Origin of the sequence: Mycobacterium haemophilum DSM 44634 (assembly GCF_000340435.2) — a bacterium.
In the GTDB taxonomy this organism is placed as follows: Bacteria; Actinomycetota; Actinomycetes; order Mycobacteriales; family Mycobacteriaceae; genus Mycobacterium; species Mycobacterium haemophilum.
This window is the reverse complement of record NZ_CP011883.2, coordinates 172,690-403,375: the sequence shown is the minus strand read 5'-3', so window position 1 is coordinate 403,375 and position 230,686 is coordinate 172,690. Positions and strand designations below refer to the sequence as shown.

Sequence of the window (230,686 nt, the reverse complement as noted above, 5' to 3'; positions counted from 1 at the left end):
GTCGACGTCGCCACGAAAGATACCCTGCCGTTGCCCGCGCTGAACGATGCGCACCATCGTCTCGTGCCACCGCGCATAGTAGGTGTTGTGGATGGACCGTAGTTCTGGCCGGATCGTCGCCTCTGCCCAAAACTGCATCCAAATCGACCACTCATCGCGGACCGCGCCGACCCGCGGAAGCTGCATGTCGATGAGCTTCAGTAACCGCTGATGAGCATTGTCGATCTTCTTCAGCTCCTGGCTTTGCCGATCGAAAGCGCGGTCGACCGCGTGACGCAGAGCCCGGGTCAGCACTTCGCTCTTGCCCGGGAAGTAGTAGTGCACCGCACCGGTGCTGGTGTTGACCATCGCGGCAATGTCCGAGACGCGCACCGCGTGATAGCCGCGTTCAGCGATCAGCTCGGCAGCGGCGTCCAGGATGGCGGTGCGCTTGTCGTCTTCGCCGAAATGGCTCACCACTCCTAAGCCCTTCGCGTCTGACTCAATGACCACATGGCATTAATCTAACGCACTAGTCAGATACGGCCAGATGCGTCTCGGGCAGCGCATTTGGACCAGATCGCCGGCGGTCAGCAGCAAGTACCTGCCGAAGCAGCGGACTAGTACAACCGATCTGGAGGCAGGTCCCTTGCCGGATGGCCGGTGAGCCACTGTAAAACTGATGCGTCAGTCAGACATGGCGAGGGGGCTCGTTGATACAGGTCGAAACTCCCGACGGTGGCGCCGGGCAAGTGCTACGCCCCGACGTTCACCGCGGCGCGGTAGCCCTGGTGACCGGCGGCGGAACGGGGATCGGACGCGCTGTCGCGCTGGACCTGGCCCGCAGCGGCGCCGACATCGTCATTGCCGGGCGGCGTCTCGAGCCGCTGCAGAAAACTGCCGCCGAGATAGCAGCGATCGGCTCACGCGCCCTAGCGCTGTCCATCGACATTCGCGAAGACGACCAAGTCGCATCGATGGTGGACCAGTCACTTGAGCACTTCGGCCGTATCGACATCCTTGTCAACAACGCCGGCGGACAATTCACCGCCCCCGCCGAAGAGATCACCAGCAAAGGTTGGCGGGCCGTGCACCGCCTCGCCGTCGACGGCACCTGGTCGGTGACGCGCGAGGTTGCTGTCCGCGCCATGATCCCGCAGCACGCTGGAGTGGTGTTCTTCATGGCGTTCTCGCCGCGGCGCGGAATTCCGTCGATGGTGCACGCCAGCTCGGCGCGGGCAGCGCTGGAAAATCTGGCATCCGGGCTCGCCCTGGAATGGAGCCGCTACGGCATCCGCAGCATCTGCATCGCGCCTGGCACCCTCGCCACCGAGGGCATGCAGCAGAACTACACCGCCGAGGACCGCGCCCAGTGGGAGGCAGCGGTTCCACTCGGGCGGTTGGGCACCGCCGCAGACGTCTCCGGGGTGATCGCCTTCCTCGCCTCGCGAGCCGCGCGCTACATCACCGGCACCACCATCGTCGTCGACGGCGGCGCCGACGCATGGGGCACCGGCCATCCCGCGCCGCCCCTGCAGGTGCAGCCATGACCCGCGACCTCACCGCGCTGTTCGACCCGAAAAGCGTTGCGGTACTTGGTGCAAGCAATGACGAGACAAAGTACGGCAACTGGCTGAGTGTGCAGGCGATGCGCATGAGCGACACCCGGACGGTCCACCTGGTCAACCATCGCGGCGAATCGATTCTGGGCAGGCCCGCGCTCCGCAGCCTCGCCGAGCTCAACGAGCCGGTGGACCTGGTGGTCGTGACCGTCCCCGCGCACGGTTTCGAAGCGGCCGTCGACGACGCCCTCGCGGCCGGTGCCCGCGCGATCGTGGGTATTACCGCAGGGTTCGCCGAGCTCGGCGCCGACGGCCGAGCCCTTCAGGACAGCATTGTCGAACGGGTCCGAGCCGCCGGCGCGATGCTGCTTGGGCCGAATTGCCTGGGGGTACTTGACTCCAGCACCGCGCTCACCCTCGCGTCAAACCCGTTGCCGCCCGGGCGGATTGCGCTCCTCTCCCAGAGCGGAAACATGGCGCTGGAGCTCAGCGGTTTCCTCACGGCACGCGGCCACGGATTCTCCCGCTTTGTCTCACTCGGCAATCAGGCCGACCTGGGTGCGGCGGACCTCATCGGATCCTGCGTCGACCATCCCGACACCGATCTCATCGCCGTCTATTGCGAGGATTTCGGCGACGGCCGCGCCTTCGTCGCGGCGGCCACGGCGGCGGTCCAGGCCGGCAAACCGGTACTGCTGCTCGCCGTCGGCGGCAGCGCGGCGTCGATCCGAGGGGCGCAATCGCACACCGGCGCGTTAACGTCCGACGCCGCCGTCATTGACGCGGCCTGCCACGCCGCCGGCATCCATCGCGTCGCCAGCCCCCGCCAGCTGGCCGACACCGCAGCCACGCTGCTGAGCTACGGTCGGCACGCCGTGCACCGGGTGGGGGTGATCGCCGACGGCGGCGGTCACGCGGGACTGGCCTGCGACGTGGTCGAGGCCGCCGGGTTGTCCGTGCCCCAGTTTGCCGCCGAGCTCAGCACCGTAGTGCGGTCGCTACTGCCACCGTCGGCGGGCGTGACCAACCCCGTCGATCTGGCCGGGGCGGGCGAACAAGACATCACCTCCTTCGTCTCGGTTCTCGACGCGGTGCTGGACAGCCCGGACATCGACTCGGTGTTGATCACGGGCTACTTCGGCGGGTACGGCGACTACGGCGAGGGCCTGTTCCGCGCGGAGCTCGACGTCGCCGCCCGGATGGCGAATGTTGCTCACGCGCACGGCAAACCGGTCGTCGTGCACACCATGCGCGGTGCAAGCAAGGCCGCGCGCGTCCTCTCCGACGCCGGTGTTCCGGTGTTCGCAGCGGTCGAAGACGCCGCCATGACCCTTGCCGTGCTCGATCGCGCCACCGCACCCAGGCCGTTGCAGGCCCTACCGGCAAGGCCAGAGCAGCCGGTGACCGGTTCAAGCTATTGGGATGCGCGCGAACTGGTCCGTGCGGCGGGCGTCGCGTTTCCCCGCGCTCGACTGGTCCGCGACGCCGACGAGGCGCACGCCGCGGCGGGCGAACTCGGTTATCCCGTCGCGCTCAAGGCGATGAGGCTGCTGCACAAATCCGACTCGGGCGGCGTCGCTCTCGGCCTGGCCACCGACGAGGAGCTGGCTGCGGCGCTGAGCCGGATGCAGGACACGCTGGATCCCCCAGGCTACTGCGTCGAATCGATGGCCGACGTGCGCAACGGCGTCGAACTGATCATCGGCGTCCAACGTGACCCGCGGTTCGGGCCCGTCGCCATGGTCGGCGTCGGCGGCATCTACACCGAGGTGCTCGCCGACGTCGCGTTCGCGCTGGCTCCAGTCGACTTCGATACTGCTCGCGGATTGCTCGAAAACCTAAGGGCCGCTGCACTATTACGCGGAGTTCGCGGCCGCCCGCCCGTTGACCTTGCCGCCGCCGGCGCCGCCATCGCGGCGATCACGGCTACCGCCGTCGCGCATCCCGAGATCGCTGAACTCGAAATCAATCCGCTGCTGGTAACCCCTGACGGTGCACTCGGTCTCGACGCCCGCATGGTACTCGGGGCCTAGTCCCCACCCCATCCGAAAGGAACTGCATAACCATGGACTTCGCCTATAGCCCACGGCTAGCCGAGCTCAAGGAGCGGGCGCGTGCCCTGACCGAGAAGATCATCTCGTTCGAGGACGAGTGCGAGCGCAACAACGGGCTCAGCCCCGAGGCGCACGCCTCGATCAAAGCCTCGGTCCTCGATGCCGGCCTGCAGGCCATCAACACGCCGACCGAGTTCGGCGGCGCGGGGCTGACCGTGCTCGAGCAGGTCGTTGTGCAGGACGAGCTCGGCAAACTGACCAACGCGCTGTGGGACACCGTGTGGCGGCCGGCTAACCCGCTCGCGCACGCGACGCCCGAGCAGCGTGAGCGCTACCTCATCCCGAGTGCACGCGGCCATCGGCGCGACGCCGTTGCGATCTCAGAAGCCACTGCGGGATCGGATTTCTCGGCCGCGAAGACCACCGCGACCCTCGACGGGACGGGTGGCTATGTGATCAATGGGGAGAAGTGGTTCGTCACCGTCGGCGACGCTGCGGATTACCTCATCGTGCTCGCCTATGTCGAACCAGAGCACGCGCCCACCTTGTTCCTCGTCGATGTGGAAACCCCCGGTGTAAAGATCACCAACCTTCCCCGCTACACCCACACCTTCGTCTACGAGCACCCCGAATTCACCTTCAGCGACGCGCACGTCGGGCCCGAGGCGGTGCTCGGCGGCGTCGGCGCCGGACTCCAACTGACCCGTGACTGGTTCACCGAGGAGCGACTAATGATCGGCGCCAGGACCATCGGTGCCGCCGAGCGGGCTCTCACGCTCGCTGTCGACTGGGCCCGGGAGCGGATGCACGGCGGCGAGCCGCTGATCAACCGGCAACTGATCCAGGGAATGATCGCCGACTCCGTCGTCGACATCACCACTAACCGCGCCTACACCCACCAGGTGGCCTGGGAGTTCGATCAGGCCGACCCGAACGACAGCAACCAGCGAAAGCTATTGCACGCCAAGGCTTCAACGGTGAAACTGGCAGCGTCGGAGGCGTCCAATCGGGTCGTCGACCGCGCCGTGCAGATCTTCGGCGGCCGGGGCTACATGCGCAACTATCCCGTCGAGCGGCTGTGGCGCGAACTGCGGGTCGACCGGATCTGGGAGGGCACCTCCGAGATCCAGCGCCTCGTCATCGCGAACGAGGCACAAAAGCGTGGCCTGGAAAATCTGCTGTCTTTCCCGTACCAGGCCGAAGGGAACTAGCCCTGATGCCGACCGACGACACCGGAACCGTCGAAGTCACCCGCGAGGACGAGGTTGCGGTGGTCACGCTGCGACACGAGCGCAAGAAAAACGCGCTGTCCACGCACCTGGAGGACGAGCTGCTGCGCGCGCTGGGCAGCAGCGAGGTCGAATCCAGCCGAGCCGTGGTCATCACCGGCGGAAACACCGTGTTTTCGGCCGGCGCCGACGTCATCGAACTGCGCGAAATGACGCCGCAGGCGACTTCCGATTATTACCGAGCATCCGGTTCGGTGTACCAGCTGTTTGCCGAACTCCGGCAGCCGACCATCGCCGCGATCACCGGCTACTGCCTGGGCGGCGGGCTCGAGTTGGCGCTCGCGGCCGACATCCGGATCGCTGACCCTGCAGCGGTTTTCGGATTCCCCGAAATCGGAATCGGCATCCTGCCTTCCTCGGGCGGCATCACCCGGCTCGCCCGGATGCTCGGCACCGGACGCACCCGCGACCTGATATTGCGCGGCAAGCGATTCGACGCGCGACAGGCCGAACAGTGGGGCATCCTCACCGAGATCACCGCACCCGGTGAGCATGTGAAGCAGGCAACCGCCATCGCGCGTGAGCTCGCCGTGCATTCGCCGTTGGCGCTGAGCATTACCAAGCAGGTGCTGGACGTAAGCCTTGACGCGCCAAGGGAAGCCGCGCTGCTGCTCGAGCAGCTAGCCTATTCCGTCCTCAACAACGCCGCCGACCGGAACTTGTAGCGAACACGAGATGAACCCAGTCGACGTGATGGATGTGCCGGCCAAGCGCGGCTTCCGCACCAGGCTCCTGATCGCCTGCTGCGGCGGACCGTTCCTCGACGGCTACGTGATGAGCATCATCGGTGTGGCGTTGCCCGGGGTTGCCAAGCAACTCAATCCGACGGCCACCGAATCGGGGCTCATCGGGGCGGCGTCACTGATCGGAATGTTCCTTGGCGCCAGCGTCTTTGGCTTTCTCACCGATCGCATTGGGCGCGAGAAGATGTACGCCCTCGACCTGGTTGTGTTGGTGATGGGCTGCGCCCTGTCGGTGTTCGTGACTGCCCCGTGGCAGCTGATCGTGCTGCGCTTCGTTATCGGTGCCGCCATTGGCGCAGACTATCCGATCGCGACGTCACTGCTGACCGAGTTCACGCCCTCGCAGAATCGCGGTTTCACGGTCGGCATGTCGGCGGTCGCCTGGTCGGCAGGTGCCGTCTTCGCCTACATCGTCGGCGCGTTGTTCATTGACATGGCAGGTGACAACGCCCACTGGCGGCTGCTGCTCGCCACCAGCGCGGCGCTCGGCATGATCGTCATCCTGCTCCGGCGCGGAATCCCGGAGTCGCCGCGCTGGCTGGTGCAGACCGGCCGGTTCGCCGACGCCGAAGCGGTCATCAAGAAGGTCTATGGCATCACGGTCGATGTGAGCTTCGTGCGGACCGACGACGCTCCCGAAAAGCCGAAGGTCGACCTGCGGGGGTACTTTCGCGGCGAGTACCTGCGCCGGCTAACCATGTGCAGCGCGCTGTACCTGGCTGTCGTCACGCCGCTTTACGCGTTGCTCACCTTCCTGCCCACGATCTTGTCTGGCTTCGCAATTTCGGGAGACGGGCCGGCGGGTTTGATGGTCGAGACCAGCATCATCGGCCTCATCGTTGCGGGGTCGATCCTCGCGCTGTACTTGGTCGAGCGGTGCGGACGGCGCCCGGTGGCGGTGTCTCCGTTGGGCATCATGGTGATTCCGCTGGCCGGCCTGTGGTTGTGGGCAGGCGGCCGGTTGTGGTTTATCGTCGCCATGTTCTGCATCTATGCGTTCGTGTCCGGCGGCCCGAGCATCCTGGTGTGGATCTACCCGAACGAACTGTTCCCGACCGAGTTCCGGGCGACGGCCGTCGGCATCGCGATCTCGGTCAGCCGGGTTGGAGCCGCGACCGGAACGTACCTGCTGCCGCTGAGCATCGCCACCCTCGGCGCCGGTACGACCATGCTGTTCGGCGCGATCCTCACCGCGGCGGCGTTCGTTATCTGCCTGTTCATGGCGCCCGAGACCAAGGGCAAGTCACTGGAAGAAATCTCGAGCAGCCACCAACGACACCACCGGTTGGATCTGCCCTGCGCGTCGGAGTCGCGCAGGGCAGCCAACTCCCCGAGCGCAACCTGACGCCCACCCAACAGCCAGGCCACGGCCGGTGCTTGCGGATTAAGCCAGCATGGGGTCGACCACGGAACGCGGCACCACTGCCTGGGTGGCGCCGACCGCGGCGGGCAGCAGCTGACCCTGGCTGAAGAAGAAAATCAACCCGTCATTGGTGATAGCGAAATTCTGGTAATTGGCGGGGTCTAAGCCCACATCCGGCGCTATCGCCACCGGCTGGCCCGTCTGCTTCTGCAGCTCAGCCTGCACGATAGGAAAGACCGCCGGCAGCGGATCGGTGTCGGGCTTCCACAACGTGGTGTAGGTGATCGGCTTGCGGTAGCCCTGGTCCCAATTGAACGCCTTGTAGCTGGTTTGGGGCGGCGCGTCGCCGACCGTCTGGTAGATCTTGAGCACCAGGGACTGCGTGCCGCGCGGCGGTACCGCTGACCCGTAGGGGGCCGAGGTGATATCCAGCTCGTTGGGCACGTCGCGGGGCGGGGCCGACTTGGCCGCATTGACGAATCCGTCACGCGTTTGGGCGACGTAGTCTTGCAGCGCCTTCTGGTCGGGGTAGAAGCTTGGCAAGCTGATGTCGATCTTGTAGGCCGGATCCGTGATCTGAATCTGGCACACCTGCCCAGCAATGACGCCTTTAAGCTCGTCGCAGAAGGTCTTGGGCGCTGCCGCGGCGACACCGGGACAGCCGAACAGAACGCTCGCCGCGACAAATACGGCCACCGTGATGCGCATGTCGAGATCCTCTTTGGTGCGGGTATCCGAGTCGACGACACACACTAGGCCATCGCGCTGCCGACCCCGATCAGGGGGGCGGGCGATCTCGTCATCGGTGCCCTGGCACGGGCGGGCCGATCCCGTCCGATCACCTCAACCTCGTCCTGGACGGGGTCACAGCGCATGAAGTCCGTTGTAGAGCACCATGACGCCGATCACCATCAAGATCGCCGCCAGCAAAGCAGCATGGTTGTGCTCCATCCACTCTTTGAGCCGCGCCAGCGCACCATCGAGGCGGTGACCGGCACCCGCGTAGGCCAATACCGGGATCGCGACCGTTGACGCGGCGACAACGACGAAGCAGGCGGCAACGACCCACGCACCCACGACACCAAGTCCGCCGGCGCCGATGGCCAATCCGGCCGCCGCGCAAATGACCAGCACCTCAACTCTGACCACCACCAGCACTGCCCCTGTTACCGCGGCCCGCACCGGGCTGATGGCGGCAAACACGCGCATCCAAGCCGGCGACTCGGTGCGACCATGCCGAGTCAGCCAACGCAGCACGCCGACCATGATCAGCGCCGACCCGAGGACCACGCGCAGCCAGGACGCCCACGTTGGCGGGGACTTATGCAATCCCCCCAGCGCGCCGGACGCCGCGACGAACAGCGCCGTCAGTGCCGCTAGACCCAACAGCCAGCCACCAAGAAACGCCAGGCTGCTGCACCGCGGCCGCGGCGCCTGTAAGACCAGTACCGCCGGGATGATCGACAGCGGCGAGAGCGCGATAACCAACGCGAGCGGAATGAGCCCGGTCAGCACGGAACCCCAGCTTTCTGACACGAGCAGCAATCTTCGCATTGCAGCGCGGCGTGACTCAATGCGCCTCGCGTGCGATGATCCGGCGTTGTGAGGCAGGCGGCACCCGCCGACACCGCCGCGGCGTCATTTTGCACGCCTTTTTCACCTCGCTGGCGCTCCGCTGGTAACCGATCCCGGACCGCTCCGCGGCGGATCCGCGTTCCCCCACGCCCTAGATGCGCTGTTCACCGAAACGCACCGGCGCGGACTGAAAAGCCTTGGTGAGCTGTATGACTCAGTGCGTGATTGTGGCATGCATTTTCCACGGCCATCTCAACAAGAACGATCGTCCGGGAAGCGGCGAAGTAATTCCTGGGCTCAGGCACCATGCCGCCTGACCATAGGGTGCTTCAGGTTGACGACCTCGACACTGTAGCTACCGTGACGACACGCCGAGAGAAGGTCCACGCCACTTACAGTTTCGATGCTTGAAGGATCGCCATGGCCCACGTGCGATCATTGCTCCTCAGGAGCCCTGTAGCCCTGGAGCCAGAAGGAGGCCGACTTCGTCGTCGTCGTCGACGACCCGAGCCGCACGCCGGCGCTTGACGCCGCGGTAACCTACGGCGCGCGATCAGATGACGCCACCATGGCCTCTAGATCGTCAGGTGGCAACAGACCACCTTGTCCCTCAATATGATTCGCGTACGCCGCGCGCAGTTGCCCAGGAGGTGACACGGTGTCAAGTACCTCTTTGGGCTACCTGGTGCGAACAGGTTGGCTTCTGGCACCATAGCGATGTGTTCATCGGGGAGTTGTGTCGAGTGATCGCAACGCGCAATGCGGCGCGCCGGGCGATTCGGTGAGCGCCCCGGCGGCTGGCGAGTCACGACGTCACCGGGGCGTACTTCGCCGCGACCGACTCGCACCGCCACCAGCTGCGCTGGACCCGCTGATCGTTGGATTGTTGGCCGCCGCAGTGAGTCTGGCCAGCGCCGGTCGTCCATCTTTTTGGTACGACGAGGCCGCGACCATTTCGGCTTCATACGGTCGTTCGCTGGGCCAATTATGGCGCATGCTAAGCAATGTCGACGTCGTTCACGGCCTGTACTACGTGCTGATGCACGGCTGGTTGCAAATCTTCCCGGCCACCGAGTTCTGGTCCCGCGTGCCAAGTGGTCTGGCTGTTGGAGGCACCGCAGCCGGAGTAGTGGTGCTGGGCAGGCAGTTTTCTTCTCGTACTGCGGCGGTGGCCGCTGGAGTCATCTGCGCGATCTTGCCGCGGTCGACGTGGGCAGGCATCGAAGCTCGCCCGTATGCCGTTTCGATGATGGCCGGCGTGTGGCTGACAGTACTGCTCGGATATGCCGCGCGCCGTGACAACGTTCGGGTCTGGCTGTTTTATGGCTGCGCCCTAACGATATCGATTCTGCTTGATGTGTACCTCGTGCTGTTGTTGTTGGCGCATGCCGTATTTATCGGCGCCTTCCGGCGCACGCGAACCGTCCTAGCGCGGTTCGCTATTACGTCGGTTCTGACGGGTTGCGCTGTGATGCCGTTTTTGTTCGAAGCCATCGGGCAAGTGCAGCAGATCAGCTGGATTGCACCAATCGGGCACCGGACGCTCGAAGATGTGGCGGTACAACAATATTTCGAACGAAGTCCCGCGTTTGCGGTTCTGTCGGCACTGGTCATAGGCGCCGCTATTGTCTTGTGGCTGTTCACATCCGCACAACTGGTTACCGCAGATCGACAACTGCTGACCCTTGCGGTGGCCTGGCTTGTCATCCCGACCGCGCTGATCCTGTTGTGGTCGGCGGCTGTCCACCCGATCTACACACCCCGCTACTTGTCCTTCACCGCACCGGCACTAGCACTAGTCGTGGGTATCTGCATCGGCTGCATCGCCGCCGTGGCCGCAAAGCCTTGGATAGCGGCAGCTCTTATCAGCCTTTTCGCTCTGACCGCAGTACCGAATTACCTTCTTGCGCAGCGCAACCCGTATGCCAAATACGGAATGGATTACAGTCAAGTGGCCGATCTGATCAGCACGGCAGCAGCACCAGGTGATTGCCTACTGGTGAACGACACAGTGACGTTCATGCCTGCTCCAATGCGCCCATTGATGGCGGCGCGTCCTGATGCCTACCGGAAGCTGATCGACCTCACCCTTTGGCAACGAGCGACGGACCGCAACGACGTCTTCGACACCAATCTCATACCAGACGTTGTCGCCGAGCCGTTAAGCCACTGCGGCGTCGTGTGGATCATCACCCAAGCAGACACCTCGCAGCCGGCCCATGAACAAGATTCGGCGCTGCCGCCCGGTCCGCGCTACGGAGCAACCTCGGCCTTCGCGGTTCCGCACAACCTAGGCTTCCGGCTAGTCGAGCGCTGGCAGTTCAACCTGGTCCAGGTGATCAAAGCGACGAAGTAGCCACTACCAGATGCGTATGTAGTCGATAAGCATGGCCGCCGGGAAGGTACCTAGGGCTGGATCGCCGGCGCCAACGCCACCGACCGCCAGCGTGAACATAGGAGTCATCCAATAACCGGGATTGTTGAACGGCCAACGCATGTCGTCAGGAGCGCCGCCATGGACGTGGATGGGCTTCGGCGGAACACTAAAGTACGGTGCCCCGTCTCGCGAGAAGACAAAACCCTGCTCATCCCAACGCATTCGCCAGGTATGCCAGCCGCCGTCGACCAGACCGGGAATCGATTTTCCTTCCCAGGTTTTCCCGTTTGACGCCGCGTGAACCGTGGTGCCCGGCGGCCACTCGCCGTTGCCGTACCACTCGAAAAGGTCGACCTCGCCGTCCGGCAGCGGATCCTCGTTGACCCCCCAGAACGAGGGCCACAGGCCGGGAAACAAACAGTCCAGCTTGATCCGCGCTTCCCAGGTTTGGTTGATCATGCTGCGAAAGTTGCCACGCAGTTTGGCACCGTAGTAGGTGCCGAATTCTTGGGTGGCGCACAGGACGAGGTTGGAATTGCCGTCGAGGAATACATTTCGGCGATCGTCCCGGTATAGCCCCGCGACCGGCGGGAACACGTCGTCCTGCCAGGTCTGCACCGTCCACTTGGCCGGATCGGGACCTGCGCCCGCCGGGCCGTCAAACTCGTCGGAGAAAATGTAGGGCCCACCCGCGGTAGCTGCCGGTGCCGCCGGCGGAGCCGGGTAGGCCTCGGCCTCCGGGACACCAACGGCGGCTGCGGCCGCGGCCGCCAACATGCCGATCCCCGTTGTCAACAACATGCTGCGACGATCCACCTTAAATACCACCAATCGTTAAAGAGCCGGGGCCTTCGTCTTGGCGCGTTCCCCCCCAGGCAACTTTCGCAAACGCTGCTATGAAACCACGCGTCGGGTTAGCACGCATCCCCGCGGCCTAAAAAACCCGCACCCAGTCGACGAGCATTTCAGCTGGATAAGACCCGCGCGCGGGGTCGCCACCACCCGAACCACCAACCGCAAGGTTCAAGACCGGAAACATCGTGTAGTCGGGGTCATTGAATGGCCACTGGCGGATGGGGTCGTTCAGATTTTCGATGCCGGTCGCCGGAACACTGAAGTACGGCTCCATGCCGTCCACATAGTCCAGCCAGAAGTACATGCCGGTCGGATTCCAGGTGACTCGCCAGTTATGCCACGCGTCGTCCACGGCGATCGGGTGCGTCTCGAACGCTGTGCCCTCGGGGTTTGCGTGGACCGTGGTTCCCGACGGCCACTCTCCGTTGCCGTACCACTCCATGAGGTCGACTTCCCCGCTGCGACCAGGGTCGTCGTTGGACAACCACCAGGCCGGCCAGCAGCCGCCGGTAAGGCAGTTGAGTTTTATTCGTGCTTCCCAGGTGGTTCCGATGGCTCCGCGCCAGGTTCCACTGACTAATCCGCCGAAGTAGCCGTTGCGGTCTCGTGTAGCGCGCAGAACGAGATTGGAATTGCCGTCAAGGAACACGTTTTGGCGACCGTCACGGTACTGCCCAAAAAACTCCGGTCGGTCAAACCCGACCGGGTTCCTGATCGGCGTGCGGTGGTGTGACACAATCCACTTCGACCGGTCCGGCGACGAGCCGGCTGGACCGTCAAACTCGTCGCGGAACAGGAATCCCCCGGATTGGGCCGTGGGCGCGGCCGGCGGTGGGCGCAGTGGAGAAGCCTCCGCTTTCGGCATCGGGACAGCGGCGGCGAACGCGCCCAACCCCGCCATCATTATCACGCGGCGACGATCCATCTCTGGCATAAGCCAAGGACCATATCAGCCGACGCGGAACTGCCCTGAAATCGACCGTCGCAGCAGCGATCTAAGCTTCTGTCGATTCATAGGCACACTTCGGCCCCGAGTCGCCAGCGCGTGCCCCCACCGCGTAGAGCAAGCGTTTGAGGTGGCGCTGCTCGTCGACGGTGAGGTGGGTCAATATCCGCTGATCTGCCACCCGGACGGCCTCCTCCGCACGCTTCAACAGCGCCTTGCCGCGACTGGTGAGCTGAGCCGGCATGGCCCTTCCCGCCGGCGTCGATGCCGGCCGTGTCAGAGCACCACGCTCCTCCAATCCGCGTAGCACCTGGTTCATCGCCTGAGCGGAGACATTGGTACCACGCGCCAGTTCGGCGCTGGAGAGCCCGGGACGCATCGACAAGATCCGCATGCACACCAATTCCGGCAGACCCAGGTCCAGCGGTTTCAGCTCGGCAGCAACTTGGGGCCGCAGCACCGTCATCACGCGATACAGCAGATACCCCAACGGCTCATCGTGGGATTGACTCATGCCACACATGCTGGCATGTCGTCGTGATCCCGCTCGGTGACCATCAAGCTTGTTGACACCGCGAGAGTCGGTGGTATCAAGGAACTTGATAGGTCGATGGCTGCCGGTGGCAGCGTCATCACGAGAAAGGAAACGACAAGGATGTCTGGTGGATTCTTCGGCGGTCCCGGCTGCGGTGGCCCCGGTTTTGGCGGTTTTGGCGGCGGACACGGCCACGGTCATTGGAGCGGCGGTGGTTTCGGTCCCGGTGGTCGCTGGGGGCTCAAGCGTGCGGCATTCGGCACCGCCGCGATGCTGCTCGACGGGCCGGCTGACGCGGCGCAGGTCGTACAACGGGTGTCCGACAAAACCGACGGCGCATTCACTCCTCCGCAGGAGATGGCAGAGCTTGCCATTGGACTGCTCGCCGGCCGGGGCATGGTAGCCGTCGACAACGGTGTAGCGAGCCTGACTGAACTCGGACAGAACGTGCTGGCTTGGCGGGGTATCAGCAGCGAGACCGCGCAGGCGTTCCTGGCACGGGCCTCCCAGTTCGGCGACGTCTTCAAGATCCGCCGGGAACTCTTCGAACTGGCCGGGCTGGCTCGCACGATCACCTGGACCGGCACCGACGAACAAAAACAACAGCTTGCCCAGGCCCGGACCAAGGTCCTAGCTGCCCTGACCGACGCTAAGAAGACGTTGCACCGCAGCCTCGGCGAAAGTTAGCCCAAAGCTAACGACCTGGCGTCGGCTCGCCGACCTTGACCAAGGTCTTGCCGATGTTGGCCCCGGTAAAGAGCCCGTTGAGGGCGTCGACGCAGGATTCGATGCCGTCGAAGATGGTCTGGCGATGCACCAGCCGACCGTCTTGCTCCCACTGACGGAGCGCGGCGAAAGCCGCGTCGAAACGGGCCCATTGGTCAAGCGTGTTGAATCCCTGCATCAGCGCGCTCTTGGCCAACAGGTTCACGTAGTTGGCCGGACCGGGGTGCTCGCCGGTGAGGTAGCTGGAAATGACGCCGCAGAGCACGACCCGCGCTTTGGCGGCCAGCCGGCCCAGCACCGCGTCTAGGATCGGCCCGCCGACGTTGTCGAAGTAGACGTTGACCCGCCGAGGGCAATGGTGCTAGTGGTGCTTGAGCGCCGCCGCCAGGTCGTCGCTTTTGTAGTCGATGCACGCGTCAAACCCGAAGTCACGCCACGACCTCGCCGATCCCGGCCGCCCGGATGACCTCGCCCAGCTGCACCGGCGGAAGGTAGCCCGGCTGGTCGTTCAACCAGGTCCGAGCGGCAGCATCGATACCGACATAGGTGGTTCGGACTAGGGCCTCACCCTCGGCCAGTTCGGGTGCCGCCACGCTGACCAGCTCGGTGTCCCCGGGCTGGACCAGCCCGGTGGGGCGGCGACGCAACACGATCTGACGGTTGAGCAAGACGGGCACGCCACTGAAATTACCGACCGAAAGCTCCTCAACGAATGGCCTATTCGGCGTGATCCGGTGTGGCAGCATCGATGTATGGAACCCCAGGATGATCCCGAAGCCCGGATCCGGGAGCTAGAGCGCCCGCTGGCTGACTCGGCGCATTCCTCCGAGCTGGGAGGCACGCAGCCACCGCACGGTTTTAGCTACCCACCCGGTCCGCCGGTTCCACCGCTCCCGCCGTCATACGGCTACGGCGACCCGTTCCGGGGCCCCTCGCCAAAACCACGCTCAGGCATCCGCCTGTGGTGGATCTTGGGGGCGTTCTTCGTCGTGTTCATGCTGGCCCTCGTGGGCGGCATCGCCGCATTAAGCGCACACCGACTTTCCCGCGGCGGCCTCGTCATTTTGCCCCCTACCCCGAGCATCTCCCGCGGTCCCAGTTCGCCGAGGACGAGCCCCAGCGGCCCGGCTCCCTCGGTAAGTCGGACTCAAACGCCTAGCGCCGGACCATCGACACCGCCGCCGCCGGCCGGCAACATCAGCATCTCCGGCGTCAACCAGAGCAGGACGATCGTCTGCAACGACAGCATGGTCAGCGTCAGCGGAGTCTCCAACACCGTCGTCATCACCGGCCATTGCGCCAGCCTCACCGTGTCCGGCGTGAAGAACTCAGTCACCGTCGACTCAGTCGACACCATCGACGCGTCCGGCTTCAACAACCACGTCACTTACCACTCGGGCTCACCGAATATCGACAAGTCCGGCGACTCGAACGTCGTCCAACAGGGCTGACCGCGACTACGACTGCTGCGTCGGCTCTTCGGGATCGTCGAGCACGCTGACCGCGATGCCGTACGGCAAGAAACGCACTTTGCGCTTCGGATCAACGTTGTTCTTGTTCGCCCGCAGCGCGTCGAGTTCGGTTGCATAGACCTGTTCGACACGGGCGCCACCGTCGGCGTCCACGGTGTAGATGGCCCACACACCGTCACCGGCCTCGCCGGCGGTTTCCGGCGCGGGACGCGCGCGCCGCGACAAGTCCTCGAAGATCGCTGACCATGTTGTCCGAGCACCTGGACCACCGACAAACCTGCCGATCCGCTCGAAGGCGTCGCGCAATCCCTCGCTGCCCTCCCTGATGAGTCGATCGAAGTCGTCGGGATCAAATCCGAATGCACCGTACTCGCCCACCCGACCTCCTTGCCGTTGGTAGCAGACACTGCCCAGTGTGCGCTTTGCCGAAACCATCCGCCACGTGTCCTCGCCCAGCGCTTACGGCGCCGGCTCCGGAGGTGGAGGCGGGGGCGGCGGCGCCGGTGGGTAGATCGGAATTGGGATCGTGACGAACGGGACGTGCAGGTACATCGTCATGATTGGGGTGGGCGGCTGAGTCTCAACAGGTGGCGGTGGCGGCGCCGGCACCGCGGCCGGCGGAGTGGTAACTGGGGCGGCCGGTAGCGGGGTCTGGGGCACAGACTCCGGGGCGCGCCGAGACGGCACCCGGCGCGGTGTGGCAGGCACCATGTTCACCATGGTTGGGGGCGTCCACTGCACCACCGGCGGTGGTGACGGTGGCGCAGCCAACTGTGGTGGCGGCGGCGAGGCCGGGGCAGAGCTGGGAGCAGGCAGCTGTGCCTGCGGCAAACTGGGCGGCACCTGAGTCGCAGGGGTGACGACGCCGATGCGGGGGCTGGGCCGCTGAGCGGTCACCGAGCGAACATCAGACGACAACGAAACCACCACCAGCCCAGCCACGAGGGCCGCGATCCCCGCCATCGCGCTACCGGCCAGCACCAAGGGCCCACGCCGCTGCACGGTCTGGTCGTCGTCGTCCAGGGCACTGTAAGCCAGCACATTGTCGCCCAGGTCGGCAGGTGCGCAGACGTCAAGATATGTCGGACTCAGCACACGGGGGTTGACCTCACCGGTGCCCGGATCCAGCGCGTAAGCCAGGGCGGCCGTCGACGCCGCGAATAGCGGCGCGTTCGCCGACGCGAGAGCGGCCCCGCGGGCCAGCGCCATCTCCGGTTCCTCAGGGGCACTGATGTCGAGCGAAGTCGCCGCCTCAAGTCCAGGTTTGATTGCGACGATGTCGGCCCCGCAGCCGATGATGAACACGCCGTCCGCCCGCGATCCGGGTGCATCCAAACCGGCAACCATCGCCATCAGCTCGGCGGCAACGGCTCCTGGGCAGGGACCGTCGCGGGCCTGGTGCGCATTTTTTAGAGGCTGCCGGTGCAGATCGACGATCGAACCGTCGGCGACATCGACGACGGCCAACGTCGCGTTGTCTGGCTCGACGAACAGCGTGGCGATGTGCTGGTAGCCGATCGCAGCGCCCACCGTCTGCGCTAATGCTGCGGCAGCGAGCAACGGGGAGACCAGCATGACGCTCCCGACGTCGCGGGCAGCGAGCTCGTCACGCAGCGCGGCTAACTCACCCGGGTCTGTCCACGTCACGCCTGTTGATGTCAGCCGGTGGCCGCCCTCGCTTGCGCCTTGACGGGTGCCGACAATCGCGGCCAGCACTCGATCGGCCACACCAGAAGTCGCCGAATCCGCACCGGCGGCGAGCTGGAACGTGTCCTGTTCGACGGTGACGCCGTCGGCATTCTCGCCCTCGATCAGCAGCAAGCGGACCGCCGTGGGTGCCATCGATACCCCAAGTACGATGTCCACTGGCCCTCCAAAGCTTCAAAGGGCCCGCAAAACGGGCCTCGCCACTAGCCACGGTTTGGGCGGACGGGCGCCGCGCGGGCCGCCCTCGATGAGCTGGAACTTTTATCAAATTTTGGCCAGCACGAAGGGTCTTCGCCACGGCAATTCGCCACCAGCCTGGATGGTTCAACGCTACTCGCGTGCAGCCAGACACGGACCCGATTGCCTGATCAAGCTGAGCTGGTTTAGCTACCCGCCGGGACTTAGGAACGGGTTCTGTAGGTTGCCGCCACCCGGATTCTGCGGAACCGGATGCTGCGGAACGGGAACCGGTATCGGCACCGGTATGAGCGGCACGTGCAACCACTGAGTCGTCATCGCCACCGTAGGGGTGGTCGGCTCCGGGGGCGGCGGGGCCGCCGCGATTGTCGTGGTCGGCGTCGTCGTCGTGGTCGGCGTCGTGGTCGGCGTCGTGGTGGTGGTCGGCGGCTTAGTCGTTGGCACAACGGTTGTTTTGGTCACCACTGGCGGCGATGTCGTCACAACCACCTGCGGCGGTGCCGGTGGCGGTGGGGGCGGCACAGCGCTGCTCGGCACCGTCGTAACGCTGGGGACCGGCGCGAAGGTCGGCGGTGGGGGGACCGGACTCGGTGCTGTCGAGCTGGGCGGCGGTGCCGGCCGGGGTGCGACGGTGGGCACCGCCGGAGCCCCGGGCTTCTGCATACCCGTCAGCGTGTATGCCACACCACCGATCGCGGTCATGGCTACCAGGGCGCATAGCCCAATAACCAGCTGCGAAACCCGGACGCGCCGCCAGGGCCGTCCTAGGGGCGGCTCGATCACGTTTAGCCGCATCGACCAGCCCGCAGGACCGTCTTCGTAGAACGAATCGCCGCCAAACTGGGCCGGTACGTCCCCGGGGTATTCGGTCTGCGACCAGGCCAACTCGCGCTCGGTCAAGGCATCCTCGTCGATCACCAACACCCCGGCGTCCAAGCCGACCGTTCGTTCGATCACGTCGCTACCGGAAGCCACCGCGGACAGGCCGACGGATGTCCGAGTCCTTAGGTCCAGCTCTTCCCCGCGCGAGGCCAGCAACAACGCGCCGCACGCAGCCGCGAACGCGGGCTGCGGCACGGTCACGACCGGTCGGCGACTGTGCACCGAAAGACGTTCAGTAACAAGCGGAATGCTGGCACAGCCGCCGACGGTGACTACCGCCGCTAGGTCTGCCCAGCTCTTACGATGACGTGCCAGCATGTCGTCGAATGCGTAGATGAAGCCGGTCAGCCGGTCCTGGATCAGGTCCCCCAGCTCGTTGCGAGTCAGCGTCATGCTGCACCGCCGTCCACCAAGCTCAGCGGCCAATTCGGTGACAGTGTCGGTAGATAACCGCTCTTTAGCCGCACGGCACTGCTCGATGAGTTGGCCGAGTTGCCCGACCTCGGCAGTACTGGCGGAGTCGATACCGCTGCCGTGGCCTAGCTCCTCAAAAACCCGAAGCAGCAACGCCCGGTCGATCTCATCGCCGGAGAAGTCTGCGTAACGCATTGTGGCGCTGATGATCTCAAAATCTCCGGCGAGGTTCACCAATGTGGCAGACGTGCCGGCGCCGCCGAAATCAAGCAGCGCGACCACACCAGTTGCCGCCAGACATAGTTCCGCGTTCGCGGCAGTCAACGCCGCGATTGCGTCCGACACCAGGCGGGGCGCCATGCCGCTTCGAACGAAGCCCACATGCGTTCGCAACCCGTTGCGCAGCGCCTGTACGGTTGCGGGTTTCCAATACGCGGGAACGGCGATGGAGATCTCCGACGAAGCCGCGTCGGTGCCGGCAGCCAGCACCATCGCATCCAGGGCCTCGACCAGCAGCAGATCCGGATCGTGAGCCGACCCATCACTGGACACCAGCGCCACCGAGTCACCGATCCGCTCCACAAAGCCACTCATGCGGACGCCGGGCTCAGTCACGTTCGGGTTCTCCGGGGTTTCCCGGGGTAGACCGATTTTCGGGGCACAGTGCGGATACAGGGTCAATACGGCACGGCGACTCGCCGGAGGACTTCCGTTAGACGCCGCGGCGAGGTTGGTGGTGCCGATCGACAACCCCAGCGGGTCGTACATAGAGTAAATACTTTCGTCGGTGGATAGGGTCGATGGCCAGCGTCAACCATAGCCGCGGTTGGGTTGTAACCACGCCGGTGCCAACCTCATTGGTATCTGGTCGATGCGGTTGTGTCACCGAAGTGGTACCGCCACCACCTTGACAAAATTGCGTCGATCCCCTTGTGCACCTGAAAACCCGTGCCAAGACCGTCCGTTCACACCACGGTGAGTGGCAGCGAACGCCTCGGCTCGAATTGGAATCTGGACCCACGACTGACCTTGGTGACCATCACCTCGGGCAGTTCAGTTGCGGCGGTGTCGGTTTGCGTCAACTCTGCGGTCCAATCGGTGCTCATCCCGCTGATCCGAACCTGGATGTGCGGGTCCACCGCGGTGGCAATCGCCTGCAGCGGCCGCACGGAATCCGGTGAGCACAGCGATATCCACGCCCCGTCGTCGTGGGCCGGTGACCGCTGCACGACTAGCCGATTCCCTTCCATTTCGGCGGCCACGTAGCCAGCCGGGTTCAGCAGCGGATGCAATTCCAACACCCGCACCACGCCCTCGATGCCGCCGGGCAACGCCAGTGCGCGGTGGATGCGTTCGGCGGCGAGCCCGGCCAGGCCGATCAGTTGGCGGGTGCCCACCGATGCGGCTAATTCGGTGTCGGCTACTGTTCGGGCACGCACTGCGACCGCAAACGACAGGTACAGCAGGTGCATCTGCAGGCACACTTCGTCGGCCATCCGCACCAGGGCGGAGTGCGAGAACGCGCCGAAGTCGAGGTCGGACAGCAATGGACCCGAGTAATCGACCAGGCCCTCGTCAGACGAGTCGACGGCGGCGAGTTCCCAACTGGCCGCCTTGGTTTCGCGGACCAGCTGCAGCGCCGGACAACCCTCGACCACCGGGTGCGACTCGTCGATGGTGACGGTCCATGCGCAGTGCGGATGCCGATCCGGCGGAGTCCGGGGAGGCCGGTGTATGGGACGCATCTGCGCGCGCGGATTGGTCGCTACCGCGGTGGCATCGAACGTCGGATCCTCGATGGTGTGGCACATGCCGAAGACGAACGCATCCCCCATCGGCTCCACGTCGAGCAGTGCGCCGCAGTGGTCGAGGTGGAATTCGCCGTGCCAGCGGTCGTGCAGTGTGTAGCGGAAGTCCATGAACTGTGGCGGAGCGCCGATGTCAAGCTGCAGACCCTTGAAGATGGTCGGCACATCGTCGCCGTCAAAGTTCAGCGCCCGCTGCATACGCTTGGTGTAGATCGGGCTAGCGCCCGCCCACTCCTCGATGGCGATCTGCAACATCGCTTCGTGGCCGAACTCCTGAACACACCAGGCCATGCCGGAGCGGTCGATCATATGCCCGATCAGCAGCAATTCGGGAACCAAGGTTGCCAACTCGTTGCGGGACAACGGTGCGTACCGGCTGCGGTCTTGACGCATGACCCAAACCTAATCACGCGACGAGCCTTCGGCGAGACCAGAATATGTTGCAATGGCGTAATGAGCGTTCACGACGCGGCCGCCGACGTCGAAGCAATCAAACAGGTCAAGTATCGGTACCTACGCGCGCTAGATACCAAGCACTGGGACGACTTCGCCGATACCCTCACCGACGACATCGCGGGCGACTATGGCTCCTCCCTCGGCGAGGTGCTGCACTTCACCAACCGCACCGACTTGGTGGACTACCTGCGCTCAGCGCTTGGCCCGGCCGTCATCACCGAGCATCGTGTGACACATCCGGAGATCACCGTGACCGGCGATACCGCATCGGCAACGTGGTATCTCCAAGACCGGGTTATCGTCGCCGAATTCAATTTCATGCTGATCGGCGCGGCCTTTTACCACGACCAGTACCGGCGCACCGACGCTGGTTGGAAGATCAGCGCCACCGGCTATGACCGCACCTACGAGGCGACGATGTCGTTGGCGGGCTTAAACTTTCAAATGCAACCTGGTCGCGCATTGTCTTAACCCCGAGCGTGAACCGTGCGACGCGACACGCCGAGAACCCGTCGTAGGAGTTCACAGTCGAGACCTATTTCGCGATCGCAATCACCGCACCGGGCCGCAACCAGCGCATGATCTGCACCAGCGTCGCATCGTCGATCGCCACGCAACCCTCGGTCGGGCCACCGTTGGTGGTGTGAAAGAAGAACGCGGCACCACCGCCGGGCACCTTGGCCTTGTTGACGCCCATGACCACCGCATGTTTGTACGCCGGGATTTGCAGGTTCTCGCTTTCGGCCGTATTGAACCGACACTGCGACTTCTGGCACACCTGCATGGTGTTGAAGGTCGGGCTGTGGTCATCGCCGTTCCACCAGTGATTGGGCCCGACTTGGGTGTAGGGCAGGCCGCCGCCGGGATTCGGCGCGGTGCCAAAAGCGGAGTCGAGGCTGTAGACCCCCATCGGGGTGGCCGGATAGCCGCTCTTGGCCTGCGCCGCCATCCCCGCCGAGCCGACGTGGGTGGGAATGCCGGTTTTGAGCGGCTGCCAGCCCGCGGCGGTGCGCTGGTAGATGTCCATCCGCGCGGTCGACCCGCCGGTACTGACGACCGAAACTACCTGCGTGGCGTTGCCGACCGAGTTGGCGAACCAGGGGGCGCCGGCCGCAGCACCGATCGGTGCGAGCACTAGGGCGGCCCAACCCGCGCAGGCCGCGGCGCACAGCAGAGCTACCAGTCGGCGCATGGGTTACATGGTCAGACCCATCCAGCCTAAAGGTCAAGTAAAGGTTTAGATTCGGTTAGGTCACCGCGCTGTGATGTGGCCGCAGCGCGGTTTAGCGGGCCGTGTCCAGCTCCGGTTCGGTCAGCTCAGGCTGCCCCGTCAGCGACGACGGCCGGCCAGACGCGTTTGCACAGCAACTCTTCGGCTCGATCGATTGGGCGCTGCGCATCGGCGGGCGAAAGACCCACAGGGCCACCATGACATACAGATATCCCAGTGCGCAGCCGGCCAACACGTCTGACGGATGATGCACGTTCAACGCAACCCTGGCGGTCCCCACCATCAGCACGCTCAGCGCGGCCACCACAACCGCGACGCGACGCATTGAGCGACTCAACAGCGGGACCACGATGATAAGCAGCGCGAGCACGCTGGCCGTCGCTTCCAGCGCGTGACCGGACGGAAATGAGGTCGACGATACGTGCACCAGCGCGGTGGCCGGTCGCGGCCGACCAACCAGACTCTTGGCCGCCATCGTCACGAAACCGCTGAGCGGCAAGCAGACCAACAGCAACAGCGCCGCCCGCACCTTGCGCAGCACCAGCGCGACCACCGCGGCCACTACGCCCAGCACCTTCCACGTGATCGGGCCCAAGGCAAAAGACACGTCATCCCAGAACCGCACCCACATCGGGTGCTTGACCCCAATGTCGTGCGTGGCGTTCAACAACGACCAGTCCACGCCGTGCAGCCAACCCCAGTCTTGCTGGTGGCCCATCCACATAACGACGTAAACCATGATGGCGGCCAAAGCAACAGCAGCGGCCAGAATGTTTTGCGGGCGGGTCATGACGTAATCGATACCAGCAGCGGGATACCCCGGTCCTACTCGGGTCATACTGGCCGGATGGCGGTCTATGTTCGCAAGTGGTTCGGCATCGGCAAGCTACCCGCCGATCTGCGTGCCCAGGTTGAGGCGGAGGGACTCATCTATCTCGCCGAGTACGTCGCGGTCACCCGACGATTCAGCGGCGTAATCCCTGGGCTGCGGGCCTCACACAGTGTCGGCAGCTACGTGGGTTCGCTGGCATTCACCACCGAGCGGGTCCTGGCGACGCTGTCGGTGGTGCCGAGGCTGGCTGGCCGGGCCATCGATGTGCGCTGGAACCAGGCGCAGGCTGGTGCCGCGAAAGCCGAGATCTCGTCGACCGGCCTGCAACTCGATCTCGATGTCGCCGAGGTGGACCCGAAGTTCAGCGGCCAACTGTCTCTGCACTACAAGGCGGCCATCAGTGACGATGTGCTGGCTCGCCTGCCGCGCCGATCACTGGCGTTCGATGTCCCGGCTGAATACGTCTTCCGCGCGGTCGGCGTCACCTATAGTCCGTGATCGTGATCCGTGGCCAGGGCGGCTGACGCAGCACCGCTAGGGTACCTATCACCGCCGCTAGCAGGCCGGTGATCACCCCCATGGGCACCGCGGCAAAGCCGAAAGCCGGGGCGTCCTGGTCCGCTTGGGCATTCTGCTCGCCACGGTGAAAACGACGCCGAGCACGGCCGACACCAATGCTGGCAACCGGAATCACGGTGGCCCCGTCAGCCGTCTCATAAGGCTCGCCGTAGCCACGTTTGGCACCGCGATCGGTCGGCAGCTGGTCGAGCACATCGGCAAGCTTCACCGGATACTCCCTTCTCGACACGATTCACGCTAGCCACCATTTTCTACGATGGCCTGGTGACCGATCACGCGTTCAATGCCCAAGAGCGCCGGGCCGTATACCGCGTGATCTCCCAACGGCGAGACATGCGCCGGTTCGTGCCGGGCGCGGTGGTGCCGCAGGATGTGCTGGCCCGCTTGTTACAAGCCGCACACGCCGCGCCCAGTGTCGGTCTGATGCAGCCGTGGCGCTTCATCCGGATCACCGATGAGCCGCTACGCGGACGCATTCACACGCTCGTCGACGAAGAGCGCGCGCTGACCGCACAAGCCTTGGGGCCGCGGGCCCAGGAGTTTCTGCAGCTGAAGGTCGAGGGCATTCTTGAGTGCGCTGAGCTCTTGGTGGTGGCGCTGTGCGACGACCGTGACAGGCATGTCTTCGGCCGACGCACGCTACCGCAGATGGACCTGGCATCGGTATCGTGCGCCATCCAGAACCTGTGGCTAGCAGCTCGCTCCGAAGGTCTTGGCATGGGCTGGGTGTCCCTGTTCGATCCCGGACGGTTGGCGGCCCTGCTGGCAATGCCAGCCGATGCCCAGCCGGTGGCCATCCTGTGTCTGGGCCCGGTGCCTGAGTTTCCGGATCGGCCGGCGCTGGAATTGGACGGCTGGGCGTTCGCGCGACCGCTGTCGGAATTCGTGTCCGAGAACCGGTGGGGCGGGCAAGTCCGTCCCCGGTGACCGGGGCCACCAACCCGTGCGGGGTACCGGCCAGCGGCACCCCGGTGAAGTTGGTAACCAACAGCATTCGCGCATAACCTGAGCCTGGGCTTGGCCCGGCGTGCAGGCGGCCGTCACGCGGATCAGCCCCACCATCCAGTCCGCCGCCCGCAACTCGCCGATCATGCCACCGTGGCGCGGGTCGCATCGTTCCAACTCCCGCGTAAGCCCACGCACCGCGCAGCCGGTGCGGTATCGTCGCCGGTCGAGGTGACGAAAATGACGGGTGACAGTGCGGCAAGGGACCGGCAACGCGACAACACAAAAGACAACGTGCTGATTGTGCACTGGCACGACCTGGGGCGCCAGCTAGGCGTATACGGGCACCCTGATGTATCCAGCCCGCGACTGGATCAGCTTGCCGCCGAGGGCATTCTGTTCACCAGGGCCCATGCCACCGCGCCGCTGTGCTCGCCATCCCGTGGATCGCTGTTCACCGGTCGCTACCCGCACACCAATGGACTGGTCGGCCTAGCCCATCACGGCTGGGAATACCGCGCCGGGGTCCGCACCCTTCCCCAGATGTTATCCGAATCAGGTTGGTATTCAGTTCTTTTCGGTATGCAGCATGAGACTTCCTATCCGAAACGGCTGGGCTTCGACGAGTTCGACGTGTCGAACTCGTACTGCGAGTACGTCATCGACAAGGCCCAAGTCTGGCTGCGCAACAGCGCCCCAGCCCTTTCCGAACAACCATTTCTGTTGACGGCCGGGTTCTTTGAAACCCACCGGCCCTACCCACAAGAACGCTACCAACCTGCCGACAGCGGGGCCGTCGACCTGCCTGACTACCTACCTGATACCCCAGAGGTGCGCCAAGACCTCGCCGAGTTCTACGGATCCATCGCTACCGCCGACGCCGCGGTCGGCCAGATATTGGACACGCTGACCCAGACCGGCCTCGACGCCAACACGTGGGTGGTGTTCTTCACCGATCACGGCCCAGCGTTCCCGCGGGCTAAATCCACACTGTATGACACCGGAACCGGCATCGCACTGATCATCCGCCCGCCTACCGGCCGGGCACTGTCCCCCTGCGTCTACGACGAACTGTTCAGCGGTGTCGACCTGGTCCCGACGCTGTTGGAGCTGCTGGGCCTGGACACGTCGGCCGATATCGACGGTGTGTCGCACGCCAGCCTGCTGCTCGCGCCGGACAACCACACCGATCCAGTTCGCGATCACGTCTACACCACCAAGACTTACCACGACTCCTACGATCCGATTCGGGCAATCCGCACAAAGGAATACAGCTACATCGAAAACTACGCGCCCCGGCCACTGCTGGATCTGCCGTGGGATATCCAGGCCAGCCCGTCGGGACAGGCCGTCGCACCGTTGACCGCCGCACCGCGTCCGGAGCGCGAACTCTACGATTTGCGCGTCGACCCCACCGAGACCAACAACCTGCTGGCCGACAACCGCCCCGACATGGACGTGATCGCGGCGAATCTGGCTGTCCGACTGCACGATTGGCGCCAACAAACCGGCGACGTCATACCCTCGAATTTCGCTGGCACCCATATCGCGTTGCGCTATACCGAAACGTACCTACGGATCCATAACGCGACGCCGACCAGCCGGTCAGCGATCGCCGGTGACCGCGGCATCGAGGAGTGAGGTCGCCCTCAATAGTTGCGGTTAAGCTCATCCGATGTCCGGTGCCCAGACGTCCTATCTGGTACTTGCCACCCAGCGCAGCGGCAGCACGCTGCTGGTGGAGTCGTTACGCGCGACCGGATGCGCCGGGGAACCACAAGAGTTCTTCCAATACCTGCCGACCACCGGTCTGGCTCCCCAGCCGCGGCAGTGGTTCGCTGGCGTCGAGGACGAGTCGATTCTGCAATTACTCGATCCGCTGGACCCTGGTACGCCGGACACGGCGACGCCGGTTGCCTGGCGAGAGCATATCCGCAGTTCGGGGCGCACCCCCAACGGTGTCTGGGGTGGCAAGCTGATGTGGAACCAGACGCCACTGTTACGACAACGCGCCGCGCATCTACCCGACCGCTCCGGCGACACCCTGCGCGCGGCAATCCGCGATGTGATCGGCCACGAGCCTGTTTACGTGCACGTCCATCGACCGGACGTGGTGTCGCAGGCGGTGTCGTTCTGGCGTGCCGTACAGACCCGGGTGTGGCGGGGCCGCCCCGACCCGGAGCGCGACTCGCGGGCGGTGTACCACGCTGGCGCCATCGCCCACATCGTCGGGATCTTGCGAGATCAGGAAAACAGCTGGCGCGCTTGGTTCGTCGAGGAGGCGATCACACCGATCGACATCGCGTATCCAGTGTTGTGGCGCAACCTGACCACGATTGTCGGTTGCGTTCTTGAGGCGATCGGGCAGGACCGGCGCCTGGCACCCCCACCGATGCTGGAACGGCAGGCCGACCAGCGCTCCGACGAGTGGGTCGACCGCTACCGGGAAGAGGCACCGCTGCTGGGGTTACCCAGCTGAGCGGCGCGCGCCACCAACCTCGGCGACGATGAACACTCGCCGGAACGGCAAGATCGTCGTGCCGTCAGGCCGGACCGGATAGGCATCGGCCAGCAGCGGGATGAGCTCCTGGCGAAACTGCTCCCAGGCCTCCTCGGTGAGCCGCTCACGTACCGGGACCAGCGCGGTTCCGGTGATCCACTCCAACACCGGGTTCTCTCCAGTGAGCTGGTGCAGGTACGTGGTCTCCCAGACGTCGACCTTGCACCCAGCATCCAGCAGCATCCCAGCGTAGTGCACCGGCGGATGGACCACGGCACCGACTCGAAACGGTATGTCGCGCATGATCTTTGCGTACGGTTCCCGGCGGGCGACAGCCCGCACTGCGGCGTGTGACGCCGTCTCAAAGTTGCCCGGAACCTGAACGGCGAGCCACGATCCGGCCGCCAGCTCGCCGATCCACCGAACCATCAGCTCGGGGTGTTCGGGCACCCATTGCAAGACCGCGTTGCTGACCACCACATCGGTGTCGGGCCGGGGTTTCCAGGTTCGCAAGTCGCCAGCGGTGGCGTCGATCCCACGTTCCCGGGCGGCGGCGACCATTTCTGGCGAGCTGTCCATTGCTTCGATTACCGCGGCTGGCCAACGTTGTGCTAGGTAGCGCGTCAGGTGCCCGGGGCCGCAACCAAGGTCGACCACTCGGCGCGCCCGGTCGGCACCCACCCTGGACAACAAGTCATAAAACGGGCGGCTGCGGTGATCCGCAAAAGCCAGGTAGACGTTGGGATCCCACATGTCAGTCCTCCTGATCAACACCGTCGAACACTGCCCGAGTGGTCGACGAACCCTGCACAGAACCGAGGGAAATCCATTCAAACACACGAGCATCGCCAGATCGGCGGGATACCATAGACGTTCGTGACGTCCGAGCAGGATCCGATCAATCCGCCCATTCCAATCCCCAACGTCTCCGGTGCCGACGTACCGGCCGGCGCCGACGGACTACCCCCCTGCTCAGCGTTATCGTCCCAGGAGCGCATGGCCGTCGGCGCATCCGCGATCGGCGATCTCGCGTTACGCACCTGGGTCGCGTCGGTGCTGGCTACGACGGTGACGCCGAACGTGGTCGCCACGTCGATCTGCCGCACCAGATCCGGCACCGAGCGCAGCAACCTAAACTTCTACGCCGAACTGGCGGCCGAGCAGGATCCGGCGAAGTCGTTCCCGCCGCCCACCCAGTTGCCCCGGGTCTCGTCGCGGCCGGCCCGTCTGTTCGCCGAGCGGGTTGCGCACGGCACGGTCGACAACATCGCGTTCGCCAGCAGCTTTACCGCGATCAACCCCGCGATGCGCAAGGAATGGCGCGCGTTGAGGTCCAACAACATTGTGTGTGCGCAGCACTGGCGGCATGCCGACGGACCGCGTCCCACGCTGTGCGTCATCCACGGCTTCATGGGGTCGTCATATCTGCTCAACGGGTGGTTCTTCTCGCTACCGTGGTATTACCGGTCCGGCTACGACGTTCTGCTGTATACGTTGCCGTTCCACGGTCCGCGGGCGGAAAAGTTCTCGCCGTTCAGCGGTTTCGGTTATTTCGCCCGCGGCCTCAGCGGTTTTGCCGAGGCGATGGCCCAGGCCGTGCATGACTTCCATTCCATCGTCGACTATTTGCGTCGCACCGGTGTCGACCGCATCGCGTTGACCGGTATTTCGCTGGGCGGCTACACCTCCGCGCTGCTGGCTGCTGTCGACGCCCGGCTCGCGGCCGTCATCCCCAACTGCCCGGTCGTCGCTCCCACAACAATGATGTTGGACGAATGGTTCCCGGCCAACGTACCCCTCCGGTTGGGGCTGTGGCTGTCCAAGATCAGCCGTGATGAGCTCGTTGCCGGATTGTCCTACCACTGCCCGCTGAACTACCAGCCGTTGCTGCCCAAGGACCGTCGAATGATCATCACCGGTCTCGGCGACCGGTTGGCTCCACCACGTCAGGCCGTAATGCTGTGGGAGCATTGGGATCGTTGTGCGCTGCACTGGTTCCCCGGAAGTCACGTACTGCACGTGAGTCAGCTGGACTATCTGCGCCGGATGAGCGCCTTCCTGCACCAGGTCATGTTCGACTAGCGGCTTCGGGTCGCGGTGCCCGATGAGCCCCCGCCACAGGAGCGGGCCAACGCAGCCGGGTCAGCAACTCGGTGGCCGTATCCGTGTGTCCGTCGAGTCGTTGCGTGGATAACAAATCCAACGCCGCCAGCGCCGGCCGGTGATTTCCGCATTGCGGGGTCAATCCTGCCAACGGCGCGGCCCCTTGCGGCGCAGTGTCGGTGAGAAACGCACAGGCCGCCGCAATGGTGTTGTGGTCACCTGATCCAGGGTCGGCGATCTCTAGCGCCGTCCAAGTTTCGCGTGCTGGGTGTGACCGGATCGCGTCCAACGTGCCGGGCAATGCGTCATCGACACTGACCCGGTACGCCGCGAGGTAATCCGAGCCTTGCCGCATCCCGCGCCACGTCTCGTCACCGGCCGGCGTGATCAACCGCGGGACATCATCGGGTCCGGCCATGCTGACCTCCCAACCGATTTCACGGAGGTGGTCAGCGAGCCGGCGGGCCGCGACCCGGGCGGTCTCCTGCAACGGGATCCGCGATGACCGCGCCTGCAGTGCCGCCAAGTTATTCGCCGCCGACAGCGTCAGCCCGATCCAGCTCTCCCACCATGCGCCGTCGGATTCGTTGTTGCGGCTGGTGATTCGGATCGTGTCGGCACGGATGCCGTAGCGGTTCAGGTACCGGGCGATCAGTGGTAACGGAAGAATGTCTGTCTCGCCAGCCGGTGGCCCCATCCGCAGCAACACGGTTGTCTGGGTGGCACAGCCGGATTCGCTGACGGGCCGACGACGGCGCCACATCATCGCCAGTCGTCGGCGCAAGATGGTGGTCAAGTACAGCCCGCGCCACCAGCCGAATAACACGATCACCACAAGCGCGGCGATGCCGAGCAACCAGTAGCTTCGGGACGATCGCCAGGGGTACGCCATCAGCGCGGGCACGACGGTCAGCAGCGCCAGCGTGATCCGGCCGCTGCCCGGCCACATAGCAGCCGAGCGTGATCGGTGCGCGCTCACGGGGTGGGATCCTTTCGTCGGCGCGCGGCAATCGTGGCAGTCGCGGCGACGGCCGCGACCACCAAAGCCAGCGCGGCTGTCCCAGCAAACGCGACGTTCCGCGGTGTGTTGTCCTTCGGCGCCGGTGCCGGCGGGACAGTAACCGGCTTTACCGGCGCTATACCGGATTCGTTGCTTACGGGCACGTTCCAGGTCAGGGCTGCCACCGGGTCCAATGTACCGGCGCCGACGACGTTGGAGGGCGCCCGAGCGCCGGTGTGCGCGGTCGCGGTGATACGGCGCATCACCTGTGTGGCGGTCAGTTCCGGGTACTTGCTGCGAACCAGCGCCGCGACTCCCGAGACGTAGCCGGCCGCGTAGCTGGTGCCGTTCAGTGCGATCTGTTGGTCGTGATCGTTGGGCAGGCCGTTAGCCAGACCTCCACTGTCACGGTTGCTCACCGAAACGATGTTTTCGCCCGGGGCCGCAATACCCACCCACGGCCCGGCCATGGTGAATTTCGATGGCCGCCCACCCGGTGTCAGCGACGCCACCGACAGCACGTATGGCTGCCACCACGACGGAATGGACACCGAGGTGACGCTCGCCCAGTTCCGCGGATCGTCCGGGCGGCCCAGGTCGGTGAGCGGGTTGGACTCGCAGTTCATGCTCCCACCACCCGTTCCGGTCGACCCGGCATTGCCCGCCGCCGCCACGATCACGGCGTCCTTGTCCACCGCCGCATAGCGGATCGCGGCCCCGAGCTCGGACTGGTCGATGGGCCGATCGGCGGGCAAGCAAGTTATCGTAGAGATGTTGATCACCCGCGCGCCGAGGTCTGCGGCATGCACAATGGCCCGGCTAAGCGTGGCCACCTCGAGGGACGCCTGCTCGAGCTGCGGATCGCCGCCCGGCGATCGCGGCGAGAACTTGGCGGAGGTCACCCGGATGGACAACAACCGCGCCGCGGGTGCAACACCCGAAAACCCATCCTCACCAGACGAAGCGGGTTGGCCGGCAACGATCCCGGCGACCAGGGTTCCGTGCCCATCGCAATCGGTCAGGCCGTCGCTCGACTCCACATAGTCGCCGCCGGCGTCGACGTTGGGCAGCCGCGGGCTCGGCCGTACCCCAGTGTCGACGATCGCCACCAGTTGCCCCTCGCCGCGAGAAAACTGCCATGCTGCAGGAAGATTCAGCATCGACTGACTGGATGTCGCAATGCCGGGATCGGTGCCCGGGATGACTCCGGAGGTGGTACATGAGCCGCGTTGTTGCATCGTCTGGACGGGTCCTGGTGCGCCGCTCGGTGGTGGCACGCCTGGATCGACCACCGGCGGACTGATTGCGAGTGCCCGCGGACAGCCCCCCATCAGTATTGTCTGGAAGACGACCAGAGTCGTTGCGAGGCAGGCCAGTCCAAGTCGAGGTCCAGCCCGCATCATCGATTAAGTACCCAGCTGAAAAGGCCGACCAGATACGCCATGACGGGGATCAGTGAAGCATCAAGGCCGGAGGCGACCATGCCCAGCAAGCGGCGCAGCGGCAGCGAATAGCTATCCGGCGCGGCGATGCGCGGGTTGAGCGCGACCACCACCCAGGCCAGCACAACCACGACGAGCACCAGCACCGCAGCGAAAGCCGCGGCGTAGCGTCCGGTCGCGGTGTAGAGCACCAACAGCACGGTGGCGACCAGGTACGGCTGGGCAAGCAGCCAGGCTTTACAGGCGGCCGAATCCCACACCCGGGCGCGCAGCGTGGCCGTAACCGCGGTTGCCGCGACCACGTACCAGCCCACGCTGCTCACCGCCTCCGGACGCAACGCGATCGCCACCGAGCCCAGCATGCTGAGCAGCACGGCGGCGGCGATGAAACCGCTCTGATGGGCGTCGCTGATACGCACCCGCCGCGGCAAGTCCTCGAGCACCTGCAACGACGGCGCCGACGGGGTCGGATCGCCCGGCGCCGGGATCACCGGCAATGGGAACCGTGCCCACAACGCGGAGAGCTGAGCCGCCTCGACGGTGACCAGCAGAGCCGCCACAATCAATCCGCAGCCAAGGGCCAGTAGCGTTAGCTGCCAAAGCAATTCGGCACCGGCTGCCAACGACACAGCCGCCCCGATCACTGCCGTCGCGGTGAAGAAGGCGACGGCCCGCTCACGTTCCGGGCCAGGAACGATCAGAGTAATTAGCGACCACGCGGTGACACCGGCGGCGGCCAACAACACCTGCGCTGGCCCGAATCTGCCGGGTACCGCCAACGCTAAGGCGGCACCAATGGGCACCAGCGCTGCGATCGACAGCACCAACCCGGTGCGCGCCGTACGTGACCTAAGCACCAAACCACCCGATGCGATGAGTACCGCGATCGCCGTGACCACGAGCAGTCCGGTCAACGCACCGGTGACTGTCCGATAGGTGACACCCAGACCGGTTGCCGCAACGGCCACGGCGGTCGCCGCAGCCAACGCCCCGCGGCGAATATGCATTGGCCCCCAAGGCTTTAGCCGGGAAGTCGAGAAGATCATCGCGGCGTCGGCGATGTCCTCGACAATACCGGGTGCCGCCGGACCTACCGGTACCGGCTGCAATGCGAGCAAATCACCGTCGACGACTCCAACGGTGTCCAGGCTGGCATCCAGGCTGAATGGCGCTCCACCGATGGGCGCCAGGCTCAGCTGCGAACTCGCGCCGGTAGCCACTGAGGCATCGCCATTCGACACTGTTGGGACCACCAGACGCTGTACCGCGGGCAGGATTTCGCGCAACGGCAATTCGGCTGGCAGGGCCATTTCCGTCAACCTGCTGTCCGCGAGAATGGCAACGCGGACGATCGGCATGACGGCGCCGGACGTCACCGGACCCTCGCAAAATGCTTCTGCAAAGGCGCACGCCACACTTGGGACATCGTTTTCTCTCTATCTATGACGACCGCATCGTCTGCGCGGCCATGGTTTTCGCTACTGCTGTGTCATCCGACTGGTTTGAACTGCCGATCTCCTGCTCCGCCCGGCAGCCCACGTCGTGGTCCGGCTATGAAATCTGGTCAGAGAAATCTCGAGACAGCCGTTGGCCGGGGAACCATTGGCCCTCTGGCAAGGTGGCGGTTAGCTGTTCGATTCCGACAGCGATGGCAAAGGGTGTCCCTGGGCTGAACGTAGACACCCATTCGCCGTCGAATGCGCGGGACGGACTGACCAACACTCGGCCCGCGGTGGTGTCAACGATACTTATCCCGACCTCGGTGGTGGCGTGCTCCCCGTCGCGGTGGCAGCCGGCGACGATCTCGACGTAGCTCCGAGGACCGGAGAACACCGATTCCACCACCGGCCGCGCCGATTTCGGAATACCCAGGTAGTCAGCGACTTCCGTTAACGAGGCGCCGGACCGCAATCGCTCGTCGGCCCGGACGCCGACCCGCATCGGCATGCTGAACTCGTCGAAGCGCGCCGGTGGCCGCTGCGCCAGGCCGGCGCCGAGAACCGGCACCAGCCCGAGCGGGTCATCGATATCCATTGCGGTAAACGTGATCAGCTGCGCACTGCGCAGCGCGACCACGGTCTTACCGCTGACGCCAGCGCGCTGCGCGACCATGCCACGTAGCAGCTCGCTGTCGCCAGTGGCCGACGCAGGCCCCAAGTAACGGAGGTCGAGCCATCGGTCGGGGAAGCACACCACCCTGATCCAGTCGGCGACTGCCGGGTTCACGGAGCCGTCTGCTGTCACCAGACCCATCCGCGTCAGCTCGGCCTTCTGACGTTCGACGAAGGCGGCCCGTTCCCCGGCGTCGCGATATGGCGCGGTAATCGCCAGAACCCACGGGAAGCTGCCCGCTCCAATGGCTTCCGCAATGAACCATGCGTGATCGACCGTCAGCTCAACGGCGTTGGGATCGACGTTCATCGACCTACGATTAGCCGCCCCACTTGGCGGCTTCAGCCTGGTCGCGGCCGAGCATACTCATGGTGTTGGCTTCGTGAGTGCTCGCCATTGACTGGTAGGACCGCACCATGTCTTCCAAGGCCTGGTTCCACTGGACCTGCCAGGCTTGGTAGGTCATCCCGGTGTCACCTGCCCAGCCAGCCTGCAGCGCGGCCTGCTCGGCGGAGATATCGGTGCCCAGCCCTTGCAAGGTGGCGGCATAGCCCGACATACTCCCGGCGTGGGCCAACATTGCCGGGTAGTTGTACATAATCTGTGGCATTACAAGTCCTTTCGGGTAACAGTCTGATCGGGTTAGGACCCGGCTCCGGCGGCGTAGGTCGAGGCAGCCGCGGAGTCGGCGGCCAGATACGTGCCTGCGGCCTCACCCAAATGCTGCTGCGCGACATCGAGCAGGGTGTTGACCTTCTCGGCCGCGGCGACAAACTGGGCATGCGCGGCCTGAAACGCCGCCGCGCTTTCCCCCTGGTGAAACGCCTGCGCCGACATCGCTTCCTGCTCGGCCTGACTAATGGTGTGGCGCATCAGTGCCGCCTTGGTACCGAACGCCGCCTCCGAGGCGACCAGCTGTGGGATATGAGCATCCAAAAGACTCATAACAATTGTCTCCCTTCGTATTCCGATTACTAACGAGCACGTGGTGAAACTGCTTTGCTAACTGTCCGAGCCCCCTTTCCCCAACCCATTGTGTTGGCTGGGCTTGGCAGGACCTTCCTGATCCTGGTCCCAGGTACCCGGCACCATCGGCGCTCGTGGGCCACCACCGAGCCGTATTCGGTGCGCAGCTTGCTCCATGCGGCGGCGGTAGCCAGCAGCGGTCCCGGTCCGGCACCGGCGCTCAGCAACGCCGAATGCACCTCCGGCGGCGAGGCCATCCAGACGGTCGCGCTCATTGTCAGCTGCCCACTATCCCATACGTCGAGGCCGCCGTGGCATCACCGATTTCGTAGCTGGCGCCGGATTCGCCCACACCGATACCGGCGCGGCCCAACTCTTCAACACCTTGGGCCGCCACCACAGCGTGCTCTTGCCCCTGAGCGCTGAACCCGGCGGCGGTCTGCAGCGACACCGGATCCGCCGCCGGAGGCACCACCGCAGCGATCCATGGAAGCGCGGCGGCATGCGCGGCCGCCAGCCGTGCCGTCAGCGCCTCCACCGCCGCACTGGTCGCGGCCAGCCCCTCAGGAACTACTCGCAACGTCATGACTATCACTCCTTCTGTCGCGTTTTACCAATCATTTAGTGGAACCCGTCATCGTTGACCTGTTTTGGTACCGATTCGCCACTGGGTTTTGATGAGTGGCGACCCACTACGCCCGGCTCCGCCACGCTTGCGATCGCCACCAGCGGGTTGACCAACTGTACATACGTCGGGCTGTCGCTGTCGCCCAACAGAATCGCCCGTCCGGCCGGCAATCGGCTAAATCGCTGGCCCCGGATCTTGCCGCTGTCGGCTGGATTGCCCGCCAACATCAGCGTAGTTGCCTGCAGGTCGTTCAAGCGGCGCAGCAGCTGGCTGGTCATCAGCATGTGGCCCGATCCGGTGGCCCGCGCTGTGACGATTACCCGCAGCCCCAAATCACCGGCCTGTCCGAGCAGCCCGATGAGGTTGGTCCACGGCCGCTGTCCGATATATGGACCGCTCATCGCCGGTGAATCGGGCACCTGGTCGACGTCGTCGATGAGCAGGTAATGGGTGTGGCCCGCAAATGTCCAGCGGGACAATTCCGCTGCCGACAAACCTGCCGGTGGCCGGCGTGCTTCGATGAGGTTGGCCAGCCCAAGCATCGCCGGGATGATCCGGTCGATGTTGGCGGTGTATTCGTTGTCGGGAAATAACGGCTCGTCCACGAGGTGCAGCCGCCGATCCAGCACGGTAAACGCCACCTGGTCGGGGGAGGAGTGTTCGCGGATCGTGCGGATGATGTGGCGCAGCAGCGTGGTCTTACCAGACTTGCTGTCGCCGAACACCATTAACAACGGATTGTTGGCGAAGTCGACGACGACCGGTGCCAGATCCTCTTCACGCTGGCCGATGACCACTTGTTCCGGGCCTCGATAGAGCGCATCAACGGCATCGGGCGAAAGGTTGGTGGGCAGCAACCGCACCGGCGGCGCAGCCACGCCGGCGTGGCGGGCATTGATCACGGCCACCTGGTCTAGCTGCGGAGCCGCGAATAGGAAATGTTCGGCGGCCATAGTCAACCCGCGGCCAGGCTGGTCGTGCGGGACGGCGTCAGCCGGGCGACGCAGCGCGCCAACCACGCGCACGTTGCTGTCCCGCGCGTCATGCAGCTTGAGCTCTAGTCGCAATCCGAGCCCGTCCCGCATCGCCAACGGCACCTCCAGCCAGCTCGGGGTGGTGATGATCACGTGGATGCCGTACGCCAGGCCGACATTGACGAGCTCAGTTACCTTGGCCAGCAGCGGGTTACGGGTATTGAACTGATCTGTGTTGTCGCGGCCGAAAGCGTAGAGGTTGTCGATGACGAGGAAGACCTCGCCAAAACCGTCATCGAGCGCCGAGCCGCTACCCCGCTTGTCCCGGAATACCTCTCGCTGCTGCCGCGATAGCAACAGCTGCTCGAGCTCTCCGAAGGTGCGGCGGATTCGTTCGGGTTCTAAGGCCGACGCAACGCTACCGACGTGCGCCAGATCCTGAATCGCTCGCAGCTGGCCGCCGCCGTAGTCCAGGCAGTAGAACGTCACGTCACGCGGCGAATGCAGACTCGCGGCCGACAGGATAAACGTCTGCAGCGCAGTCGACTTTCCGGATTTGGGACCGCCGTGGATCACCATATTACCGGCCGCCGAGGTGGCATCAAATATCAACGGGTCGCGACGCATTTCGAAGGGTTTGTCGATCTCGCCGAGCGGCCAGCGCCACTGCCGTTGCGGCACTCCAGCACTAGCTAGCATCGCGGTCAGCGGGATCGACTCGTCGAGCGGCGGCAGCCACAGCTTCGGCGCCCGGGGCCCGTAGCGCGCCAACTGCTCGCCGATTGTCGCGATCAGCTTGCGCGGCGGGGCGACCGACTCATCATCGTCTTCGCTGGTGATCACGATGGGGTGATCCGGCTCCACCGCCCCAGCAGTGAACAGCTTTGGCTCTGGCGTAGCTTCCACCACCCGAGTCTTGGTTGATCGCGGCGGCTCGTAGATCCCGTCGACGTAGGTGCTGCGGAACTTGATCGGTGCCGCGCCGGGAGCCGGTACTAAAAAGCCCATGCCCTTGTGTTCTTTGCCCGACTCGATGTGATAGGCGTCCTCCACACCGATGATCTGACGGGAAACGCTGGCACTGGCCACCTTCAACCCGATTCGGTATGAGGTGTTCTTGTCGATGTCTTTGATCTTGCCGACGTCCAGCGTCTGAGAAGCGAACAAGATGTGAATCCGGAACGAGCGGCCCTTGCGTGCCACGTAGTCGAACAACTCCGCGTACTCCGGATGATCGGCCAGCATCAGGGTGAACTCGTCGGCGACCACGAATAGCGTTGGGATCGGGGGCAGATCTACTGCGCCGGCCGCTATTGCGTTCTCATATTCGAGCACTGAGTTGAACGCGCTGCCCTGAACCCGGCGGCCGGCCTCGCGCAGCAGCGTCTCCCGGCGGGCCACCTCACCGCGCAGCGTGTCAGCGAACCGTTCGGCTAGCGACTTCTTCTCGGCCATATTCGAGATCACCGCGACAACCTGCGGGAAGTTTCGGAAGCTGTCGGCGCCGGCCTCACCCTTGAAGTCTGCATAGATCACGATCAGCCGGTCCGCCGAGTGAGTGGTCAACAGCGCCAACAGAATCGACATCAGGGTCTGTGACTTACCGGATCCTGTCATCCCGATCATCAGGCCGTGCGGACCCATACCGCCCTCGGCTTCGTCCTTGAGGTCGAACATCAGCGGCTCGCCGGTGCCGGTGACACCGATCGGTATACGTAGCTCGTCATCGCGGCGGCGTGGCGCCCACAGTGTGGTCACGTCCAGCCGTGACGCGTCCGGGATGCCCAGCAGCGTCGTGAAGCTGGCCCCGCGGGTGGCCGCTGAACGCAGCCCGGCGTGCGTCGGGTTGGAGTCCCACCGTGACAGCTGGCGGGCCAGGTGGGCGGCCTCGGCGGCGCCGAGTTGGTCGGCGGTGTCGATGTAGGGCTGCCAGCCGCCGGTCTGCCAGCGTTCGATGGCACCGTGCGCGATACGCAGGATCGGCTGTTCGGGATCCGAATACTGTTCGCGGTGCGGCGGTGTGGTGGAGCAATGCACCACCGTGACCCCAGCTCGGCCCATCGCCAGGGCCGAGGCGTTCAGATCGTAGTCGGGGTCGTCGATCACGATCATCAGGTGGCGCAGCGCCTCGGCCGACGTGCCGGTGAACGCCGGGCGGTCGGCAAGCGTGGCTCCCAGCAGCGAGATCAACTCGTCAGGGTCGGTCGACAAGTAACGAGCCGAGCCGACGCCATCAAGCTGACCGGGAATGTCGACGTGTGGCAACCATTTAAGCCAGGACCAGTCGCTGCTCTCCAGATCGCGGGTGGCCAGCGCCACCCCAAACAACGCCGGGTCGTGCCAGGTCACTGCCTGAGCGATCCAAGCGCGCAACGCCGCACGCGCTTCATCCCTGGAGGTATTAGCATCCTTGGAGCTCTCAGCGTCAATAAAGACGGTGATCCGTGAGATTTTGCCCAGGTCGATTCCGGTCGGCACGTCACGAACGGTGCGCTGAGCGTCGAGCAAACTACGTAATGCGCTGTGCGACACCGGCTCCAGGTCGATCTCGTCCGCGGTGTCTTTGACCCGCAACGCGGTGGCCAGCGGCGCCTGGTGCCGCCCGGCCCGCACGATCAAGAAGTCGGAGTCATGCGGGTCCCGCTCCCACTGACGGCGGGACCCGGGCACGCTTGCCAACGCCGTCGGCTCAGGGTGGGACCACTGCGCGGCCGCACGCTGCTCGGCGGCCTGGGTCCGGATGTTGTCTCGGACCACCGACAAGTACCGCAGGTAGTCGGCCCGTTCGGCGTCGACCTCCTCGGTACGCATCTTGTTGTCGTTGCCGCGAAAGAGCGAGGTGGCCGCCAGCAGCAGCACGAACGGGAAGAACAGGGTCTGCGGCGAGATCAGCCGCATCCCGGTGGCGACCATCGCGACGACCATGCCGACGATCAGGAACACCATCAGAATGGGCATCGCACGCCGCAGCAGCGACGGCGGAATCACGCGGGGCAATTCGGGAGGCGCCTCGATGGTGATGGTGCCCTTGCGGCTACTCGGCGGCGGCGGCCGCCGGCGAGCTTCGAAGATAAGTCGGCTCATCGGGACTCCCCGTCTGTCGTGGTACGACCGGGCCTGGTATCGGGCGCCAAGCCATCGTGTGCCAGCAGTGCGTCGGCGCGTGACAGCGTCGGGCCAGCCGCGAACAGCGACAGCATCGACCACGGGATGGGCAGCGCAGGTGGGTTTAAGCCAAGAGCCTCAACGGTTTTGCTGTGCCCAGCAGCCGCTCCTGGTCCGGTATCAGCCTCGGTGTCAATCCCATAGCGCACCCCGGTATCGGAGACCCAGAACAATGATCCGGTGGCTGGTGCGGCCGCGCCGCCACCCACGGTTTGGGCGAAGTAGCCGGTGCCGGGTGCCAGCGCAACCCGGCTGGCTGTCGGACCGTTTCCCTGGGAGCTGGCGCTCACCAGCTCGACGGCGCGCACCGCATCGGGCACCGGCAGCGCCGAGCCGGACATCAGGCTCAGAAAGCTAGTAGCGGCCCCGGCCGGCTTGCGCCAATATGCGCAGCTGACCGGATCGCGGCCAGCGTCGACGAGGCTGATCTGCTGGCCGGGATAGCGTTCGGTGTCCAGCATCCGCGACACCGGCAACTTGCCAACCTCGTCGGCACCGAGCCGGGGCGGCTGCTGCAGTCCATAGGAATTGGTGTTGCGCAGGATCCCGGCAAGTACCGGCGAAATAGGCTGCAGACCGTCCGGCAACACCGCGTAATACCGCACCGAATCGGCCGGATTCTTGTCCAGCGCCGCCAGACCAAAGGACACCACCACCGCCCCGATCGGCGCGTGCAGTCCGAAGCTTGGTGTGCCACCAGCATTCGGGATGGCGGGCGCCGTCAGCGGCGGCGCTTCGGGGATCACGTTGAACAGCCCTGCCGCGATAGGCCTTGGTGCAGGCGCCTCAGAAACACCGACACCAAACCCCAGCGCATCGGTCACCGCGTGGTCAGCCAAGTCGATTTCGCTGCGCTTGCCATCCCACAGCAGCCAGGTGCCGCCGCCCCGCTCAGCCGGAGCGTCGACCAGAACGCCGTGCGCGGACCCCAACACGGCGGCCCGGGTGCCGCGGCTATCAGGCGGGCCGGCGATCACCGTGACGCCCATGCTGTGGGCAGCGCGCCCGCCTTCCCCGCTGACGACGTCACACACCGTCCAGTTCGCGTCATGGGCGGTGTTTTGCACCATCCGCTCCGGTGCTCCCGGAATGCCAATCAGATTGCCACGCGGAAACCGGTCCAGCTCACTGCTTTTCACTGTAGTGGGGTTGACCGGCTTACCGACAATTAGCCGAGCCGAGGTCAGGTTAAGCACCGGGTGCAGTTGGTCGCCCACCCGCACATACAGTGCGGCGCTCGACCGATCGGCAAGCACCGCGTTGTTACCCGCCGACCCATTGGGTCGCATGAAGGAGAGCACGAAGCAGCCCAGCAGTCCAGTAATCACCAGCAGCGCGCCCATCAGCACCGCACGTGACTGGGTGCGTAACGGGTCAACCAGCATTCGGGTGTCGTGCATGGCGATACCGGAGGCGATCCGGCGCATCACGAACCGCCAGCCGGTCACTTGGTGACGGGTGACAAATCCGCGGCGGTAGACCACCTTGTCGGGATTCTCGTTGACCGGCGTTCGCGACGAGAACGAACGCCGTTCTTGGTCCGGCTCGTTGGTCGTCATGCCGGTACCGTGAGCCCAAGACCGCGCAGCAACGGTTCTACCGATCTCCGTACGTCCTCGGACGTCACCGTCATGAGTTCCTCGTCGCTGAACTCACCGGTACCGGCATGCTCCGAGTGGTCCAACCGGAATTCACGTTCTTCCTCGGAACGTTCGACAATGTTGCGGACAAACCGCCCGTTGCCCGCGATGTCGAGGCTGCGCCGGGAGATTCCATTGGAGTCGGGTGTCTCCGATGTGGCCAATTTAGCGAACAAAACCTCCAACTCGTCGAGCGCCGCTTGTTCGAAGACGCTGTCTCGCTGTTCGGCCATCTTGTGCGCGATCTCGACCAACTCATGCGACGCGTATGAGGGAAAGTCGATGTTGCGGGTGAACCGCGACCGCAGGCCCTCGTTAGTGTCCAGGAACTTATCCAGATCGGCGCGGTAGCCGGCAATGATCACGACTAGCCGGTCACGATCGTTCTCCATCCGCGCCAGCAAAGTGTCGATGGCCACCAAACCGAAGTCATTTTTAGCGCCCGTGGCCACCAGGGCGTAGGCCTCGTCAAGGAACAGCACCCCGTCCAGTGCGCTGTCGATGACCGCGTTGGTCTTGGCCTCGGTCTCACCGATGTGCTGACCGATGAGGTCGGCGCGATGCACTTCTCGGATATTCTCCCTCTTCAAAAGGCCTAGGCCGCAATAGATTTTGGCGACTACCCGGGCGATGGTGGTCTTGCCCGTCCCAGGTGGCCCAGCGAAGACGAGGTGGTGGGCACGTTGCGCTACCGTGAGCCCACGCTGCTTGCGCACTAGTTCCATAGCCACCGAACTCTTCAGCCGTGACACCTGGTTTTTGACCTCGTCCAGGCCGATGAATTCGGTGAGCTGGCGCTCGGCCTCATGGAGCAGCACGGCTTTGCGTTCGTGGGCTGCAGGATCGACGAAGTCTTCCACACCGGGCTCGGTGTCGGGATCCCAGGGATCGGTGCGAGCATCGATCCGGGCCGCGGTGGTGGTCACGATCCCAAAACTGGTGTCGGACAGCGCCTGTTCGATCTGCTCGTTCTCTGGGTGCGCCGCGTACAAATCCTGCAGAACTTCGCTGGCCGACTCCTCGTCGATGTGCGCACGCAGCACCAGTGCTTTGGCTAGCGCGCCATCAACAGCCGCCACCGCGACCGGGCCCGCGGGCTCCTCCAGATACGACAATGCCGGGGCGAACATGCCCAGCCGGGCCAGCGCGGTACCCAAGGCGATCTTGGCGGCGTGTGCGTAAGTCTCGTCGAGATCGGGGTCATTGACGATCGGGGTCAGCAGCTTGACGACGTCCGACCAGCGCCCAGCGCGGTAGTGGATGACGGCGGCAACCCAACGGGCATCGCGCCAACCTGGCCGGCGGTCGGTGATGCCGGTGACTATCTGATCGGCCTCGCCGTAGTGTCCAGGCCCCCCGGTTGATGCCAATGACGCCGCATAGGCGAGCTGGAAATCATCCGGGCCGGTGGCCCGGAACTGCAGGTACAGTCCGGTGTCGTAGTGAAAGCCCAACGCGGCGGGGGCCAGTTCCGCCTGGCGCGCCAACATGCCCGCGGTGTCAACGGTACGCGAAATCGCTGCCAGCACAGGGGTGGACACGTCGCCAGCAGCGGCTAGTCCGGTCCAGGCGTCGCACTGATCGTGAGCGATGCGGGTGAGCGCGTTGAAACCCGACCGAGCGGCCGCCAGGTCGGCCGGACGCTGACGGTCGTAGACCACAATGCCGAGGGCGCGGCAGCAGGTAGCGAATCGGCTAACGACGTCGCCATCCACCTTGACGTGCGCCCGAGCACTGCCAGACTGCACGCCAAGCGTGTCGGTGTCACCGTGCTCCACGGCCGCTTCGTCTCCCGTACCTAGTATCGCCCAACTTGACCCGCCTGAAGTTAGCATTGCATAAGCTAACTGTCGAGCTGCTCAGACCCGCTCGCTTCACGACTCAACTCCGATTTCCGTGACACTGATCAGGGTGTTATGTATTATCGCGCGGCCGCCTTCATGGCGACACCGTCACTTGACCTTACTGAATATGATTATCATATTCAAAAGCTTCGGTTCGGCTCTGTTCCTCCTTGCCGAGCTGCCGTTGTTCAGCCTCCCAGGTACTGGGCACCATCGGCGCCGCCGGTCCGCCGCCGAATCCATCACCAGCCAGCGCGGCCAATCCCGTCGCCGCCTGGTCGGCATCACGAGGCATTGTTCCAGCAAAACCCGGGGTTTCAGCAAAACCCAGGGGCCACGCCCGCTGACCCGACGCGATCGCTGCGACGGCCGACTGGCCCCCGCTAGCAGGCGGTACCCCCACACTCGGTGGTGCACCCCAGTCTGGCTCAACCTGGACATCCATCTGCATAAACTCGTCGCCGTAGCCACGCAGCTGGGCGCGCCGGCGCCGTCGCACCCGCGCCGGCCCGGCCACGACCGTCGCCGCGACGGCGATTCCGGGCTCAGGCACCTTCTTCTTGGCAGTGGCACCGGTGCTGACCGACGAGCCCAACCCAAGGCCGGGAGGACCCACCAGGTAGGGGTAGCCAAGACCGCCTGGACCACCGGGCGTCGGCGGTGCAGCGCCCGGTGGTAGCGCCGTGGCTGGCGTGACCGCCGGAGCCGAAGCCAGGACCGTGGTCGGCGCGAAGGCAGCGGCTGGGGCACCGCTTAGCACCGGAGAGCTAATAGCCACCGGCAGACCAGACGGTTCGGGTGTCGGTGTAGCCGCCGCTAGTACCGGGGCAGCCTGAATCCCAGCAAGTCCGGCCAGCCCAGTCAACCCCGGTAGGCCCGCCGATAACCCGGCGTTGCCGGTCGACGTCACGAGCGCAAGCGCCTGAATTTCGGGAGCGAACGCCTGATAAGCCTCGACCACGTGGCCGGCCTCGTCGGCGATCAGACCCGGAATATCAGACTGTAGCTGCGCTATCGCCCCGGCTGGATGCTGCGGAAATTCCAGCACGTCTCGCCACAAGGTTTCCGGAACCTCCAGGAATCGGTTCATCCACCAACTCAGCTCGTATGGGTTGCCAGCATCGTTGTCGACAATGTCGTGCTCACCGCTGTCGCCGCTGCTGTCGGAGCTGTCCGAATTTTCGATGTGCGGCGCCGGATCAGTTTGTGGCGCTAATGCCACCGCCAGGCTCGAGGCCGCCTGATAGGTGGCCATCGTGGCGGCCGCCTGGAACCACATCCGCATGTAGTCGGCCTCATTAAGCGCGAGTGGGATGGTGTTGAGCCCAAAGAAATTCGTCGCCGTCAATACCGCATGGATCGCATGGTTGGCGGCCAGCTCCATCAAGGTCGGCATCGCCGCCAACGCCATGGTGTAGGCCGCGGCGGCGGTCTCCTGCTTTACCGCCATCCCAGCACTGTTGGTGCTAGCCCGCAGCAGCCACGCCAAGTACGGGGCATGGGCGACTGCATACTGCTCGGCGCTTGGTCCGTCCCACCCAGCCTGCACCGCCGCCACTATTGCGGTGAGCTCGTCGGCCGCCGAAGCATATGCGGCACTCAGCGAACGCCAACCGCTGGCGGCAGCCAACAAGCCAGCTGGCCCGGCACCGCTGCTCAAGAGGGCCGAATGGATCTCCGGCGGCACAGCCAGCCACACCGGCACGGCCATTTTCAGCCGCTCGCAACCAAAGCAGCAATGACCGGCAGCGTCATGGAAGAGACTCCTGACCGATAGGGGCGAACTCAGCGACCGCACCACCACGCAGCTAGTAGTCGGCGCTAGGCCCGGAAAAGTTCCCCACGCTCACCTCTTGGCGGCACTGACCAGGGTGGTGCGCGCGATCATCGGCCCTGCTTCGGTTTCGGGTCCGGGCACCGGCCGGCCGACCTGGCGCAGGTAATCAGCCAACGGAGTGCCGAGTGCGGTCCAGCCTCGGGCACCGAACCATTCGGTGGCCGGCGCACACTGCTCGTTGTAGACCAACTGGAAAAACACGCCCAGGTCGTCGCCTTGGGCTGCCGCGGCGCGTTCTTCTTCGACTTTGGCCGCAAATTCGTCCGGTTCAAATGGTGCGCCATCCTCGACGGCGACATGGCTGCCCGGCCCGGCCAGCGAGTCGATGCCGGTGAACAGCTGCTCCTGTGCGGTGGCCGGCAGATAGATCAATAAACCCTCGGCAATCCATGCCGACGGCGCTGCTGTATCAAATCCACTGTCCCGCAACGCTTGTGACCAGTCATCACGCAGATCGATCGCGACCTCACGACGGTCGGCACGCGGTTGGGCCCCCAGGCCGGTAAGCACCTCGCGTTTGAAGTCGAGGACCTGCGGACGGTCCAACTCGAAGATAGTCGTCCCATCGGGCCATGCCAGCCGGTAGGCACGGGAGTCCAGTCCCGCCGCCAAGATGACCACCTGCCGCGCGCCGGCATCGACGGCCCGTCGGAAGTACTCGTCGAAGTACTTGGTGCGCGCGCCCTGGAAGTTGACGAAATGCTCGCCGAAGTCGCTGCTCTTGAGCGGATGGTCGGGTTCCTTACCGTTGAGAACGTCGGCCGCGGCACCGCCAATGGCGCGGCAAAACACCTGTGCATAGGGGTCGACGGCGAGCGGATCAGGTTTCTGCGCCTCCAATGCCCGCGCAGTCGCCACGAATAACGCGGTCGAACCGACACTTGTGGTGATATCCCAGCTATCGCCTTCGCTACGCACCCAACCCACACTACGCGCGGCGGCATCTGTGTCCCGGTGCGGCGCAACCGCACTGGCCAACAGAGACGTAATGAGCCGCCCCGGTTGGCGGCCCGGTCGCACGCATGCCTGGGCAGCAACTGCGCCCCTTGTTGCGGGGGGGCGCTCCACGCCACGTGTGGTAGAAACTGTAGCAGCTTGGTACCATACACCCTATGGCACTGAACATCAAGGATCCCGAGGTAGACCGGCTTGCCGCCGAAATGGCCAATCGGCTGCACACCACTAAAACTGCCGCTATCCGCCACGCCCTGCACGCCCAGCTGGCGCTTCTGGGATCGCGCGCGGACGACCGTCAGACACAGCTCCTCGACGTCATGCGCACCGAAATCTGGCCGCTACTCACGGACCACACCCCCATCGCCAAACGCGAACGCGAGGAAATTCTTGGCTACGACCCCACAACGGGAGTTTGAGCCCGCTGCGATGATCATCGACACCAGCGCGATCGTGGCCCTGATTCAAGACGAGCAACCCCATACCGGGCAGGTTGTGGCCGCGCTGGCCGGTGCTCGTAGCCCGGTCATGTCGGCCCCAACCGTTGCTGAATGCCTCATCGTCCTAACAGCACGCCACGGGCCGGTGGGACGCACCATCTTTGAACGCCTGCGCAGCGAAATCAACTTGGGTGTAGAGCCTTTCACCTATGACCATGCGACCGCCGCGCAACGGGCCTTCCTGCAGTACGGCAAGGGCCGTCATCCCGCAGCCCTTAACTTCGGGGACTGTATGAGCTACGCGGCCGCGCAACTGAGTCACCAACCACTGCTGGCCGTAGGCAATGACTTCGCCCAAACCGACCTCGAGTTCAGCGGCGTTATCGGCCACTGGCCCACACCAAACGAGACATCGTCGGCAAGCGGCGCCCACAAGCGCTACCTCGACTAGACCAGCGGACGCCCCGTCCTGACCCGCCGGTCCAGATCCCACAGCAACACGTTGAAGGGAAACTGCCGGACAAACCGCGGCATGAGCCGGTTCGCGATGCGCAATACGGCCATCAACCGGTTGAACCGCCGTTGTTTGACGGCGTCCCACGGCAACCGCATCTGGTCGCGGAATCGCTGCGGCAAGAATCCGGTGGTAATCAGCAACGCGACGTTGTCCGATAGCCGCCGCACGCGGCGTGGCAAGGCGATCCCCTTGATGCGGGCTGCAGCGATCGGATACAGGTAGTCACGGACGGCGTCGTCGATGTGCACTTTGGCCAGCGACTCCTGCCAGTACCGATCGAAGGCCGCCCGGTCCGGTGGCCACATTTCGGACGGCACCTGCAACGTGGTCGCCAGCGTCATGCCCTCCCGGTAGTGGCGGTCGGCGTCCTCGTCGCTTAGCTCTCCGATGAAGATGCGATAGATATCGACCGCACCCTTGTAGAGACACGCCCCGACCCACAGCTGCAAGTCAGGATCGAACGCGTTGTACTGCACCGGGCTTTCGGCGGTCGAGTACACCTGCGCGTGCGCGCGGTTCACCGCGCGGCGGAAGGCCGCTTTCTGAGCACCGTTGCCGGCGGTAGCCACGGCGAGGTAAGTAAAGGTGGTGCGCGCCCGCTTGATCGGGTGCAGATCCAAGCGGCCGCTGTCGACGCGGCTCTCCATCACGCCGTAGCCGACGCCGGGTCGCGCCAATTGCATGATCACGTTGGCCGGACCGGCCAGTAGCGCCACGCCCATCAACCCGTGGTGCATATCGGTGGGGCTTCCTATCGCTGGCCGGCGCCGGGCCAACGGAAGACGGGGCGGGTCTGCGATTGCACGCTCGACATGCCCGACGGGTTCAGGAGAAGCCTGGTGCACTGCCATGTAGGACCTCCCGCGGCAGCTGCCCGCTAATTGTGCGAACGTTTGTTTCCTGATACTGTTCCGGGCCTTGTGCTGGTGTCAAGATGGAGCCCGTGACCGAACGATCCGGGGTGGCCGAGGCATCGAGCGCGCGGCCGTACCGCGGCGTTGAGGCCAGCCAGCGACTGGCCGCACGACGTGGCCGACTACTGGCCGCCGGCCTGGATCTGCTGGGGGCCGACCACCAGGGCCTTTCCGCGCTGACCGTCCGCGCCGTCTGTCACCGGGCCGGCCTGGCGGCGCGCTACTTCTACGAAAGTTTCACTGACAAAGACGAACTCGTCAGCGACGTTTTCGAATGGGTAGTCGCCGATCTGGTCGCCACCACCCAAGCCGCAGTGGCCGCGGTGCCGGCGCACCAGCAGACCCGCGCGGGGATGGCCAACATCGTGCGGACCATCGCCGACGACACACGAATCGGGCATCTGCTGTTCAGCACACAGCTGGTCAACCCGGTAATCGCACGTAAACGCGCCGAATCCAGCGCACTTTTCGCCCTGCTGTCCGGCCAGCATGTTGGCAACGCACTGCGGGTGCCGGCAAACGACCGCCTCACAGTGGCAGCGCATTTCGTGGTCGGCGGCGTCGGGCAAGCTATCAGTGCCTGGCTGGCCGGCGCCGTCCACCTAGAGCCCGACCAGCTGGTCGATCAATTGGCGTCGCTGCTCGACGAGCTCACCGACCCAGACCTCTACCGTCCCCGCCTCACGCGAACAGCGGCACCTGCCACAGCCGCATCCCCGGCTCCAGCAGCCACAAGCGTGCCAAGGTGAGTCGCATAATGCGCTGCGCACCGGTCATCATCAGGATCGCCAACGGCACCTCGACCAGCATGGCCGTGATCACCGACAACCAGACGTCATTGGGTCCGGCGGTCATGAGGTCGAACCATGCGTCGCAGATCAGCAACACCCCGGAGGTGAACGCAGCGAGCAGCAGCAGCTGGCGGCGCAGGTATCCGAGCACGGCGGTTGCCAACATGAACCCGACCAACAAGATGTCGAATCCAACCCAGGTGGCGGGCCAGTTGTGGGCAACGTAGTTCTGCGGCAGCGTCATTGCGAGATACACAATCCAGGGGATCAATGCGATCGCACTACCGACCATCAGACTCAGTCGGATACGCCGCACCTTGCTGAAGGCCACCGGATCCACCAGCTCGCTCAGCGGCTGCACCAGTCGAGAAATCAGCTCGCGCCGCTGCTCGGGAGACAACGCCGCGATCTGCGCGTCGGTCAAAACACGGTCAGTCATCATGAGCGCTGAGCCGCCATGCGAGGCCTCCGGTCAGCGGCCGTCTTCGGTACAGCCTGCGTATCATTTGCACCGAACTCCATTGTCCAGCAAGCGAATTCCAGCGTAATGCCATCGGGGTCCTGGAAGTAGAACGACCGCACGTAGACCCCTGGATGCAGGGTCGCGGAAACCTGCGTCGGGCTCTCGTCGTGGTTGAGCACCGGGCCGACCCGTATACCTTTGTCCTTAAGCCGTTGCCGGTAGGCATCGAACTTCTCAGCAGGTACGTGAAACGCCAGATGATTCATCGTGCTCACCGCGCTGGTGATATCACCGATACCCGGGATGGCATCCGGCGACGAGATGCCGGACACCCGGTCCGGCGCGCCGGCGAACCAGAAGAACGCCACGCAGTCGCCGTTGCCGGCGTCGAAGAAAAAATGCTGGCCCTGACCTTCTGGCAGATCGAGCGACTTGATCAACGGCATGCCGAGGATGTTGCTGTAGAAATCCACGGTGCGCGCCATGTCCGAACACACCAGCGCGACATGATTGATCCCGCCGAGTTCGAATTCGCTGTTGGTGCTGTGTGGCTTGATCACCGTTCGGCTCCCCTCGCTCCCCGGCGGACCCAGAAGCCCAGCCCTGGCCAGGCCCCAAGTCTGAACCTAACATCAGATTCAGCTTTGCTCTAGGGATTCCCCGTGCACGAAACGCACGCCACGCAAGTGAGAAGGAGGCGCGGCATCTTCTGCAACTACTACGACTCCAAGGAGGCGATGGTCCGTCAGTGGGCCCTGCGCTTTCGCGACGAGGCCAACGAGCGGGCAGTCTCGGTGACCCGGCATGGCCTGTCCAACCGCGACCGTGCCTACCAGGCCGCCGCCGCCCACTGGCATACCTATCGCAATCGGCTCGCCGAGGTTATCGGCGTGTCTCAGTTGGCGATGATCAACGACGACTTCGCCCAGTGCTGGGCCGAGATGTGCGCTATCCCAATCTCTTTTACCCCCGAGGCGGCCAGGCGCACCCAAGCCGAGGGCTACGGCAGCGAGGAGCGCAGACAGTGACACCTTATGCCGGCGCGCCGGGGGTTATCCGCGAGTTCGTCGGGCTACCGTCGCCAACCGCTGGGCGCGCCGACGCCGGCGGGCACCCATGCCAGGGGCTGTACTACCGCGCGGCGGGAGGTAAGCCGAAGGTGGCAATGCTCGCCAGCCACTATCAAATCGACTTCTCCGAGCACTATCTCGCCGACTATATGGCCACCCGCGGCATCGGATTTCTTGGCTGGAACACCAGGTTCCGCGGTTTCGAAAGCACCTTTCTGCTCGACCACGCATTGGTCGACATCGGTGTCGGGGTGCGCTGGCTGCGTGAAGTTCAGAACGTGGAAACTGTTGTATTGCTCGGCAATTCAGGAGGAGGCTCGTTGATGGCCGCCTACCAGTCGCAGGCGGTCGACCCGAACGTCACTCCGCTGGAAGGTATGCGGCCGGCGGCCGGACTGACAGAGTTGCTCGCCGCCGACGGCTATGTCGCTACCGCCGCGCATCCTGGGCGCCCGGATGTATTGACCGCCTGGATGGATGCCGCCGTCGTCGACGAAGGCGACCCGGTCGCCACCGATCCCGACCTGGACCTGTACAACACACAAAACGGCCCGCCGTACACGCCGGAATTTGTCACCCGCTACCGGTTGGCGCAGACCGTGCGCAACCATACCATCACCAACTGGGCCGAGAGGGAGCTCAAACGCGTTCGCGCAGCTGGGTTTTCCGATCGGCCGTTTACCGTGATGCGCACCTGGGCCGACCCACGCATGGTGGATCCCAGCATCGAGCCGACCAAGCGTGCGCCCAACCGGTGCTACGCGGGCATCCCGGGGAAGGCAAACCGCTCCGCATATGGCATCGCCGCGGCCTGCACGCTGCACAACTGGCTGAGCATGTGGAGCCTGCGGGTGGCGCAAACCCGGGCCGAGCCACACCTGGCCCGTATCACCTGCCCGGCCTTGGTGATCAACGCCGAGGCAGATACCGGAGTCTTCCCGTCCGACGCCCAGCGCATCCACGATGCGCTGGCGAGCACCGACAAGACGCACTGCTCGATCGAGACCGACCACTACTTCACCACCCCAGGCGCGCGCAGCGAGCAGGCCGACACCATCGCTAACTGGATCAACGAGCGATGGCGGTGAGAGTTCTCGCCGAGCCGCTGGCTCATCCTCCGCGAGCAGTTCGGCAGACCGATCGGCCAGCTCCAGACCATCAAGCACAAATACGCAGAGATGATCGCCGACATCGAACGGGCCACCGCCGCAGTGTAGGACGCCGCCCACGCGATTGACGAAGCTAGCTAGAATGATTGAGACATAGTCTGTTCCGGGGTCGAGTTCGCCGCCGCTGTAGCGGCGGCGTTGGCGCCGGCGGTGGTCCAACTGCACGCGGAATTGCATTCAGATACACGGCGGCACATCGCAGGTGCAGCTCAACACCATCGCCGAACGGCTGCTGGGGCTGCCCCGCGACCCGTAACGGCGGCCGGCCGATTGGCGTGCAGCTGGCCTCCCTCAGGTGGTTGCACTACCAATCACTAGTGCCTTCCGTGGCCACCGTGCCACCCGGGCCCGCCGTGCCACCCGCCGTGCCACCCGGGCCCGCCGTGCCACCCGCCGTGCCATCCAGGCCCGCCGTGCCACCACGGCCCGCCGTGCCACCCGGGCCACCAAGGCCCCCACCAGTCGTCGGGATCCCACCAGTCGTCATCCATGGGGACGACACGGCCGAAATCCGCACGGTTGTTCAGATCGGCCCGGGACGCATCCGGTACGCCAGGCGCGCCGTTAGGCGAGTCGGCACCTGCGACGCTGGGCGTCGGGGCGGCCACCTCCACAGCCTGCGCCACTGGGGCAGCGCCGAAGAGCATCGCTCCGCTCAGCACGCCGACACCCACCGCACGAGCTGCGGCCTTACGGGCAGAAAACAGTGAGATCAACATTTGCTAGCTCCTTCCACGATCGTGAAGCCGATATGAAAGCCAGAGACTTAGCGTTAGGCACGTTTTATACGACATCTAGATAGTAGAAATCATTCTACTATCTATCCAGAAGACAGCTACTGTATGCACCTAATATTTTCCGTCCCCATGCCGTGCTTCAGTGCTCACCCAATTCGGCAGCAGACTAAATTCCACAAGTGCTGTATTCAGTAACTCAGTAGAAAGTGATATCTAGAGCTAGCATGGCATTTACTGATCCACTTAACTAAGTAAATACGGATTTTTACATTTAATGACTTTGACCCAAATAGTTGGATCATGATTGACCGAAGTCCCGCATTACTATCAGAGCGGTAGCAAAGCTCGATTAAGTGATGCCTGGGTCACATCCAGGCCGCCGCGGCTATCCTCTCGGCGATCAAAGGCGATCAGGCGCGACCGCCAGCCCCCGGGCCCCTGCACCTCAAGAATTCCGCAACGGTGATATCCAATCGAGGGACTTCATCAACGAAGCGCATACTGATACCCAGATCTACTGATTTGCACCCCAGAGGGGGTCGTCGCAATGAGTGCCGTACCCGGCCACAACGAACCCAGCGTCGGAGGGTTCCGCGCGCACCCGAGGGTCGCCACGCCACCCAGACCCGGAGAGACAGGACCGACCCAGCGCCTCACCGGTCTCGGACGAGAGACCGCTCAACCAACACGCGAGCAGCGAACACGACGAACTGTTGACCTCTCACTCGCGACACACCGAGCCCTCGACCTCTGGCAGCAACAAGCCGCCGACCGCCTCGGCGTCGCCCGCGTCACGGGACAAGAGGTCTTTACCGCACTGATCGAGCAACTCCTGACCGACCCCAAGCTCTCCGCCCAAGTCACGCGCACCATTCAGGCCCGCCGGTAACCGTAAGGGAGGCCCCGAGATTGCCGTTAACGAACCTCGAAATCGCGTAACTCGCGCTTGAGGACCTTACCGGTGGGGTTACGCGGTAGCTCGTCGAGAAAGATCACTTCCCGCGGCACCTTGTAGCGGGCCAGGTGGTCGCGGACATAGGTTTTGATTGCGTCCTCGTCAATGGTGGCGTCCTGCTTCTTGACAACGAAGGCGCGCAGTCGAGCGCCCCACTCCTTGTCGTCGACACCGATCGCGGTGGCCTCCACCACGTCGGGATGCCCGCTGATCAAATCCTCGACTTCGGCAGGAAACACGTTCTCGCCGCCGGAAACGATCATCTCATCGTCACGGCCACTGACGTACAGCAAGCCGTGCTCGTCGAAGTAGCCGACGTCGCCCGACGACAACAGGCCGTCAATGATCTGCTTGCCGCCGCCGCCGGTGTAGCCCTCGAATGGGAAGGCGTTCCCGACGAAAATCCGGCCGACCTGGCCGCGCGGCACTTCTTTGCCGCTGTCGTCAAGGATCTTGACCTTCACGCCCTTAACCACCGGACCAACTGTCGCCGAGTTGATTTGCAGGTCCTTAGGTCCCGCGATCGTGGCGAACGCGATCTCGGTCGAGCCGTACATGTTGTAGATGACGGGGCCGAGGTCGTCGAGCGCGCGGGTGGCCAGTTCGGCGCCCAACTGCGATCCGGATACGAACACCACCCGCAGGCTGGACAGATCGGGCTTGGTCTCCATTTTCTCGAGCGTGTCGAGGATCCGCGACAGCATGACCGGAACCACCACTATGGCTGTCGCCTGGTGCTTTTCGATGTCTTCGAGCGCTGTCGCGGGCTTGAACCGGCGCCGCAGCACCAGCGTGGAGCCCAGGAACATCGCCAGCGTGGCGTGCAGATAGCCCAGCGCGTGGAACATCGGCGCCGGCAGCGACGTCACCTCGTGGGCCCTGAACGGGACCTTCGACAAGACGCCGCCGAGCGGCGCCAGCGTCGCGGGGGTATTGCGGTTGGCTCCCTTAGGGGTGCCGGTCGTCCCGCTGGTCAGGATGATGATCGAGGCGCGCTTACGCACCTTCGGGGCGGGCGCGCTGCTGCTGCGGGCGATCAACTCCGCCAGTGTCTCGTCGGTACTGCCCGACGGCTCGGATTCGTCGGGGTTGACGCCGAGCGCCCGCAACTTGCCCAGCGACGGCTCGGCCAAGCTGACGGCCTTGGTGTATTCGTCGTCGTAGATGATCACCTTGGCGCCTTCGCGCTCGGACACCTCTTTGATTTGCGGGCCGGAGAATTCGCTGTTGAGCAAAATAATGCGGGCGCCTACCCGCGCACAGCCGTAGTTCGCGATGACAAACCAACGGTGGTTGCGTGCCAGGATGGCGATGCCGTCCCCGCCGCGGACACCCTTGGCAATCAGCCCGTTGGCCAACGCGTGGGCGGCCTTGTCGAGCTCCTTGTAGGTCAGTGTCCCGTCTTCGTCAATGAGCGCCGCGCGGTGCGGAGAGCGCCTAGCGTGCATCGCCGGCAGCATGGCGAGATCTCCCCACTTTCGCATATCAGCGGCCATCGCGGCGTAGGTCAACGGCAGCTCGAACCCGAGCGCGCCGGATTCGAAGATGCTGCGCAGGTAATGCGCCTCGGCGGCGCCGCGCTCAAGGTAGTGCTGAAGCTTGGTCACGGTCTGCCCAGGCAGGCCAGGGAGGTTAGGCATGAGCACACAATATGTGACGTAGCTAGACCAGTGGCGGCAAAAGAATCCGGAATTACCATGAACTGCCATGACCGGTCCGGTGTCTCTGGAAGTGGCCGGACATCAGGTTGCCATCACGCATCCGGACAAAATCATCTTCGACCGACGAGGCGACACGAAGCCCTACACCAAGCTTGACCTAGTGCGCTATTACCTGGCCGTCGCCGAAGGTGCGCTGCGCGGCGTGGCAGGTCGACCGATGATCCTGAAACGCTTCGTCAAAGGCATCTCCGAAGAGGCGGTTTTCCAGAAGCGTGCGCCCACGAACCGACCGCATTGGGTCGACGTTGCCGAACTGCGCTACGCGTCGGGTACTTCAGCTGCCGAGGCCGTCATCCATGACGCCGCCGGCCTGGCCTGGGTGGTCAACCTGGGATGCGTCGATCTCAACCCGCATCCGGTGCTGGCCGCAGACCTCGATCATCCCGACGAGCTGCGCATCGACCTGGATCCGATGCCCGGGGTCGCCTGGCAACGGATCATCGAGGTCGCGCTGGTGGCCCGGGAGGTGCTGGAGGACTACGGCCTGGTGGCGTGGCCGAAGACTTCCGGGTCGCGGGGATTTCACCTCTACGCCCGGATCGCCCCGCAGTGGCGGTTCGCCCAGGTACGGCTCGCGGCTCAGACCGTTGCTCGCGAGATCGAGCGGCGGGTACCTGATGCCGCCACCAGCCGGTGGTGGAAGGAAGAACGGCAGGGCGTGTTCGTCGACTTCAACCAGAACGCCAAAGACCGCACCGTCGCGTCGGCCTACTCGGTGCGCGCTACCCCAGACGCCCGGGTGTCGACGCCGCTGCATTGGGACGAGGTCGCCGGTTGCAAGCCCGAGGCGTTCACCATCGCCACCGTGCCCGATCGGTTCGCCGAAATCGGTGACCCGTGGGCAGGTATTAACGACACGATCGGGGGGCTTGACCGACTGCTGATGCTGGCCGAAGAAATGGGTCCCCCAGAGAAGGCGCCCAAAGCGTCTGGAAAAACTGCAGGCCCTGGCAGCGGCCGGCGCCAATCGTCGATGCCACTTATCGAGATAGCCCGCACCAAGACCAAGGACGAGGCAATGGCTGCGCTGGACGTCTGGCGTGACCGCTATCCCGCCGCGGTCGCCCGGTTGCAGCCGGCCGATGTCCTCGTCGACGGCATGCGCGGGCCGAGTTCGATCTGGTATCGGATCCGGATCAACCTGCAGCATGTGCCGATCGACCAGCGCCCACCTCAGGACGAGCTGATCGCCGATTACAGCCCGTGGCAGGACTACAAGCCGAAAACGTCGTGGAACCACGAAGCGGGACACCATGACTCGACCTAGTCGCGCTGTTTGTCGGTGCAGCTGTGAGCCCGCCACGCGATACTCTCACGCGATGCGAGACGGATGGGATCGGCGCGGGTTCCTGCAGCTCGCCGGGGCCGCAGGGCTGCTGGCCGCCGGCGGTTGCTCGTCACCCGAACGGCCGCCAGGGACCCCTGGCGGCGGAGCGGTGACAATCACCCACCTTTTCGGTCAAACCGTCATCAAAGAACCGCCCAAGCGAGTTGTGAGTGCCGGTTACACCGAGCAAGACGACCTGCTCGCAGTGGGGACGGTGCCCATCGCGGTAACCAACTGGTTCGGCGATCAGCCGTTCGCAGTGTGGCCGTGGGCCCAACCCAAACTCGGCGCAGCGCAACCCGTGGTGTTGAACCTGGATAACGGTATTCCGATCGACCAGATCGCTGGACTCAAGCCCGACCTAATCGTGGCGATCAATGCCGGCGTGGACGCCGACACGTATCAGAAGCTGTCGGCGATCGCCCCGACCGTCCCGCAGTCGGATGGCGACGCGTTCTTCGAGCCGTGGAAGGATCAGGCCACCGCGATCGGCCAAGCGGTGTTTGCGGCCGACCACATGAAGTCGCTGATCGAGGCCGTCGATAAGCGGTTCACCGACATTGCCCAGCAGAATCCGCGATGGCAGGGCAAGAAGGTGTTGTTGATGGAGGGCACCTTGTGGCATGGCACTGTGGTCGCAACCATCGCGGGCTGGCGGACCGACTTCCTCAATGAGATGGGTTTGGTCATCGCCGACAGCATCAAACCGTTCGGCGACGATCACCGCGCCGTCATCCCACGCGATCACATCAAAGCTGTGCTCGATTCCGCTGACGTGGTGATCTGGTTGACCGAGGGTCCGGATGACCAAAAGGCGCTGCTGGCCGACCCCGACGTGGCGGCATCGCAAGCGACCGCACAAAACCGCCACATTTTCACCACCAAGGACCAGGCCGGCGCGATCGCCTTTTCGTCGACGCTGAGCTACCCGCTGGTCGCCGACCAACTGCCGCCGCAAATCGGCAAGATCCTGGGTTAGACCCGGCTAGCTTACCTGTCTTTGAGCGTTTGCTAAGGCACCCCTGGCAGTGCTCCAAAATTCCCTCCCCATTCCCTCACTCCTACCCCGATTCCGGCGTTACCGTCGAAGAATGAGCGTGACGGGCTTGACCAGCGACCATGCGCAAGACATATCTCAGGGTTTGGTCGTGGCCGATAACGTTCTCGACTACGGCGATCAAGCGCTGATGCTGCAATGCGGTAACACCGCTGAGGTATTGGCGTGGGTGGCTGCGTTGCGTGCGGCGGCACTGCCCGGTGTGGTCGACATCGTCCCGGGCGCCCGCACCGTGCTGGTGAAGCTCGACGGACCCCGCGACCAAGGGGTCACCCGTCAGCGGCTACGCAAGCTGCGGGTCACCCCGGAGGCGACTGCGCCGGCCGGGCGCGGCGCCGATGTGGTGATCGACGTCGTCTACGACGGCCCGGACCTCGCCGCGGTTGCCAGCACTACCGGGCTGACAACCGCGCAGGTCATCACCGCCCATACCAGCACTCCGTGGCGAGTCGGATTCAACGGCTTCGCACCAGGTTTCGTATATCTGGTCAACGGCGATCCACGACTGCGGGTGCCACGCCGGCGCGATCCGCGGACCTCGGTGCCGTCCGGTTCGGTCGCCCTCGCCGACGAATTCAGCGCGATATATCCACGGCAGTCGCCCGGCGGCTGGCAACTCATCGGCCACACCGACGCGGTGCTGTGGGACACCAACCGGCCCAATCCCGCGCTGCTGACGCAGGGCATGTGGGTTCAGTTCCGCGCCGCGTAACGGGATCGGAGGGAGCCACCATGACGAACCCGGCAATCAGGCTGGAGATCCTGCGTACCGGCCCACTTGCCGTCGTTCAGGACCTCGGCCGGGCCGGGCTGGCCCACTTCGGCGTCGGTCGGTCCGGAACCGCCGACCGCCGCTCGCACAAGCTGGCCAACCGGTGGTCGCCAACCCCGACCACCGCGCCACCGTCGAAGTGACGTTCGGTGGTTTCTCGGTTCGAGTTTGCGGCGGCGACGTCGATGTCGCGGTGACGGGCGCCGACTCCAGCCCAAAGGCCAAACGGTATTATGTTCGGCACCAATAGCATTCAACGGACGTATCTAGCGGTGCGCGGCGGCATCTGCGTCACCCCGGTACTGGGTTCACGCAGCTACGACGTTTTGTCCGCAATCGAGCCGTCACCACTACAGGCCGGTGACGAGTTGCCGATCGGCGACCACACCGACCACTACCCCGAACTCGACCAAGCCCCCGTGGCCGCCATCACCGGACCGTCAGCTGCCCAGCGAAGGCACCACCCGAGGCGCAGGCGTGGTGATCGATGAGGACATCGACAAGCTCGCTCAGGTGCGGCCTGGCCAGCAGGTGCGCCTGCACTGGGCACGGCCCCGATCTTCGCCATCGGCGCGGCGGCGGTCAGCTCCTCGGGACTGGCCGTTCTCGTAGCACCAGCCCGGTAGCCAAGCCTGGTAAACAGGGACTGTGCACCCTCAGGTACATACCGCGCGCCTGGTTCATACCGCCGATCTCGACGGCGAGACACGCCACCGCATCCATCAGATGGTCACCGACGCCTTCGCCGGCAACTTCGACGAGACCGACTGGGAACACACCCTGGGCGGGATGCACGCCCTGATCTGGCGGCACGGCGCGATCATTGCGCACGCCGCGGTCGTTCAGCGGCGACTGCTCTACCGTGGCAACGCGCTGCGTTGCGGTTACCTCGAAGGTGTCGCGGTACGGGAGGACTGCCGGGGCCAAGGGCTGGTGCACGCGCTGCTGGACGCCGTCGAGCAGGTGATGCGCGGCGCCTATCAACTCGGGGCCTTGAGTTCCTCGGCCCGCGCCCGCAGCGTGTACATGTCGCGCGGTTGGTTGCCCTGGCGCGGCCCGACGTCGGTGCTGGCTCCCACCGGTGCGACCCGTACGCCCGATGACGACGGATCGGTGTTCGTCCTGCCGGTCGGCATCAACCTGGATACCTCCGCGGAGCTGATGTGCGATTGGCGCGCCGGCGACGTGTGGTGAGTCGCTACCCAGTGCCGACTCGGTACACCTGCCGATGATGGCGGTGCACGCCACGCGGATTGACTGAGACACGCACCGCAGCCTGCGTACCTCATCTGGTCCACACGCCGCTCACTGCGTCAGGACTACGGTGGTGAGCCGAAATTCACACACCGGGGTCACTGGCGGCAGCGCCCAGGCAACAAAGGATTTCTAGCGTGATCACGAGCAAAGGTCACGGTAGGAGCCGCGGGGAATGTCTATGGGCCGTTCACACCTGCTAACGAATTGGGATCCCGAAGACACTGTGGCCTGGGAGGCCGGCAACAAAAGCATCGCCCGTCGCAACCTGATCTGGTCGATCGCCGCCGAACATGTCGGGTTCTCGATCTGGTCCATCTGGTCGGTGATGGTGCTGTTCATGCCCACGTCCGTGTATGGCCTTTCGGCAGGCGATAAGTTCCTGCTAGGCGCCACCGCGACCCTAGTCGGAGGGTGCCTGCGATTCCCCTACACTTTTGCCACCGCAAGGTTCGGCGGGCGTAACTGGACCATATTCTCCGCGGTGATGCTGTTAATCCCCACCGTCGGCACACTGCTACTGCTAGCCAATCCCGGTCTGCCGCTGTGGCCGTACCTGGTGTGCGCGGCCTTTGCCGGCTTCGGTGGCGGCAACTTCGCCTCCTCCATGACGAACATCAACGCGTTTTTTCCGCAGCGACTCAAGGGCTGGGCGCTGGCGCTCAACGCCGGCGGTGGCAACCTCGGGGTGCCGGTGATCCAGCTGGTGGGCCTGTTGGTGATCGCGACGGTCGGCGACCAACAGCCCTACTGGGTGTGTGCGGTATATCTGGTGTTGCTGGCGGTCACCGGAATCGGCGCGGCGCGCTACATGGACAATCTGCAGCAGTACCGCATCGAGATGGGCACGCTGCGGGCGGTGCTCGCCGAGCCGCATACCTGGGTGATCGCGCTGCTCTACATCGGCACCTTCGGCTCATTCATCGGGTTCTCGTTCGCATTTGGCCAAGTGTTGCAGATCAACTTCATTGCCAGCGGTCAAGGCACGGCGCAGGCTTCGCTGCACGCGGCCCAAATCGCTTTTTTGGGGCCACTATTGGGTTCACTATCCCGCATCTACGGCGGCCGGCTCGCCGACCGCGTCGGAGGTGGGCGGGTCACCCTCGCCGCCTTCTGTTCGATGATTCTAGCCTCCGGAATGCTGGCCAGCACAAGCACTTTCGGCGATCATGCCGCCGGACCAGCTCCCGCCGCCGCGATGATCGGCTACGTCACCGGATTCGTCGCACTGTTCATTTTGTCTGGCGTCGGCAATGGTTCGGTATACAAGATGATTCCGTCGATTTTCGAAGCACGCAGCCGCTCGCTATCGGTGACTGAAGCCGAGCGGCGGCTGTGGTCACGTTCGATGTCTGGCGCACTGATTGGCCTTGCCGGCGCGATCGGCGCGATCGGCGGCGTCGGCGTCAATCTGGCTTTGCGGCAGTCCTACCTGAACAGTGGCACGGCGACATCGGCGTTCTGGGTGTTCATGTTGTTCTACGTGGCCGCGTCGGTGCTGACCTGGGCGATATATGTGCGCCGACCGCTGCCAGCCGCCGCGCATACCGGGTCAGAAACTACGTCGCCAGCGGCGTTGGCTTATGTATAGGGCCAGCATAGCTCGCTTGAATCCGCCCGGCGGGTCGTCGCAACCGTTTATGTGTCGCGCAGCGGCCTGATCTGATAAATCGACGATGAATTGGGACCCAAATTTAGTGGGGTGCTCGGTCCGCGGATATCGCTCCGCCCTACATTTTCTTTGGACTAGAAATCAACTTGGCACGTCGCGAGTCCTCCCTTAGGGGCGGCACCGCGACTGACTTGGACGCTGTATGTTCGGCGGCCGACCTCGGCCGACGGTGTCTCCGGCGTCGAAACCCCAGCTGAGCTTGCTCGTGGGTGATCACCGCCGCAGCACTGGGCAATGCGTCAGCAATTGCTCGGTAACGCGGCCGAAACCTCTTAGGAATACACAGGTCGTATGGGCCTGCCAGACTCAGCGCCGCTGACCGGCTACCGGATTGCGGTGACGTCGGCCAACCGCGCCGAAGAACTATGTGCGTTACTACGCCGCCATGGCGCAGCTGTCTGCAGTGCCCCGGCGATCAACATCATCGCCCTGCCCGACGATGATGAACTACACAGCAACACAACGGCTTTGATCGCCAAACCGCCCGACATCTTGGTGGCGCACACCGGTATCGGTTTTCGCGGCTGGGTTGCGGCAGCCGACGGCTGGGGCCTGGCAAACCAGCTGATTGCATCGCTGTCCAGCACCCGGATAGTGGCCCGTGGACCGAAGGCGACCGGAGCGTTACGCGCCGCGGGCCTACATGAGGAGTGGTCACCGAAATCCGAATCGTCGCGCGAGGTGTTGAAATACCTGCTCGAAGCCGGTGTATCCGCTAAGTGTGTCGCCATCCAGCTGCACGGCGCAGCGGCGGCTTGGGACCCATTTCCCGATTTTCTCGATGAGTTGCGCGCAGCGGGCGCCGACGTGGTGCCCATCCACGTATACCGATGGAAGCCAGCCCCAGTCGGCGGCGACTTCGACCAGCTGGTCAAATCAATTGCCCGACGGCAGTTCGACGCGGTTAGCTTTACCTCGGCACCCGCAGCAGCAGCGACGTTGGAACGCAGCCGCGAATTGGACATCGAGGATAAGCTGCTGCAAGCACTGCGCACCGATGTACACGCGATGTGCGTGGGCCCGGTCACCGCCCAGCCGTTGATCCGGATGGGTATCCCGACGTCATCGCCGGAGCGAATGCGGTTGGGAGCACTGGCTCGACACATCGCCCAGCAGTTACCGCCGCTGCGGTCGACCACCATCACTGCGGCCGGCCACGTGATCGAAATCCGCGGCGCCTGCGTGCTGGTAGACGGCTCGGTCAAGTCGCTGTCGGGGGCCGCGATGTCAACACTGCGAGCGCTGGCCCAACGCCCGGGCGATGTGGTCGCGCGCAGTGACTTGTTACGCGTACTGCCCGGACAGAGCAACGACCCGCACGCGGTCGACACAGCTATGCTTCGACTCCGAACAGCCTTGGGCGACAAGAACATTGTCACCACGGTGGTCAAACGTGGTTACCGGCTCGCGATCGACACCCCAACAGGTGTCCGATGAATCTCATTCTGGCGGCACACGGCACCCGCAAACCGGGTGGTGTTGCGATGATCGGAAAACTTGCGGCCCAGGTGAGCGCGCTGGTCGGCGGTACGGTGCAGGTGGCGTTTGTCGACGTATTGGGCCCCACACCAAGCGAGGTGCTTTCCGCGTTTTCGCCACCTACTCAGCCGACGGCCACCGACCGCCCCGCCATCGTGGTGCCGGCGTTTTTGTCCCGCGGATACCACGTCCGCACCGATCTGCCAGCTCATGTCACGGCCAGCGGACACCCGAACGTCAGCGTTACCCCGGCTTTGGGGCCGAGCAGCGAGATCGCGCGACTGGTAGCCGACCAACTGATGAAATCCGGTTGGCACCATGGTGATTCGGTGATTCTTGCGGCGGCTGGCACATCCGATCATAGAGCCCGCGCCGACCTGCGGACCAGCGCTGCGCTGCTGTCTGCGTCGATCCGATCGCCGGTGGCCTTGGCATTTGCCGCCACCGGAGGTCCACAGGTAGACAAGGCCGTAGCAAAGGCACGGGCGAAAGCTCGCCGCCATGGTTCGGGCCGCGTCGCGGTCGCCTCCTATTTGCTGGCCGACGGGCTGTTTCAAGAACACCTCCGCGCCTGTGGCGCCGATCTGGTCAGCCAGCCGCTGGGCACCCATCCAGGGCTAGCGCAACTAATTGCGAGCAGGTTCCACCGAGCCTCTTCCCCGGCGGATACGCTCCGAGCCGCTGCATTCCATGTCAGTTGACATGCTCGTCGACGCCATCGGTCCAACGATGCAGCGCTACCTTGTCGGTGATATCGGCTAGCTGGCTAGGCGGCGACCCGGGCGACCTGGATATGGCCTTCGGGCGTGACGCGCGCCGGGTAGACCGGCACGGAAAACCGTGGATCGTCCAGGCAACTACCGTCGTCAAGCGCGAATGCCTGCTTCAGAATCGGCGATTGGACCGTCGCGCGACCCCCGCGGTCGCCGACGATCCCGCGTGAGATCACCGCTGCCCCAGAAAACGGGTCGACGTTGCCGATTGCATGCACCGACCCGTCGTCCAGCCGGAACAACGCCGCCTGGGTGCCGTCATCAAGCAGCACACCGACACCACGGCCAGGAATGAGGTGGTCATATGCACAGGCGGTCGTCCACACCTGTATATCGTCAATAAGCGTCACAGTTCCTCCTGATTTCATTCGCGACCCGTTGGAACACTCGGCATGCCAATGGGCACAGGAACTTTGCGCCCGGCGCGCTCAGTGAATGCCACGGTCGTGTCAACGGCATCTGGAGCGTTGACGAAGGAGACGAACCGCGACAGCTTGTCTGGATCCTGCAGCACGCCCTTCCATTCGCACTTGTAGTTCTGCACATGGCGCTCCATCGCGGCCTCGAATTCCTCGGCGAGGCCCAGCGCGTCGTCGCACACAACCTCGCGCACGTGATCCAGCCCGCCCTGCAGCGATTCGATCCATGGGGCGGTGCGTTGCAGTCGGTCGGCGGTTCGGATGTAGTACATCAGGAACCGGTCGATGTAGCGGATCAGCGTTTCGGTGTCCAAATCACTGGCCAGCAGCTGAGCGTGCTTAGGCGTCATACCACCGTTGCCGCCTACGTAAAGGTTCCAGCCCTTCTCAGTGGCGATGACGCCCACGTCCTTGCTGCGGGCCTCGGCACACTCCCGCGCGCAACCCGAGACGCCCAGCTTAATCTTGTGCGGGGCCCGTAAACCCCGGTAGCGCAATTCCAGGTCGATGGCCAGCTGCACCGAATCCTGCTGACCATAGCGGCACCAGTCGCTGCCCACGCAGCTCTTCACCGTACGCACCGCCTTGCCGTAGGCGTGGCCGGATTCCATGCCACCGTCCACCAGCCGCTTCCAAATCTGCGGCAGCTGGTCCACGCGGGCTCCGAGCAGGTCGATCCGCTGGCCGCCAGTGATTTTGGTGTAGAGCCCGAAGTCTTGCGCGATCTGCCCAATCAAAATCAGATGCTCCGGCTTGATGTCACCGCCGGGGACCCGCGGCACCACGGAGTAACTGCCGTTGCGCTGAATGTTGGCCAGGAAGTGGTCGTTGGAGTCCTGGAGTGACGCTTGTTCGCCGTCGAGAATGTGGTCCGACCCGGTCGAAGCCAGGATGGAGGCGACCACGGGTTTGCAGATGTCGCAACCCTTTCCGCGGCCGAAGCGCGCCAGCAGGCCGGAGAAGGTGCGGATTTTGGTGGCACTGATTATTTCAAAGAGTTCAGCTCGCGATTGACTGAAGTGCTCGCACAGCGCCTTAGACTGTTCCACGCCCTCGGCTTCCAGCAGCTGCTTGAGCAGCGGCACGCACGACCCACAGGACGTCCCGGCCGCCGTGCACGCCTTGAGCGCGGGAACATCGGCGCAGCCGTCGGCAATCGCGCACTTCAGCTCCCCCTTGGTGACGTTGTTGCACGAGCAGATCTGCGCCGAATCCGGCAGCGCCCCAACCCCCAGCGCCGGAGCGCCTCCAGTCGACTGGGCCGGCGCGATCAGGGCGAGCGGGTCCCCGGGCAGTTCGCTGCCGACCATGGGCCGCAACACCCCGTACGACGAAGCGTCGCCGACCAGTACCCCACCGAGCAGGGTCTTGGCGTCGTCGGAGAGCACCAGTTTGGCGTATGTCCGGTTGACCGCGTCATTGATGACAACTTCGAGACAGTTCTCGGTCGCACCCATCGCGTCACCGAAGCTGGCCACGTCGACACCCAGCAGTTTGAGCTTTGTCGATAAGTCCGCATCTGGAAACTCCGCAGTCCCGTCCAGCAGCCGGTCCGCTACCACCTCGGCGGAGGTGTAACCGGGCCCAACCAGGCCATAACACCGGCCCTCGATCGCGGCGACCTCGCCGACGGCGTAGATGTCCGGATCGCTTGTCCGGCAGGATGAGTCAGTGAGCACGCCGCCGCGACCAGCGATCGTCAACCCCGCCGCTGCCGCCAGCTCGTCGCGCGGCCGAATCCCGGCGGCGAAGATCACCAGGCCGGCATCGATGAGCACACCGTCGGTCAGGCGCACCCGCAGCGACCTGAGGCCGTCCGAATGTTCAACGGATTCAATCGATTCGGTACCCATTCCGACATGCACGGCGATCCCAAGATCGGTGATCATCCGAGCCAGCAACGCACCACCAGCCTCGTCGATCTGTTGGGCCATCAATCGCGGCATCATCTCGATGACGTGCGTCTGCAACCCAAACTGACGCAGCGCGTTTGCGGCCTCGAGCCCCAGCAGGCCGCCACCGATGACGACTCCCGCGCCTGCGTGTCCGGCCTCTAGCGTGCACTGGGCGCCCGCGCGAATGGCGTCAAGATCGTCAAGTGTGCGGTAAACGTGACACTCGGGCAGATCGTGGCCGGGCACCGGCGGAACGAAAGCGTATGACCCGGTCGCCAGCACCAGTGCGTCGTAACTATGCCGCTCGCCGTCGACGGTGACCACCGATTTTGTCGTGCGGTCGATTTCAGCGACGCGTGTGTTGAGCAGCAACCGAACCCGATCGTCACCGGCGTAGTCGTTGCCAGGCAACGCCAACAGGCCGCGATCCCAGCTATCGGTGTAGGAGGTCAGGCCAACGCGGTCGTACGCCGCATCGGCCTCCTCCGCCAGGACGGTGATTCGCCAGCACCCGCCTGACTCACTAGCACTGTCGCGGGCACGGAGCGCTTCCACCAGCCGGTGGCCCACCATGCCATGCCCGACCACGATGAGGTGGCGGGCCGCATCGTGCCGGCGCGGCATACCGGCTGGAGCCATGACCTTGAGGGTAAGAGGGCGAAATTAACTCAAAATCGCGAAATGTTTCGCCCGTATGACAGCGTCCTCACACGCCACAGCGGCGGGTGTGACACCGTTCGCTGCCGGCGAACGCTCAGATGGAACTTAAGCGTGGTCGACTCATGTTTGTACAAATAGCCGGCCGGCAAGGCATCGGTTACAGCTAATTCACAACTAAGCGTAAGGAGATGTCGATGAGCAACCTCGCACTGTGGTCGCGACCGGCCTGGGACACCGAACGATGGCTGCGCGACTTTTTCGGCCCTGCCGCCACGGTGGACTGGTTCAAGCCCGTGACCAGTGGCGTAAACCCGGCCTTCAATCCGGCAGCTGAGATCGTCAAGGATGGCGACGACGCAGTGGTTCGCCTCGAACTGCCGGGTGTTGACGTGGACGAAGACGTCAACGTAGAGGTCGACCGTGACCGCCTGGTTATTCACGGCGAACACCGCGATGAGCACACCGGGGACGTGGCAGGAAGCGCCGGCCGCACCCTGCGTGAGATCCGCTACGGATCGTTCCGCCGGTCGTTCCAGCTCCCCGCGCACGTCACCAGCGAGGCCATCGCGGCTTCGTATGCTGCCGGTGTATTGACGGTGCGGGTCACCGGTGCCTTTAGGGACCCGGCCGCAGGCCAGGCGCAGCGCATCGCCATCACGAAGTAACTTCGCGGGGCGCTATGACGGTGAATCCGGCGGGGCCGCAAGCTCCGCCGGATTCACCGAATCGGCCACCGGATGACTACCCACGGTGAAAACGGCAAACCCAGCGTCCGTTCCAGCAGCGCTCTCGCCCGCTCAGCGGGCGTGGTCTGACCCGACGAAATTCGCGTTGGTTCTACTTCCTCAGTCGCGCGACGTGGCCTGGCTCACATCAGGCCCGCGCTGTGGATAGTATCGGAGGCATACTGTGATCCATAACACCGTCTGCCGAGGAGATCCGCTTGTCCGCCACTACTGAACTCGCCGAACTTCACGACCTCATCGGCAGAATGCGGCGGTCCGTAGCCTCGCTGAAGGCGCGCTACGGCGACAGCCCCGCGATGCGTCGCATCGCCATCGATGCTGATCGAATCCTCAGTGACGTCGAATTGCTCGATACCGACATCTCCGAATTAGATCTGGCGCGCGCCACCGTCCAGCAGTCGGGTGAGAAGATCGCCATTCCCGACACCCAATACGACAGCGACTTCTGGCGTGATGTTGACGACGAAGGCGTCGGGGGCTACAGCAGGTCCTGACAACCAAGCCCCCCGAATATCAGGGAGCGCTCTCTGTGTACCCTTCGACCAGGTACCACGGGAAGAGGATCCCAGTAGATGAGCGCACCCACGGCGAACCGTCCTGCTACCGGCGTTTTCTCAGCTGCCCGGGCCCAAATACCACAACGAACGCTCCGCACTGACCGATGGTGGTTGCCGCCGCTGATAACCAACATCGGTTTTTCAGCGTTCATTCTTTATGCCACCATCCGAGCGTTCTGGGGTAGCAACTATTGGGTAGCTGAATACCACTATCTGACGCCGTTCTATTCACCGTGCATCAGCGCGTCCTGCGAGCCCGGCACCAGCCATCTCGGCGTCTGGTTGGGTCATTTCCCATGGTGGATTCCGTTGGGAATGCTGGCATTACCGTTCCTGCTTGCGTTTCGACTTACCTGCTACTACTACCGCAAGGCCTACTACCGGTCGGTGTGGCAGTCGCCGACCAGCTGCGCAGTGCCCGAACCGCGCGCCCACTACACCGGCGAAACCCGGCTTCCACTGATCATCCAGAACAGCCACCGCTATTTCTTCTACGTGGCGCTAGTGGTCTCAGTGATCAATACATACGACGCGATTGTGGCGTTCCACTCGCCCTCCGGCTTCGGCTTCGGCATGGGCAACGTCATTTTGGTGGTCAATGTGCTTTTGCTGTGGTGCTACACCATTTCGTGCCATTCGTGCCGGCACGCCACTGGCGGTCGGCTCAAGCATTTCTCCAAACACCCAGTGCGGTACTGGATCTGGACGCAGGTCAGCAAGTTGAACACCCGGCACATGCAATTCGCATGGATCACATTGGGCACGCTGGCGCTGACCGACTTCTACATCATGCTAGTGGCCAGCGGCGCCATCACAGACATCAGATTTGTTGGCTGAGAAGCCATTACAGAAATACCAGCAAAGGGCTGAGCGAGGTTTTATGGTTGAGGTCGAACACCACTCCTACGACGTAGTGGTGATCGGTGCCGGCGGCGCCGGACTACGTGCGGTCATCGAGGCGCGGGAACGGGGCATGCGGGTCGCGGTGGTGTGTAAATCCCTGTTCGGCAAGGCCCACACGGTCATGGCCGAGGGCGGTTGCGCGGCCGCCATGGGCAATACCAATCCGAAGGACAACTGGCAGACCCACTTCGGCGACACGATGCGCGGCGGGAAGTTTCTCAACAATTGGCGGATGGCCGAATTGCACGCCAAGGAGGCGCCGGACCGCGTTTGGGAACTAGAGACCTACGGCGCGTTGTTCGACCGCACCAAAGATGGCCGGATCAGTCAACGCAACTTTGGCGGGCATACCTACCCGCGGCTGGCGCACGTCGGCGACCGCACCGGCCTGGAGTTGATCCGCACCATGCAGCAGAAGATCGTCTCGCTGCAGCAGGAGGATTACGCCGAACTCGGCGACTACGAGGCCCGGATCAAAGTGTTCGCCGAATGCACGATCACCGAGCTGATTAAAGACCAGGAGCGGATCGCCGGCGCGTTCGGCTACTGGCGCGAAAGCGGTCGGTTCGTCGTGTTCGAGGCGCCCGCGATGGTGCTGGCCACCGGTGGCATCGGCAAGTCATTCAAGGTGACCTCGAATTCCTGGGAGTACACCGGTGACGGGCACGCCTTGGCGCTGCGAGCCGGTGCATCGCTAATCAACATGGAGTTCGTCCAGTTTCACCCGACGGGCATGGTGTGGCCCCCCAGCGTGAAGGGAATCCTGGTCACCGAAGGTGTTCGCGGCGACGGCGGAGTCCTGAAGAACTCAGACGGCAAGCGGTTCATGTTCGACTACATCCCGTCGGTGTTCAAAGGCCAATACGCCGAGACCGAAACCGAGGCCGACCAATGGCTCAAGGACAACGACTCCGCCCGTCGCACCCCGGACCTGCTGCCACGCGATGAGGTTGCCCGCGCGATCAACTCCGAGGTCAAAGCCGGCCGGGGCACGCCGCACGGCGGGGTTTACCTCGACATCGCGTCCCGTTTGACGCCTGCGGACATCAAGCGCCGGTTGCCGTCGATGTATCACCAGTTCATGGAGCTCGCCGAGGTCGACATCACCACGCAGCCAATGGAAGTCGGGCCCACCTGTCACTACGTCATGGGCGGTATCGAAGTCGACGCGGATACCGGTGCGGCGACGGTCCCCGGGCTGTTCGCCGCTGGCGAATGTTCCGGCGGCATGCACGGCTCCAACCGTCTGGGCGGCAATTCGCTGTCAGATCTGCTGGTCTTCGGGCGACGGGCCGGCCTGGGAGCCGCCGATTACGTGCGGTCGCTGAGCAGCCGTCCGACCGTCTCACCTGAGGCTGTCGACACTGCGGCCAAGCAGGCGCTAAAACCCTTCGAGGGACCGAAAGACGGCTCGGCACCGGAAAATCCGTACGCGCTGCACATGGACTTGCAGTATTTGATGAACGACTTGGTCGGCATCATCCGTAACCAGGAGGAGATATCACGGGCGCTGACCTTGTTGACTGAGCTGTGGACTCGTTACCAGAACGTGCTTGTGGAAGGACATCGCCAATACAACCCGGGCTGGAATCTGGCCATCGATTTGCGCAACATGCTGCTGGTCAGCGAGTGCGTGGCGAAGGCCGCGCTGGAACGCACCGAAAGCCGCGGCGGCCACACCCGCGACGACCACCCCGGCATGGACCCCGCTTGGCGCAAGACCTTGCTGGTATGCCGGGCAACTCAAAACATCAACGGCGGGGCCGACGGTTCGCACGTCAGCATCACCCGCGAACCTCAGGTACCCATGCGGCCCGACTTGCTGGAGCTCTTCGAGATCTCGGAGTTGGCAAAGTACTACACCGATGAAGAGCTGACCGAGCACCCAGGATGGAGCGGCTAAATGACCTATAACGCGAGGATGCGGGTGTGGCGCGGCGACGAACTCGGTGGCGCACTCCGCGACTTCACCGTCGAGGTCAACGAGGGCGAGGTAGTGCTTGACATCATTCTCCGGCTGCAACAGACGCAGGCGCCCGACCTCGCGGTGCGCTGGAACTGCAAGGCCGGCAAGTGCGGATCCTGCTCGGCGGAGATCAACGGCAGACCAGGGCTGATGTGTATGACTCGGATGTCGATATTCGGCGAACACGACGTCATCACCGTCACCCCAATGCGAACATTCCCGGTGATTCGCGATCTGGTCACCGACGTGTCGTTCAATTACCAGAAAGCGCGAGAGATCCCGTCGTTCGCGCCACCGAAGGAACTGCAGCCCGGTGAATACCGAATGGCGCAAGTTGACGTCCAACGCTCGCAGGAGTTCCGCAAGTGCATCGAATGCTTCCTGTGCCAAAACGTCTGCCACGTGGTACGCGATCACGAGGAAAACAAGCAGGCGTTCGCCGGGCCGCGGTTCTTGATGCGGATCGCCGAGCTGGAGATGCATCCGCTGGACACGCGAGACCGACGTCAACAGGCGCAGGAAGAGCACGGCCTGGGTTACTGCAACATCACCAAGTGCTGCACCGAGGTCTGCCCAGAAAACATCAAGATCACCGATAACGCATTGATCCCGATGAAAGAGCGGGTCGCCGACCGCAAGTACGATCCTGTGGTGTGGCTGGGTAGCAAGTTGTTCCGCCGGTAGGCGCCGGCAGGGAACCGACTTCAGACGCCGAGCCGACGGAACATGCTGCGGTGGAACACAATGGGCGCCACGTCGGGATCCACGGTGACCTGGTTGACCCGCAGCACCACAATGGTGTGGTCGCCAGCCGGAATCAGCTGCTCGATCGCACTCTCTAGCCATAGGCTGGTGCCCTTGATGAAGACCGCACCGGCGTCGTTGGACACCGTCTCCAAACCGGCGAACCTGTCCCCGGTCTTGGCGGCCAGCGTGCGCGCCGCCTCGTCGTGAGCCTCGCCCAACACACTGATGCCCAGCATCGGTACGCCTTTGAGCTTGGGCCATGTTGTCGAAATGTTCTGCACGCAAAAGGACACCAGCGGCGGCTCTAAAGACACAGGAACAAAGGTGCTGGCCGCCAGGCCTTCCCGAACCCCGTCGACCTCAGCCGCGATAGCCACCACCCCGGACGGGAAGTGGCCGAAGGCCTCACGAAGTGAGGACGGTGTCAGGTTGTTCATTTCTCGCATTCGACCATACCCGGCGAATACCCGTGCGCGGCGGCCACATCCGGGTGGGCCCGCAATCTGCTCTTCCAAGCGTTGCGCCCGTAGACCGAGAAAATCGGGTCTGACGGATCATCTCTTTCGTCCACGAGTGCCCCGAGTTCTTCAGGCAGCGACAGCATCGGGATCTGCGCGTCCAATCGAGGATTGAAAAAGTACGGCACCGAAATCCGGTCGGCCGCCGGGCCATACAGATTCACCCGGTGCTCCGTGGCACGAAAGTAGCCGCCCGTCGCCACCTCGAGCAGCTCGCCTATGTTGACGACGAACGCCCCATCCAGTGGCTCAACGTCGATCCAGTCGCTGTTCTCGGCGCGATCCCCACCATGGCCGCAGTAGCGACGCACTTGCAGGCCTTGGCTACCAGGCTCGGCCAGAAGCAGGGTGAGCACGCCAGCATCCCGGTGCGCACCCACACCCTGGGCGGTGGCCGCGCGTGCGGGATACCGGATCATCTTGATGAGCGTGGCGGGTGTTCCAGCGAAGGCTGGGTCGAACATGTCAGGTGGGCTGCCCAGCGATGCCGCCCAATGTCCCAGCAATGTACGGGCCACACCGGACAGCGCGGTGTCCCATTCACCGATGATCCCGGGCAACTCGGGCAACGCAGCCGGCCATTGATTGGGGCCCTGCAGCCATAGGTAGTCCGGCTTGCCGAGCCCACCGATCGGCGGAAGCTCCGGCCCGATATCGATCTGCTCGCGCCAGTCCACCTCGCCACCAGTCAGCTCGCCACCCAGCCGCGTGTAGCCGCGGAAATGTGGACTGCGCACCATCGCAATAGCATCTTTGTCGGCTTGCGGCAGTTCGAAAAGCCGGTGCGCCACCTCGAGCACGCTGCCCACCAGCACGTCGGGCACATGATGGCCGGTCAGGTAGCAGAAGCCCACCCCGTGGGCCGCCTCGCGGAGGCTGATGCGCAACGGGCCGGAGTTGGCCCGCAAATCCACCACCGGCAGTGCCGTGATGTTGCGCACACTGATCATTGTGTACATCATCGTCGCAGCTGACAGGCGCTGCCAGTGCCACAGAACGGTCCTAGCCAACCAGTTGGTGGGTTGACCGGTGCAATGTCGCTCACACCGACTTGCGTTGAACTATTTAACCGATATATTTTATCGGTGTTACTGGTGGGTAACTTAATCCGAAGTACCCAACCTCTTGGTGGTTTTCTCGACGAGGAGGACCGTAGTGAGCCACTACAAAAGCAACGTCCGCGACCAGGTTTTTAACCTCTTTGAGGTGCTGGGCGTTGACAAGGCTTTCGGTGCAGGCCAGTTCAGCGATCTGGACACCGACACCGCCCACGAAATGCTGACCGAGGTCAGCCGTCTAGCCGAGGGACCCGTCGCCGCGTCGTTCGCCGATGGTGACCGCAACCCGCCGGTATTCCACCCCGAAACTCACTCGGTCACCCTGCCGGAGTCGTTCAAGAAGTCCTGCAGGGCGGTGGCTGAGGCCGGTTGGAACAAGGCTGGCATCGACGAAGCGCTCGGTGGCATGCCGATGCCCAAAGCCCTGGTATGGGCGCTGCACGAGCATCTCCTGGGCGCTAACCCAGCGGTGTGGATGTATGCCGGTGGCGCCGGCTTCGCCAACATCCTCTACCACCTCGGTACCGAGGAGCAGAAGAAGTGGGCGGTGTTGGCCGCCGAGCGCAACTGGGGTTCGACCATGGTGCTCACCGAGCCGGATGCCGGCTCCGATGTGGGCGCCGGCCGGACCAAGGCCGTTCAGCAGGAGGACGGTTCCTGGCACATTGATGGGGTCAAGCGGTTCATCACCTCGGGTGACTCCGACGACCTATTCGAGAACATCTTCCACCTTGTGCTGGCCCGCCCCGAGGGCGCTGGACCCGGCACCAAGGGCCTGTCACTGTTCTTCGTGCCCAAGTTCCTGTTCGACTTCGAGACCGGCGAGCTCGGCGAGCGTAACGGCGTGTTCGTCACCAACGTCGAGCACAAGATGGGCCTGAAGGTCTCGGCCACCTGTGAGCTGTCCCTGGGCCAGCACGGCGTGCCCGCTAAAGGCTGGCTGGTCGGCGAGGTACACGATGGCATCGCACAGATGTTTGAGGTCATCGAGCAGGCGCGCATGATGGTCGGCACCAAGGCGATCGCCACCCTGTCGACCGGCTACCTGAACGCGCTGGAATACGCGAAGTCCCGCGTGCAGGGCGCCGACCTGACCCAGATGACCGACAAGACCGCGCCGCGGGTGACCATCACGCATCACCCTGACGTGCGCCGGTCGCTGATGACCCAGAAGGCCTACGCCGAGGGTCTGCGAGCGCTGTACCTCTACACCGCCACGTTCCAGGACGCGGCGGTCGCCGAGGCGGTGCACGGCGTGGACGCCAAGCTGGCGGTCAAGATCAACGACCTGATGCTGCCGGTAGTCAAAGGCGTGGGCTCCGAGCAGGCTTACGCGAAGCTCACCGAGAGCCTGCAGACCCTCGGCGGGTCCGGCTTCCTGCAGGACTACCCGATTGAGCAGTACATCCGCGACGCGAAGATCGACTCGCTGTACGAAGGCACCACCGCCATCCAGGCGCAGGACTTCTTCTTCCGCAAGATCGTCCGCGACAAGGGTGTGGCGCTGGCCTACGTGTCGGGCCAGATCCAGCAGTTCGTCGACAGCGAGACCGGTAACGGCCGGCTGAAAAGCGAGCGCGAGCTGCTGGCCAAGGCCCTCGCCGACGTCCAGGGGATGGCAGCCACGCTAACCGGCTATCTGATGGCGGCGCAGCAGGACGTCACCAGCTTGTACAAGGTGGGTCTAGGGTCGGTGCGCTTCCTGATGAGCGTCGGTGACCTGATCATCGGCTGGTTGCTGCAGCGCCAGGCCGCGGTTGCCGTGGCCGCGCTCGACGCCGGCGCCACCGGCGCTGAGCGGTCCTTCTACGAGGGCAAGGTCGTGGTGTCGTCGTTCTTCGCGAAGAACTTTTTACCGCTGTTGACCAGCACTCGCGAGGTGCTCGAAGCGCTGGACAACGACATCATGGAGCTTGACGAAGCCGCCTTCTAGCCAACGGCAAGGCCGCCGCCGGATCCCCTCACTCCAACGGCGGCCCCTTTTCGTACGCCCGTCTTGCGTCCACTGACCGGCGATCGACCCAAGGATGCCCCGCATTGCTGTCGGGGTCGGGGGTTCAGACCACAACACGGGGTCATCCGAACCACCGGATACCCGTCTAGCGGAATCACTAACCGCGCCGCACAAATTTCTGTCGACCAGCCGCCGTCTCGCTTCGGGGTTGCCGCGCTCGCGATCGCCGCTAGGCCTCCAGAATCGCGGCCACACCCTGGCCGCCGGCAGCACAGATCGAAATCAAAGCCCGGACGGGCTTGCCCGCCGCGCTGCCCTTCTGTCCCGCCTTCTGCTCGGCAAGTTGCTTGGCTGTCTGCGCGAGGATACGCCCACCGGTAGCCGCGAAGGGGTGGCCGGCAGCCAATGACGAACCGTTGACATTGAGTTTGGACCGATCGATCGACCCAAGCGCGGCATCGAGGCCCAGCCGCCCCTTGCAGTACTCCTCGGACTCCCACGCCTGCAGATGCGCCAGCACCACCGAAGCAAACGCCTCGTGGATTTCGTAGCAGTCGAAATCCTGCAAGCTCAGCCCGTTGCGGGCCAACAGCCGCGGCACCGCGTAAGTCGGCGCCATCAGCAAGCCGTCATTTCCGTTGACATAGTCAACCGAGGCGGTCTCGGCATCTACCAGGTAGGCAAGCGGGGTCAATGAACGTGCGGCAGCCCATTGCTCGGTGGCGAGCAACGCAACCGAGGCGCCGTCGGTCAGCGGAGTGGAATTGCCCGCCGTCATCGTCGCGTCACCAGCCTTGACTCCAAAAACCGGGCGCAATGTGGCCAACTTCTCCACCTGAGAGTTGGGCCGCAGATTGTCATCGCGGTAGAGCCCCAGAAACGGCGTGACCAGGTCGTCGAAGAAGCCCCGGTCGTAGGCGTCGGCCATATTGCGATGGCTAGCGGCAGCCAGCTCGTCTTGGTCGACCCGCTTGATCCCCATTTCCTTGGCGGTGATGGCGGCGTGTTCTCCCATCGACAGCCCAGTGCGGGGCTCGCTGTTGGCGGGGATCTCGACCCCGATGCTGGCAGGCAGCGTGCCCACCAGCTTCAGCCGTTGCACATTGGATTTGGATCGGCGCAACTTCAGCAGGTTGCGGCGCAGGTTGTCACCCAGTCCGATCGGTGCGTCCGAAGTGGTGTCCACCCCGCCGGCAGCGGCCACCTCATAGCGGCCGGCGGCGATGCCATCGGCTGCGGCGATCGCCGCCTGAAGACCGGTTCCGCAGGCCTGCTGCAGGTCGAACGCAGGCGTGTATGGCGACAGCTGCGACCCCAGCACGCATTCGCGCATCAGGTTGAAGTCGCGGCTGTGTTTGAGCACGGCCCCGCCGATCACCATGCCCAATCGCTGGCCGGCAAGCCCGAATCGGTCCACCAGGCCACCCAGAGCCGCGGTGAACATGTCCTGGTTGGACGCCTCGGCGTAGGCGCCATCTGATCTCGCGAACGGGATGCGATTGCCACCCAACACGGCGACCCTTTGCTTAGCGGGCGCGGTCCTCTGAGTGGTCTTGTTTGTTGCCGCAGAACTTGCAGGGGCCACTTGTAATCTCCGTGTGTCGCCGGGCGTATCTAGTTGGGGGATCAGCTATTGGGGGCCATACTACCCACTGTTCTTACTCTCAAGTAAGTTTGTTTTCCTCGATACGGTTGCCTCATATGGCACACCCGACACGGAAGGCAGCTCAGTGGCCCCCAAGCGCTCATCCGATCTGTTCTCACAGATCGTCAGCTCCGGTCCCGGATCGTTTGTGGCGAAACAACTTGGCGTTCCGCAGCCCGAAGCACTTCGCCGCTACCGGCCTGGCGATGCACCGCTATCCGGATCCCTGCTGATCGGCGGTGACGGCAGGGTGGTCGAGCAGTTGCGTGCGGCGCTCGAGAAGGACTATGACCTGGTAGGCAACAACCTGGGCGGTCGCTGGGCCGATTCATTCGGCGGGCTCGTCTTCGACGCGACCGGCATTACGGCGCCGGCCGGGCTCAAGGGATTGCACGACTTTTTCACTCCGCTGCTGCGCAACCTTGGCCGCTGCGCGCGCGTCGTGGTCATCGGCACCACGCCCGACGCCGCCGCAAGCACCGACGAACGGATCGCGCAGCGCGCGCTGGAGGGTTTCACCCGCTCGCTGGGCAAGGAACTACGCCGCGGCGCCACGGTGGCGCTGGTGTATCTGTCGCCGGAGGCCAAACCAGCCGCCACGGGCCTGGAGTCCACCATGCGGTTCATCCTGTCGGCCAAGTCGGCCTACGTCGACGGCCAGGTTTTCTATGTCGGGGCGGCCGACTCCACCCCACCGGCCGATTGGGATCGGCCGCTGGATGGCAAGATCGCCATCGTGACCGGCGCCGCACGCGGTATCGGCGCGACCATCGCCGAGGTGTTCGCCAGGGATGGCGCCCGGGTTGTCGCGATCGACGTGCAGTCCGCAGCCGAGGCACTGGCCGAAACCGCTAGCCGTGTCGGTGGTACCGCGTTGTCGCTCGATGTCACCGCGGATGATGCCGTCGACAAGATCACCGAGCACCTGCGCGACCATCACGGCGGACACGCCGACATCTTGGTCAACAACGCTGGTATCACCCGCGACAAACTGTTGGCCAACATGGACGATGCTCGATGGGATGCCGTTCTTGCCGTCAATCTACTTGCCCCGCAACGGCTTACCGAAGGACTAGTTGGGAACGGCAGCATCAGCGAAGGCGGCCGGGTGATCGGCCTGTCGTCAATGGCCGGCATTGCGGGCAACCGCGGGCAGACGAACTACGCTACCACCAAGGCCGGGATGATTGGCCTAACCCAAGCGCTGGCACCGGTGCTGGCCAAGAAGGGCATCACGATCAACGCCGTCGCGCCGGGATTCATCGAAACCCAAATGACGGCCGCCATCCCGCTGGCCACCCGCGAGGTAGGACGCCGACTGAACTCATTGTTCCAAGGCGGACTGCCCGTCGATGTTGCCGAGACCATTGCCTACTTCGCCAGCCCGGCGTCAAACGCGGTGACAGGAAACGTTATTCGTGTCTGCGGCCAGGCGATGCTCGGCGCATGATCTGCGCGGCAGTGCCCACTGCAGACAGACCTTCGCTCGGGCTTGTCATCGAGTCAGGGTCAGTTGTCGATCCCGCGCTCGACCGCTTTGCGGCGCCCCGGTGTATACCGGCTTAGACCGGTGCGTACGAGCCGCCAGCCGTGCGCCTCGAGTGGCCGGTGGCGCCCAGCCCTGCGGAGCTTTTTCACCGCTCCGCTAGCCTTTACCAGACCATTCAGCGTTGTGTGGGACCTGATCGGCGTGGATCGGCCCGATTGGCGCGTTGAAATCGATCATCATGACCTTTACCCAGATGCTGTTGAGTGTGTGGCGGCGGCGCGTCGCGCTGGGCTGGTCATCGGGATTGCCGGCAATCAACCCACGGGCGTCGAGGCTGCACTGCATTCGGCCGGACTGGAGGCCGATTTCATTGCCTCCTCCGAGGCGTGGGGTGTCGCCAAACTGGATCGCAGGTTTTTTCTGCGAGTGACCGACGAAGCCGAGGTTCCTGCCCGCGCCATCTTGTATGTGGGTGACCGGCTGGATAACGATGTGGTTCCCGCCCATCAAGCAGGAATGCGCACGGCATTCATTCGACGCGGTCCGTGGGGGTATCTTCATGCCATGAAACCTGAAGTAGCGCTTACCGATTTGCGCCTCGACTCGCTACATGAGTTGGCTAACGCTCTCGCTCCGGAACAGCATTGAGACGGCTTAGTGGCGCCGAAGTCGCCGATCATGCCCAAGAGTCGCTCGGTGAAATCCTGGTGGTGCCACACTGATTCGTTTATCCCGCGCGGGTATGCGCGCATGCCTTGCGGACCCGCAAGGACCCTTGATGTACACCGAAATGTCGACATCCCGCCCCACCGCTGAGTCATATATGATGATGCCGCCGAAATTGCCTCCTTGGATCCTGCACAAGCTCTGCCAGCTCCGATGGCATTTTCCCGTCAAGGAGAACACAGTGAACCAGCCAAGCGGCCTGAAAAATATGCTGCGCGCGGCGGCCGGAGCATTACCGCTGCTACCCCGGACAGACCAGCTGCCCAGCCGGACGGTAACTGTCGAGGAACTACCCATCGACCGCGCGAACGTGGCAGCATATGCGTCAGTTACCGGTCTGCGCTACGGCAATAACGTGCCGCTGACATACCCGTTCGCGTTGACCTTTCCTGCGATGATGTCGCTGGTGACCGGATTCGACTTCCCCTTCGCCGCAATGGGATCGGTACATACCGAGAATCACATCACGCAGTACCGGCCAATCGCAGTGACCGACGTCATCGGCGTGCGGGTACATGCCGAGAACCTTCGAGAACACCGAAAGGGCCTACTGGTGGACCTGGTGACCGACGTCAGCGTCGGCAACGACACCGCGTGGCATCAGGTGACTACCTTCCTGCACCAGCAACGCACCAGCTTGTCCGATGAACCCAAACCGCCGCCACAGAAACAGCCCAAACTTCCCCCGCCGAGCGCTGTCCTGCGGATCACCCCCGGCCAGATCCGCCGCTACGCCGTCGTCGGCGGTGACCACAACCCGATCCATACCAACCCGATCGCCGCCAAGCTATTCGGATTTCCGACTGTCATTGCCCACGGGATGTTCAGTGCCGCAACGATATTGGCTAACATTGAAGGCAGATTTCCGGATGCTGTGCACTATTCGGTCCGGTTCGCCAAGCCGGTAGTGTTACCCGCGACCGCGGGTCTCTACGTCGACGAAGGCGCTGGCAGCTGGGACCTCACACTGCGCAATATCGCCAAGGGGTACCCGCACCTGACCGGTACCGTGCGAGGCGTGTAGCGCGCTCAACCAGCACGCTGATCGGGCTTCGGCGTCACACCGCCGCGACCCCGAAGCAGTGCTTTCAGTCCATGCGCGCCGCCTGCGGTCAGTAAGAAAACGAGAAACAGCCAGAGCGGCGGCCGGGCGAGTTCCCAGACGAAGATCGCCGCCCAGATCGGCGAGCCCTGGGTAACCGCAAGTACCCCGGCGGCACCGGCCAGCGAGACCGCGGGCACGTGCAGGTGCATCCCGGAAAGCCCGTTAATCGACAACACCAACACCGCTCCCGCTGCCGCACCGGTGGCCAGCGCCGGGGTGAGCATTCCGCCGGCCCCGCCGGCGCGCAAGAACAGTGCGGTCAGCAACGGCTTCAACACCAGAAGCACGGCCGCCGTGGACAGGGTGATCCCGCTGGCCAGGCTGACCGTCAGGATACTTCGACCGTTGCCCAGCAACTGGGGCCACCAATGTGAGCAAATGCCCGCAACCAGCCCCGCGCCGGCGAGTGCCGGGATTAGCTGCCAGGTCCGTATCAGGGCGGCCGGCCGCGCCACCGCGACGATCCGGTTAAACGCCAGCCCCACCACGAGGGCCAGCGGTGCTAAGGCCAGCCCGTGCGCGGTCAGCAGATACGTCGACTCCACGCCGGGCCAGTCCAGCACGGGTTGGTCGCCCGTGCTGACCGAGCCGATTGCGACGGCCAGGCTGGAGGTAATCAGCGCGGCACCCAGCGCTCGCGGATGCCAGGTGTGCAGCAGAATCCGCGCGCTGAATAGCGCACCGGCCAGCGGAACGGCGTAGACCGCACCGAGCCCGGCCCCGGCCGCGCAGGTCAGCAAGATCTCACGATCGCGGCGCGACAGCCGCTTCAACCACCCGGTTCCCAAATCGCTTAGGGCCGCAGCGAATTGGCGCGGAGCTCCTTCCCTACCTAGGGATGCGCCGGAGCCAACCAGTAGCACTTGCAGCACGGCGTCGATGCTCCATGACAACCGCGGTATCCGGTTACCGCGAGCGATCGTTTGCGTGAGTGGCGGCACTTCGGTGCTGCGCCGCAAGATCCACCACCCGACCGCCGCCAAGGCGCCGCCGATCAGCGGCCCCAGCGCGCGGCGGACTGGACTGCTGGCGGTGATGCCGGCGAGTAACGTCCCGAAAGTGTAGTGATACGTCAGGTGCTCGACGACGCGCAGGACGAGTGTTGTTGCCAAACCAGCGATCCCGGCTAGCACTCCGACAATAACTAGTGCGCAAAAGAAGTCTAGGTCGCGGCAGCTGGCCCGCCGGCTGGCGAGGTGGCGATCTGCGGAAGAGGCGGGTCGTTCGGCCACGGCACTAATACGCTAGCCGGCGACGATGTTAGGGCCGAGATCTCGATCCGCGGGTGCGCCCTTGAGTCCGTGCCAGAACAGGTTGATCATCAGCTCGGCGGCCTCATCGACGTCGATGTCACCGGTCGTGAGCCGGGTGGCCATTGCCTCACCAGCGCCCACCAGCGCCACGGCCATCATCTCGTATTCATGGTCCGGTCGCGGGCTGCGAGTGCCTACCCGCATCAGCCCGGCCACCAGCTCGGTGATCTGATCGCGTGCCTCACGTGCCGTCTGGGCGAACGCCGGCGAGCTCGTCGCCTGGGTGTACATCACGATCCAGGACGCCCGGTTGGTGTCGATGTAGCGCAGGAACGACACGATTGTGGTGCGTAACAAGTCTTTTGGGCTCTGCGCGAAGTCGATACCGGCGCGCACCACAGCGATGAATCGGCTCATCTCGCGGTTTAGGCAGGCGCCGAAGAGGTCCTCCTTGGAGCCGTAATACAGATACAGCATCGGCTTGGAAATCTGTGCCTCGGCGGCGATGGCGTCCATCGAGGTCTCGTGGTAACCGTTGACCGAGAACAGCTGCACCGCGGCGTCCAGCATTTGCTGTTCGCGAACAGCACGCGGTATCCGTTTGGTACCACCTGCCATCGCATGCCCCTTTAGCCTGACTATCTGACTCCAGAGTAAGCACTGGCGCAGCTGTCACGCAGGCTGTGCTAGCGTCCGCACCCTGGGCCGGGGCCCTTGATGGTGGCCACCCGCACGACTGACGCGTCGACGGCCGGCATCGTTAATTCGCCCGCGGACACCGCCTTCTCCAGCCGGTCTAACACCGCAGGCACCTCCTTGGTGGTGACCCACAGCGCGATGTCGGTGCCGGCCTGCAAGGTGTGCAGCACCGCGTCGGTCACCCCGTACTGGTCGGAGATCGCGGCCATGCTGGATAGGTCATCGCTGAACACCGGACCGTTGAAGGGCGGGGCCCCGTAACCGGCGCCGGTGCGTAGTAACTGCACTGCGGCCGGGCTCAGGCTGGCCGGGTCGTCGCCGGTCAGCCCGGGCACCTGCAGATGACCGAGCATCACTCCGACCGGGGTGTCGGACACCAACGCCCGGTAGGGAACTAAGTCGTTGATTTGTAGCTCCTGCAGCGGCGGCGTGGTGACACCGCCGGTATGCGAATCGCCCGAACCATGCCCGTGACCAGGGAAATGCTTGAGCACCGGCAGCAGCCCGGCGTCGCGCAGACCCCGCGCGTAGGCCCCGGCGTAGGCCGTGACCACGGCCGGGTCCGAGCTAAACGAGCGGCTTCCGATCACGCTGTCGTCCGGGGCGTCGGACACATCGACGACCGGGGCGAGGTCGATGGTGATGCCCAGATTGCGCATCTTGCGGCCACGGTCCAGCGCCATGTCGTAGACCTGGTCGACGGTGCTGGTCTGTGCCAGCACCCGGGCCGACGGAGCCGTCCCGATCAGCGACTTCAATCGCGACACCCGGCCGCCTTCTTCGTCGACGCTGACCGCCAGCGGAAGCGGTCCCGCATTGCGGGCGATGTCCGTCAACGCGTCGTTGGTCAACATCGACAAGTCTGTCCAGCTGCCGATCATGATGCCGCCGACGTGGTGATTGGCGACCACGGCCTTGACGTCAGCCGCGTCACGCACGCCGACCATGAGCAACTGGGCCAGCTTGTCCCGGGTGGACAGGGCGGCCGGCACAGCTGCGACAGGGCTGACACATGCCGGTGTCGGCGGGCCGACCGTCGGCTTGCCGGCCGCGCTCGACGCGGCGCCAGGAGCTCGTGCGGCGCCATGGCCGCAAGCTGCGACCAGCGCCGCTGCGGCAGCGAGCACAGCCAGAGTGCGCGGAAAAGCCATCGGGCCATGGTGTCATGGCGAGTATTCGTGCCGGCACCACCCCACCCGGCACCCACCCGGCACCGACCGACCGGGGTGGTGCGCCGACCGCGTTGATGCTGACCGAGCTTCTGCTAGGTTGTCGCTAGCCACGACCGCACACCCCGAGGAGCCATCGATGAACCGGATCGTTGCGCCCGCCGCCGCGAGCGTAGTGGTTGGTCTGTTGCTTGGCGCGGCCGCGATCTTCGGGATCACCTTGATGGTGCAGCAGGACACGAAGCCGCCACTGCCCGGGGGCGATCCGCAGTCATCAGTGCTCAACAGGGTCGAGTACGGCAACCGCACCTAATCCGGCGACGATGCGGGCGGGTGCGGCGGCCCGGGACCAAGCCGGGCAATCCAGCTCGGGCACGGCGGTAGCGGCCGCTGAGGCGGAGCCGGGGAAAACGCCGTCGGACTCGTCGGTGGTGCCGGTGTCGCGGTGGTGGTTGGCGTTGGTCGGGGCAGTCACGCTGGCGTTGACGTTCGCGCAATCCCCGGGCCAGATCTCGCCCGATACCAAACTGGACCTCACCGCCAACCCGCTGCGTTTTCTGGCCCGTGCGACGAACCTGTGGAACAGTGACCTGCCGTTTGGCCAGGTGCAGAATCAGGCCTACGGCTACCTGTTTCCGCACGGCACCTTCTTTCTCATCGGCCAGCTACTGGGATCACCCGGATGGATAACCCAGCGTCTGTGGTGGGCGCTGCTGCTCACGGCAGGCTTCTGGGGGCTGTTACGAGTCGCCGAGGTGTTGGGAATCGGCAGCCCGACATCACGCGCGATCGGCGCGGCGACGTTCGCGCTATCGCCACGGGTGCTGACCACCTTGGGGTCGATCTCCTCGGAAACCCTGCCGATGATGTTGGCGCCGTGGGTGTTGCTGCCCACGATTCTGGCCCTGCGGGGATGTTCAGGCAGGTCGGTGCGGGCACGTGCCGCGCAGGCGGGGCTCGCGGTCGCGTTGATGGGCGCGGTCAACGCGATTGCAACGCTGGCCGGTTGTCTGCCGGCGGTGATCTGGTGGGCCTGCCACCGGCCGAACCGCTTGTGGTGGCGTTATACCGGGTGGTGGCTGTTGGCCCTGTGTTTGGCGACGCTGTGGTGGGTGGTGGCGCTGGCTCTGCTGCGCGGCGTCAGTCCTCCGTTCTTGGACTTCATCGAATCCTCTGGCGTGACAACGCAATGGTCGTCGCTCGTCGAGGTGCTGCGCGGCACCGACAGCTGGACACCTTTCGTGGCGCCGACCGCCACCGCGGGCGCGCCATTGGTCACCGGGTCGCTGGCCATCCTGGGCACCTGCCTGGTCGCAGCGGCCGGATTAGCCGGGCTGGCCAGCCCTGAGATGCCGGCTCGGGGTCGGCTGGTGACGATGTTGGTGATCGGGGTGGTCTTGCTATCCGCCGGCTACAGCGGTGGGTTGGGCTCGCCGCTGGCGCAGGCGGTGCAGACGTTCCTGGACGCCAGCGGCGCACCGCTGCGCAACGTGCACAAGCTAGGGTCGGTGATCCGAATCCCGTTGGCACTGGGCATCGCCGGGCTGCTGGGCCGGATCCCGCTACCGGGCAGTGCGCCGGTGTCGGTGTGGCTGAACTCGTTTGCCCACCCCGAGCGTGACAAACGTGTCGCCGCGACAGTTGTGGTGTTGACCGCGCTGATGGTCAGCACCTCGTTGGCCTGGACGGGTCGGCTCACCCCGCCAGGCACGTTCAGCGTGATACCTCAGTACTGGCATGACGCCACCAACTGGCTCAGCGAACACAACACCGGGACACCGACACCTGGACGCGTGCTGGTGGTCCCGGGCGCACCGTTCGCCACTCAGGTGTGGGGCACCAGCCACGACGAGCCACTCCAAGTGCTCGGCAGCAGCCCGTGGGGAGTGCGCGACTCCATCCCGCTGACTCCGCCGCAGACCATCCGGGCGCTGGATTCGGTGCAGCGGCTGTTCGCCGCCGGGCGCCCGTCGGTCGGTCTGGCCGATACCCTTGCCCGCCAAGGCATTTCCTATGTGGTGCTGCGCAACGATCTGGATCCCGACACGTCGCGCTCAGCGCGCCCTATCCTGGTACACCGAGCTATCACCGGGTCGCCGCGGCTGGAAAAGGTGGCACAGTTCGGTGCACCGGTAGGCACCGACATGCTCACTGACTTCGTTGCCGACAGCGGACTGCGCCCCCGCTACCCAGCGGTGGAGATCTATCGGGTGGCCACCAGCGATGCGGACCAACTCGGCCAACCCTACTTCGCCGACACCGACCAGCTGGCTCGCATCGACGGCGGACCCGAAGTGCTGCTGCGTCTTGACGAACGGCGCCGGCTGCTGGGACAGCCGGCGTTAGGTCCGGCGCTGATGACCGCAGACGCTCAGGTCGCCGGTCTGCCACTACCCAGCCGGGCCGGGGTCACCATCACCGATACCCCGGTAGCCCGCGAGACCGACTATGGCCGGGTAGACCAGCACTCGTCGGCGATCCGCGCGGCTGACGACGCCCGGCATACCTTCAACCGAGTGCCCGACTACCCAGTCCCGGGCGCGGAGATGGTCTTCGGCGGTTGGAGCGGTGGCCGGATCACCGCGTCCAGCTCGTCATCGGATGCCACCACCATGCCCGATGTCGCTCCGGCAACCTCACCGGCCGCCGCGGTCGACGGCGACCCGGCGACCTCGTGGGTGTCCAACGCACTGCAGCCCGCCGTCGGGCAATGGCTGCAAGTGGATTTCGACCACCCGATAACCAACGCCGTCATCACCATCACGCCCAGCGCGACTGCCGTCGGAGCCCAAGTCCGCCGCATCCAGATCGAGACCGCCAACGGCACTACCACCCGTGCGTTCGATGAGGCCGGCAAGCCGCTCACCGCGGCGCTGCCCTACGGCGAAACCCCGTGGGTGCGGATCACCGCGGCCGCCACCGACGACGGGTCCTCCGGGGTGCAGTTCGGCATCACCGACCTGACGATCACCCAGTACGACGCGTCCGGATTCGCCCACCCGGTCAATCTGCGGCACACCGCGCTGGTTCCCGGGCCGCCGCGCGGTTGGGCGATCGCGGGGTGGGACCTGGGATCGGAATTGCTCGGCAGACCGGGCTGCGCCCCGGCGCCCGACAGCGTCCGCTGCGCGGCGTCGATGGCACTGGCACCAGAAGAACCCGTCAATTTCAGCCGGACACTCACCGTTCCCAACCCGATATCGGTGACACCAACGCTGTGGGTGCGGCCCCGACAGGGCCCTAAGCTGGCGGATCTGATCGCCGAGCCGAACACCACCCAAGCTTACGGTGACGCCGACACGGTCGACATCCTTGGCTCGGCATACGCGGCCACCGACGGCGATCCGGCCACGTCGTGGACGGCACCGCAACGGGTGGTGCAGCACAAGACCCCACCGACACTCACCCTCATCCTGCCGCGGCCCACCGAGGTCGCCGGGCTGCGGCTAGCACCCAGCCGGTCGACACTGCCCGCGCACCCGACGATGGTGGCGGTCAACCTGGGTGACGGCCCACAAGTTCGAGAACTGAACAGGGAGAGCAACGTTTCGGGTGAGCCACCGACGCTTTCGCTGAAACCCCGGGTCACCGACACCGTCACGGTCAGCCTGCTCGACTGGCACGACGTCATCGACCGCAACGCGCTGGGCTTTGATCAGCTCAAACCGCCGGGGCTCGCGGAGGTCGCGGTCCTCGGGACCGACGGCAACCCGATCGCGCCCGCCAACGCCAGCCGCAACCGTATCCGTGAGATCACCGTCGACTGCGATCACGGACCGGTCATCGCGATCGCCGGCCGGTTTGTGCACACCTCGATCCGGACCACGGCAGCAGCACTGCTGGATGGTGAACCGGTCGCCGCGGTCCCCTGCGAACGCGACCCGATCGCACTGCCGGCAGGCCAGCAGGAGTTGTTGATCAGCCCTGGCGCTGCGTTCATCGTGGACGGGGCACAGCTATCGACTCAAGACAGCACCGAATTACCCAGTGCCAACATCGTTTCCGCGGATACCGGCAGGTGGGGTCCCAGTCGCCGCGAGATACGCGTCCCCGCATCGGCCACCTCCCGGGTGTTGGTCATGCCCGACAGCATCAACCCTGGCTGGGTGGCGCGCACCAGCACCGGAGTCCGGTTGACGCCGGTCGCCGTCAACGGGTGGCAGCAGGGTTGGGTGGTGCCGGCGGGGAACGCCGGCACCATCACGCTGACCTTCACCGCCAATTCGCTGTACCGATCGGGCCTGGCGGCGGGGCTGGCATTGCTGCCGCTGTTGGCCTTGCTTGCCTTATGGCGCAGGCGAAGTGAACGTGCCGATGACGCGACCGCGCAACCATGGGCGCCTGGAGCCTGGGCCGCGGTCGCAGTATTGGCGGCCGGGGCGGTGATCGCCGGCGCGGCCGGGGTTGTCGTGGTCGGCGCCGCCCTCGGTCTGCGGTACGCGTTGCGCCACCAGCCGCGGTGGCGCAACGGCCTTACCATCGGCCTGAGCGCGGGCGGGCTGATTCTGGCCGGAGCGGCACTGTCCCGGCAGCCATGGCGGTCGGTCGACGGCTACGCCGGCCATTCCGCGAACGTGCAACTGCTGGCATTGGTTTCGCTTGCCGTGTTGGCCGCATCCGTGGTGTCGCCGCGGCATGACCGCACGAGTGGAGCTTCTTGATGAGCGGCGGCGACGCACATAGCCTGCAGTATTTACACGTTGCTGGACGGATTGCTATGGCGCACAGGGGATTTACATCCTTTAAGCTGCCGATGAACAGTATGGGAGCGTTCCACGAGGCGGCCAAGCTCGGATTTCGTTACATTGAGACAGACGTTCGTGCCACCCGTGACGGCGTAGCCGTGATCCTGCATGACCCTAGACTCGGGTCGGCGACGGGAGTGCCGGGCCCGGTCGACCAGTTGCATTGGCGGGATGTCCGCAAAGCGGATTTGGGTACTGGCGAGACGATCCCGACCCTGGAAGAACTCCTCGCCACATTCCCAGACCTGCGGGTCAACATCGATATCAAGGCGTCCTCCGCCATCGATCCGACTGTCGAGGTCATCGAGCGGATGGGTGCACACAACCGGGTACTGATCGGTTCGTTCTCCGATCGGCGTCGACGGCGCGCGGTGCGTCTGCTGTCCAAGCGGGTCGCCAGCTCGGCGGGCACAGGTACGTTCCTGGCGTTCCTGGCGGCGCGAACGGCCCGCAGCCGAGCAGCTGCCAAGCGGATGTTGCGCGACAGTGACTGCTTGCAGTTGCCTGCTCGGCTTGGGGGTGTGCCTATCATTACGCCGGCACTGGTGCAGGCGGTGCACGCTTGCAGACGCCAGGTTCATGCCTGGACGGTCGACGAGCCCGCCACCATGCACGCACTTCTGGACATCAACGTGGACGGCATCATCTCCGATCGCGCCGACCTGCTGCGCGAAGTTCTCATTTCCCGCGGCGAGTGGGAGACGTAGCCGCCGCCCTGTTGGCTCCAGGTTTGCGAGCTGGTTAACTGGATATGCAGTCACCGTCCAAGGAGTTGCGGCCATGGGATGGTTTTCGGCACCCGAATATTGGCTGGGCAAACTGTCCGTAAACCCGCCACCTTGATGAGATCCGGTGACGAACCGCCCGGTTGCAAACTCAGTCTGCGCTGCGATAGTCTTGTACATCATTTTTCCATGCTCGTTCACAACAGTGATCAATAGCAGTCATTTTATACAACGGTGTATTCATTTGAGCTTTCCTTGAATGAAGCGGAGTTAACATGCCCACCGTGACCGTACAACCCTCAGAGTTGCTTCAATCAGCCAATGAGCTAAAAGAAATCAGCGACCAGATTTGCGCAACGAGGGATAACCGGCTGGGGCAGCCTATTGTTGCAGCCCCTGGTAATGATTGCGTGTCGGAATTGGCGGCGAGCAACCTGTCCGATCACTTACGGACGTGCCGCCGGAGACTCACTGACCTCGCCAACCGTTTGAACGAATATGCGCTCACACTAACCAACAGCGCCAAGGCATATGCGACCACCGAAGCCGACAACGCTGAGGGTCTTCAACTAGAGCAATCGAGGATGGCATCGGCACCGCAAATATCGACACAGGCCGCTATCACTCAAGAGAACGAAGAAATTCCTGACGAGCCCATTATCGGCCTAGCTGGTTATCAGCGTCTCTACTGGAATCAACCACCGGAATTTAATTCCAATAATATATACGAAGGCGTTGGAGTTGGGTCACTACGCGAACTCCTCCTCGGTTTCCGAGACGTAGAAGCTGAATTAGATGTCTTCTCGAATAGATTGCAGAAATGGGAAAATAGGCTGCGAGAGCAGTGGTCAGGTCCGGCGGCAGAACAGGCGGCCACGACAGCCACCGAACTTAACCGGTGGATGTGTGTTTTCATAACCGAGACCGCTGAGGCAACCGATGCGGTCGCCACTATCGGTCAGGCCTATGAGCGTGCACGTGATGGGGTGATACCTCCGAAGGCTATTGAGGATAATCGCACTCAGCGGGCGGACCTGGCGTCGGAGCAAGCGGCGGGGTTGGTGCGACACGATAAGAAGATCTCGGAACTCGATGCGGAATATGACCAGTTCTGGATGACAGACATGGAGGCGATGTGTTGGTATGAGAGGGCCGTGGGTATCGCATTGATGCGTATGCCTGTGTGGAAGAAGCTACCGTGGCGCGCTTTTGGGCTAGCTAGCGTCAGGGAACGCGGCGGGTGAAAGTGATTTCGATCGTTTGAGCTTTGAGAAGTCGTTACTGCCGCCGCGCGTCGATGCGGTGCCGAAACGTCGGCTTGAGGAGGCTGCCAGCGCGACGCGCCTAAGCGCGTCCGCATTCGTCCTGCAAGCTGCTCATTGAGCCGCCGACGATCTATCAGTTAAGCGGCTGTGCTCGTCATCTCCCTCCGGCCACGATAATGACAGGCTGGACGCAGATGTTTCACCAGTCAACCCGGACGAAGGGGTCAGTGTGTCGATCGCCACTATCAACCCGGCCACCGGCGAGACGGTAAAGACCGGCCACCGGCGAGACGGTAAAGACCTTTACCCCAGCAACCCCGGATGAAGTCGAGGCTGCGATTGCTCGCGGCTACGCGCGGTTCGACGACTACCGTCACACCACCTTCGCTCAGCGCGCCAAGTGGGCTAACGCCACCGCCGACCTGCTCGAGGCCGAAGCCGACCAAGCCGCCGCCATGATGACCCTCGAGATGGGTAAGACGCTGGCCTCGGCCAAGGGCGAGGCACTGAAGTGCGCCAAGGGTTTTCGCTACTACGCCGAGAACGCCGAAGCGTTGCTCGCCGATGAACCGGCCGACGCCGCCGCCGTTGGCGCGTCGCAGGCATTCGCTCGCTACCAGCCGCTCGGGGTGGTACTGGCCGTGATGCCGTGGAGCTGTACCTCGCCGACGTCATTGCCCGTGGCGGCTTCCCGCAGGGCTGTTTTCAAACGCTGCTCATCTCGGCCAGCGGTGTCGAAGCCATCCTGCGCGATCCCCGAGTCGCGGCGGCCACCCTCACCGGCAGCGAACCGGCCGGCCAGTCGGTCGGCGCCATCGCGGGCGACGAGATCAAGCCCACCGTGCTCGAGCTCGGCGGCAGCGACCCGTTCATCGTGATGCCCTCAGCGGATGTGGATGCAGCAGTGGCCACCGCGGTCACCGGTCGGGTGCAGAACAACGGCCAATCCTGCATCGCCGCCAAGCGGTTTATCGCCCACGCCGACATTTACGACGAGTTCGTCGACAAGTTCGTCGCGCGGATGGAGGCGCTGCAGGTGGGTGACCCGACCGGCCGGGATGGTTCTACCCACCGACCGTGGTCACCGGCATCACCAAGGACATGGCGCTCTACACCGAGGAGGTCTTCGGTCCGGTCGCCTCGGTGTATCGTGCCGCCGACATCGACGAAGCCATCGAGATCGCCAATGCCACCACCTTCGGGTTGGGTTCCAACGCCTGGACACAGGACGAGACCGAGCAGCGGCGCTTCATCGACGACATCGCGGCCGGTCAGGTCTTCATCAACGGGATGACGGTGTCCTACCCCGAATTGCCGTTCGGCGGTGTCAAGCGGTCCGGCTACGGACGCGAGCTGTCGGCCCACGGGATCCGCGAGTTCTGCAACACCAAGACGGTCTGGATCCGGGTAGGGCCGCAACTCATTCAGGTCGTCGACAGACAGCGTTACATTGGATTCTGGACGCCACCGGCATGGGCTACTGGGAATCCAGGCTGCACCGGGTACCGCGGCGGACTCTTCCACGAAAGCAGGAGCGCCACCGCATCCTCCACGAGACCTTGATAGAACGTCATGGCCGCAACATCCTTGGCCCAGTACTCTTCATAATTTGCATCTAGCTCCGCGACCTTGACGGCATTCCGCGACTGTGCAACTGCTGGCATTGATTTCGCTCGCCATGTTGGGCGCATCAGTGGTGTCCACCGTAAGGAGTTCATAAGTACGCGAAAGTGCAACTAGCGACCTGTTTCTCGACAGCAGGCGTCGACAACTGCAGGTTCGCGGGGGGCGGCGCACCCCGCGCTATTGGCTCCGGGTGTGCGAGCTGGTTAACTGGATATGCAGTCACCGTCCAAGGAGTTGCGGCCATGGGATGGTTTTCGGCACCCGAATATTGGCTGGGCAGATTGGTGCTCGAGCGTGGTGCGGCAGCCATCTACCTCATCGCGTTCGTGGCGGCCGCGACCCAGTTTCAGGCGCTCATCGGGGAGCACGGAATCCTGCCGGTGCCGCGATTTCTCGCTGGGCAGTCCTTCTGGAGATCACCGAGCATCTTTCATGTCCGCTACTCCGATCGGTTGTTCGCCCTCGTCTGCTGGTTCGGCGCAGCGCTTTCGGCAGCTATCGTGGTCGGAGCAGCCGACCTGGCGCCGCTGTGGACCGCGATGCTGATGTGGCTGACGCTTTGGGTGCTCTACCTTTCGATCGTCAACGTCGGACAGGTGTGGTACGGATTCGGCTGGGAGTCGTTGCTGCTAGAGACCGGGTTCCTGGTGATCTTCCTGGGCAACGACCGCGTCGCACCCCCGGTGCTGACGCTGTGGATGGCGCGATTGCTGCTGTTCCGCGTTGAGTTCGGTGCCGGACTGATTAAGATGCGCGGCGATGCCTGCTGGCGCAATCTCACCTGCCTGTTCTACCACCATGAGACACAGCCAATGCCGGGGCCGTTCAGCTGGTTTTTCCATCACCTGCCCAAGCCGCTGCACCGAATCGAGGTGGCTGGTAACCATTTTGCCCAGCTCGTCGTGCCGTTCGGGTTGTTCGCACCACAGCCGGTCGCCAGCGTGGCCGCGGCGCTTATCGTCGTCACCCAGCTGTGGCTGGTGGCTTCGGGCAACTTCGCCTGGCTCAACTGGCTGACGATCATCCTGGCGTGCAGCGCGATCGACCAGTCGTGGATCCGGTGGTGGCCGGTGACACTGTTACCTGCGCAGCCATCGCTGTCGGCGCCGCCGTCGTGGTTCACCGGCTTGGTGATCATGTTCACCGCCGCGGTCCTGTTCCTAAGCTATTGGCCGGCACGCAACATGCTGTCGTCGCATCAGCGAATGAACATGTCGTTCAACCCATTTCACCTCGTGAACACCTACGGAGCTTTCGGCAGCATTGGCCGCATCCGCCGGGAGGTGGTGATCGAAGGCACCGAGGAGGCGGCCATCAGCAAGCAGACGGTCTGGAAGGAATACGAGTTTAAAGGCAAGCCCGGCGCGGTGCACCGGCTGCCGCGTCAATGGGCGCCCTATCATCTGCGGCTGGACTGGCTGATGTGGTTCGCTGCCATCTCACCGGGCTACGCGCAGCCGTGGCTGACGCCGTTCTTGCAGCGACTGCTGCGCAACGATCCGGCGACGCTGCGCCTGTTGCGGCACAATCCTTTCCCGGGATCACCGCCCCGGCATGTGCGCGCGCAGCTCTACGAGTACCGATTCACCAGTATTGCCGAACTGCGGCACGATCGGGCATGGTGGCATCGCACGTTGCTGGGCCCGTACCTGCGGCCGATGACGCTGCAGAAAGTCACGTCCAAGCAATAGTATGGGATCACAGTGTCTCGCCCAGCCGGTCGGTCAGCCGCAGATTCTCCGACTCGATCAGGCCGTCCGTTTGAAATAAGACAGGTGTTGTGCTGATACGTCGGGTACAGCCGCGCCATCCACATCTTGGTGGCGCCGGTGTCCATCAGCACGACGTCGCTGCGCGAGTGTCGGCAACCACCCGCTGCGTGGCCAGCGGGAACCGTGAATCCTGTTGCTCCCGAGCGAATTTCTCAGCGAGAAAACCGGATCCTGGTACCGCGCCGTCTTCGTCGAAGCGGTGGCCGGCCCCGCGGATTGATCCGGACGGGGTCGAATTCCTGCAGCTCGTATCCGACCGCGATGATGACGTCGGCGTTGTCGAATCCGAAATTGACGTAGTCATGCCGCATGAACCCGATGGTTCCTAAGCTGTTGGGGTGGTCGTCGGGCATGACACCCTTGCCGTGGAAGGTGTTGGCCACCCGAATGCTAAGTTCATCGGAGAACCGCAGCAGGGCTGACGGCGCCTCGGCGCGGACAACGTTGCGCAGCAACGGTTTCAGACCGGGGTAGTCCGCGGCATCGGTATCTAGGTGTTCGGGCACGGCCAGGTAAACGGCGGCCGGGCGTTCGGTCTCGGCAAGTTTGAACGCTTTGCAGAACATTTCTGGTATGGCGTGTGCGGTGGGGACGCCGGCGGCCCAGCGGGTGATCGGGGTGAACATCGACACCAAGTCGACGTACTGGTGCGACTCCTTGTACTGGCGATCCTGGCCGACCTGAGTGGAGATCGCCACCATCGGGGTGCTGTTGGTGGCGGATGGATGACGCCGCCAATGCCTGCACGAAGCGGATGTTCTCCTCGCCGGGTATCCCAAAGACGACCGAGACACCCTCGCTTTCCAGGCACTGGACCATCAGTTGAGCGGCTGTGCTCATCCGACACCTCCCTGGGCCACGATAATGGCAGGCTGGACCCAGACGTTTCACCAGCCAGCCCCAGATGAAGGAGAGGTCAGCGTGTCGATCGCCACTATCAACCCGGCCACCGGCGAGACGGTAAAGACCTTTACCCCGGCGACCCAGCATGAAGTCGAGGCTGCGATTGCTCGCGGCTACGCGCGGTTCGACGACTACCGTCACACCACCTTCGCTCAGCGCGCCAAGTGGGCTAACGCCACCGCCGACCTGCTCGAGGCCGAAGCCGACCAAGCCGCCGCCATGATGACCCTCGAGATGGGTAAGACGCTGGCCTCGGCCAAGGGCGAGGCACTGAAGTGCGCCAAGGGTTTTCGCTACTACGCCGAGAACGCCGAAGCGTTGCTCGCCGATGAACCGGCCGACGCCGCCGCCGTTGGCGCGTCGCAGGCATTCGCTCGCTACCAGCCGCTCGGGGTGGTACTGGCCGTGATGCCGTGGAACTTTCCGCTGTGGCAGGCCGTCCGCTTCGCCGCGCCGGCGCTGATGGCCGGCAACGTCGGCCTACTCAAGCACGCGTCCAACGTGCCGCAGTGTGCGCTGTACCTCGCCGACGTCATTGCCCGTGGCGGCTTCCCGCAGGGCTGTTTTCAAACGCTGCTCATCTCGGCCAGCGGTGTCGAAGCCATCCTGCGCGATCCCCGCGTCGCGGCGGCCACCCTCACCGGCAGCGAACCGGCCGGCCAGTCGGTCGGCGCCATCGCGGGCGACGAGATCAAGCCCACCGTGCTCGAGCTCGGCGGCAGCGACCCGTTCATCGTGATGCCCTCAGCCGATGTGGATGCAGCAGTGGCCACCGCGGTCACCGGCCGGGTCCAGAACAACGGCCAATCCTGCATCGCCGCCAAGCGGTTTATCGCCCACGCCGACATTTACGACGAGTTCGTCGACAAGTTCGTCGCGCGGATGGAGGCGCTGCAGGTGGGTGACCCGACCGACCCGGACACCGACGTCGGTCCGCTGGCCACCGAGTCGGGCCGCGCCGAAGTCGAACAGCAAGTCGACGCCGCCGCCGCGGCCGGCGCGGTGATCCGCTGCGGCGGTAAACGTCCCGACCGGCCGGGATGGTTCTACCCACCGACCGTGGTCACCGGCATCACCAAGGACATGGCGCTCTACACCGAGGAGGTCTTCGGTCCGGTCGCCTCGGTGTATCGTGCCGCCGACATCGACGAAGCCATCGAGATCGCCAATGCCACCACCTTCGGGTTGGGTTCCAACGCCTGGACACAGGACGAGACCGAGCAGCGGCGCTTCATCGACGACATCGCGGCCGGTCAGGTCTTCATCAACGGGATGACGGTGTCCTACCCCGAATTGCCGTTCGGCGGTGTCAAGCGGTCCGGCTACGGACGCGAGCTGTCGGCCCACGGGATCCGCGAGTTCTGCAACACCAAGACGGTCTGGATCGCCTAGAGCCGACTTCAAGCCCTCGGGTCGTCGCATGATTCGAGAAACGCGTTGACAACGTCGAGGAACAATTCCTCTTCCTCTAGATGCGGCGTGTGGCTGGAATGCTCGAATTTTGCGTACTGGACTCGTGGAATCCGCTGCAGGAAAGGAGCGACGCAGAGGTCAGTCGCCTCGTCGTAGCGCCCATTGACAACGAGGGTGGGCACGGTGATCCGATGAAGCTGATCGACCACTGACCACGATTTCAGTGAGCCCGTGATGTAAAACTCATTGGGCCCCACCATCGCGTGATAGACAGTCGGATCTTCTTGCACTGCCTCAAAGCTAGCCATCAATTCTGGCGGGTTGGGAACCATTCGGCACACATGGCGGTCGTAGAACACCTGCTGGGCGCCGAGATACTCCGCGGAATCCGTTGTGCCATTACTCTCGTGGCTGCTCAATGTTTCTTGCACGGCAGCTGGAAGTTCGGACCGCAACTGGTTGACCCCAGCCACCCATAACGGCATCGACGCAGGTGTATTAGCGAGAATCATTCCCCGAAGCCCGGGAGACTGGCTTAGTGCGTGTTCCGCGGCAAGCATCCCGCCCCAGGACTGACCTAACAGGTAGTAATCATCAGCGATCCCGAGATCGTTAAGTAAGCAAATCAACTCGTCGAGGAACAGCTCGACCGTCCAGAACTCAGGATCGGTGTTCGGGAGGTGGGTTGATCGCCCCGACCCAATCTGGTCGTAGTGGATGACCGCGCGTCCGCGGTCGGACAGCCGGGCGAGTCGCAGCAGGTAGTTGTGCGGCACACCGGGACCGCCATGGAGAACGACCACCGGCGTTCGTCCCGAACGACGGCCAATTTCAAGCTCGCCGGTGATGCGCCACCAAGTACGTCCCAGGGGGCCATCGATGTGACCCTCCGACGTGCTCAACGAGATCGTCATCACTCTCCAATCGAATAGCGTTGGGCCTCCGTATAGGCTTACCGGCCCGTTGCGGTGTTGTCTAGCTGGCCTTGCTCCCGGGGCATTCTTCGGGATTCGGCGACGACGGGTGGGGGAACAAGCCGTACCAGTCGCTGGGGTTCTGTTGGAGGTCCGGATCAAGGGTCTGTCGATGATTGCCCGGTCAGAGACCAGGTCGTGGAGATCGTCGGACTGGGTGGTGGTGTGCGCACGCATCGCGAAGTCGTTGATAACCAATACCATTGGCCGGATGTATCGGCGCGCATGCGCTGACCGATAGCGCGATCGGCGTGGCCACCGGCCAGATCGCCAAAACCAGTTCGGGCAAAACACTCACGCGATTGCGGCCGCTGAAGCCGAATACGTGGATTGCTGGGATCGCATGGCGTCCTGAACCTCTTGATACGTCTGCATCGCATCAGCATTCGTAAACACCAGCAGGGTTGTGACTGATCGCCAACTAGCCATGGCGCCCCTCGGCGGGTGACCTCGTTGAGCTCGGCGAGAGGTCGGTGAGAGTGGCGCGCAGCCGTTCTAGGTGATGCGCCTTGGCGACAGTGCAGCGGCGGTAGATGACCGATGATTCACAAGCCATCAGGGCTGGCCCGATGATGCTGCGGGCGTGGGTGAGCGATACGCACGGCAAAGTGTTGTGCGGCTGGGGTGCAGATGACACCGACGCGGGTAAGCAGCTGATGCATTTGGGTCGGGCTTTAGGGCGGAACATTCTGCGTAGCAAGACTTTTTGCGACGTGGGAGGTGTGACGTCGTGTGCCACTAAGGGTGCTTGGTGGCGACTTCTTATGCAGCTGCATGGTTTTGGGTGATCGCCCAGGCAGGTTGAGCATTGGCGCACAACGCGACATCGCGGAGGCCAGCGCCCCAACCAGTATTGGATGCCTGCCCAATAACGTTCTGCCGGTTGAGATGCGAGCGCCCGCCACAGCCGCTATCCTTGGGCCCCAGCTGCGCTCACCGTCAACGCCGACCGTGTGCGCCAAGGGTTACTTGGCCATTCGTGGGCAGTCGGTCGGTTTGTGTGAGGAGAAGCGGAGTAGGCATGTCGTTTTTGAGCGGTTTGAGCGTTCAACCCAGGACATTGACCAGGGCGGCTGGTGCGTTACGGGGCATTGGTGAAGACATGGTTGCCAGCGGTGCCGAGGCCAACCGGGTGACGGCCGCTGTGGTTGCCCCGGGTGGCGACCAGGTGTCGACGGAGGTGGCGGCGTGTCTTTGCGCGCAGGCGGCGGACTATCGGAGGGTCAGTGACCGGGCCGCAGTGATTTTGGAGGAGTTTGTGGCCTCGCTGTCGGCCTCCGCGGAGGCGTATTCGACCTCCGAGACCGACAACTCTCGACACGTCGGCTGATCTGATCACCGGCGCTACCGGCACAGCAGACGTTGATACCAGTGACAGCAATCATTACGGACCAAAGGAACACCAGAGTTGGAAGGTAATTACAGAGTTACACCGCCGGAGGTAACCGCCCGCGCGTTTTACGCCGGCCCGGGTGCTGACTCGCTGTGGCAGGCCCGGAGCGGGTGGGAGCAGTTGGCGAACGACCTGCAAACAGCGGCAAAGGATTTTGAAACGACGCTGAAGACGCTGACGAGGGGATGGCAGAGTGCGGCGGCACTGCAGATGACCCAGGCGACCGCGCCGTATCTAACTTGGCTGCGCTACACGACCGCTCGTGTCTGGTCGAACTGGAATATGACCACGATCGCCTTTCTCGCCTACCAGACGGCGCATAATCGGATGGTGCCCCCGCAGGTGGTCGCCGCCAACATCGCCCGGAGACAGCAGCTGCACCAGACCAACCAGTTGGGGCAAAACACTCACGCGATCGCGGCCGCGCAAGCCCAATACCAGGGGTACTGGGATACGAATGCTAGCGCGATGGAAAACTATCGACATGAGGTAGCGGACGCCATGCGGCGGGTGCAGGCGGTGCCGTTTGTGGAGGCGCCGAAAATTAACGGGGCTGGTTCAGAAGGGCAGCACGTTAACCAGGTGTTTGGCTCCTCGACTCAAGGGTGAGATCGGGTAACGGCCAAAGGGTTTGCCGATCACGGCTTGGCCCGCTGCTCGTGTGGCCCGCACAGCGGGCTGCATGCAGCCGGCATCACGTACCATCGACTCCCCGGCTATTCCTGACAGCGTCAGCATGCTGGCGAGCGTTGACGCCGACGCAGGTAAGCAGCTGATGCATTTGGGTCGCGTGCTAATCATGTCGCGTGCGAGCTATAAGGAGACCGGCGTGGTTGATTAACGGGCTGCCAGGGCCCGCTCGTCCTCCATAGCGAAGGTGTCCTCCAGCTGCAGCGGCGAGTAGTCGACGTCGATCTCCTGCAGCGGCCGCCCGCGAGCGCTGCTGATGGTCCCGAACCGTCGCATCCCTTTGTCGGTGGAGTACTGCATGAACTCGTCGACCGATAGGCCGAACGGGATGTCGGCACCGTAGAGCGCGAAGCCTTCTTCAATGAGGCGCAGCGCCAACGGGATGAGCTCATTCATCCGTGTTTCGAACACCGTCCAATTGGCGTCGTTGGCGGCGACATGGCGCCGACAGGTGAAGGTGCCCCACGCCATATGGCGTCGCTCGTCGTCGCCGATGCGGCGGACCAGCTCCTGCATGCCGGGAAGAATGCCGCGCTCAACGCAAATCTTGTGCCAGGCATAGTATCCCGTCAGTGCCAGCATGCCTTCGACGACGTGGTTGTAGGTGACTGATGCTCGAACCTGGGCGGTCGGCGAGGGATCGGTCAGCAATGCTTCGAGCGATTCCGGCAGTTCCTGGTAGAAGATCTGCGGGTAAGCCGGCGTTTCATCGAGGTAATGGTGCAGGTCCTCGGTGATCCCCACGGCGTCCAACCACAGGCGGAATACCTGCATGTGTTTGGCTTCCTCGAACGCGAACTGCGTCAGATACATCTCGTCTCCCAGCCGCTCTTCGGCGCGCATCGCACTCATGAACGGCTGGATATCCTTGGTGACTGCTTCTTCGCCGGCGATGAACTCGGCGCACAGCCGGGTGGCATAGTCGCGTTCCCGGTCCGACAGCGACTGCCAATCCTGGCTGTCGCGGGAGAAGTCGATATCGGCCGGATTCCAAAACTTTGCGTTGCCGCCGGCAAACAGCTTCAACGGCAAGCTGTCCCAGTTGAGACCGCCCCGGGCGAGCGATCCCATATGTGTGCGTATCACGGTGTTGACCTCCTCGGATTATGTCGGGATCGGTTGTGTCGTCGCAGGTTCCGGCGACGCGGCGAAGGCCGCCGCCAAGACTGCAACCAGCCGGCGCACGGCCAACGCCGGCTGCTCGGGAGTCGGCTCGTCCAGCCCGAGGACGGGATCCATACCGCGCAGGTACGGAGCCAAAGCCAGATGCGGAAAGATCATCAGCAGCAGTGACAACAGCGCATCGGTGTCGCACGGGGCACGCAGCTCGCCGCGCGCCGCGGCGTCGCGCACCAGCGGCCGCAGCACGTCCAGGTAGTGGCGGTGAATCACGGTCCGCACACTGATGCGGGCGTCGGTGTCGACCTCCAAAGTGGCCGCGGCATGAAGTGCACGTTCGTGTGGGTGATCGGCGAAGTAGGCGACCCAGGCGTCGAGCAGGTCTGTGAGAAATTCGAAGAACGGCCTATTGGGGTCCCGCTCGCGAATGAGGTGCTCGACATAAGAACGCACACGTTGGCTGACAATGTCGGCGACGAACGCATAAAGGTCGCGCTTGTCCGCGAAGTACTGGAACAAGCTTCCTTTGGCGACTCCCGCGCGCCGCGCGATGACATTCAGGCTGCCGTTAGAGAATCCGTGTGCTCCGAACTCGGCCTCGGCGGCTTCGACTATCGCCGCCCGACGAGCCGGATCAACACGCACCCACGTCACCGTCGGCATGAAGTCCCCTCGCATGGATGACCAGTGGTCATTCTACGGTGAGCTAGCTCACAGTCAAGGCCTCGCGAACCGTCAATCGCTAACGAACCGTTCGTCCCACCGGTCACACCAGCATCGCAAAACTCCCCATAATGCAAGTCCCAGACGTGATAGCGCAGGCGCTATCACATTTCAAGGTCAGCTCATGGTCTCGGGCCGTTAGCCGGGATGCCCGAGTTGCCGTCCACGCCCCAGCGCCGGTTGCACCGTGGCTTCCAGCAACGCCCGGGCTCTGCTTGGTCACAGTGCCGATGCCGCGAGCACCGCCGGTAATCGCCGATCCGATACTGGTCAAATCTCCGGCCGCTTCAGCCAACATTTGAGGTCCCGCTGTATGCCCACGCTGCTGGGAATTCATCAGCGATTGAAAGACGCCGCGCGCATTTTAATGAGCCGCCGCGCGTCCTTGCCGAATCCGTCGACCGCTCCTAGCATGTCGAAATGGTGGGGCGGCAATATGGGCGCGCTCGGCAAGGAGCTACCGATGACCAGTGATAGCTCGGTGGAGTTCCGCCGCATCGCCACCGAGGAAGCATTTAGCACCCCCAACGTCACTGCCGTGCTGGAACAGTGGGTCGGCCAGGCGCCAACCGACGAGCCGGATTGGGAGTTCCAGGATTTCCTCTTCCACGGCGCGGGGGCTTTCGGCGAAGTGGGACGGTCTTTACTGATCGATCTCGACGACGTGCGGCTGCAAATCATGGACGCCAATGGTGTCGACATGCAAGTGCTGTCCCTCACCTCACCTGGGGTGCAGACACTCGACGATAATCAGGCCGTCGGCCTGGTAGCGGAAGCCAATGACCTGCTCGCCGAAGCGATTGCACGCCATCCGGACCGGTTTGCCGGCCTAGCGGCGATTGCACCGCAAGTTCCGGCGAGCGCGGTCAAGGAAATAGACCGCGCGATTGGCCAGTTGGGGCTCAACGGCATCATCATCAATTCCCACACCCACAATGAGTACTTGGATGAGGAGAAGTTCTGGCCCATCTTGGAAGCCGCAGAGGATTTCGATGCCGCGATCTACTTGCACCCGAGATGCCCGTCGGCGGGTATGGCCAGGCCAATGCAGAAGCATGACCTTCTTGCCGCCATCTGGGGCTTTCAGGCCGAGACCGGACTGCATGCCATGAGGTTGCTCTGCAGCGGGGTTTTCGACCGCTTTCCAAAGCTCACAGTTGTATTGGGCCACCTAGGCGAAGCACTTCCGTACTGGTTGCACAGGATCGACCGGTTTCGGGAAATACCGACATCGACATGTAACGTGCGGCCCCGGCTGGAACTGACATTCACCGAATACCTGAAGAGAAACTTCTACATCACCACAAGCGGAATGCCCTGGAATCCTGCGCTGAAGTTCTGCATCGAAGCGCTGGGCGCCGGCAACATCATGTTCGCCGTCGATTATCCGTATGAAGACACGGCTGAGGCTGTCCGCTTTCTCGACAATGCACCCATACCCGTCGCCGACAAACACAAGATCTATCACGAGAACGCGGAGCGGGTATTCCACATCCAATCTTGATCACAGGCGCATCTGATAGGCCCCGTTGATCGGCAGGACGTATTCCTTCCAGACCTGCTCGTAGCGCGCCGGGTCGTGGACTGGACGACGGATCATCCGCGTGGCGAAGCGAGCCTGGTCGTCCGTGGTCGACGACTTGCCATTCAGCTCGACGGCATAGCTGTTGAAATCCTTGACGAGCAGCGCAAAGATCTCGTCGAGCAGCGGCTCGCCCACCCCAGACAGTGGGGCCTCCTCCAGGATGAGCTGGGCATAAGGCACCGTCGCGAACAGCTGACCCACACCGAAAGCGAAGTCGATGTCCTTTTGCTGCGCCGCATCGGGGGTCGCGCTGGCCAACATCTCGGCGAGCACGTTGATCTGCTCACGCAGCACCGCGACATTAGGTAGATGCGCATAGCTGTCGAACGGCGCCCGCCAATCGTGGAAGCGCACCTTGCCCAGGCCGCCGGTGGGTCCCTGGGCAAACAAGAATGAATCGTCAGCCGCGTCGTCGCGGCGGCCAATCGCGGGCAATTCGTTATTCGGGGCGAACAGGTAATTGGGCATGAACTTGGCGAGCAGCCCGATGTTGATGTGGACGGTGCCTTCCAGCCGGGGCAGCCCTCCGATTTCGCGGGCCACCGTCTCGAAGAACGTGTCCTTCTCCACACCCTTGGCGGCGATGACATCAAACAGGGCAGTGATGACTCGCTCACCGTCGCTGGTGACCTTCGCCTTGGTCAGCGGGCTGTAGAGCAGATAGCGACGGTCCTCTGCCGAGGCGCTGCGCATGTAGTCGCAGGCTCGGGTGGCGACCAGCTTCATGGCCACCAGCCGCACGTAGGCGTCGGTGAGCAGCCGCCGCACGTGAGTGAAGTCGGTGACGACGGTCCCGTACAGGCGGCGGTTGGACGCGTGGGTGACGGCCTCGTACATGGCGTGCGTGCACATGCCGATGGAGCCCCATCCCAAGTTGTACTTGCAGACGTTGACCGTGTTGAGCGCGGCGTGGAAGGCCTCCGGGCCTCGGTGCAGGATGTCGGCCTCGGTGACCGGGTAGTCGCGCAGCGCGTAATTGGCGACGTAGTTTTGCGCTTTCACCACGTTCTTGATCAGGTCGTACCGCTCATGCTGGGAGTCGGCGACGAAGAAGACGTATTCGTCGGTTCCATGAGGCCCGGCGATTTTGCCGAACGTGGAGACCATCCGGGCGACGTTGGCGTTGCCGATGTAGTACTTCTCGCCATTAGCGGTCCAGCGGCCCGGGCCGGCCGGCTGCAAGATCATGTCGGTCTGGTAGACGTCGGCGCCATGTGTCTGCTCTGACAGGCCGAAGGCGAACACCTCGCCGGCCTGCAGCTGGGCGGCGGCCTTACGCTTGGCGTCCTCGTTGGCGCTCATCCAGATCGGGCCCAGACCGAGGGCGGTCACCTGGAAGGGGTACCAATAGCTGAGTCCGTAGAAGCCCATGATCTCGGCGAACTCGCTGATCCGGTAGGTGTCCCAGCGGCAATCCGGGCCGCCGTATTTGGCCGGCGTCAGCAGGGAGGCAAAGATGTGCTCCCGCCCAATGAAATCCAGGAAATCGGAGTACCACACACGCTCGTGCTCGTCGGACTTCAGCCGCGCCTTTCCCCGGGACTCGAAAAAGTCCACCGTCGCGGCCATGATCTCCCCCGAGCGACGGTCCGGGTATTGGCGTTCTAAACGGTTGGGATTGAGCAACATGACGATGTCTCCCTGGGGCTCTCGGGGGTTCCCGGGCGGTGGTTCGGACACGGACGAGGGTGACGGTACTGCAACAGTGCGGCCGTCGCGCGTCAGGCGAAAAAACCCGGCCAGCAAATTGGCCAATAGCGCACCGACCAAATCCAAACGGCGCTGTTGGCTGACCGCCGGACCTAGCATCGGTTACGTGTCAGAACTCAATACGGCGAGGGGCCCCATCAGCACCGCTGACCTGGGCGTCACGCTCATGCACGAACACGTGTTCATCATGACCACTGAGATCGCGCAGAACTATCCGGAAGCCTGGGGTGACGAAGAGCAGCGAGTGGCTGACGCCATCGCCCGGCTGAGCGAGCTCAAGGCCCGCGGTGTGGACACTATCGTCGACCTCACCGTGATCGGACTGGGCCGCTACATCCCGCGCATCGCCCGCGTCGCGGCGGCGACTGAGCTCAACATTGTGGTGGCGACCGGCTTGTATACCTATAACGACGTACCGTTCTATTTCCACTATTTGGGCCCGGGCGCGCCGTTGAACGGTCCAGAAATCATGACCGACATGTTCGTCCGTGACATCGAGCAGGGCGTCGCTGACACCGGTATCAAGGCGGGGATCCTCAAGTGCGCCACCGACGAACCCGGCATCACCCCGGGTGTCGAGCGGGTGTTGCGTGCGGTCGCCCAGGCACACAAGCGCACCGGGGTGCCAATCTCCACACACACCCATGCGGGGCTACGGCGCGGGCTGGAGCAGCAGCGCATTTTCGCTGAAGAAGGCGTTGATCTGAGCCGCGTGATCATCGGCCATTCCGGTGACAGCACCGACGTCGGCTACCTTGAAGAGCTCATTGCGAACGGCTCCTACCTCGGGATGGATCGATTCGGTGTCGACGTGATCCTCCCGTTCGAGGACCGAGTGAGCATTGTGGCGCAGATGTGCGAGCGTGGGCACGCTGACAAGATGGTGTTGTCCCACGACGCCAACTGCTATTTCGATGCGCTGCCTGAGGCGCTGCAGCCGGTGGCCGCACCCAATTGGCATTACCTGCACATCCACAACGACGTGATCCCCGCACTGAAAGAGCGTGGTGTCACCGACGAACAGCTACACACCATGCTTGTCGACAATCCGCGCCGCATCTTTGAACGCCAAGGCACTTATGAATGAGCCGGTTCGGCGCTGCGCGGAGATCATGGCGCGATTGCGTCCGCCTCGGCCGCTATGAGCTGGGATGCGTCGGCCGGCTTGTGCCGGCGCTCCCAGCGGCGCAGCGCCTCCCGGCAGGGCGACTCGACCAGCGCGTAGCTGACGGCGGCGATCGCGAAACCGAAGATCAGCGTGAGCACCAACACCATAGGCATCCGGCCGGTGAACGGGAATGTTCCGAGCACCGGGAACACCATGGCCAGCGCGGCCAGGTGCCACACGAACAGACCGTAGGACCAGCGGCCCAACGTCACCATGCCGGTGCTGCCCAGTACGCGGTGCGGCGTCTCGGGCCGGTCCAGGACCAACGGCGCCACCAACGCGAACGCCACCAGGGAGCCCATCACCGTCTTCACCGCGAATTGCATGGCAGTGCCCGGAACCAGCCCCTCCGGACCAGCTAGCGGGGAAGCCGCCACCAGGTAGGCCAACAGGGTCACGGCGGCCATCGCCACGCGGCGGCGCGCCAACCGGTGCGGCAACCCGATGCGGCTAGACGCCCACTCCGCCAGCAACATGCCCGCCGCAAACCAGGAGAAAAATGCCGGCGGCCAGGTCAGCGGATTGACGCCCGATCCGGTGTGCACCGGCACCCAGCCCCAAGCCCAACTGATCGCCGCCACGGCGGCGATCACCGGCACCCGGGCACGGACCGAGATATGGCGGGCCAACAACGCCAGGATGGGCAACGCCAGGTAGAAGCTGGCCTCGACGGACAGGCTCCACATCTGGGTTAGGCCGCCGGTCAAGGTGAGCGGAACGTAGATCTGGGTGAGCGTCAGATTTGCCAACCATACGGTCAGGCTGGCGTGATCGGCATCGGGCAGCAGGGACAGGATCACGACGACCGCCACCAGATAGGCCGGCATGATGCGTACCACCCGCGATCGCAGGTAGTGGCCGGTGCGTGGCCACTGCTCCTTGGCCCCGGGTTCCCTAGCCGCCGCTGCATGTCCGCGCCACAACAGGAATCCCGACAGCGCAAAGAACACCGCCACAGCGAGGTCGAAGCGGCCGAAGAGTCGGCCCGTAATACCGCTGGAGTGCCCCGTCTGAAAAGCGACATGGGTAACGACCACGCCGATGGCCGCGCACGCACGCATGCCCTCCACAGCGGGCAGAAAGCTGCGGATCCCACCCACCTGCTGGCCGTCGGTCACGATCACAGTTTGCCTAAGGTGTGCGTTGCCGACGAATCGGATACACCCCGATGGCCCCGTATTGCCCGGGTAACCGCCGATAGGTTCGTACGCAAAGACCGTACCTTCTGCTGTTAGGGTCAAACGGGTTTTGCCTCGCTGCTTGGTCAGGTCGGAGCGGGTCGCGACCGACGAGTCCAGGGGCCAGAAGGAGGATCACAGCAACGTGAACCGAGCAGTCATGTTGCGGTTCGCCGCATGCGGGATCGTCGGACTCGGCGCTGCCCTTTTGATTGCCGCATTGCTGCTATCGACGTATACCAGCAGCAGGATCACCAAGATCCCGCTCGATATCGACGCCACATTGGTTAGCGACGGCAGCGGAACCGCGCTCGACTCGAGCTCGTTGTCCGGCGAGCACATCATCGTCAACCAGAATGTGCCGCTAGTGTCCCAACAGCAGATCACCGTCGAGGCGCCGGCCAACGCTGACGTGGTCACGTTTCAGGTCGGCGCCTCGGTCCGGCGCACCGATAAGCAAAAAGACACTGGGCTACTGCTGGCCATCGTCGACACGGTCACGCTCAACCGCAAAACGGCGATGGCCGTTTCGGACGACACGCACACCGGCGGCTCCGTCCAGAAGCCGCGCGGATTCGCTGACCAGAACCCGCCGACCGCCATCCCGCTGCGACACGACGGGTTGTCCTACCGGTTCCCCTTCCACACCGAGAAAAAGACGTACCCGTACTTCGATCCGATCGCGCAGAAGGCGTTTGACGTCAACTACCAAAGTCAAGAAGACGTCAACGGTCTAACCACCTACCGCTTCACGCAAAACGTCGGCTACAACGCCGATGGCAAGCTGGTGGCTCCAGTAACCTACCCGTCGCTGTACGCCGGCGATGAGGACGGCAAAGTGACCACCACCGCGGCGATGTGGGGTTTGCCCGGCGACCCCGCGGAGCAGATCACCATGACCCGCTACTACGCTGCGCAGCGCACCTTCTGGGTGGATCCGGTGTCGGGCACCATCGTCAAGGAAACCGAGCACGCCAACCACTACTTTGCCCGCGATGCGCTCAAGCCTGAGGTGACGCTGGCCGATTACAAGGTCACTTCCACCGAAGAGACCATCGAATCTCAGGTCAACTCGGCCCGCGACGAACGTGACCGGCTGGCGCTATGGTCGCGGGTGTTGCCGATCACGTTCACCGCGGTCGGCTTGATCGCGCTGGTCGGTGGTGGATTGCTCGCCTCGTTCAGCCTGCGGACCGAGAGCGCGCTGACCGAACCCGGTCTGGACCGAGCGGACCGCGACTCCTTCGGCCGCGGCCGCGCCGAGGAACCAGTGCCTGGGGCTGAAGCCGAGACCGAGAAACTGCCCACTCAACGCCCTGACCTGCGCGATTCGGGTGCACCCAGCGCCGGTCCGCCCCAGCTAGGTTCGAGTGAGCCCCTCCCGCCCGATTCGGGGCCAGCCGACCTCGGCCCCCCCGAACGGGCATAGCTCGGCGACGATGCGGGCCAGAATGGCCCGAAATGGGGGTACCTCCCGCTTGCGGGGGAGAGCCGAGCAATCAGAACAAAGCTCGGCGGCTGGGCCGTGGATGTGAGTGAAGTGCGCCGCCAGTCCATGCACTGGTCTCGGCCCAGCTACGCGTTGGTTCTGGCGCTGGTGGTGGTTGGCCCGCTGATGCGGCCCGGCTACCTGCTGCTGCGCGACGCGGTGTCCACGCCCCGGTCATATCTGTCCGACACCGCCCTGGGATTGACGTCCGCGCCGCGGGCGACGCCGCAAGATTTCGCGGTGGCGCTGGCCTCGCATCTGGTCGACGGCGGGGTCGTGGTGAAGGCGTCGCTCATCTTGGGGTTATGGCTGGCGGGATGGGGTGCGGCTCGACTGGTCGCGACGGCGCTGCCCTCGGCGGGTGCGGGTGGCCAGTTCGTCGCGATCACGCTGGCGGCCTGGAATCCCTATGTAGCGGAGCGGCTGCTACAGGGCCATTGGAGCCTGCTGGTCGGCTACGGGTGCCTGCCATGGGTTGCCGAGGCAATGCTGACACTGCGGTCAGCCGCTGGTGCGAGCCGGCCGGGTTCGCTGGGTTTTTTCGCGCTGGCTTGTTGGATCGCGCTGGCCGGGCTGACTCCGACCGGATTGCTACTCGCCGCGACAGTGGCGCTGGTCTGCGTGGCTGCCCCGGTCGAGGGCCCTGGGGGCCGGCCGCGTTGGCTGTGCGCCGCAGCGACATTGGGCAGTGCGCTAGGGGCGGCGCTGCCCTGGCTGACAGCTGCGGCGGTGGGCACGTCGTTGACCGCCCATACCGCAACGAACGCGCTCGGTGTCACGGTGTTTGCGCCTCGCGCCGAGCCCGGTCTGGGCACACTGGCCAGCCTGGCCAGCCTCGGCGGCATCTGGAATGCCGAGGCGGTACCCACCTCACGGACCACACTTTTCGCGTTATTGTCGGCCGCGGTGCTCCTCGGTGTGGTGGTGGCGGGACTCCCGGTGGCGGCGCGACGTCCAGCAGTGGTGCCGCTGCTGGGGCTGGCGGCGGTGTCGGTGTTAGCACCGGCCGCTTTGGCAACCGGTCCGGGCCTCGACGTGCTGGCAGCGGTAGTCGATGCTGTGCCCGGCCTCGGAGTGCTGCGCGACGGGCAGAAGTGGATGGCGTTAGCGGTGCCAGGATACGCACTTGCGGGGGCCGGCGCAGTGGTGACGCTGCGACGTTGGCTCGGACCTTCAAGACCGCGAGGTTCGGCGGTGACGGCGTTAGCGTGCTGCCTCGCGCTGATGCTGGCGCTGCCGGACCTGGCCTGGGGCGTGTGGGGCAAGGTTGCACCGGTGCATTACCCGTCCGGGTGGGCGGCCGTGGCGGCGACGATCAATGACCGAGGCGGCCCAGGGTGGGTAGCGGTACTGCCCGCCGGCACCATGCGGCGCTTCTCGTGGTCCGGGGCCGCACCGGTGCTTGATCCGTTGCCCCGATGGGTCCGCGCCGACGTGCTGACCACCGGTGATCTGGTCATTTCTGGAGTGATGGTTGCTGGCGAGGGCCATCATGCTCGAGCGGTACAGGACTTGCTGCTGGCCGGGGCGGATCCTTCCGCGTTAGCTGCGGCTGGCGTGGCATGGCTGGTTGTCGAATCGGACACCGCCGGTGACCGGGGTGCGTCCGCGCGCACCCTGGCCGCGCTGACGCCAATCTACCGTGACGATGCGATCGCTCTTTATCGGATTGGCGGGCACAGCGCGGGGGCACCTGCCGCCAGTCGCCGAGCATTACTGATTGCCGCGCATCTGGCGTGGCTGGCCATGCTGATCGTGGGCGCGGTCGGAACGCTGCTCACCGGATGCCGGGGCCGCTGGGTTGCGCCTCGACACTTAAACCACGTACAGGACACGCCGAAGGACATCGCCGAGGATTAAGTCTCGCGATACGCGTCACACGCCGACTGAGACCACGCCGTTGACGTAGTCGCCGGCGTGCACCGCTTGCAGCACCGTGCGCATTGCGTCAGCGCTTTGCCGCCAGGAAAACTCGATGCTGCGCGCTTGCGCCTTGGCGCCAAGTTGATCACGCAACACGGGATCAGTCAGTAGTTCTTCGAGCCGATCCACCAGATCAGCGCGGTTGTCCACCAATATCCCGGTCACCCCGTCGATGATCGAATCGGTCAACCCCCCGGAGGATCGATAGCCGATGGTGGGCACGTTGTGCTGGGCCGCCTCCACCACCGCCAGACCCCATCCCTCCTTCCGCGAAGGCAGTAGGTGCACCCAAGAGCTTTGCAACACATGGTGCTTAGTCACGTCATCGACATGGCCGTGGAAGGTCACCGCGTCGGAAATTCCAAGTCGGCGCGCATGGTCGACGAGTCGCTGCCGCCACCACCCGCCGCCAACGATGTCAAGACGCAGACCCGGCATCACCAAGCGCCGTCGCCGCAGCTCCGCGACTGCCTCCAACGCATCTTCAATCTGCTTGTGCGGCACCAGCCGCGACAACACAACCACTCGCGGTGCGGCCCCGCGTGGGCCGGACAACGATTGCGCCGGCGCCTCGTCGAGACCGTTGCGCACCACCGCGATCCGCTCGTTATCCACGCCGAGAGCAACCAGGTCGCGGGCCGACGGCAGCGACACCGTCAGGTATTGATTGCGCCGATGCAGCCGCGGCGACAACGTTGACTCGACATACCAGCCGAGCCGACCGAGCACCGGCCCAGCCACCGGCCACTGCTCACGGTGGCAATGGTGCACCAGCACCACCACCCGCCGGCCATACACCAACCGGGCCAGGAACGGCCAGCCGTTTTGGGTATCGACGACCACATCGGGGCGCACCCGCCGCAGCGGTCCACGGCCGAACCGGGCTCCCAATTCGTTCCGGACCATCGCCAGCAATGCCCACAGGTACACCGAGTAACGCCCACCGGCGCGGCTAATCCGCACACCGTCGACCACGTCACGTCGCGGCGCACCCGGGTAACGTGCGGTGCGTAGCGTGACGGAGATACCCGATGCGGCCAGCTGTGCACCGATGCGCTGCAAGTAGGTTTCGCTACCGCCCCCCTGTGGGTGACCAATGTCGCGCCAGCACAGCAGCAATACCGAACCCAGCTCACGTTGCGCGGCAGACATCGACCGCTAGCCTAGCGGCCGCGGGCGGGCAGCCCAGCGTCACGCTCACGTTGAGCAGGTGGACGCCAACCGTAGGGTGTGGCCGGTGGCCATCACCCCTCATGTCACTGATGTGTTCGCGCAGCGGGCGACACTGACCCGTTCGCTGCGGCTGCTGTCAGAATTTCGCTACGAGCAGCCGGATCCGGCCCGCTTCTACCGGGTACTGGCAGCCGATACCGCCGCGATGGTCGGTGATCTTTGGCTGGCCACCCACGGTGCTCCCCCGGTTGGCCGTACATTGCTCGACGTCGGCGGCGGGCCTGGATATTTCGCGGCAGCGTTTGCCGACGCCGGCGTCCGATACGTCGGTGTCGAACCGGACCCGAGCGAGATGCACGCGGCGGGACCGGCTTTCGCGCCGAAGGCGGGCGCGTTTGTCCGGGCTTCGGGTATGGCGTTGCCCTTCGCCGATGACGCTGTCGATATCTGCTTGTCCTCTAATGTCGCCGAACATGTACCCCGGCCCTGGCAGCTCGGCCGCGAAATGCTGCGGGTGACCAAGCCGGGCGGTCTAGTCGTGCTGTCCTACACCGTCTGGCTGGGCCCGTTTGGCGGGCACGAGATGGGCCTGACGCACTACCTGGGCGGTGCCCGCGCCGCCGCGCGGTATGTTCGCAAACACGGTCATCGGGCAAAGAACGACTACGGGTCGTCGTTGTTTGCGGTGTCTGCGGCCGACGGCCTGAATTGGGCCACGAGCACTGGTGTCGCGGTTGCCGCATTTCCTCGCTACCACCCACGATGGGCGTGGTGGCTGACATCGGTGCCGGTGCTGCGCGAGTTCTTGGTGAGCAATCTCGTGCTGGTGCTCCGACCGCGATAGGCCGAGGACATCCGTCGACTGGAACATGTTCTCGTTGCGCGTGGGCTTGGGTAGGGTTGGCGCCATGACCGACAGCCAGAAGACGGAGTACGACAAACTCTTTATCGGCGGCAACTGGACGCGACCGTCGACCTCCCAAGTCATCAAGGTGCACTGCCCGGCCACCGGTGAGTATGTCGGCAAGGTGCCGATGGCGGCTGCCGCCGATGTTGACGCCGCGGTCGCGGCGGCCCGCGCAGCGTTCGACCACGGTCCCTGGCCGTCGACGCCGCCGGCGCAGCGCGCGGCCGTGATCGCCGCGGCGGTCAAGTTAATGGGGGATCGCAAGAACCTGTTCACCACGCTGCTGGCCGCTGAGACCGGTCAGCCACCCACCATCATCGAGACGATGCATTGGATGGGCTCGATGGGAGCGATGAGCTTCTTCGCCGGTGCTGCGGACAAAATCACGTGGACCGAGACCCGCACCGGCTCATACGGGCAGACCATCGTCAGCCGGGAACCGGTCGGAGTGGTCGGCGCTATCGTCGCATGGAACGTGCCGCTGTTCCTGGCGGTGAACAAGCTGGGCCCGGCGCTGCTGGCCGGCTGCACCGTGGTACTCAAGCCGGCTGCCGAAACCCCATTGACCGCAAACGCTTTGGCCGAGGTCCTCGCCGAGGCGGGCCTACCGGAGGGTGTGCTCTCGGTGGTGCCGGGCGGCGTCGAGACCGGACAAGCCCTGACGTCGAACCCGGACATCGACATGTTTACCTTCACCGGCAGTTCCGCCGTCGGTAAAGAGGTCGGTAAGCGGGCCGCCGAACTGCTCAAGCCGTGCACCTTGGAGCTCGGCGGTAAGTCGGCGGCCATCATCCTCGAGGATGTCGACCTGGCCGCCGCGATTCCCATGTTGGTGTTCTCCGGGGTGATGAACGCGGGGCAGGGCTGCGTGAATCAGACCCGCATCTTGGCTCCGCGCTCTCGGTACGACGAAATCGTGGACGCAGTAAGCACTTTCGTGCAAGCGCTGCCGGTCGGGCTGCCGTCTGACCCGGCCGTCCAAGTCGGGCCACTGATCTCGGAGAAGCAGCGGACCCGGGTCGAGGGCTATATCGCCAAGGGCATCGCGGAGGGCGCTCGGCTGGTGTGCGGTGGTGGCCGTCCCGAGGGCCTCGACAACGGATTTTTTGTGCAGCCCACGGTATTCGCCGACGTCGACAACAAGATGACGATCGCCCAGGAGGAGATCTTTGGGCCGGTGCTAAGCATCATCGGTTATGACACCGAGGAGGAAGCGATCGCGATCGCCAATGACTCGGTGTATGGGCTGGCCGGCAGCGTGTGGACTACCAACGTGCCGAAGGGCATCAAGATCTCGGAGCAGATCCGCACCGGGACGTACGGAATCAATTGGTATGCCTTCGATCCCGGCTGTCCATTCGGCGGCTACAAGAACTCCGGTATCGGGCGGGAGAACGGGCCCGAAGGGGTCGAGCACTTCACTCAACAAAAGAGCGTGCTGATGCCGATGGGCTACACGGTCAGCTGAAGTCCAACGCCTCGATAGTCGCGATAGCGCCCTGACGCGAGGTCCGGTTGGCGCCATCGATGCAGTACACGGTGTTGCCGACGGTTGCCACCACCTGGCCGTGCCGTGGGGTTGGCATGGGGGGCAAGGTACTCCATTTCCCATCGGCGATGTCGTACATCTCGGCGACTCCCAGCACCTGCGTCGGCTCTTCGCCACCGACCACCACGATTCGGCCATCAAGGAACGCCGCGCCGAAGCTTTCGTCACTGGTTGGCATGCTCAGCAGCTTTATCCACGCCCCCGACTTCGGGTCGAACCGTTCAAACGCCGCGGAGGCCCTGTCGGCGGACAGGAACCTCCCGCCGATCGTGTACACGTAGCTGCCGTCCGACACCGCAGCCAGGTGTTCGCGGGGGGTAGGCATGTTGGCCGCATCCTTCCACGAGCTGCCGTCGAAAACCTCGGTCTGCGGGACCAGCTGATTGGCGTTCTGCCCGCCGACCACCACGAGTTCGTCGCCAACCACCGCGGCCGCCGCTGCCCACCGAGCGTGTCTGAGGGTGGGCAGCTCCACCCAGCCACCGCCACGCAACACGAACACCTTGTTGGACGCGTCGTCGGTGTTGCCGGTCGCACCCCCGATGATGACCACCTCGCCGTGGTAGGTCACCGCCGTCGCATGATGCAAAGCGATGGGCAATGACGGCCCGGCGCGCCAGGTTCTGGTCTGCGGGTCGTATCGCTCGACGGTGGTGAGGGCAGCTCCGCCTTGCAGCCCGCCCATGATCCAGATCTTGTCGTCGTGCACCGCCCACGCCATCTCCAATCTGGCGTGTGGTGCGTCCGGGAGGGTCCGCCACTGCGACGCGGGCTGGACCCTGCGCGGCGGCAGCGTCAGTTCTTCGGCGGCCGAGGTCAGCTGACTGTCGCCAGCATTAGTTGAGCCGCCGATCGCATACACCGACTTCTCCACCGCCGCGACCGCCATGCCGTGGCGCGCGGTCTGCATGTCCGGCAAGCCGGCCCAGGTTTTGGCCATCAGATCGAAGGCGGAAACGCTTTTGAGGACTTGCCCCGATGACACGCCTCCGACCGCCACCAGACGTCCATCGGCGATGGCCACGCCCACGTCATTTCGTGGTTCGGGAAGGGCCGGCAAGGTGGTCCAGGTTTTCCCGGCCGGGTCATAGGCCTCGACGGTCGTCAGGTCGGTGTTGCCGTTCGATCCGCCAACCGCGTAGAGCAGCTTGCCGTCCGAGGCCGCGGCCAGCGTCTGGCGCGGGGTCGGGATCGGGGCGCCCAGGGTCCACGAGGTGCCGTCGAAGATCTCGGTGGTGTTCAGCAGGGCACCGCTAGCGTCCACACCGCCGACGACCACGATGCGGTCACCCACTACCGCCGCGGCCGCCGCCGCCCTCGGCTGTAACATGTGCGGCAACTGCACCCAGTGACTGTTGATCACCCGCCAAACCTGGTCGGTCGCATACCGCTTTTCGTTGGCCGTCCGCCAGCCACCCAACACCACCGGGGTTCCTTGCCAAGTCACCGCCATCGCGTTCTGGACCGGAACCGGCAGATCGTCATCATCGGTCCAACTCTTGATATCGGCGTCATATCCCTCTTGCTGTCCGGTGACAGCACCGTCGCTACGGATCCCGCCGAAGATCCAGATAATGCCGTCCGCCTCGGTGGCCGCCACTTCGTCACGCGCGACGCGCGCGCTGGTAATCGGCTTCCACTGAGTGCCCGGTTGACTTGCGCCACTTGGATGGATGTCATTGCGGTGCGGAAGCGCGTAGTAAACACCGCCGACCACCAATGTCAACGCCACCACGGCAGCCGCGGCGACCGAGGCTATGCGATTCTGCTTCTTGCCCGGCGCCGACAACCACGCCATCGCCCGCGCTCTGATCGATGTCGAGCTAGGAGGCAGAGCCGGAATCTGTGACGTCGGCTGCCCGGGTTCGCCCAGCGGACCCATCGCAGCGCCAAGAGAGTGGGCAAGTCGCGGCTCGCTAAATTGTGCGGTTGGCCCGTGAAAGGCTGCAGTCGCAGCCGGTGGATGTGTTTTTCTGCCGGGTGCACTGATCGGGGCGCACGGCGGCAAAGAGACATCCGCCGGGACGCTTATCGTGCGATCCGCATCGATACCGGCGCTGGTGATGGCCATCGAATCGGGTTTCAAGCCGTTGCGGCGCTGCGCAGCCTGCAACTCCCGGCCGAACTCCGCCGCTGAGGCGGGCCGTTCCGCCGGATCAACCGACATCGCTTTCTCGATGGCCGAACACACCGGGTCCGGGATTCCACCGGGACGCAGATCCGGGACCCGGGTGGTGCTGATACGCATGTACTGCGCGAGGAGTTCTTCGCCGGTGTTGCGCTCGTGCGCGGCGTTGCCCGCAATGAGGGCATAGATGGTGGCCCCGAGCGAGTAAACGTCGGAAGCGACCGTCGCTGGAGTTCCGGTGAGTACCTCGGGTGCGGTGTAGTCGATGGTGCCGGAGAAGTATCCGGTGGCGGTTTCATACCCGCCTTCGATGTGGGCGATCCCGAAATCGCTCAACTGCGGTTCGCCGTAATCGTTGATCAGGATGTTCGCCGGCTTGATATCGCGGTGCAACGTGCCGGCCTGGTGCGCGGTTTCCAAGGCTCCGCATAGCTTCACACCGATCCGCAACGCCTCCGGCCAGGCCACTGGCCCTTCCCGGCGCAACCGTACCGCCAGCGAATCCGCAGCGTGGTAGGGCATCACGATGTAGGGCCGCCCGCTGGGGCTCACACCGACGCGCAGAATGTTGACGATGTTGGGATGCCCCGAGAGCCCACCCATCGCGTAACCCTCACGCAAAAACCGCTCCCGGCCATCATCGTCAAAATGGGACGGCAGCACCTTGACCGCCACGTTTCGCCCCAGCGCCGTCTCGTAGCAGCGATAGATCACCCCGGCCCCGCCTCGAGCCACTTGGCGCGCATTCTCGAATCCGGCGGCGGCTAACTCCGCAGCAATCCCGCTCGGCACCGACGCCAAACTGTCGGCCGTGGACCCTTCAGCCATCTGTGCGCGCTCAACCTTTCGTGCAATAGACGATTCGCGAGCCCATGGAGGAGCGCACATGTACTCACGGGGGTGGTTGGGCATCCACGGCGACGACCAAACCAAGTTGACGACCGAAGTAATACGGTCGGGAGTGAAGCCACAGTCTAACGACCGCAAACCGTTATTGGCGAATCGTCAGTAGGTAGATCCGCTTGGTTTACGTACGGCGGCGCGGGTGCGCGCGCCAACTGCACTGACGCGAGGGTGACCCGCGCACCGATTATGTAATCGTACATACTCAGCAGGGGAACCGCTTTCCTCATCGAACGTTTTCGTGCGGCCGCGAGCATATTTTCCGTGCATCAAGCCGTTGCAACGAAAGGCTTGACCACCGCATCGCGCTTTTATATGCTTTTTTGCATAGTCATGGGCCGGCGGCCCGGCACATGAGCAGCACATGCCGGGAGAAACCATGTGGATTATCGAGCTCAACATCGCCGGCCATAGATTCATCCGGGAGATGCCCGACTTGCGGCGGCCCCGCCGGTTGCACCCGCGCAACGTGCCGTGGCCGACGCTGCGGCACTCGCCTGCTGCATGACGCTTGCCGGGGAGGTATGACGGTGCCGACTACCAGCGGCGCAACTCGGGACCCCGCTTCGACGAAGCGCCGTGGCACCCGCGACAAGATGCTGGTCAGCGCCGCCGAAGTGATGCGCGAGCACGGCGCTGCAGGTGTGACTATCGATGCGGTGCTCGCGCGCAGCGGCGCCCCCCGCGGCTCGGTCTACTACCACTTTCCCGACGGACGGAACCAAATTCTGACCGAGGCGCTGCGGTATGCCGGCGATGCCATCACCACCACCATCGATGACACGGTCGACCGGGGCGCGAAGGTCCTGCTGCGCAAATTCGTCGCGTACTGGGAACACCTGCTAACCAACGACGACTTCACCGCCGGCTGCCCAGTGGTGGCAGCCGCGATTGGCTCGGCCGGTGATGCACCCGAACTACCCACCGAGGCCGGCGCGATCTTGGACCGCTGGTGTACCGCCTTGGCCCGAGCGTTCGTCACCGACGGGTTCAGCGACTCGGATGCGGCGGCGCTGGCAGTCATGTCGATTGCCGCACTCGAAGGCGCGGTTGTGCTGTGTCGCGCGACTCGCAGCGTCCACCCGCTACACCAAGTTGGCGACCAACTCGAATTCCTAATCAAAGCAAGGGAATTCGTTAGTCACAGCGGGATTTCTGATACTCGAGACAGCGCGGACCTAACCGGTGGCACCGGCGGCCACATCGGTACCCGGCGGTGACGGCGGGGCTGCAGCACAGTTCAGCGCAACCCCGTATAGGCTACGGAAGTTCGGGGTATCATGTCGGTGTTCCCGCACGGCTCGACGATCACCTGAGCTGGGCGACCGCCGGGATGCAACGCGGCGGGTCGGAGGTGCGGAATGTCGTATGTGAGCGCGGTACCGGCTAAGGTGACCGCCGCCGCGACAGACTTGGCGAAGATCGGTTCGACAATTAACACGGCCAATTCGGCGGCAGCAACCCCGACCACGGCGGCACTGGCGGCGGCCGGTGATCAGGTATCGGCAGCGATCGCGGCGGTGTTTGGTGAGCACGCTCAGGGATACCAGGCCGTCAGCGCCCAGCTGGCGGCGTTTCATGAGCAGTTTGTGCAGGCACTGAGGGCTGGTGCGCAGGCATACGCCAACACCGAAGCCAGCAACGCTGCAACGATGCAGGCGCCGTCGTAATTCGTGCAGCAGCATGTACCTCGGCACAGGCTGGCACCGTGTTACTTAGGGTCAGTCGCTGGCCGGTAGTGGTTTGACCTCTTTGAGCTGCAGCATGGTCAGGCCGACGCTCAGAGTTCCCGCCCCGGGCTTGGTCACCAGCACCTCGGCACCGGTTTCGTCAAAATAGCGCTTGCCCATCACTGTGCCGTCGGCGAACGCGGGGTCGAGTTCGCCTGACCGTTTAACGCCTATCTCCACCATCGGCACGCCACCGAACCGTAGGTCGTCGAGACTGTCGGCGCTTCTCACATGGCTTCGCGGACAAAGTCGTACTCGATCATCCGGTCTGACCACCGCGCCGATGAGGGATGAGTGCCCGTGGGCACACCCGCTGATCCGTGGACACCTGGGATATGCTGGCATACATGAAACGGACGACGGTCAAGATCCCTGACGCGCTGGATGCTCGTCTGCGGCACGAGGCTCGGCGACGGAATTTGACGATCTCGGAGGTCAGCCGTGAAGCACTCGAGGCCTACCTTGGCGCGTCCGGTGGCCGTCGGCGCCTGAACGCAGCGGCCGCCGGCCGTAGCGGCCGTAGCGATGTCTCCGAGCGTATCGAGGAGATTTTGGCTGCCGAGGTCCGACGATAGGGGCAATTGTTGTCGATGCGGGCCCCCTGTATGCCTACGTCGACGCCGACGACGCCCACCATGCGTCGTCGCTGGAGCTTCTGCAGACCCATCCGGGCCCGTTGATCGTCCCGACACTCGTCATCACCGAGGTGGTCCATCTACTGGGTACCCGGCTAGGCACCGAACCTGAAGTGCGATTCCTCGGCGACTTGGCCGATGGTGCGTTCACCGTCGAGCCAGTAGCCGTGGGAGATTGGCTGCGGATCGCCGAACTCGTTGCGCGGTACCGAGACCTACCGCTTGGCACCGTAGACGCCTCCGTGGTGACCACAGCAGAACGGTTAGGCATCAATGAGATCGCGACCGTCGACCGCCGTCACTTCACCATCGTCCGTCCGTGCCACATCGAGGCCTTCACTCTCTTTCCGTGAATCCCTCGGTGCCGGCGGGGTCGTTTCACGCCCGCGGTTGGTCACATCATGAACGGTTTGAGACACGTGAAGATAGCTCGCATGAGTGGGACTGCCGGCGATTCGATGTTACGCACCGTCAATCCGCCATCCTTGAATTCGGTTGCTGCGCATCGGTATTCTCCGGCCGCGGCCGCCTGGGCTTCGGCGGCCTCCTGGCGTAACGAGTCGGCCGGGCCGACCGTGCAGCACTATCTGACCGGTTAAGTTCCCGTCCAGCGGGGCGGGCGCTTCTCGGCGAACGCGATCGCACCTTCCTTTGCGTCGTTAGACCTGAACACCGGAAACAGGATCTTCATCTGCTCGGCGAACATGGTGTCGCGGCTCCAGCCGCGTGACTCGGTGATGATCCGCTTGGTGGCAGCTACCGCGAGCGGCCCGTTAGCGGTGATCTTCCCCGCCAACACCAGCGCCGCGTCCAGCGCCGTTCCCGGCTCGGCTAGGACGTTGACCAGCCCGAGCTCGTGAGCGCGCTGCGCCGGCAGGTTGTCACCGGTCAGCGCCAGCTCCATGGCGATCGCGTACGGAATACGCTCCGGCAACCGCAGCAACCCGCCACCGCCGGCCACCAGACCCCGCTTAACCTCCGGGATCCCGAACGCTGAGTCCGTGGCCGCCACGATCAGGTCGGTGGCCAGCGCTAGCTCCGTACCGCCGGCTAAGGCGAACCCTTCCACCACAGCGATGAGCGGCTTGGCCGGCGGACGTTCGGTGAAGCCCAGGCCGCGGCCCTCAACGATGACGTTCTCGCCCCGAGCGAATGCCTTGAGATCCATTCCTGCGCAGAACGAGCCACCCGCGCCCGTCAAGATTCCCACCGAGAGCCCGGCATCGCCGTCGAGCCGATCCATCGCATCGGCCAAACCGCGACTCACCGCGGCGTTGACCGCGTTCTTGGCTTTCGGCCGGTTGATCGTGATAATCAGGATCCGATCCCGTTGTTCAACCAGCACTTCAGGTTCGGCGTTGCTGCCGTTTTCGTCGCTCACAGCGCTGCTCAGCTCCTTTGCTATCAGACCGGTGCCAGCGCGGCCTCAACGACCGCCAGGTGTTTCTGGAAGTACCTGCAGCCCAGCATATTTCGATGAAGTCAGTGACCACTCCACCCAGCCGCGTTCGCGGGTGGGTCCGATCGCCGGCGTCATGGCCTGAGCGTACCCCGGCCCAAACGCCGCGGGGCGCGCAGCGTGAAGGGTTGTGGTGTAGCATCGCCATTTCCCGCGAAGAAGTTTGCTTGTTCGGAACACCACCGCTGTTTATCCGCTATCGACCGGATCGCTTGCCAGCTCTTCGGGGACCTGTCCGGCCTTTCGCCAACGGGCGACCGCCAATCTGGCCACGTAGGCGACGGCGCTCATCCCGAACATCACTGCGGTGAGCAGCAGCCACCTGCCCAGGAACGGCTGCTGGGTTTGACCAGTTGCCTCCAGGTACTTCGGCGCACCCTGTTCGATGATGCCGGGAAGGAAAACCAGCAACGTCAGTCCGGCAGCCAGCATGGGTATTCGAATGTAGTTGCGAGCCGGAACTTCTGGGCGGCGTCGGGCCGCCGAGAGACCTCGCCGGCCGACCCGAGCCAGGGTGCGATCGATCAGCGCGTAAAGCGGGAAGAGTAGCAAGTCATGGCCAACGACCGCGGCGGCAAACCAGACCGCAATCGACTGCCACCACGTGTCGTGATTCCACAGATCCGCCAGCTTAAAGGTCGCCAATATGTAGCCCAACAGCGCGAAGCCGGACACCATCGTCAGCAGATGCAATGGATGTGCGCCATAAGTATTCTTGAAACACGTTGAAAGCCTTCGTATCCCGGACATATCAATGCTGCTGGAATTCGATGGCGGCGACCCACTTAGTGTTATGCACACCGGGCAGGGCGGGAACGATGACCCGGGCCGGGTACCCATGATCCAACGACAGGTCAGCGCCGTCGACCCGCAGCGCCAGCAGCGCATCGCGGTCGGTGACCTGGTTGGCGGCCAGCATGGCTTCACCGAAGGCGCCGCCCCGCTGCAGTGATATCACCCGTGCCGAGCGTGGCCCGGGGACGCCGGCCATTCGGGCCAACTCGGCCAGCGGCACCCCGCTCCAGGTCGCCACGGCCGACCACCCTTCGACGCAAGCGATCGGCAACCGCGCGCTGTGTTGCGGTAGACCAGCCAGCGTGGCGCGGTCCAGCACCACCTCCGCGGGCCCACCGCGCAGCACCAACCGCCATTGCGGGCCGACGGCATCCGGCGTGATCCCGGCGGCCGCGGCGGTCTTGTTGATCGGGAAATCACCCGGACTGCGGACCCGGCCCCGAGGCAACAGCAGGGCGGCACCGCGGGTGATACCGCCGAGGGTTTGCCCCGCTGTCAGCACACCGATGAGCAGCACACCGGCACCCACCAAGCCCAGGGCACCGCGCCTGCTGATCGTCGGTTTGCCTGGGTCGGCGGCCACCAGTCCATCCGGGTCGCGCGGCTCCGGGCGCGTGTCGGTCAGCTTGGTGCGCAACACTTCTCGCATCGGCATCGACGTCAACCCGGCGATCATCCGCGGCATCTTGACCGCGATATGCAGCACGAAGCCGGCGATGAAGACCCACGCCCCGAAGTAGTGGCCGGTATAGAAGCTGAACCCGAAGATGTAGTCGTACTGGATGTTGAGCACACCAGTGACGATCTGGAACAGGATCCCACCGACCAACATCAGCACCGAGGCCCGCTCGAGTAGCTGGGCGATCGAGCGCGCCGGCGGCCATACGAACAGGCGAGGGATCACCGACCACAGCTTGGCCAACACCACCGGGATGATCAGCAGGCCCAGCCCCACATGCAGGCCCTGGGTCAGCCGGTACAGCCAAGGTGGACGGGTCGGCCAGGTGAAGGCGGGCAGCCGCAGCCAGCCGACGTCACCGGGGATCGCCTGGCCAAACTGCGGCGCATAGGCGACATAGGACAGCAGCCCGGTAATGATGATGATCGGCAACGTCACCAACAGCACGACGCCGAAGACCGACGTCAGCCACGGCCCCCGCAGGGGGCTCCGAAAGTGGCCCAGCCGTGGGAAACCCGGCGGTGGATGCCGGTCCAGAAAACGCCACAGCCGGACCGGAAACCCATAGTGGTTGCCGCGTTCGGGCCCGCCTTCTGGATCGTTCACAACATCGCCCATTCACGTTCCCTGCGTCATGCCCGACCTGGCGGCCCGGGACGTTACGACGACCCAACCCACGGCATGCTACCCAGGGACGCCGACACCGCGCATGCCATCAAATTTCCAAATGCGTTCGGGGCGCCCGTTGTGGCACTGTCGACGGCTGTGACTGCTTCCCCTGGACCGACAGCGCTGACCGTTCGCACGGTCAGCGACAGCGACTGGCCGGCGATATCGCTGGTGAGTTCCACCAGTTTCGGCGCGTTCAGTCATCCCGACACGCTGACGGCGTGGCGCACCATGATGCCCAACGACAGCGCGGTGGTGGTGTGCGACGGGGCCGACGTTGTCGGCGTATCGCTGTACCTAGATTTTCAGCTGACGGCGCCCGGCGGGACGCTGCTTCCGGCCGCAGGTGTCAGCATGGTGGCGGTTGCTCCTACCCACCGGCTGCCGTGGCTTGATGCGCATAATGTTGACCGAGCTGCACCGGCGCATCGCTGCCGCCAGGTATCCGATTGCCGTGCTGACAGCCAGCGACGGCGGTATCTACGGCCGGTTCGGATACGGCCCGGCGACCATCAGGCATGAGTTGAGCGTTGAACGCGGCGCTGTGCGTTTCCACGCCGACGCCCCCGATCCCGGTGGGGTGCGGCTGGTGCGTCCGCCGACCACCGCGACGAGTTCGCCGCGATTTATGACCGTTGGCGGCGAAACACGCCGGGTGGGCTGCTGTGCCCGCAGCCGCTGTGGGATGAGCTGCTGGCCGACCGCGACAACACCCGCGGCGGCGGCACAGCGTGGTTCGCGATGCTCCATCCCGACGGTTATGCCCTGTATCGAGTATTTGGCCGCGATCCGATGACGGTTCGGGTGGGTGAGTTCGCCGCGGTCACCGTCGACGCCCACGTCGCCTTGTGGCGGGCACTGCTGGGGCTCGACCTCATCGACAAAGTGGTCATGGATACTCATCACGCCGATCCGTTGCCCTACCTGCTCAGCGATGCGCGGCTGGCGGCCACCACGGCCCGTCAGGACGACCTTTGGCTGCGCATCATGGACATCCCCACCGCCCTTGTGGCGCGCCGCTACCAGGCCGAATTACACACGGTCCTAGAGGTCTCCGACACGTTCGGCGGTGGCGGCCGATTCGCTCTGCAGATCCGCGACGGCCGTGCCCGGTGCACGCCCACCGACGAACCAGCCCAGATCGAAATGGCTCTCGACGTGCTGGGCAGTCTGTACTTAGGCGCGCATCGCGCCTCGGAACTGGCCCAGGCCAACAGGATACACAGTCACGACATCGCACTGGTTCAACATGTTGATGCGGCGTTCGCCAGTGCTGTTCCCGCCCGGCTCGGTTATCGGTTTTAGCGCTCCTCCGGTGGTTTGAGCCGGTGTTGGCACTACTGGGCGCCGCGACGTATTGCCGGTCCCGGACGTTGCCTTCGGCACGGGCGGTGCTGGCGATGCGCGGGCACCGCAAACCCGCGACCCACATCGATATCGAGGTGATCACCTTGGGATCCGGAGTCGGCGTTCGGTTGTTCCGGCCCGTCGGCGTCACCGAACCGGGGCCCGCACTGCTGTGGATTCACGGCGGAGGATACGTGCTGGGGACCGCGCAACAGGACGACCGGCTGTGCCACCAGCTCAGTAAAACCTGGGCATCACCATCGCATCGGTGGAATATCGGCTGGCACCCGAATATCCGTATCCCGCGCCGTTGTAGGACTGCTACTCGGCGGCGTAGGCGATGTCACCGGCGATAATCGTCGCGGCCACCAGACTAGCGTCCAGTTCAGCTAGCACCACGGTGGGCGATTCCGTGAGCACGCACAGATCCCCGGGCTGCCCGACGTCCACCGCCCGTGCCCGGCCCGGTTCATCGGGCCAACCCAAAAACATCGTCAAAGCTGTTCGCGCCGAGATACATTCGTTTGCGTTAAGAACGGCGCCGCCGAGTGTGGTGCGGTGCACCGCGGCGCGCATAACCGCCCACGGGTCGCCGCAGCCGAACGGCATGTCGGTCGACAGCGCCACGCCCACCTTCGCCTCCAGCAGGGACGCGACCCGCCATAGCTGACCATGTTCGGCGGCTGGAACCTGGGCGAGATACTGATCGCCGCGCTCGGCGACGAAGTTGGGCTGCGTCACCACGGTGACACCGAGGTCGGTGAGGTCGGTCAAACTGTCGTCGGGCACAACGGCGGCGTGCTCGATACGGTCGCGCCGATGACTACCCGCCGCATGCAGGGCCGCGATGGTCACCACCAGCTGGGCTGCAGTCACGCAGTGCACCGCTATTGGCCGATCGTCGCGGTGCTGGTCGGTGATCCATTCCGTCAACGCGTCCAGGTCGAGAAAATCGTCCTGCAAGATTTTCTTACCGGGCGACAGGAAACGCACCTGGGGCCGAAATTCACCCCGCCGGTGCGCCACCAACAGCGAAACCATGTCGTCGGCGCCGAGATCGGGTGTGGCGTCGGTGACGCCAGTGACTCCGACCGCGGTGAGCCGGCGGCTGAGTTCGCCGAGGTCGCTATCGCGGCGTTGCAGCGCCTCGGACCAGACACGATCGCTGCTGCGTAGGCGCCCGTCCTGGTGCTCGGCCATGCCGACCCGGCGCAGTGCTGCAGAGTTGAGGGTCCACAATGCGCCACTGCGGTGCTGCACGCGCACGGGAATGTCGGGCACCAGAGCATCCAACGACCTCCGGTCTAGCTCACCGGCAACCGACTCGTGATAGCCGACCGCGCGAATCCATCCGTCTGGCCCGGGCAGGGCATTCCACAATACTTGTGCTAGTTGGTTTTTGGTAACGACGACAGGTGGACCGACTCGAAGCGAATCCAATGCGGCCGCCGCGGAGCGTAGGTGCATGTGGTGGTCGTGCAGGCCGGGAAGCACGGTTCCGCCGCCGGCGTCGAACACGGTCTCGCCTCGCCTGGCAGCCAGGTTATCGCCCACCTCGTCGACCCGCGCGCCAACCCGGATATCGACCATCGCGCCGTCCAGCAACGTGGCCCGCTGAATCAGCATGATAGGCAGCCCCTTTCGAAGACCATGCGTCGCACGGTGTCGTCATCAGCGCCATGCTGGGCCGCCGGCTTCGCAGCAGGCGGGGCCGGTGGCGGTAACGCCGGGTGCGCGCAGACCGGCGTTGTCGTCGGGTCCGAGCCGGCGGCGCACCAGTGCCGCGGGCCGTGAGCCTTCGATCACGATGTCGGCGACGGTCAGCAGCGCGCGTAACTCATCGGCTTGACAGCCGAAATCCAGGAAGTAGGACAACGACCCAACACGTTGGCCCCGGAGAAGTCCGGTGGCCCGTCGGGCATACCGGTCAGGTAGGCCAGCCCGCTGCTTGCCCAGTCGCTGGCCCACCGGGATGGTGCAGCTCACGACGCCGAGCCTATGCGATCAAAATTGCAGCGCGCTAAAACGCCAGTCCAGCACCGGTCGGTCGGACTCGCCGGCCTCCGACACCGCGTAAACCAGCGACCGCAACCCCAACACGCCTCCCTGCTCGGTCGCCGCGGCGGACTCGACGTGCAACTCGCTGTACAGGGTGTCCCCCTCGTGGACGGGACCGGTGTGGTCGCAGGACCTCCAGCCCAGCACCATCGCCAGATTGGGCAGCATCCGGCCGGCCTGGGCCAGCGCCAGACCAATGGTGTGTCCGCCGTAGACCAGCCGGCGCCCACCTACCCGCGAATCATGATGTGTAGCAGCGATATTCGTCGTAAGCCTCGCCAGTTCCGGTGCGCTGCTGACGATGTCGCCGGTGCTGCGCAACACCGCACCCGCGATCCCGGCGTCGAAATGCGGGCCGGGCACCCGTTCCCGGAAGGCCGCCGCGTCCCACTGCCCGGTCGGATCGGAGGCCGGCCCGGCGGCGTCGGCGCCGACGGTGGACAGGTCATCGGTGCGACTCAGCGCGTCGTCGGGGTGCCAGGCCGGGCTGGCGGGCAGCATGGCACAGCGGTAGAAGTCGAGCACCAACCGGTCGGCCTGGTCGATTGTGGTCATTCGCAGCGCCGCCATTCCGGTGGGAGCCCGGCCAGGTTTCGCCGAGTTAGCCTGCAGCCCAACCACTTCGGTGCGGGTGTAGAGGGTGTCACCGATGACCGGAAAGCGGTGAAAGATGAGCCCGCGGTAGAACAGGTTGGCTTTCACCCGCTGGGTGACCAGCGTCGACTGCCCGATCGCCACATCGCAAACTAGTCCTGGGTGCGCCAGCGTGGCGGGTGCGCCGATCACCGCGGCCGACAGTTCGGCGTCCAGAGCCAGACGCATCCGGTCGCCCACGATCGCCTGATGAACCGCCGCCATCCCCGACGTCAGCGTCAACGCCGGCGCCCAGTCAAACACCTGACCGATTGAGAGGTCGTCGAAGTAGGGCCCGCCTTCGCGTTGGCCCGCATACCCGTTCGCAGTCACAACGCCACATGCTGGCAGGCTGTCGATCAGGGGGTCAATACGGAGGGCAACGCGGATGAACAGTGAACGCAACGACGACGAAGAAATGCTGGTCGCCACCGTGCGGGCATTCATCGATCGCGATGTTAAACCGACCGTGCGTGAGGTCGAGCACGCCAATGCCTACCCCGAGGCGTGGATCGAGCAGATGAAACGGATCGGCATCTACGGCCTGGCCGTTCCCGAAGAATACGGCGGGTCGCCGGTATCGATGCCGTGCTATGTGCGGGTCACTCAGGAGCTGGCCCGGGGCTGGATGAGCCTGGCCGGCGCGATGGGCGGACACACCGTCGTCGCCAAACTGCTGACGCTGTTCGGCACCGAGCAGCAGAAGCGCGCCTACCTGCCACCGATGGCGACCGGCGAGCTACGGGCCACCATGGCGCTAACCGAGCCAGGCGGCGGCTCTGATCTGCAGAGCATGTCGACTACCGCACTGCCAGACGGCTCCGGCGGCCTGCTGATCAACGGGGCTAAGACCTGGATCAGCAACGCACGCCGATCCGGCCTGATCGCCTTGCTGTGTAAGACCGACCCGCAGGCCACGCCGCGACACACGGGCATGTCGATCCTGCTTGTCGAGCACGGGCCGGGTCTGACGGTGTCGCGCGACCTACCCAAGTTGGGCTACAAGGGCGTTGAGTCCTGCGAGCTGACGTTCGACAACTTTGCGGTACCGGTGTCGGCGATCCTGGGTGGCCGCATGGGCGAAGGCTTTTCGCAAATGATGAAGGGTCTGGAGACGGGCCGCATCCAAGTGGCAGCCCGAGCCCTCGGCGTGGCGACTGCGGCACTCGAAGACGCACTGGCCTATGCCCAGCTCCGGGAAAGTTTCGGCCAGCCGATTTGGCAGCATCAGGCCGTCGGTAACTACCTGGCCGACATGGCGACCAAACTCACCGCCGCCCGTCAGCTCACTCGCTATGCCGCCGAACGCTACGACAGCGGCGAGCGCTGCGATATGGAGGCCGGGATGGCCAAGCTGTTCGCTTCCGAAGTCGCGATGGAGATCGCCCTGAACGCGGTGCGCATCCACGGCGGCTACGGCTATTCATGCGAATACGATGTCGAACGCTACTTCCGGGACGCGCCACTGATGATCGTCGGCGAAGGCACCAATGAGATCCAGCGCAATGTGATAGCCGGGCAGCTGGTAGCCCGGGGAGGCATCTGAGCAAGTCCTTGCAGCTGCCGCATGAGTGTGCTCGCACCGGAATTCGCGAAATCCACGCCAGCAACTGACTGGTGCTGTATATTTGCCTGACTTCGGCGCCGGCAACCCGACGCCAGCAGTGAGCTTGTCGTAGCGGAGGAAAGGCAGTCGCCATGAGTAATCCGCCATCGCCGTACCCCGGTTCCTCAGAGTGGCCCGGCCAACAACCAGAGTGGCAAGGGCAACAACCCGGGTGGCCGGGGCAACAGGGAAGCTGGCCGGGCCAACAGGAGCCAGACAACTACCTCGTCTGGGCAATTCTGTGCACAGTCCTGTGTTGCCTCCCGTTTGGGATTGTGTCGATCGTGTACTCCACCAAGGTCTCCGGGCTGTGGAGTCAAGGGCGCTATGCCGAGGCGCAGGCCGCGTCCAATAACGCCAAGAAGTGGGCCATCATCGGCGCGATCGTTGGCGCCGTCGTTGCCGTGATAGGTACAATTCTCTATGTTGTACTCTTCGCGGTGGCCGTCTCGAACGCTCCGTCCATTACCACCACCACATTTTCGGGCTTCTGAGGCAGAGCCCCGCACATGCGGCGTTGAGCATCAACAGGTTTGATGTGCGGATCGCCATCGCTATCTTGCGTCTGCGAGGTGCGCATATCAGTCGCCGAGCGCCACCGACAGGTCGACCAACCGGAACATGGTTTCACCCCGAATATTTCTCGACCAGCTCGTTCTTGTAGAGCTTCCCGCTGTCGGTACGTGGCAGTTGTGCTTCGAACGTGATGGATCGTGGGCACTTAAAGTGCGCCAAGCGGTCTCGCAGCCAGGCCAGCAGCTCATCGGAGAACTGGTCGGTGGCGTCGGCCGGGTCGACGGTCTGCACCACCGCCATGACGTGTTGACCCATTTCTTCGTCGGGAACACCAAACACCGCCGCGTCAAGCACCTTTGCGTGGGTGACCAGAAGGTTTTCGGCTTCTTGTGGGTAGATGTTCACCCCACCCGAGATGATCGTGTGGTGGCGCCTATCGGTCAAGAACAGGTAGCCCTGGTCGTCGAGGTAGCCAACGTCGCCGACGGTCACCCAGCCGTGTTGGTCGCGCGACGCAGCGGTTTTCGACGAGTCATTGAGGTATTCAAAGGGATACCCACCCTCGAAAAAGATCTCCCCGGGCTGGCCCGGCGGCAGCTGGCTGCCGTCGGGTCCGAGGATGTGAACCGCGCCCAGCATGGGTTTGCCGACCGAACCCGGATGAGCTAGCCAGTCCTCGGCGGTGATCAGCGTCGAGCCGATCGCTTCCGCGGATGCGTAGTATTCGTCAATGATCGGTCCCCACCAGTCCATCATTTTCCTCTTGATGTCCACCGGGCACGGGGCGGCGGCATGTATCACCCGCTTGAGGCTGGATATGTCATACGAATTACGGACATCTTCAGGAAGTTTCAGCATCCTGACGAACATGGCCGGCACGAATTGTCCATGGGTTACCCGATAGCGCGCAATGGCGTCGAGCGTTCCCTGCGGGTCAAAATTCTCCATTACGACGGTGGTAACACCCGCAGCCTGCACGCTCATCGACCATACTGCCGGAGCGGTGTGGTAAATCGGCGCGGGACTCAAATAGACCGAGTCGCGGTCCATCCAAAAGTCAAGTAGCGCCGACATCATGCCCGGCGCCGCGTCCGGGGCCACATGTGGCAGTTCACGTTTGATCCCCTTGGGCCGACCGGTGGTGCCCGACGAATACTGCAGCAGATCGCCCTCGCGTTCGTCGTCGATCGGGGTGTCCGGTTGATCGGCAACACATTCCGGGTAGCGCTCCCAACCGGCGAGATCGCCGTGCGGGTCGGCGCCGGCGATCATCACTAGGTGTGGCAGCCCATCCGGAAGGTGTTCGGCCAGCTGCTGGCAGGTCGCGCGCAGCGCCGCCGAGCCGATGATCGCTTTGGCGCTGCTGTTGTCGACGATGTAAGCCACCTCCGGCGGAGTGAGGTGAGTATTGATCGGCGTGTAATACAAGCCGCTGCGGCGAGCCGCCCACATGACCGCATGGATGTGTTCGTTGTTCTCCATCAGGATCGCGACGGTGTCACCCTCACGCAGTCCGGCCTGACGGAACCTGTGGGCCAGCCGGTTAGCGCGGGCTTCCAAGTCATCGAAGGTGATGACCGTCCCGGACGGGTGCACGATGACCGCGGGTTTGTTGGCGCCCTGCTGACCGGAAATGTGCTGGCGAATCTGCATGGGCCCGACTGTACGACGACCCGGCCGGTAACGGGTGGATGCGGCGACAACGCGCAAGTCAATGACACCCTGCTGCCGGCAGCAGCAGCGCACTATCACCGAATTCATGCCAGAGATAACCGTGTTCGATTGCCTCCCGGTACGCCGTGGCTACCAGGTCCTGACCCGCGACGGCCTCGAGCAGCATCAGGTGCGAGGCGCCAGCTTCATGCCATCCGGTGATCAGGCCATCAACCACCCGGCGCGGGCGGCCAGCACCGAGCACCAGATTCGTCCAGCCAACGGCTGGCTGTACCAGGCCGTCGGCGCTGGCGGCCGACTCCAATGCCCGGGTCACCGTGGTACCCACGGCGATCACGCGTCCACCGGCGGCGTGCGTCAGGTTCACCAACCGCGCGGTGGCGGGCCCGACGGCGTATAACTCAGCGACTGGTGGTTCGCCAAGCTGCGCGGACGACACCCCCGCGTGCAGGGTGATCGGCGCGATAGCAATGCCATCGGCCACCAGAGCGGTCACTAACTCTGTGGTAAATGGTCTTGCTGCACTGGGCATTTCAGCGCTGCCGAGGTGGCGGGCGAAGACGGTTTGATAGTAGTGCAGCGGCCACTGTCGCGGCACGTACGAGTACCTGATCGGCCGGCCGTACCGGGCGAGGTACGACACGACGCTGCCGCCGAGGCCCTCAACAGCCACCCGCGCCGTCCACAGCCGCGCGCCATCGATTCCAGCTCGCGGGTAGGACGATCCGATGACGATGGCGCCGCCGCCGGGCATGTCGATGCGTTCGCCAGGCCGAACGTCGGTCAGGTGCCCGGTCGCATTCCCGTCGGGCCGGAGTTCAACCACCCACAGCTGGTCGGCGAGCGCGGTGCAGAAGTGGATGGCAATCAGATTTCCGGCCCGGCGGCCGTCGACCGCGGCCGCCAGGGTGGCGGAGTTATTCACCACCAGCAGGTCGCCGGCCTGTAGGTAATCGCCGAGGTCGGCGAATCGGGCGTGGCTGACGCCGCTAGACCGGGCGACCAGCAATCTGACCGCATCGCGCGCGAGACCGCGCGCTTCCGGCGGCTCGGTGGCGTCGGAGTTCGGGGGCCGGTGGAAATGGGTGCGCGGCCGCACCGCGAGCATCACGGCCGCGCTCCAGACAGCGCCAGATCTACGGCGCGGTACCGCCCGGCGGCCGGCCGGATATCGAGCAATCGCAGCAATGCCGGCACCTTTGCCTCCGGCTCGGCGCGGTCGGAGATGTCCTCGCCGGGGAAGGCGGCCTGATGCATCTCGGTCCGCATGTCGCCCGGGTCGAAGGCGTACACCGACACGGCGGGAGCCTCAGCGGCCAGGATGGCCGATAGCTGATCGAGTGCGGCCTTCGACGAGCCGTACCCGCCCCAGCCCGGATACGGCTCGACGGCCGCGTCGGAGCTGAGGTTGACGATTGCGCCTGCGTTGTCGGCAAGCGCCGGCAACGCTGCCTGAATCAGCGCAAGCGGGGCAAACACGTTGGCCTGATACACCGCCCACAGCTCGCCGGCCGGGTACTCGGCCAGAGCCGGTTGCGGGCTTGGACCGAGCCGACTGGCATTGTTCACCAGCAGGCGAAGCGGCCCGGTGTCGATTGCCGCGGCGACCAATGCGTCACGGTGCGACGCATCGGTGACATCGCCGGGTAGGGCGATTAGCTGTGCCGAGTTCAGCTGTCGGGCAGTCATTTCCAGATCGGTGGCTCGGCGGGCATCGCCGACGACGGCCCAGCCACGGTCCAGCAACGCGGCGGTCACCGCTCGGCCAAACCCACGTGATGCACCGGTGACAATGGCGACGGGACGGGTGTGAGATTCAGTCATACAGCCATACTGATAGTTGAAGTAAACTTTAAGTCAAGTCCTCAATTTGAGTAGGCCACATGGATAAGCGCGATTTGTTCACCGTCAGCGAGATCGCCGAACGCAGCGGCTTCGCCGCGTCGGCAATCCGATTTTACGAGCGTCAAGGCCTGATCACTGCGTCCCGTACGGGTGGCGGACAACGCCGATTCGAACGACAGATGCTGCGGCGCCTGGCGTTCATCCGGGCGGCCCGCAATGTCGGATTGACCCTGGACGAGGTCGCGGCGGCACTGGCGAAGCTACCGGATCGGCGTACTCCAACGCGCGCCGACTGGGCTCGGCTGTCCAAAGACTGGCGCGCACGCCTCGATGATCAGATCGCGGGGCTGGTGGCGCTGCGCGACAATTTGGAATCGTGCATCGGTTGCGGTTGCCTGTCGCTGAAGCGATGCGGCATCTCTAATCCAGGCGACTCGGCAGCCGTCGCCGGATCGGGTGCGGTCTACCTACCGAAGTCGTTGCGGCGTAACTAATTTCGCCGAGCAGTCCGCCGCGGGCGTTAGTCCGCCTCTGCCAGCCGCTGCTTGAGCGCTTCGAACTCGTCGCGGACGCCGGTAGGCAGCTTGTCGCCGACGAACTCAAACCACTCTTCAATCAACGGCAGTTCGTCACGCCACTCGCCCGCGTCCACCGCGAGAGCCTGGGCAACGTCGCCGCTGGTGATGTCGAGCCCGTCCAAGTCCAGGTCCGCGGCGGTCGGCACAATACCGATCGCGGTGTCCTGTCCGCCTGCCTGGTGTTCGATGCGGTCGACGATCCACTTCAACACCCGGCTGTTCTCGCCGAAGCCCGGCCACAGGAACTTGCCGCCTTCGCCGCGGCGGAACCAGTTGACGAAGAACACCTTCGGCAGCTTGGACTCGTCGGAGTTCTTGCCCAAGTCGATCCAGTGCTGGAAGTAGTCGCCGACGTGGTAGCCCATGAAAGGCAACATGGCCATCGGGTCGCGCCGCACCGTACCGACCTTGCCCTCGGCGGCGGCGGTCTGCTCGCTGCCCATGGTGGCTCCCATGAAGACACCGTGTTGCCAGTCGCGGGCCTGCGTCACCAACGGCACCGTAGTCTTGCGGCGGGCACCGAACAGAATGCCCGAGATCGGCACGCCCTGCGGGTCGTCCCACTCCGGCGCCAGGATCGGGCACTGCGACATCGGCGTGCAATAACGTGAATTTGGGTGCGCCGCATTGGTTTCCGTCTCGCGGAAGTACCAGTCGTTGCCCTTCCAGTCGACCAGGTGCTGCGGGTCGCCTTCCAGACCCTCCCACCACACGTCGTTGTCGTCGGTGAGCGCGACATTGGTGAACACCGTGTTGCCCGCGGCGATGGTCCGCATGGCGTTCGGGTTGGACTTCCAGTTGGTGCCCGGCGCCACCCCAAAGAAACCGAACTCGGGGTTGACCGCGTAGAGCCGGCCGTCCTCGCCGAACCGCATCCACGCGATGTCGTCCCCGAGCGTCTCAGCGCGCCAGCCCGGGATGGTCGGTTGCAGCATGGCGAGGTTGGTCTTGCCGCAGGCCGACGGGAACGCCGCCGCGAAGTAGTAAGCCTTGTTCTCCGGGGAGATGAGCTTGAGGATCAGCATGTGCTCGGCGAGCCAGCCCTCGTCGTGGGCCATCGCCGAGGCGATGCGCAGCGAGTAGCACTTCTTGCCCAGCAGCGCGTTGCCGCCGTAGCCGGAGCCGTAGCTCCAGATCTCGCGGGTCTCCGGGAAATGGGTGATGTACTTGGTCTCATTGCACGGCCACGGCACGTCTTTTTGCCCCGGCTGCAGCGGGGCGCCCACCGAGTGCAGGGCCTTGACGAAGAACCCGTCGTCGCCGATCTTCTCTAGGGCGGCCGTGCCCATCCGGGTCATCACCTTCATCGACACGACGACGTATTCGGAGTCGGTGATCTCCACGCCCAACTTCGGGTCCTCGGCGCCCAGCGGGCCCATGCAGAAGGGCACCACCCACATGGTGCGACCGCGCATGCAGCCGCGGTACAGCTCGGTCAAGGTGGACCGCATCTCGGCGGGGGCCATCCAGTTGTTGGTCGGTCCGGCGTCGATCTCGCGCTCGGAACAGATGAAGGTCCGAGACTCCACCCGCGCCACGTCGGAGGGGTCGGACAACGCCAGGTAGGAGTTGGGGTGCTTTTCGTCGTTCAGCTTCTTGAAGGTGCCCGCCGCGACCAGTCGCTCGGCGAGCCGTTGCCATTCTTCGTCGGAACCGTCAGCGAAGACCACCCGGTCAGGCTGGGTCAGTTCGGCGACCTCCGCTACCCACGACAGCAACTCCTGGTGGTTTGTTGGCGCGGTGTCCAGACCGGGAATGGTCGCTGAGGTCATCGAAGTCTCCGTCTCCTGAATTCTTCTGCGTACTTAGTCGGCTTCTCGTGGTCACTGCTGCACTCGCCGGCATTTGCCCACACAAACGCGTTATCTACAGGTTATCGTGACGAACTTGTCCCGGAAGGCGCGGGCAGGTATAAGCCTGCTCACAACAACGATTCAGAAAACCTTAAACGATTCAGAAATCGTAAATGCGTCAGGAATTGTCACCATTCGCACTCCTGGAAGCCGATTCGCTGGTTGCGCTCGGGCCTTCGGGGCCCGCTGGGCCCTGGTGGTCCTCGTCGCCCTCGGGTGTGGGTATACCCGGATCACCCAGTTCTGCACGCACAACATCGAGCGCGGCTTGCACCGTCGGCATCTCCCGATCACGCGCCGCCTCGGCCCGCGCCGAGGCAATGGCGTGTTCGCGCAATTCGCTGTCGATAACACTGACCTGATCGGCCACCCGAGCATTCTCGACCTCATCATGCGCTGCCAGTGCGGTGCTCAGCGCCGACTCGACAGCCAGTACCCGGGTGGCGACCAGCTCTTCCACCGTGGATCGCAGTGACGCCGTCACGTCGCTCGCCCACCGGTCCAGCACCGCACGGTCACGTAACAAGCCACGGATGTTGACCACCACGACGGTCAACGCCAGTCCGATCGCCACGCACACGACGACCCCTGCGGCTTTCAGCCCGGGAGCCAGACCGACCACCACGCGACCCAGCGTCAGCGCCACACCTAGTCCGAATCCGGCGCCCAACAGCATCATCAGCCAGGTTTCGGCCCGCCGCGATTTCAGCAGCGGGGCTCCGACGTCGATCACCGGCAGCGCTTCGAAGGCGGGCGGGGCGACCGGCAAACCCATCACCTCCGCGACCTCGGCGAGGTGTCGTGCGGTACCGTCGCTCACCTCGGCGACCACCTGCGCCGCCCGGCCGCGCGCATACCCCTCGAAACCCGGCATGTCCCGCCGAGATAGACCCGCGGTGTCCTCTTGCAACTCGCCACGCATCGACGAACAACAGTTGCGGGCAAAGTACGACAACTGGACCCGAGCCTGCTGGATCAGACCGCGCAGCGTAATGCTGCGCTCGGATTTCGACTGGCGCCGCTCCCGCAGGGCCGTGCTGCGCTGTGCGCGCAACGCGTCAACCCGTACCCGCCGGCCGGCACCCTCGGCGTCACGATCGAACCTTTCCGCCGCCGTTTGGAGCCGGGACTCCCACGCCCGCAACCTATTTCGCCTAGCGATATCCGAGTCGGCGAGTTGCTCTGAGACGATGTCGACCAAATCGTCGACCTGCGGTTCACCGGCATCAGGCAACGCCGCCGCGCCCACCCAGGGCACCTGACGGTAGCGGGGCGCGTGCGCGGCCAGTGCGTCGCGGTTGGCGGTAACCACGTCGCGCCAGGTCCGGTGCATGTCGATCTTGGACACCACGCCGATCACCACGTCGGTGTGGTCGACGGCGGCGTCCAGCAGCGCACAGTCCGATTCCGTCAGTTCAGCCGCGGCAGAAACGACGAACACCACCGCCAGCGGCGCATCGCCGGGCCCCAGGTCGGTCGACTCGACGAACTTGTGCTGCGGCAGGCGTTCGCGTAACGCCGCGGCCACACCAGTTGCGCCAGCCATCCACGGCCCGGTCACCAGCACCACCTCCTGGCGATTGATGGCAGGCGAACTCAGCCCGGGCCCGACCGCTGCCACTAACGCGTCCACCTGGGCGGCCGGATCGTCGTCAGCCGCGCTGATCACCGGGCCTCCCTACCGTCACCGGGCGCAGCAGCCTGGGACCAGAGCCGTAGCGACCCTCTGACGATATCCGCGCCGCATGAACGGTGCAGCTCGCTCACCGGGCCGAGGCTTCCGACGCTATAGCGCTGCCAGCGCACCGCCCGCGACAGATGCGCGGCCGGATCGTCAGCCGGGTCGACACCATCCAGCTTCAGTGGCGATCGCGAGTGCGGCGGAGCCGTGCGAAGCGGGTCGACACCATCCAGCTTCAGTGGCGATCGCGAGTGCGGCGGAGCCGTGCGAAGCGGGTCGACACCATCCAGCTTCAGTCCGGCTGCCAGCCCAGACGCCTGGGCCAGGTCGATAGCGGAGGCCATCCGAGCGACCACCGTGTCGTCACGGGATAGGAACTCGCAGATCCGCTCGCCGAGCCTGTCATCACAGACGGCGAATGCCTCTAATTCCGCGACGGCCTGCAGCACCCGCCGGTAACGCACCTCGGCGCCAACGGCAGCAACTTTGTCGACGACGGCATCGACGCCGCTGACCCGGCGCAGCAATGCCCGCACTTGCCTAGCCGTCCCGCCTTTGCGCAGCGCCGCCACCGCGAGCGCGGTCCCGAACAGGTCGAGCGTGTCCAGTAAGCGCCGCCGGTCCGCAGTCGGCACCGGGCTATTGGCGGCCAAGAAACCGTCGACCGAGCCAGCAAGGCAGGCATAGCCGCCCGGATCGGCGGCCAGCATTCGCAGCGCGGCCCACAAACCTTCATCCAGGCATTCGCCTGGCCGATCGTCGAGCGCGGCGACGGCGAGTAAACCGATCATCGGCTGCACGGGTACCCCCACCAGCTCCGAAAATTGCGCGCAGCGGCTCCGCGCCGCCGCGATGGGTCCGTCGCCGGCGAACCCCACCAAATCGGCTTTGTTCAGCACCACCACGATCAGGTGCCGCGCCGCGGCGATGGCCTCCCTGTCCTCGGGTTTGAGCACTTCGGCGATCAGGTAAACGTCCAGGTCGGCGGCGTCAGTGCGCGGCGTCACCGCGAGCCCCGAGGTGCTTCCCACGCGGTCCAGGGCACGCGCCACCGTGCGGCAACCCACTCCCCGGCGGCCGCGGACAGCCACGTGCACTGGCGCGGCGGCTCGCTCCGCGATCGCCGTCACCCGGCTGTCAGCGGTCCTGGCCGCAAACCGGGCCAGCTCGTCGACAAAAATCTGGTGCCCCCGTTCTGTCACGTCCCGCCTGCCCGAACCCATTAGCCCGATCGCCCCGATCCCTTGCCGGTTTTGCCTCTTCGGGTGCAGGGTTTGCCTCGTCGCCCAACTCGGTTCGTTTGCCGGGGGGCCGATCAGGCCCTACCGAATGGTGGCACCTCCGTTGCCAAGATGCGAGCCACCGCTACCAGTTGAAAGCAACTGTTGGGTATCAATCTGGACCAGGGGCGGCTACGTCAGGGGTTCATAGGCCACCATGGACAAATGCATGCGCAACCCGGGGTGAGGGTACGTCCCGACACGCCGGCGGCGGCGGAACCCCAAACCAGCCCGGCCCACGGACCGGATTCGCACCTATCACCGGCGCCGTGTGACCTCAACCAGCCTGAGCATGGCTCCGAACAAAGTGGTGTGAGACGCCACCTCCCGGCCACGGCTTTTCGTACGCGACGCTCCGCCTTGTCACACGCTCAGCGCCAAACCTGGGAGCGACTGTGGCCAGAACTGGGTTTGATAAGCGGCGACCCGCTGCACCCGGCTTCGCCGCCCTTGCGATCGCCACTAGGCATTACGGCGGTGCCCCAAACCCCGAGCAGCGAGCCGCTGGACACCAACGCGTGGTTCGGGCGTTCCGCCCCGGTGGTGCTCGAGGTCGGCTGCGGCAGCGGCACCTCGACGCTGGCCATGGCGCAGCACGAACCCGATATCGACGTGATCGCGGTGGAGGTTTACCGGCGCGGGCTGGCGCAGCTGCTGTGCGCGATCGATCGAGACCAGGTGCGCAACATTCGGATGATCCGTGGGAACGCGGTCGACGTGCTGCAGCATCTGATCGCGCCGAGGTCGCTGACCGGTGTTCGTGTGTTCTTTCCCGATCCATGGCCTAAGGCACGCCACCACAAACGCAGGTTCCTGCAACCGGCCACGGTTGCACTGATCGCCGACCGGCTACTGCCCGGTGGGGTCCTGCACGCCGCGACCGACCACCCCGGCTACGCCGCGCAAATCGCCGAGGTCGGCGACGGCGAACCACTGCTGAGGCGTGCCGATGGCGGCACCGGGCTGCCAATCTCAACCGTTCGCCCAACCACCAAGTACGAAACGAAAGCGCAGCATGCTGGTAGCGCCGTCACCGAGTTGATTTGGGAAAAGCGAAGTTGATTTGTAAAAAGTGAAGTTAATTTGCCGAAAGCCGAAATTGATCTTGAAAGCAGCACAGTTGATCTTGATAAACCGATGACTATGCGGGTGGCAGAAGAAGCAACCTCCGCAGCGGCCCCGGAAACACCGGAGCCACTCATACCGCCGGCACTGCCCGGCAATTGCGTCGGGGACCTGGGTAGCTTCGCTCCCCCGGCCAGGCGTGTGCTGTTGGTTTGGGACGCGCCCAACCTCGACATGGGCTTGGGCTCCATCTTGGGCCGCCGTCCGACCGCCCTGGAACGTCCGCGTTTCGACGCACTGGGTCGCTGGCTGCTAACCCGCACGGCAGAAGTGGCAGCCGGCCATCCAGACGGCACGATCAAACCCGAGGCCACCGTGTTCACCAACATCGCGCCGGGCGGCGCCGACGTGGTTCGACCGTGGGTGGACGCGCTGCGTAACGTGGGGTTTGCGGTCTTCGCCAAGCCGAAAATTGATGACGACAGCGACGTCGACCGCGACATGCTCGCCCACATCGAGCAGCGGCACAACGACGGGCTTGCGGCGCTGGTGGTGGCCTCCGCGGACGGTCAAGCGTTCCGTCAACCACTGGAAGAAATCGCGCGCGCCGGAATCGACGTTCAAGTGATCGGATTTCGTGAACACACTAGTTGGGCGCTAGCGTCGGATACCTTAGAGTTCGTCGACCTGGAGGACATCACTGGTGTTTTCCGGGAGCCCTTGCCGCGAATCGGCCTAGATTCGCTGCCCGAACAAGGGGCGTGGCTGCAGCCATTCCGGCCGCTGTCTGCGCTATTGAACTCGCATGTGTGACACTGGCGCGTTGAAAACCGAAAAGGCACTGCGCGGGTCGCTACAGATCCAGTAAGGAGCTTACGTGTTCGCCTGGTGGGGTCGAACTGTGTACCGCTACCGGTTCATCGTAATCGGGGTCACGGTAGCTCTGTGCCTGTGCGGCGGAGTTTTCGGGCTGAGCCTAGGTAAGCACGTCACGCAGAGCGGTTTTTACGACAACAGCAGCCAGTCGGTGCAGGCCTCGATCCTCGGCGACCAGGTCTATGGCCGGGACCGCAGCGGCCACATCGTGGCGATCTTCCATGCGCCCGACGGCAAAACCGTCAATGACCCGGCGTGGGCGAAGAAGATCACCGATGAACTCAACCAGTTCCAGCGGGACCACTCCAACAAGGTGATGGGATGGGCCGGCTACCTGCGCGCGCCCGACACGACCAACACGGTCGTGCAGGGCATGGCCACCCCGGACAAAAAGTACACGTTTGTGTCCATCCCGCTTAAGGGCGACGACGACGACACCATCCTCAACAACTACAAAACCATCGCGCCGGACCTGCAAAAACTTGACGGCGGCACCGTCCAGCTCGCCGGCCTCGACCCCATCGCCGAAGCCTTGACCGGCACCATCGCCACTGACCAACGGCGCATGGAAGTCCTGGCGCTGCCGCTGGTGGCGGTGGTGTTGTTCCTGGTGTTCGGCGGTGTGATCGCAGCCTGCTTGCCGGTGATGGTGGGCGGCCTGAGCATCGCGGGCGCGCTGGGCATCCTGCGCTTCATCGCGCTCTTCGGGCCGGTGCACTTTTTTGCCCAACCGGTGGTTTCGCTGATCGGCTTGGGCATCGCAGTCGACTACGGCCTGTTCGTGGTGAGCCGGTTCCGCGAGGAGATAGCGGAAGGCTACGACACCGAGACCGCGGTGCGGCGCACGGTGATGACGGCCGGGCGCACGGTGACCTTCTCGGCAGTGCTCATTGCCGCGTCGGGAGCCAGCCTGCTGCTGTTGCCGCAGGGCTTTGTCAAGTCGCTGACCTATGCGCTCATCGCAGCGGTGACACTGGCGGCTCTGTTGTCGATCACGCTGTTGCCCGCGTGCTTGGCGGTTTTGGGCAAACATGTCGACGCACTCGGCGTGCGGACCCTGTTCCGGGTGCCCTTCCTGCGTAACTGGCGGGTTTCGCGCGCCTATCTCAATTGGCTCGCGGACCGGCTGCAAAAGACCAAGACCCGCGAAGAAGTCGAGGCTGGCTTCTGGGGCAAGCTCGTCAACTTCGTGATGAAGCGGCCCCTGGTTTTCGCCATCCCGATCGTTGTCGGCATGATCCTGCTAGTTATCCCGCTGGGCAACCTCTCTTTCGGCGGCATGAGCGAGAAATATCTGCCGCCCAACAACGCGGTGCGGCAGTCACAGGAGCATTTCGACCAACTCTTCCCGGGTTATCGCACCAACCCGTTGACACTGGTGATCCAGACCACCAACCACCAGCCCGTCACCGACCAGGAGATCGCTGACATTCGCAGCAAAGCGATGGCGATCAGCGGGTTCAGCGACCCGGACAACAACCCCGCGAACATGTGGCAAGAGCGCACCGTGGCGCCGGGCGCCTCGAAGGATCCGTCCGTCCGGGTCCTGCAGAACGGCTTGATCAACCCGAATGACGCGTCGAAGAAGATCAACGAACTGCGCAGCATCACGCCACCAAAGGGCCTCACGGTGTCGGTCGGTGGCACCCCGGCTCTCGAGCAGGATTCGATTCACAGCCTGGTTGCGCAGGCCCCGCTGATGGTCGTTGTGCTGATTACCACCACCATGCTGTTGATGTTCTTAGCGTTCGGGTCTTTCGTGTTGCCGATCAAGGCCGCGGTGATGAGCGCGCTCACGCTCGGGTCCACCATGGGCATCCTGACGTGGATCTTCGTCGACGGGCACTTCTCCAAATGGCTGAACTTCACGCCGACACCGCTGATGGTGGTGATCATCGCTCTCGTCGTCGCGGTCGGCTATGGCTTGGCGACCGACTACGAAGTGTTCCTGGTATCCCGGATGGTGGAGGCACGCGCAGAAGGCATGTCGACCCAGGAGGCCGTCCGGATCGGCACCGCGACCACCGGCCGCCTCATCACGGCGGCCGCATTGGTCCTTGCGGTGGTCGCCGGTTCGTTCGTGTTCTCTGACCTGGTGATGATGAAGTACCTGGCCTTCGGGCTGATGGCGGCGCTGCTGCTGGACGCGACCGTAGTGCGTATGTTCCTGGTGCCGTCGGTAATGAAGTTGCTCGGCGACGACTGCTGGTGGGCGCCGCGCTGGGCTCGGCGCCTGCAAAACCGCATCGGGCTGGGCGAAATTCACCTGCCCGACGAGCGCCGACGGCTCACTGTCAACGGGCGTCCCGTCCGACCTCCGGTCACAGCGGCCAACCTGGTCGCTGCGGCGCCGCGCACACCGCATGACCCCACTCACCCCGCCGCGCTGCAGCCGTCGCGACGGGCGCATCCGGGCCTGGCGAGCCGGCCGGAGACCAAGCGGCCCCAGGAGCTGCCCGCTGGCGCGAGCACCGCGCGGATACAGACGAGGCCGAGCCAACCAGCGGAAGCGACGACGACCCGTCTGTCGGTGCCTGGCAACGCCCCGACCACGACAGCGGTGTCCAGCAGCCAAAGCGTGCAGACCGCGCCGCTCGCCGCAACGCGACCTTCGTTACCAACCCCGCCACCGTCCGCCGGTCGGACGCGGGCCATGCCGGTTGCAGCGAACCGCTCCAGCGATAACGCCAGCGATCCGGCAGAACCGACGACAGCGCTGCCGATCATGCGGCCATCGGACAACGACTCCGAAGCCGCCACCGAGAAGTTGAACGCCCGAGGACAAGGCGACAATGCGCGCCAGCGCCGTCGCGCCGGCGGTGGTGTTAGCGCACAGGATCTGCTGCGCCGCGAAGGACGGCTCTAAGCCTCACTCCCAGCTCTCTTTGGGGTTATCCGGTTTCGGTTTGGCTGACGTCCCCACCATCACCGGTCTGCTGGCCTGCTGCGGCAGATGGATCCGGAGCCAGCAGCACCTGGATCGCGTTGTTGAGAAACGCGACCGTCGGGACTGCTAATAACGCGCCAACGATCCCCGCGAGCACGCCGCCGGTGGAAATAGCGAGCACCACCGCGAGCGGATGAATCGAGACCGCACGGCCCATCACCAACGGCTGCAGCAAATGGGTCTCGACTTGGTTTACCGCGACCAGCAAACCGAGCGTGATCAGTGCGTAGACGATTCCTTTGGCAAGCAGGGCGACCACCACGGCCAAAAAGCCGGCGATCACCGCACCGACCAGCGGGATGAAGGCGCCGAGAAACACCAATGAAGCCAACGGCAGCGCCAGCGGCACACCCATGATCGCCAACCCCGCGCCCACACCGGCCGCATCGGTCAGGGCCACCAGGAACGTGGCCCGCACGTAGCCGATCAGCGACCCGTATCCGGCGCGGCCGGCCTCCAGCACCTTGTCACGGACATTGGCCGGGACGATCTTGGCGACGTACTGCCAGATATCGCGGCCGCCGTACAGGAAGAAAATCAGCGTGAACAGCACCAGCACCGCCGCCGTCACCAGCTCGGTGATGGCGGCCGCAGTGGACAGTGCACCGCTGGTCAACTTCGCTTGGTTGTTGTGCAGCGCCTGGATCGCGGCGTTGCCCGCATTATCGATCTGTTCACCCCGCAAATGCGCTGGCCCTTCGATCAACCATTTGCGGGTGTTGTCGATGCTGTGGGTTACCTGCTCGGTCAGATCGGGCAAACCCACGACAAATTGGCTGATGACAAAGGTCAGGATGCCACCGAGGATCGCGAATCCGCCTAACAAGACCAGCGACACCGCGGCACCGCGCGGCAGGCCGCGCGCGTCCAGCCAGTCCACCACCGGCACCAGCAACGCGCTAATCACCAACGCCAGCAACACCGGCACGACGATGACTTCAAGCTTTTTCAGCACCCATAACAAGGCGACCACCGCAGCCAAAATGACTAGCAAACGCCACGCCCACGCTGTGATCTTGCGGACCCGGGGCTCGACCGAAGCGTCGTCAAGGCTCGCCAACATCCGCCCAAGCCTAGCCGGCCCGCTGGCTGGGCCAGCGGCTTTGACAGGGCCGTCCGAGGCCAGCTCAGGAAGCAGGGGGCTGGCACGATCCGGTCACGACTCTAGACCAACCCTGACACGGTCGGAGATGCGCTGCGATTACGGCACCACCTGCACGGTTACCCTAAGCCTGTGTCGCACGACGCCCCTGTCCGAAGACTCCGCCAGCGCGTGGGGGCGCCGCCCGCTGCCGGGGGAGAGGCCGCGCGCGGCAAATACTGGTGGGTGCGATGGGTGGTCCTCGGCATCGTGGCCATCGTGCTGGCTGTCGAGGTGGCGTTGGGATGGGACCAGCTGGCCAAGGCGTGGACGAGTGTGTATGAAGCCAACTGGTGGTGGCTGCTCGCTGCGGTGCTGGCCGCGGCCGCGTCGATGCACAGCTTTGCCCAGATCCAACGCACCCTGCTGAAGTCCGCCGGGGTGCACGTCAAGCAATTGCGGTCCGAAGCCGCGTTCTACGCTGCCAACTCGCTGAGCACCACGCTGCCGGGCGGGCCGGTGTTGTCGGCGACGTTTCTGCTCCGTCAGCAGCGCATCTGGGGTGCGTCGACGGTGGTGGCGTCGTGGCAGCTGGTGATGTCGGGTGTGTTGCAGGCGGTGGGTTTGGCGCTGCTCGGGCTGGGCGGCGCTTTCTTCCTGGGTGCGAAGAACAACCCGTTCTCGTTGCTGTTTACCCTGGGCGGCTTCGTCGCGTTGTTGCTGCTGGCTCAGGCGGTGGCGTCGCGGCCGGAGCTGATCGAAGGGATCGGCAGACGGGTTTTGTCGTGGGTCAACTCGGTTCGCGGCAAACCAGCCGATACTGGCCTGGATAACTGGCGTCAGACGCTCACCCAGCTCGAATCGGTGAGCCTGGGCCGTCGCGACTTGGCGGTGGCATTCAGTTGGTCACTGTTCAACTGGATCGCCGACGTGGCCTGCCTGGGCTTCGCCGCTTACGCGGCGGGCGATCACGCTTCGGTCGCGGGGTTGACGGTCGCCTATGCGGCCGCTCGTGCGGTTGGCACGATACCGCTGATGCCGGGCGGCCTGCTGGTCGTCGAGGCGGTGCTGGTGCCAGGCCTGGTATCTAGCGGCATGTCATTGCCCAGCGCCATCTCGGCAATGCTGATCTACCGGCTGATCAGCTGGTTGCTCATCGCCGCTATTGGCTGGGTGGTGTTTTTCTTCATGTTCCGGACCGAGAACATGGCCGACCCCGACGACGTAGATACCACCGTGACCAATCACCCGGGTCAGACCGCAGCGGGCGACAGTTAGCCGACGTGCTGTGACCGCGAGGGACCCGGGAGCGGCACGGTCACGGTCGGTGAGATGGCCTGGATGTCGCTCAACGGCAGCGCACTGGTGGCACCGCCAGGCAGGTCTGGCAACCCTCCCACGCCCTGCACCGACTGCATGAGACCCATCGCCTGCGGAACGGTGATCGGCAGCTTGCACTGTGTCGTCAGGCCGGCCAGCGGTTGCGACATCGTCTGCAGATCACCAGCAACCTTGGGATTGGCCTCGAAATAGGACTTCAGCGACGTCAACGATTGCGGACCCGCTTGCTGCTGCAGCAGCGTCGTCATCGTCTGGTTGGTCTCTGGGTGCGCGTCCAAGTAGTCGCCCATCGACTTGGCGACAGAACCGATGGTCCTGGCCATTTCACTGGCCGCACATGGGTCGGGCGCAGCAGTCGCCGACGGCCCGGTCAATACGGCCGCCACCGCAGCACCTGGCAGGACGGCGGCGATCAGCCCTGCACAAAGCCTGCGGCGCCTGGTCGCAATGCCTGTGTTCATGGATCACTCCTTACGGTTTGCGCCTGGCCGCCGAATCAGCACGACTTGCAAACGGCTGCGATCTTTCGTGTGCGTCCCCCGACGCCCGCGCGGCCATCTGTCATCCTGCCATCCCCGACCCCCACACGGCCAAGCCGTTAGCAGCACCGACGTCGCCGCAGCTCAGCTGCCAATCAGCCGATCCGGTCCACAGCATGCTGCGGTACGCTCACGTGCGCACGCACAGCGCAGGAAGGCGGGGAGAGAAGAAATCCAGCAGTTGATGATGCGCCTAAGCCGCTGCCTGCGTCGGTTCCGCTGGTTGGTCTTCACGGGCTGGTTGCTCACGCTGGTGCCGGCAATCTATCTGGCGATGACGCAATCGGGGAATCTCACCGGCGGCGGGTTCGAAGTTGCCGGGTCACAGTCGCTGCTGGTCCACGATCAGCTCCAAGAAGAATATCCCGACCAGGGAGCGGCCTCGTTGGCGCTGGTGGCGGCCCCCCGCCCGGATGCCAGCTACCAGGACATGAACGACGCTGTGGCGCTACTAAAACGGATTGCCGGCGAGTTCCCCGGTGTGTCGGAGGTGCCCAGCCCAACCCAGCTGCCGCCGCGACCTGATCGGCCGTATGTGGTGTCACTGCGGCTGGACGCCCGCAACTCGGGCACTAGCGACGTCGCCAAGCAGCTACGCACCAAGGTGGGTATCAGGGGCGACCAATCCGGGCGGACCGCCAACGCTCACGTGCGGCTCTATGTCATCGGGCAGGGCGCACTCAGCGCCGCGGCGGCGGCCAACAGCAAGCACGACATCGCCGAAGCGGAACGATGGAACCTGCCGATCATTCTGATCGTCTTGCTCGCGGTGTTTGGATCGCTGGCCGCCGCGGCGGTTCCGCTAGCCCTCGGCGCTTGCACCGTCGTGGTCACCATGGGCCTGGTCTACCTAATATCGATGCACACCACTATGTCGGTGTTTGTGACCTCGACGGTGTCGATGTTTGGCATCGCGCTGGCCGTCGACTACTCCCTATTCATCCTGATGCGCTTCCGCGAGGAGCTGCGGTCCGGGCGGCAACCACAGGAAGCTGTCGACGCCGCGATGGCCACTTCCGGGCTCGCGGTGGTGCTGTCCGGGATGACCGTCATCGCCTCGCTCACCGGGATCTACTTGATCAACACCCCGGCGCTGCGGTCGATGGCGACCGGAGCGATTCTGGCCGTCGCTATCGCGATGCTGACGTCGGCCACCTTGACACCCGCGGTGTTAGCCACGTTCGGCCGGGCAGCCGCCAAAAGGTCAGCGCTGCTGCACTGGTCGCGGCGGCCGGAGTGCACCCAGTCCCGGTTCTGGAACCGTTGGGTGGGATGGGTGATGCACCGGCCGTGGATTTCGGCGCTGGCGGCGTCGACCCTCCTCATCATTATGGCGGCGCCGGCGACGTCGATGGTGCTGGGCAACAGCCTGCTGCGGCAGTTTGACTCTTCGCACGAGATCCGTGCCGGGGTGTCGGCCGCGGCCCAAGCGCTCGGCCCAGGCGCGCTGGGGCCCGTGCAGGTGCTGATCACCTTTCCCGGCGACCCGAATGTTCAAGCGTCCTCAGCCGAACACAGCCAGACAATCGCGGCGATCCGTGACCGGATGGCGCAGGCTCCGAACGTCTTGTCGGTGGCACCGCCGCAATTCGCCGATAACAACGGCAGCGCGCTGCTGAGCGCGGTGTTGTCGGTCGATCCCGAGGACCTGGGCGCCCGCGAAACCGTCGATTGGATGCGGACGGAGCTTCCTAAGGTTCCCGGCGCGGCGCACGTGGCTGTCGGCGGCCCGACCGCGCTGATCAAAGACTTCGATGATCGGGTGTCCAAGACGGAGCCGCTGGTGCTGGTCTTCGTTGCGTTGATCGCGTTCGTGATGCTGCTGATCTCGATCCGCTCGGTATTCCTGGCATTCAAAGGCGTGCTGATGACATTGCTGTCGGTGGCCACCGCCTATGGCAGCTTGGTGATGGTCTTCCAGTGGGGCTGGCTGGAGAACCTCGGCTTCACACACATCAATTCGATCGACAGCACGGTTCCCCCGCTGGTGCTGGCGATGACCTTCGGGTTGTCGATGGACTACGAAATCTTCCTGCTCACCCGCATCCGGGAACGCTTCTTGCAAACCGGGCGCACTCGCGACGCGGTCGCCTACGGCGTGAGCACCAGCGCACGCACAATTACCAGCGCCGCCCTGATCATGATCGCGGTGTTCGTCGGCTTCGCGTTCGCCGGCATGCCGCTGGTCGCCGAGATCGGCGTGGCGTGCGCCGTCGCGATCGCGGTCGACGCGACCGTGGTGCGACTAGTTCTGGTACCGGCGCTGATGGCGATGTTCGCGCAATGGAACTGGTGGCTACCCTGCTGGCTGTCCCGGGCCTTGCCGTCCGTCGACTTCGACAGGCCGCTGCCGGCGGTCGACCTCGGTGACATCGTGGTCATCCCCGACGACATCTCGGCAGCCATGGTGCCCAGTGGCGACCTGCGGATAGTGCTCAAGTCGGCGGCGAAGCTCAAGCACCTGGCGCCCGACGCGATCTGCGTGGCCGACCCGCTCGCCTTCACCGGGTGCGGGCACAACAACAAACGACTCGACCGGGTCCTACCAGGCGCTGCGCACGAGCCAGAAGAGGGCAGAGCCAGCGATGACACCGCGGCGCTTCCTGCCGCCCCGGCCTGCACGACGACCAGCACCAACGGTCACTCGGCGGCCAGGAAGTTCATCATCGGCCTGGCGTACCGCAATAGCATTGCGCGGGCGATGCCCTGGTCTGACCGGCCGGTTCATCCGGTCACGCTGTGGCGCGGGCGGCTCTCAGTCGCCATCGACGCGCTGCAGACACAGGTGGTCTCGCAAGCCCCCGACCGGCCAACCTACCAGCGGCGGCGCCCGGTGGAGACCACCCACGTCCAGCTGCCCACCGGCGACCGGTTGCTGATCCCCACCGGCGCAGAAACGCTGCGGCTGGTGGGCTATCTGATCATGTCCCGTAACAGCAGCCGCGACTACGCCGAATTGGCTGACATGGTCGATGCACTAGAGCCCGAGACCGCGGCCGTAGTGCTGGCCGAGCTAGATAGGTATTACTCTTGTCAACCACCCATACGGCAATGGATGGCGACCCAGTTAGTCCGCCGGCTCTCGGACCCCCATCCCGTTGACCTCACTGATGATCAGTGGTCCGACCCGGATGCCACGGCAGAATGGCAGGAGGTCAGGCAGCGCTGCCTGTCGGTGGCTGTAGCGATGCTCGAGGAGGCGAGGTGACGTTGGTAGTCGACCGACACCCCGCAGCGCCGCCTGAACAGCCCGCCGCGGACCAGGTCCGCGACGATCCCGACCAGCCGGTGGAGTTCTGGTCTACCGCCGCCATCCGCTCGGCACTGCACGGCGGCGACATCGAGATCTGGAAGCTCATCGCCGCCGCGGTAAAACGCGACCCTTATGGACGGACGGCCCGTCAGGTCGAAGAAGTGCTCGAGGGCACGCGACCGTATGGCATCTGCAAAGCCCTCTGGGAGGTGCTGGAGCGCGCCCGCGCCCACCTGGAGATCAACGAACGCGCCGAGGTCGCCCGCCACGTGCGGCTCCTGATCGATCGCTCCGGCCTGGGGCAACAGGAATTCGCCTCCCGCATCGGGGTCGCACCCGAGGATCTGGCCAGCTACCTCGACGGCAGCACCAGTCCGTCGGCCGCCTTGATGATCCGGATGCGTCGGTTGTCGGACCGGTTCGTCAAAGTCAAGGCCGCACGTGCGGCCAACAGCGACTGAGCCGAGCTAACGGGCGTTGATCGGCAGCACGTCGGTCACCAGCCAGTCACTGCCGCGCTTGATCAATGTCACCCGCACTGCGGGCGCCGCCTGACTGGGGGGCTGACCCGGCGTGTTCTGGGTTACCCGCAGGATCACCGCGACACTGGCCGCCGACGGCCCGATGGCCTCGACGCCGGCCGCCAGCGCGGCGGCCTGAGCGGTGACGTTGCGCTGGGCCAGATCGGCGCTGGACTTTCGGTATTGCTCCTTGAACACGCCCGCCTGGTCGGGCACCATCATCGCCGTAGCCCGATCAATGGAGCTGGTCGGGGCGCTCGGGGTGAACGACGCCATCGCCTCTGCCATCCCCGTGGCGATCTGCACTACCTCGCGGGAATCCCGCCGAAAGTCGCGGTCCGCCGACGTCCAGTGCGTGTATCCGGTCAGCACCGCCGCGCACAGGACAGCAGTGCATGCCACGACAACGGCCAAACGCAATCCGGGCGCGTCATCATCGGTGCCGACGGTGACCGAATCACGGCGCAGCAGCCAAAAATTGACCCCGACACCTTCCATAATCAGCAACACCAACACCGAGCACGCCGACACCCACCACAGCGGCCAGTCCAGTACCACCCCGATCATCGCCAACGCGGCGATCACGGCCAGCGGGGCCACAATGTCGAACGCCAGCAGCCGCCACCGGTTTCTCATCGGATCGACTCAAGACGAGAGATCATCAGCTTGCCGTCGACATCGGAGACATCGAGCCGCAAGCTCCAGTGCACCGTCGTCGGCTTGCTGCCCACGTTCTCGCTGACCGATGTCGCGACCAGCATCACCGAGTCGGTACGCGCCGCCAACGGTGGCAGTTTGGTGGTCACCACGGCATGCGCGACACCGGGCTGTGTATCCAGGTCGTGGTGCACTGATTCGATCGCAACCGCCTCGATCTGGCCCCTGCTTTGTGTCTGCAGCTTCTGCACCACCTGCCGGTAAGGCTGGACGGCGGCGTCGAAGTCGGTGTTGAGTTCGCCGACCGTTTCGTCATGCAGCCGCTGCAAACTGGCGTCGATATTGCTGGTGTTCATGTTGATCAGCACACCCGCCCAGTCGGCCGCGGTCTGCATCACACGGGTCAGGTAGGCACGTTCAGCCGCGTCGTCATGGTGTGCGTGCCAGATGACGACGCCGAGCGCGACCGCGGCGACCGACAACACCGCCAGAACGGTCGACGCGATGCCGTACTGAGAGAAGACGGAACCACCTGAGGGATCAGGCTCGGAGTCATCCTCAATGTCAGCAGACTCTTCGTAGTCCGGTCGCTTCGTCTGCTCCCCGTCAGGCATGGCCGCGAGGGTACCCGGCGTCCTAGGGCAGTTCACGAGTAGGCACGGTCCCAGGCCGTCTCAAGTCGTAGCCGAAAAAATGGAAAGATGGCGGCGTGACTGTAGAGGCCATCCGTTCGGGCATCGATCTCAGCTATGTCGACGCCAATACCCGACCCCAAGACGACCTTTTCGGTCATGTCAACGGCCGCTGGCTGGCCGACTACGAGATACCCGCCGACCGGGCGACCGACGGCGCCTTCCGGCACCTGTTCGACCAGACCGAAGAGCAGGTGCGCGACTTGATCGCAGAAGCCAGCAGGAAAGCCGCGGCGGGCGCGACCGCGGAGGCCGACGCACAGCGCATCGGTGACCTGTACGCCAGCTTCCTCGACGAGCAAACCGTCGAACGCAGGGGGACCCAACCGCTGTTGGACGAGTTGGCCATGATCGATAACGCCGCCGATGCCTCCGATTTGGCCGCCGTCCTCGGCGCGCTGCAACGCACCGGGGTGAGTGGCGGCGTCGCAGTCTATGTGGATACCGATTCCAAAGATTCGACCCGTTACCTGGTGCACTTCAGCCAATCCGGCATCGGATTGCCCGACGAGTCCTATTTCCGCGATGAGCAGCACGCCGAGGTGCTGGCGGCCTACCCCGGACACATCGCCCGGATGTTTAGCCTGGTGTATCGGGGCGAACACCCCGAAGATCCCGGGGCCCACGGCGAGACCGCTGCTCGCATCGTGGCGTTGGAGACCGAACTTGCCGCCGCACACTGGGATGTAGTCAAGCGCCGCGATGCCGACCTGTCCTACAACCTGCGCACGTTCGCTGAACTACAAAGCGACGGGGCGGGCTTCGACTGGGCCGGCTGGGTGAGGGCGCTGGGCAGCACGCCGGACTCGGTCGCCGAATTAGTTGTGCGCCAACCTGATTACCTCACCGCGTTCGCCGCGCTGTGGGAAAGCGTTCACCTCGAAGACTGGAAGTGCTGGGCGCGTTGGCGATTGATCCGCGCCCGCGCACCCTGGCTGACCGACGACCTGGTTGCCGCGGACTTCGATTTCTACGGCCGCTTGCTGACCGGCACCGAGCAAATCCGTGACCGCTGGAAGCGAGGGGTTTCGCTGGTGGAGAACCTCATGGGCGATGCCGTCGGAAAGCTTTACGTGCAGCGACATTTCCCGCCAAACGCCAAGGCCCGAATCGACGCCCTAGTGGGCAACCTGCAACAAGCCTACCGGCTCAGCATCAGCGAATTGGCCTGGATGACGCCACAGACCCGAGAGCGCGCGCTGAGCAAGCTAACTAAGTTCACCGCCAAGGTCGGCTACCCGAAGAAGTGGCGGGACTACTCCAAGCTGGTAATCCACCGGGACGACCTCTACGGCAACTGCCAACGCGGGTACGCGGTCAACCACGATCGTGAGCTAGCCAAACTCGGTGGCCCGGTGGATCGTGACGAATGGTTTATGACGCCGCAGACGGTCAACGCGTATTACAACCCAGGGATGAATGAAATCGTGTTCCCCGCAGCTATTTTGCAGCCACCGTTCTTCGACGCCGAGGCCGACGACGCCGCCAACTACGGTGGGATCGGGGCGGTGATCGGACACGAGATCGGGCACGGCTTCGACGACCAGGGCGCCAAATACGACGGCGACGGCAACCTGGTCGACTGGTGGACCGACGACGACCGCACGGAGTTCGGCGCCCGCACCAAGGCGCTCATCGAACAATACGAGGTGTACACGCCTCGGGGGCTCGACGGACAAGACCAGCAACACCACGTGAATGGCGCTTTCACCGTCGGCGAGAACATCGGCGACCTGGGCGGGCTGTCCATCGCGCTGTTGGCCTACCAGCTGTCGCGCAGCGGCCAACCGGCTCCCGTTATCGACGGTCTCACCGGCGTGCAGCGCGTGTTTTTCGGCTGGGCGCAGGTGTGGCGGACCAAATCCCGAGACGCCGAGGCAATCCGGCGGTTAGCGGTGGATCCGCATTCACCGCCAGAGTTCCGGTGCAACGGTGTTATCCGTAATGTTGATGCTTTTTACGACGCCTTTGACGTAACCGAAAACGACGCATTATTCCTGGAACCGCAACGCCGGGTCAGGATCTGGAACTGACTGCTGCCAGCGCCTCGATCCGCGCGGGCACATGCTTGTGCCAGGGCGTACCCGCGTAAGGGTCTCGCCATTCGGTGGACGTGAGTGTGTTCGGAGCGACGCCCGGGATAAGTACGTTGCCGTTGTCGTCGGTGTAGTCGAGCCCAAATCCGTTGGGCAGCGCGGCATGTCCGGGAAGCATGGTCTCGGTGATTTCGACGGTCGCTTCGGCACTGCCGGCGGCGGTCGTGATCCGGGCACGTCCCCCGCCGGTGAGCCCGAGAGCGTGCGCATCTTCGACGCTGACCCGTAGCGCACCGTCGACATCCCGTTTGCGCCAAGACGGGTCCCGGAAGATGTCGTTGGCCGTGTAGGCGCGCCGCTCACCCACCGACAGCACGACAGGAAACTCCGAAGTGGTCAGCTGGGGTGGCGCTGTGGTTAACGTCTTTAGCTCATTCAGCATTTCCGGGATTTCCACGGCGATCTTATGGTCGGCGTGGCTCACCAAAGCGAAGTCGTCTTGGTAGTTGTGGACGGTGAAGGTGACTCCGGACGGACTGGCCAGGATCGCGTCGAACAGCGCATTGCCGTCGGCGTAGCCGGCGCGCCGAACAGCATCGGGATAGGTCAGCGCCGTCTTCTGCGCGAGCCCCCACAGGGCGGCCGCCCCGGCCAACTCGTCCGGCAGCGTCGGCCCGAGTGTTTCATAGAGCACGTAGGGCAGCAATTTCGCGACGGTCGGATTGGTGGCCACCGTCCCCAGGATCGCCTCGGTATACGCCTGACGGCCCTGCTGGGCGGCTTCTCGCAGCGGCCGCAGGTCCGCGTCGTCGATGACGCCAAGTGCCCGCACCAGCCGAGCCCAAATCTCCGGTTCGGGCAGCGTTCCTGGCAATGGTTCCAATAGCGGCCGACGCAGCTGAAAGCCGTTGCGCGGGAACTCGAAATTGAAGAAGGTGGCTTCTGGCTTCTCGAACTGGGAGGCCGCGGGGAGCACGTAGTGGGCGAGCCGGGCGGTTTCAGTCATCGCAACGTCGACAACCACCATCAGTTCCAATGCCTGGAACGCCTCGTGGCAGGCGGCCGAGTTGGCCAGCGAATGGGCGGGATTGCCGCTTTCGACGATCATGGCCCGGAACCGGTCCGGATGATCGGTGAGGATCTCTTCGGGGACAGCATTGGCGGGAATCAGCCCGGCGATGATGGGCGCGCCGGTGACAGGCGTACGGCCAGACACCGTGCTGAACAGCGGAGCGAAAGACGAATGCAAGTGCTGACTGCCCTTTTTCGCGAAGTTGCCAGTGAGGATCCACAGCAGCTTGTTCAAATAGGAGCACAGCGTACTGTTCGGTCCCTGCTGAATTCCGAGATCTTCGAACACCGCAACGCTGGCGGCGGTGCCGATGCAGCGCGCGGCGGCCCGCAACAGTTCTTCGTCCACCCCGCAGTGCGCGGCGTAGTCGGCGACCGAAACCGCATGCAGGGTGTCGCGGACGACGTCGGCGCCGTGTACGTGCTCAGCGAGAAATGCTTCGTCGCAAAGATTTTCCTGTACAAGGATGGCGGCCAGGGCGGCCAGACACCAGGCGTCGGCTCCAGGTCGCACCCGCAGGTGAAAGTCCGCCATCTTTGCGGTGTCGGTGACGACAGGGTCGATGACGATCATCGAGCGAGCCGGGTCTTTGGCAATCTCGTTGAGCACCACCCGGGCCCGGGGGAAACTCTGCGACATCCACGGATTCTTGCCCACGAACACCGACACCTCGGCGTGCTCGAACTCACCTCGCGTGTGGCCGCCATACAGCCGTGCATCGACCCACGCTTCGCCGGTTTTCTCCTGTGCCAGCGCATTGGATCGGTAACGAGAGCCCAGGGCCTTCAGAAATGCGCCACTGTAGGCCCCACCCAGATGATTGCCCTGCCCGCCGCCGCCGTAGTAGAAGATCTTGTCGCCGCCATATGTGTCGCGGATGCGCTTGAACCCCTCGGCAATCTCGACAATCGCAGTGTCCCAGTCGATCTCCTCGAAACTGCCATCAGGACGGCGGCGCATCGGCGAGGTCAGGCGAGCGCGGTTGTTTTGGTAGTGGTCTAGCCGCAACGCCTTATTGCAGGTGTAACCCTGCGACCCCGGATGCGCCTTGTCGCCGCGGATGCGCGCCAGTTTGCGCCCCTCGACCTGCACGACAATGCCGCAGTTGCATTCGCAAAGGATGCAGGCGGTGGGCTGCCAGCCGGTGGTAGTCATTGCGGATTCCTTTCCGGAAGCTCAGCCACGAGCAGTCGATGCAGTTGGCGGTGAACGAGATCCAGGGGCTTCAGATCGCGCTGCACCCGGGCCAGCAGGATTGCGCCCTCGAGCGACGAGGTCGCCAGTACCGCGAATTCGTGGGCACGGTCGCGCGCCATGCCGTCGGCGCTGAGACGCTGCGCGATCAGGTCTGACCATCGGTCGAACACCGCCGCCGCGTGTTCGACCACCGGAGCCATCCGCGCACGGTCTTGTTCGTCGCCCGCTTCGACCGAGACAGCCACCACCGGGCAGCCGGCGCGGAAGTCACTGCCAAGCAGCTGCTGGCGGTACTTCTCGATCAATGCGTCCCAGAGTTCGAGGCTGCCCTCGGCCTTGGCGATAAAGGCCGCGACGTGGTCACCCGCGAAATCGACTGCCTCGCAGAGCAGTTGTGTTCGCCCGCCTGGGAAGTAGTGATACGCCGAGCCTCGCGGTGCGCCACTGTGCTCGAGGATGTCGGAGATCGCGGTGGCGTGCGCGCCGCGCTCCCTGACCAGCAACGCAGTCGAAATGACCATCCGTTCGCGTGGGCTTGGCATCGCCGCTCCTTAAGGGCCCAGATCTATATATGATGCTATACATAACAGGGCGCCACGCGCATCAGCACGCACAAAGCCGCCCACTCTGGCGGCAAGTGCTCGCCGAGTGTGAATCTGACGACGCGACACGCCGTGAGACCGTCGCGAGATTCACACTCGGTGGGCGGGCGCCCGGGGCGACCGTTACATCTGCCAGTCCTGAGCGCCGTCGTTTTGTGTGTAACTCCCGACGGAATTCTTCACGACGACGGGATCACCGCTGCCGAAGTTGTCGTAGAACCACCTCGCGTTGCTGGGGCTGAGGTTGATGCAGCCGTGGCTGACATTGCGCTTGCCCTGATCGTCGACCGACCACGGTGCGCTGTGCACGAAATTACCGCTGTTGTCGATGCGGACGGCGTCGGTGACGGTCACCTTGTAGCCCCACGACGAGTTAACCGGAACCCCATACGTCGAGGAATCCATCACCACCGACGGCATCCTCTCCAGCACGTAGTACGTGCCGTTCGGGGTCTGGTGGTGGCCCGCCGCCATCCCCATCGACATGGGGAAGGTTTGCTGCACAACCCCGTTGCGCGTAATCGTCATCTGGTGCGTAGCGTCGTCGGCCGTGGCCACCAGCGCATCACCGGTCCGAAAGCTCGACGTGGTGCCCCCCGCGTCGATGTTCACCACGGTGTTGGCGGGCCAGAAGTTGATCGGGCGCCAGCGCAACTGAGTCGGGCTCATCCAGTAGAACTTGCCCGGCACAGGCGGAACCGACGAAATGTGGATGGCTCTTTCGGTCATTCCCGCGTCATCGACCGGCCCCGGGAAGTTGATGATGATCGGCTTGGCCACACCGACCATTGCACCGTTGATGGGGTTGAACGTCGGCGGCCGGAATGGCGGCACGCCGATAAACGGTGTCGGATCCTGCCCAGCCACCGGACCAAGTGCCACCGACAGGCCCAGCGGGTCCGGGGGCGGCGGTGGCGCCAACCAGTCCGGCAAGGGAGGTGGCGCCGGCGGGCCAGGGGGCGCCGCGGCCGCGCCTGGGTCGCCGGCGGACGGGTCCGGGTCTGCCACGGCAATGCCGGTGCTGAGCACCAGCATCAGCACCGACACCGAGACCAGCCCGGCTATGTTCCGGGGGGCGAGCAGGCTTCCCCGCGTCCTGCCTCTGGTCCAGCGCGACATATGCATCCCTCCAGTCACATGCTTCTGCCAGTGTGGCATAGCACGCCGGCCAGCTACCTGTTTGGCGACCCCGGAAAAGCCGATTGACGGCTCAATTCACGTCGCTGAACTGCGACGTTAGTCGTCGTGTGACGTAATCACCGGAACGTCCAGCAGCTGCCGATTAGCCGCCATACCGACTAAGGCGAAGCCCAGCAGGGCCGCCGAGACTATCAGCATCATCGTCACGCTGCGCTCGTATAACAACCCACCCGCCAGCGAGCCGGTCATGATCCCCACTTGAAACGCCGTCACGTACAGCCCTGACGCACCGTCGGGGTCGTCGGCGCCATTGCGCATCGCCGCGGACTGCAGCATCGGCGAAACGGCGGTGGCCATAGCGCCCCAGAGCGCAATCGCCGCCGTTCCGAACAGGGCCGTCGCTGCCGAGCAGTGGCCGCCAAACGCCAGTGCGGTCAACACGACGAACGCGGTTGTCAGGCCGGCCAGACACAAGATGACGGCGCCCCTGGGCCGGTGGTCCAGCGGCCGCGCCACCAGGGGCACGGCCAGTAAGCCCGCGACCCCGTACGCGGCCAGCAACCAGGCAAGATTCGGCCCACGCACACCGACGACGTTGCGGATGATCATCACGATGAAGGTGTAAGAAACGAAATGGCCGGTGACAGCGACCATGGTGAGCAGGCTCACCGTGATCAACCGCCGATTGCGGTGATGGCGTGCCCGGGGGCCGACGCGCTCAAGCTGATCCGCCGTGAGCACCATCTCAGGCAAAACGATGCGCGCGGCCAGCGTGACGATGGCCGCCGCAACCGTGATGCACACCACCGCTAACCGCCAGCCCCACATCAGGCTCATGGCCGCCGTGAGCGGGCTGCCTACTACCAGCGCCAGGCTGGTTCCGACGTAGATCGACGTCGTGGCACGTCCGGCGTGGCTGGGCGGCACCAACCGGGTCGCGATTGGGGCGATCACCGACCAGAGTAGGCCGTGGGTAACCGCGCAGAGCACCCGTCCAGCGGCCAATACCGCGAAGTTGGGCGCCAGCGCAGAGATCAGTTGTGAGACGGTCAGGCACACCAGGCTGAGCATCAGTGCCTGCCGGCGTGGCAGGTGCGCCGTCCAGCGCACCAACGGAACGGTCGTCAGAGCAGCTACCAGCGCATACCAGGACAATAGGGTGCCAACTAGGACCAAGCTGACGTTGAGGTTCCGCGCGATCACCGATATCGCGCCCACAGGCAAAATTTCCGCGGTGACATAGATGAAGGCCGCGGCGGCCAGCACTGCAAGCTGCGCGGCGATCCGTGGCGTCCAGGGTCGTATGGCAGCAGTGGCGGCGGCGGTAGTCATCAGGTGGGGTGCGGATTTGGCCAGGCTTGCCTATTTCGTGGGTGGCAGTTCTGGGCAGGATCACGTTGTCCCCACCGTACGCACAGATCAGGAACGAACAAGGCGTGCGATGGCGGCCGAGGCTTCGGCAAGTTTGTCTCGAGCCTTTTCCGGGGCCTCCGGCCCCTCCTCGGTAACAGCGCGGCTGACGCAGTGTTCCAGGTGCTCGTCGAGCAGATTCAGCGCCACCGACCGCAATGCACTACTGACGGCGCTGATCTGGGTGAGAATATCGATGCAGTACTTGTCCTCGTCGATCATCCGCGCGATGCCACGCACTTGCCCCTCGATGCGTCGCAGCCTTTTCGCGTAGTTGTCCTTCTGCTGCGAATATCCGTATTCAGTCGTCATCTTTCCTCGCCGTACCCTCTCTAGCCCCTCTAGGTCTGCCAATAACGCGCTCAACGTCTGGTTCATGGTTGCAATCGGCTGGCAGCGGCGCCGTGATCGCCAATTATCCAGCATACCTCATACCCCGAAGGGGTATTACCCGCTGATTTCGAGTACGCGTGCCCCGCGCATACTAGGACGATGGCCCCTGATATCAAACCCCGCAGTCGTGACGTCACCGACGGCTTGGAGAAGGCCGCTGCTCGTGGCATGTTGCGCGCGGTCGGCATGGACGATGACGACTTCGCCAAGGCGCAGATCGGGGTCGCGTCATCATGGAACGAAATCACGCCGTGCAATCTCTCACTGGACCGACTGGCCAAGGCGGTCAAGGAGGGGGTGTTCTCGGCGGGCGGCTATCCGCTTGAGTTCGGGACGATCTCGGTGTCCGACGGCATCTCAATGGGTCACGAGGGGATGCACTTCTCACTGGTGTCTCGCGAGGTGATCGCGGACAGCGTCGAAACCGTGATGCAGGCCGAACGCCTCGACGGCTCAGTGCTTTTGGCTGGCTGCGACAAGTCACTGCCCGGAATGCTGATGGCCGCCGCACGTCTCGATCTTGCGGCGGTATTCCTCTACGCCGGCTCGATCTTGCCCGGACGAGCCAAGCTCTCCGACGGCACCGAACGCGAGGTCACGGTCATCGACGCGTTCGAAGCGGTCGGCGCGTGTTCTCGCGGATTGATGCCCCGCGCAGATGTCGACGCCATCGAGCGGGCTATCTGCCCCGGCGAGGGGGCATGCGGCGGCATGTACACCGCCAACACCATGGCCAGCGCAGCAGAGGCGCTGGGCATGTCCTTGCCGGGCAGCGCGGCGCCGCCGGCAACAGACCGCCGTCGGGACGGCTTCGCGCGGCGCAGCGGTCAGGCCGTCATCGAGCTGCTGCATCGCGGTATCACCGCTCGCGACATCCTTACCAAGGAGGCGTTTGAGAACGCGATCGCGGTAGTGATGGCGTTCGGTGGCTCGACCAACGCGGTGCTGCACCTACTGGCCATCGCCCACGAGGCCGACGTCGCGTTGTCACTCGAGGACTTCAGTCGGATCGGATCGAAGGTGCCGCATCTGGCCGACGTCAAGCCGTTCGGCCGCCACGTGATGTTCGACGTCGACCACATCGGGGGCGTGCCGGTGGTAATGAAAACACTGCTGGACGCGGGCCTGCTGCACGGCGATTGCCTAACGGTGACCGGCCAGACGATGGCCGAGAACCTCGCTGCCATTGCCCCGCCGGACCCGGACGGCAAGGTGCTGCGCGCGTTGCACAACCCAATTCATCCGACCGGGGGCATCACGATCCTGCGTGGATCGTTGGCCCCGGAGGGCGCTGTGGTCAAAACGGCTGGATTCGACTCCGACGTGTTCGAAGGCACCGCAAGGGTTTTCGACGGCGAGCGGGCCGCATTGGACGCACTCGAGGACGGCACCATTGCCAAGGGCGACGTCGTAGTCATCCGCTACGAAGGCCCCAAGGGCGGCCCGGGGATGCGCGAAATGCTGGCCATCACCGGGGCCATCAAGGGCGCCGGGCTAGGCAAAGATGTTCTGCTACTTACCGACGGCCGGTTCTCCGGCGGAACGACCGGCTTTTGTGTGGGACACATCGCTCCGGAAGCGGTCGACGGGGGACCAATCGCATTCCTGCGTGACGGCGACCGGGTCCGGCTAGACGTGGTCGGCCGCGCTCTCGATGTGCTGGTCGATCCGACCGAGTTTGCGGCTCGGCAAAAGGATTTCACTCCTCCTGCGCCGCGCTACACCACCGGCGTGCTGGCCAAGTACGTCAAACTCGTCAGCTCGGCGGCGATCGGCGCGGTCTGCGGTTAGCCCTCTCCCAGCCCGGCTGTGGCCGGCTCTAGCCGTCACAGCCGGGCGAATTGCTGCCTGGTTGGACGAACTTCGGACTATCCGTGCGAGGCCGTGTTGCGGGTGCGCATACCGAAGTAGGTGGCGTTCAGGCCCAGGCAGGCTAATAGCGCACCTGCGATGACATTTGACCAGATCATGCCGGCCGTCAGCGAGATGCCGTGCAGAATCCACGGCGAGAAGACGAGCCAAACGCCAAGCACTGGCAGCGTCCACGTCATACCGTGGGTGCGGTCCAATGCCGTCGCGAACCCGTATGCCAAGACCGCGACCGCGATCCCAGCGATGAGGTCGCACCCGGCAAGCCGTCTTGTCGCACTGAATCCGACGATCCATGGTGAGGCGGCCGCATAGAGGCCTGTCAACATGGCTAGGCCGAAGGTGACATGCGCACTCATCGACTCGGCGGCGCGCTCATAGCTCGCGCGCAGGGCCAACAAATCGGGGTGGTGCTCGATTGATGAATGGACTGTACTCATTTTGCAACCTTTCTGTCATGCAGCAAGGCGCTTATGCAACAAGCATTGTGGGCCCGCTGCAACCCATCCATCCGCTCTAAGATTACGCTCGCTGACCTGACGGCAGCAACGAAAATCAGGTCCCCCAGAAAGCACCCGATAGCGCTGTGAAGTCAACTTATTTCCAAAGGCCGTCAGGACCCGTCGTCTCACATTTGCGCCGTTGCGGTAAGCCCGGTGACCCCCTTTGCGGATCGCGGCCACGTCGCCGTCTCCGTCACCACCCGGGTGGATGTCGTACCCAGCCGTGCTGCGGTGAGACGGCAATGGGGGCAACCCAACGCTAACCGACCAGGGACTTCCCGGGAACGCCCCTGTCAGGCGGCCGGATCAGAACCCGACACACGTCCAGTTGTTTACCATGTACCCGTAGGGGGTACATAATGGCACCGGTGGTTGTCCCCATTCCCGGACAACCCAAACGGAGTCAATCACCGGGACTTCACCGAAGCCCCCAACACAGATAAGGGTGAGACAAATGACAAGCTACGAGCCGGGGACATTGTTGACCTGTGGCCACGAAGGTTGTGGGTGTCGAGTTCGTATCGAGGTCGAGTGTCACTGCTCAGGGTCGGGTGACCCCTACCGCTGCACGTGCGGCGACGCCATGGTGCCTGTCACGTAGCCCTGGCACGACGGTCATGCGTTCGGGCCGTGCTGATCATCACGATCATCGCCCGAACGCACGACCGGCCAGGTCGACGTGAGCTGCTAGCTCTAGGGCTACCGCCGACGCACCCACTGCCACGGTGTAGCCACCCGGCTGGATGCACCATCGGCCGGCGCTGCCGTCGTAGCGAGCCAGCAGCCGCGGATCCGCCTCGATCGTCACACGGCGGGTTTCGCCGGGCTCAAGGTCGACCCGCTCGAAGCCCAGCAGCCGCAACCGTTGTTCACCGGGGGTGTCAGTCAAATACAGCTGCGGGATATCCGCTCCGCTGCGAGCGCCGGTGTTGACGACGCTGAAACTCGCCCGCACGGTGTGGCCGGCAGTCACTACCAGGTCGCGGTACGCGAAGTCGGTGTACGACAAGCCGTGACCGAAGGCGAACATGGGGGTCTCGCCCGTCTGGGCGAACCAGCGATAGCCAACCTCGGCTCCTTCCGAGTATGAGATTGCGGTCGGTGTCCCCCAAACAGCTCCGAGGCCGGGCAGCTTCGGGCGCGGCGTCTGGCCGAGGTCGACCGGGAATGTGACCGGCAGCCGACCCGACGGATTAACCTGGCCAGCCACGATTTCCGCGATGGCCTGACCACCGGCCTGACCCGGATACCAAGCCTGAATGATGGCGTTAACCGAGTCTCGCCAGGGCATTGCCGCCGGGTTGCCGGTCTCGAGCACCACAACGGTGTTCGTGTTGACGGCCGAAACCGCGGCGATCAGCGCGTCCTGACCCCACGGCAACGATAGGTCGGCGCTGTCGAAGCCCTCCCCTTCGACACGGATCGCGAACACGATCGCGACGTCGGCGCGTCGCGCGGCTAACACCGCCTCGGCCGGGCTGATGCCGGGATCGAACTCGATCTGCGCGTTGGGGAATAGCTTCGTTAGCTCGTTAAGCGGGCTCGACGGTAGTAGGTAAAGGTTGCGTAGCCCGGCCGTCAGCCCGGACCCGCCGATCGGGATCACTGCCGCGTAGCCGCCCGGGGGAACGACGGCACTTGAACCGCAGCCAGTTGGCACACCGAGCTGTGCATAGCCGCCGATGACGGCGATGCGCGCGGGCGACTCGGCGGCCAGCGGCAACACCCCGCCGTTCTTTAGCAGCACGATTCCCTGCCGTGCGATCCGCAACGCAACCTCGTGGTGCGCAGCTAGATTCGGTATCGGCGCGGCGTCGCACCGGTCAATCCCAACAGCGAACATCGACCGCAAAATCCGTCGGACCATGTCCGACAGCCGCTCTTTGGGCAGCCTGCCGTCGGCATAGGCGTTTCGCAGCTGGTGGGTGAACGGCTCCGAGTGCCACAACACGGCGTCGATCTGGGCACCGCATTCTTGGTCGAGGCCATTAAGGGCGCACTCCCAGCTCGGTGTTGCGCCCCAATCGGACATGACCCAACCGCGGTATCCCCAGCCGCTTTTCAACACGTCATTGAGCAAAACCTGGTTGCTGGCGGCGTAGTCGCCGTTGACCTTGTTGTACGCCGTCATCACTGCGCCGGGCTGCGACCGTTCGATGGCAATCTCGAAGGCCAACAAGTCAGATTCGCGGTGCGCGTCGGGATCGATCACCGCGTCCAGCCAATGTCGATTGGTCTCGTTGCAGTTCAACGAGTAGTGCTTGACGGTCGAGATAACCCCCTGCTGCTGTATACCGTTGATCGACTCCGCGGCAATGGCGGCGCTCAAAAGCGGGTCTTCGGAAAGATATTCGAAGTTGCGACCGTTACGCGGGTCGCGCACGAGGTTGATCGCGCCCGCGAGTTGCACGTTGAACCCACGGCTGCGTGCCTCCCGGCCAATCGCGTCACCCGCGGCACGGGCCAGTGTGGGGTCAAAGCTGGCGGCCAGCGCCAGCCCGGCCGGCAGCGCGGTAGCGGTGTCACCGGGGCGATAGCCGGGATTGGTGACGCCCAGTCCGGCATCGCTCATCAGCAGCGCCGGAACACCGAGCCGAGAGATCCCGGGCACGTAGCCAGCGCTCATCGGAATGCCCGGCGGGATGCGCTCATCCCGCAGCGGCCACAGTTCACCGGCCCCCATCACCCCGACCAACAGCGAGAATCGCTCGTCGTCGGTCATCTGGGTCTCGACCTCGCGCGCCCGCACGTCGGGATCTAGTTCGCCCACCGCACACCCTCTTTGGCGTATACAACGCGGCACACGTGCCCAAGCTCTGGCCCCATCACCAGCTCGGTCAGTGCGCATATGGTGGCGACAAACTCCGGACCATGTGGCGGTTGGGCCTGACATAGGTGGTGCGCCACTTCGTGGAGAACCACCAGCTCGCGCATCGCCCAGTCGGCGCAGTTACCGTCGGGAACCGCGATGACGCCTGCACCGTCAAGGTTTTCGTAGTGCGCCGCGGTGGCCGCCCGCCGCGCCCGCACCGTGAGCGGCGACGTTTTCGGCCAGTGTTGCCGCACCGCCGGTAAAGCAAGCACATCGTCAACGTAACGCTGGACTGACGCAACCGAACCGAACCGTGCTTCCGGTGGCAGGGTCAACTGGGCGCCAAAGAACTCCACCGCGGGTGATCCATGTTCGGCGGCACGGTCGAACAACGTTCGGATGAATTCTTCAGCCGCATAAACCTTGGCACGCTGCGAGTCTCGCACTGAATCCGGCAACGTCACCGGCGCAGCGCGGGCCGCGCGCCGGGCAGCTCAGGACTGTTGCCGAGCCGGGCCTGGCGGCCGGCCCGATCGCCCGCGCGCCGCGCCGCCGACGAATAGCCTGCCGACGCTCTGGCGGCTTGCCAGGTGCCGCGCGCCTTCGACGCGCTGCGGTAGTAGTCACGAAGCTCAATCTCCTTGTCTCGCAACGCGATAGCTGTACCAGGCGGGCGATCACGGTCTTTGGTCGCTGCCCGCCGGGTCTGATCGCGGGCCTCGGCCAGACGCTGACCGACACGCATTCCGAACGCCAACTGGAAGTTGAGTCTGGCGGTGATCGTCGGGGTGGGCCGGTGCGCGCCCGACGCGAGATAGATGTCCGAGGCCCGCACCATCTGGACGACCAGGCTGGCATACAGGGCGTGCGTCGCGTCGATGTCCTCAGCGAACCCATAGGCGTAAAGGAACGTCGAGTTCGACGCCACATCACAGCGGACGTCGTTAGCGGCCGCGATCAGCACAAAAAGCTGTACATACGTCCGCAGCCCGCGGGTACCCGCTGTCCCGATGGTGATGGTGCGCTGGGTCGGGGCCTGTGCAGGCGAACGGTTGGCCGCATGCGACCGCGCCACCGCCAAGTCAATGGATGCCGCCGTCGCCAACCGTTGCGCGGCGCCCATGAACGCGTCAGCTTCATGAGCGTTGTCGGTGCCTTCAGCCTGACGCAGCAGTGCGGCGATACGGGCCAGCATTTTGTCGTCGGTCATAGCGCCAAACTACGGGAGTGGTATGACATTGCTGCGTACCTGACGGCCGCGACGCCGGTCAGAGCCTTTTCAAGATCCAGCAGACCACATCCTCGAGCACCTGGTCACGCTCCGGCTCATTGAAAACCTCGTGATAGAACCCGGGATAGACGTGCAACTCGACGTCGGTGGATCCCACACATTCGACCAAGCGGCGGCTGCCGTCGACGGGGACAAGCCGGTCCTCTGCACCGTGCACCACCAGTAACGGCGCGGTCAACGCCGGTGCCCGGCGGGACATAGTCTCGCCGACCTGCAACATCGCGCGCCCGACACCGGCGGGGACCCTGCCATGGTGCACCAACGGGTCGTCTTTGTAGGCGGCTACTACCGCAGGGTCCCGAGATATGGCGTCGACCTCGAGCTCCTGTACCGGCAGCCCGGGTGCGACCATGCCGAGCCCCTTGCCGACCACCGCGAGCAGCGGCGACACCATGTCTTGGGCCGCCACCGCTGGCCCCGATAGCACCATCAGGTCGTAGTTGTCCGGACGTTCGACGCCATAAGCGAAGGCGATCGCCCCGCCCATACTGTGCCCCAGCAGGATGCGCTTGAGGCCAGGATGTTCGCGGGTGGCGATCCCGACCAGGATGTCGAAGTCAGCGTTGTACTCGGAGATATCCCGAACCAGGACCCGTTTGCCGCCCGAGCGGCCATGCCCACGGTGATCCAGCGCGTAGGTGGCCAACCCTGCTTCGGCGAAGCGCTGCGCGACATGGTCGTAGCGGAGGGCATGTTCGCCGAAACCGTGCGCCAGCACAACTACTGCTCGCGGCCGCGTATCCGGCGTCCAGACGTCGTAGACGATGCGCACGCCGCCGACACCGTCGAAATTCCGCTCAGTGCGAGTGGTAGTCATTACGGGCAGCGTAGTGGCTTCGCGGGTGAGACGTCAGACAGCATGCGTAGGCTCGGTTGGGTGAGTCTGCTCGCTGATAATTCGGACGCCCAACGCGCCGGCGGCAGCGGAGGGGATTTCGCCACCCATGCCGAGCCTTACCGACGTGAACTGCTCGCGCACTGCTATCGGATGACCGGATCGCTGCATGACGCAGAGGACCTGGTACAGGAGACATTTTTGCGGGCCTGGAAGGCCTACGAGCGTTTCGAAGGCAAGTCGTCGATACGGACCTGGCTGCATCGCATCGCCACCAACACCTGTCTGAGCGCCCTGGAGGGTCGGCAGCGGCGGCCGTTGCCGACCGGGCTGGGGGGATCGGGCTCCGACCCGACTGCAGAGCTGGTCGAGCAACGCGAGGTGCCGTGGTTGGAGCCGTTGCCGGATCTCACCAATGACCCGGCGGATCCCTCGGTCATTGTTGGGTCGCGTGAATCGGTGCGATTGGCATTTGTTGCTGCCTTGCAGCACCTCTCACCCCGACAGCGGGCGGTGCTGCTGCTTCGCGACGTGCTGCAGTGGAAGTCAGCTGAGGTGGCCGAAGCAATCGGCACCACCACGATCGCCGTTAACAGCTTGCTGCAGCGGGCCCGCTCCCAGCTGGAGGCCATCCGGCCTAGCTCCGCCGATCGACTGGCGGCACCGAATTCGGCCGACGCACAGGACTTGCTGGCCCGCTACATCGCTGCGTTCGAGGCGTACGACATCGACCGCCTGGTGCAGCTGTTTACCGCCGAGGCAATCTGGGAAATGCCGCCGTACGTCGGTTGGTATCAAGGGCCACAAGCAATCGGCACACTGATTCACCAACAATGCCCCGCCGAGCATCCCGGTGATATGCGACTGATCCCGTTGTCCGCTAACGGCCAGCCGGCCGCAGCAATGTATATGCGGGCAGGTGAGGCACACCGCCCCTTTCAGCTGCATGTGCTCGAAATGCAGACCGACCGGGTGTCGCATGTAGTGGCGTTTCTTGACGACACCTTGTTCGCGAAATTCGGGCTGCCCAGCTCCCTGTAACAGGGAGTGCCACACCGCGTTCGGTGCAAGCCGACCCCACGGGGCCGCCCAGTTACCCTGGGGTGATGCCTGCTACAGCAGAGATCCGACGGGCGGCTGACCGGGCCGTCACCACGACATCCTGGTTGAGTTCCAGGCACTCGTTCTCGTTCGGCCACCACTACGACCCGGACAATACCCACCACGGGCTTTTGTTGGTGAACAACGACGACCTAGTGGCACCGGGTACCGGCTTTGATACGCACCCACACCGCGACATGGAGATCGTCACCTGGGTACTGCAGGGCGAATTGACGCACCAGGATTCCACCGGTAATCGCGGAGTGATCTACCCCGGCCTGGCCCAACGTATGTCGGCGGGCCGCGGAATTCTCCATTCGGAGAAGAACGATTCGGCAACAAAGCCAGTTCATTTCGTGCAGATGTGGGTAATCCCCGATGAGACCGCCAGCTCACCGAGCTACCAGCAGCACGACATTGACGAGGAACTGTTGAGCTGTGACCTGGTAACCATCGCGTCGGGCATACCCGGGCGTGATGCCGCCATTTCCCTGAACAATCGCAGCGCGGCGCTGCACGGCGCGCGGTTATCGCCCGGCGCCGCGGTCCACCTGCCGCCGGCCCCCTACCTGCACCTCTACCTCCCGCGCGGCCGGCTCACCCTGGAAGGCCTTGGCGACCTCGAGGAGGGCGACGCGGTCCGGTTCACCGGCGCCGACGAGCGGCGGGTGACGGCTCACACGTCGTCGGAGGTGCTGATCTGGGAGATGCACGCAAAGTTGGGCGGCTAGGGCCTGCCACACCATGCTAGGTGTGCCAATACCGGCGACATAGAGTGGGCACGACAGACAGGAGCCCGCATGTCTCAACCGCAGCCACGACACGCCGCGTCCGACCCTACCCGCGATGCAAAAGCGGTACGGACCGTGCGGTTCTGGGCGGCACCGATCGTCATCACGTTGGCCCTGATGTCGGCACTGGCTGCGCTGTATCTGGGCGGAATCTTGAATCCGACAACCAACCTGCGGCATTTCCCCATCGCTGTGGTGAACGAGGATGCCGGACCGGCGGGTGCACAGATTGTCGATGGCCTGCTCGCCGGATTGGATAAGAACAAGTTCGACATCCGGGTGGTTTCCTACCGCGAGGCACAGCAGCTGCTGGACAGCGCCGGAGTGTATGGCTTGGCCGTGATACCGCCAACCTTTTCGTCGCAGCTGCGGGATTTCGGGGCCAGCGCGGTCCTGCCCACCCATGCGGATCGGCCGGTAATCACGGTCTCAACCAACCCGCGTGCAGGCACGCTGGGATCTAGCATCGCCGGCCAGATCCTCACCCAGGCAATGACTGTGGTCAATAGCAAAGTGGGCCAACGACTTACGACGGAGGTCGCAGCTCAGACCGGCGGGGCACAACTGACCGGAGCGTCGGCGCTGGGTCTGACCAATCCAATTGATGTCAAGTCCACCATTTACAACCCGTTGCCGAATGGCACCGGCAACGGGTTATCCGCTTTCTACTACGCCCTCTTGCTACTACTGGCGGGCTTTACCGGCAGCATTGTGGTCAGCACGCTGGTGGACTCGATGCTCGGCTATATACCGGCGGAATTCGGACCGGTGTATCGCTACGCCGAGCAGATCAACATCTCACGCTTCCGCACACTGTTGGTCAAATGGGGTCTGATGGTGGCGCTGGCCCTGCTCACGTCAGCGGTCTACCTGTCCATCGCCCACGGGCTCGGCATGCCCATTCCGCTCGGCTGGCAATTGTGGCTCTATGGGGTATTTGCGATCAGCGCGGTGGGTATCACGTCCAGCTCGCTGATCGCGGTGCTGGGCTCGATGGGTCTGCTGGTCAGCATGTTGATCTTCGTGATTCTCGGATTACCGTCGGCGGGCGCCACGGTTCCGCTGGAGGCGGTGCCGCCGTTCTTTCGCTGGCTGGCCGAATTTGAGCCGATGCACCAGGTGTTCCTTGGCGTTCGGTCGCTGCTGTACCTCAAGGGTCATGCGGATGCCGGTATGTCGCAAGCATTGTTGATGACAGCCTTGGGCATGGCCATCGGGCTGTTGCTGGGTGGTGTCGTCACGCGCATATACGACCGCGGGGGCTACCACCGGATCCCGGGGGCAGTCGGGATGGCGATCGCCGAATGGCACCAAGCGAAACACCAAGCGCGCCTCAGACCACACGAAAATTCAAGCGAGCAAACGTAATTCCAACGCATCCGAAGTGTCATTGGTCTGTTATTTAAGTTGACAGTGCGGCTTTTGTGACTGATGCTGTGCATGTCGCATTCGCATCAGGGCCGAAAGGTTATCGTGCTGACCCCAACCGCCAGCCTGCGTCGACTGGCGGCTGGCTGCACTGCTGTGCTTGCCTGCCTAACCCTGTCCAGCACAGTAGGACAACCAGTCGCACACGCCGCGGACGGGCGCGAGATGCTCGCCAACGCCATCAATAACACAAAAGGCTCATACCTGGTCTATAACTTCGGTCCCGGTCATCCCACGCCGATGCTCAACGCCGGCGGCGGCTGGTACGAGATGAACAACGGCGGCCATCTGATGATCATCAAGAATGCGGCGCAACGGCTTTCACCGCACCTACTAGTAGACACCCACCGAGGTGACCAGGCGCGCTGCGAAAACAACCCTCGGGCCCGCACCAGCGAAGGACTCTGGCAAGCATCGGAGATTTACACGCCGCTGCAGGCGTGGCAGCGAATGGGGCAACCGACAATCGCGATTAACGCCAACTTTTTCGACGTACGCCCGCAGAAGGGCGGCTCGTGGCGCCAGACCGGCTGCAGTTCACCGCTGGGCGCCTTCGTGGACAACACCCGCGGCCAGGGCCGCGCCAACCAGGCGGTCACCGGGACCGTCGCCTACCCCGGTAAGCAAGGCCTGTCGGGTGGAGGTGAGAGCTGGAGCGCGCTGACGACGATGATCCTGCCATCGGGTGGTACGCCGTATGTGGTGTGGCCCCGCGCCAAGAACGACTACGATGCCGCCACCCCAGTGATCCAGGACTTGCTCAATAAGAACGAAAAGTTCGTCGCGGTCGCCGGGATCGGGCTGTTGTCTCCCGGTAACACCGGACAGCTGCACGACGGCGGTCCCAGTGCGGCGCGAACGGCGCTGGCCTACGCAAAGCAGAAGGACGAAATGTACATATTCGAGGGCGGCAACTACACACCAGACAACATGCAGGACCTGTTTCGTGGCCTGGGCAGCGACACCGCTGTCTTACTCGACGGCGGTAGCTCATCGGCCATTGTGCTACGCCGCGACACCGGGGGTATGTGGGCCGGCGCCGGCTCGCCAAAGGGATCATGCGATACCCGACAGGTGCTGTGCGATTCGCACGAGCGCGCGCTGCCGAGCTGGCTTGCGTTCAACTAGCTCACCCGGACCGTATTTTCTTCACCGCCGGTCACGAGGACGGCAGTAAGGGCGCCACAACGATTCACGTGGAGGTCAAGTGACATGACCCCTCCGGTGCCCCTAGTCCCCTTCATCGTCGTCGCGGTCGTGGAGGAGTTTTTCGGGGTGCCAGTAGGTGTTGGTGCGGGGTTGGCGGTGGTCGAGGTGGGGTGGTGGGATCCATTCGGTGTCGCCGTGGGTGTTTTTGCGGGTGGTCCAGCCGCCGGGTTGCAGCAGGCGGTGTTGGGGGCCGCAGCCGAAGGTGAAGTTGTTGACGTCGGTGCTGCGGCAGGTGGCGTAGGCGGTGACATGATGCACTTCGCAGTAGTAGCCGGGCACCGTGCAGCCCGGCGCGGAGCAGCCACGCTCCTTGGCGTACAACACGATTCGCTGTCCAGGTGAGGCCAGTCGCTTGGTGTGATAGAGCGCCAGCGCCTTGCCCTTATCGAAAATCGCCAGGTAGTGCCGGGCGTGGCGGGCTAGGCGGATGACATCACTCATGGGCAATAGGGTGCCGCCGCCGGTGAGGCCTTTGCCGGCGGCGGCTTGCAGCTCGGCCAGGGTGGTGGACACGATGATGGAGGCCGGTAGCCCATTGTGCTGGCCCAGTTTTCCCGACGCCAGCAGGGCACGCAACGCGGCAGTGAGCGCGTCGTGGTTGCGTTGGGCGGGGCTGCGGGTATCCCGCTCGATCGCGTCTTGGCTGGGCGCGCCGTCCACACATGCGGTGTCATCGGTGGGGTTACACATGCCGGGCGCGGCCAGTTTGGCCAGCACAGCCTCCAGCGTGGCGCGGGCCTCGGGGGTCAGCCAGCCGTGCAGCGCCGTCATGCCGTCGGTCTGCTGGTTGCCTAAGGTTACGCCGCGCCGCCGGCCGCGGTCGGTGTCGCTGTAGGTGCCGTCGGGGTTGAGGCAGTCGGCGAGCCGATCGGCCAGCCCGGCCAATTGTTCGGGCCGAAACTGGGAGCCCAGTTTCGCAAGATGCGCTTCGGCGTGTTCGCGGGTTGCCGTATCGACCCAGCCGGGCAACCCGTGGCAGAACTTCCGAATCACCGCCACCTGACCGGCGCCGAGCTTCCCGGCGCGTTGTGCTGCGGCGGTCGCGGCCAAGACGGGTGGCAACGGTTCACCGGTCAAGCCCCGACGCGGCCCCAGATCGGCGGCCTCCCGGATACGCTTGGCGGCCTCGGCGCGGCTGATCAGCGTCCACTCAGCAATCGCATGCGAAAGCGTGCCGCCCAACTCTTCGGGGGTAGCTTGGCGGGCAAGCTGATTGATCATTGGGTGTTCGACGGCAGGTATCCTGCGGCGCACCCGCTCCACCCGCTCCAACAACACCAACCACTCCGGGGTGGTCAATGTGTCGAAGTTCAGCTTGGTCACGCCGTCGACCGCGGCGTCGAGCGCGTCGAAGGCCGCCGTGATGGCCTCCCGATCAACAACACCGCCCGAGCTCATAATGCGACGCTAGCCGAGCCCACCGACAAGAATCGCCGCCCAGTGACCGCTGATACCGCAGTGACACAAGTGATTTCATTGTGTGCGCTAGGAACCCGACTGACACTGTGGTGAGGTCGGCACCGCTGGACCAGGATCGCCGAACCTCGAATTCAGATCGCCGGCAACGACTCTGATGTCCGGTCTCAAGTTGGTTAGCAGACGTGGCTTAGGAACCGTACGGACATGGCGACTAGGGCATGTCACGATTTCAGTTATTGTCGGATGCCTAGCTAAGAACGGGTGGACTCAGTAACGGGGACTCGCCAGTGCTCCTGAATTGAGAAAGTAAAAGCATTGGGACAGCAGCGGTTATCGACGTTAGCTGCCCTGTAGGATCTGCTGGGAGGCCTGCTCATGGTGCTCGTAGCGGGTGGCGGCCCCCAGCTGGTCACGCACCTCGTGCAGCATGTTCACAACGTTGCCAAACGCCCGATTAATCTGCCCCATAGTGTCGAAGGAGCTCGATTTCGTTTAATTTCGTTGCGTTGTGAGCGAAACAGTCCGAGCCACGACAGTTACCCGCCGGTCAAGTCGCGGGGCATCATAAGCAGACGCCGAGGCGGCCACTATCGGACCAGAATCCGCACCCATATCTCCGGGGAGGGTGACCCCACCACCGATCACCCATGCAAGACACCTATTTCCAGATATTGCCAGCGCCAAACTCAACTACCATTCATCTCCGATGTTATAAAAGCCGGGGGCGGACGCGAAAGGTTGGTGGCGCCCATCGGGGCTGGTATAATTCCTTGGCGTTCAGCCCGCGCTATAATATCGAAGGCAACAGACTGATACGTATTCATCGACTCCGTATTGGTGGCCCACATCTCTTAGTATTCGCGTTCCAGGTCCGCGATTTTGGTGGTGAATTGCCCCAAAAGGTTGATTGCTTTCAGCGCTAAAGCGCACGAGCGGTTCACCCCTATCGAAGTATACGGCGTCATCGAGGCGACCGCCTTGTCGTAGGCCCGCGCCGCTTCATTGAGAAACCCGGCGGTCTTAGCGGCCGTGCCGGCGTGTTCATCCAACCAGTCCATGTACTTTGTTGCCGCTTCCATAAATTTGTTCGCCGCCGGACCGACAAACGCATATTCCGTCATCCCAAGTTGAATTTGCCACCCATCCTTCGCGAAAAACAAAAAACCGTGACACGATTCACCTCGTTATCCTCGGCAGTGTCCGCATAAGCAGACGCGGCGGCCCCCAGGCTCCGGGACGACTACTTGTACCTGCCGATGTTCGTGCCTCGACCAGTATGCACCCGATACGGGTCTCGGCGAGCATTAAACGAGTATCAATCATCCATGCTACGAGTAGAAGCAATATCAATCACTATACTCATCATCACTATGACTCAGAAAAATATGCTTTTCAGATCTCGGAAAAACCCCGGCACCATCATCTTCGTCGCTAGTATATGGGGCAGGCACGCCTTTAGGTATATCCTCGTTATACGGGGCATGAACGCCGGTACGCCGGACATACGCGTCCCTGCCACCACTTCGATCACTAAGAAAATCCTTCTTGCCGGACTCGTCAGTGTCCGCATATTTAGATGCACCATCCTTTAGGCTCCAGGACAACCGCTTGCCGATGTCCGCGCCTCGATCGGTATGCACCCGGTACAGGTCTCCGCGAGCATTAAAAAATCTCGCTAACAGAGCTGACACGCTATCCTTCCCCGGCGCGGGAATATTGGTCACCATCGGGGCCTTGTTGGCATTTGCTATCGAAATCTGGTGAGCTATCTCTACCATCTTAGCGCTCACCTCAGTCATGCCATCAGGATTTGCCGATATCGCTTCCGTGTCTGCCAGTAACGACGCATCCAACCTTTTTAGCGACGAATTAAGTTCTCCTTGCTCGGGGGACGTATTCGTTTTTTTAGGAATAAACATATCTTCTCCAAGTCTATTGGAAACAGGATCAAATCTTTTAACCCGAGTTGGCTCAAATTGGTGCGCAACCCGACGGCGCGTTTGTCCAGGTCACTCTCACACAGGTCGGTGAACGCACCGATCGTCGATACCTTGGGCAGTCTCGCAAATATGAACAGCGTTGATTAACAACGGCTTTCGCTCACTGGTCATCACCCGATCATGCCCACGGCAGCAGCCTGCGCGACCAAATCGGACCCCACGGGCACTAGGTTTAGTGCGCAATCTTTGCCGATCTTGGCGACAAAGACGCGGGTCATTGCCTTGTGAATGCTCCGGGAGTCGATTCGTGAGCCAAGTCAGATTCTAATGGTGTGTTGACTTTCTCTGCAAAAATTATCAACACTCCCTCACGACCGGTTAGTTATGTGAACGTTACCTTATTATATCCGATTATCGGGCTCTTCGCACTTCGAGGGTTCAGCTCTAAGCCAAGCCAGCGCGGTCAGGCTACAGCTGCGGCGTCAAATCCAGTGACGTGATGGTCGTCATCCTGGTCACCAGCCAGCGGCCAGCGCTACGTTTCATAAACAACCGGTAGGACAGATATTTCAGCGACGGAATGTTTTTGGTCAATGGGCTGGTGGATGTGGTGTTGGTATACACGATGGCGATGGCATTCGGAGCGTCCAGCGATTCGACCGCCACGCCGGTGACTTCGGTGCTGTTGGTTATCTTGGCCTGTTTGTTGGGGCCGACAATGGCGTCGACGAATTTGCGGTACTGGGCACCAAAATCGCCGCTGAGGTAGGTCGCCGCACGGTCAGCCAGGGTGTCCATGTTCTCCGGCGTATAAGTCCACAAAACCGTGATCGCGGTGGCGGCTGTCCGCGCCACTTTGAGCTTGACTGCGGCGGTGGCACGATCGGCCAGGTAGGGCTGCACGGTCGCGCCGGCAAACGCTGTGGACCCAACGAATAGCACTGCGGCAACCGCGACGGCGATGGCCATCCGCTTGCCGGCCAGTCGGCTCCTTCGGGCGCCACCGTCTTCGGCGGCTGCCGCGGGTGTCTCCTCTTGGTTCTCACCGTCACCGTCTGCCTGTTCTGCTGCCGCACCGTCGATCTCATCGGAGGCCAGTCCAGCGTCGGCGGTCAGATCACCTGCAGCAGGTTGCTGATCTTCCACTGATTCCCTTCCCGAGTCGCGGTTGCCGTCCAACGATTTGTGCTCTCGAATACCTGCTTTTCATCCGGCGACTTGGAGGTGACTTCGGTGGCCACCAACACGTTGGCGCTGCCATCGTCGTTCCACCTTTCCACACCGGCGTCGAGCACGGTGCCCGTGGCTGGTTCGGCTCGGGCGACCTGGATGAGGATCTCGTTCACCTTCTCGTGGTACTGCTTGGCGAAGTCACCGGTCGCTTGTGCCAAGATCCGCGATACATAGTCATTGGCGTGATACGGATCAAGGGTCGTGAACTCCGCCATGAACCATTTGACGTAGCTGAGCACCTGCTGGTCCTTGGCCGCGGCACGCTCACGAGATGCATGGGAGATCGACATCAGGGTGGATACCGTGATTGCCGCCACCATGACCAACGCAGCAACCGTGGCGGCAACCGGTAACCCCCATTGTCGCTGCAACGCCACCGTGCGCGCGATAAGCAGTGTCCCCTCGCCGGCTTGAAACTTGCGGCGGGGACTCATTTTCCGTTCCCAGGTGGTCTCGGTTTGGTCAACACGGTGAGGTCGTCAACGAACCAATGGCTGTGCTCGTCTTTAGCGAAACTGACCCGAACGGTTGCGCTGATGTAGCGTTCGTCGGGCGCCGCGCCGCGCCGGCCCTGCATAAACAACAGCATCGTCGCTCGGTCCGGCGTGACCGACTGTATCGAGCCCGCCGTCGGCCAATACTCGTTGATGACCGGGTGCCCCTTTTCCACGACATCCTGCTGCGCGGCCAGCTGGCGCCGATACTTGTCGCTAGCCAGCGATTGGGCGTGCGCGAAATCGTCGCGCAGCGATTTTGGGTCGTAGGTCAGCATCTGCGCGACCATCTTCGGTCCCTGAATCGCGATCTGTGCCCGAGTTTGGTCGACCGCCCGATCATGCGAGTACACCACCGCATAGCTCACGGCGACACCACACAGGCACACCCCCGCCGCGATCAGCAGTGCCATCGACGCCCACCGCCGTGTGGTGCGCTGCCGCTCGCCTGGTTGGATGCAGCGCACTTCGGTGCGCAACAGCATGTCAGCGAAGGTGCGGCGTCGTGAATCCCACAGGGGCCATAACCAGCCCACGAAAACCGCTGCCGTGTCGAGCAGGTGGGTCAGATCCCGCAGCAACAGCCGCCACGGCCCGATGGCTGTCCCATCGCGCATTACCACCGCGATGCCACACAGGGCACGTCCCAAGCTCCAACCGGTGACTGTCGGCAGCAGCAACCGGTTGACCAACATCAGCAGGATGACGACGCCGCCAACCGCCATGCCCAACCACCACCACGCGCTGCGCAGCGGGACAGTGAGAACGACCAACGCCATCGTCGTCACCACAGCCAGACCCGGCAGCACATCAACAGCGAACGCGGTCACCCGAAGGTGCCATGGCGCCACGCGATGCGACGACGGCTCGCCGATGACCGCGGCGGTCTGACTCTCCTCGACCACCACCGTCACTTCGTCACCTGGTCGAGCTTGGATATCTTGTACTGGCCCTCAGCGAGCGCCATTTTCACCCGCAGCCGGTAGCCGGTTTCTTGGTTTTGCGCCTGATCGCTAGACAACTTGACGCGGAGCGCGACGAGCACATCGACTGAACCGTCGTTGTTATTGCGCTCGACCGCTGCCCGTACATCGGACACCTGAATGTGTACGTTCGCAGCCTGATACGCCTGAACGAGCATGCTCGTGTACAGCAGGGCTTGCGCGCGGAAAGCATCGGTACCGCAGTCGATGATCTTCTGTTCACTGGCCGCCATCGCGTTGGTGTCTGGCGCCTGTGTCGCCGCGACACAATCCATCGCCGCTTTCAGCGCCGCGGTGTCGTTGCGTGCCATCGTTTGGCTGTCCTGATGGTAACGCAGCGCGCAGTAGCCACCGGCCGCTACGCCGCCGGCCGCCAGGAGAAGCGCCGCAGCGATACCAGCAAGCCACCCGCGACCCAGACGCGACCGGCTGGGCGTGACACTCGAAACGTCGGCTGCGACTTCTGATTCTGCCGACTCCTCGATGGTCGGCTCGGGGCTGACCTGGTCGGCCACGACCTCGGCGTCCTGTCGAACTTTCCGCTCTGATCTCCGGGAGAGCATTCGCAGACGACGAAGCATCGACATCGGTGGGGGGTTCAGCCGGCTGGTGCCAGCATCTCCTTCCATCCGTCGTCTCCTGTTTTGGTCGAGTTTTCGACAGCGTATTTCACTCCGTCGGGCCCTACCAGTTCACCGCTTTGGGGACTGTATACGGCCGAGGGAGGCCCGCTCGGAGTGTAGACACACGGGTTGGGCTGTTGTCCGTTGCACTGCACGCTACCGGATCGTGGCCGCGACAAGGGGTCGCTGATCGGCGGGGGTGTCCCCGACAGCCGGTCCGCGGGCGCCGGGTTCACGCCGTTGTCAACCGTCGGCGCTGGGATCACCAAGCCTGGCTTGACCGGCTGATCGCAGCGCGCCCCGGGCCCCGGGCAGGTCAGGAGCTGGTTCGGGTCGCCGAACCAGGGGTTGGTCCCCAGCGGAACGTACGGTTTGGGGTCGCGGCATTCCCGTGGCGAGGCCGCCCGCTTGCCCGGGACATCGACGCACGGGATGTTTCGCGATCCGCGCACATTGTTGGCCGGCGTGTCCATCGGGATCTTGCAGTACGTACCGACCGGCAACGGCTGCAGGCTGGTGTCCGCCGGCGACCGCCATTCCGCTGCCGGAATGAAGCCGGTCAGACAAGGCGGCGGCTGGTTGATCGACAACGCCAGGTCAAGCGCGGCCATATTCGGGAACGGCGCCGCCACCGTCTGCGCAATCGAAGCACCCTGCGGCAGGAACACCAGCAGCTGCTCCACACCGTTGTGGTAGCGCTTGAGCATGTCGATCACGATCTCGAGGTTCGCCAGCGTCTGCGGCAGTGAATCCCGCACGTCGCTGAATACCGCGGTGACCTCATCGGCGGTTGGCGCCGCTTGGGACAGAATGCTTTTCAGGTGCTGATCTTGTTGTGCGCTCTGCGCCGCCAGGACGTTCAGGTTGTGTGCCCAGCGCTCAATCGCACTGCCGGATTTGACTTGGCTGTCCAGGATCGGTCCAGAGTTTTGGATGATGTCGTTGACGTCGGTGATGTTGGTCTTGAAATCGCCGACAATCGCCTGAGTGGAATCGACCAACCGTTGCAGGGCCGGACCCAACCCGCCGACTGCTTGTGCTGTCTCGTCGAGCAGCGAGCCGATCTTTTCCTTGGGCAACGCGGCAAGCCCTCGGTTAGCGGAGTCCAGTGCCGGCCCGATCTCACTGGGCACCTTGCCCTTGGTGATGGTTTGTCCGGGTGCCAAGTACTTGCCGGGGTTCCCGGTCGACACCAGGTCCAGGTACTGCTCACCAACCGCCGACACCGAGTGCACATTCGCCGACGCATCGATCGGGATCTTGTAGCGACTGTCGATACTCATCGTTGCCTCGGCGCCCGTTGCGGTCGGCTCGACATCGGTGACCTTGCCGATAGTGATGCCGCGGTAGGTCACGTTGGCCGTCGGATACAGCCCGCCCGTTGCGGGCAGCTCCGCCTTCAGCGAATACCGACCGATACCCACCAGGCTGGGAATCTGCAGGTAGTACACGCCCAGAACAGTCAGCGAAATGGCGGTCAGGATGCCGAACAGGACCAGCTGGCGTCTGATGAACGAAGTCAGCATCGCCTATCAGCCCTTTCCACCAACGGTCCACCAGGTGCGTCATTGGGGTTCGGTGTGTAGCGGACGTCGGGGATCATCGTCTCAGGATCGCGACCAAATGACTGCTCGAGGGCGCGCAGCGCCCCGGACAACCCGGTACCGGTAAGCACCGCGTTGTCCATGGCGCTGTAAGTGACGTCCAGCGTCAGCGACACATTCTGGTAGTCGCCCCGCATCATCTTCGGAACGGTGTCGACGTCGTACGGCTGGGTCAGGATCAACTTCAGCGCGCCGATCAAATACGGTGAGGCACGGCCGAGTTCCCGCAGCGGGCATCCCAGCGCTTGCAGGTCGGTGTGCAGGGGGCCACGCGCCTCCGACAAATACTGATCAGCGGCCTGGCTGAGCTGTCCAACCGAATCGGTGGCGTTGATGAGCAAGTTTTTGGTGTCGGCGAAATGCTTGATCAGCGGCGGGATGTCGGTCAGCACTCGATCGAGGACGTCCGAGCGGCCACCCACATAGGTCAGCAGCCGGTTGGTCGAGTCGATGGCGTGGGTGATGTCATCGCGTTGCTCGTTGAGCTGGCTAACAAAGGTATCCAGCTTTGTTAGGAAGACATGGATCTGGTCGGCTCGCCCGTGGAAGATGTTGAAGACCTCGTTGGTCAGTGTTTCCAGATTCGGGATGCCACCGCCGCGCAAGACCAGGGAGAGACTGGCCAATGTTTGCTCGGTGGTGGGGAACGCCGACGAATTCTGCAGCGGGATGGTGTCACCATTCTTGAGCAGTTCCGGCGACGGGTTCGCCGGTGCGGCCAGCTCCACATGCTGGGAGCCCAACAGGCTGGTCTGGCCGATCTTGGCGGTAGCGTTCTTCGGTAGCTTGACGCCCTTGTTTAAACCCAGCGTCAGGGTGGCCACCCAGTTCTTCAAGTTGATGGCGCGTATCGAGCCGACTGTGACGTCGGCAACCATCACCTTGCTGTTGCCGTTGATCGCCAGCGTGTCCGGTACCTGCACATAGATGGTGTAGGACCCCTCGCCGCTGCCCGGACCACCCGGAATCGAGACGTTAGAAATTCCACGCCAGCCACACGAGCTTCCCAACAGCGCGACCACCAGCAGCACCAGCCCCTGCCAGGCGCGGTAACGGAGCCTGCCAGCGCGCACCGCGCTCATCGCGCGCCTCACTGGCCCGCTCCTACGGCAGCGGCCGCCGGCGTCGGGGCAACCGGACCGGGCACCACATCCGGTCCTGGCGGTGGCGGCGGTATCGGCACCGGCGCCTGCAAGCCGATGGGTGGCAGCACTGGGTACTCGTCGTACGCGTTCGGCGGTCCCGGCGGCGTCTGCAGGTTGGATTGAATAGGCGCGATATTCGGGCCGCCCATGAGTTCAGCCAGCGAATCGGGGGTCATCAGGCCCGCTGTGATCGGCCCGACCTGCTGCCCTTGCATTCCCGGGGCGACGATCCACCCGGGTTGGGTGTTGCGGTGCGACAACGGCGTGTCCGGCACCCAGATCCCCGGGACGGTGGTGTCCTTGTATCCATTCGGCGGCTGCAGCCGCGGCTCGGAGTAGGCGACCTCCTTGGGAAGCACCTCCGCCGTGCTGAACAGGTTCAAACCGAACGGGAAGTAGTTGAACTTGATCGCATCCAGGACGGGCGCAAGATATTGCGCACAAAGTTCGGCGGACTCCTGATACCCCAATCGGCTGCCAGCCTGGATTGCGCTGCAAATGAACTGCATTGGGTTCGCGAAGTTGGTGATCGCCGGAACACCGACGACGGAACCGTGCGCCGGGTGATAAATCTGGTTGACATTCGACGCGGCCGTCGGGGCGACGTGCAGGAAGGTTTCCAACCCGTTCAACGGCTCCGGCTGAACCACCGTGGTGGTCACGGTCTCCAGGTTTTTGACGTCGGTGGCCAGCACCTCGCGGTTCTTGACGAGGAACGGGCGAACCGTGGAAAGCAAACTGTCAAACTGCTGTAACGCACTGGACAGGTCGGTATCGGAGTGCGCAAGTCGGGTGGTGAAGTCGGCCAGGTTTTGGTTCAAAGCGACAAACTGCTGATCGTCGGTGTGCAGTGCGTTGACGAACAGCGCCAGGCTGTGTAGCACCGCGAAAAAGTCGCCACGACCGTCGTTCAATGCGGTCAACGCCCGCGAAAGGCTGTCCAGCGTGGTGTTGATCTGCTTGCCCTTGCCGGCCAGCCCGTCGGCAAACGATTCGATGACGTCACCGAACGGACCTTTCGGCTGCTCTTTGGTCGGGCCGAGTTTGGAGATGATGTTGGTGATGCTGTCCCGCAGCTCGTCCCACTCCACCGGCACCTGGGTGCGCTCGATCGGGATCACCGCGTTATCTCCCAACACGGGGCCGCCCTTATACGGCGGCTCCAACTGGATCGAGCGGGACGCCACCAAGGTCGGGTTAAGGATCACCGCGGACGCATTGGCGGGAACCTTGTACTTGTTCTGATAGTGGAAGGTCACCTTCATCTTGTCGCCGGCCGGCACGATCGAGTCGATCGACCCGACACGCAAGCCCATAATCTGAACCTTGTCGCCGGTGTAGAGCGCGTTCGCCGCAGGGAAGTAGGCAACGACGGTGTTGTTCGTCAGCTTCTGGTAAAGCTTCCAGCCGACGAACCCGACGACGAGGGCCAGTACCACCACCAGCGACCCGATAATCACCGACGCTCGTGACAGCCGCGGCAGCTTCAGGTTGCGGATATCAAAGATGGTGCTCAATTCTGACTACCTCCCGTGACGCCGCTACCTCCGGTTCCCTCCGGGTTAATGAACGGTGCCGGCAGCTGGGCCCCAGGCCCGGGCGGTGCCGGCGGCCCTGGCGGCAGCCCCGGCGCGAACGTCGACGGACCCGGCCCCAAATTTCCGGGGCCGGCGGGTGCCAGCGGCTCGGTGCGCGCACCTGGCGGTGCGTTCGGCGGCAGCGGCACCGGAGTGCCCGGAACGTTCGGAGCTGGATCGCCCGGCCGCCCAGCGATCGGGATGCCCGGCGTTGGCGGCAGACCATCGGGGTTCGGCGACGACGTTTGGACGTCGATCGGCGCCGGGAAGGCGGGCCCACCGTACGGGCCGGTGGTCGCACCAGCGCACGGTAGCGGATTCCACGGCCGCGGCAGGCCGTCCTCCCCGATGGTGATATTGCCGCCCGGATTCGCTGGGGTGTAGGAGCACGGCGATCCCGGTGGAACGGCCGGTCCCGGATGCTCCGGGGTGCCCTCCAGCACCGGCGGCGCAGGCGGCGGCGCGCCATTGGGGAAGCGGGTGCCGTTGGGATCGGGGAACTTGAATTCCGGCAGCCCAGCGCTGCGCCAGAAGTTCTCCGGGTCGATGCCGCGCTTCTTAAACGCGGCGTCGACCCACGGCTGCAGAATCTGATACGGCGCCAGGTTGTGCAGGACGACCTTGAAGAAAGGTCCCGACCCGATGGCCTCGTTCAACGATGGCAGGAAGGCACCGACCTGAATGAGATCATTAGTCAGGTCATCTTTGCGCTGGACCAAGATGTCGCTGAGCTGGTGCAGCTGTTCCAGCACGTGATTGAGGTTCGGGTTGTCGTTGATCAGTCCTTGCACCTGGGCCGAGAATGCAGCGACGTTACCCAACAACGCATCGATGGCGCGTCCGCGTTCGTTGAATGCCGCGATCAAGGTCTTGGCGTTGACCAGCAGCCGATCCACCTGCGCGCTGCGGTCACCGAGGACACTGGCCACCTGGTTGGCCTGCGCAAGCAGATGTTTGATCTCCTCGTCGCGTTTGCCGATGGTGTCGGAGAACTTGGCCACACCATCGAGTGCAGCGCTGAGGTGCGGGTAGGTCTGATCAATGGTTTCCGACAACACCTTCAGTGACTGCTTGACGGTGTCGATGTTCCAGCCCGAGGCGGCCTTGGTGACGTCGAAGAACGCATCATAGATCTGGTAGGGGGTGGTGCTTTGGCCCAGCGGCAAACTGTCCCCGGGCCGCAGCGGCTGATTGCCGCGTGCCTCGATCTCGAGGATCTTCTTGCCGAGGATGGTGTCGGTGCGGATCCCCAGCCGGCTCTCGGTGCCGATGCTGTTGGTGCCGATGGAGAACTTGATCACGACGTGGTCACCGTCGATCTTGAGTGCCTCCACCTTGCCGACGTCCATGCCGGCGATGCGCACCTTGTCGCCCTTGTTGAGTCCGCCGGTGTCGGTGAATTGCCCGTAGTAGCTGGGCCGGGCGAACAAAATCGGGACACTGGTGAAGCTTTGGCCCACACCGATGAGGAGCAGCACCAGCAGGATGCCCATCAGCCCGATGCGAAGTCGATTGGGGGGTTCCAGCGTTCTCATTGCGGCGTGCACCGACCCGTCGGCTGCTGGAAAAGCCGGACCGTGCGGACGGGCCCACCAGGCTGCAACCCGTTGATCTTGAGCGTGATGTCGCAGGAGTAGAAGTTCACGAAGTCCCCGTAGGAGCCGATCGTGCGCCCGATCTGGTTCAACGCGGTCGGCAATTTATGGAGGTAGTCCTCCAGCTGCTGTCGCTGATCGATCAGCGGCTGCTGAATCCCGTCCAGATAGTTGATCGACTTGTGCAACAGCGCGCGGTCCTCGGCCAGCAGATCGGCCACCGTCCCCGCGGCGTTGCTGATGTGCGCAAAGCCACCCGCCAACTGGTCACCGTGATCCTTGAGCCCGGTGATCAATACCTCGAGGTTGTTGACGGTCTGGTCGAATTCTTTGCGATGCCGAACGGTCGTGTCCAAAACGACGTTCAAGTTCTTAACCACCTCACCGATCGCCTGGTCACGCTCGCCAATAGCAGCGGTCAGCTGGGCGGTTTGGTCGAGGATGTCGTTGATGGTGCCGCCCTGACCCTGGAACACGGTGACGATGGCCGAGGCGATGGTGTTGACCTTGTCGGGGTCCAGCGCCCGAAACAGCGGTTTGAAACCACCAATCAGCGCGTCGAGGTCCAGCGCCGGCGACGTCCGTGACAACGGGATGAATCCACCCGGCGGCATTATCTTTTCCGACCCTTGGCCCTCGCCACGCTTGAGCTCCAGGTAGCGGTTGCCAATCAGGTCGAGGTAGCGGATCTGTGCTGTCGTCGACTGATACAGCGGCACCGAGCGGTCGACGTTGAATTTCACCCGCACCCGCTTGCCGCCGTCGATCAGCGCAACAGAGTCGACCTTGCCGATCTCCACTCCCGAGGCGCGGACAAACTGGCCCGCCCGCAGACCGCTGATGTTGGTGAACTCGGCCGAGTACCCGTTGGTCCGGTCGAAACGCATCTGACCGAACACCACGATGATCATCACAGTGAACAGCAGCAGCACCAACGAAAAGATGCTGAGTCGCACGACAGTACCGGTGATTTTCATGGGTTGATTGTGTTATCCCCTACTTGACGGCCCCAGACGTACTCGATGGCGTAGGGCGAACCGGTGTCCAAGTGGTTGTACGGCGCAATGCTGTTGCCGGTGTCCATGACCAACTCGGGTGCGGGCCACAGATCACGGGTGATGTGCTGCCAGCAACCCGGCGCACCCCCCGGCCCACCGCGAGCGTTCACCCGCGGCAGATTCTCCGGATAGATGTAGGGATTCGGCGCTCCGTTGAGCACTCCGGCGAGCCCGAGTGGCGTGAGGAGTCCTTGGGAGAGGACTCCTCCCCCGAGGATGGATATCGCTGATGTCGGGTTCAGCATGAATCCCAGCCCCGATAGCGGCTCGATGTGGTCATTGAGCGAGTAGCCGTTGCCGCCGAGGAACGAGGCGATCTTGGGCTCGATGTCGTGATAGTTGCGCAGGGTGCAGAAGATCGCCGGACTGTAGGTGTCCAGCATCTGAGCCGTCGGCACCAGGTCGGCGGCGCCCCGCACCAGATACGGCCCACCGCGGCCGAAGAGATCCGCGCCGGTGTTGCCGAACCCGGCCGCGGCCAATAACGCTTGGTCCAAGTCCTTCTGCTGCTGGTTGATCGTGCGCGACGTGACAACCGAATTGTTAAGGAAGTCAAGCAAATCCGGCGCAGCGTTGGCATAGGTGTCGCCCAGGGCCGCCAGCTGTTGGACGTCGCGACGGGCCTGCGGCAGCTGCGGGTTGACGTCGTCGAGAACCGCGTTGCCGTTGACGATTGACTGTCCGAACCTCTCGCCCAGCCCGGCCAGTGATTGCGCGGCCGCGCTCAGCGTCAGGTTTAGCTTGATCGGGTCCACTTTCTCCGCGATCGAGGTGATGGTCTGGAACAACGTGTTGATCTCTGTGGTCACCGATCTGGCGTCGATCACGGTCTGCGGTGTGAGCCTTTTCGGCGACGGATGTTCCGGCGTCGTCAAGGACACGTACTTACCGCCGAAGACCGTGGTGGCCTTGATGTCGGCGTTCACATTGGCGGGAATTAATGAGAGGTACCGCGGATACACATCCAAGGTGAATTTGGCGGCCGGCTTGCCGTCCCGCACGGTCTCCGAGATGTTGGCGACCCGGCCTATCTCGGCCCCGTTGTAGGTGACCTTCGAGCCCGGATCCATCACCAACCCAGCCCGATCGGCCAGCATCGTCAACTTGGCCTTAGGGGTGAAATCTCCGCGGAATTGCCCGTAGACCAAGCCGAAGATCACTACCGCCACGACCAACAAGCCGGCCCCAGCTAATTTATACGGCGGCTTTCGTGATGGGTTGATCTTTGCTGGTGATGTCATGGCAGCTACACCGTCAAAGCGAAGTTGGGGTTGACACCGTAGAGCGCCAACGCGGCGGACAAAACAACAACCTGCACCGACACCAACGAGAAACGCATCGATCGCCCGACGGCCTCGCCGACGCCGACGGGTCCACCGCCGGCGTGATACCCGTAGTAGCAATGCGTGATCATCACAACCGCCGTGATGATGATGGCCTCCACAAACGACCAAAAGACGTCATCGGGACGCAGGAAGGTGCGGAAGTAGTGCTCATAGGTGCCATTCGACTGCCCGTAGAGCACCGTCGTGGTGATCTGTGGGGACAGGAACGACATGATCATGGCCAACGAGTAAAGCGGAATGATCACGACCAGCCCGGCCAGGATCCGAGTGGTCGCCAGGAACGAGATCGACTTGATCCCCATCACTTCCAGGGCATCAATCTCTTCGCTGATCCGCATCGCCCCCAGTTCGGCGGTGGCGCCGGCGCCGACGGTGGCCGCCATTGCGATACCGGTGACGACGGGGGCAGCGATGCGCACGTTGATCAGTGCGGCGAAGAAGCCGGTAAACGCCTCGACACCGATGTTCCCCAGCGACGCGAAGCCCTGGATGGCGACCAGTGAGCTGCCGGAGAGCGTGACGAACCCGACGATCGCGGCGGTGCCACCAACGACGGCCATGGCACCGGTGCCCATGCCGATCTGGGCGATCAGGCGCAGCGTTTCCTTACGATAGCGGCTCAGCGCATTAGGGATGTTCCCGAGGGCGACCAGGCCAAACCAGGTCATCTGGCCGATGTCGTCGATGCCGCGGGCTGCGGCTCCGCCGTAACGGTTCAGATTGGCGACGGCCCGCGGGAAGCGGGCGCGCAACACGGCCGCTGTTGTCATGTCAGAGATCCAGTCATGTCAGCGTCCCGTTCCGAAGCGCACGCCGATGGTGGTCAGCACCACGTTGACCGCGTACAACGCAACCACGCACAGCACCACGGTCTCGTTGACGGCGGTGCCCAGCCCTTTGGAGCCGCCACGCACGGTCAGCCCACGGTAACAGCCGACCAAGCCGGCGATGAGTCCGAACGTCGCGGCTTTGACAGTCGCGATGACCACCTCAGGCAGGCCGGTAATAGTGGTCAGGGTGGCGAGATAGGCGCCGCCCGACACATTCTGCAGGTAAACCCCGAAGAGGTAGCCGCCCACCAGGCCCACGGTGATGACCAAGCCATTGAGCAGCGTGGCGACCAGCGTCGCGGCGACGACCCGGGGCACGACCAGCCGATGAATGGGGTCAATGCCGAGCACCTCCATCGCGTCGATCTCCTCGCGGATGGTGCGCGCGCCCAGGTCTGCACAGATCGCCGTCGATCCGGCGCCGGCCACCACCAACACCGTGGTCAACGGGCCGAGCTGGGTGACCGCGCCGATCGCCGCGCCCGCGCCGGATAAGTCAGCGGCGCCGAACTGCGCCAACAGAACGTTGAGGGTGAAGATCAGCAACACGGTCAGCGGAATCGACACCATGACGGTGGGCAGGAACGCGACCCGCATGATGAACCAACACTGCAAGATGAACTCGCGCCATTGGAATGGCCACCGGAACAACGCCTTTCCGGTCAGCACGAGCATCCGGAAGAACCCGCCAACAAGGGCCAGCGGCGTCTGAAGTTGGTCACGGGCGTACCCGATCAGGCTCGGGCGCGTCTCCGTCGTCACCGCTGCCCCCTTACACCGGAACCACGGACGTCGCGACGCCGCGGCAGATCGTGTCGCACGCCACCTCCTTGCTCCGACCGTACTGCAGTGACCATCGGCTCCCTACCCGCAGGTGGTAACGGAGACCACAGGAATGTACCCGATGGTCGACTGCATGTGCATTGCATCTGCCCAATTGACCTTTCGTCAACGCCCAGCGAATATTTTCGACTGTGTCAGCGATCCCCTCCGGTTGTCGAATATCTTGATACAGAATGTCTTTCAGAATCCTTCTAAGCGCCAAAGCGCAATCGCAGTTCAGTTTTGAGCACCTTCCCGGCCGGGTTGCGAGGCAACCTGTCAACGACCTCAAGCGCTGCGGGATGCTTGTAGCGCGCGAGCCGGTCGGTCAGGAACTCAGTTAGTTCTTCGAGCCGCAGGTGCTCATTCGTTACAGCCGCGACCGCGATCGGCACCTCGCCCCACTTTTCGTGGGCCCGCCCGATGATGGCCACCTCGACGATGTCGGGATGGCTAGCGAGAACGTTCTCCACCTCGGCGCAGTAGATGTTCTCACCACCGGAGATGATCATGTCCTTCTTGCGATCCACCACCCAGACGTAGCCGTCCTCGTCCATTCGAACGAGGTCCCCGGAATGGAACCAACCGCCAGCAAACGCCTCCGCGGTAGCCGCCGGGTTGTTCCAGTAGCCGCTCATCAATGTTGGCGCCCGGTAGACGATTTCCCCCACCTCACCGACGGCCACGTCGTCCATGTTCTCGTCGACCACCCGGGCGGCGACCGTCGGGATGACCTTGCCGACCGATCCACGCTTACGGATCGCGTCGTCACCCAGCAGCATGCACGTGACCGGCGACATCTCGGTTTGGCCGAATGCGGCCAGTACCTGGGCCCCGGGGAAAGTCGCCGACATTTGCCGCAGTAACGCATCCGATGCGGGAGCGGCTCCCCAGGAGATGACCCGCAGCTTCAGATCGCGTGGCTTGGCTTGCTGCTCGGCGCACACCGCCTGCCACTGCGCCGGAACAAGAAAGATGCTGGTGACCTTCTCCGCCGCCAGCACGTCGAGCAGCTGGCCGGGGTCGAACGCGCCGAGCGGATAGATCACGGTAGGGACGCCAAGCAGCATGCCGGTCAGCATGTTGCCGATGCCGGCGATGTGGAACAACGGGACACCGATGAAACCGATATCGCTGTTGATGTTGGCGCCGCTGGTGTAGAGCGACGTCATCGTCTGTCCGGCCAGGTTGGTGTGCGTCAGCACGGCCCCCTTGGGACGGCCCGTGGTACCCGAGGTGTACATGATCAGCGCCGGTGAGTCGTTGGCAATGTCTACCGGTTCGGGTTCGGGCGCAGCACCGGGCTCGTTGATGAGGTCCTCGTAGCCGATCACGTGATCGTCGGAGGAGCCACCGGCGACGACGATCGTGCCCAGCATGGGCTGGATGTCACGGACACCGGTAGCCACTGGCGCCAGCACGGCTTCGGTGATCATCACCCGTGCTTCGCAGTCCTCCAGCAGGGCGGCGACCTCAGCGGGGGTGAGCCGGAAGTTCACCGGGACCGCAATCGCCCCAAGCATGTTGGCGGCCAGCACCGACTCGACGAACTCGGGGCGGTTGAGCATCAGGATCATCACCCGATCCCCGAACCCGACTCCCCCACGACGTAACGCACCGGCCAGTCCAGTGACGCGACGCCGCAGGTCAGCCCACGTCACCGTGGTGCTAAAAAACCTCAGCGCAGTCGCCTGCGGTTGCATCAACGCGTGCCGCTCCAGCTGGTTAACCCAGTTCTGCCGCCGAGCGAAATAGGGCTGCGCTTGGGCTGGTTTCGAGCCGCGGGCAAGGTGACCGGCAAGTTGCGCAATCAACTATTACCCTCCCTTCACTCGCGCGCCGCTTGTGACAGTTGAGGCCTGATAAAACATGTGTGGTGTGGGCCACATTATGGCCTCGATGGCCCCGTCACAAGGCCAGGCCAGCCTTGAAAGTCCTGGCAGACCCCGCGCAAGCAGCCCTATCCGGGCAACAACTAGGTGGCGGCCAACTGCTCGGCGCGCAGCTTGAGGTTCTCGGCGAGGTGGTCGAGCACGTTGTTGAGGAGCGACTTGACCATCGGGGCAGGCACCGGCGTGCTGGGCTCAACATCGATGTCCACCGTCAACAAGCTGGCCACCCCGATCTCCACCACGCTGAACAGTTGCTCCTGCTTGGTAAATAGGTCACCTTGCTGCATGACGGTTTGGATCTGGTTCACACCCGGGTAGTACACGGCCTGTATATAGGTACCCTCCATGCCTTGAATCTCGGTGTCGAGGCGCAGCTGGCTAGGCCGCCCGTCGTCGTAGCGGGCGAGCACCCAAACGCCCTTGACCCCTTCATTCCACTGGGGGTAGGCCTCGAAGTCGGCGACGATGGCCATGATCGACGCGGCGTCGGCGCTGACCTCGACGGTCTTGCTCATAACTGGCATTCGCGAAGCATAACGGGGTGCGCGGCGAGCCCCTCAATGACGGCCGGGGCTGTGGCTGGCGCGAAAGCGACCGCCTCGGAGGCCATCTCAGTCGCGATCCGGCGAGCTGCGACCTATCTATCAGTTAACGCAAGCCGTCGTCAGCAGTGACCGGATTGCGTCTGGAATAGGGACCGGTTTACGGCTGGTTCGATCGACATAGACGTGCACCCAGTGCCCCAGCGCGGTGATGGGCTGTGCCTGGGTGCGTGTTGAGGCTCCTTCGGGAGCGGCCCGGAACACGCCGAGTCGGTAGGTGACGCTGCTGCGTCCCAGCCGCGTCACCGCCAAGCCAACCACCAGGCTTTCCGGGAACTGCAATTCAGACAAGTAGCGGCAGCCCGACTCGGCGACGATGCCCAGCGACGGTGTGGTGATCGGGTCAACCCCGACACTGGTGTTGATCCAGGCGTTGATCGCGGTATCGAACAGCTGGTAGTAGACCGCGTTGTTGAGGTGGCCGAACATGTCGTTGTCGGCCCACCGGGTGAGTACCGGCCACAGCACCGGGAAGTCGCTACTCGTGAGCGTGTCCGGTGCCGACGGAACCCAAAGCATGGATGTATTCCTACACGTTCCGACATCGACATGGGGGCAGTCCAGCCAACCCGAGTTGAATCCGGAGTGCCCGAACCAGTTCCCGGTGGGCTGATCGTCGGGCATGTGGTTCATGTACGTCGCGTCCAGATTTACGTCAAAATCCAAACCCCATGGTGCATTACACGCGACAGCACCGGCTTCGGCGGTGGGTAGACAATGCCCGTATCGGCGCATGATCCGCGCCATGTCGAGCGGTGTGCTGACCATACTTCCGGAGGCTTTGGTGTGCTGTTGCGCAGTCCTGCGATCTTGCGCAATCGGCGCGCTCAGCGACAGACCCTGATCAACGAATGACTCAGTGATTGCGATGGCGGCGATCGGCTTGCTCACCGAGGCAGCCTGAAACGCCGTGTCGGTGCTCACTTTCCGTCCGGTGCGCAGATCAGCCAACCCAAAGCCCACCACCGCCGAATTCAGGCAGGCCAGCCGCCGGAGACGTCCCGACAGTGGCACCACCCGCCGCGCCAAGCAATGCAGTCACTGCTATGGTGGCCGCCCTTTTCACCAATCCATTGATGGCAGCCCACGTTTAACGCGCACGGCTCAAGACACTATCCCGGCAGCGGCCGCGTCGCGCTGGGTCAACGCACTGCCGTTGCCTATCGTTTCGCATTGTCTGATCGCGATCGGTTGGCCGGCCAGGCTCACGGTGTAGGTTACCGTCGGACAAACTGTGTGTCGCGCCAGCCGCCGTGAAATTTTTTGAGGGGACAACTGGTGCCGACCTTTTCCCGCCACCGCGTGCACCTGCGAAAGGACCACAATGCCCGCGCCGTTATCTCCGCGTCCGTACCGCTGCGGTGAGGTATCGAATACACGACAAGGGACCAGCCAAAACCGTGCTCAGATAAGGAGTATCCACAAATGAAGATCACCAGCCGGTTGACGTGTCGGGAGGCCGGCAACAGAGTCGGCATCGGAGCGGCCGTCTTCGCGCTGACCGGGATGTTGCTCGGCGCCCCCGCCGTCGCGTCAGAAGAACCAGACCAACCACTCCTCGACCTGATTAACCAGCAACGGGCGCAAGCGCAACCCCCTTGTGCCCCCCTCCACCAGAACCCCCAACTGCAGGCCGCTGCCGACCAGCACGCGCATGACCTTGCCACCAACGGCTGGCGCGACAACCACATCGGCAGCGATGGATCGACTCCCTTTCAACGCATCGACGCCACCGGTTACCGCTGGAAGGCCGCAGCCGAGAACCAAGCGCAGAATTACTCGGACCAGGCAGTCGTCACATGGTGGATGAACAGCCCGGGCCACCAAGCCAACATGCTCAACTGCCGATACACCGACGCGGGGACGGCAAGCGTCTCGAACAACGACGGGATATACGCGGTCGCCGTGTTCGCCGCGCCTGGCTGAACACTGCCCCAAACTGGCAGGCACCCGCACCAGCGAAACCCGAAAATGCGCGAAGTTTCAGGGCGAGGCTATGGTGGACAGGACGTCCAGAGCTTGACCGCATGCGCAGCGATCTGAACCCACCGTCGGCACCGGGCTTCCAGTCCGCGGTCAGATGCCCTGCTTCGCTCAGCGCCAAATGCACTTGCAATGATCGCACGTGGGCCATGGCGATCCTTCAAACATCGAAACTGTCAGTGGCGTGGACCTTCTCGGCGTGTCGTCACGGTAGCTGCAGTGTCGAGGTCGTCAACCTGAAGCACCCAATGGTCAGGTGCTTCTACTTTATCTCTGCCGTATATGTATGTTGAGCAGGTGAATTCGTTAGTCGACGGCATCACACCACGAATCCACCCAAACCCGAATTAACTTCGGGTTAAACCAGTGAGGTAAGCGTCGGCTTTGAAGTCGTCGCTGGCGGGGTTGCCGCCGGCGAAATTGGTGAATGTCACGTCAATTGCCAGCCAGCCCCGACCCGCCGCATCGCGGCGGCGCCGCAATACTGTCCCCACTCAACAACTCCGGGTTGTAGGGATGGCTGTGCATCGGGTGGGTGATGGTGAAGTACATCGACGTTTCCCAGCAGTTAGAAACGTGACCGAGACTCGATTGCGGTGTCACTGGCGCGCAACGGCCGGATCAACGATTCCTGAGCAAGTGGTGGCGGTGGACCGGCCTTCATGCACGACGTCGATGACGAGCTCGACGGGCGCGCCCACCGCAACAGCACGGGAGGATACGGCGTGCACCGAACGCACCGACTTGTCCGGGAATCGCTTTGCTGCAGCGATAATCGCTTGGGCGACCACCTGGGTACCTTCCACCACGTCGCGGCCGTCGTGCCCCGTGAGCCTGCACATCGAACAGTTTGAGCAGACCGTCCACCGTCCACTGGGTTTGATCTGAATCTGTGGTCAAATCCGCCCCACTTGTCGCCATCTCATGGTTGCCGAGTCGCGAATGTAGCCCACGGCACAGTGGGACACTGCGACTAGGATTTGTAAAGTAAGCGCCTCAACTCGGCCCCGGACGCCGCGTGCGCCGAAGTGTGGACCGAAAATCGTTGCAGCGCTGGCGTTCTGCGCCCTACCGAGACCCGTCGACGAGGCGGCGACCAGATCCGAGCTGGTGCTTGCGTGGGTGCGTAACTTCTCGGTGCCCAATGGCACTTGCACCATCGACTTCCCGGCCTCGCTCGACCAAATGATCAATACCGAGGTCAACTCTTCTGCTGTGGGCGCCCTGCTTTTGCTGCGTCGGCCAGCCCCTGCTCGTTGATAATCTGCGGTGCTTTATCAAACGGTTTCACCGGCGAATCCGCCGAAACTGCAGCTGCATAGTCGTTCATCGCCCGAGCGTTTATGTCCCAGTACTGCTGGTACTCGGCCTCAAGACGTGCGATCTCATGGGCGTGTTTCCCCATCAGGTTGTCGTTGACCAGCTTCGCTGTCTGACGCTTGTTGTCGGCGATCGTCTGTAGCATCACCATCGACCTATTCGCTTGCGAATGGGCTCTCGCATCTGAGAAGGCCTTTTCGGCGATTGCGTTGGCATGAGTTGCGATGCCCTGCAGCCAAACCTTATACGCTGCAGCCGCCTGCATCATCTGCGTCGCCGCGGGACTCTGCCATGCCCCGGCCAGCGCCATCAGCGCCTTATCCATGTCGTTACATGCGTGATCCAGCTCAACCGATAATTTCGCCCACATCAGGGCGGCAGTCATCGTCGAGGTAACACCTTGGCCGCCACGCAACTTGGTGGCGTTGACCTCTGGCGATCGCACTTGGAAATTCGGAAACATTCTTGATGCCCTATCTGCTAACGACTGTCGCCACCGGCGCGCAGGCCGGCGAGGCTGGTATTGGCTGCACCTATATCAGCCCACAGGTTCTTGATGCGTCGGCCAACCCCTGCTCGTTGATGATCTGCGGCGCCTGCGCAATCGGTTGCACCGGATGACGCGATGTATGTGCGGACCTGCTCATCGCCTGGGCGTTCGTCCCAGTACCCCTGATATTGAGTCTCAAGGCGCGCAAGCTCTGCAGTGTTGCAGCCGAACACGTTGCTGTTGACCAGGTCCGCTTGTCGACGTCTTTGTCGTCGATCGTCGTCAGCGGCACCATCGAATTCAGCGCGTACTGAAAGTCGACCGCGTGGACCTTGTGCACCCAACTACACACAACCAGCTACCACGATGAAAGATCGTGCACACCATCGACATAACATCACGGCGCTACCGGACGCCGCGTGCCCGGAAGCATGGCCCACAGGGTGCACAACTGCTCGGTGCCGCATGGCACTCGAGCCACCTAATTTCCGGTCGCGCAGAGCCAAGCGATCAAACACGAGATCAGCTCAGCTGCTGCGCTGTGAGCAATGCTTTTGACACGTCGGCCAACCGCTGCTCGCTGATAATCTGCGGCGCCTCCACAAACGGCTCCAGCGGCGGCAAGTTCGAAATTGTGTGTGCATAAGTATTCATCGCCCGAGCGTTCGTCTCCCAGTATTCCTCGTACTGGTCTTCAAAGCTCGCGATCGCAGGAGTGTTTTTCCCCCCTATGTTGCCGTTGACCAGCAACGCACACCGATTTCTATTGACCTGGATATCTTGCAACGACACCATCGCGGCCCGCGCTCGAGCATAGGCGTGCCAGTAAGCGTCAGCGCGATCGCCGACCTGCCTGGCACGATATTCGAGACCGTACAGCCATGTGTTATACGCGCAGGCCTCCGCCATCATCTGTGCCGCCGCCCGACTCCACCATCCCGCGGCCAGCGCATCCAGCGCATTTCGCATGTCGGCACGTGTTATTGCCAGCTTGTCCGCCAAGGCACGCCACGCCTCGCCGGCGTTCTCCGTCGAGTTCCAACCCGCACCATTGGCTAACTTGGCGGCGTTGACCTCTGGCGGTAGCGCTGCGAAATTCGGAAACATTCTTGATGCCCTAACTGGTTGCGACTGCCGCTACATCAGCGCGCAGGATTTTGTGTTGCTGGCCGCGGTGCTCGAGCAGGATTTTGCGTTGCTGGCCTCGGCTTCCGAATAGCGCTCCTCGCCGTAGGCCAGCGCGGTCAAAAACAGCTCCAAAGTCACCGAGCCGCCGCCCATCACCATGTGATAGTCCGCGGCCGCCGTGCGAAGCTGCTCCGCCGCGTATGCCGACACCTCGTCGCGCCCCATCGGCAGCACAGCACCCGTCACCTTGCCTGCCGCAGCACTGGCGGCATCGATGCGATCACCGACGTCACGCAGCGCGCCAGCCGCTGTCGCCAACACCCCGGGGGCTGTGATCAAAAAAGGCATGCCGACTCCGCTTCTCCTCAACAACCCCGAACAATTGCCCAGGGCTGGCCATGACCGTTTACTTGTACTGTTCGCACCGCCGACGTTGGCGGTGAACGCAGCTGCCGACCAGTGCTCACAGCTATGGCGGGCGCAATCGAGGTCAAATCCACTCGACCCGCATAGCTTATTGCACACTCGTCTAATAAGCAAAAGGGCGGGTGGGGAGTCGTGGTCGTCGCCTCAACTGAAAGTGTGCGGGTGCGCGCAATGGCGCTCGCCGCCTTGGATGAGATCGCCGACTCGGGCGTGTTCGATCCTCGGCGTGACCAGCGACATTGGCGGCGAGTTCAGCAGCAAGGCCGCACCAATTACCGCGTGAAGCGGCGGTGTCGAATTGACACCAGCACCGTAGTGCGTGACACTTTTGCCGTGTTTTGTAAAGACGTGGGCGGGTGGCCCAGGATGGCACTAACCCCATGGTCCCGCTAGGGCGGCACAACGCCATGACACTTCCGCAATACTTTGTAAAGGCCCCGATTATGCACCAGGCGGCCCAGGCGACAAACCTGACCGGGCCCGATACCTCGACGCGACAGCGGATTCTCACCGCAACAACCGAGGTGCTCAGCCGCAACGGCAAAGCCAAGCTCAGCCTATCGGACGTGGCCGCCCAGGCCGGGGTGTCCCGCCCCACGCTGTACCGCTGGTTCGCGTCCAAAGAAGAGTTGCTCTCGGCATTCACTCACTATGAGCGACAGGTCTTCGACAGTGGTTTGGCCAAGGCAACCGCAGGTCTCAAGGGCGTCGACAGGCTCGACGCCGCATTGCGATTCATAGTCGACTATCAGCACTCGTACTCGGGGGTGCGCATGGTCGATGTCGAGCCCGAGCACGTGATCGCACAAGTTTCCCGGGTCATCCCGCAGATGCGGGAAGGACTCCAACGGCTCCTGCCCGGGCCCAACGCCGCGGTCAAAGCAGCGACAGTAATCCGGATCGCGGTATCGCACTACATCGTCCGCAGCGACGACGCGGATCAATTCCTGGCGCAGCTGCGCCATGCGGTCGGACTCAAGGGCTCCTGACCGATCAGTCGAACAACACCGCCGCGTTGAGGTAGCCGGTCGGATCCAACGCCGCTTTGATCGTCCGCATCACAGCGATATCGGCGGGCTCCCGCGACATCCCGAGATAGGCACGCTTGCGGCTGCCGACGCCGTGTTCTGAGCTGACATTGCCCCCGGCTCGCGCGATGAGGTCCATCATCGCCACGTACAACGCCTGCTCCCGGTCGAGTGGACAACGTAAAACGTTGAGGTGCAGGTTGCCCTCACCGATGTGGCCGAACAACACGGGCAGCGCCGCCTGAACATCCGAGACGTGCGTGTGGATCAAAGCTGCTGCGTCCGTTGCGAATCCGCTGATCGCCGATAGGGGCAACGAAACGTCAAATTTCAGCGGCGGCCCGTATACGCCGAGCACGTCGGCGATCGATTCGCGCACCCGCCACAACCGCTGCTGCGCCGCGACATCGACACCCACCGCAGGATCGCCGCACATCTGCGCGCCCATAAGCAGGTCAGCGAGTCGATCGGTCTGGTCGTGGTCGGCGGCCAGTTCCACCAGCAACAGCCAGTCGCCGTCCACCGGGGCGCCCACCGCAAGGTGCTGGCGGGTCAGCGCACTGGCCCGGCCGTCGATCAATTCCAGCGCCGCGATCCCGTCCACGTCCCTAAACATCCGCGCGGTATCGACCAGCGCCTCCAGGTCGGCGAACCCGCAGACCGCCGTCACCCGGTACGACGGCGCCGGGTGGAGCCGCAGATCCAGCGCAGTGATGACGCCGAGGGTGCCTTCGGCGCCGACAAACAGGGCCGGCAGGTCATAGCCGGTGTTGTCGCGGCGCACCAGGCTGTGCCGACGCAGCAGCGAACCGTCGGGCAGTGCCACCTCGAGGCCGATGACTTGCTCGGCCATGTTGCCGTAGCGAACGGTGCGTAGGCCACCGGCGTTCGTTGCGGCCATGCCGCCAACGGTCGCGGTGTCGCGGGCGGCCAGGTCCACACCGAACACCAAACCCGTTGCGGTCGCGATACTTTGCACCGCAGCCAAGGTGGCTCCGGCACCGACCTGGAGGCGGCGCTCCACGGTGTCGACATCACTGATGGCCCGCAGCCGCTCGGTGGACAGCAGCACGTCGTTGTGCTCGGGGACGGTGCCGGCCACCAGCGAGGTCCGACCGCCTTGAACGGTGACGTGTACCCCGGCATCGCGGCAGACCCGCAGCACCTCGGTCACCTGCTCGGCCGTACCCGGCCGCACCAACACGCTGGCCTGGCCCCGATACCGACCGGTGTGGTCCACGCTGTGGGCGGCCAGTACATCGGGGTCCACGCTGACGTGGCTCGATCCCACGACGCTCTTCAGGGGCCCAAGGCTGCGCAGCATGCTCGCGGTTATAGCACCCGCGAGCCACCGCGTCCGCGCCGCCCAGACTCTGGGTCAAGCAACGCATTCCGCCGGTAAGGGCTCGCCGAACGGAGCTTGGTGAAACGCCGGATTTCTCGGCATCACCGTTTTAACCTCTGTTAATACCTAATACCCGCGGTAGCGGGTAGGTCCCTTTTGACTGGGAAAGGCCCCGGTTGTCAGGAAGGACGCCGGACATGGCGTATGTAATCACCGCCCCGCAGATATTGGCGTCGGCCGCGGCCGACGTAGAAAAGGTCGGCTCGGCAATCAGCGCGGCCTATGCGGACGCGGCACGCGCGACGACCGGATTACTGCCGGCGGCCGCAGATGAGGTGTCGGCGGCCATCGCGACTCTATTTGGCCTCTACAGCCAGGAATATCAGGCGATCGCCACGCAAGCCGCGGCGTTTCATAGCGGATTTACCCAGATGCTGGCCGCCGCCGGGAACGCCTATGCGGCTGCCGAGGCAGCCAACGCGGCCGCGCTGTCGAACGTGCTGGGTGCACTGACCGCACCGATGGACACCAGCGGCGGCAGCGCGTGGACCTCGATGCTGGCGTCCGCATCCGCCAACCCGGTAACGGCGTTAATCATGGGCGGCACCAGCAATCCGGAACCTGACCCGATTTACCAGGCTGCCGTCAACGGCTCCTACATCCAGCGCTTCTTCCCAGGAGCCAACTTCTTAGGCGTCATGACGCCCGAGCAATTCTGGCCGGTGACACCCCAACTGGGCAACCTGACTTTCGCCCAGTCCGTCGCTCGAGGCGTCACTCTGCTCAACGACGCGATTAATGCGACGCTGAGCCCGACGAACAACGTCGTCGTTTTCGGCTACTCGCAGAGCGCCGCGATTGTCACCAACGAGATAAACGCTCTGATGGCGATGGGCTCGCCGCATGCAGACCAGCTGTCCTTCATGATGATTGGCAATCCCAACAATCCCGACGGCGGCCTGCTCTCCCGCTTCCCCGGCTTTTACATCCCGTTTCTGGATGTGCCATTCAATGGCGCAACCCCGCCGAACTCGCCGTACCCCACCACCATTTTCACGGCCCAATACGACGGCATCGCCCACGCCCCGCAATACCCACTCAATATCGCCTCGGACCTCAACGCCTTCTTGGGCTACTTCTTCGTGCACAACACATATCCGGCTCTTACGGCCGCTCAAGTCGCCAACGCTGTGCCCTTGCCGACATCTCCGGGCTACACCGGCAACACCCAGTACTACATGCTGATGACTCAGGACCTGCCGCTGCTGGACTTGATTCGCGCTATCCCCTACGCGGGTCCTCCGATCGCCGATATTTTCCAACCGGATCTACGAGTGCTCGTCGACTTGGGTTACGCCGGCTACGGACCCGGCGGCAACTATGCCGACATCCCCACACCAGCAGGGCTGTTCTCAGTCCCCAACCCGTTCGCTGTGCTCGGCAACCTGGCCCTAGGGGCCGTACAGGGACCCTATGGCGCTGCGGTAGAAATTGGGGTCGAAGCTGGGCTCTGGGGGCCTGAGTGGTTCCCGGACACCTACCCGTGGGTTCCGTCGATCAACCCAGGACTGAATTTCTACTTCGGTCAGCCGCAGGTGACGGGGCTATCGTTGCTCAGCGGTGGTCTGGGGAACGTCCTGCATCTCATTCCGCCGATCTTGAACTGATTCGGCCCTACGGCCCCAGCGGAGACTGGTTGCGGATCGACTCGTCGCGGATCAGTCCACGCAGCAGCGCGGTGCTGAATTCGGCTGCGATTTCCTTGGCCGTGCGGCGTCCACTCGGTCGTAACCAGCGATAGCTGCCCAACGTCATCCCGATGTAGCCCAATGCCACCACGTGCGAGTCGCACTCATAGAACTCGCCGCTGGCAATGCCGCGGTCGATCAGGCCATGCACGTGCTGGTATACCTGCGCTTCCTTTTCGCGGACCTCCGCGACTTGTTCGGCGGTGAACCACTCGGTGATGTACGGCTGTTCCTGGAAGTACACGGCGGCCCGCTCCGGATCGCCCGCGATGCCGGTGAGCAGTCGAACAGTGTATTGGTAGAGCGCTTCGCGGGCCGTCCAGGACGGATCGTCGTGCACCGCCGCCAGCGTGCCTTCGGCGGCCTGGCGGTAGATGTCGAACAGAATCAGCGACTTGCTGGCGTAGTAGTGGTACACCGTCGCCTTGTTCAGCCCAATCACATCGGCGACGTCATCCATGCGGGTGCCGTGATAGCCACGAGCCGCAAATAGCTTGGTGGCGACGGCCAGCAACTCCTCGCGGCGGCTCAGCCCAGTGGCTTGGCTGTCGGGTGCCATCTGTACTCACTATCGTCGCTGCCGGCGGGCCGCACTTAGCCCGGCTAAGGCCATTATCAATCAACTGGTTGGACAGTTTAGGCAAGGGCGCCGCTGCCTGTCGCACCCACGCGGAGGGGACTAGACTCCTGGACGAACTAGTCGCGAATCGAGAGGTGGGCTAATGGACCCGAGTCCTGATTACGATATGAGCGACGAGATCGAATACTTTTTCAGGTACATGACTTGGGGTTTCCGCGGGGTTACCGACGGCAACGGATATCCGCCGCCCGCCTACCCGCCCGTCTAGACCGAAGTTAATTCGGGTTTGGGGTGGATTCGTGGTGTGATGCCGTCGACTAACGAATTCACCTGCTCAACATACGTATACGGCAGAGATAACGTAGAAGCGCGTAGCACGAGTATCGGAACATGAACGGGGCGCCACTACAAGCGCCTGACCGTAGGGTGCTTCGGGTTGACGACCTCGACACTGCAGTCACGGTGACGACACGCCGAGAAGGTCCACGCCACTTACAGTTTCGATGCGCTGCAGCACCTCAACCCGGCTTGCGTTCGATCCAAGCCTATAGCGCCTTCAGTTCCTCAGCGACCTCAGTCACCGACTTTTTGGCATCACCAAACAACATGGTGGTGCCGTCGGCGTAAAACAGCGGGTTGTCGATACCGGCAAATCCGGAGTTCATCGACCGCTTGAGCACGATCACCGACTTCGCTTTGTCCACATTGAGGATCGGCATGCCGTAGATCGGGCTGGAGGTCTCGTTGCGGGCCGCCGGGTTGGTGACGTCGTTGGCGCCGATGACAATCGCGACGTCGGTGCGGGCGAACTCGTCGTTGATGTCGTCCATGTCCTTCATGGCGTCGTAGTCGACCTCAGCCTCGGCCAGCAGCACGTTCATGTGCCCCGGCATCCGGCCGGCAACCGGGTGAATCGCGTACTTCACCGGCACACCCTTGTCCTCCAGCAAGGACGCCATGTCCTTCACCGCGTGCTGAGCCTGCGCAACCGCCAGGCCGTAGCCCGGCACCACGATCACCTGGTTGGCGTACGCCATCTGGATCGCGGCGTCGGCGGCCGACGTGGATTTCACGTGCCTGTCCCCGCCGCCCTCGCCGCTGGGCGCCACGCCGCCGCCACCGAAACCGCCCGCAACGATCGCGGGGATGGAGCGGTTCATCGCCTTGGCCATCAGGTTAGTCAGGATCGAGCCGGACGCGCCGACGATCATGCCGGCCACGATCATTGCGGTGTTGTTCAGCGCCAGGCCCGCGGCCGCGGCCGAGAGCCCGGTCATGGCGTTGAGCAAGGAAATGACCACCGGCATGTCGGCGCCGCCGATCGGCAACACCACCATCAGGCCCAACACACCGGCCGCGACCAGCAGCCCGATCATCCACCACAATGACGCCCCGCCGGATCCGGGCTGCGCGTGCAGGCCGATGACCACTGCGGCGACGATGGCGCCGACCAGCAGTAGCAGGTTGATCGGCTGCTGAGCCTTGCCGAAGCCAATCGGCGATCCGGAGAGGATCTCCTGCAACTTGCCGAACGCGATGATCGATCCCCAGAACGAAATCGACCCAATGATCGCGGCGAACAGCGACGCCACCACGATGTGCACGGTCGGCGATTCGTGATGCTGGAACGCCGAAAAGCCGCTGGTCTCAATGAATTCGGAGAGAGCGATCAGCGCGACGGTCCCACCGCCAACGCCGTTGAAGAACGCCACCAGCTGGGGCATCGCGGTCATCTTGGTGTAGCGGGCCGGCGGTACGCCAAGCACGACACCCACGACCAGACCGGCGATGATCAGCACCCACTGCTCGGTGTGCCGAATCTTGACCAGCGTCGCCGCCACGGCGATGGCCATGCCCACCGCGGCGATCAGGTTGCCGCGCACCGCGGTCTTAGGTCCAGTCAGACCCATCAGGCCGTAGATAAACAGTGCGAACGCGAGAATGTAGAGGCCGATCACCAAGTAGTTCATTTGGCGGCGGGCCCTTCTGCGTTCTGGGTCTGGGCGGGCAGGGCGCGTTTCTTGCCCTTGAACATGCCCAGCATCCGGTCGGTGACGATGAACCCGCCGATCACATTCAGCGTGCCGAATACGACCGCGACGAACAGGATGATCTGCACGGCAAGCGATGGATGCTCAACCTCTCCGAACACCACCAGCGCGCCGAGCACCACAATGCCGTGGATGGCGTTGGTGCCCGACATCAGCGGGGTGTGCAGCGTGTTGGGGACTTTGGAGATCACCGCGAACCCAACGAACCCGGACAGCACCAGGATCGCCAAGTTGGCCAATAGCTCGTCGTACATTCCGAACATTTACGTGTCCTCTCCGGCGCGGCGGGTCACACATGACTCCGCGACGACTTCGTCGTCGAAGTCCGGCGCCAGCTGGCCGTCCTTGAGTAACAGGTCCAACAGCGCCGTGATGTTCTTGCTGTAGAGCTCGCTGGCGTGCTCGGGCATCGTCGCCGGCAGATTCAGCGGCGCCGCAATGGTGACGTCATGCTTGACCACGGTCTGCCCGGGCTCGGTGAGCTCGCAGTTGCCGCCGGTTTCCCCAGCGAGGTCCACCACTACGCTGCCGGGTTTCATTGCCTCCACCGCCGCGGCGGTCACCAACCGCGGCGCGGGGCGGCCCGGCACCAGCGCCGTGGTGATCACCACGTCGAAGCCGCTGATCGCCTTTTCCAGTGCCTTCTGCTGCTGAGCGCGTTCGTCGTCGGTGAGCTCACGGGCGTAGCCACCCGCACCGGCGGCGTCAATGCCGATATCGAGCCACTGCGCCCCCACCGAGCGGACCTGGTCGGCCACCTCAGGACGCACGTCATAGCCGGTGGTCCGCGCGCCGAGGCGCTTGGCCGTCGCCAGCGCTTGCAGGCCCGCCACCCCGACACCGAGCACCAGCACGGTGGCCGGCTTTACCGTGCCTGCAGCCGTCGTCAGCATCGGGAAGAACCGGGTCGACTCAGACGCCGCGAGCAACACCGCCTTGTATCCGGCCACGTTGGCTTGCGACGACAGCGCATCCATCACTTGTGCCCGCGAGATGCGCGGGATGGCCTCGAGCGCGAACGCTTGCACACCAGCTTGCTTCAGCACGCCAATCGAGTTGTCGGCATTGCGCGGCGCCAAGAAGCCGATCAGCGTCTGCCCGCGGCGCAGCCGGCCGACCTCGGCTGCGGTCGGCGGCGCCACTTTGACGACGACATCGGCGCCCCACGCGTCCCCGATGCGAGCGCCGGCCTCCGTGTAGAGCTCGTCGGGAAGCAGCGCGCCTTCGCCCGCGCCGGACTCGACCACTACCGCTAGACCGCTGTTCACCAGCGACGCGACCGCCTTGGGCACCAACGCGACGCGCCGCTCGTCGGACCCGGACTCGGCGACCACGCCAACCGTCGTCTGCGCTTCTGTCATGGCGCGTACATCCACTTTCCTTAGCCGTGAGATTGCCTAGCAGGTTGATTGCCGGGCGTGCTCAGACACCCTAACCCGATTGCTCGGCTCCAGCTCGCGCTCGTCCGCAGGCCACGCCTACCAGAGTGGAATGTCGTGGCCGTGTTCAGACGGGGGGCGAGGCCCGAAGTAACGGCGCTCGGACTCGGAGATCGGCACATCGTTAATGCTGGCTTCGCGGCGCGACATCAAGCCCAACGGCGTGAATTCCCACAATTCGTTGCCGTAGCTGCGGTACCACTGACCGGCGTAATCACGGCACTCGTACTGGAACCGGACCGCAATGCGATTGTCGTGGAAGTCCCACAAACTTTTGCGTAGCGAGTAGTCGAGTTCGCGTTGCCATTTGCGAGCCAGAAAAGCCACGATCTCGTCCCTGCCGACGATGTGTTCGCTGCGGTTCCGCCATTGCGAGTCAAGCGTGTAGCCCAAACTCACGTGGCCCGGGTCGCGGGTGTTCCAGGCATCCTCTGCGGCCTGAATTTTCTGGATCGCGGTTTCTACGGTGAACGGCGGAAACGGCGGGCGAGGCTCACTCATAACGTCTATCGTGCACGTTCACCGGCCGCCAAGCGCGCGTCTTCAACGTCGTTTCAATGTCGCGTCAATCTCGCGCCAGCGACCGGAAACTCAGCGGCACCGGACGTGACCTATCGTGGCGGATATGGACTTCGCGATGTCGGCCAAGGCCATCGACTACCACAAGCGGCTGTCCGACTTCATGACCGAGTACATCTTCGCAGCCGAGGCCGACTACGACCAATACCGTCACCAGGCCGGCCCGCACGACCACACGGTGCCGCCAATCATTGAGGAACTGAAGACCAAGGCCAAAGAGCGCGGTCTGTGGAACTTGTTCCTACCGGCGGAGTCGGGATTGACCAACCTGGAATACGCGCCGCTGGCCGAGCTGACCGGCTGGAGCCTGGAGATCGCGCCCGAGGCACTCAACTGCGCGGCGCCGGACACCGGCAACATGGAGATCCTGCACATGTTCGGCACCGACGAGCAGCGCACGAGGTGGTTGCAGCCGTTGCTGGACGGCGAGATTCGCAGCGCCTTTTCGATGACCGAGCCGGCGGTCGCCAGCAGCGACGCCCGCAATATCGAAACCACCATCTCGCGTGACGGCGACGACTACATCGTCAACGGCCGCAAATGGTGGACGTCCGGGGCAGCTGATCCGCGCTGCCAGATCCTGATTGTGATGGGCCGCACCAATCCCGATGCCGCCGCGCACCAACAGCAATCGATGATCCTGGTGCCGATGGATACCCCCGGGGTGACAATTGTCCGCTCGACGCCGGTGTTCGGCTGGCAGGACCAGCACGGCCACTGCGAGGTGGTCTACGACAACGTCCGGGTGCCGGCCACCAATCTGCTCGGCGGCGAGGGGAGCGGCTTCGCGATCGCGCAAGCCCGGCTGGGGCCGGGTCGCATCCACCACTGCATGCGTGCGCTGGGTGGAGCCGAACGCGCGCTCGCACTCATGGTGGACCGCGTCCGCACTCGGGTGGCGTTCGGCCGTCCACTGGCCGAACAGGGCGTCGTGCAGCAGGCGATTGCTAAGTCCCGCAACGAAATTGACCAAGCCAGGCTGCTGTGCGAGAAGGCGGCGTGGACAATCGACCAGTATGGCAACAAAGAGGCGCGGCACCTGGTCGCGATGATCAAGGCGGTGGCTCCGCAAGTGGCCTGCGACGTGATCGACCGCGCAATCCAGGTGCACGGGGCCGCCGGCGTCAGCGACGACACCGTGCTGGCCCGGCTCTACGCCTGGCATCGCGCGATGCGCATCTTCGACGGACCCGACGAGGTGCACATGCGATCCATTGCGCGCGCCGAACTGGCGCGGGAGAAATCCCCGTTTGCCGCGGCAGTCACCTAACATGGCTGAGGCTATTCGGGAACTACCGGGCGCGTGGAACTTTCGTGATGTTTCAGACAGCACGGGGGCGTTGCTGCGGCCCGGACGGCTGTTTCGCTCCAGCGAGCTAAGCCGGCTCGACGACGACGGCCGGGCGACCCTACGCCGGCTGGGGATCACCGACGTTGCTGACCTGCGTGCGGCGCGGGAGGTCTCCCGTGGCGGGCCGGGACGAGTACCCGACGGCATCGAGATCCATCGTCTGCCATTCCCTGACATCGCCGCCCCAAAAGCCGATGATGGCGCCGAAACCGACGGCGCGGCCCCGCACGAACGCGCCTTTCAGCAGCTCCTGGCCAACGCCGTAGCGGAAGATTCGGACCAATCCATTAATGCGGCCGCCACCCGCTACATGACCGACGAATACCGCCAATTCCCAATGCGTAACGGGGCCCAATCCGCGCTGCACCGCGTCATCACACTGCTGGCCGCCGGCCGCTCGGTGCTGACGCACTGTTTCGCCGGCAAGGATCGCACTGGCTTCGTGGTCGCCACGGTGCTGGAAACGATTGGTATTGATCGCGACAGCATTGTCGCCGATTTCCTGCGCAGCAATGACGCCGCACCGCAGCTGCGGGCTCGGGTCTCCGAGATGATCCAACAGCGCGCCGAGATGACCGAACTGACCCCCGAAGTGGTGACGTTCACCGCGGCCCGGCTGTCCGACGGGGTTCTCGGTGTGCGTGAGGAGTATCTGGCCGCCGCGCGGCAGACGATCGACGACGCCTACGGGTCGCTGGACGGCTACCTGCGCGATGCGGGTATCACCGAGGCTGACGTCGACCAGCTGCGCAGCACACTGCTGAGCTAGGCGGGTTCCTTTGGCTGACAACGACGCTGTTGCCAGCCGTACCGATAGCTGCGGTGCTGGTATCGCCTTCAGCTAGCTCAGGCGGTAGTTTCGGCGTTGTGGGCCTCAGCGTCCGAATAGTCCGCGGCGCCGTTCTTCAAGGCTCCGATGAATTCCCCACAAACGAGCGAGGCCTCAGCGATGACCGCCTGATACGCCGCCGCATGCGCGCTGAAGCGCTCCATTGCCATGATCGACACCTCGTCGGTAGCCGGAGGCTGGAGATGGATCGTTGGATCGGCCGCCGCGTCAGTGCTGTTGACCAGACCATTAACAATATTTCGTATCTTCGCAGCCGCTGTCGTCAACACGCCGGGTTCTGTGGTCACAAAAGACATGGCGACTCCGTTTCTCTTTGATGAACCCGAGCATCTGCACGGGGCTGGTCGAGTTTCGTTCGCTTGCGCTGTCCGCACCACTGGCGTTGATGCGAGGAACACGACGGTGGCCCCGGCGTCAACACGATCAACCCCGGCACACAAGTCAACCCCGTAAATCCGGTACCAACCATCACGTGCTCCTCAACAACTGGCTGAGCACGGTCATGGCGCTGGCCTGCCGGACCACTCCAGCGTTGGCGGCGACTCCCGGCGCCGACGTCCACGAAGGCAGCGCCGCCAAGGCAAGGTTCACGGTAGTTTCATAGGCCTTCATCACGTCAATGTCCTGGGCCCAGTATTGCAAATACTCCTCTTCGAGATCCTGGATCTCCTTATCGTGTAGCCCGAGCAAGTTAGCCGCTGTTAGCTTCTTCAACTCAAGGCGATTTGCGGCGATCGTCTGCGGGTGCACGGTCGCCCGAAACGCTAAGCGATAGGCCTGGTAAACACCGTCGAGCTGCGCGGCGGTCTGCCGGATCTGCTGTGCGAGGCCAATCAGCCACAGCTGAAACGGCGCTGTCGCCTGAAACATCCGTACCGCCGTTGGACCTGTCCACTCCTCTAGCAGGATCCTGAGCACGTCCGCGAGCGCATCCGCGGTGTTATCTACCTGAGCGGCCAAGCTGTTCCACGCACTGACGGCGGCATACATCGGATCCGGACCCGCGCCGCTGTACATGCGGGCGGAGTTAATCTCCGGCGCTTGCTGTTCGTAGTCCATCTCTTTGTTCTTGGTTCCTTCCGGCTGGTGACGACTGCTGTCAGTCGTGTTGACGTCTGCGGTGCTGCTATTGGGTTGCGCCCCCGAGGTTGTGTAGGAGTCCGGCCGTGGGTTGACAACCGGTGTGTGATAGCCGGATAAACGAGAGACATCGGCTGATTTTCGGGGACCTCCAAAGTTGCTCAGCAAAGGAATCGCCGCAATGACCACTGGACACCATATCGGCTGGCCGACGCAACCGGCTAACCGACTCACCCCCACCCCGATGTGCTGCGCGGGCTCCTTGGCAAAGGTTATTACCCACTGATGTGCTGAAGCCGACGCATTGTGCGGTGCCGGCTACGGCCAGCGCAGCGCCGAGCTTAGATGCCCCCTAAGGCTCGAGGACAAGCTTGCCCAGCACACCGCCATCGGCTAGACACTGCAACGCAGCCTGCGCTTCCGACAACGGATAGCGTTGCGGCGGAGGTGGTTTCAGGCCCAAAAAAACCAACTGGCCTAGGCCCCAGGAGAACAAGGCCGCCGAACCGGGGACCTTGTTGAGGTACTCGCCCCACGCCACGCCCATCACGCTGACGTTGCGCAGCAGCAGCCGGTTGACCTTAAGGGTAGGGATATCGCCTGCGGCGAAGCCGATGACCAGCAGCTTACCGTCGATGGCCAGCACTCGAATCGCGTCGTCGAAGGCTGCGCCACCAATGGGATCGACGACGATGTCCACACCGCGACCATAGGTGTGTTCCCGCACCCGCTGAGCCCAGCCATCAGTCAACGGCAGCACCACGTCGGCGCCCAACGACGAGACATAGTCAGTTGCGTTCTCGCGGTGCACCACCGCTATCACCTGGCTCGCACCCATCGCCTTGGCGATCTGAACCGCCGCCGTACCAACTCCGCCGGCGGCGCCTAACACCAACACGCTGTCAGCCGGCCGCATTGCGGCGCGACGAGCCAAGGCAAAGTACATGGTGTTGTAGTTCACCAACAACGATACCGCTTCGGCATCATCGAGTTCCGCGGGGCTGCGCACCACGTTAGCCACCGGAACGGCCACTTGTTCGGCATAGCCGCCGAGCACTCCGAACGCCGAAACCCGTTCGCCCACATGTAAACCCGAACCAGGCGGCGCCGACCGTACGACACCTGCGGTTTCCATCCCCGGCACGAACGGCGGCGGCAACTTCAGTTGATACTCACCCTTGCTTAGCAGCAAATCAGGAAAGCACACTCCGGCGGCACGAACGTCGATGACGACGTTGCCGCCATCGCCGGAAACATCGTCGATATCAGTGTACGCGATCCCGGATGGCCCAGAAAGCTTTTGTACGACACAGGCTTTCATGTGTTCTACAACTTGAATCCGGCTTTTTTCGCGCCAGACAGGTCGGTGATCTCGGACCACTGCGCGGCGATGTCCGCTACCGACGGCGGCTTATCGAAGTTGACGCCGTCGTTCTGGAACAACGCAGTCCGCTGCACCTTGCCACCACCAACGATGAACACCGATCCGCTGTCAGCACATTCCTCGGTGCACAAGTAGGCCACCACCGGCGCGACGAACTCTGGCGTGAGTTTCTCTAGTACCTCGGGCGGCATGATGTCCTGAGTCATCCTGGTGGCCGCGATCGGAGCTACCGCATTGGCGTGGATGTTGTACTTCGCGCCTTCCAGGGCCAGCGTGTTGATCAGGCCAACCAGGCCGAGCTTGGCTGACCCGTAGTTGGTTTGGCCAAAGTTGCCGAACAGTCCGCTGGTAGAGGTGGCGACGACGACCCGCCCGAAACTCTGCTCGCGGAAGTGCGGCCAGGCCGCGCGCAACACGTTGTACCCACCGTAGAGATGCACCTTGAGCACGGCGTCCCAGCTTTCGGACGTCATCTTGTGAAAGGTGCCGTCGCGCAGGATCCCGGCGTTGCTCACCACGCCGTGCACAGCACCGAATTCGTCCAGCGCGGTTTTGATGATGTTCGCCGCACCGTCCTCGGTGGCGACACTGTCATAGTTGGCGACCGCACGGCCGCCCGCGTCCCGAATCTCGGCAACGACATGGTCGGCCATCGCCGATCCAGCGCCCGTACCATCGCGGGCCCCACCCAGGTCGTTGACGACGACGCTGGCGCCCTCCCGGGCAAGGGTGAGGGCATATTCACGCCCCAGTCCCCCACCGGCTCCGGTGACAACGATGACACGATCTTGCACTCCGGGCATCAGGTTCCTCTCTGCGACTGGGAAGTTGGCAAACCAAGATTCGGGGCAAACAACAATCAGAACAGCCTGCGGGCCAGCTTGAATGCCCGCTCGGTGTACGGCGGGTAGATGATGCTCGAGAAGTCGGGTCGAGTCGGCTTGGTCAACACCGACTTGCGGTGGCTGAACTCATCGAATCCCCACTTGCCGTGGTAGGCACCCATACCCGACGCGCCGACACCGCCGAACGGTAGCTTGGCCGTCGACACCTGGAAAGCGAGGTGGTTGACCAGCATGCCACCCGCCGGCACCTCCTTGATCACCCGTTCGCGGGTCTGACGTGACTTGGTGAACAAGTATGCCGACAGTGGCTTAGGTCGCGCGTTAATGAAACCTATTGCCTCGTCTAATGATTGGACGGTAAGCACCGGAAGGATCGGCCCGAAGATCTCGTTTGCCATCAACGGACCTTCCGGATCGGGATCGACGACCACGGTCGGCTGGATGCGCAACGTCGATGCATCACACTTACCGCCGACGGCGACCGCACCTTTTCCTCCGGCCGCAGATTGCACTTCCGAGAGATAGCCGCTCAGCCGGTCGAACTGGCGCTGGTTGACGATGCGCAGTCCGCTTGGATCGTCTTGAGACCGGAACTTGGTGATAGCGGCGCCGATCTTGTTGACCAGTTCGTCGCGGATCGTCGCGTCAGCCAACACGTAATCGGGGGCCACGCAGGTCTGGCCGGCATTCAAGATTTTGATCCAGGCGATCCGCTTTGCCGCCACGTCGATGTCGGCATCGGCCGCCACGATCACCGGACTCTTGCCGCCGAGCTCGAGGGTGACCGGGGTCAAATGCGGTGCCGCGCCTTCGTATACCTTGCGGCCGATCTCGGTGCCGCCGGTGAACATCACACGGTCCAGGCCCTGCGCGATCAGCTCCTGACTGACCGTGCCGTCGCCCTCGATCACCGCGATCGCGTCGTTGTCCAGATAACGCGGAACAAGCTCGGCCATCAAGTGTGCCGAAGCGGCTGCGATCTCCGACGGCTTGAGCACCATCGTGTTTCCCGCGGCGATCGCCCCAACTGCTGGTCCCAGCGTCAAGTAGAACGGGTAATTCCAGGCGCCGATGATCAGCACCGTCCCGTACGGTTCGTACTCCACCCAGCCGCGGCCAGGCAACTGCGGAACCTCCAAGAGTCGGTATTTACGGCGCATCCACTTGCGCACCTTTTTGGCCGCGTACTTCGCTTCGGTGACGGTCGTCGCGATGTCGGCGATAAATGCCTCAACCGGGTTGCGGTCCAGATCGTCGGCGAGCGCCGTGGCGATCGCGCCCTCGTTTTCCTCCATCATCGCCTGCAGCGCACGCAATTGCTGCGTGCGCCACTCGACGCTACGGGTACGCCCGCTGGCAAACGTCTGACGAAGCCGAGCCACGGTAGCCGCACTATTGGCCCCCGCTGGGGCGTGCGGCGGAACCTCGCTCTTGGACGATGTCTGCTGCGCAACTGATTCGGTGGTCATTAGGGTTCTTCCTTCCCGCAGCTGCCTACCGCCCTCCGCGATAGCGCTCATCGGTGCTAACCGCGATCCTAATCACCTGGTTGGGCCAGCAGTAGGAAGATCCAGCCCGGATCTTTAGCGGCCCGACTGGTCGGGCTGGGAGTCCACCGGCGCGGCGCTGACCCGCGGATCGGCGGTGCGCGCCATTACAACCGCTCAGCGGTCACAAACTCGGCAAACGCATCCTTGTCGTCGGCCATCGGCAAGCCATCGACCCAGCGGCCCGCTCGGCGCATCTCGTCTGGCGAGCGGTGAGCGGTGGCCCGCCAACCGTGGCGGTTGAGCCAGTCGGCGACGACCGCCCGATTTTCGTCGTGGTAGATCAGCTCCTGCACGTCGACGGCCTGCTCGAAGCCCAGCGCATCGGCCACCTTCCTGAACCGCGCCCGCATTTGTTCGCGCCGCTCATCGCCGTGCAGGGGCGAGGTTTCGACCGCAAGCCGGCTGCCTACCGAGCTCAGCTCACCGATTTGGGCGAACAGCCCATCCTGGGCGTCGGCAGGCAAGTACATCAGCAACCCCTCGGCCAACCAAGCCGTTCGAGCTGACGGGTCAAAGCCCGCGGCTCGCAGCGCCGCCGGCCAGTCCTGACGCAAGTCGATGGGCACCTCACGGCGATCGGCGGCGGGTGTCACGCCGTTTTCGGCCAACGTCGTGGACTTATAGGCCAACACCTTAGGCTGATCGATCTCGTACACGGTGGTCCCAGTCGGCCAATCCAGCCGGTAGGCGCGGGAATCCAGTCCCGACGCCAAGATCACGACCTGGCGGATTCCATCGGCGACAGCGTTGTTGAAGTAGGTGTCGAAAAAATTCGTCCGAACCGCTTGGTAGCTACGCATGTGCTCGACCATGGCCGCGGCTTCGGCGTCGATCGCTTCCACCTTGGCCGCCATCGACGGGTCAAGCATGGCTTCCCACAAGACGCCGGCACCGGCGTTGGTCACCAGCAGTTTGGCGTAGGGGTCACGGATCAGCGCGTCGGGCCGATCGGTTTCGACGGCACGGGCGGCGGCCACCATCACCGCGGTAGTGCCGACGCTGGTCTTGATGTCCCAGGTGTCGTCATGGGTTCGCAGTGTGCTCATCGCGTGCTCCCGCCTTAACAGGTCCTGGTGGATTCTGATTCGTCGGATGGCCCGGCGAGACGCGCTCGCAGCAGCGTGCTGCGGACGACCTCGTCGGCCAGGTCTTCCGGTATCGGCCGGCCAAGCCGGGTCATCTCGTCCCAGTTGTTTACGCCACGCACCTGCCAGCCGTGGTCGGCCAGCCACCGCGCGGCATCCGACCGGTCGGGTTCGTGGTAGATGAGCTCTGCGACGTTGACGTTCAGACCGAGCCGGTCTCGTATGCGCAACCAACGCTGCGAGTTGCCGGTCGAATTCAAGCCGAACGCCTCGACAGCAATCTGACTCCCCGGTGCACTAAGGGCGGTGACCATCTCGAAGAGCCGGTCGGCAGCGTCGCTGGGCAGGTATGGCAGCAGGCCCTCGGCTAGCCATGCGGTCGGTTGGGAGCGGTCGAAGCCGGCCGCGGCTAGTGCCGCCGGCCAGTCATCACGCAGATCCACCGGGACCGGGCAGCGCCGGGCGGTGGGCACCGCACCATGTGATTGCAGAATTCCGCTCTTGTATTCGAGCACCTGGGGCTGGTCAATCTCGTAGACCGCAGTGCCGGGGGGCCAACTCAGCCGGTACGCCCGGGCGTCCAGCCCGGCCGCGAGTATCACCACCTGCCGAATGCCGGCATCGACGGCGGCGCCGAAGTACTCGTCGAAGAAGTGAGTGCGTACCGCCTGGTAGTCACAGCCAATCCGATGCACCCGTTGCCCGTGCTCATCGCCGTCCAGCCAGGCCAAATTCGCGTCGGCTAGCCGGGCCCACGCTCGACCGGCCGACGACACCAGGATGCGGGCGAACTCGTCACGAATCAGCGGATTGGCGCCAAACGTTTCCACCGCCCGTGCGGCGGCGACCCCCAACGCGGTGGCACCCACGCTTTCGGTAATGGCCCAGGTGTCACCGGCGCTACGCAACGACGGCGAGTCGTGGAGATCAGTCATGTCGCGACCATGCTACCGAATAAGTTAGGCAGCCTATATGCTTTGTGCCTCACATCACTATCGAGCGGGCCAGCCCGCCCGCTAGGCGTTGGGCTGCCAGAGTGCGCCGCTCAGCAGCTGGCCCAACGTCTCGGTGACAGCCTCCATCTCTTTGGGGCTGCGCAAATAACCGGCATAAAACCCCACGCCGCACAGCACCACAAGCAGGGTCTCAGTCAGTGAATACGCATCGATACCGCTGGCAAGCTCGCCGGACTCGATGGCATCCTTGACGGCCCAGCTCAGGAAGTCCCGGCTAAGCCGCACGGCATCGTTTTCGGCGTGGCTCAATTCCGGATGCCGCTGTGATTCCAGCACGTTGGTGACGAGAAACGCCGACGCGGCCGGATTATCGGAATGCGCCTGCATCGCCAGGTTGATCAGCACCGACACCCGCCTGATCAGGGTCGTCTCCCGCTTAGCCTGGTCGATGCTGGCCGCGACAACCAGTTGGTTGGTTTGGTCTACCACCTCGCGGTACAGCGCCCGCTTACTGGAAAAGTAGTGATTGATCGCGGGGCGGGTCAGGTCAGCGCGGACCGCAATCGCCTGAAACGTCGCTCCGTCGTATCCACGTTCACTGAACACTTCGCGAGCGACGCGGACAATGCGCTTGCGCGTCTCGTCGGCCTTCGCCGCTGGGGGACGGCCTGGTTTGCGACTCACCCTAGACGGCATTGCTAAAGTGTGCCACCGCCGCCGCCATACGGCATCAACGCGTTAGCTGGAATGCTGCCGAACTTGCCGGACTGGTGGTCGGCAAGCGCCTCGATCAATTCAGCACGAGAGCTCATCACGAATGGTCCGTAGTGAAATACCGGCTCACGGATCGGCCGTCCGCCCAGCATCAGCACATCAAGATCCGTTGTGCGATACGAGCTTTGGGCAGCCTTGGCGCCGACGGTGATCCGATCGCCAGGTCCGAGAACGGCCAACTGCCCCTGGTTAATCGGGTGAGCGACCGGACCAAGGCACCCGCTGCCGGACAACACGTACACCAGTGCATTGAAGTCACGCCGCCATGGAATGTTGACGCGAGCTCCATTTTGGATCGTTGCATGCGCCAGTGTGACCGGCGTGTGGGTAACACCGGGGCCACGGTGGCCGTCGATGTCACCGGCGATAACCCGGACCAACGCACCGCCGTCCCGGGAAGAGAGCAACTTAACGTCGTTGGCTTCGATGGCCTGATACCGAGGCAACGTGAACTTGTCTTTGCGGGGCAGATTCACCCATAGCTGAACGCCGTGGAAAACGCCGCCGCTTTCGACCAGTTCAGCCGGCGGGGTCTCGATGTGCAGGATGCCGGAACCCGCCGTCATCCACTGCGTCGCGCCGTCCGTGATCACGCCGCCACCGCCGTGGGAATCCTGATGCGCGAACGTGCCGTCGATCATGTAGGTGACCGTTTCGAAGCCGCGATGCGGATGCCAATCGGTGCCCTTAGGCTCGCCCGGCTGATACTCAACCTCACCCATCTGATCCATATGCACAAAGGGGTCCAGCGCCGCGCTGCTGACCCCCGCGAACGCCCGGACCACCGGGAAGCCCTCACCTTCATAGCCGTGCGGGCCGGTAGTGATCAATCGGACTGGCCGCTCGGTATCAGCGGGCCCGGCCGAGCGGATGCGCGGCAAAGTCAGCGTGTCTGCAGTGACAGCGGGCATCTTTACCTCCAAAGATGGATTTAGGGGAGCTAGCCATATAACCGGACTTCGGTCCGATTATTCCCCGGGCTGGTGGTCTCGACGGGCTGCGTCGGTCCGCCGGGGCCCGAATAAGATGGCGTGGTGCTTCCAGGCTCCCTCGGCAGTCCCCTACCGGGGTCGCGGGTCAGGCCAGCGCCGTGAGCGAGGCATCCCAGGATGAACCGCAACCGGCGGCGTCCCGGCGCGCCGCCACGGGTGGACGGTTCGGCGCATCGATCAGGAACTCGGGCTACCTGCGCAAGTGGTTCCTGCTGGGCGCCGCGATCGGTGTCATCGCCGGCCTCGGAGCGGTCGTCTTCTACCTCGCGCTGAAATACACCGGAGAATTTCTGCTCGGCTACCTGGCCGGCTACCACATCCCCACGCCCGTCGGCGAGGGTGGCAGCCACGGCTCCGCCGGCTTCGAACGCCCATGGGCGATCCCGCTGGTGACCACGGCCGGGGCGCTGCTGTCGGCATTAATCGTGGCCAGGTTCGCGCCGGAAGCCACCGGTCACGGCACCGACGAAGCCATTGAGGCAGTACACAGCGATCCGCGTGCTATCCGCAGCCGGGTGGTACTGGTCAAGATGGTGGCCAGCGCGCTCACCATTGGCTCCGGAGGTTCAGCTGGACGCGAAGGCCCGACGGCCCAAATCTCCGCTGGCTTCTCTTCGTTGCTGACCCGACGACTCGACCTATCCGATGAGGACGGCCGGATCGCGGTGGCGCTGGGGATCGGCGCGGGCATCGGCGCGATCTTCGCCGCGCCGCTAGGCGGTGCGGTATTGGCGGCATCGATCGCCTACCGCGACGACTTCGACTACCGCAGCCTGATCCCAGGGTTCATTACCTCGGGGATGGCGTACGCGGTGCTCGGGTCGATCGTGGGATTCGACCCACTGTTCGGCTACATCGACGCCGAGTATCGCTTCGAGAGAGCGTGGCCCCTGCTGTGGTTTGTGGTGATCGGTTTGGTCGCGGCCGCAGTCGGCTACCTGTACGCCCGAATCTTCCACGCGTCGGTGGCAATCACTCAGCGGCTTCGCGGCGGGCTGGTGCTCAAGCCCGCGCTGGGCGGACTCCTGGTCGGCCTGCTGGGACTGCTGATGCCCCAGGTCCTGAGCAGTGGTTATGGCTGGGCACAGCTGGCCGCCGATCGCGGATCGCTAATGACGATCCCATTGTGGCTCGTCGTGGTACTCCCGATCGCCAAGATCGTCGCCACCTCGGTGTCGATCGGCACCGGCGGCTCCGGCGGGCTCTTTGGTCCCGGGATCGTGATCGGGGCCTTCGTCGGAGCTGCGATCTGGCGACTCGGCGAATTGTCCGGACTGCCCGGAGTACCGGATGCTCCGGGGATATTTGTCGTGGTCGGCATGATGACATGCTTCGGCAGCGTCTCCCGTGCGCCGCTGGCCATCATGGTCATGGTCGCGGAGATGACCGGCTCATTCTCGGTCGTGCCAGGAGCGATTCTGGCGGTGGGCATCGCATCGTTGCTGATGTCACGTACCAACGTCACCATCTACGAGGCCCAGCGGCTGAACCGCGAGACCGCGGCGGCCGAACGCGCTCGTCGGGTCACCGGACCGGATCTCGGTGAGCGTGCGTAGTTGTACGACATGCTCGGCGTGTCACCGTACAAGCACGCACCCGCGCCGCAGGGGAGGGGCGCGTCGCCGGGCTAAAACTGAATTGCCCAGCTCCTCAACGGGCCATTCGGCCCGCATCGTCGCCGGGCTAAAGCGAGTGGATCTGCTGCACCGGCAGCCGGGGCCCACGGCGCGGTTCGTATGCCAGTCCGCTGACTTCCAGCAGCCGAACTACCCGGTAGCGGTGCGGTCGCATCGGCTCCAGCAGCTCTAGCATGACGTCGTCGTCGACCGGACGACCCAATAGCGTCCAGCCGATCATCTTCGGAATGTGGTAGTCGCCCACCGACACAGCGTCGGCGTCACCGAACGCCCGTTGCGCGGTCTCGGCGACAGTCCAGGCTCCGACTCCCGGCAGCGACTGCAACGCTTCGCGTGCCTGCGCCATCGGCCGTGATACCAATCGTTCCAGCGACGCCGCCCGGCGTGCGCAGCTCACCACTGTCTGAGCCCGCCTCGGGTCAACGTTGGCGCGGTGAAACTCCCACGACGGGATGCCTTGCCACACCTGCGCCGACGGCGGTACCCGCATCCCGGCCGGGGCCGGGCCAGGCGGCGGCGTCCCGTACTTGGTCAGCAGCACACGCCAGGATCGAAACGCATCGGCGCCGGGTACCCGCTGCTCGATGACCGCCGGGATGAGGGCTTCCAGCACCTGCCCGGTGCGGCCCAGGCGCAAATGCGGAACCCGTCGGTGCGCCGCCGCGACGGTCGGGTCGCGCGGCACGAAATCCGAGGCATCGTCGTCGGCGCCGAGCATCGCGGGCAGCATCTCGACGAATTCCTCAGCACCACTGCCCCACGCTGCGCAATGGACGGCGTTGGCGGCCGCGCGGCTGATCCGCGCCGTGACCGGTCCGGTGGCCAGCCGGCTGGTTCGCCAGATCGTGCCGTCACCAGGGACCTGAAAACACGGATCCCGAGGACCCCGCCGCAGTGGCGCCAACGTATGCCCGAAGCTGGCCACCCCGGAGAACGTAACAGTACGTGCGCTCTTCACCATATGACTCCAAATGACTCCAAACTCCAGCAGATCACAGATCCGGCAGGGACGTTTGACCGCAAACTGTCTCCCGAGACAGGATGGCGATGTGACGACGCCGTTCGACGACCCGCAGGCCGAACTGGCGTGGATGTACCTACAGTGTTTATCTGAGGGCGGGGATCTAGACGAAGGCTTCGCGTTGCTCAGCGATGACTTCACCTACTGGAGCATCGTCACCCGCGATTCGTTCGACAAGCAGACTCTGCGCCACGCCATCGAGCGGCGCAAACAGATCTTCGAGATCAACGTCGAACTGAGGCGCTGCGTCAACGAAGGCGACACCGTGGTCGTTGAGGGACTGGTCAACAGCACCACTCCCGGAGTCCGGTACGACAGCCCATTCGTCTGCATCTTCGACACCCGCGACGGACTGATTGTGTCGATCCGCGAATACAGCGACACCCGCTCGTGGGCGGCAGCGTTCTCCTAGTCGAGGTTATTGCGGCAGGACGGTTATTTCGGCCTTGTTGGGGTAGAAAGCGACATGCCCGGCGATCACTGCGACTGCAGGATACGGCTGTTCATATGTCCAGATTGCATCGTCGACAGTGTCACCGGCGGCGGTGGTCACGCTGTAGTAGCTGGCGTCACCTTTGAACGGGCAGTAAGTGCCGGTGTCGGTGCGGGACAACCGGTCTTGGGCAACGTCGCTCAACGGAATATATTGCACTGCAGGCAAAGTGGCCTCATGCAATACCAATGCCGCAGTCGTGTCCGCAATGAGCTCGCCATTGACGCGCACCTGGACCCGTCCCTTTGTCCGCTCGATGGTGATGGGATGTCCAGCGCTAGGTTCTAGGACTTGACGGTGACCCATGGTTGATACCTCCTCAGACGCGGTGATTGGTGCAACACCAGTCTGTGCTCAACCCTTCCCGAACGCATACCGGTGATACTGCGCCATGGTCCGCAGCACCGGCACTGCCGTCATTGCTCTACCCAGCCACCGGAGCCGCGGTGACACCAGGTCAAACGTGTCGCTGTCGAACACCGATTCCCACGCCAACAGGCGCACTCCCGAAACGGTGTCGACGATGTCAGCGGGCCCGTCAATCCCCCAATGCAGCGTGGCGCCGGAACGGCGGACCACCGCGTTGATCACCTGGGTGCGGATTCCAAACGTGTTGAACGCGTCGAACTGCAGTTCGCCCGACGGGAAGCGATCGACGACGCGGCGCAACAGCGCCAGTCCGTCATCTTGCGTCAGATACATCGTCAGACCCTCAGCGATGAGCAAAGCGGGATGCTCGGCCGGTATCTCCGCCAGCCAGGACGGGTCTGTTACCGAAGCCGGTAGCATCCAATAATTCGTGCGAGCGGGATACACCTGTTGGCGCAACTCAATGACGTCGGGGTAATCGATGTCATACCAGCGCACACCCGCAGCGGGATCCAGTCGATACACGCGGGCATCCAAACCACAACCGACGTGCAACACCACGGCGTCATCGTGCACGGCCAGGTACTGGCGCACCCACTTGTCGAAGTGGGCAGTGCGAATCGCGACCGAAGGGGCCCGTCGCGCAGTGATAGTTGTTGTCTTCCAGTCATAGTCGATCCGCGCCACAGCAGCCTTCGCATACTGGTCACCCAGGATCGAGTGGGGCGCATCGGCATCGAGCGCTTTGGCGTACAACGTCGCCAGCATGGTCTGCGGCGGCCCGGTTAAATCGACATGCACCCGTTCCATAGGCACGAACCTATTCTGATGCGGTGCCGGCGCTCTTTCGAGCCGTCCGTATCGCAGCCCAGAACCGGGCGGCCTCGCGGATCGATTCCTCGACCGGGCGCGGCTCCCAACCCAGTTCCCGTACGGCCTTGCCGTGGTCAATCTCGCCTTCGGCGCGCATCATACGCACCGACGCGAGGCTGAGTTCGGCATCCTTGCCGGTGAGCCGGGCTCGCGCGCTGCCCAGCGCACCCAAGCCGTACAACATCGGCACCGAGATGGACCGTCGTGGCGGCGGCACGCCGGCTTCATCGGCCGCAATACGCACGACGTCCTGCAACGGAATCATCCGTTCGGAGACGAGGTATCGCTCGCCGATGCGCCCGCGTTCGGCAGCGAGGATCATTGCCCTAGCCGCATCGTCGACGCCGACAACTTCCAGCTCGATGCCGTTCATCAGGAACGGCAGCTTGCCGAAAACTGCGCCGGCAATGAAGGCGCCATGCGGGGTGCGCCCCCAGTCGCCGCTACCGTACGTCGTCGAGACACACATTGCGACGGCTGGCAGACCGGCCTCGGCCACGTAACGCATCACCAAATCCTCAGCCTGGACCCTGGATTGGACGTAGGGAGTCAGCCCGCGGGAGCCGATCACGTCGGCCTCGGTTGCCACGTGCCCACGCCGCCGGCCCACCGTTGCGTAGGTACTGGTGAAGATGAATCTGCGCAAGCCCGGTTGTTTGACCGCGATATCAAGGACGTTGCGAAGCCCTTCCACATTCGTGCGAAACAGTGGCGACGGGTCGCGCAACCACGCGCGGGTATCGACGACGCAGTAGTACACGTCGCCGCAACCGTCCATCGCTTCGCGCAGCGTGGCGGTGTCGAAGACATCGCCGTGAAACCGGGTGAGCCGCAAGTCATCGATGGCACGAGTGTTGGCGGTGGGCCGGACCATTGCCCGCACATCGCTTTTCCCTGGTGCGCCGTTGGCGACGAGCTGGCGGGTCACATGCGAGCCGAGGAAGCCGTTGGCGCCGATGACCAATGCCGGTTTGGCGCTCACCGGTCCTCATTCTCCCTATTGTTCTCGCGCATCCAGCGCGCCGCGTCGTCATCGAGCGTGCCCAGGTCCTGCGCCTTGCGGCACCACTGCATCCCCGCCCGCAAGAAGCGCAGCGGGTTATAGATGTCTTCTTGGCGACACCACTGACCGTCACCGGCATAGGTAATGATGGAGATATTCGTCGCGCTGATCACGGTACCGTCACCGGGATCGGCCAATGGGTTGTCCAGTTCGCAGATGATGCGCCCGGTGGGCTCGTCGATGACGGACCACAACGACGGAAACGCGATCATGTGGCTCCCCGGGAAGGTCTTCATCGTCTGCTCAATCCAAGCGCGCACCTGGTCGCGGCCTCGCATGGTGCCCACCGCATGCTCGAGGTACTCGACGTCCGGTGTGTACTGAGCGACCCAGGCGTCCCAGTCTCGTGTTACGGCCGCCCGAGCGACCGTCTCCTCGAACTTCTCAAATGCGACGGACAACTCGTCGCGGGAGAACGGCGGGCTGGTCACGCAGACACCCGGAAAATGCTGGCTAGGCAGATTTTCTTGACGCAATTTGATCGCACATCCGGTGTCCGAGTGCCGTTACATCTCATCGCCGGAGTGTAGCCTGGCTAGAGACCGTCATCGGCCGCCAGGCACCGTCGCTGGTAAGGCCAACAGGGAGGGACAAGTAGTGACAAGCACCCGAAAGGCGATCCTTGCCGGCGGCTGTTTCTGGGGAATGCAAGATTTGATCCGCCGCCAGCCCGGTGTGATCTCGACCCGGGTCGGTTACAGCGGCGGCGAAACACCCAACGCGACATACCGTCAGCACGGCATGCACGCCGAGGCCGTCGAGATCATCTATGACCCAGCGGTCACTGATTACCGCACGCTATTGGAATTCTTCTTCCAGATCCACGATCCGACGACACGAAACCGCCAGGGTAACGACCGGGGGACCAGCTACCGGTCGGCCATTTTTTACCTCGACGACGAGCAAATGCGAATCGCGCTCGACACCATCGCCGACGTCGACGCCTCCGGCCTATGGCCCGGCAAGGTAGTGACCGAGGTCAGCCCCGCTGAGGATTTCTGGGAGGCCGAGCCTGAGCACCAGGACTACCTGCAGCACTACCCCAACGGGTACACCTGCCACTTCATTCGCCCCGACTGGAAGCTGCCACGACGAGCCCCCGCAGACGCCAAAGCCGACAGCTGATCGGCTAGGACCCCAAACGGTCAGCGTCGACGCACGACCACCCGCCCGCCATTCTTGGGGGTATAAGCAACCCCGCGCGAGTGCCACCGCTCCCCAGGCGCCGTGGTTGTCTCGATAGTGAAGTGGCGCAACACCGTTCGAAGCACCACATCCATCTCCATGTTGGCAAATGCGGCCCCCACACAGCGGCGCGTGCCGCCGCCGAACGGGATCCACGCGAAGGAGGGCGGTTTGTGTTCGACGTACCGCCGCGGATCGAAGCGCTCCGGATCTGGGAAGACTTCGGGATTGTCGTGGATCTGCGCAATGCTCACCAAGATCGAATCGCCTCGGGGAATGGCCCATTCGCCGAGTTGGTACACGGGCGGATAGACACGGCGAGCGGCGAAATCGATGACTGTCCTGGTCCGCTGGACTTCCAGGATCGTCGCCTGGCGCAGCTCGTGGCCGGCACCCCCACCAGCATTGTCGACCTCATCGACGAGGGCCACCAGCACCTCGGGGTGCCGGCTCAACCGCTCGAAGGCCCAGCCCAGAGTGGCCGCGGTGGTTTCATGTCCGGCGGCCAGCAACGTCAGTAGCTCGTCGCCAATATCCTTGCGCGACATCACCGAACCATCGTCATAGCTGCTGCGCAGCATCAACGCCAGCACGTCGGTCCGATCAACGAAGTTTCGATCGGCCCGCTCGTCGTCGATCAGCTTGTCGATAACGATGTCGTACTGTCGCCGCCACTGGTCGAGTCTGCCCCACGGGCTGTAGCGACCAAAGTTGCGTTCGGGTTTCGGCATCGCTGCCAGACGCGAGCCCAGGGTGACCCACGGCGGGAGGAGTCGGCGCAGCTCGTCGAGTTCGGCACCGGCGGCACCGAAGACGGCGCGCAGGATGGCATTGAGCGTGATCCGATTCATCGACGGCAGCGTGGCAAAAGGCTGGCCTTCAGGCCAGCTCTCGGTCTCCCGCAGTGTCTCTTCTTCAACGATGCGCTCGTAGCTCTTCATGCTCTTGCCGTGCAATGGCGGCGCCAACAACCGCCGCCGCCGGCGGTGATCCTCGCCCTCCAGGGCAAAGACCGAGCCGGTACCGAACAACCGGCTCAGGTTCGGCTGGATGTTGCCCAGCTCTTCTGGGCTAGTGGTGAAGATCTGCTTGGCTAGCTGCGGGTCAGCAACGACGACGATGCGGCCGTATATCGGGGTGTTTAACGTGAAAACGCTGCCATAGCGGCGTGCCAGCCGTTGGATCATCCACCGTCGTGACGTCGCAAAGGCAAGGCCCTGCAACACCTTCGGCAGCCGGGTGGCGGGGGGCAGCCGCACCGCGGACGACACCGGCGGGGCGATGGCTACTTCGCTCATAGCGATAACGCTCCCAACGTGTCCCCCAGATCGGGGTGGTGCGACGGTGCACCGCGGGCCTTTCCCGGTACGGTACTCCGCAGTACCAAGCCTGACAAGGGGCCCGCGGTATGAGTACATGATTCTTCAAACTCTTGGCGTGCAACCGCGGCGCGCCTGGCGTTCGACCGTCGACCGCAGTGACACAGCAACGCCGAGGCGGGAACCTAACGAAGGCCGCCGCGGCGGCTAAGATCAGCACCCCAACCTGGGGGCGGTACCATACTGTACCGGCCCCCTTGTCCCAAAACGGGACTCTGCGGCGCCAAGCCAGGCAGGGCCTCGCATGCACCGAAGGGCGCTCCGTCGATGACTTCAGCAACAACTGTCACGGGCGACGCGGTTCTGCGCGACACCAACCCTTTTCGGCGTCGGCTGCTCGACGGCCTCACCACTTCGATCGGCGAGCGTGGCTACCGCGCGAGCACAGTCGCCGACATCGTCCGCCACGCGCGCACCTCGAAGCGCACGTTTTACCACCAGTTCGTGAGCAAAGAAGAGTGTTTTCTGGAATTACTGCTGGCCGACGTCGAGAAGCTCGGCAAGAGCATCCAGGCCGCGGTCGATCCGGAGGCTGACTGGCATCACCAGATTCGTCAGGCGGTCGAGGCCTACGTCGGATACATCGAGTCCCGACCAGCCATCACCTTGAGCTGGATCCGTGAACTTCCGTCGCTCGGTACCGCCGGTCGCCCTGTCCAACGCCGTGGATTGCAGTTGTTGTCCAGCCTGCTCATCGATCTCAGTGCCAGCCCGGGGTTTCAGCGGGCTGGCCTGCCGCCGTTGACTGCGCCGCTGGCAGTCATCCTGGTGGGTGGTCTGCGTGAACTGACCGCACTTGCCGTCGAAGATGGACGGCCCGTCCGGGAGATTGTCGAACCGGCCATGGATGCGTCGGTTGCGCTACTCGGCCCTAGACACTGAACATTGAGTGTTCCAAGAAGCCGGATCGCCCGGCTTCGCTCGGGCCGTCTCGGCCCGCATCATCGCCAGGCTAGGCTCATCACAAACGATCCGAAACACGGAGGACTGCGATGCGGCTATCAGCCCGGAACCAGCTCAACGGCATCATCACTGAAGTCGACCTCGGCACTGTGATGGCAATCGTGAAAGTCCAGCTTGACGGCGGCGATCAGGTCGTCACATCCTCGGTCACCAAAGACGCCGCGGTCGAACTCGGCCTGGCCGTCGGTCAGTCCGCGACGGTGTTCATCAAGTCGACAGAAGTGACGATAGGGGTCGACTAACCAGACATGGCGCCGACCATGCGCGCCGAGCGCTTCTACGCGGACACCAAAAAGGTTACGCTGGAAGATATTCCAATTCCGGAGCCGGGACGCGGCGAAGTCTTAGTAAAGGTTGCTTTCTGCGGGATCTGTCACTCGGACCTGAGTCTGATTAACGGAACATTCCCGGCCCAAACACCGGTGGTGACGCAGGGCCACGAAGCGTCGGGCATCATTGCGAAATTGGGCCCCGATGTGACCGGCTGGGCGGAGGGCGACCGGGTGGTGGTCGCCGCCGGTCGGCCATGCCAGACATGCCCGAACTGCCAGCGGGGCGACGTAACGAACTGCGCGCGAATCCAGTTGATGGCGTTCGCCTACGACGGCGCGTGGGCCGAATACACCGTGGCGCAGGCGGCCGGCCTGACGCGCGTGCCCGACAACGTCCCGCTGGAGCAGGCCGCAATCTTGGCCGACGCGGTGTCGACGCCGTTCGGCGCCGTGGTTCGCACCGGAAGAGTAGCGGTTGGGGAATCCGTTGGAGTGTGGGGCGTTGGCGGCGTGGGCACCCACATCGTCCAGCTCGCGCGGTTAGTCGGCGCGGTACCAGTAATCGCCGTCGACATCAATCCGGCAGTTCTGGAACGCGCCGTGGAAATCGGCGCGGACTACGCGCTCGACTCCCGCGACGACCGGTTGCAAGACAAGATTGCTGAGATCACCGGTGGCCGGCGACTGGATGTGGCGTTTGACGCCGTTGGCCTGAAAGCAACGTTCGAACAGGCCCTGCACTGCCTGACCAATGGCGGCCGGCTGGTGGGCGTCGGGATGAGCGCGGATTCGCCGACTATCGGATCCACCGCCATGTTCGCGTTGACCCGCAGGCAGGTGCTCGCTCACCTCGGCTACCAAAACGTCGACATCGAGACACTAGCGAAGCTGGTTTCGCACGGACGCCTTGACCTATCGCGGTCGGTCAGCGAGATCATCGCCCTCGAAGACCTGCCGTTGGGCATCGAGAAGCTGGAGCGTCAGGAGGGCAACCCTATCCGTATCCTGGTCAAGCCCTGAGAATCCATACCACGCCGCGACACATAACCTGCGCACACCACCCCTGAAATATAGTGCTGTAGTTTATGTTTCGACGGGATCTGGTGATGTGGAAGCAGTTCATGACCGCATCGGTGCACTAAACCTCGCGGACCAGCGCGATGGCCCGCCCCAGGGTGCGCATCAGCGCACTCCGTGTTCGGCCAGCCTCTTGATCGCCGCCAAGGTTTTGGTGATCGCCGCCTCGAACTCCCGCAGCCGCACGAACACGATCTTTTGTTCCTTGTCGGGCATCGCGTCGATAACCACCGACAACCCCGAGCGACCCGGGCCCATCTGCATCGAAAACGTCAACGCGGTGCCACCACCGCGTGGTGCCAACCGGAATCGCCACGTCGCCGACGGGTTATCCGACTCACCGACCGACCAGGCGAATTCCCGCAATTCGTCGCAGGCAACGATCTGTGACGTTGTGCTCCATTGCCCGAACGCGTCGTGCGCGTTGTATCCGACGAACCGGGCACCGAGCCGGGGCCGGCCGGCGCCGTCGATCCATTCCACGGATTGCAGCTCGTTACTCAGCGTCGGCATCAGCTCGATATCGGAAACCAGGCTCCAGACCCGCCGTGGATCGGCGTCGATCCACGTTGATGCTTGCACGGATGGCTTGTCGGCATAGCGTGCGCCGGTCCATTCCACGGGCCCCATTGTCCCCTGCTCGGCCCGCCGCAACACGTCTATGCGACGGCGGGTGCTGGCTTGACCCCCGGGAAGGTGAGCGTGACAATCTTGCGCACGACGGTGCCGAACTGTCGGAGGAGCGGGCCCCGGTTATATGGGATGCCGTAGCGTTCGCAGATTTCCTGCACCTCACCCGCGATTTCGGCATACCGGCGAGCCGGCATGTCCGGAAACAGATGGTGCTCGATCTGATGCGACAGGTTACCGGACAACACGTGGAAGATCTTGCCTCCGGTCAGATTCGCCGAGCCGAGGACCTGACGGCAGTACCACATGCCGCGAGACTCGTCCTTGGTCTCCTCGACGGTGAATTCCTGCGTGCCATCCGGGAAGTGGCCGCAGAAGATGATCATGTACGACCAGATGTTGCGCATCAGGTTGGCCGACAGGTTGCCCGCGAAGACAAACGGTGCGAATGGGCCAGCCAGCAACGGGAAGACGACGTAGTCCTTGAGTATTTGCCGGCGCGTCTTTTTCCAGATCGCACGAAGGACGTCGCGCTTGTCAGCGAGTCTGATCTCGCCGGCGCGAATGCGCTCGGTTTCCAATTCGTGCAGCGCGACGCCGTACTGGAACAACACCATCAGCAAGAACGCGTAGACCGGGTTGCCGAGGAAGTACGGCTCCCAGGGCTGGTCGTCGCTCATCCGCAAGATCCCGTAGCCGATGTCGCGATCCATCCCGACGATGTTGGTATGCGTGTGATGCAGGTAGTTGTGCGAATGCCTCCATTGGTCGGCGGGGCAAGCTGTGTCCCACTCGAAGGCGCAGCCAGAGATCGCCGGGTCACGCATCCAGTCGTACTGACCATGCATGATGTTGTGACCGATTTCCATGTTGTCCAAGATCTTCGACAAACCCAGCATCGCCGTACCGGCCAGCCAGGCCGGCGGCAGGAACAACAGCGCGCGTCCGCCGACCTCCAGGACACGCTGGACCTTGATGACGCGGCGGATGTAGTCCGCGTCCTTTTCGCCGAGGTCCGCCATCACGCGCTCCTTGATGGCGTCGAGTTCGCAGCCGAATGCCTCGGCTTGCTCGAGGGGCAAGGTAATCTTGTTTTGTGACATGGCTTTTCTCCTAAAGGAATAGATCGACGTCACCGACCGGAACAGACACGCAGATTTGCACGTCCTCATCGGGTTCGGTCGACACTGCCCTGGTGATCAAGTTGCGCACCGTGCCGGCAGTTTTCCGACGCGTGCAGGTATGGCAGATGCCCATCCGGCACCCGTTCTGTGGCGTTAGGCCAGCCGATTCGGCCTGTTCCAGCAACGAGCGACCGTTATCGATGACGTGAATCCCGCTGTTCGCAAACGTTATTCGTCCACCAGCCGGATTGTCCGGCGGTTCGAGCACCGGCGGCACGAAGCTCTCCGTGCACACGTTGTCACAGTGCTCCCGGACGGACTCAACCAAAGTGGTTGGCCCACAGACGAACACCACATCAGGTGCCGTCATTGCGGCGGCCAGGTGTCGTGGTCCGAATCGGCCAACGAGATCACCGTCGGCCGAGCGGGTGTAGCCGTGTAGCACACGTACGCCGCCCATCGCGGCCAACTCGGCACGGTAGCAGGCCTCGGTTGCAGTCCGCGCGTAATGAACAAATGCGATCTCGCGGTCGACGGCTTGGACATGCCCCTCAGCCACCAGCGTGCGCAGCATCGCCATCACGGGCGTGATACCACTTCCGGCGGAGACGAACAGGATCCGGCGCGGCCGATGCGCGGGCAGCACGAAGTCGCCGCCGACACCGGCCAGGCCGACGATCATGCCACGGCGGGCATGCTCATACAGGTATGTCGAGACCACCCCGCCGTCATGCTGACCGATCGTCAGCTCGAGCTTGACGGCACCTTCGGCATTGGCCGGCGAATAGCAGCGAGTGTGCCGCCGACCGTCGATGTCGACCGTGAGGTTGATGTATTGACCGGCCTTGACGGTCTGGGTGGATGTGAAGCTCTCGTTCGGGGCCAGCGTGAGGGTCACGCTGCGCGCAGTGGTCCGGCGTACGTCGATGACCTTTGCGCGGGCCGTACCCAGCGCCCATGTCGGCGCCACCAGCTCGATGTAGCGGTCAATGCCATGCGGACCGGTAAGCAGGTCTACCAGGCCTGAACCCAGGACTCGCTTCCGGAACGCCCGCGCAAACGTCCCGGAAGGTTCCGCATTTTGAGTGAACATCTGTACACCGTGCGACTGGATACTGCAGTTCGTCAAGGTATTAGCGCAGCTCTGTGGTAGGGTTCACACAGTGAACAGCCGTGCTCCTAGCTCACGGACCCACCGATCTGGCCGCGAGCGTGCCCGGGGAACCCCGTCCCGCGAGGAGCGCAAAGAAGCGACCCGGCGGGCCATCATCGCCGCCGCACTCAAGCTGCTACACGACCGCAGCTTCAGCGGCCTGAGCCTGCGCGAGGTAACCCGGGAGGCCGGGATTGTGCCGGCCGCGTTCTACCGTCACTTCGAGTCGATGGAGGCCCTAGGGCTGGTCCTGATCGACGAGTCATTTCGCACCTTGCGCGACACACTGCGCGGGGCGCGTACCGGCAAGCTCGACCCAAGCCGGGTGATCGAGTCATCCGTCGAGATCCTGGTCGCCAGTGTCGCCGAACGACGCGAGCACTGGCGCCTCATCGCCCGGGAGCGCTCCAGCGGGGTCTCTGTGCTCCGCTACGCCATCCGCACCGAGATCCGACTGATCACTTCCGAACTGGCCACCGACCTCGCGCGTTTCCCAGGGCTTAACGCCTGGAGCACCGAGGATCTCAATGTGCTTGCGACGCTGTTCGTCAACGCAATGATCGTCATCGCCGAGGCGATCGAGGACGCCCAGAGTTCCGAAACTCTCGAAGACATCCGCCGCATTGCAGTCAAGCAGCTACGGATGATCGCCATCGGTGTCGCCGGTTGGCGAAGCAGCCCCTAAGGATGCCGAACGGCGTGAGCTGTTATCGCGGAGCTCGCCACATCGCCCACATCGTTGGGCCGCCATTGGGCAGCACGATCTCACGGGTGACGCTGAAACCGAAGCGTTGGTAGTACGGCACATTTTCGGACTTCGTTGATTCAAGGTAGGCAGGACAGTGCTCGGCATCGCAACGGTCCAGCCGTGACCGCATCAGGGCCTGCCCGTAGCCTTTGCCGCGGACCGTCGGGTCGCTACCAATTGTGGCGAGATACCAGTGCGGTTCTTCGGGGTGCACGCGCTTCATGAGCTCCTGCAAGCCACGTGCCATGGCCGTACGGAAGCCGAACACCCGTAAGAACATCGGCATCATGGCCAGTTGACCTCGGCGAGTTTCTTGCCATTGATTCGGCGGGTCCCACAGCGCCGCCGCGCCGATGCCCGGTCCGTCGCCAGCCACCTCCACGCCACCGCGTGCCAGATGGTGGTGACGGGTCAGCGTCATGAATAACCGGTAGAGCTGCGCGGTGCGCGGTTTCTCGTCGGGAAAGAGCCAGATCATCACCGGGTCGTTGCAAAACGCCCGGGCCATGGTGCGTGACAGCTCGCGGACGTCGTCTTTCTGCGCGGGGCGCGCCTGGGGAGCCACCCTGGTCAGGCTACTTGGTGCTCGGAGGTGGCGGCCCAGGCGTACGTAAAGTTCGCAATTCCTAGCCGAACTGTCCGAAACCGCCGCGTGTGGCGGGCGCCCTGGTGGATATTGGGATCCAATGACCAACATCTCGCGGCGGGTGTTCGGGCAGCTGACCGCCGGGCTCGGCATGCTTGGCGCCGGCGGGTTACCGAGCGGCTGCGGCGTGCCGAACTCCCAACACGCCACCATGCCCGTCAGTCCGGCGCCCTCGTCAAGTAGGGGCGTGGGGTTCGTTTTGTCGCATGAGCAGTTCCGCACCGATCAGCTGGTGGCGCAAGCCCAGGCCGCCGAAAAGGCCGGCTTTCAATACGTGTGGGCAAGCGATCACCTTCAGCCGTGGCAGGACAACGAGGGTCATTCCATGTTTCCATGGCTGACCCTAGCCCTGGTGGGCAAGAGCACCAGCCGCATCGAATTTGGCACCGGGGTGACCTGCCCTATATACCGCTACCATCCGGTGACCGTGGCACAAGCATTCGCCTCGCTGGCGATCCTTAGTCCAGAACGAGTGTTTTTAGGGCTTGGCACCGGAGAACGGCTCAACGAACAGGCCGCCACCAAGACGTTCGGCCGCTACACCGAACGCCACGACCGGTTGGTCGAAGCCATCGGGCTGATCCGCCAGTTGTGGAGCGGCAGACGAATCTCGTTCGCGGGCCGATATTTTCAAACAGACGCGGTGAAGCTTTACGACCTACCACACCAACCTCCGCCGATCTTCGTGGCTGCTAGCGGTCCCAAAAGCGCAACGCTGGCCGGTCAATACGGCGACGGCTGGATCTCCCAGGCCCGCGACATCACCAACTCGAAACTAGTAGCCGCATTCAACACGGGTGCGCAAACCGCCGGGCGCGACCCCAGCAGCCTCGGCAAACGTGCCGAACTGTTCGCCGTCGTCGGCGATGACGCCGACGCCGCCCGCGCCGCCGCCTTGTGGCGATTTACCGCCGGGGCTGTCGATCAGCCCAATCCGGTCGAGATCCAGCGCGCTGCCGAATCGAACCCGATCGACAAGGTGCTCGCCAACTGGGTCGTCGGCACCGACCCGTCCCCCCACGTCAACGCCGTGCAAGCGGTTCTCGGCGCTGGCGCCACTCCGTTCCTGCATTTTCCCCAGGACAACCCGGTGACCGCGATCGACTTCTACGGCGCCAATGTCTTACCCAAACTGCATTCATAGCGTGGGTGTGCTGATCTTCCGGACGATACGGCGAACCAGTGACCGTCACGCCGAACGCCGACCGGCCTGTAGTGACGGGGCTTGGCCGTCGTCGGCTTGGTTCGAGCACACACTGCTGCACTACTGAATTACTGGTAGCACGCTTAAGTGAAATGTCATCGGGTAGTTCAACGAGTGGCGATAGGAAGCGATGCGAAAGCAGTGTGTTCCGTAAGGCGCAGGTGGACAGTAGCGAAGGCGCAGAAATGGCCAAACAGCTGCTTGCACAGCGACTCTAGCTCCAGCCGAACACGACCTTTCGATTTGTTCTACCGCCTCCGCGGCTATTCATTCCCAGATCTACGATGGTGTGGCTTCATCAACGATGCCGGTGCAACGGTGCGCCGGGGAACGGTTGCCGAGAAGTGTGGGACTTCGAAACAGACCCGGAATACCAGGCGAAGCTGGACTGGGTTGAAAAGTTCATGGTCGACGAGCTCGAACCGCTCGATCTGGTCGCCCTTGATCCGTATGACAAGAAGAACGTCGAGATGATGGCGATCCTGCGGCCGTTGCAGCAGCAGGTGAAAGACCAGGGACTGTGGGCCGCGCATCTGCGGCCCGAGCTCGGCGGTCAGGGCTTCGGCCAGGTCAAGCTCGCGCTGCTCAACGAGATCCTCGGGCGCTCACGCTGGGCACCGTCGGTGTTCGGCTGCCAAGCACCCGACTCAGGAAACGCTGAGATCCTCGCACTGTTCGGCACCGAAGCGCAGCAGGCCCGCTACCTGCGACCGTTGCTCGACGGCGAGATCACCTCCTGCTATTCAATGACCGAACCGCAGGGTGGTTCCGATCCCGGGCAGTTCGTCACGGCCGCAACGCGCGACGGCGATCACTGGGTCATCAACGGGGAGAAGTGGTTTTCTACCAACGCCAAGCACGCGTCGTTTTTCATTGTCATGGCCGTGACCGAGCCCGAAGCCCGCACTTACGAAAAAATGTCGTTGTTCATCGTTCCAGCCGAGACGCCGGGCATCGAGATCGTGCGCAACGTTGGCGTGGGATTGGGACGGGATTCAGCGTCTGCCGCCAGCCATGGCTACGTCCGCTACAACGATGTTCGGGTGCCGGCAGATCACGTCCTAGGCGGTGAAGGCCAGGCGTTCATGATCGCGCAAACTCGACTGGGCGGAGGGCGCATCCATCACGCCATGCGCACAATTGCCTTGGCGCGTCAGGCTTTTGACATGATGTGCGAGCGCGCGGTCTCCCGACAGACCAGGCATGGGCGACTGGCCGATTTCCAGATGACTCAAGAAAAGATCGCTGACAGCTGGATCCAGATCGAGCAATTCCGTTTGTTGGTATTACGCACCGCTTGGCTGATCGACAAGCACCATGACTATCAGAAGGTGCGCCGCGACATCGCGGCAGTGAAGGTCGCCATGCCCCAGGTGCTGCACGATGTCGCGCAACGCGCCATGCACCTGCATGGAGCGCTGGGCGTGTCTGACGAGATGCCGTTTGTCAAGATGATGGTGGCCGCCGAGTCGCTGGGCATCGCCGACGGCGCCACCGAGCTGCACAAGATGACCGTAGCTCGCCGGACACTGCGTGAGTATGAGCCCGTGACAACGCCTTTCCCGTCTCAGCACATACCCACCCGGCGCGCGCAAGCCCAGGCCCGGTTGGCCGAGCGCCTCGAACATA

General features: G+C 64.0%; 204 protein-coding genes and 18 pseudogenes (2 of these 222 running past the window's edge). 94 read left to right on the top strand and 128 right to left on the bottom strand.

Going from position 1 to position 230,686, the window contains the following annotated elements; all coding sequences use genetic code 11:
• Window positions 1–492: the 5' portion of a TetR/AcrR family transcriptional regulator gene (locus tag B586_RS01855; RefSeq protein ID WP_231584658.1), read on the bottom strand. Its footprint begins 144 nt before the window's first position; the window shows 492 of its 636 coding nt (coding positions 1–492); it begins with the start codon at window positions 490–492; its stop codon lies beyond the left edge, outside the window.
• A gap of 239 nt (window positions 493–731) precedes the next feature.
• Between B586_RS01855 and B586_RS01850 the strand changes: the two genes are divergently transcribed.
• Genes B586_RS01850 through B586_RS01830 form a run of 5 tightly spaced genes read left to right on the top strand, consistent with a single transcriptional unit; the run spans window position 732 to window position 6,972 of the window.
• Window positions 732–1,529, top strand: a complete 798-nt coding sequence (locus B586_RS01850) for an SDR family oxidoreductase (RefSeq protein ID WP_054878862.1) — start codon at window positions 732–734, stop codon at window positions 1,527–1,529.
• Window positions 1,526–3,574 (top strand): acetate--CoA ligase family protein, encoded by a 2,049-nt coding sequence (locus tag B586_RS01845; RefSeq protein ID WP_054880768.1) that lies wholly within the window; start codon window positions 1,526–1,528, stop codon window positions 3,572–3,574. Before B586_RS01850 ends, B586_RS01845 begins: the two co-directional genes overlap by 4 nt.
• 32 nt (window positions 3,575–3,606) lie before the next feature.
• On the top strand, window positions 3,607–4,806 hold the full coding sequence (locus tag B586_RS01840) for an acyl-CoA dehydrogenase family protein (RefSeq protein WP_054878863.1): 1,200 nt from the start codon (window positions 3,607–3,609) through the stop codon (window positions 4,804–4,806).
• 5 nt (window positions 4,807–4,811) lie between these two features.
• Entirely contained in the window at window positions 4,812–5,549 is a 738-nt protein-coding gene (locus B586_RS01835; protein ID WP_054878864.1) for an enoyl-CoA hydratase/isomerase family protein, read from the top strand.
• A 10-nt stretch (window positions 5,550–5,559) separates the two neighbouring features.
• Window positions 5,560–6,972 carry an MFS transporter gene (locus B586_RS01830; protein WP_082607476.1) on the top strand — a complete coding sequence of 471 codons (1,413 nt, stop codon included), beginning with the start codon at window positions 5,560–5,562 and terminating at the stop codon, window positions 6,970–6,972.
• 39 nt (window positions 6,973–7,011) lie between these two features.
• On the opposite strand, the gene B586_RS01825 is transcribed toward B586_RS01830, so the two are convergent.
• Together B586_RS01825 and B586_RS01820 are read right to left on the bottom strand one after the other, a co-directional pair.
• Window positions 7,012–7,698, bottom strand: a complete 687-nt coding sequence (locus tag B586_RS01825; RefSeq protein ID WP_054880769.1) for an esterase — start codon at window positions 7,696–7,698, stop codon at window positions 7,012–7,014.
• Between the two features lie 156 nt (window positions 7,699–7,854).
• Window positions 7,855–8,544: a GAP family protein gene (locus B586_RS01820; protein ID WP_054878865.1), complete on the bottom strand. Its 690-nt coding sequence runs from the start codon at window positions 8,542–8,544 to the stop codon at window positions 7,855–7,857.
• Between the two features lie 883 nt (window positions 8,545–9,427).
• On the opposite strand from B586_RS01820, the gene B586_RS01815 reads away from it, so the two are divergent.
• Window positions 9,428–10,921, top strand: coding sequence for a glycosyltransferase family 39 protein (locus tag B586_RS01815; RefSeq protein ID WP_047315948.1), 1,494 nt, complete (start codon window positions 9,428–9,430; stop codon window positions 10,919–10,921).
• 3 nt (window positions 10,922–10,924) lie between these two features.
• On the opposite strand, the gene B586_RS01810 is transcribed toward B586_RS01815, so the two are convergent.
• The 3 genes from B586_RS01810 to B586_RS01800 all read right to left on the bottom strand — a co-directional run bounded on the left by B586_RS01810 (window position 10,925) and on the right by B586_RS01800 (window position 13,266).
• On the bottom strand, window positions 10,925–11,758 hold the full coding sequence (locus B586_RS01810; RefSeq protein WP_054878866.1) for a glycoside hydrolase family 16 protein: 834 nt from the start codon (window positions 11,756–11,758) through the stop codon (window positions 10,925–10,927).
• A 118-nt stretch (window positions 11,759–11,876) separates the two neighbouring features.
• Window positions 11,877–12,731 carry a glycoside hydrolase family 16 protein gene (locus B586_RS01805; protein ID WP_054878867.1) on the bottom strand — a complete coding sequence of 285 codons (855 nt, stop codon included), beginning with the start codon at window positions 12,729–12,731 and terminating at the stop codon, window positions 11,877–11,879.
• A 61-nt stretch (window positions 12,732–12,792) separates the two neighbouring features.
• The gene (locus B586_RS01800) at window positions 12,793–13,266 is read right to left on the bottom strand and encodes a MarR family winged helix-turn-helix transcriptional regulator (protein ID WP_156406688.1); all 474 of its coding nucleotides are present in this window, start codon (window positions 13,264–13,266) and stop codon (window positions 12,793–12,795) included.
• A gap of 132 nt (window positions 13,267–13,398) precedes the next feature.
• Between B586_RS01800 and B586_RS01795 the strand changes: the two genes are divergently transcribed.
• Window positions 13,399–13,965, top strand: coding sequence for a hypothetical protein (locus B586_RS01795; protein ID WP_054880770.1), 567 nt, complete (start codon window positions 13,399–13,401; stop codon window positions 13,963–13,965).
• 7 nt (window positions 13,966–13,972) lie between these two features.
• On the opposite strand, the pseudogene B586_RS01790 reads toward B586_RS01795, so the two are convergent.
• A pseudogene (locus tag B586_RS01790) lies at window positions 13,973–14,681 on the bottom strand (zinc-binding dehydrogenase).
• Between the two features lie 75 nt (window positions 14,682–14,756).
• On the opposite strand from B586_RS01790, the gene B586_RS01785 reads away from it, so the two are divergent.
• Window positions 14,757–15,455, top strand: a complete 699-nt coding sequence (locus B586_RS01785) for a DUF3060 domain-containing protein (protein ID WP_056936222.1) — start codon at window positions 14,757–14,759, stop codon at window positions 15,453–15,455.
• Window positions 15,456–15,461: 6 nt separating this feature from the next.
• Here the strand turns inward: B586_RS01785 and B586_RS01780 are convergent, their stop codons facing one another.
• The 4 genes from B586_RS01780 to B586_RS01765 all read right to left on the bottom strand — a co-directional run bounded on the left by B586_RS01780 (window position 15,462) and on the right by B586_RS01765 (window position 20,878).
• A complete protein-coding gene (locus tag B586_RS01780; protein WP_054880771.1) occupies window positions 15,462–15,854 on the bottom strand; it encodes a hypothetical protein in 393 nt (130 codons plus the stop codon).
• Window positions 15,855–15,935: 81 nt separating this feature from the next.
• Window positions 15,936–17,342: a DUF7159 family protein gene (locus tag B586_RS01775; RefSeq protein WP_054878869.1), complete on the bottom strand. Its 1,407-nt coding sequence runs from the start codon at window positions 17,340–17,342 to the stop codon at window positions 15,936–15,938.
• A 228-nt stretch (window positions 17,343–17,570) separates the two neighbouring features.
• The gene (locus B586_RS01770) at window positions 17,571–19,445 is read right to left on the bottom strand and encodes an Hsp70 family protein (RefSeq protein ID WP_054878870.1); all 1,875 of its coding nucleotides are present in this window, start codon (window positions 19,443–19,445) and stop codon (window positions 17,571–17,573) included.
• A gap of 197 nt (window positions 19,446–19,642) precedes the next feature.
• A complete protein-coding gene (locus B586_RS01765) occupies window positions 19,643–20,878 on the bottom strand; it encodes a hypothetical protein (RefSeq protein ID WP_054878871.1) in 1,236 nt (411 codons plus the stop codon).
• A gap of 42 nt (window positions 20,879–20,920) precedes the next feature.
• On the opposite strand from B586_RS01765, the gene B586_RS01760 reads away from it, so the two are divergent.
• On the top strand, window positions 20,921–21,412 hold the full coding sequence (locus tag B586_RS01760; RefSeq protein ID WP_047315943.1) for a nuclear transport factor 2 family protein: 492 nt from the start codon (window positions 20,921–20,923) through the stop codon (window positions 21,410–21,412).
• A gap of 64 nt (window positions 21,413–21,476) precedes the next feature.
• On the opposite strand, the gene B586_RS01755 is transcribed toward B586_RS01760, so the two are convergent.
• Together B586_RS01755 and B586_RS01750 are read right to left on the bottom strand one after the other, a co-directional pair.
• A complete protein-coding gene (locus B586_RS01755; protein WP_047315918.1) occupies window positions 21,477–22,133 on the bottom strand; it encodes a L,D-transpeptidase family protein in 657 nt (218 codons plus the stop codon).
• A 91-nt stretch (window positions 22,134–22,224) separates the two neighbouring features.
• Complete coding sequence (locus tag B586_RS01750; protein WP_054878872.1) at window positions 22,225–22,962, bottom strand: phosphatase PAP2 family protein; 738 nt, start codon at window positions 22,960–22,962, stop codon at window positions 22,225–22,227.
• 57 nt (window positions 22,963–23,019) lie between these two features.
• Here B586_RS01750 and B586_RS01745 point away from each other — a divergent pair, with 57 nt between their 5' ends.
• The gene (locus B586_RS01745) at window positions 23,020–23,502 is read left to right on the top strand and encodes a hypothetical protein (RefSeq protein WP_047315917.1); all 483 of its coding nucleotides are present in this window, start codon (window positions 23,020–23,022) and stop codon (window positions 23,500–23,502) included.
• Here the strand turns inward: B586_RS01745 and B586_RS01740 are convergent.
• On the bottom strand, window positions 23,486–23,791 hold the full coding sequence (locus B586_RS01740; RefSeq protein ID WP_054878873.1) for a hypothetical protein: 306 nt from the start codon (window positions 23,789–23,791) through the stop codon (window positions 23,486–23,488). The two genes, B586_RS01745 and B586_RS01740, sit on opposite strands and share 17 nt — an antisense overlap.
• A 56-nt stretch (window positions 23,792–23,847) precedes the next feature.
• On the opposite strand from B586_RS01740, the gene bluB reads away from it, so the two are divergent.
• From bluB to stf0, 3 genes are all read left to right on the top strand, one after another.
• Window positions 23,848–24,510: a 5,6-dimethylbenzimidazole synthase gene (gene bluB / locus B586_RS01735; RefSeq protein WP_054878874.1), complete on the top strand. Its 663-nt coding sequence runs from the start codon at window positions 23,848–23,850 to the stop codon at window positions 24,508–24,510.
• 258 nt (window positions 24,511–24,768) lie between these two features.
• Window positions 24,769–26,169: a sulfatase family protein gene (locus B586_RS01730; RefSeq protein WP_054880772.1), complete on the top strand. Its 1,401-nt coding sequence runs from the start codon at window positions 24,769–24,771 to the stop codon at window positions 26,167–26,169.
• Between the two features lie 34 nt (window positions 26,170–26,203).
• Complete coding sequence (gene stf0 / locus B586_RS01725; RefSeq protein ID WP_047315914.1) at window positions 26,204–27,007, top strand: trehalose 2-sulfotransferase; 804 nt, start codon at window positions 26,204–26,206, stop codon at window positions 27,005–27,007.
• Here stf0 and B586_RS01720 read toward each other — a convergent pair.
• A complete protein-coding gene (locus B586_RS01720; protein WP_054878875.1) occupies window positions 26,996–27,781 on the bottom strand; it encodes a trans-aconitate 2-methyltransferase in 786 nt (261 codons plus the stop codon). The genes stf0 and B586_RS01720 overlap by 12 nt on opposite strands.
• A 123-nt stretch (window positions 27,782–27,904) precedes the next feature.
• Between B586_RS01720 and B586_RS01715 the strand changes: the two genes are divergently transcribed.
• Complete coding sequence (locus tag B586_RS01715) at window positions 27,905–29,110, top strand: alpha/beta hydrolase family protein (RefSeq protein ID WP_054878876.1); 1,206 nt, start codon at window positions 27,905–27,907, stop codon at window positions 29,108–29,110.
• Here the strand turns inward: B586_RS01715 and eccE are convergent.
• The 13 genes and pseudogenes from eccE to B586_RS01655 form a co-directional block, all read right to left on the bottom strand.
• Window positions 29,097–30,080 (bottom strand): type VII secretion protein EccE, encoded by a 984-nt coding sequence (eccE, locus tag B586_RS01710; protein WP_054878877.1) that lies wholly within the window; start codon window positions 30,078–30,080, stop codon window positions 29,097–29,099. The two genes, B586_RS01715 and eccE, sit on opposite strands and share 14 nt — an antisense overlap.
• A gap of 26 nt (window positions 30,081–30,106) precedes the next feature.
• On the bottom strand, window positions 30,107–31,534 hold the full coding sequence (gene mycP, locus B586_RS01705) for a type VII secretion-associated serine protease mycosin (RefSeq protein WP_054878878.1): 1,428 nt from the start codon (window positions 31,532–31,534) through the stop codon (window positions 30,107–30,109).
• Window positions 31,531–32,931, bottom strand: coding sequence for a type VII secretion integral membrane protein EccD (eccD, locus tag B586_RS01700; protein WP_156406853.1), 1,401 nt, complete (start codon window positions 32,929–32,931; stop codon window positions 31,531–31,533). The genes mycP and eccD overlap by 4 nt, the downstream gene beginning before the upstream one ends.
• 193 nt (window positions 32,932–33,124) lie before the next feature.
• A complete protein-coding gene (locus tag B586_RS01695) occupies window positions 33,125–33,994 on the bottom strand; it encodes an ESX secretion-associated protein EspG (protein ID WP_054878879.1) in 870 nt (289 codons plus the stop codon).
• Window positions 33,995–34,004: 10 nt separating this feature from the next.
• Entirely contained in the window at window positions 34,005–34,295 is a 291-nt protein-coding gene (locus B586_RS01690) for a WXG100 family type VII secretion target (RefSeq protein ID WP_047315908.1), read from the bottom strand.
• A 32-nt stretch (window positions 34,296–34,327) separates the two neighbouring features.
• Window positions 34,328–34,630, bottom strand: coding sequence for a type VII secretion system protein EsxG (esxG, locus tag B586_RS01685; RefSeq protein WP_047315907.1), 303 nt, complete (start codon window positions 34,628–34,630; stop codon window positions 34,328–34,330).
• Window positions 34,631–34,794: 164 nt separating this feature from the next.
• Window positions 34,795–34,926 (bottom strand): annotated as a pseudogene (locus B586_RS21750) (PPE domain-containing protein); the annotation flags it as partial.
• A 2-nt stretch (window positions 34,927–34,928) separates the two neighbouring features.
• The gene (locus tag B586_RS01680; RefSeq protein WP_047315906.1) at window positions 34,929–35,237 is read right to left on the bottom strand and encodes a PE family protein; all 309 of its coding nucleotides are present in this window, start codon (window positions 35,235–35,237) and stop codon (window positions 34,929–34,931) included.
• A gap of 35 nt (window positions 35,238–35,272) precedes the next feature.
• Window positions 35,273–39,337 carry a type VII secretion protein EccCa gene (gene eccCa / locus B586_RS01675; protein ID WP_082607474.1) on the bottom strand — a complete coding sequence of 1,355 codons (4,065 nt, stop codon included), beginning with the start codon at window positions 39,335–39,337 and terminating at the stop codon, window positions 35,273–35,275.
• Entirely contained in the window at window positions 39,334–40,977 is a 1,644-nt protein-coding gene (eccB, locus tag B586_RS01670) for a type VII secretion protein EccB (protein ID WP_054878880.1), read from the bottom strand. The genes eccCa and eccB overlap by 4 nt, the downstream gene beginning before the upstream one ends.
• Window positions 40,974–42,836: a type VII secretion AAA-ATPase EccA gene (gene eccA, locus B586_RS01665; protein WP_168162497.1), complete on the bottom strand. Its 1,863-nt coding sequence runs from the start codon at window positions 42,834–42,836 to the stop codon at window positions 40,974–40,976. Before eccA ends, eccB begins: the two co-directional genes overlap by 4 nt.
• 184 nt (window positions 42,837–43,020) lie before the next feature.
• Window positions 43,021–44,613: a PPE family protein gene (locus tag B586_RS01660; protein WP_082607473.1), complete on the bottom strand. Its 1,593-nt coding sequence runs from the start codon at window positions 44,611–44,613 to the stop codon at window positions 43,021–43,023.
• Window positions 44,614–44,748: 135 nt separating this feature from the next.
• Complete coding sequence (locus tag B586_RS01655; protein ID WP_047315937.1) at window positions 44,749–45,657, bottom strand: class I SAM-dependent methyltransferase; 909 nt, start codon at window positions 45,655–45,657, stop codon at window positions 44,749–44,751.
• A gap of 194 nt (window positions 45,658–45,851) precedes the next feature.
• Between B586_RS01655 and B586_RS01650 the strand changes: the two genes are divergently transcribed.
• Both B586_RS01650 and B586_RS01645 read left to right on the top strand, forming a co-directional pair.
• The gene (locus tag B586_RS01650) at window positions 45,852–46,112 is read left to right on the top strand and encodes a type II toxin-antitoxin system VapB family antitoxin (RefSeq protein WP_047315902.1); all 261 of its coding nucleotides are present in this window, start codon (window positions 45,852–45,854) and stop codon (window positions 46,110–46,112) included.
• A 10-nt stretch (window positions 46,113–46,122) separates the two neighbouring features.
• Window positions 46,123–46,584 (top strand): type II toxin-antitoxin system VapC family toxin, encoded by a 462-nt coding sequence (locus tag B586_RS01645; RefSeq protein ID WP_047315901.1) that lies wholly within the window; start codon window positions 46,123–46,125, stop codon window positions 46,582–46,584.
• On the opposite strand, the gene B586_RS01640 is transcribed toward B586_RS01645, so the two are convergent.
• The gene (locus tag B586_RS01640; protein WP_054878881.1) at window positions 46,581–47,501 is read right to left on the bottom strand and encodes an oxygenase MpaB family protein; all 921 of its coding nucleotides are present in this window, start codon (window positions 47,499–47,501) and stop codon (window positions 46,581–46,583) included. The genes B586_RS01645 and B586_RS01640 overlap by 4 nt on opposite strands.
• A 110-nt stretch (window positions 47,502–47,611) precedes the next feature.
• Here B586_RS01640 and B586_RS01635 point away from each other — a divergent pair, with 110 nt between their 5' ends.
• Window positions 47,612–48,313, top strand: coding sequence for a TetR/AcrR family transcriptional regulator (locus tag B586_RS01635; RefSeq protein WP_418001130.1), 702 nt, complete (start codon window positions 47,612–47,614; stop codon window positions 48,311–48,313).
• Here B586_RS01635 and B586_RS01630 read toward each other — a convergent pair.
• Window positions 48,246–48,794: a hypothetical protein gene (locus B586_RS01630; protein ID WP_047315898.1), complete on the bottom strand. Its 549-nt coding sequence runs from the start codon at window positions 48,792–48,794 to the stop codon at window positions 48,246–48,248. The two genes, B586_RS01635 and B586_RS01630, sit on opposite strands and share 68 nt — an antisense overlap.
• Window positions 48,794–49,378, bottom strand: coding sequence for a VOC family protein (locus tag B586_RS01625; RefSeq protein WP_047315897.1), 585 nt, complete (start codon window positions 49,376–49,378; stop codon window positions 48,794–48,796). The genes B586_RS01630 and B586_RS01625 overlap by 1 nt, the downstream gene beginning before the upstream one ends.
• A gap of 147 nt (window positions 49,379–49,525) precedes the next feature.
• Here B586_RS01625 and B586_RS01620 point away from each other — a divergent pair.
• The 3 genes and pseudogenes from B586_RS01620 to B586_RS19755 form a co-directional block, all read left to right on the top strand.
• Window positions 49,526–49,822 (top strand): annotated as a pseudogene (locus B586_RS01620) (TetR/AcrR family transcriptional regulator); the annotation flags it as partial.
• A 20-nt stretch (window positions 49,823–49,842) separates the two neighbouring features.
• Window positions 49,843–50,976: an alpha/beta hydrolase gene (locus B586_RS01615; RefSeq protein WP_054878883.1), complete on the top strand. Its 1,134-nt coding sequence runs from the start codon at window positions 49,843–49,845 to the stop codon at window positions 50,974–50,976.
• Window positions 50,977–51,003: 27 nt separating this feature from the next.
• A pseudogene (locus B586_RS19755) lies at window positions 51,004–51,250 on the top strand (acyl-CoA dehydrogenase family protein); the annotation flags it as partial.
• 121 nt (window positions 51,251–51,371) lie between these two features.
• On the opposite strand, the gene B586_RS01610 reads toward B586_RS19755, so the two are convergent.
• Window positions 51,372–51,776, bottom strand: a complete 405-nt coding sequence (locus tag B586_RS01610) for a hypothetical protein (RefSeq protein WP_054878884.1) — start codon at window positions 51,774–51,776, stop codon at window positions 51,372–51,374.
• A 565-nt stretch (window positions 51,777–52,341) separates the two neighbouring features.
• On the opposite strand from B586_RS01610, the gene B586_RS21745 reads away from it, so the two are divergent.
• On the top strand, window positions 52,342–52,683 hold the full coding sequence (locus B586_RS21745) for an ATPase (protein ID WP_082129579.1): 342 nt from the start codon (window positions 52,342–52,344) through the stop codon (window positions 52,681–52,683).
• Between the two features lie 26 nt (window positions 52,684–52,709).
• On the opposite strand, the gene fadD2 is transcribed toward B586_RS21745, so the two are convergent.
• On the bottom strand, window positions 52,710–54,389 hold the full coding sequence (fadD2, locus tag B586_RS01605; RefSeq protein ID WP_047315935.1) for a long-chain-fatty-acid--CoA ligase FadD2: 1,680 nt from the start codon (window positions 54,387–54,389) through the stop codon (window positions 52,710–52,712).
• 67 nt (window positions 54,390–54,456) lie between these two features.
• On the opposite strand from fadD2, the gene B586_RS01600 reads away from it, so the two are divergent.
• The 9 genes and pseudogenes from B586_RS01600 to B586_RS21740 form a co-directional block, all read left to right on the top strand.
• Window positions 54,457–55,737 carry a DNA polymerase domain-containing protein gene (locus B586_RS01600; RefSeq protein WP_054878885.1) on the top strand — a complete coding sequence of 427 codons (1,281 nt, stop codon included), beginning with the start codon at window positions 54,457–54,459 and terminating at the stop codon, window positions 55,735–55,737.
• Window positions 55,738–55,789: 52 nt separating this feature from the next.
• Window positions 55,790–56,776 carry an ABC transporter substrate-binding protein gene (locus B586_RS01595; protein WP_054878886.1) on the top strand — a complete coding sequence of 329 codons (987 nt, stop codon included), beginning with the start codon at window positions 55,790–55,792 and terminating at the stop codon, window positions 56,774–56,776.
• Window positions 56,777–56,888: 112 nt separating this feature from the next.
• On the top strand, window positions 56,889–57,566 hold the full coding sequence (locus B586_RS01590; protein ID WP_054878887.1) for a 5-oxoprolinase subunit B family protein: 678 nt from the start codon (window positions 56,889–56,891) through the stop codon (window positions 57,564–57,566).
• Between the two features lie 20 nt (window positions 57,567–57,586).
• Window positions 57,587–58,238, top strand: a pseudogene (locus B586_RS01585) (5-oxoprolinase subunit C family protein).
• Between the two features lie 36 nt (window positions 58,239–58,274).
• Window positions 58,275–58,820: a GNAT family N-acetyltransferase gene (locus tag B586_RS01580; protein WP_047315891.1), complete on the top strand. Its 546-nt coding sequence runs from the start codon at window positions 58,275–58,277 to the stop codon at window positions 58,818–58,820.
• A gap of 241 nt (window positions 58,821–59,061) precedes the next feature.
• Entirely contained in the window at window positions 59,062–60,471 is a 1,410-nt protein-coding gene (locus B586_RS01575; protein ID WP_054878888.1) for a nitrate/nitrite transporter, read from the top strand.
• Window positions 60,472–60,843: 372 nt separating this feature from the next.
• Window positions 60,844–61,989, top strand: coding sequence for a uroporphyrinogen-III synthase (locus tag B586_RS01570; RefSeq protein WP_054878889.1), 1,146 nt, complete (start codon window positions 60,844–60,846; stop codon window positions 61,987–61,989).
• Window positions 61,986–62,732, top strand: a complete 747-nt coding sequence (locus B586_RS01565; protein WP_054878890.1) for a sirohydrochlorin chelatase — start codon at window positions 61,986–61,988, stop codon at window positions 62,730–62,732. Before B586_RS01570 ends, B586_RS01565 begins: the two co-directional genes overlap by 4 nt.
• A pseudogene (locus B586_RS21740) lies at window positions 62,698–62,793 on the top strand (TetR/AcrR family transcriptional regulator); the annotation flags it as partial. The gene B586_RS01565 and the pseudogene B586_RS21740, both read left to right, overlap by 35 nt.
• Window positions 62,794–62,797: 4 nt before the next feature.
• Here the strand turns inward: B586_RS21740 and nirD are convergent.
• Both nirD and nirB read right to left on the bottom strand, forming a co-directional pair.
• Window positions 62,798–63,154, bottom strand: coding sequence for a nitrite reductase small subunit NirD (nirD, locus tag B586_RS01560; RefSeq protein ID WP_047315934.1), 357 nt, complete (start codon window positions 63,152–63,154; stop codon window positions 62,798–62,800).
• Window positions 63,155–63,168: 14 nt separating this feature from the next.
• Window positions 63,169–65,757 (bottom strand): nitrite reductase large subunit NirB, encoded by a 2,589-nt coding sequence (nirB, locus tag B586_RS01555; protein ID WP_211141554.1) that lies wholly within the window; start codon window positions 65,755–65,757, stop codon window positions 63,169–63,171.
• 215 nt (window positions 65,758–65,972) lie between these two features.
• Here nirB and B586_RS01550 point away from each other — a divergent pair, with 215 nt between their 5' ends.
• The 5 genes from B586_RS01550 to B586_RS01530 all read left to right on the top strand — a co-directional run bounded on the left by B586_RS01550 (window position 65,973) and on the right by B586_RS01530 (window position 70,634).
• Window positions 65,973–66,443: an Hsp20/alpha crystallin family protein gene (locus B586_RS01550; RefSeq protein ID WP_047317035.1), complete on the top strand. Its 471-nt coding sequence runs from the start codon at window positions 65,973–65,975 to the stop codon at window positions 66,441–66,443.
• A 278-nt stretch (window positions 66,444–66,721) separates the two neighbouring features.
• Window positions 66,722–67,018, top strand: a complete 297-nt coding sequence (locus B586_RS01545) for a hypothetical protein (RefSeq protein WP_054878891.1) — start codon at window positions 66,722–66,724, stop codon at window positions 67,016–67,018.
• Window positions 67,019–67,096: 78 nt separating this feature from the next.
• Window positions 67,097–67,918 carry a hypothetical protein gene (locus B586_RS01540; RefSeq protein WP_047315885.1) on the top strand — a complete coding sequence of 274 codons (822 nt, stop codon included), beginning with the start codon at window positions 67,097–67,099 and terminating at the stop codon, window positions 67,916–67,918.
• Between the two features lie 43 nt (window positions 67,919–67,961).
• The gene (locus tag B586_RS01535; protein ID WP_047315884.1) at window positions 67,962–69,887 is read left to right on the top strand and encodes a fumarate reductase/succinate dehydrogenase flavoprotein subunit; all 1,926 of its coding nucleotides are present in this window, start codon (window positions 67,962–67,964) and stop codon (window positions 69,885–69,887) included.
• Entirely contained in the window at window positions 69,888–70,634 is a 747-nt protein-coding gene (locus B586_RS01530) for a succinate dehydrogenase/fumarate reductase iron-sulfur subunit (RefSeq protein WP_047315883.1), read from the top strand. It abuts the gene before it with no gap.
• 20 nt (window positions 70,635–70,654) lie between these two features.
• Here B586_RS01530 and B586_RS01525 read toward each other — a convergent pair whose 3' ends face one another.
• Together B586_RS01525 and B586_RS01520 are read right to left on the bottom strand one after the other, a co-directional pair.
• Complete coding sequence (locus B586_RS01525) at window positions 70,655–71,143, bottom strand: flavin reductase family protein (protein WP_047315882.1); 489 nt, start codon at window positions 71,141–71,143, stop codon at window positions 70,655–70,657.
• Window positions 71,131–72,165: an isopenicillin N synthase family dioxygenase gene (locus tag B586_RS01520; protein WP_156406686.1), complete on the bottom strand. Its 1,035-nt coding sequence runs from the start codon at window positions 72,163–72,165 to the stop codon at window positions 71,131–71,133. The genes B586_RS01525 and B586_RS01520 overlap by 13 nt, the downstream gene beginning before the upstream one ends.
• A gap of 205 nt (window positions 72,166–72,370) precedes the next feature.
• Here B586_RS01520 and B586_RS01515 point away from each other — a divergent pair, with 205 nt between their 5' ends.
• Window positions 72,371–74,206 (top strand): acyl-CoA dehydrogenase, encoded by a 1,836-nt coding sequence (locus B586_RS01515; protein ID WP_054878893.1) that lies wholly within the window; start codon window positions 72,371–72,373, stop codon window positions 74,204–74,206.
• 250 nt (window positions 74,207–74,456) lie between these two features.
• Here B586_RS01515 and B586_RS01510 read toward each other — a convergent pair whose 3' ends face one another.
• Complete coding sequence (locus B586_RS01510) at window positions 74,457–75,812, bottom strand: acetyl-CoA C-acetyltransferase (RefSeq protein ID WP_047315879.1); 1,356 nt, start codon at window positions 75,810–75,812, stop codon at window positions 74,457–74,459.
• A gap of 145 nt (window positions 75,813–75,957) precedes the next feature.
• Between B586_RS01510 and B586_RS01505 the strand changes: the two genes are divergently transcribed.
• From B586_RS01505 to B586_RS01495, 3 genes are all read left to right on the top strand, one after another.
• A complete protein-coding gene (locus tag B586_RS01505) occupies window positions 75,958–77,322 on the top strand; it encodes a 3-oxoacyl-ACP reductase (protein ID WP_047315878.1) in 1,365 nt (454 codons plus the stop codon).
• Window positions 77,323–77,544: 222 nt separating this feature from the next.
• The gene (locus B586_RS01500; RefSeq protein ID WP_054878894.1) at window positions 77,545–78,009 is read left to right on the top strand and encodes an HAD family hydrolase; all 465 of its coding nucleotides are present in this window, start codon (window positions 77,545–77,547) and stop codon (window positions 78,007–78,009) included.
• Window positions 78,010–78,268: 259 nt separating this feature from the next.
• On the top strand, window positions 78,269–79,111 hold the full coding sequence (locus B586_RS01495) for a MaoC/PaaZ C-terminal domain-containing protein (RefSeq protein WP_054880775.1): 843 nt from the start codon (window positions 78,269–78,271) through the stop codon (window positions 79,109–79,111).
• 5 nt (window positions 79,112–79,116) lie between these two features.
• On the opposite strand, the gene B586_RS01490 is transcribed toward B586_RS01495, so the two are convergent.
• The 3 genes from B586_RS01490 to B586_RS01480 form a co-directional block, all read right to left on the bottom strand.
• Window positions 79,117–80,334, bottom strand: coding sequence for a chloride channel protein (locus B586_RS01490; RefSeq protein WP_231584663.1), 1,218 nt, complete (start codon window positions 80,332–80,334; stop codon window positions 79,117–79,119).
• 102 nt (window positions 80,335–80,436) lie between these two features.
• On the bottom strand, window positions 80,437–81,063 hold the full coding sequence (locus B586_RS01485) for a TetR/AcrR family transcriptional regulator (RefSeq protein WP_047315876.1): 627 nt from the start codon (window positions 81,061–81,063) through the stop codon (window positions 80,437–80,439).
• A gap of 68 nt (window positions 81,064–81,131) precedes the next feature.
• On the bottom strand, window positions 81,132–82,295 hold the full coding sequence (locus tag B586_RS01480) for a glycoside hydrolase family 3 N-terminal domain-containing protein (protein WP_054878895.1): 1,164 nt from the start codon (window positions 82,293–82,295) through the stop codon (window positions 81,132–81,134).
• A 157-nt stretch (window positions 82,296–82,452) separates the two neighbouring features.
• On the opposite strand from B586_RS01480, the gene B586_RS19745 reads away from it, so the two are divergent.
• The 6 genes and pseudogenes from B586_RS19745 (at window position 82,453) to B586_RS01455 (ending at window position 92,365) form a co-directional block, all read left to right on the top strand.
• Window positions 82,453–82,626 (top strand): DUF2613 domain-containing protein, encoded by a 174-nt coding sequence (locus tag B586_RS19745; protein WP_082129666.1) that lies wholly within the window; start codon window positions 82,453–82,455, stop codon window positions 82,624–82,626.
• Window positions 82,627–82,741: 115 nt separating this feature from the next.
• Entirely contained in the window at window positions 82,742–86,974 is a 4,233-nt protein-coding gene (locus B586_RS01475; protein ID WP_156406852.1) for an alpha-(1->3)-arabinofuranosyltransferase, read from the top strand.
• Window positions 86,974–87,765, top strand: a complete 792-nt coding sequence (locus tag B586_RS01470) for a glycerophosphodiester phosphodiesterase family protein (RefSeq protein ID WP_054878896.1) — start codon at window positions 86,974–86,976, stop codon at window positions 87,763–87,765. The genes B586_RS01475 and B586_RS01470 overlap by 1 nt, the downstream gene beginning before the upstream one ends.
• 302 nt (window positions 87,766–88,067) lie before the next feature.
• A complete protein-coding gene (locus B586_RS01465) occupies window positions 88,068–89,027 on the top strand; it encodes a PPE domain-containing protein (RefSeq protein ID WP_168162496.1) in 960 nt (319 codons plus the stop codon).
• A 356-nt stretch (window positions 89,028–89,383) separates the two neighbouring features.
• Window positions 89,384–90,611: pseudogene (locus B586_RS01460) on the top strand (aldehyde dehydrogenase family protein); the annotation flags it as partial.
• 305 nt (window positions 90,612–90,916) lie between these two features.
• Window positions 90,917–92,365 (top strand): lipase maturation factor family protein, encoded by a 1,449-nt coding sequence (locus B586_RS01455; protein WP_054878898.1) that lies wholly within the window; start codon window positions 90,917–90,919, stop codon window positions 92,363–92,365.
• Window positions 92,366–92,430: 65 nt separating this feature from the next.
• On the opposite strand, the pseudogene B586_RS19740 reads toward B586_RS01455, so the two are convergent.
• A pseudogene (locus tag B586_RS19740) lies at window positions 92,431–93,286 on the bottom strand (acetolactate synthase large subunit family protein); the annotation flags it as partial.
• 81 nt (window positions 93,287–93,367) lie between these two features.
• On the opposite strand from B586_RS19740, the gene B586_RS01445 reads away from it, so the two are divergent.
• A complete protein-coding gene (locus B586_RS01445) occupies window positions 93,368–94,741 on the top strand; it encodes an NADP-dependent succinic semialdehyde dehydrogenase (protein ID WP_054880777.1) in 1,374 nt (457 codons plus the stop codon).
• Window positions 94,742–94,749: 8 nt separating this feature from the next.
• On the opposite strand, the gene B586_RS01440 is transcribed toward B586_RS01445, so the two are convergent.
• Both B586_RS01440 and B586_RS22890 read right to left on the bottom strand, forming a co-directional pair.
• Complete coding sequence (locus B586_RS01440) at window positions 94,750–95,676, bottom strand: proline iminopeptidase-family hydrolase (RefSeq protein WP_054878900.1); 927 nt, start codon at window positions 95,674–95,676, stop codon at window positions 94,750–94,752.
• A gap of 106 nt (window positions 95,677–95,782) precedes the next feature.
• A pseudogene (locus tag B586_RS22890) lies at window positions 95,783–96,005 on the bottom strand (ATP-binding protein); the annotation flags it as partial.
• Between the two features lie 752 nt (window positions 96,006–96,757).
• On the opposite strand from B586_RS22890, the gene B586_RS01425 reads away from it, so the two are divergent.
• Window positions 96,758–97,066: a PE family protein gene (locus B586_RS01425; RefSeq protein ID WP_054878902.1), complete on the top strand. Its 309-nt coding sequence runs from the start codon at window positions 96,758–96,760 to the stop codon at window positions 97,064–97,066.
• Window positions 97,067–97,144: 78 nt separating this feature from the next.
• Window positions 97,145–97,738: a PPE family protein gene (locus B586_RS01420; protein ID WP_054878903.1), complete on the top strand. Its 594-nt coding sequence runs from the start codon at window positions 97,145–97,147 to the stop codon at window positions 97,736–97,738.
• 228 nt (window positions 97,739–97,966) lie between these two features.
• Here the strand turns inward: B586_RS01420 and B586_RS01415 are convergent, their stop codons facing one another.
• The gene (locus B586_RS01415) at window positions 97,967–98,905 is read right to left on the bottom strand and encodes a R2-like ligand-binding oxidase (protein ID WP_054878904.1); all 939 of its coding nucleotides are present in this window, start codon (window positions 98,903–98,905) and stop codon (window positions 97,967–97,969) included.
• An 18-nt stretch (window positions 98,906–98,923) separates the two neighbouring features.
• Entirely contained in the window at window positions 98,924–99,601 is a 678-nt protein-coding gene (locus B586_RS01410) for a TetR/AcrR family transcriptional regulator (RefSeq protein WP_054878905.1), read from the bottom strand.
• A gap of 373 nt (window positions 99,602–99,974) precedes the next feature.
• Here B586_RS01410 and B586_RS01405 point away from each other — a divergent pair, with 373 nt between their 5' ends.
• On the top strand, window positions 99,975–101,165 hold the full coding sequence (locus B586_RS01405) for an amidohydrolase family protein (RefSeq protein WP_211141551.1): 1,191 nt from the start codon (window positions 99,975–99,977) through the stop codon (window positions 101,163–101,165).
• On the opposite strand, the gene B586_RS01400 is transcribed toward B586_RS01405, so the two are convergent.
• Entirely contained in the window at window positions 101,166–102,875 is a 1,710-nt protein-coding gene (locus tag B586_RS01400; RefSeq protein WP_054880778.1) for an acyl-CoA dehydrogenase family protein, read from the bottom strand.
• Between the two features lie 187 nt (window positions 102,876–103,062).
• Between B586_RS01400 and B586_RS01395 the strand changes: the two genes are divergently transcribed.
• Window positions 103,063–104,043, top strand: a complete 981-nt coding sequence (locus tag B586_RS01395; RefSeq protein WP_054878907.1) for a phosphotriesterase family protein — start codon at window positions 103,063–103,065, stop codon at window positions 104,041–104,043.
• 23 nt (window positions 104,044–104,066) lie between these two features.
• Here B586_RS01395 and B586_RS01390 read toward each other — a convergent pair whose 3' ends face one another.
• Window positions 104,067–105,248 (bottom strand): acyltransferase family protein, encoded by a 1,182-nt coding sequence (locus B586_RS01390; RefSeq protein ID WP_054878908.1) that lies wholly within the window; start codon window positions 105,246–105,248, stop codon window positions 104,067–104,069.
• 199 nt (window positions 105,249–105,447) lie between these two features.
• On the opposite strand from B586_RS01390, the gene pgfA reads away from it, so the two are divergent.
• Entirely contained in the window at window positions 105,448–106,731 is a 1,284-nt protein-coding gene (gene pgfA, locus B586_RS01385) for a cell envelope lipid trafficking protein PgfA (RefSeq protein ID WP_054878909.1), read from the top strand.
• Between the two features lie 126 nt (window positions 106,732–106,857).
• The gene (locus tag B586_RS01380; RefSeq protein ID WP_054880779.1) at window positions 106,858–108,651 is read left to right on the top strand and encodes an MmpA family trehalose lipid delivery protein; all 1,794 of its coding nucleotides are present in this window, start codon (window positions 106,858–106,860) and stop codon (window positions 108,649–108,651) included.
• 15 nt (window positions 108,652–108,666) lie between these two features.
• On the opposite strand, the gene B586_RS01375 is transcribed toward B586_RS01380, so the two are convergent.
• Window positions 108,667–109,866 (bottom strand): glycosyltransferase family 4 protein, encoded by a 1,200-nt coding sequence (locus B586_RS01375; protein WP_054878910.1) that lies wholly within the window; start codon window positions 109,864–109,866, stop codon window positions 108,667–108,669.
• A 58-nt stretch (window positions 109,867–109,924) separates the two neighbouring features.
• On the opposite strand from B586_RS01375, the gene B586_RS01370 reads away from it, so the two are divergent.
• Together B586_RS01370 and B586_RS01365 are read left to right on the top strand one after the other, a co-directional pair.
• Window positions 109,925–110,731 carry a class I SAM-dependent methyltransferase gene (locus B586_RS01370; protein WP_054878911.1) on the top strand — a complete coding sequence of 269 codons (807 nt, stop codon included), beginning with the start codon at window positions 109,925–109,927 and terminating at the stop codon, window positions 110,729–110,731.
• A 64-nt stretch (window positions 110,732–110,795) separates the two neighbouring features.
• Window positions 110,796–112,262 (top strand): aldehyde dehydrogenase, encoded by a 1,467-nt coding sequence (locus B586_RS01365; RefSeq protein ID WP_054880780.1) that lies wholly within the window; start codon window positions 110,796–110,798, stop codon window positions 112,260–112,262.
• Here B586_RS01365 and B586_RS01360 read toward each other — a convergent pair.
• A complete protein-coding gene (locus B586_RS01360) occupies window positions 112,255–115,299 on the bottom strand; it encodes a serine/threonine-protein kinase (RefSeq protein ID WP_054878912.1) in 3,045 nt (1,014 codons plus the stop codon). The genes B586_RS01365 and B586_RS01360 overlap by 8 nt on opposite strands.
• 439 nt (window positions 115,300–115,738) lie before the next feature.
• Here B586_RS01360 and B586_RS20650 point away from each other — a divergent pair, with 439 nt between their 5' ends.
• The 3 genes and pseudogenes from B586_RS20650 to B586_RS01350 form a co-directional block, all read left to right on the top strand.
• Window positions 115,739–115,882 carry a hypothetical protein gene (locus B586_RS20650; RefSeq protein ID WP_156166393.1) on the top strand — a complete coding sequence of 48 codons (144 nt, stop codon included), beginning with the start codon at window positions 115,739–115,741 and terminating at the stop codon, window positions 115,880–115,882.
• Between the two features lie 16 nt (window positions 115,883–115,898).
• On the top strand, window positions 115,899–116,594 hold the full coding sequence (locus tag B586_RS01355) for a TetR/AcrR family transcriptional regulator (protein WP_054878913.1): 696 nt from the start codon (window positions 115,899–115,901) through the stop codon (window positions 116,592–116,594).
• A 141-nt stretch (window positions 116,595–116,735) separates the two neighbouring features.
• Window positions 116,736–117,032: pseudogene (locus B586_RS01350) on the top strand (PE family protein); the annotation flags it as partial.
• Between the two features lie 63 nt (window positions 117,033–117,095).
• Here B586_RS01350 and B586_RS01345 read toward each other — a convergent pair.
• Window positions 117,096–117,389: a hypothetical protein gene (locus B586_RS01345; protein WP_156406850.1), complete on the bottom strand. Its 294-nt coding sequence runs from the start codon at window positions 117,387–117,389 to the stop codon at window positions 117,096–117,098.
• Window positions 117,390–117,451: 62 nt separating this feature from the next.
• Between B586_RS01345 and B586_RS01340 the strand changes: the two genes are divergently transcribed.
• From B586_RS01340 to B586_RS20645, 3 genes are all read left to right on the top strand, one after another.
• Window positions 117,452–117,679: a ribbon-helix-helix domain-containing protein gene (locus tag B586_RS01340; RefSeq protein WP_231584599.1), complete on the top strand. Its 228-nt coding sequence runs from the start codon at window positions 117,452–117,454 to the stop codon at window positions 117,677–117,679.
• Entirely contained in the window at window positions 117,676–118,092 is a 417-nt protein-coding gene (locus B586_RS01335; RefSeq protein ID WP_054878915.1) for a type II toxin-antitoxin system VapC family toxin, read from the top strand. The genes B586_RS01340 and B586_RS01335 overlap by 4 nt, the downstream gene beginning before the upstream one ends.
• Window positions 118,093–118,173: 81 nt before the next feature.
• Entirely contained in the window at window positions 118,174–118,338 is a 165-nt protein-coding gene (locus tag B586_RS20645) for a hypothetical protein (protein ID WP_156166394.1), read from the top strand.
• Here B586_RS20645 and B586_RS01330 read toward each other — a convergent pair.
• From B586_RS01330 to B586_RS01320, 3 genes are all read right to left on the bottom strand, one after another.
• On the bottom strand, window positions 118,335–119,120 hold the full coding sequence (locus B586_RS01330) for a crotonase/enoyl-CoA hydratase family protein (protein WP_054878916.1): 786 nt from the start codon (window positions 119,118–119,120) through the stop codon (window positions 118,335–118,337). The genes B586_RS20645 and B586_RS01330 overlap by 4 nt on opposite strands.
• A gap of 267 nt (window positions 119,121–119,387) precedes the next feature.
• Window positions 119,388–119,948 carry a hypothetical protein gene (locus B586_RS01325; protein WP_047314428.1) on the bottom strand — a complete coding sequence of 187 codons (561 nt, stop codon included), beginning with the start codon at window positions 119,946–119,948 and terminating at the stop codon, window positions 119,388–119,390.
• 1 nt (window position 119,949) lies between these two features.
• Window positions 119,950–121,278 (bottom strand): molybdopterin-dependent oxidoreductase, encoded by a 1,329-nt coding sequence (locus B586_RS01320; RefSeq protein WP_156406849.1) that lies wholly within the window; start codon window positions 121,276–121,278, stop codon window positions 119,950–119,952.
• A gap of 159 nt (window positions 121,279–121,437) precedes the next feature.
• Between B586_RS01320 and B586_RS01315 the strand changes: the two are divergent.
• Window positions 121,438–122,646: pseudogene (locus B586_RS01315) on the top strand (enhanced intracellular survival protein Eis).
• Window positions 122,647–122,669: 23 nt separating this feature from the next.
• Window positions 122,670–123,001 (top strand): annotated as a pseudogene (locus tag B586_RS19735) (alpha/beta hydrolase); the annotation flags it as partial.
• An 8-nt stretch (window positions 123,002–123,009) separates the two neighbouring features.
• Here B586_RS19735 and B586_RS01310 read toward each other — a convergent pair.
• The 3 genes and pseudogenes from B586_RS01310 to B586_RS01300 all read right to left on the bottom strand — a co-directional run bounded on the left by B586_RS01310 (window position 123,010) and on the right by B586_RS01300 (window position 125,712).
• Window positions 123,010–124,314, bottom strand: a complete 1,305-nt coding sequence (locus tag B586_RS01310; protein WP_054878918.1) for an amidohydrolase family protein — start codon at window positions 124,312–124,314, stop codon at window positions 123,010–123,012.
• A gap of 117 nt (window positions 124,315–124,431) precedes the next feature.
• Window positions 124,432–124,605 (bottom strand): annotated as a pseudogene (locus tag B586_RS22660) (CoA transferase); the annotation flags it as partial.
• 87 nt (window positions 124,606–124,692) lie between these two features.
• Window positions 124,693–125,712, bottom strand: coding sequence for a MaoC family dehydratase (locus tag B586_RS01300; protein ID WP_054878920.1), 1,020 nt, complete (start codon window positions 125,710–125,712; stop codon window positions 124,693–124,695).
• Window positions 125,713–125,767: 55 nt separating this feature from the next.
• Between B586_RS01300 and B586_RS01295 the strand changes: the two genes are divergently transcribed.
• On the top strand, window positions 125,768–126,925 hold the full coding sequence (locus B586_RS01295) for an acyl-CoA dehydrogenase family protein (RefSeq protein WP_047314433.1): 1,158 nt from the start codon (window positions 125,768–125,770) through the stop codon (window positions 126,923–126,925).
• 152 nt (window positions 126,926–127,077) lie between these two features.
• The gene (locus B586_RS01290) at window positions 127,078–127,479 is read left to right on the top strand and encodes a CD225/dispanin family protein (protein WP_054878921.1); all 402 of its coding nucleotides are present in this window, start codon (window positions 127,078–127,080) and stop codon (window positions 127,477–127,479) included.
• Between the two features lie 133 nt (window positions 127,480–127,612).
• On the opposite strand, the gene fadD4 is transcribed toward B586_RS01290, so the two are convergent.
• The 3 genes from fadD4 to B586_RS01275 are packed head-to-tail and all read right to left on the bottom strand — an operon-like array spanning window position 127,613 to window position 130,999.
• The gene (gene fadD4, locus B586_RS01285; protein WP_047314435.1) at window positions 127,613–129,154 is read right to left on the bottom strand and encodes a fatty-acid--CoA ligase FadD4; all 1,542 of its coding nucleotides are present in this window, start codon (window positions 129,152–129,154) and stop codon (window positions 127,613–127,615) included.
• 58 nt (window positions 129,155–129,212) lie between these two features.
• On the bottom strand, window positions 129,213–130,283 hold the full coding sequence (locus tag B586_RS01280; RefSeq protein ID WP_054878922.1) for an S-adenosylmethionine:tRNA ribosyltransferase-isomerase: 1,071 nt from the start codon (window positions 130,281–130,283) through the stop codon (window positions 129,213–129,215).
• A complete protein-coding gene (locus B586_RS01275) occupies window positions 130,283–130,999 on the bottom strand; it encodes an SDR family NAD(P)-dependent oxidoreductase (RefSeq protein WP_054878923.1) in 717 nt (238 codons plus the stop codon). The genes B586_RS01280 and B586_RS01275 overlap by 1 nt, the downstream gene beginning before the upstream one ends.
• Window positions 131,000–131,058: 59 nt before the next feature.
• On the opposite strand from B586_RS01275, the gene soxR reads away from it, so the two are divergent.
• Window positions 131,059–131,514: a redox-sensitive transcriptional activator SoxR gene (gene soxR, locus B586_RS01270; protein WP_047314438.1), complete on the top strand. Its 456-nt coding sequence runs from the start codon at window positions 131,059–131,061 to the stop codon at window positions 131,512–131,514.
• Between the two features lie 26 nt (window positions 131,515–131,540).
• On the opposite strand, the gene B586_RS01265 is transcribed toward soxR, so the two are convergent.
• The 3 genes from B586_RS01265 to B586_RS20640 all read right to left on the bottom strand — a co-directional run bounded on the left by B586_RS01265 (window position 131,541) and on the right by B586_RS20640 (window position 136,334).
• Entirely contained in the window at window positions 131,541–133,370 is a 1,830-nt protein-coding gene (locus B586_RS01265) for a phosphoenolpyruvate carboxykinase (GTP) (protein ID WP_047314439.1), read from the bottom strand.
• A 199-nt stretch (window positions 133,371–133,569) separates the two neighbouring features.
• Entirely contained in the window at window positions 133,570–135,120 is a 1,551-nt protein-coding gene (locus B586_RS01260) for a hypothetical protein (RefSeq protein ID WP_047314440.1), read from the bottom strand.
• On the bottom strand, window positions 135,117–136,334 hold the full coding sequence (locus tag B586_RS20640) for a hypothetical protein (protein WP_211141655.1): 1,218 nt from the start codon (window positions 136,332–136,334) through the stop codon (window positions 135,117–135,119). Before B586_RS20640 ends, B586_RS01260 begins: the two co-directional genes overlap by 4 nt.
• Window positions 136,335–136,724: 390 nt before the next feature.
• On the opposite strand from B586_RS20640, the gene trmB reads away from it, so the two are divergent.
• From trmB to mmpL3, 3 genes are all read left to right on the top strand, one after another.
• The gene (trmB, locus tag B586_RS01250; protein ID WP_054878925.1) at window positions 136,725–137,474 is read left to right on the top strand and encodes a tRNA (guanosine(46)-N7)-methyltransferase TrmB; all 750 of its coding nucleotides are present in this window, start codon (window positions 136,725–136,727) and stop codon (window positions 137,472–137,474) included.
• A 75-nt stretch (window positions 137,475–137,549) separates the two neighbouring features.
• Window positions 137,550–138,290: an NYN domain-containing protein gene (locus B586_RS01245; protein WP_156406684.1), complete on the top strand. Its 741-nt coding sequence runs from the start codon at window positions 137,550–137,552 to the stop codon at window positions 138,288–138,290.
• A gap of 64 nt (window positions 138,291–138,354) precedes the next feature.
• A complete protein-coding gene (mmpL3, locus tag B586_RS01240; RefSeq protein WP_054878926.1) occupies window positions 138,355–141,219 on the top strand; it encodes a trehalose monomycolate exporter MmpL3 in 2,865 nt (954 codons plus the stop codon).
• A gap of 25 nt (window positions 141,220–141,244) precedes the next feature.
• On the opposite strand, the gene B586_RS01235 is transcribed toward mmpL3, so the two are convergent.
• Entirely contained in the window at window positions 141,245–142,363 is a 1,119-nt protein-coding gene (locus B586_RS01235; protein WP_054878927.1) for an AI-2E family transporter, read from the bottom strand.
• 171 nt (window positions 142,364–142,534) lie between these two features.
• Between B586_RS01235 and B586_RS01230 the strand changes: the two genes are divergently transcribed.
• Window positions 142,535–143,659, top strand: coding sequence for a lysylphosphatidylglycerol synthase transmembrane domain-containing protein (locus B586_RS01230; RefSeq protein WP_156166397.1), 1,125 nt, complete (start codon window positions 142,535–142,537; stop codon window positions 143,657–143,659).
• Here the strand turns inward: B586_RS01230 and B586_RS01225 are convergent.
• On the bottom strand, window positions 143,656–144,183 hold the full coding sequence (locus B586_RS01225; protein ID WP_054878928.1) for a hemophore: 528 nt from the start codon (window positions 144,181–144,183) through the stop codon (window positions 143,656–143,658). The two genes, B586_RS01230 and B586_RS01225, sit on opposite strands and share 4 nt — an antisense overlap.
• Before the next feature lie 262 nt (window positions 144,184–144,445).
• On the opposite strand from B586_RS01225, the gene B586_RS01220 reads away from it, so the two are divergent.
• The gene (locus B586_RS01220) at window positions 144,446–147,469 is read left to right on the top strand and encodes an MMPL family transporter (protein ID WP_054878929.1); all 3,024 of its coding nucleotides are present in this window, start codon (window positions 144,446–144,448) and stop codon (window positions 147,467–147,469) included.
• Window positions 147,466–147,975: a hypothetical protein gene (locus B586_RS01215; RefSeq protein WP_047314447.1), complete on the top strand. Its 510-nt coding sequence runs from the start codon at window positions 147,466–147,468 to the stop codon at window positions 147,973–147,975. The genes B586_RS01220 and B586_RS01215 overlap by 4 nt, the downstream gene beginning before the upstream one ends.
• Before the next feature lie 6 nt (window positions 147,976–147,981).
• On the opposite strand, the gene B586_RS01210 is transcribed toward B586_RS01215, so the two are convergent.
• Both B586_RS01210 and B586_RS01205 read right to left on the bottom strand, forming a co-directional pair.
• The gene (locus B586_RS01210; RefSeq protein ID WP_047314448.1) at window positions 147,982–148,671 is read right to left on the bottom strand and encodes a hypothetical protein; all 690 of its coding nucleotides are present in this window, start codon (window positions 148,669–148,671) and stop codon (window positions 147,982–147,984) included.
• Window positions 148,668–149,306: a hypothetical protein gene (locus B586_RS01205; RefSeq protein ID WP_047314449.1), complete on the bottom strand. Its 639-nt coding sequence runs from the start codon at window positions 149,304–149,306 to the stop codon at window positions 148,668–148,670. Before B586_RS01205 ends, B586_RS01210 begins: the two co-directional genes overlap by 4 nt.
• A gap of 95 nt (window positions 149,307–149,401) precedes the next feature.
• On the opposite strand from B586_RS01205, the gene B586_RS01200 reads away from it, so the two are divergent.
• The gene (locus B586_RS01200) at window positions 149,402–151,417 is read left to right on the top strand and encodes a M13 family metallopeptidase (protein ID WP_054878930.1); all 2,016 of its coding nucleotides are present in this window, start codon (window positions 149,402–149,404) and stop codon (window positions 151,415–151,417) included.
• Here B586_RS01200 and B586_RS01195 read toward each other — a convergent pair.
• From B586_RS01195 to ricR, 5 genes are all read right to left on the bottom strand, one after another.
• A complete protein-coding gene (locus tag B586_RS01195) occupies window positions 151,401–153,647 on the bottom strand; it encodes a molybdopterin-dependent oxidoreductase (protein ID WP_054878931.1) in 2,247 nt (748 codons plus the stop codon). The genes B586_RS01200 and B586_RS01195 overlap by 17 nt on opposite strands.
• Window positions 153,644–154,231, bottom strand: coding sequence for a TetR/AcrR family transcriptional regulator (locus B586_RS01190; protein WP_054878932.1), 588 nt, complete (start codon window positions 154,229–154,231; stop codon window positions 153,644–153,646). The genes B586_RS01195 and B586_RS01190 overlap by 4 nt, the downstream gene beginning before the upstream one ends.
• 183 nt (window positions 154,232–154,414) lie before the next feature.
• The gene (locus tag B586_RS01185) at window positions 154,415–155,410 is read right to left on the bottom strand and encodes a L,D-transpeptidase (protein ID WP_054878933.1); all 996 of its coding nucleotides are present in this window, start codon (window positions 155,408–155,410) and stop codon (window positions 154,415–154,417) included.
• Between the two features lie 117 nt (window positions 155,411–155,527).
• Window positions 155,528–156,763, bottom strand: coding sequence for an MFS transporter (locus B586_RS01180; protein ID WP_054878934.1), 1,236 nt, complete (start codon window positions 156,761–156,763; stop codon window positions 155,528–155,530).
• Between the two features lie 87 nt (window positions 156,764–156,850).
• Window positions 156,851–157,153, bottom strand: coding sequence for a copper-sensing transcriptional repressor RicR (gene ricR, locus B586_RS01175; protein WP_047314577.1), 303 nt, complete (start codon window positions 157,151–157,153; stop codon window positions 156,851–156,853).
• A gap of 180 nt (window positions 157,154–157,333) precedes the next feature.
• Between ricR and ilvD the strand changes: the two genes are divergently transcribed.
• A complete protein-coding gene (gene ilvD, locus B586_RS01170) occupies window positions 157,334–159,025 on the top strand; it encodes a dihydroxy-acid dehydratase (RefSeq protein WP_054878935.1) in 1,692 nt (563 codons plus the stop codon).
• A 77-nt stretch (window positions 159,026–159,102) separates the two neighbouring features.
• Here ilvD and B586_RS01165 read toward each other — a convergent pair whose 3' ends face one another.
• Window positions 159,103–159,543 carry an SPW repeat protein gene (locus B586_RS01165; RefSeq protein WP_047314456.1) on the bottom strand — a complete coding sequence of 147 codons (441 nt, stop codon included), beginning with the start codon at window positions 159,541–159,543 and terminating at the stop codon, window positions 159,103–159,105.
• Between the two features lie 502 nt (window positions 159,544–160,045).
• On the opposite strand from B586_RS01165, the gene mymT reads away from it, so the two are divergent.
• On the top strand, window positions 160,046–160,207 hold the full coding sequence (mymT, locus tag B586_RS19725) for a copper-binding metallothionein MymT (protein ID WP_156166421.1): 162 nt from the start codon (window positions 160,046–160,048) through the stop codon (window positions 160,205–160,207).
• A gap of 45 nt (window positions 160,208–160,252) precedes the next feature.
• Here the strand turns inward: mymT and B586_RS01160 are convergent, their stop codons facing one another.
• The 4 genes from B586_RS01160 to B586_RS01145 are packed head-to-tail and all read right to left on the bottom strand — an operon-like array spanning window position 160,253 to window position 164,526.
• The gene (locus B586_RS01160) at window positions 160,253–162,328 is read right to left on the bottom strand and encodes a beta-glucosidase (protein ID WP_054880782.1); all 2,076 of its coding nucleotides are present in this window, start codon (window positions 162,326–162,328) and stop codon (window positions 160,253–160,255) included.
• Window positions 162,329–162,363: 35 nt separating this feature from the next.
• Complete coding sequence (locus B586_RS01155) at window positions 162,364–162,882, bottom strand: TIGR04338 family metallohydrolase (RefSeq protein ID WP_054878936.1); 519 nt, start codon at window positions 162,880–162,882, stop codon at window positions 162,364–162,366.
• Entirely contained in the window at window positions 162,879–163,628 is a 750-nt protein-coding gene (locus B586_RS01150; protein WP_047314458.1) for a DUF2786 domain-containing protein, read from the bottom strand. The genes B586_RS01155 and B586_RS01150 overlap by 4 nt, the downstream gene beginning before the upstream one ends.
• A 58-nt stretch (window positions 163,629–163,686) precedes the next feature.
• Window positions 163,687–164,526: an alpha/beta hydrolase gene (locus B586_RS01145; protein ID WP_047314459.1), complete on the bottom strand. Its 840-nt coding sequence runs from the start codon at window positions 164,524–164,526 to the stop codon at window positions 163,687–163,689.
• Here B586_RS01145 and B586_RS01140 point away from each other — a divergent pair.
• From B586_RS01140 to B586_RS01125, 4 genes and pseudogenes are all read left to right on the top strand, one after another.
• Window positions 164,474–165,585 (top strand): annotated as a pseudogene (locus B586_RS01140) (sigma-70 family RNA polymerase sigma factor). The gene B586_RS01145 and the pseudogene B586_RS01140 sit on opposite strands and share 53 nt — an antisense overlap.
• A gap of 65 nt (window positions 165,586–165,650) precedes the next feature.
• Entirely contained in the window at window positions 165,651–166,376 is a 726-nt protein-coding gene (locus B586_RS01135) for a pirin family protein (RefSeq protein WP_047314461.1), read from the top strand.
• A gap of 69 nt (window positions 166,377–166,445) precedes the next feature.
• Window positions 166,446–167,804, top strand: a complete 1,359-nt coding sequence (locus B586_RS01130; RefSeq protein ID WP_054878937.1) for a YhgE/Pip domain-containing protein — start codon at window positions 166,446–166,448, stop codon at window positions 167,802–167,804.
• A 72-nt stretch (window positions 167,805–167,876) separates the two neighbouring features.
• Window positions 167,877–168,992, top strand: coding sequence for a phosphodiester glycosidase family protein (locus tag B586_RS01125; RefSeq protein WP_156406683.1), 1,116 nt, complete (start codon window positions 167,877–167,879; stop codon window positions 168,990–168,992).
• Between the two features lie 102 nt (window positions 168,993–169,094).
• Here the strand turns inward: B586_RS01125 and B586_RS01120 are convergent, their stop codons facing one another.
• The 20 genes and pseudogenes from B586_RS01120 to B586_RS22380 all read right to left on the bottom strand — a co-directional run.
• Complete coding sequence (locus B586_RS01120; protein WP_054878939.1) at window positions 169,095–170,471, bottom strand: HNH endonuclease signature motif containing protein; 1,377 nt, start codon at window positions 170,469–170,471, stop codon at window positions 169,095–169,097.
• 360 nt (window positions 170,472–170,831) lie between these two features.
• A complete protein-coding gene (locus tag B586_RS21725; protein ID WP_418001112.1) occupies window positions 170,832–170,960 on the bottom strand; it encodes a hypothetical protein in 129 nt (42 codons plus the stop codon).
• 383 nt (window positions 170,961–171,343) lie between these two features.
• The gene (locus B586_RS01115) at window positions 171,344–171,613 is read right to left on the bottom strand and encodes a PPE domain-containing protein (RefSeq protein ID WP_054878940.1); all 270 of its coding nucleotides are present in this window, start codon (window positions 171,611–171,613) and stop codon (window positions 171,344–171,346) included.
• Window positions 171,614–171,838: 225 nt separating this feature from the next.
• Window positions 171,839–172,411, bottom strand: coding sequence for a PE family protein (locus B586_RS19720; RefSeq protein ID WP_082607467.1), 573 nt, complete (start codon window positions 172,409–172,411; stop codon window positions 171,839–171,841).
• A gap of 489 nt (window positions 172,412–172,900) precedes the next feature.
• Entirely contained in the window at window positions 172,901–173,578 is a 678-nt protein-coding gene (locus B586_RS01105; RefSeq protein ID WP_054878942.1) for a hypothetical protein, read from the bottom strand.
• The gene (locus B586_RS01100; protein ID WP_054878943.1) at window positions 173,545–174,099 is read right to left on the bottom strand and encodes a hypothetical protein; all 555 of its coding nucleotides are present in this window, start codon (window positions 174,097–174,099) and stop codon (window positions 173,545–173,547) included. The genes B586_RS01105 and B586_RS01100 overlap by 34 nt, the downstream gene beginning before the upstream one ends.
• Window positions 174,096–175,073 (bottom strand): RDD family protein, encoded by a 978-nt coding sequence (locus B586_RS01095; RefSeq protein WP_047314472.1) that lies wholly within the window; start codon window positions 175,071–175,073, stop codon window positions 174,096–174,098. The genes B586_RS01100 and B586_RS01095 overlap by 4 nt, the downstream gene beginning before the upstream one ends.
• Window positions 175,070–175,771, bottom strand: coding sequence for a hypothetical protein (locus B586_RS01090; RefSeq protein ID WP_047314473.1), 702 nt, complete (start codon window positions 175,769–175,771; stop codon window positions 175,070–175,072). The genes B586_RS01095 and B586_RS01090 overlap by 4 nt, the downstream gene beginning before the upstream one ends.
• Entirely contained in the window at window positions 175,741–177,291 is a 1,551-nt protein-coding gene (locus B586_RS01085) for an MlaD family protein (RefSeq protein ID WP_054878944.1), read from the bottom strand. Before B586_RS01085 ends, B586_RS01090 begins: the two co-directional genes overlap by 31 nt.
• Window positions 177,285–178,451, bottom strand: a complete 1,167-nt coding sequence (locus tag B586_RS01080; protein WP_047314475.1) for a virulence factor Mce family protein — start codon at window positions 178,449–178,451, stop codon at window positions 177,285–177,287. The genes B586_RS01085 and B586_RS01080 overlap by 7 nt, the downstream gene beginning before the upstream one ends.
• 8 nt (window positions 178,452–178,459) lie before the next feature.
• Entirely contained in the window at window positions 178,460–180,031 is a 1,572-nt protein-coding gene (locus B586_RS01075; protein WP_054878945.1) for a virulence factor Mce family protein, read from the bottom strand.
• Window positions 180,028–181,626 carry a virulence factor Mce family protein gene (locus B586_RS01070; protein ID WP_047314477.1) on the bottom strand — a complete coding sequence of 533 codons (1,599 nt, stop codon included), beginning with the start codon at window positions 181,624–181,626 and terminating at the stop codon, window positions 180,028–180,030. Before B586_RS01070 ends, B586_RS01075 begins: the two co-directional genes overlap by 4 nt.
• On the bottom strand, window positions 181,623–182,663 hold the full coding sequence (locus tag B586_RS01065) for a virulence factor Mce family protein (protein ID WP_047314478.1): 1,041 nt from the start codon (window positions 182,661–182,663) through the stop codon (window positions 181,623–181,625). The genes B586_RS01070 and B586_RS01065 overlap by 4 nt, the downstream gene beginning before the upstream one ends.
• Entirely contained in the window at window positions 182,660–183,985 is a 1,326-nt protein-coding gene (locus B586_RS01060) for an MCE family protein (protein ID WP_054878946.1), read from the bottom strand. Before B586_RS01060 ends, B586_RS01065 begins: the two co-directional genes overlap by 4 nt.
• Window positions 183,986–183,990: 5 nt before the next feature.
• On the bottom strand, window positions 183,991–184,860 hold the full coding sequence (locus tag B586_RS01055) for an MlaE family ABC transporter permease (RefSeq protein WP_047314480.1): 870 nt from the start codon (window positions 184,858–184,860) through the stop codon (window positions 183,991–183,993).
• 18 nt (window positions 184,861–184,878) lie between these two features.
• The gene (locus tag B586_RS01050; protein WP_414738705.1) at window positions 184,879–185,595 is read right to left on the bottom strand and encodes an MlaE family ABC transporter permease; all 717 of its coding nucleotides are present in this window, start codon (window positions 185,593–185,595) and stop codon (window positions 184,879–184,881) included.
• A 359-nt stretch (window positions 185,596–185,954) separates the two neighbouring features.
• Complete coding sequence (gene fadD5, locus B586_RS01045) at window positions 185,955–187,556, bottom strand: fatty-acid--CoA ligase FadD5 (protein ID WP_047314482.1); 1,602 nt, start codon at window positions 187,554–187,556, stop codon at window positions 185,955–185,957.
• A 161-nt stretch (window positions 187,557–187,717) separates the two neighbouring features.
• Window positions 187,718–188,158 (bottom strand): SRPBCC family protein, encoded by a 441-nt coding sequence (locus tag B586_RS01040; RefSeq protein WP_054878947.1) that lies wholly within the window; start codon window positions 188,156–188,158, stop codon window positions 187,718–187,720.
• Window positions 188,159–188,278: 120 nt separating this feature from the next.
• Window positions 188,279–188,755, bottom strand: coding sequence for an acyl-CoA thioesterase (locus B586_RS21720; RefSeq protein ID WP_054880783.1), 477 nt, complete (start codon window positions 188,753–188,755; stop codon window positions 188,279–188,281).
• A 306-nt stretch (window positions 188,756–189,061) separates the two neighbouring features.
• Window positions 189,062–189,199 (bottom strand): annotated as a pseudogene (locus tag B586_RS22380) (serine hydrolase); the annotation flags it as partial.
• Window positions 189,200–189,661: 462 nt separating this feature from the next.
• Between B586_RS22380 and B586_RS01030 the strand changes: the two are divergent.
• Complete coding sequence (locus tag B586_RS01030) at window positions 189,662–190,162, top strand: CAP domain-containing protein (protein WP_054878948.1); 501 nt, start codon at window positions 189,662–189,664, stop codon at window positions 190,160–190,162.
• A 410-nt stretch (window positions 190,163–190,572) separates the two neighbouring features.
• On the opposite strand, the pseudogene B586_RS20635 reads toward B586_RS01030, so the two are convergent.
• The 6 genes and pseudogenes from B586_RS20635 to B586_RS01005 form a co-directional block, all read right to left on the bottom strand.
• Window positions 190,573–190,701 (bottom strand): annotated as a pseudogene (locus tag B586_RS20635) (LLM class F420-dependent oxidoreductase); the annotation flags it as partial.
• A 159-nt stretch (window positions 190,702–190,860) separates the two neighbouring features.
• A pseudogene (locus B586_RS19710) lies at window positions 190,861–191,140 on the bottom strand (acyl-CoA thioesterase domain-containing protein); the annotation flags it as partial.
• Window positions 191,141–191,420: 280 nt separating this feature from the next.
• Window positions 191,421–192,002, bottom strand: a complete 582-nt coding sequence (locus B586_RS01020) for a PPE family protein (RefSeq protein WP_054878950.1) — start codon at window positions 192,000–192,002, stop codon at window positions 191,421–191,423.
• Between the two features lie 70 nt (window positions 192,003–192,072).
• The gene (locus B586_RS01015; protein ID WP_156406681.1) at window positions 192,073–192,369 is read right to left on the bottom strand and encodes a hypothetical protein; all 297 of its coding nucleotides are present in this window, start codon (window positions 192,367–192,369) and stop codon (window positions 192,073–192,075) included.
• 182 nt (window positions 192,370–192,551) lie between these two features.
• Complete coding sequence (locus B586_RS01010) at window positions 192,552–193,136, bottom strand: PPE family protein (RefSeq protein WP_054878952.1); 585 nt, start codon at window positions 193,134–193,136, stop codon at window positions 192,552–192,554.
• Window positions 193,137–193,166: 30 nt separating this feature from the next.
• Window positions 193,167–193,505 carry a PE family protein gene (locus tag B586_RS01005; protein WP_054878953.1) on the bottom strand — a complete coding sequence of 113 codons (339 nt, stop codon included), beginning with the start codon at window positions 193,503–193,505 and terminating at the stop codon, window positions 193,167–193,169.
• 521 nt (window positions 193,506–194,026) lie between these two features.
• Between B586_RS01005 and B586_RS01000 the strand changes: the two genes are divergently transcribed.
• A complete protein-coding gene (locus B586_RS01000; protein WP_047314487.1) occupies window positions 194,027–194,572 on the top strand; it encodes a TetR/AcrR family transcriptional regulator in 546 nt (181 codons plus the stop codon).
• Between the two features lie 4 nt (window positions 194,573–194,576).
• On the opposite strand, the gene B586_RS00995 is transcribed toward B586_RS01000, so the two are convergent.
• Window positions 194,577–195,935 carry an FAD-binding oxidoreductase gene (locus B586_RS00995; protein ID WP_054878954.1) on the bottom strand — a complete coding sequence of 453 codons (1,359 nt, stop codon included), beginning with the start codon at window positions 195,933–195,935 and terminating at the stop codon, window positions 194,577–194,579.
• Between the two features lie 218 nt (window positions 195,936–196,153).
• Here B586_RS00995 and B586_RS00990 point away from each other — a divergent pair, with 218 nt between their 5' ends.
• The gene (locus tag B586_RS00990; RefSeq protein WP_054878955.1) at window positions 196,154–197,623 is read left to right on the top strand and encodes a PE family protein; all 1,470 of its coding nucleotides are present in this window, start codon (window positions 196,154–196,156) and stop codon (window positions 197,621–197,623) included.
• Between the two features lie 7 nt (window positions 197,624–197,630).
• Here B586_RS00990 and B586_RS00985 read toward each other — a convergent pair whose 3' ends face one another.
• Window positions 197,631–198,263: a TetR/AcrR family transcriptional regulator gene (locus tag B586_RS00985; protein WP_047314490.1), complete on the bottom strand. Its 633-nt coding sequence runs from the start codon at window positions 198,261–198,263 to the stop codon at window positions 197,631–197,633.
• A 163-nt stretch (window positions 198,264–198,426) separates the two neighbouring features.
• Here B586_RS00985 and B586_RS20630 point away from each other — a divergent pair, with 163 nt between their 5' ends.
• Window positions 198,427–198,552, top strand: a complete 126-nt coding sequence (locus B586_RS20630) for a hypothetical protein (RefSeq protein ID WP_156166403.1) — start codon at window positions 198,427–198,429, stop codon at window positions 198,550–198,552.
• Between the two features lie 277 nt (window positions 198,553–198,829).
• Here the strand turns inward: B586_RS20630 and B586_RS00980 are convergent, their stop codons facing one another.
• The 4 genes from B586_RS00980 to B586_RS00965 form a co-directional block, all read right to left on the bottom strand.
• On the bottom strand, window positions 198,830–200,254 hold the full coding sequence (locus B586_RS00980) for an NAD(P)(+) transhydrogenase (Re/Si-specific) subunit beta (protein ID WP_047314491.1): 1,425 nt from the start codon (window positions 200,252–200,254) through the stop codon (window positions 198,830–198,832).
• Window positions 200,251–200,589 (bottom strand): NAD(P) transhydrogenase subunit alpha part 2, encoded by a 339-nt coding sequence (locus B586_RS00975; RefSeq protein WP_047314584.1) that lies wholly within the window; start codon window positions 200,587–200,589, stop codon window positions 200,251–200,253. Before B586_RS00975 ends, B586_RS00980 begins: the two co-directional genes overlap by 4 nt.
• 9 nt (window positions 200,590–200,598) lie before the next feature.
• Window positions 200,599–201,696 carry a Re/Si-specific NAD(P)(+) transhydrogenase subunit alpha gene (locus tag B586_RS00970; RefSeq protein ID WP_047314585.1) on the bottom strand — a complete coding sequence of 366 codons (1,098 nt, stop codon included), beginning with the start codon at window positions 201,694–201,696 and terminating at the stop codon, window positions 200,599–200,601.
• Window positions 201,697–201,813: 117 nt separating this feature from the next.
• The gene (locus B586_RS00965; protein WP_054878956.1) at window positions 201,814–202,275 is read right to left on the bottom strand and encodes a nuclear transport factor 2 family protein; all 462 of its coding nucleotides are present in this window, start codon (window positions 202,273–202,275) and stop codon (window positions 201,814–201,816) included.
• A 136-nt stretch (window positions 202,276–202,411) separates the two neighbouring features.
• On the opposite strand from B586_RS00965, the gene B586_RS00960 reads away from it, so the two are divergent.
• Both B586_RS00960 and B586_RS00955 read left to right on the top strand, forming a co-directional pair.
• A complete protein-coding gene (locus B586_RS00960) occupies window positions 202,412–203,623 on the top strand; it encodes an acyl-CoA dehydrogenase family protein (RefSeq protein ID WP_156406846.1) in 1,212 nt (403 codons plus the stop codon).
• A gap of 1 nt (window position 203,624) precedes the next feature.
• Entirely contained in the window at window positions 203,625–204,473 is an 849-nt protein-coding gene (locus B586_RS00955) for a tyrosine-protein phosphatase (protein WP_047314494.1), read from the top strand.
• Between the two features lie 77 nt (window positions 204,474–204,550).
• On the opposite strand, the gene B586_RS00950 is transcribed toward B586_RS00955, so the two are convergent.
• Together B586_RS00950 and B586_RS00945 are read right to left on the bottom strand one after the other, a co-directional pair.
• Window positions 204,551–204,850: a PE family protein gene (locus tag B586_RS00950; protein WP_054878958.1), complete on the bottom strand. Its 300-nt coding sequence runs from the start codon at window positions 204,848–204,850 to the stop codon at window positions 204,551–204,553.
• Window positions 204,851–205,022: 172 nt separating this feature from the next.
• Window positions 205,023–205,613 carry a PPE family protein gene (locus B586_RS00945; protein WP_054878959.1) on the bottom strand — a complete coding sequence of 197 codons (591 nt, stop codon included), beginning with the start codon at window positions 205,611–205,613 and terminating at the stop codon, window positions 205,023–205,025.
• 249 nt (window positions 205,614–205,862) lie between these two features.
• Here B586_RS00945 and B586_RS22655 point away from each other — a divergent pair.
• Window positions 205,863–205,974 (top strand): annotated as a pseudogene (locus tag B586_RS22655) (hypothetical protein); the annotation flags it as partial.
• Between the two features lie 12 nt (window positions 205,975–205,986).
• Here B586_RS22655 and B586_RS00940 read toward each other — a convergent pair.
• From B586_RS00940 to B586_RS00910, 7 genes are all read right to left on the bottom strand, one after another.
• A complete protein-coding gene (locus B586_RS00940) occupies window positions 205,987–206,955 on the bottom strand; it encodes an NADPH:quinone oxidoreductase family protein (protein ID WP_047314496.1) in 969 nt (322 codons plus the stop codon).
• Window positions 206,956–206,960: 5 nt separating this feature from the next.
• Window positions 206,961–207,821 (bottom strand): SDR family oxidoreductase, encoded by an 861-nt coding sequence (locus B586_RS00935; RefSeq protein WP_047314497.1) that lies wholly within the window; start codon window positions 207,819–207,821, stop codon window positions 206,961–206,963.
• 56 nt (window positions 207,822–207,877) lie between these two features.
• The gene (locus B586_RS00930) at window positions 207,878–209,332 is read right to left on the bottom strand and encodes an aldehyde dehydrogenase family protein (RefSeq protein WP_054878960.1); all 1,455 of its coding nucleotides are present in this window, start codon (window positions 209,330–209,332) and stop codon (window positions 207,878–207,880) included.
• Window positions 209,333–209,517: 185 nt separating this feature from the next.
• On the bottom strand, window positions 209,518–210,450 hold the full coding sequence (locus tag B586_RS00925; RefSeq protein WP_156166426.1) for a class I SAM-dependent methyltransferase: 933 nt from the start codon (window positions 210,448–210,450) through the stop codon (window positions 209,518–209,520).
• Between the two features lie 23 nt (window positions 210,451–210,473).
• Window positions 210,474–211,433, bottom strand: a complete 960-nt coding sequence (locus B586_RS00920; RefSeq protein WP_054878961.1) for a class I SAM-dependent methyltransferase — start codon at window positions 211,431–211,433, stop codon at window positions 210,474–210,476.
• Window positions 211,434–211,514: 81 nt separating this feature from the next.
• Window positions 211,515–212,150: a TetR/AcrR family transcriptional regulator gene (locus B586_RS00915; protein ID WP_047314501.1), complete on the bottom strand. Its 636-nt coding sequence runs from the start codon at window positions 212,148–212,150 to the stop codon at window positions 211,515–211,517.
• A 2-nt stretch (window positions 212,151–212,152) separates the two neighbouring features.
• The gene (locus tag B586_RS00910) at window positions 212,153–213,139 is read right to left on the bottom strand and encodes a pirin family protein (protein ID WP_047314502.1); all 987 of its coding nucleotides are present in this window, start codon (window positions 213,137–213,139) and stop codon (window positions 212,153–212,155) included.
• A 179-nt stretch (window positions 213,140–213,318) separates the two neighbouring features.
• Between B586_RS00910 and B586_RS00905 the strand changes: the two genes are divergently transcribed.
• Window positions 213,319–214,776, top strand: coding sequence for a chloride channel protein (locus B586_RS00905; RefSeq protein ID WP_054878962.1), 1,458 nt, complete (start codon window positions 213,319–213,321; stop codon window positions 214,774–214,776).
• Window positions 214,777–214,903: 127 nt separating this feature from the next.
• Here the strand turns inward: B586_RS00905 and B586_RS00900 are convergent, their stop codons facing one another.
• On the bottom strand, window positions 214,904–215,818 hold the full coding sequence (locus tag B586_RS00900) for a DNA-3-methyladenine glycosylase family protein (protein WP_156406679.1): 915 nt from the start codon (window positions 215,816–215,818) through the stop codon (window positions 214,904–214,906).
• 130 nt (window positions 215,819–215,948) lie between these two features.
• Between B586_RS00900 and B586_RS00895 the strand changes: the two genes are divergently transcribed.
• Window positions 215,949–216,290: a nuclear transport factor 2 family protein gene (locus tag B586_RS00895; protein ID WP_231584607.1), complete on the top strand. Its 342-nt coding sequence runs from the start codon at window positions 215,949–215,951 to the stop codon at window positions 216,288–216,290.
• A gap of 6 nt (window positions 216,291–216,296) precedes the next feature.
• Here B586_RS00895 and B586_RS00890 read toward each other — a convergent pair whose 3' ends face one another.
• From B586_RS00890 to B586_RS00875, 4 genes are read right to left on the bottom strand one after another with little or no spacing between them, the layout of a single operon-like run.
• A complete protein-coding gene (locus tag B586_RS00890) occupies window positions 216,297–216,677 on the bottom strand; it encodes a DUF427 domain-containing protein (protein ID WP_054878963.1) in 381 nt (126 codons plus the stop codon).
• Window positions 216,678–216,725: 48 nt separating this feature from the next.
• Window positions 216,726–217,550 (bottom strand): class I SAM-dependent methyltransferase, encoded by an 825-nt coding sequence (locus B586_RS00885; protein WP_156406845.1) that lies wholly within the window; start codon window positions 217,548–217,550, stop codon window positions 216,726–216,728.
• A gap of 10 nt (window positions 217,551–217,560) precedes the next feature.
• A complete protein-coding gene (locus tag B586_RS00880) occupies window positions 217,561–218,595 on the bottom strand; it encodes an NAD-dependent epimerase/dehydratase family protein (RefSeq protein ID WP_054878964.1) in 1,035 nt (344 codons plus the stop codon).
• Window positions 218,592–219,107 carry a nuclear transport factor 2 family protein gene (locus B586_RS00875; RefSeq protein WP_054878965.1) on the bottom strand — a complete coding sequence of 172 codons (516 nt, stop codon included), beginning with the start codon at window positions 219,105–219,107 and terminating at the stop codon, window positions 218,592–218,594. The genes B586_RS00880 and B586_RS00875 overlap by 4 nt, the downstream gene beginning before the upstream one ends.
• 166 nt (window positions 219,108–219,273) lie before the next feature.
• On the opposite strand from B586_RS00875, the gene msrA reads away from it, so the two are divergent.
• Window positions 219,274–219,801 carry a peptide-methionine (S)-S-oxide reductase MsrA gene (msrA, locus tag B586_RS00870; RefSeq protein WP_047314508.1) on the top strand — a complete coding sequence of 176 codons (528 nt, stop codon included), beginning with the start codon at window positions 219,274–219,276 and terminating at the stop codon, window positions 219,799–219,801.
• 20 nt (window positions 219,802–219,821) lie between these two features.
• On the opposite strand, the gene B586_RS00865 is transcribed toward msrA, so the two are convergent.
• On the bottom strand, window positions 219,822–221,159 hold the full coding sequence (locus tag B586_RS00865) for a cytochrome P450 (RefSeq protein WP_054878966.1): 1,338 nt from the start codon (window positions 221,157–221,159) through the stop codon (window positions 219,822–219,824).
• Window positions 221,160–221,507: 348 nt separating this feature from the next.
• On the opposite strand from B586_RS00865, the gene B586_RS00860 reads away from it, so the two are divergent.
• The 3 genes from B586_RS00860 (at window position 221,508) to B586_RS00850 (ending at window position 223,495) form a co-directional block, all read left to right on the top strand.
• Window positions 221,508–222,122 carry a TetR/AcrR family transcriptional regulator gene (locus B586_RS00860; protein ID WP_047314510.1) on the top strand — a complete coding sequence of 205 codons (615 nt, stop codon included), beginning with the start codon at window positions 221,508–221,510 and terminating at the stop codon, window positions 222,120–222,122.
• A gap of 110 nt (window positions 222,123–222,232) precedes the next feature.
• Window positions 222,233–222,445, top strand: a complete 213-nt coding sequence (locus tag B586_RS00855; RefSeq protein WP_047314511.1) for a TOBE domain-containing protein — start codon at window positions 222,233–222,235, stop codon at window positions 222,443–222,445.
• A gap of 6 nt (window positions 222,446–222,451) precedes the next feature.
• Complete coding sequence (locus B586_RS00850; protein WP_047314512.1) at window positions 222,452–223,495, top strand: zinc-binding dehydrogenase; 1,044 nt, start codon at window positions 222,452–222,454, stop codon at window positions 223,493–223,495.
• A 162-nt stretch (window positions 223,496–223,657) separates the two neighbouring features.
• Here the strand turns inward: B586_RS00850 and B586_RS00845 are convergent, their stop codons facing one another.
• From B586_RS00845 to B586_RS00835, 3 genes are read right to left on the bottom strand one after another with little or no spacing between them, the layout of a single operon-like run.
• The gene (locus B586_RS00845) at window positions 223,658–224,182 is read right to left on the bottom strand and encodes an SRPBCC family protein (protein ID WP_211141548.1); all 525 of its coding nucleotides are present in this window, start codon (window positions 224,180–224,182) and stop codon (window positions 223,658–223,660) included.
• Between the two features lie 29 nt (window positions 224,183–224,211).
• Window positions 224,212–225,285, bottom strand: a complete 1,074-nt coding sequence (locus B586_RS00840; RefSeq protein WP_054878967.1) for a fatty acid desaturase family protein — start codon at window positions 225,283–225,285, stop codon at window positions 224,212–224,214.
• 10 nt (window positions 225,286–225,295) lie between these two features.
• Complete coding sequence (locus tag B586_RS00835) at window positions 225,296–226,399, bottom strand: flavin reductase family protein (protein WP_047314514.1); 1,104 nt, start codon at window positions 226,397–226,399, stop codon at window positions 225,296–225,298.
• A 70-nt stretch (window positions 226,400–226,469) separates the two neighbouring features.
• Here B586_RS00835 and B586_RS00830 point away from each other — a divergent pair, with 70 nt between their 5' ends.
• Complete coding sequence (locus B586_RS00830) at window positions 226,470–227,144, top strand: TetR family transcriptional regulator (RefSeq protein WP_047314515.1); 675 nt, start codon at window positions 226,470–226,472, stop codon at window positions 227,142–227,144.
• 22 nt (window positions 227,145–227,166) lie between these two features.
• On the opposite strand, the gene B586_RS00825 is transcribed toward B586_RS00830, so the two are convergent.
• Window positions 227,167–227,772, bottom strand: coding sequence for a GNAT family N-acetyltransferase (locus B586_RS00825; protein ID WP_047314516.1), 606 nt, complete (start codon window positions 227,770–227,772; stop codon window positions 227,167–227,169).
• Window positions 227,773–227,893: 121 nt separating this feature from the next.
• Between B586_RS00825 and B586_RS00820 the strand changes: the two genes are divergently transcribed.
• Complete coding sequence (locus B586_RS00820) at window positions 227,894–228,997, top strand: F420-dependent hydroxymycolic acid dehydrogenase (protein ID WP_054878968.1); 1,104 nt, start codon at window positions 227,894–227,896, stop codon at window positions 228,995–228,997.
• 404 nt (window positions 228,998–229,401) lie between these two features.
• Window positions 229,402–230,686: the 5' portion of an acyl-CoA dehydrogenase family protein gene (locus tag B586_RS00815; protein WP_047314518.1), read on the top strand. Its footprint extends 17 nt past the window's final position; 1,285 of the gene's 1,302 nt are visible here — the first part of the coding sequence; it begins with the start codon at window positions 229,402–229,404; its stop codon lies beyond the right edge, outside the window.

Bases quoted from the DNA above. Each gene is read 5' to 3' on its own strand.
- B586_RS00885 (WP_156406845.1), bottom strand. From the start codon at position 217,550: ATGGAACGGGTGCATGTCGATTTAACCGGGCCGCCGCAGACCATGCTG.
- B586_RS01830 (WP_082607476.1), top strand. From the start codon at position 5,560: ATGAACCCAGTCGACGTGATGGATGTGCCGGCCAAGCGCGGCTTCCGC.
- B586_RS01100 (WP_054878943.1), bottom strand. From the start codon at position 174,099: ATGAGTCCCCGCCGCAAGTTTCAAGCCGGCGAGGGGACACTGCTTATC.
- B586_RS00860 (WP_047314510.1), top strand. From the start codon at position 221,508: ATGACTTCAGCAACAACTGTCACGGGCGACGCGGTTCTGCGCGACACC.
- B586_RS21720 (WP_054880783.1), bottom strand. From the start codon at position 188,755: ATGCTTTGGGTTCCGTCGGCACCGGACACGCTCACGAGTAGCGACTTC.
- B586_RS01055 (WP_047314480.1), bottom strand. From the start codon at position 184,860: ATGACAACAGCGGCCGTGTTGCGCGCCCGCTTCCCGCGGGCCGTCGCC.
- B586_RS01755 (WP_047315918.1), bottom strand. From the start codon at position 22,133: ATGCGCCGACTGGTAGCTCTGCTGTGCGCCGCGGCCTGCGCGGGTTGG.
- ricR (WP_047314577.1), bottom strand. From the start codon at position 157,153: ATGACGACTGAATACGGATATTCGCAGCAGAAGGACAACTACGCGAAA.
- B586_RS01165 (WP_047314456.1), bottom strand. From the start codon at position 159,543: ATGAGTACAGTCCATTCATCAATCGAGCACCACCCCGATTTGTTGGCC.
- B586_RS01080 (WP_047314475.1), bottom strand. From the start codon at position 178,451: ATGAGCGCGGTGCGCGCTGGCAGGCTCCGTTACCGCGCCTGGCAGGGG.
- fadD4 (WP_047314435.1), bottom strand. From the start codon at position 129,154: ATGCAGATTCGCCAGCACATTTCCGGTCAGCAGGGCGCCAACAAACCC.
- B586_RS01090 (WP_047314473.1), bottom strand. From the start codon at position 175,771: ATGGAAGGAGATGCTGGCACCAGCCGGCTGAACCCCCCACCGATGTCG.
- soxR (WP_047314438.1), top strand. From the start codon at position 131,059: ATGGATAAGCGCGATTTGTTCACCGTCAGCGAGATCGCCGAACGCAGC.
- B586_RS01575 (WP_054878888.1), top strand. From the start codon at position 59,062: ATGGGCCGTTCACACCTGCTAACGAATTGGGATCCCGAAGACACTGTG.
- B586_RS00865 (WP_054878966.1), bottom strand. From the start codon at position 221,159: ATGAGCGAAGTAGCCATCGCCCCGCCGGTGTCGTCCGCGGTGCGGCTG.
- B586_RS01770 (WP_054878870.1), bottom strand. From the start codon at position 19,445: ATGTACGACCCGCTGGGGTTGTCGATCGGCACCACCAACCTCGCCGCG.
- B586_RS00835 (WP_047314514.1), bottom strand. From the start codon at position 226,399: ATGTTCACTCAAAATGCGGAACCTTCCGGGACGTTTGCGCGGGCGTTC.
- eccCa (WP_082607474.1), bottom strand. From the start codon at position 39,337: ATGAGCCGACTTATCTTCGAAGCTCGCCGGCGGCCGCCGCCGCCGAGT.
- B586_RS20645 (WP_156166394.1), top strand. From the start codon at position 118,174: ATGAGTGGGACTGCCGGCGATTCGATGTTACGCACCGTCAATCCGCCA.
- B586_RS01145 (WP_047314459.1), bottom strand. From the start codon at position 164,526: ATGACTACCACTCGCACTGAGCGGAATTTCGACGGTGTCGGCGGCGTG.
- B586_RS01295 (WP_047314433.1), top strand. From the start codon at position 125,768: ATGAACAGTGAACGCAACGACGACGAAGAAATGCTGGTCGCCACCGTG.
- B586_RS00895 (WP_231584607.1), top strand. From the start codon at position 215,949: ATGTACCTACAGTGTTTATCTGAGGGCGGGGATCTAGACGAAGGCTTC.
- B586_RS19720 (WP_082607467.1), bottom strand. From the start codon at position 172,411: ATGTTTATTCCTAAAAAAACGAATACGTCCCCCGAGCAAGGAGAACTT.
- B586_RS01645 (WP_047315901.1), top strand. From the start codon at position 46,123: ATGATCATCGACACCAGCGCGATCGTGGCCCTGATTCAAGACGAGCAA.
- B586_RS00820 (WP_054878968.1), top strand. From the start codon at position 227,894: ATGACCAACATCTCGCGGCGGGTGTTCGGGCAGCTGACCGCCGGGCTC.
- B586_RS00985 (WP_047314490.1), bottom strand. From the start codon at position 198,263: ATGGCACCCGACAGCCAAGCCACTGGGCTGAGCCGCCGCGAGGAGTTG.
- B586_RS01085 (WP_054878944.1), bottom strand. From the start codon at position 177,291: ATGCTGACTTCGTTCATCAGACGCCAGCTGGTCCTGTTCGGCATCCTG.
- B586_RS01005 (WP_054878953.1), bottom strand. From the start codon at position 193,505: ATGCCTTTTTTGATCACAGCCCCCGGGGTGTTGGCGACAGCGGCTGGC.
- B586_RS01835 (WP_054878864.1), top strand. From the start codon at position 4,812: ATGCCGACCGACGACACCGGAACCGTCGAAGTCACCCGCGAGGACGAG.
- B586_RS01440 (WP_054878900.1), bottom strand. From the start codon at position 95,676: ATGACGATCTCGTTGAGCACGTCGGAGGGTCACATCGATGGCCCCCTG.
- B586_RS01530 (WP_047315883.1), top strand. From the start codon at position 69,888: ATGACCTATAACGCGAGGATGCGGGTGTGGCGCGGCGACGAACTCGGT.
- nirB (WP_211141554.1), bottom strand. From the start codon at position 65,757: ATGGCTCCAGCCGGTATGCCGCGCCGGCACGATGCGGCCCGCCACCTC.
- B586_RS00940 (WP_047314496.1), bottom strand. From the start codon at position 206,955: ATGAAAGCCTGTGTCGTACAAAAGCTTTCTGGGCCATCCGGGATCGCG.
- B586_RS01845 (WP_054880768.1), top strand. From the start codon at position 1,526: ATGACCCGCGACCTCACCGCGCTGTTCGACCCGAAAAGCGTTGCGGTA.
- B586_RS01590 (WP_054878887.1), top strand. From the start codon at position 56,889: ATGAGCGTGACGGGCTTGACCAGCGACCATGCGCAAGACATATCTCAG.
- B586_RS01535 (WP_047315884.1), top strand. From the start codon at position 67,962: ATGGTTGAGGTCGAACACCACTCCTACGACGTAGTGGTGATCGGTGCC.
- eccD (WP_156406853.1), bottom strand. From the start codon at position 32,931: ATGCCGATCGTCCGCGTTGCCATTCTCGCGGACAGCAGGTTGACGGAA.
- B586_RS01525 (WP_047315882.1), bottom strand. From the start codon at position 71,143: ATGCGAGAAATGAACAACCTGACACCGTCCTCACTTCGTGAGGCCTTC.
- B586_RS01565 (WP_054878890.1), top strand. From the start codon at position 61,986: ATGAATCTCATTCTGGCGGCACACGGCACCCGCAAACCGGGTGGTGTT.
- B586_RS01010 (WP_054878952.1), bottom strand. From the start codon at position 193,136: ATGTTTCCGAATTTCGCAGCGCTACCGCCAGAGGTCAACGCCGCCAAG.
- B586_RS01375 (WP_054878910.1), bottom strand. From the start codon at position 109,866: ATGTCTGCCGCGCAACGTGAGCTGGGTTCGGTATTGCTGCTGTGCTGG.
- B586_RS01795 (WP_054880770.1), top strand. From the start codon at position 13,399: ATGTCTGGTGGATTCTTCGGCGGTCCCGGCTGCGGTGGCCCCGGTTTT.
- B586_RS01235 (WP_054878927.1), bottom strand. From the start codon at position 142,363: ATGTTGGCGAGCCTTGACGACGCTTCGGTCGAGCCCCGGGTCCGCAAG.
- B586_RS01640 (WP_054878881.1), bottom strand. From the start codon at position 47,501: ATGGCAGTGCACCAGGCTTCTCCTGAACCCGTCGGGCATGTCGAGCGT.
- B586_RS01550 (WP_047317035.1), top strand. From the start codon at position 65,973: ATGAGCAACCTCGCACTGTGGTCGCGACCGGCCTGGGACACCGAACGA.
- B586_RS00855 (WP_047314511.1), top strand. From the start codon at position 222,233: ATGCGGCTATCAGCCCGGAACCAGCTCAACGGCATCATCACTGAAGTC.
- B586_RS00910 (WP_047314502.1), bottom strand. From the start codon at position 213,139: ATGCCCGCTGTCACTGCAGACACGCTGACTTTGCCGCGCATCCGCTCG.
- eccE (WP_054878877.1), bottom strand. From the start codon at position 30,080: ATGTGGCCGGGCAGCGGCCGGATCACGCTGGCGCTGCTGACCGTCGTG.
- B586_RS01135 (WP_047314461.1), top strand. From the start codon at position 165,651: ATGCCTGCTACAGCAGAGATCCGACGGGCGGCTGACCGGGCCGTCACC.
- B586_RS00950 (WP_054878958.1), bottom strand. From the start codon at position 204,850: ATGTCTTTTGTGACCACAGAACCCGGCGTGTTGACGACAGCGGCTGCG.
- B586_RS00990 (WP_054878955.1), top strand. From the start codon at position 196,154: ATGGCGTATGTAATCACCGCCCCGCAGATATTGGCGTCGGCCGCGGCC.
- B586_RS01480 (WP_054878895.1), bottom strand. From the start codon at position 82,295: ATGGCTTTTCCGCGCACTCTGGCTGTGCTCGCTGCCGCAGCGGCGCTG.
- B586_RS01730 (WP_054880772.1), top strand. From the start codon at position 24,769: ATGACGGGTGACAGTGCGGCAAGGGACCGGCAACGCGACAACACAAAA.
- B586_RS01020 (WP_054878950.1), bottom strand. From the start codon at position 192,002: ATGTTTCCGAATTTCCAAGTGCGATCGCCAGAGGTCAACGCCACCAAG.
- B586_RS01720 (WP_054878875.1), bottom strand. From the start codon at position 27,781: ATGTGGGATCCCAACGTCTACCTGGCTTTTGCGGATCACCGCAGCCGC.
- B586_RS01695 (WP_054878879.1), bottom strand. From the start codon at position 33,994: ATGAACGTCGATCCCAACGCCGTTGAGCTGACGGTCGATCACGCATGG.
- B586_RS01425 (WP_054878902.1), top strand. From the start codon at position 96,758: ATGTCGTTTTTGAGCGGTTTGAGCGTTCAACCCAGGACATTGACCAGG.
- B586_RS01275 (WP_054878923.1), bottom strand. From the start codon at position 130,999: ATGACTGAATCTCACACCCGTCCCGTCGCCATTGTCACCGGTGCATCA.
- B586_RS01040 (WP_054878947.1), bottom strand. From the start codon at position 188,158: ATGCCAGTTATGAGCAAGACCGTCGAGGTCAGCGCCGACGCCGCGTCG.
- B586_RS01000 (WP_047314487.1), top strand. From the start codon at position 194,027: ATGCACCAGGCGGCCCAGGCGACAAACCTGACCGGGCCCGATACCTCG.
- B586_RS01065 (WP_047314478.1), bottom strand. From the start codon at position 182,663: ATGAAAATCACCGGTACTGTCGTGCGACTCAGCATCTTTTCGTTGGTG.
- B586_RS00890 (WP_054878963.1), bottom strand. From the start codon at position 216,677: ATGGGTCACCGTCAAGTCCTAGAACCTAGCGCTGGACATCCCATCACC.
- B586_RS01225 (WP_054878928.1), bottom strand. From the start codon at position 144,183: ATGAACACAGGCATTGCGACCAGGCGCCGCAGGCTTTGTGCAGGGCTG.
- B586_RS01125 (WP_156406683.1), top strand. From the start codon at position 167,877: ATGTCGCATTCGCATCAGGGCCGAAAGGTTATCGTGCTGACCCCAACC.
- B586_RS00955 (WP_047314494.1), top strand. From the start codon at position 203,625: ATGGCTGAGGCTATTCGGGAACTACCGGGCGCGTGGAACTTTCGTGAT.
- B586_RS20650 (WP_156166393.1), top strand. From the start codon at position 115,739: ATGCCGGGAGAAACCATGTGGATTATCGAGCTCAACATCGCCGGCCAT.
- B586_RS01210 (WP_047314448.1), bottom strand. From the start codon at position 148,671: ATGAGAAACCGGTGGCGGCTGCTGGCGTTCGACATTGTGGCCCCGCTG.
- eccB (WP_054878880.1), bottom strand. From the start codon at position 40,977: ATGACGACCAACGAGCCGGACCAAGAACGGCGTTCGTTCTCGTCGCGA.
- B586_RS01485 (WP_047315876.1), bottom strand. From the start codon at position 81,063: ATGGCAGGTGGTACCAAACGGATACCGCGTGCTGTTCGCGAACAGCAA.
- B586_RS01805 (WP_054878867.1), bottom strand. From the start codon at position 12,731: ATGCCAGAGATGGATCGTCGCCGCGTGATAATGATGGCGGGGTTGGGC.
- B586_RS01160 (WP_054880782.1), bottom strand. From the start codon at position 162,328: ATGACCGACGACGAGCGATTCTCGCTGTTGGTCGGGGTGATGGGGGCC.
- B586_RS01060 (WP_054878946.1), bottom strand. From the start codon at position 183,985: ATGACATCACCAGCAAAGATCAACCCATCACGAAAGCCGCCGTATAAA.
- B586_RS00935 (WP_047314497.1), bottom strand. From the start codon at position 207,821: ATGCCCGGAGTGCAAGATCGTGTCATCGTTGTCACCGGAGCCGGTGGG.
- B586_RS01340 (WP_231584599.1), top strand. From the start codon at position 117,452: ATGAAACGGACGACGGTCAAGATCCCTGACGCGCTGGATGCTCGTCTG.
- B586_RS01825 (WP_054880769.1), bottom strand. From the start codon at position 7,698: ATGCGCATCACGGTGGCCGTATTTGTCGCGGCGAGCGTTCTGTTCGGC.
- B586_RS01690 (WP_047315908.1), bottom strand. From the start codon at position 34,295: ATGCCACAGATTATGTACAACTACCCGGCAATGTTGGCCCACGCCGGG.
- B586_RS01365 (WP_054880780.1), top strand. From the start codon at position 110,796: ATGACCGACAGCCAGAAGACGGAGTACGACAAACTCTTTATCGGCGGC.
- B586_RS01630 (WP_047315898.1), bottom strand. From the start codon at position 48,794: ATGACTGACCGTGTTTTGACCGACGCGCAGATCGCGGCGTTGTCTCCC.
- B586_RS00980 (WP_047314491.1), bottom strand. From the start codon at position 200,254: ATGAACTACTTGGTGATCGGCCTCTACATTCTCGCGTTCGCACTGTTT.
- B586_RS01205 (WP_047314449.1), bottom strand. From the start codon at position 149,306: ATGCCTGACGGGGAGCAGACGAAGCGACCGGACTACGAAGAGTCTGCT.
- B586_RS01600 (WP_054878885.1), top strand. From the start codon at position 54,457: ATGACCGGTCCGGTGTCTCTGGAAGTGGCCGGACATCAGGTTGCCATC.
- B586_RS01245 (WP_156406684.1), top strand. From the start codon at position 137,550: ATGACTATGCGGGTGGCAGAAGAAGCAACCTCCGCAGCGGCCCCGGAA.
- B586_RS01355 (WP_054878913.1), top strand. From the start codon at position 115,899: ATGACGGTGCCGACTACCAGCGGCGCAACTCGGGACCCCGCTTCGACG.
- B586_RS01280 (WP_054878922.1), bottom strand. From the start codon at position 130,283: ATGCTCGCGGTGCGGCCGCGCACCCATTTCCACCGGCCCCCGAACTCC.
- B586_RS01180 (WP_054878934.1), bottom strand. From the start codon at position 156,763: ATGACTACCGCCGCCGCCACTGCTGCCATACGACCCTGGACGCCACGG.
- B586_RS01070 (WP_047314477.1), bottom strand. From the start codon at position 181,626: ATGAGAACGCTGGAACCCCCCAATCGACTTCGCATCGGGCTGATGGGC.
- B586_RS01290 (WP_054878921.1), top strand. From the start codon at position 127,078: ATGAGTAATCCGCCATCGCCGTACCCCGGTTCCTCAGAGTGGCCCGGC.
- B586_RS00995 (WP_054878954.1), bottom strand. From the start codon at position 195,935: ATGCTGCGCAGCCTTGGGCCCCTGAAGAGCGTCGTGGGATCGAGCCAC.
- B586_RS01220 (WP_054878929.1), top strand. From the start codon at position 144,446: ATGATGCGCCTAAGCCGCTGCCTGCGTCGGTTCCGCTGGTTGGTCTTC.
- ilvD (WP_054878935.1), top strand. From the start codon at position 157,334: ATGGCCCCTGATATCAAACCCCGCAGTCGTGACGTCACCGACGGCTTG.
- B586_RS01455 (WP_054878898.1), top strand. From the start codon at position 90,917: ATGGGATGGTTTTCGGCACCCGAATATTGGCTGGGCAGATTGGTGCTC.
- B586_RS01325 (WP_047314428.1), bottom strand. From the start codon at position 119,948: ATGTCCGGGATACGAAGGCTTTCAACGTGTTTCAAGAATACTTATGGC.
- B586_RS00960 (WP_156406846.1), top strand. From the start codon at position 202,412: ATGTCGGCCAAGGCCATCGACTACCACAAGCGGCTGTCCGACTTCATG.
- B586_RS00945 (WP_054878959.1), bottom strand. From the start codon at position 205,613: ATGGACTACGAACAGCAAGCGCCGGAGATTAACTCCGCCCGCATGTAC.
- B586_RS01115 (WP_054878940.1), bottom strand. From the start codon at position 171,613: ATGACGGAATATGCGTTTGTCGGTCCGGCGGCGAACAAATTTATGGAA.
- B586_RS01120 (WP_054878939.1), bottom strand. From the start codon at position 170,471: ATGAGCTCGGGCGGTGTTGTTGATCGGGAGGCCATCACGGCGGCCTTC.
- esxG (WP_047315907.1), bottom strand. From the start codon at position 34,630: ATGAGTCTTTTGGATGCTCATATCCCACAGCTGGTCGCCTCGGAGGCG.
- B586_RS01840 (WP_054878863.1), top strand. From the start codon at position 3,607: ATGGACTTCGCCTATAGCCCACGGCTAGCCGAGCTCAAGGAGCGGGCG.
- B586_RS01195 (WP_054878931.1), bottom strand. From the start codon at position 153,647: ATGACTACCACCGGCTGGCAGCCCACCGCCTGCATCCTTTGCGAATGC.
- B586_RS01380 (WP_054880779.1), top strand. From the start codon at position 106,858: ATGCACTGGTCTCGGCCCAGCTACGCGTTGGTTCTGGCGCTGGTGGTG.
- B586_RS21725 (WP_418001112.1), bottom strand. From the start codon at position 170,960: ATGGGGCAGATTAATCGGGCGTTTGGCAACGTTGTGAACATGCTGCAC.
- B586_RS01595 (WP_054878886.1), top strand. From the start codon at position 55,790: ATGCGAGACGGATGGGATCGGCGCGGGTTCCTGCAGCTCGCCGGGGCC.
- B586_RS01470 (WP_054878896.1), top strand. From the start codon at position 86,974: ATGAGCGGCGGCGACGCACATAGCCTGCAGTATTTACACGTTGCTGGA.
- B586_RS00850 (WP_047314512.1), top strand. From the start codon at position 222,452: ATGGCGCCGACCATGCGCGCCGAGCGCTTCTACGCGGACACCAAAAAG.
- B586_RS00920 (WP_054878961.1), bottom strand. From the start codon at position 211,433: ATGACTGATCTCCACGACTCGCCGTCGTTGCGTAGCGCCGGTGACACC.
- B586_RS01785 (WP_056936222.1), top strand. From the start codon at position 14,757: ATGGAACCCCAGGATGATCCCGAAGCCCGGATCCGGGAGCTAGAGCGC.
- B586_RS01265 (WP_047314439.1), bottom strand. From the start codon at position 133,370: ATGACCTCAGCGACCATTCCCGGTCTGGACACCGCGCCAACAAACCAC.
- B586_RS00965 (WP_054878956.1), bottom strand. From the start codon at position 202,275: ATGAGTGAGCCTCGCCCGCCGTTTCCGCCGTTCACCGTAGAAACCGCG.
- fadD2 (WP_047315935.1), bottom strand. From the start codon at position 54,389: ATGCCTAACCTCCCTGGCCTGCCTGGGCAGACCGTGACCAAGCTTCAG.
- B586_RS01610 (WP_054878884.1), bottom strand. From the start codon at position 51,776: ATGTTGATCTCACTGTTTTCTGCCCGTAAGGCCGCAGCTCGTGCGGTG.
- stf0 (WP_047315914.1), top strand. From the start codon at position 26,204: ATGTCCGGTGCCCAGACGTCCTATCTGGTACTTGCCACCCAGCGCAGC.
- B586_RS01360 (WP_054878912.1), bottom strand. From the start codon at position 115,299: ATGGCTGAAGGGTCCACGGCCGACAGTTTGGCGTCGGTGCCGAGCGGG.
- B586_RS00915 (WP_047314501.1), bottom strand. From the start codon at position 212,150: ATGCCGTCTAGGGTGAGTCGCAAACCAGGCCGTCCCCCAGCGGCGAAG.
- B586_RS01520 (WP_156406686.1), bottom strand. From the start codon at position 72,165: ATGATCAGTGTGCGCAACATCACGGCACTGCCGGTGGTGGATTTGCGG.
- B586_RS01800 (WP_156406688.1), bottom strand. From the start codon at position 13,266: ATGTGTGGCATGAGTCAATCCCACGATGAGCCGTTGGGGTATCTGCTG.
- B586_RS00970 (WP_047314585.1), bottom strand. From the start codon at position 201,696: ATGACAGAAGCGCAGACGACGGTTGGCGTGGTCGCCGAGTCCGGGTCC.
- B586_RS01310 (WP_054878918.1), bottom strand. From the start codon at position 124,314: ATGCTGATTCAGCGGGCCACGTTGCTGGACGGCGCGATGGTCGATATC.
- B586_RS01660 (WP_082607473.1), bottom strand. From the start codon at position 44,613: ATGGCCGTGCCGGTGTGGCTGGCTGTGCCGCCGGAGATCCATTCGGCC.
- B586_RS01680 (WP_047315906.1), bottom strand. From the start codon at position 35,237: ATGACGTTGCGAGTAGTTCCTGAGGGGCTGGCCGCGACCAGTGCGGCG.
- B586_RS01820 (WP_054878865.1), bottom strand. From the start codon at position 8,544: ATGCGAAGATTGCTGCTCGTGTCAGAAAGCTGGGGTTCCGTGCTGACC.
- B586_RS00845 (WP_211141548.1), bottom strand. From the start codon at position 224,182: ATGGGGCCCGTGGAATGGACCGGCGCACGCTATGCCGACAAGCCATCC.
- B586_RS01570 (WP_054878889.1), top strand. From the start codon at position 60,844: ATGGGCCTGCCAGACTCAGCGCCGCTGACCGGCTACCGGATTGCGGTG.
- B586_RS01050 (WP_414738705.1), bottom strand. From the start codon at position 185,595: ATGCTCGTGCTGACCGGAAAGGCGTTGTTCCGGTGGCCATTCCAATGG.
- B586_RS01765 (WP_054878871.1), bottom strand. From the start codon at position 20,878: ATGCGTCAAGACCGCAGCCGGTACGCACCGTTGTCCCGCAACGAGTTG.
- B586_RS21745 (WP_082129579.1), top strand. From the start codon at position 52,342: ATGAGTGCCGTACCCGGCCACAACGAACCCAGCGTCGGAGGGTTCCGC.
- B586_RS19745 (WP_082129666.1), top strand. From the start codon at position 82,453: ATGAACCGGATCGTTGCGCCCGCCGCCGCGAGCGTAGTGGTTGGTCTG.
- B586_RS01750 (WP_054878872.1), bottom strand. From the start codon at position 22,962: ATGACCCGCCCGCAAAACATTCTGGCCGCTGCTGTTGCTTTGGCCGCC.
- B586_RS01130 (WP_054878937.1), top strand. From the start codon at position 166,446: ATGTCTCAACCGCAGCCACGACACGCCGCGTCCGACCCTACCCGCGAT.
- B586_RS01410 (WP_054878905.1), bottom strand. From the start codon at position 99,601: ATGCCGACGGTGACGTGGGTGCGTGTTGATCCGGCTCGTCGGGCGGCG.
- B586_RS00930 (WP_054878960.1), bottom strand. From the start codon at position 209,332: ATGACCACCGAATCAGTTGCGCAGCAGACATCGTCCAAGAGCGAGGTT.
- B586_RS01405 (WP_211141551.1), top strand. From the start codon at position 99,975: ATGCCCACGCTGCTGGGAATTCATCAGCGATTGAAAGACGCCGCGCGC.
- mycP (WP_054878878.1), bottom strand. From the start codon at position 31,534: ATGATGCGGGCTGGACCTCGACTTGGACTGGCCTGCCTCGCAACGACT.
- B586_RS20630 (WP_156166403.1), top strand. From the start codon at position 198,427: ATGGACCCGAGTCCTGATTACGATATGAGCGACGAGATCGAATACTTT.
- B586_RS00840 (WP_054878967.1), bottom strand. From the start codon at position 225,285: ATGTCACAAAACAAGATTACCTTGCCCCTCGAGCAAGCCGAGGCATTC.
- B586_RS01185 (WP_054878933.1), bottom strand. From the start codon at position 155,410: ATGTCGCGCTGGACCAGAGGCAGGACGCGGGGAAGCCTGCTCGCCCCC.
- B586_RS00900 (WP_156406679.1), bottom strand. From the start codon at position 215,818: ATGGTGAAGAGCGCACGTACTGTTACGTTCTCCGGGGTGGCCAGCTTC.
- B586_RS01540 (WP_047315885.1), top strand. From the start codon at position 67,097: ATGAGCGCACCCACGGCGAACCGTCCTGCTACCGGCGTTTTCTCAGCT.
- B586_RS01190 (WP_054878932.1), bottom strand. From the start codon at position 154,231: ATGCCAAGCCCACGCGAACGGATGGTCATTTCGACTGCGTTGCTGGTC.
- B586_RS01030 (WP_054878948.1), top strand. From the start codon at position 189,662: ATGAAGATCACCAGCCGGTTGACGTGTCGGGAGGCCGGCAACAGAGTC.
- B586_RS00975 (WP_047314584.1), bottom strand. From the start codon at position 200,589: ATGTACGACGAGCTATTGGCCAACTTGGCGATCCTGGTGCTGTCCGGG.
- B586_RS01650 (WP_047315902.1), top strand. From the start codon at position 45,852: ATGGCACTGAACATCAAGGATCCCGAGGTAGACCGGCTTGCCGCCGAA.
- B586_RS01150 (WP_047314458.1), bottom strand. From the start codon at position 163,628: ATGACCGACGACAAAATGCTGGCCCGTATCGCCGCACTGCTGCGTCAG.
- B586_RS01745 (WP_047315917.1), top strand. From the start codon at position 23,020: ATGGCGGTCTATGTTCGCAAGTGGTTCGGCATCGGCAAGCTACCCGCC.
- B586_RS01400 (WP_054880778.1), bottom strand. From the start codon at position 102,875: ATGTTGCTCAATCCCAACCGTTTAGAACGCCAATACCCGGACCGTCGC.